The sequence below is a fragment of the Aeoliella fuhlenseeensis genome, from assembly GCF_052161615.1.
Taxonomy (GTDB): domain Bacteria; phylum Planctomycetota; class Planctomycetia; order Pirellulales; family Lacipirellulaceae; genus Aeoliella.
This window is the reverse complement of the sequence record NZ_CP197417.1, coordinates 4845074-5075759: the sequence shown is the minus strand read 5'-3', so window position 1 is coordinate 5075759 and position 230686 is coordinate 4845074. Positions and strand designations below refer to the sequence as shown.

At 60.9% G+C, this 230686-nt stretch carries 181 protein-coding genes, 3 tRNA genes and 1 pseudogene (2 of these 185 cut by a window edge); 98 read left to right on the top strand and 87 right to left on the bottom strand.

Annotation, left to right across the window (positions count from 1 at the left end):
- The 8 genes from SH292x_RS19870 to SH292x_RS19835 form a co-directional block, all read right to left on the bottom strand.
- A protein-coding gene (locus SH292x_RS19870; protein WP_442482768.1) for an NAD(P)-dependent oxidoreductase crosses the window boundary here: on the bottom strand, positions 1–49 show its beginning. The gene continues 878 nt to the left of window position 1, outside the view; 49 of the gene's 927 nt are visible here — the first part of the coding sequence; it begins with the start codon at positions 47–49; its stop codon lies off the left edge, out of view.
- A gap of 84 nt (positions 50–133) precedes the next feature.
- Entirely contained in the window at positions 134–646 is a 513-nt protein-coding gene (locus tag SH292x_RS19865) for a putative molybdenum carrier protein (protein WP_442482767.1), read from the bottom strand.
- Positions 643–1575: a M48 family metalloprotease gene (locus tag SH292x_RS19860; RefSeq protein WP_442482766.1), complete on the bottom strand. Its 933-nt coding sequence runs from the start codon at positions 1573–1575 to the stop codon at positions 643–645. The genes SH292x_RS19865 and SH292x_RS19860 overlap by 4 nt, the downstream gene beginning before the upstream one ends.
- 154 nt (positions 1576–1729) lie before the next feature.
- Positions 1730–3406 carry a DUF1559 family PulG-like putative transporter gene (locus tag SH292x_RS19855; protein ID WP_442482765.1) on the bottom strand — a complete coding sequence of 559 codons (1677 nt, stop codon included), beginning with the start codon at positions 3404–3406 and terminating at the stop codon, positions 1730–1732.
- Positions 3407–3574: 168 nt separating this feature from the next.
- On the bottom strand, positions 3575–5098 hold the full coding sequence (locus SH292x_RS19850; protein ID WP_442482764.1) for a hypothetical protein: 1524 nt from the start codon (positions 5096–5098) through the stop codon (positions 3575–3577).
- Positions 5095–5703 (bottom strand): hypothetical protein, encoded by a 609-nt coding sequence (locus tag SH292x_RS19845; RefSeq protein WP_442482763.1) that lies wholly within the window; start codon positions 5701–5703, stop codon positions 5095–5097. The genes SH292x_RS19850 and SH292x_RS19845 overlap by 4 nt, the downstream gene beginning before the upstream one ends.
- Positions 5700–6221, bottom strand: a complete 522-nt coding sequence (locus SH292x_RS19840; protein WP_442482762.1) for an RNA polymerase sigma factor — start codon at positions 6219–6221, stop codon at positions 5700–5702. The genes SH292x_RS19845 and SH292x_RS19840 overlap by 4 nt, the downstream gene beginning before the upstream one ends.
- A gap of 305 nt (positions 6222–6526) precedes the next feature.
- A complete protein-coding gene (locus tag SH292x_RS19835) occupies positions 6527–7564 on the bottom strand; it encodes an ROK family protein (protein ID WP_442482761.1) in 1038 nt (345 codons plus the stop codon).
- A gap of 172 nt (positions 7565–7736) precedes the next feature.
- Between SH292x_RS19835 and SH292x_RS19830 the strand changes: the two genes are divergently transcribed.
- The 3 genes from SH292x_RS19830 (at position 7737) to SH292x_RS19820 (ending at position 10362) form a co-directional block, all read left to right on the top strand.
- Positions 7737–8048, top strand: coding sequence for an ArsR/SmtB family transcription factor (locus SH292x_RS19830; protein ID WP_442482760.1), 312 nt, complete (start codon positions 7737–7739; stop codon positions 8046–8048).
- Between the two features lie 89 nt (positions 8049–8137).
- Complete coding sequence (locus SH292x_RS19825) at positions 8138–8680, top strand: rhodanese-like domain-containing protein (protein ID WP_442482759.1); 543 nt, start codon at positions 8138–8140, stop codon at positions 8678–8680.
- A 32-nt stretch (positions 8681–8712) separates the two neighbouring features.
- Positions 8713–10362: an FAD-dependent oxidoreductase gene (locus SH292x_RS19820; RefSeq protein ID WP_442482758.1), complete on the top strand. Its 1650-nt coding sequence runs from the start codon at positions 8713–8715 to the stop codon at positions 10360–10362.
- Positions 10363–10373: 11 nt separating this feature from the next.
- On the opposite strand, the gene SH292x_RS19815 is transcribed toward SH292x_RS19820, so the two are convergent.
- The gene (locus SH292x_RS19815) at positions 10374–11504 is read right to left on the bottom strand and encodes a hypothetical protein (protein ID WP_442482757.1); all 1131 of its coding nucleotides are present in this window, start codon (positions 11502–11504) and stop codon (positions 10374–10376) included.
- A gap of 353 nt (positions 11505–11857) precedes the next feature.
- Here SH292x_RS19815 and SH292x_RS19810 point away from each other — a divergent pair, with 353 nt between their 5' ends.
- The gene (locus SH292x_RS19810; protein ID WP_442482756.1) at positions 11858–12997 is read left to right on the top strand and encodes a GNAT family N-acetyltransferase; all 1140 of its coding nucleotides are present in this window, start codon (positions 11858–11860) and stop codon (positions 12995–12997) included.
- 33 nt (positions 12998–13030) lie between these two features.
- On the opposite strand, the gene SH292x_RS19805 is transcribed toward SH292x_RS19810, so the two are convergent.
- Positions 13031–13279, bottom strand: a complete 249-nt coding sequence (locus tag SH292x_RS19805) for a hypothetical protein (RefSeq protein WP_442482755.1) — start codon at positions 13277–13279, stop codon at positions 13031–13033.
- A gap of 286 nt (positions 13280–13565) precedes the next feature.
- Between SH292x_RS19805 and SH292x_RS19800 the strand changes: the two genes are divergently transcribed.
- Complete coding sequence (locus SH292x_RS19800; protein WP_442482754.1) at positions 13566–16736, top strand: CHAT domain-containing protein; 3171 nt, start codon at positions 13566–13568, stop codon at positions 16734–16736.
- Positions 16737–17003: 267 nt separating this feature from the next.
- The gene (pckA, locus tag SH292x_RS19795; protein ID WP_442482753.1) at positions 17004–18599 is read left to right on the top strand and encodes a phosphoenolpyruvate carboxykinase (ATP); all 1596 of its coding nucleotides are present in this window, start codon (positions 17004–17006) and stop codon (positions 18597–18599) included.
- 60 nt (positions 18600–18659) lie between these two features.
- Here pckA and SH292x_RS19790 read toward each other — a convergent pair whose 3' ends face one another.
- On the bottom strand, positions 18660–19433 hold the full coding sequence (locus tag SH292x_RS19790; RefSeq protein WP_442482752.1) for a tetratricopeptide repeat protein: 774 nt from the start codon (positions 19431–19433) through the stop codon (positions 18660–18662).
- Positions 19434–19634: 201 nt separating this feature from the next.
- Here SH292x_RS19790 and SH292x_RS19785 point away from each other — a divergent pair, with 201 nt between their 5' ends.
- Genes SH292x_RS19785 through SH292x_RS19775 form a run of 3 tightly spaced genes read left to right on the top strand, consistent with a single transcriptional unit; the run spans position 19635 to position 24349 of the window.
- Positions 19635–20384 carry a PEP-CTERM sorting domain-containing protein gene (locus tag SH292x_RS19785; RefSeq protein ID WP_442482751.1) on the top strand — a complete coding sequence of 250 codons (750 nt, stop codon included), beginning with the start codon at positions 19635–19637 and terminating at the stop codon, positions 20382–20384.
- Positions 20385–20421: 37 nt separating this feature from the next.
- On the top strand, positions 20422–22572 hold the full coding sequence (locus SH292x_RS19780; RefSeq protein WP_442482750.1) for a DUF1559 family PulG-like putative transporter: 2151 nt from the start codon (positions 20422–20424) through the stop codon (positions 22570–22572).
- Positions 22573–22630: 58 nt separating this feature from the next.
- Complete coding sequence (locus tag SH292x_RS19775) at positions 22631–24349, top strand: Kelch repeat-containing protein (RefSeq protein WP_442482749.1); 1719 nt, start codon at positions 22631–22633, stop codon at positions 24347–24349.
- A 215-nt stretch (positions 24350–24564) separates the two neighbouring features.
- On the opposite strand, the gene SH292x_RS19770 is transcribed toward SH292x_RS19775, so the two are convergent.
- Positions 24565–25083: an SMI1/KNR4 family protein gene (locus SH292x_RS19770; RefSeq protein ID WP_442482748.1), complete on the bottom strand. Its 519-nt coding sequence runs from the start codon at positions 25081–25083 to the stop codon at positions 24565–24567.
- A 424-nt stretch (positions 25084–25507) separates the two neighbouring features.
- On the opposite strand from SH292x_RS19770, the gene SH292x_RS19765 reads away from it, so the two are divergent.
- Entirely contained in the window at positions 25508–26380 is an 873-nt protein-coding gene (locus tag SH292x_RS19765; protein ID WP_442482747.1) for a hypothetical protein, read from the top strand.
- Positions 26381–26936: 556 nt separating this feature from the next.
- Positions 26937–27845: a hypothetical protein gene (locus tag SH292x_RS19760; RefSeq protein WP_442482746.1), complete on the top strand. Its 909-nt coding sequence runs from the start codon at positions 26937–26939 to the stop codon at positions 27843–27845.
- Positions 27846–28357: 512 nt separating this feature from the next.
- Here SH292x_RS19760 and SH292x_RS19755 read toward each other — a convergent pair.
- Positions 28358–28747 carry a hypothetical protein gene (locus SH292x_RS19755; protein ID WP_442482745.1) on the bottom strand — a complete coding sequence of 130 codons (390 nt, stop codon included), beginning with the start codon at positions 28745–28747 and terminating at the stop codon, positions 28358–28360.
- Between the two features lie 205 nt (positions 28748–28952).
- A complete protein-coding gene (gene ftsH, locus SH292x_RS19750; RefSeq protein ID WP_442482744.1) occupies positions 28953–31034 on the bottom strand; it encodes an ATP-dependent zinc metalloprotease FtsH in 2082 nt (693 codons plus the stop codon).
- Between the two features lie 378 nt (positions 31035–31412).
- Here ftsH and dxr point away from each other — a divergent pair, with 378 nt between their 5' ends.
- The 8 genes and pseudogenes from dxr (at position 31413) to SH292x_RS19710 (ending at position 41210) form a co-directional block, all read left to right on the top strand.
- Positions 31413–32606, top strand: a complete 1194-nt coding sequence (dxr, locus tag SH292x_RS19745) for a 1-deoxy-D-xylulose-5-phosphate reductoisomerase (RefSeq protein WP_442482743.1) — start codon at positions 31413–31415, stop codon at positions 32604–32606.
- On the top strand, positions 32597–34735 hold the full coding sequence (locus SH292x_RS19740) for a site-2 protease family protein (RefSeq protein ID WP_442482742.1): 2139 nt from the start codon (positions 32597–32599) through the stop codon (positions 34733–34735). Before dxr ends, SH292x_RS19740 begins: the two co-directional genes overlap by 10 nt.
- A gap of 439 nt (positions 34736–35174) precedes the next feature.
- Positions 35175–36248 carry a DUF1559 family PulG-like putative transporter gene (locus SH292x_RS19735; RefSeq protein ID WP_442482741.1) on the top strand — a complete coding sequence of 358 codons (1074 nt, stop codon included), beginning with the start codon at positions 35175–35177 and terminating at the stop codon, positions 36246–36248.
- Between the two features lie 45 nt (positions 36249–36293).
- Positions 36294–36683, top strand: coding sequence for a hypothetical protein (locus SH292x_RS19730; protein ID WP_442482740.1), 390 nt, complete (start codon positions 36294–36296; stop codon positions 36681–36683).
- A gap of 129 nt (positions 36684–36812) precedes the next feature.
- Positions 36813–37751 (top strand): annotated as a pseudogene (gene cysD, locus SH292x_RS19725) (sulfate adenylyltransferase subunit CysD); the annotation flags it as partial.
- A gap of 180 nt (positions 37752–37931) precedes the next feature.
- Positions 37932–39860, top strand: a complete 1929-nt coding sequence (gene cysN / locus SH292x_RS19720) for a sulfate adenylyltransferase subunit CysN (RefSeq protein WP_442482739.1) — start codon at positions 37932–37934, stop codon at positions 39858–39860.
- A gap of 55 nt (positions 39861–39915) precedes the next feature.
- The gene (locus tag SH292x_RS19715; RefSeq protein ID WP_442482738.1) at positions 39916–40338 is read left to right on the top strand and encodes a PGPGW domain-containing protein; all 423 of its coding nucleotides are present in this window, start codon (positions 39916–39918) and stop codon (positions 40336–40338) included.
- A 77-nt stretch (positions 40339–40415) separates the two neighbouring features.
- Complete coding sequence (locus SH292x_RS19710; protein ID WP_442482737.1) at positions 40416–41210, top strand: hypothetical protein; 795 nt, start codon at positions 40416–40418, stop codon at positions 41208–41210.
- 450 nt (positions 41211–41660) lie between these two features.
- Here the strand turns inward: SH292x_RS19710 and SH292x_RS19705 are convergent, their stop codons facing one another.
- The 4 genes from SH292x_RS19705 to SH292x_RS19690 are packed head-to-tail and all read right to left on the bottom strand — an operon-like array spanning position 41661 to position 44636.
- Positions 41661–42347 carry a hypothetical protein gene (locus SH292x_RS19705; protein ID WP_442482736.1) on the bottom strand — a complete coding sequence of 229 codons (687 nt, stop codon included), beginning with the start codon at positions 42345–42347 and terminating at the stop codon, positions 41661–41663.
- Positions 42348–42373: 26 nt separating this feature from the next.
- Positions 42374–42886 (bottom strand): DUF4411 family protein, encoded by a 513-nt coding sequence (locus SH292x_RS19700; RefSeq protein ID WP_442482735.1) that lies wholly within the window; start codon positions 42884–42886, stop codon positions 42374–42376.
- A complete protein-coding gene (locus SH292x_RS19695) occupies positions 42883–44031 on the bottom strand; it encodes an ImmA/IrrE family metallo-endopeptidase (RefSeq protein ID WP_442482734.1) in 1149 nt (382 codons plus the stop codon). The genes SH292x_RS19700 and SH292x_RS19695 overlap by 4 nt, the downstream gene beginning before the upstream one ends.
- Entirely contained in the window at positions 44010–44636 is a 627-nt protein-coding gene (locus SH292x_RS19690; RefSeq protein WP_442482733.1) for a type IIL restriction-modification enzyme MmeI, read from the bottom strand. Before SH292x_RS19690 ends, SH292x_RS19695 begins: the two co-directional genes overlap by 22 nt.
- A gap of 440 nt (positions 44637–45076) precedes the next feature.
- Here SH292x_RS19690 and SH292x_RS19685 point away from each other — a divergent pair, with 440 nt between their 5' ends.
- Positions 45077–46297, top strand: coding sequence for an IS4 family transposase (locus tag SH292x_RS19685; RefSeq protein WP_442481475.1), 1221 nt, complete (start codon positions 45077–45079; stop codon positions 46295–46297).
- A gap of 406 nt (positions 46298–46703) precedes the next feature.
- Here SH292x_RS19685 and SH292x_RS19680 read toward each other — a convergent pair whose 3' ends face one another.
- Together SH292x_RS19680 and SH292x_RS19675 are read right to left on the bottom strand one after the other, a co-directional pair.
- The gene (locus SH292x_RS19680) at positions 46704–47099 is read right to left on the bottom strand and encodes a TspO/MBR family protein (protein WP_442482732.1); all 396 of its coding nucleotides are present in this window, start codon (positions 47097–47099) and stop codon (positions 46704–46706) included.
- Positions 47100–47323: 224 nt separating this feature from the next.
- Positions 47324–47395: transfer RNA gene (locus tag SH292x_RS19675), tRNA-Gly, on the bottom strand.
- 173 nt (positions 47396–47568) lie between these two features.
- Between SH292x_RS19675 and SH292x_RS19670 the strand changes: the two genes are divergently transcribed.
- Positions 47569–47892, top strand: coding sequence for a type II secretion system protein (locus SH292x_RS19670; protein WP_442482731.1), 324 nt, complete (start codon positions 47569–47571; stop codon positions 47890–47892).
- Between the two features lie 219 nt (positions 47893–48111).
- Here the strand turns inward: SH292x_RS19670 and folD are convergent, their stop codons facing one another.
- A complete protein-coding gene (gene folD / locus SH292x_RS19665; RefSeq protein WP_442482730.1) occupies positions 48112–48975 on the bottom strand; it encodes a bifunctional methylenetetrahydrofolate dehydrogenase/methenyltetrahydrofolate cyclohydrolase FolD in 864 nt (287 codons plus the stop codon).
- Between the two features lie 439 nt (positions 48976–49414).
- Between folD and SH292x_RS19660 the strand changes: the two genes are divergently transcribed.
- Genes SH292x_RS19660 through SH292x_RS19650 form a run of 3 tightly spaced genes read left to right on the top strand, consistent with a single transcriptional unit; the run spans position 49415 to position 52162 of the window.
- Positions 49415–49810 carry a GntR family transcriptional regulator gene (locus tag SH292x_RS19660; RefSeq protein ID WP_442482729.1) on the top strand — a complete coding sequence of 132 codons (396 nt, stop codon included), beginning with the start codon at positions 49415–49417 and terminating at the stop codon, positions 49808–49810.
- Entirely contained in the window at positions 49807–50742 is a 936-nt protein-coding gene (locus SH292x_RS19655) for an ABC transporter ATP-binding protein (RefSeq protein WP_442482728.1), read from the top strand. Before SH292x_RS19660 ends, SH292x_RS19655 begins: the two co-directional genes overlap by 4 nt.
- Position 50743: 1 nt before the next feature.
- Positions 50744–52162: a hypothetical protein gene (locus tag SH292x_RS19650; RefSeq protein ID WP_442482727.1), complete on the top strand. Its 1419-nt coding sequence runs from the start codon at positions 50744–50746 to the stop codon at positions 52160–52162.
- 162 nt (positions 52163–52324) lie between these two features.
- On the opposite strand, the gene sugE is transcribed toward SH292x_RS19650, so the two are convergent.
- The 6 genes from sugE to SH292x_RS19620 form a co-directional block, all read right to left on the bottom strand.
- Complete coding sequence (gene sugE, locus SH292x_RS19645; protein WP_442482726.1) at positions 52325–52645, bottom strand: quaternary ammonium compound efflux SMR transporter SugE; 321 nt, start codon at positions 52643–52645, stop codon at positions 52325–52327.
- A gap of 137 nt (positions 52646–52782) precedes the next feature.
- On the bottom strand, positions 52783–56853 hold the full coding sequence (locus SH292x_RS19640; RefSeq protein WP_442482725.1) for a CotH kinase family protein: 4071 nt from the start codon (positions 56851–56853) through the stop codon (positions 52783–52785).
- 224 nt (positions 56854–57077) lie between these two features.
- Complete coding sequence (locus tag SH292x_RS19635; protein WP_442482724.1) at positions 57078–58064, bottom strand: hypothetical protein; 987 nt, start codon at positions 58062–58064, stop codon at positions 57078–57080.
- A gap of 195 nt (positions 58065–58259) precedes the next feature.
- A complete protein-coding gene (locus SH292x_RS19630) occupies positions 58260–60185 on the bottom strand; it encodes a hypothetical protein (protein WP_442482723.1) in 1926 nt (641 codons plus the stop codon).
- Positions 60186–60320: 135 nt separating this feature from the next.
- On the bottom strand, positions 60321–61832 hold the full coding sequence (locus tag SH292x_RS19625) for a carboxypeptidase M32 (RefSeq protein WP_442482722.1): 1512 nt from the start codon (positions 61830–61832) through the stop codon (positions 60321–60323).
- A 157-nt stretch (positions 61833–61989) separates the two neighbouring features.
- Positions 61990–62166 carry a hypothetical protein gene (locus SH292x_RS19620; RefSeq protein WP_442482721.1) on the bottom strand — a complete coding sequence of 59 codons (177 nt, stop codon included), beginning with the start codon at positions 62164–62166 and terminating at the stop codon, positions 61990–61992.
- Between the two features lie 180 nt (positions 62167–62346).
- On the opposite strand from SH292x_RS19620, the gene bshB1 reads away from it, so the two are divergent.
- The 5 genes from bshB1 (at position 62347) to SH292x_RS19595 (ending at position 67635) form a co-directional block, all read left to right on the top strand.
- Positions 62347–63030 carry a bacillithiol biosynthesis deacetylase BshB1 gene (bshB1, locus tag SH292x_RS19615; RefSeq protein ID WP_442482720.1) on the top strand — a complete coding sequence of 228 codons (684 nt, stop codon included), beginning with the start codon at positions 62347–62349 and terminating at the stop codon, positions 63028–63030.
- A 217-nt stretch (positions 63031–63247) separates the two neighbouring features.
- Positions 63248–64633 (top strand): hypothetical protein, encoded by a 1386-nt coding sequence (locus SH292x_RS19610; protein WP_442482719.1) that lies wholly within the window; start codon positions 63248–63250, stop codon positions 64631–64633.
- An 84-nt stretch (positions 64634–64717) separates the two neighbouring features.
- Positions 64718–65029, top strand: coding sequence for a hypothetical protein (locus SH292x_RS19605; RefSeq protein WP_442482718.1), 312 nt, complete (start codon positions 64718–64720; stop codon positions 65027–65029).
- 83 nt (positions 65030–65112) lie between these two features.
- The gene (gene xerC, locus SH292x_RS19600) at positions 65113–66012 is read left to right on the top strand and encodes a tyrosine recombinase XerC (RefSeq protein WP_442482717.1); all 900 of its coding nucleotides are present in this window, start codon (positions 65113–65115) and stop codon (positions 66010–66012) included.
- A 210-nt stretch (positions 66013–66222) separates the two neighbouring features.
- A complete protein-coding gene (locus SH292x_RS19595) occupies positions 66223–67635 on the top strand; it encodes a cytochrome c peroxidase (RefSeq protein ID WP_442482716.1) in 1413 nt (470 codons plus the stop codon).
- Here SH292x_RS19595 and SH292x_RS19590 read toward each other — a convergent pair.
- Positions 67594–68349, bottom strand: a complete 756-nt coding sequence (locus tag SH292x_RS19590; RefSeq protein ID WP_442482715.1) for a lysophospholipid acyltransferase family protein — start codon at positions 68347–68349, stop codon at positions 67594–67596. The genes SH292x_RS19595 and SH292x_RS19590 overlap by 42 nt on opposite strands.
- 320 nt (positions 68350–68669) lie before the next feature.
- Between SH292x_RS19590 and SH292x_RS19585 the strand changes: the two genes are divergently transcribed.
- The gene (locus SH292x_RS19585; protein WP_442482714.1) at positions 68670–70052 is read left to right on the top strand and encodes a sigma-54-dependent transcriptional regulator; all 1383 of its coding nucleotides are present in this window, start codon (positions 68670–68672) and stop codon (positions 70050–70052) included.
- Between the two features lie 53 nt (positions 70053–70105).
- Here the strand turns inward: SH292x_RS19585 and SH292x_RS19580 are convergent, their stop codons facing one another.
- Positions 70106–71020 carry a diacylglycerol/lipid kinase family protein gene (locus tag SH292x_RS19580; RefSeq protein WP_442482713.1) on the bottom strand — a complete coding sequence of 305 codons (915 nt, stop codon included), beginning with the start codon at positions 71018–71020 and terminating at the stop codon, positions 70106–70108.
- Positions 71021–71227: 207 nt separating this feature from the next.
- Between SH292x_RS19580 and SH292x_RS19575 the strand changes: the two genes are divergently transcribed.
- The 10 genes from SH292x_RS19575 (at position 71228) to SH292x_RS19530 (ending at position 83087) form a co-directional block, all read left to right on the top strand.
- Positions 71228–72856, top strand: a complete 1629-nt coding sequence (locus SH292x_RS19575; protein WP_442482712.1) for a hypothetical protein — start codon at positions 71228–71230, stop codon at positions 72854–72856.
- Between the two features lie 188 nt (positions 72857–73044).
- The gene (locus tag SH292x_RS19570) at positions 73045–74979 is read left to right on the top strand and encodes a hypothetical protein (RefSeq protein WP_442482711.1); all 1935 of its coding nucleotides are present in this window, start codon (positions 73045–73047) and stop codon (positions 74977–74979) included.
- A 37-nt stretch (positions 74980–75016) separates the two neighbouring features.
- Complete coding sequence (locus SH292x_RS19565) at positions 75017–75715, top strand: class I SAM-dependent methyltransferase (protein WP_442482710.1); 699 nt, start codon at positions 75017–75019, stop codon at positions 75713–75715.
- A gap of 40 nt (positions 75716–75755) precedes the next feature.
- Positions 75756–76451 (top strand): SMI1/KNR4 family protein, encoded by a 696-nt coding sequence (locus tag SH292x_RS19560; protein WP_442482709.1) that lies wholly within the window; start codon positions 75756–75758, stop codon positions 76449–76451.
- A gap of 344 nt (positions 76452–76795) precedes the next feature.
- The gene (locus SH292x_RS19555; RefSeq protein ID WP_442482708.1) at positions 76796–79099 is read left to right on the top strand and encodes a TolC family protein; all 2304 of its coding nucleotides are present in this window, start codon (positions 76796–76798) and stop codon (positions 79097–79099) included.
- Positions 79020–79997: a helix-turn-helix transcriptional regulator gene (locus tag SH292x_RS19550; RefSeq protein WP_442482707.1), complete on the top strand. Its 978-nt coding sequence runs from the start codon at positions 79020–79022 to the stop codon at positions 79995–79997. The genes SH292x_RS19555 and SH292x_RS19550 overlap by 80 nt, the downstream gene beginning before the upstream one ends.
- Positions 79998–80068: 71 nt before the next feature.
- Positions 80069–80689, top strand: coding sequence for a dTMP kinase (tmk, locus tag SH292x_RS19545; protein WP_442482706.1), 621 nt, complete (start codon positions 80069–80071; stop codon positions 80687–80689).
- 246 nt (positions 80690–80935) lie between these two features.
- On the top strand, positions 80936–81847 hold the full coding sequence (gene ispE / locus SH292x_RS19540) for a 4-(cytidine 5'-diphospho)-2-C-methyl-D-erythritol kinase (RefSeq protein ID WP_442482705.1): 912 nt from the start codon (positions 80936–80938) through the stop codon (positions 81845–81847).
- A gap of 29 nt (positions 81848–81876) precedes the next feature.
- Positions 81877–82485, top strand: a complete 609-nt coding sequence (locus tag SH292x_RS19535; RefSeq protein ID WP_442482704.1) for a septation protein SpoVG family protein — start codon at positions 81877–81879, stop codon at positions 82483–82485.
- A 206-nt stretch (positions 82486–82691) separates the two neighbouring features.
- On the top strand, positions 82692–83087 hold the full coding sequence (locus tag SH292x_RS19530) for an ion channel (protein ID WP_442482703.1): 396 nt from the start codon (positions 82692–82694) through the stop codon (positions 83085–83087).
- Positions 83088–83103: 16 nt separating this feature from the next.
- On the opposite strand, the gene SH292x_RS19525 is transcribed toward SH292x_RS19530, so the two are convergent.
- The 3 genes from SH292x_RS19525 to SH292x_RS19515 form a co-directional block, all read right to left on the bottom strand.
- Positions 83104–85032, bottom strand: coding sequence for a protein kinase domain-containing protein (locus tag SH292x_RS19525; protein ID WP_442482702.1), 1929 nt, complete (start codon positions 85030–85032; stop codon positions 83104–83106).
- A 27-nt stretch (positions 85033–85059) separates the two neighbouring features.
- Positions 85060–87471 (bottom strand): transporter substrate-binding protein, encoded by a 2412-nt coding sequence (locus SH292x_RS19520; RefSeq protein ID WP_442482701.1) that lies wholly within the window; start codon positions 87469–87471, stop codon positions 85060–85062.
- A gap of 67 nt (positions 87472–87538) precedes the next feature.
- Positions 87539–88123, bottom strand: coding sequence for an RNA polymerase sigma factor (locus SH292x_RS19515; protein WP_442482700.1), 585 nt, complete (start codon positions 88121–88123; stop codon positions 87539–87541).
- 479 nt (positions 88124–88602) lie between these two features.
- Here SH292x_RS19515 and SH292x_RS19510 point away from each other — a divergent pair, with 479 nt between their 5' ends.
- Positions 88603–89307 (top strand): response regulator transcription factor, encoded by a 705-nt coding sequence (locus tag SH292x_RS19510; protein WP_442482699.1) that lies wholly within the window; start codon positions 88603–88605, stop codon positions 89305–89307.
- Positions 89308–89336: 29 nt separating this feature from the next.
- On the opposite strand, the gene SH292x_RS19505 is transcribed toward SH292x_RS19510, so the two are convergent.
- The 3 genes from SH292x_RS19505 to purH all read right to left on the bottom strand — a co-directional run bounded on the left by SH292x_RS19505 (position 89337) and on the right by purH (position 93152).
- Entirely contained in the window at positions 89337–89903 is a 567-nt protein-coding gene (locus SH292x_RS19505; protein ID WP_442482698.1) for a type 1 glutamine amidotransferase domain-containing protein, read from the bottom strand.
- Positions 89904–90360: 457 nt separating this feature from the next.
- Entirely contained in the window at positions 90361–91374 is a 1014-nt protein-coding gene (locus SH292x_RS19500; protein WP_442482697.1) for a putative zinc-binding metallopeptidase, read from the bottom strand.
- A 206-nt stretch (positions 91375–91580) separates the two neighbouring features.
- Entirely contained in the window at positions 91581–93152 is a 1572-nt protein-coding gene (gene purH, locus SH292x_RS19495) for a bifunctional phosphoribosylaminoimidazolecarboxamide formyltransferase/IMP cyclohydrolase (RefSeq protein ID WP_442482696.1), read from the bottom strand.
- A gap of 511 nt (positions 93153–93663) precedes the next feature.
- Between purH and SH292x_RS19490 the strand changes: the two genes are divergently transcribed.
- Positions 93664–94689: a substrate-binding domain-containing protein gene (locus SH292x_RS19490; protein WP_442482695.1), complete on the top strand. Its 1026-nt coding sequence runs from the start codon at positions 93664–93666 to the stop codon at positions 94687–94689.
- Between the two features lie 86 nt (positions 94690–94775).
- Here the strand turns inward: SH292x_RS19490 and SH292x_RS19485 are convergent, their stop codons facing one another.
- The gene (locus SH292x_RS19485; protein WP_442482694.1) at positions 94776–96164 is read right to left on the bottom strand and encodes an alpha-L-fucosidase; all 1389 of its coding nucleotides are present in this window, start codon (positions 96162–96164) and stop codon (positions 94776–94778) included.
- Positions 96165–96371: 207 nt separating this feature from the next.
- On the opposite strand from SH292x_RS19485, the gene SH292x_RS19480 reads away from it, so the two are divergent.
- Complete coding sequence (locus SH292x_RS19480) at positions 96372–97655, top strand: BNR-4 repeat-containing protein (RefSeq protein WP_442482693.1); 1284 nt, start codon at positions 96372–96374, stop codon at positions 97653–97655.
- 39 nt (positions 97656–97694) lie between these two features.
- On the opposite strand, the gene SH292x_RS19475 is transcribed toward SH292x_RS19480, so the two are convergent.
- Both SH292x_RS19475 and SH292x_RS19470 read right to left on the bottom strand, forming a co-directional pair.
- Positions 97695–99383 (bottom strand): DUF7453 family protein, encoded by a 1689-nt coding sequence (locus SH292x_RS19475; protein WP_442482692.1) that lies wholly within the window; start codon positions 99381–99383, stop codon positions 97695–97697.
- 225 nt (positions 99384–99608) lie between these two features.
- The gene (locus SH292x_RS19470) at positions 99609–101114 is read right to left on the bottom strand and encodes a hypothetical protein (protein ID WP_442482691.1); all 1506 of its coding nucleotides are present in this window, start codon (positions 101112–101114) and stop codon (positions 99609–99611) included.
- Between the two features lie 149 nt (positions 101115–101263).
- Here SH292x_RS19470 and SH292x_RS19465 point away from each other — a divergent pair, with 149 nt between their 5' ends.
- Positions 101264–101776 (top strand): DUF6960 family protein, encoded by a 513-nt coding sequence (locus tag SH292x_RS19465; protein ID WP_442482690.1) that lies wholly within the window; start codon positions 101264–101266, stop codon positions 101774–101776.
- A gap of 82 nt (positions 101777–101858) precedes the next feature.
- On the opposite strand, the gene SH292x_RS19460 is transcribed toward SH292x_RS19465, so the two are convergent.
- Positions 101859–102665, bottom strand: coding sequence for an ABC transporter ATP-binding protein (locus tag SH292x_RS19460; RefSeq protein WP_442482689.1), 807 nt, complete (start codon positions 102663–102665; stop codon positions 101859–101861).
- Between the two features lie 162 nt (positions 102666–102827).
- On the bottom strand, positions 102828–103625 hold the full coding sequence (gene panB, locus SH292x_RS19455) for a 3-methyl-2-oxobutanoate hydroxymethyltransferase (protein ID WP_442482688.1): 798 nt from the start codon (positions 103623–103625) through the stop codon (positions 102828–102830).
- A 140-nt stretch (positions 103626–103765) separates the two neighbouring features.
- On the opposite strand from panB, the gene glpK reads away from it, so the two are divergent.
- Positions 103766–105262 carry a glycerol kinase GlpK gene (gene glpK, locus SH292x_RS19450; RefSeq protein ID WP_442482687.1) on the top strand — a complete coding sequence of 499 codons (1497 nt, stop codon included), beginning with the start codon at positions 103766–103768 and terminating at the stop codon, positions 105260–105262.
- Positions 105263–105268: 6 nt separating this feature from the next.
- Positions 105269–106810 (top strand): FAD-dependent oxidoreductase, encoded by a 1542-nt coding sequence (locus tag SH292x_RS19445; protein ID WP_442482686.1) that lies wholly within the window; start codon positions 105269–105271, stop codon positions 106808–106810.
- 25 nt (positions 106811–106835) lie between these two features.
- On the opposite strand, the gene SH292x_RS19440 is transcribed toward SH292x_RS19445, so the two are convergent.
- Positions 106836–108515, bottom strand: coding sequence for a tetratricopeptide repeat protein (locus SH292x_RS19440; protein WP_442482685.1), 1680 nt, complete (start codon positions 108513–108515; stop codon positions 106836–106838).
- A gap of 46 nt (positions 108516–108561) precedes the next feature.
- Positions 108562–109347 (bottom strand): class I SAM-dependent methyltransferase, encoded by a 786-nt coding sequence (locus SH292x_RS19435; protein ID WP_442482684.1) that lies wholly within the window; start codon positions 109345–109347, stop codon positions 108562–108564.
- A 176-nt stretch (positions 109348–109523) separates the two neighbouring features.
- On the opposite strand from SH292x_RS19435, the gene gap reads away from it, so the two are divergent.
- Entirely contained in the window at positions 109524–110543 is a 1020-nt protein-coding gene (gene gap, locus SH292x_RS19430; protein WP_442482683.1) for a type I glyceraldehyde-3-phosphate dehydrogenase, read from the top strand.
- A 170-nt stretch (positions 110544–110713) separates the two neighbouring features.
- Here the strand turns inward: gap and SH292x_RS19425 are convergent, their stop codons facing one another.
- Both SH292x_RS19425 and SH292x_RS19420 read right to left on the bottom strand, forming a co-directional pair.
- The gene (locus SH292x_RS19425; protein ID WP_442482682.1) at positions 110714–111925 is read right to left on the bottom strand and encodes a hypothetical protein; all 1212 of its coding nucleotides are present in this window, start codon (positions 111923–111925) and stop codon (positions 110714–110716) included.
- A 705-nt stretch (positions 111926–112630) separates the two neighbouring features.
- On the bottom strand, positions 112631–114160 hold the full coding sequence (locus tag SH292x_RS19420) for a PEP-CTERM sorting domain-containing protein (protein ID WP_442482681.1): 1530 nt from the start codon (positions 114158–114160) through the stop codon (positions 112631–112633).
- A 502-nt stretch (positions 114161–114662) separates the two neighbouring features.
- Here SH292x_RS19420 and wrbA point away from each other — a divergent pair.
- A complete protein-coding gene (gene wrbA / locus SH292x_RS19415) occupies positions 114663–115274 on the top strand; it encodes an NAD(P)H:quinone oxidoreductase (protein WP_442482680.1) in 612 nt (203 codons plus the stop codon).
- Between the two features lie 161 nt (positions 115275–115435).
- Here the strand turns inward: wrbA and SH292x_RS19410 are convergent, their stop codons facing one another.
- Positions 115436–116092 (bottom strand): hypothetical protein, encoded by a 657-nt coding sequence (locus SH292x_RS19410; protein ID WP_442482679.1) that lies wholly within the window; start codon positions 116090–116092, stop codon positions 115436–115438.
- Positions 116093–116435: 343 nt separating this feature from the next.
- Positions 116436–119675 (bottom strand): autotransporter-associated beta strand repeat-containing protein, encoded by a 3240-nt coding sequence (locus SH292x_RS19405; protein WP_442482678.1) that lies wholly within the window; start codon positions 119673–119675, stop codon positions 116436–116438.
- A 149-nt stretch (positions 119676–119824) separates the two neighbouring features.
- On the opposite strand from SH292x_RS19405, the gene SH292x_RS19400 reads away from it, so the two are divergent.
- On the top strand, positions 119825–120262 hold the full coding sequence (locus tag SH292x_RS19400; protein WP_442482677.1) for a VOC family protein: 438 nt from the start codon (positions 119825–119827) through the stop codon (positions 120260–120262).
- 138 nt (positions 120263–120400) lie between these two features.
- Here SH292x_RS19400 and SH292x_RS19395 read toward each other — a convergent pair whose 3' ends face one another.
- The 5 genes from SH292x_RS19395 to SH292x_RS19375 all read right to left on the bottom strand — a co-directional run bounded on the left by SH292x_RS19395 (position 120401) and on the right by SH292x_RS19375 (position 124689).
- A complete protein-coding gene (locus SH292x_RS19395; RefSeq protein WP_442482676.1) occupies positions 120401–120781 on the bottom strand; it encodes a hypothetical protein in 381 nt (126 codons plus the stop codon).
- A gap of 412 nt (positions 120782–121193) precedes the next feature.
- Complete coding sequence (gene clpP / locus SH292x_RS19390; RefSeq protein WP_442482675.1) at positions 121194–121778, bottom strand: ATP-dependent Clp endopeptidase proteolytic subunit ClpP; 585 nt, start codon at positions 121776–121778, stop codon at positions 121194–121196.
- Between the two features lie 110 nt (positions 121779–121888).
- The gene (locus tag SH292x_RS19385) at positions 121889–122449 is read right to left on the bottom strand and encodes an ATP-dependent Clp protease proteolytic subunit (RefSeq protein WP_442485871.1); all 561 of its coding nucleotides are present in this window, start codon (positions 122447–122449) and stop codon (positions 121889–121891) included.
- 476 nt (positions 122450–122925) lie between these two features.
- Positions 122926–124389: a trigger factor gene (gene tig / locus SH292x_RS19380; protein WP_442482674.1), complete on the bottom strand. Its 1464-nt coding sequence runs from the start codon at positions 124387–124389 to the stop codon at positions 122926–122928.
- Positions 124390–124616: 227 nt separating this feature from the next.
- Positions 124617–124689 (bottom strand) — tRNA-Gly (locus SH292x_RS19375).
- A 164-nt stretch (positions 124690–124853) separates the two neighbouring features.
- Between SH292x_RS19375 and SH292x_RS19370 the strand changes: the two genes are divergently transcribed.
- On the top strand, positions 124854–125192 hold the full coding sequence (locus tag SH292x_RS19370) for an ASCH domain-containing protein (RefSeq protein ID WP_442482673.1): 339 nt from the start codon (positions 124854–124856) through the stop codon (positions 125190–125192).
- Here SH292x_RS19370 and SH292x_RS19365 read toward each other — a convergent pair.
- The 9 genes from SH292x_RS19365 to SH292x_RS19325 all read right to left on the bottom strand — a co-directional run bounded on the left by SH292x_RS19365 (position 125189) and on the right by SH292x_RS19325 (position 133894).
- Entirely contained in the window at positions 125189–125854 is a 666-nt protein-coding gene (locus tag SH292x_RS19365; protein WP_442482672.1) for a hypothetical protein, read from the bottom strand. The two genes, SH292x_RS19370 and SH292x_RS19365, sit on opposite strands and share 4 nt — an antisense overlap.
- A gap of 28 nt (positions 125855–125882) precedes the next feature.
- Complete coding sequence (locus SH292x_RS19360) at positions 125883–126284, bottom strand: hypothetical protein (protein WP_442482671.1); 402 nt, start codon at positions 126282–126284, stop codon at positions 125883–125885.
- An 11-nt stretch (positions 126285–126295) separates the two neighbouring features.
- Positions 126296–127510 (bottom strand): TlpA family protein disulfide reductase, encoded by a 1215-nt coding sequence (locus tag SH292x_RS19355; protein ID WP_442482670.1) that lies wholly within the window; start codon positions 127508–127510, stop codon positions 126296–126298.
- A 295-nt stretch (positions 127511–127805) separates the two neighbouring features.
- Complete coding sequence (locus tag SH292x_RS19350) at positions 127806–128693, bottom strand: TIGR00730 family Rossman fold protein (RefSeq protein ID WP_442482669.1); 888 nt, start codon at positions 128691–128693, stop codon at positions 127806–127808.
- A 131-nt stretch (positions 128694–128824) separates the two neighbouring features.
- A complete protein-coding gene (locus SH292x_RS19345; RefSeq protein WP_442482668.1) occupies positions 128825–130213 on the bottom strand; it encodes an MBL fold metallo-hydrolase RNA specificity domain-containing protein in 1389 nt (462 codons plus the stop codon).
- 204 nt (positions 130214–130417) lie between these two features.
- On the bottom strand, positions 130418–130747 hold the full coding sequence (locus SH292x_RS19340) for a prepilin peptidase (RefSeq protein ID WP_442482667.1): 330 nt from the start codon (positions 130745–130747) through the stop codon (positions 130418–130420).
- Positions 130748–131233, bottom strand: a complete 486-nt coding sequence (locus SH292x_RS19335; protein ID WP_442482666.1) for a hypothetical protein — start codon at positions 131231–131233, stop codon at positions 130748–130750.
- Positions 131234–131280: 47 nt separating this feature from the next.
- Complete coding sequence (locus SH292x_RS19330; RefSeq protein WP_442482665.1) at positions 131281–133146, bottom strand: UbiD family decarboxylase; 1866 nt, start codon at positions 133144–133146, stop codon at positions 131281–131283.
- A 133-nt stretch (positions 133147–133279) separates the two neighbouring features.
- Positions 133280–133894 carry a class I SAM-dependent methyltransferase gene (locus SH292x_RS19325; protein ID WP_442482664.1) on the bottom strand — a complete coding sequence of 205 codons (615 nt, stop codon included), beginning with the start codon at positions 133892–133894 and terminating at the stop codon, positions 133280–133282.
- Between the two features lie 143 nt (positions 133895–134037).
- Between SH292x_RS19325 and SH292x_RS19320 the strand changes: the two genes are divergently transcribed.
- From SH292x_RS19320 to SH292x_RS19295, 6 genes are all read left to right on the top strand, one after another.
- Positions 134038–135198, top strand: a complete 1161-nt coding sequence (locus tag SH292x_RS19320; protein WP_442482663.1) for a Gfo/Idh/MocA family protein — start codon at positions 134038–134040, stop codon at positions 135196–135198.
- Positions 135199–135358: 160 nt separating this feature from the next.
- A complete protein-coding gene (locus SH292x_RS19315) occupies positions 135359–136501 on the top strand; it encodes a Gfo/Idh/MocA family protein (RefSeq protein WP_442482662.1) in 1143 nt (380 codons plus the stop codon).
- 99 nt (positions 136502–136600) lie between these two features.
- The gene (locus tag SH292x_RS19310; RefSeq protein WP_442482661.1) at positions 136601–137197 is read left to right on the top strand and encodes a hypothetical protein; all 597 of its coding nucleotides are present in this window, start codon (positions 136601–136603) and stop codon (positions 137195–137197) included.
- Between the two features lie 4 nt (positions 137198–137201).
- Positions 137202–137876: a Uma2 family endonuclease gene (locus SH292x_RS19305; RefSeq protein ID WP_442482660.1), complete on the top strand. Its 675-nt coding sequence runs from the start codon at positions 137202–137204 to the stop codon at positions 137874–137876.
- Between the two features lie 289 nt (positions 137877–138165).
- The gene (locus SH292x_RS19300) at positions 138166–138987 is read left to right on the top strand and encodes a glycosyltransferase family 2 protein (protein WP_442482659.1); all 822 of its coding nucleotides are present in this window, start codon (positions 138166–138168) and stop codon (positions 138985–138987) included.
- Positions 138988–139315: 328 nt separating this feature from the next.
- Positions 139316–146788, top strand: coding sequence for an SDR family NAD(P)-dependent oxidoreductase (locus SH292x_RS19295; RefSeq protein WP_442482658.1), 7473 nt, complete (start codon positions 139316–139318; stop codon positions 146786–146788).
- Here SH292x_RS19295 and SH292x_RS19290 read toward each other — a convergent pair.
- The 6 genes from SH292x_RS19290 to SH292x_RS19265 form a co-directional block, all read right to left on the bottom strand.
- Positions 146785–148626, bottom strand: coding sequence for a M48 family metallopeptidase (locus SH292x_RS19290; RefSeq protein WP_442482657.1), 1842 nt, complete (start codon positions 148624–148626; stop codon positions 146785–146787). The genes SH292x_RS19295 and SH292x_RS19290 overlap by 4 nt on opposite strands.
- Before the next feature lie 298 nt (positions 148627–148924).
- The gene (locus SH292x_RS19285; protein WP_442482656.1) at positions 148925–150727 is read right to left on the bottom strand and encodes a pilus assembly protein TadG-related protein; all 1803 of its coding nucleotides are present in this window, start codon (positions 150725–150727) and stop codon (positions 148925–148927) included.
- 71 nt (positions 150728–150798) lie between these two features.
- Positions 150799–151296 carry a TadE/TadG family type IV pilus assembly protein gene (locus SH292x_RS19280; RefSeq protein WP_442482655.1) on the bottom strand — a complete coding sequence of 166 codons (498 nt, stop codon included), beginning with the start codon at positions 151294–151296 and terminating at the stop codon, positions 150799–150801.
- A gap of 39 nt (positions 151297–151335) precedes the next feature.
- Positions 151336–151872: a TadE/TadG family type IV pilus assembly protein gene (locus tag SH292x_RS19275; RefSeq protein WP_442482654.1), complete on the bottom strand. Its 537-nt coding sequence runs from the start codon at positions 151870–151872 to the stop codon at positions 151336–151338.
- A 285-nt stretch (positions 151873–152157) separates the two neighbouring features.
- Positions 152158–152574, bottom strand: a complete 417-nt coding sequence (locus SH292x_RS19270) for a type II toxin-antitoxin system VapC family toxin (protein ID WP_442482653.1) — start codon at positions 152572–152574, stop codon at positions 152158–152160.
- Complete coding sequence (locus tag SH292x_RS19265) at positions 152571–152816, bottom strand: type II toxin-antitoxin system Phd/YefM family antitoxin (protein ID WP_442482652.1); 246 nt, start codon at positions 152814–152816, stop codon at positions 152571–152573. Before SH292x_RS19265 ends, SH292x_RS19270 begins: the two co-directional genes overlap by 4 nt.
- A gap of 519 nt (positions 152817–153335) precedes the next feature.
- On the opposite strand from SH292x_RS19265, the gene SH292x_RS19260 reads away from it, so the two are divergent.
- The 7 genes from SH292x_RS19260 to SH292x_RS19230 all read left to right on the top strand — a co-directional run bounded on the left by SH292x_RS19260 (position 153336) and on the right by SH292x_RS19230 (position 163030).
- The gene (locus SH292x_RS19260; protein ID WP_442482651.1) at positions 153336–154895 is read left to right on the top strand and encodes a hypothetical protein; all 1560 of its coding nucleotides are present in this window, start codon (positions 153336–153338) and stop codon (positions 154893–154895) included.
- A gap of 352 nt (positions 154896–155247) precedes the next feature.
- Positions 155248–156891 (top strand): DUF7453 family protein, encoded by a 1644-nt coding sequence (locus tag SH292x_RS19255; protein WP_442482650.1) that lies wholly within the window; start codon positions 155248–155250, stop codon positions 156889–156891.
- Positions 156892–157069: 178 nt separating this feature from the next.
- Positions 157070–157393, top strand: a complete 324-nt coding sequence (locus tag SH292x_RS19250) for a YbjQ family protein (protein WP_442482649.1) — start codon at positions 157070–157072, stop codon at positions 157391–157393.
- 528 nt (positions 157394–157921) lie between these two features.
- Positions 157922–158902 (top strand): DUF481 domain-containing protein, encoded by a 981-nt coding sequence (locus SH292x_RS19245; RefSeq protein ID WP_442482648.1) that lies wholly within the window; start codon positions 157922–157924, stop codon positions 158900–158902.
- A 96-nt stretch (positions 158903–158998) separates the two neighbouring features.
- The gene (locus SH292x_RS19240; RefSeq protein ID WP_442482647.1) at positions 158999–159484 is read left to right on the top strand and encodes a YiiD C-terminal domain-containing protein; all 486 of its coding nucleotides are present in this window, start codon (positions 158999–159001) and stop codon (positions 159482–159484) included.
- Between the two features lie 256 nt (positions 159485–159740).
- Positions 159741–160175, top strand: a complete 435-nt coding sequence (locus SH292x_RS19235; protein WP_442482646.1) for an Hsp20/alpha crystallin family protein — start codon at positions 159741–159743, stop codon at positions 160173–160175.
- A gap of 311 nt (positions 160176–160486) precedes the next feature.
- Positions 160487–163030 carry a hypothetical protein gene (locus SH292x_RS19230; protein ID WP_442482645.1) on the top strand — a complete coding sequence of 848 codons (2544 nt, stop codon included), beginning with the start codon at positions 160487–160489 and terminating at the stop codon, positions 163028–163030.
- Positions 163031–163175: 145 nt separating this feature from the next.
- On the opposite strand, the gene SH292x_RS19225 is transcribed toward SH292x_RS19230, so the two are convergent.
- The gene (locus SH292x_RS19225) at positions 163176–163883 is read right to left on the bottom strand and encodes a hypothetical protein (RefSeq protein WP_442482644.1); all 708 of its coding nucleotides are present in this window, start codon (positions 163881–163883) and stop codon (positions 163176–163178) included.
- A gap of 556 nt (positions 163884–164439) precedes the next feature.
- Between SH292x_RS19225 and SH292x_RS19220 the strand changes: the two genes are divergently transcribed.
- From SH292x_RS19220 to SH292x_RS19195, 6 genes are all read left to right on the top strand, one after another.
- Positions 164440–165102, top strand: coding sequence for a hypothetical protein (locus SH292x_RS19220; RefSeq protein WP_442482643.1), 663 nt, complete (start codon positions 164440–164442; stop codon positions 165100–165102).
- A gap of 321 nt (positions 165103–165423) precedes the next feature.
- Entirely contained in the window at positions 165424–166785 is a 1362-nt protein-coding gene (locus SH292x_RS19215; RefSeq protein WP_442482642.1) for a Gfo/Idh/MocA family protein, read from the top strand.
- Between the two features lie 54 nt (positions 166786–166839).
- On the top strand, positions 166840–168279 hold the full coding sequence (locus SH292x_RS19210; protein ID WP_442482641.1) for an enolase C-terminal domain-like protein: 1440 nt from the start codon (positions 166840–166842) through the stop codon (positions 168277–168279).
- Between the two features lie 2 nt (positions 168280–168281).
- On the top strand, positions 168282–169529 hold the full coding sequence (locus SH292x_RS19205; protein WP_442482640.1) for an alginate lyase family protein: 1248 nt from the start codon (positions 168282–168284) through the stop codon (positions 169527–169529).
- A gap of 46 nt (positions 169530–169575) precedes the next feature.
- Complete coding sequence (locus SH292x_RS19200; RefSeq protein ID WP_442482639.1) at positions 169576–170709, top strand: serine hydrolase domain-containing protein; 1134 nt, start codon at positions 169576–169578, stop codon at positions 170707–170709.
- 183 nt (positions 170710–170892) lie between these two features.
- Entirely contained in the window at positions 170893–171534 is a 642-nt protein-coding gene (locus tag SH292x_RS19195; RefSeq protein ID WP_442482638.1) for a helix-turn-helix domain-containing protein, read from the top strand.
- 15 nt (positions 171535–171549) lie between these two features.
- Here the strand turns inward: SH292x_RS19195 and SH292x_RS19190 are convergent, their stop codons facing one another.
- The 3 genes from SH292x_RS19190 to SH292x_RS19180 form a co-directional block, all read right to left on the bottom strand.
- Positions 171550–172866: a right-handed parallel beta-helix repeat-containing protein gene (locus SH292x_RS19190; protein ID WP_442482637.1), complete on the bottom strand. Its 1317-nt coding sequence runs from the start codon at positions 172864–172866 to the stop codon at positions 171550–171552.
- On the bottom strand, positions 172859–175741 hold the full coding sequence (locus tag SH292x_RS19185) for a serine hydrolase (RefSeq protein WP_442482636.1): 2883 nt from the start codon (positions 175739–175741) through the stop codon (positions 172859–172861). Before SH292x_RS19185 ends, SH292x_RS19190 begins: the two co-directional genes overlap by 8 nt.
- A gap of 62 nt (positions 175742–175803) precedes the next feature.
- Positions 175804–176730 (bottom strand): sugar phosphate isomerase/epimerase family protein, encoded by a 927-nt coding sequence (locus tag SH292x_RS19180; protein ID WP_442482635.1) that lies wholly within the window; start codon positions 176728–176730, stop codon positions 175804–175806.
- A gap of 267 nt (positions 176731–176997) precedes the next feature.
- Here SH292x_RS19180 and SH292x_RS19175 point away from each other — a divergent pair, with 267 nt between their 5' ends.
- Positions 176998–178164, top strand: coding sequence for a substrate-binding domain-containing protein (locus tag SH292x_RS19175; protein WP_442482634.1), 1167 nt, complete (start codon positions 176998–177000; stop codon positions 178162–178164).
- Positions 178165–178173: 9 nt separating this feature from the next.
- On the opposite strand, the gene metG is transcribed toward SH292x_RS19175, so the two are convergent.
- Entirely contained in the window at positions 178174–180261 is a 2088-nt protein-coding gene (gene metG, locus SH292x_RS19170) for a methionine--tRNA ligase (RefSeq protein ID WP_442482633.1), read from the bottom strand.
- Between the two features lie 584 nt (positions 180262–180845).
- Here metG and SH292x_RS19165 point away from each other — a divergent pair.
- The gene (locus tag SH292x_RS19165) at positions 180846–182318 is read left to right on the top strand and encodes a trypsin-like peptidase domain-containing protein (protein WP_442482632.1); all 1473 of its coding nucleotides are present in this window, start codon (positions 180846–180848) and stop codon (positions 182316–182318) included.
- A 36-nt stretch (positions 182319–182354) separates the two neighbouring features.
- Here SH292x_RS19165 and SH292x_RS19160 read toward each other — a convergent pair whose 3' ends face one another.
- Entirely contained in the window at positions 182355–183557 is a 1203-nt protein-coding gene (locus SH292x_RS19160) for a sialidase family protein (protein ID WP_442482631.1), read from the bottom strand.
- Between the two features lie 498 nt (positions 183558–184055).
- On the opposite strand from SH292x_RS19160, the gene SH292x_RS19155 reads away from it, so the two are divergent.
- Positions 184056–185372, top strand: a complete 1317-nt coding sequence (locus SH292x_RS19155; RefSeq protein WP_442482630.1) for a hypothetical protein — start codon at positions 184056–184058, stop codon at positions 185370–185372.
- A gap of 3 nt (positions 185373–185375) precedes the next feature.
- On the opposite strand, the gene SH292x_RS19150 is transcribed toward SH292x_RS19155, so the two are convergent.
- Entirely contained in the window at positions 185376–185837 is a 462-nt protein-coding gene (locus SH292x_RS19150; protein WP_442482629.1) for a RidA family protein, read from the bottom strand.
- Positions 185838–185861: 24 nt separating this feature from the next.
- Positions 185862–186269, bottom strand: coding sequence for a phosphoribosyl-AMP cyclohydrolase (hisI, locus tag SH292x_RS19145; protein ID WP_442482628.1), 408 nt, complete (start codon positions 186267–186269; stop codon positions 185862–185864).
- 320 nt (positions 186270–186589) lie between these two features.
- On the opposite strand from hisI, the gene SH292x_RS19140 reads away from it, so the two are divergent.
- The 4 genes from SH292x_RS19140 (at position 186590) to feoB (ending at position 191135) form a co-directional block, all read left to right on the top strand.
- On the top strand, positions 186590–187210 hold the full coding sequence (locus SH292x_RS19140; RefSeq protein ID WP_442482627.1) for a glycosyltransferase family 2 protein: 621 nt from the start codon (positions 186590–186592) through the stop codon (positions 187208–187210).
- Positions 187211–187842: 632 nt separating this feature from the next.
- A complete protein-coding gene (locus SH292x_RS19135; RefSeq protein WP_442482626.1) occupies positions 187843–188373 on the top strand; it encodes a helix-turn-helix domain-containing protein in 531 nt (176 codons plus the stop codon).
- Between the two features lie 447 nt (positions 188374–188820).
- Positions 188821–189081, top strand: a complete 261-nt coding sequence (locus SH292x_RS19130) for a FeoA family protein (RefSeq protein WP_442482625.1) — start codon at positions 188821–188823, stop codon at positions 189079–189081.
- Between the two features lie 17 nt (positions 189082–189098).
- Positions 189099–191135, top strand: a complete 2037-nt coding sequence (gene feoB / locus SH292x_RS19125; RefSeq protein ID WP_442482624.1) for a ferrous iron transport protein B — start codon at positions 189099–189101, stop codon at positions 191133–191135.
- Here feoB and SH292x_RS19120 read toward each other — a convergent pair.
- Positions 191105–191785 (bottom strand): YcxB family protein, encoded by a 681-nt coding sequence (locus SH292x_RS19120; RefSeq protein ID WP_442482623.1) that lies wholly within the window; start codon positions 191783–191785, stop codon positions 191105–191107. The two genes, feoB and SH292x_RS19120, sit on opposite strands and share 31 nt — an antisense overlap.
- 139 nt (positions 191786–191924) lie before the next feature.
- Between SH292x_RS19120 and SH292x_RS19115 the strand changes: the two genes are divergently transcribed.
- The 6 genes from SH292x_RS19115 to SH292x_RS19090 all read left to right on the top strand — a co-directional run bounded on the left by SH292x_RS19115 (position 191925) and on the right by SH292x_RS19090 (position 199658).
- A complete protein-coding gene (locus tag SH292x_RS19115; RefSeq protein WP_442482622.1) occupies positions 191925–192824 on the top strand; it encodes a hypothetical protein in 900 nt (299 codons plus the stop codon).
- Between the two features lie 174 nt (positions 192825–192998).
- Entirely contained in the window at positions 192999–194249 is a 1251-nt protein-coding gene (locus tag SH292x_RS19110) for a fibronectin type III domain-containing protein (protein WP_442482621.1), read from the top strand.
- On the top strand, positions 194227–195381 hold the full coding sequence (locus SH292x_RS19105) for a S26 family signal peptidase (protein ID WP_442482620.1): 1155 nt from the start codon (positions 194227–194229) through the stop codon (positions 195379–195381). Before SH292x_RS19110 ends, SH292x_RS19105 begins: the two co-directional genes overlap by 23 nt.
- A gap of 131 nt (positions 195382–195512) precedes the next feature.
- The gene (lepB, locus tag SH292x_RS19100; RefSeq protein WP_442482619.1) at positions 195513–197348 is read left to right on the top strand and encodes a signal peptidase I; all 1836 of its coding nucleotides are present in this window, start codon (positions 195513–195515) and stop codon (positions 197346–197348) included.
- Between the two features lie 129 nt (positions 197349–197477).
- On the top strand, positions 197478–198218 hold the full coding sequence (lptB, locus tag SH292x_RS19095; protein WP_442482618.1) for an LPS export ABC transporter ATP-binding protein: 741 nt from the start codon (positions 197478–197480) through the stop codon (positions 198216–198218).
- 144 nt (positions 198219–198362) lie between these two features.
- Entirely contained in the window at positions 198363–199658 is a 1296-nt protein-coding gene (locus SH292x_RS19090; protein ID WP_442482617.1) for a Gfo/Idh/MocA family protein, read from the top strand.
- Here the strand turns inward: SH292x_RS19090 and SH292x_RS19085 are convergent.
- Positions 199612–200163 carry an STAS domain-containing protein gene (locus SH292x_RS19085; RefSeq protein ID WP_442482616.1) on the bottom strand — a complete coding sequence of 184 codons (552 nt, stop codon included), beginning with the start codon at positions 200161–200163 and terminating at the stop codon, positions 199612–199614. The genes SH292x_RS19090 and SH292x_RS19085 overlap by 47 nt on opposite strands.
- Before the next feature lie 219 nt (positions 200164–200382).
- Between SH292x_RS19085 and SH292x_RS19080 the strand changes: the two genes are divergently transcribed.
- The 3 genes from SH292x_RS19080 to SH292x_RS19070 all read left to right on the top strand — a co-directional run bounded on the left by SH292x_RS19080 (position 200383) and on the right by SH292x_RS19070 (position 205720).
- Positions 200383–201804 carry a sulfatase-like hydrolase/transferase gene (locus SH292x_RS19080; protein WP_442482615.1) on the top strand — a complete coding sequence of 474 codons (1422 nt, stop codon included), beginning with the start codon at positions 200383–200385 and terminating at the stop codon, positions 201802–201804.
- Positions 201805–201854: 50 nt separating this feature from the next.
- On the top strand, positions 201855–202412 hold the full coding sequence (locus tag SH292x_RS19075) for an antibiotic biosynthesis monooxygenase (RefSeq protein ID WP_442482614.1): 558 nt from the start codon (positions 201855–201857) through the stop codon (positions 202410–202412).
- A 386-nt stretch (positions 202413–202798) separates the two neighbouring features.
- On the top strand, positions 202799–205720 hold the full coding sequence (locus SH292x_RS19070; protein WP_442482613.1) for a family 43 glycosylhydrolase: 2922 nt from the start codon (positions 202799–202801) through the stop codon (positions 205718–205720).
- Here the strand turns inward: SH292x_RS19070 and SH292x_RS19065 are convergent.
- Positions 205707–206465 (bottom strand): SGNH/GDSL hydrolase family protein, encoded by a 759-nt coding sequence (locus SH292x_RS19065; RefSeq protein ID WP_442482612.1) that lies wholly within the window; start codon positions 206463–206465, stop codon positions 205707–205709. The genes SH292x_RS19070 and SH292x_RS19065 overlap by 14 nt on opposite strands.
- A gap of 138 nt (positions 206466–206603) precedes the next feature.
- Entirely contained in the window at positions 206604–207851 is a 1248-nt protein-coding gene (locus SH292x_RS19060) for a TolC family protein (protein WP_442482611.1), read from the bottom strand.
- A gap of 443 nt (positions 207852–208294) precedes the next feature.
- Between SH292x_RS19060 and SH292x_RS19055 the strand changes: the two genes are divergently transcribed.
- From SH292x_RS19055 to SH292x_RS19025, 7 genes are all read left to right on the top strand, one after another.
- Positions 208295–209887, top strand: coding sequence for a tetratricopeptide repeat protein (locus tag SH292x_RS19055; protein WP_442482610.1), 1593 nt, complete (start codon positions 208295–208297; stop codon positions 209885–209887).
- Between the two features lie 156 nt (positions 209888–210043).
- The gene (locus SH292x_RS19050; RefSeq protein ID WP_442482609.1) at positions 210044–210910 is read left to right on the top strand and encodes a succinate dehydrogenase cytochrome b558 subunit; all 867 of its coding nucleotides are present in this window, start codon (positions 210044–210046) and stop codon (positions 210908–210910) included.
- A 4-nt stretch (positions 210911–210914) separates the two neighbouring features.
- Positions 210915–212948 (top strand): succinate dehydrogenase flavoprotein subunit, encoded by a 2034-nt coding sequence (gene sdhA / locus SH292x_RS19045; RefSeq protein ID WP_442482608.1) that lies wholly within the window; start codon positions 210915–210917, stop codon positions 212946–212948.
- A gap of 25 nt (positions 212949–212973) precedes the next feature.
- On the top strand, positions 212974–213246 hold the full coding sequence (locus SH292x_RS19040; protein ID WP_442482607.1) for a MoaD/ThiS family protein: 273 nt from the start codon (positions 212974–212976) through the stop codon (positions 213244–213246).
- A 13-nt stretch (positions 213247–213259) separates the two neighbouring features.
- Positions 213260–214348, top strand: coding sequence for a WD40/YVTN/BNR-like repeat-containing protein (locus tag SH292x_RS19035; protein WP_442482606.1), 1089 nt, complete (start codon positions 213260–213262; stop codon positions 214346–214348).
- Positions 214349–214431: 83 nt separating this feature from the next.
- The gene (gene sdhB / locus SH292x_RS19030) at positions 214432–215274 is read left to right on the top strand and encodes a succinate dehydrogenase iron-sulfur subunit (RefSeq protein ID WP_442482605.1); all 843 of its coding nucleotides are present in this window, start codon (positions 214432–214434) and stop codon (positions 215272–215274) included.
- Positions 215275–215278: 4 nt separating this feature from the next.
- The gene (locus tag SH292x_RS19025; RefSeq protein WP_442482604.1) at positions 215279–215650 is read left to right on the top strand and encodes a hypothetical protein; all 372 of its coding nucleotides are present in this window, start codon (positions 215279–215281) and stop codon (positions 215648–215650) included.
- A 120-nt stretch (positions 215651–215770) separates the two neighbouring features.
- Here the strand turns inward: SH292x_RS19025 and smc are convergent, their stop codons facing one another.
- From smc to SH292x_RS18995, 6 genes are all read right to left on the bottom strand, one after another.
- Positions 215771–219358: a chromosome segregation protein SMC gene (gene smc / locus SH292x_RS19020; protein WP_442482603.1), complete on the bottom strand. Its 3588-nt coding sequence runs from the start codon at positions 219356–219358 to the stop codon at positions 215771–215773.
- A gap of 45 nt (positions 219359–219403) precedes the next feature.
- On the bottom strand, positions 219404–221164 hold the full coding sequence (locus tag SH292x_RS19015) for a flagellar basal body P-ring protein FlgI (RefSeq protein ID WP_442482602.1): 1761 nt from the start codon (positions 221162–221164) through the stop codon (positions 219404–219406).
- Between the two features lie 188 nt (positions 221165–221352).
- On the bottom strand, positions 221353–221589 hold the full coding sequence (gene yidD, locus SH292x_RS19010; RefSeq protein ID WP_442482601.1) for a membrane protein insertion efficiency factor YidD: 237 nt from the start codon (positions 221587–221589) through the stop codon (positions 221353–221355).
- Positions 221590–221593: 4 nt separating this feature from the next.
- A complete protein-coding gene (gene rnpA, locus SH292x_RS19005; RefSeq protein WP_442482600.1) occupies positions 221594–221926 on the bottom strand; it encodes a ribonuclease P protein component in 333 nt (110 codons plus the stop codon).
- 10 nt (positions 221927–221936) lie between these two features.
- The gene (locus SH292x_RS19000; protein WP_442482599.1) at positions 221937–222245 is read right to left on the bottom strand and encodes a hypothetical protein; all 309 of its coding nucleotides are present in this window, start codon (positions 222243–222245) and stop codon (positions 221937–221939) included.
- Positions 222239–223216: a DnaJ C-terminal domain-containing protein gene (locus tag SH292x_RS18995; protein ID WP_442482598.1), complete on the bottom strand. Its 978-nt coding sequence runs from the start codon at positions 223214–223216 to the stop codon at positions 222239–222241. The genes SH292x_RS19000 and SH292x_RS18995 overlap by 7 nt, the downstream gene beginning before the upstream one ends.
- Positions 223217–223373: 157 nt before the next feature.
- Between SH292x_RS18995 and SH292x_RS18990 the strand changes: the two genes are divergently transcribed.
- The 3 genes from SH292x_RS18990 (at position 223374) to SH292x_RS18980 (ending at position 227730) form a co-directional block, all read left to right on the top strand.
- The gene (locus tag SH292x_RS18990; protein ID WP_442482597.1) at positions 223374–224930 is read left to right on the top strand and encodes a hypothetical protein; all 1557 of its coding nucleotides are present in this window, start codon (positions 223374–223376) and stop codon (positions 224928–224930) included.
- Between the two features lie 202 nt (positions 224931–225132).
- Positions 225133–226089 (top strand): lipase family protein, encoded by a 957-nt coding sequence (locus SH292x_RS18985; RefSeq protein WP_442482596.1) that lies wholly within the window; start codon positions 225133–225135, stop codon positions 226087–226089.
- 186 nt (positions 226090–226275) lie between these two features.
- Positions 226276–227730, top strand: a complete 1455-nt coding sequence (locus SH292x_RS18980; RefSeq protein WP_442482595.1) for an oxidoreductase — start codon at positions 226276–226278, stop codon at positions 227728–227730.
- Positions 227731–227956: 226 nt separating this feature from the next.
- On the opposite strand, the gene SH292x_RS18975 is transcribed toward SH292x_RS18980, so the two are convergent.
- Positions 227957–228298, bottom strand: coding sequence for a histidine triad nucleotide-binding protein (locus SH292x_RS18975; protein ID WP_442482594.1), 342 nt, complete (start codon positions 228296–228298; stop codon positions 227957–227959).
- A 241-nt stretch (positions 228299–228539) separates the two neighbouring features.
- Positions 228540–228806 carry a Trm112 family protein gene (locus tag SH292x_RS18970; protein WP_442482593.1) on the bottom strand — a complete coding sequence of 89 codons (267 nt, stop codon included), beginning with the start codon at positions 228804–228806 and terminating at the stop codon, positions 228540–228542.
- A 336-nt stretch (positions 228807–229142) separates the two neighbouring features.
- On the opposite strand from SH292x_RS18970, the gene SH292x_RS18965 reads away from it, so the two are divergent.
- Complete coding sequence (locus SH292x_RS18965) at positions 229143–229769, top strand: hypothetical protein (protein ID WP_442482592.1); 627 nt, start codon at positions 229143–229145, stop codon at positions 229767–229769.
- Between the two features lie 44 nt (positions 229770–229813).
- Here SH292x_RS18965 and SH292x_RS18960 read toward each other — a convergent pair whose 3' ends face one another.
- On the bottom strand, positions 229814–230107 hold the full coding sequence (locus tag SH292x_RS18960) for a hypothetical protein (protein ID WP_442482591.1): 294 nt from the start codon (positions 230105–230107) through the stop codon (positions 229814–229816).
- Between the two features lie 316 nt (positions 230108–230423).
- Here SH292x_RS18960 and SH292x_RS18955 point away from each other — a divergent pair.
- Positions 230424–230505: transfer RNA gene (locus tag SH292x_RS18955), tRNA-Ser, on the top strand.
- 149 nt (positions 230506–230654) lie between these two features.
- Positions 230655–230686, top strand: the 5' end (the start) of a protein-coding gene (locus SH292x_RS18950) for a DMT family protein (protein ID WP_442482590.1). 325 nt of this gene lie beyond the right edge of the window; 32 of the gene's 357 nt are visible here — the first part of the coding sequence; it begins with the start codon at positions 230655–230657; its stop codon lies beyond the right edge, outside the window.

The window sequence follows — 230686 nt, the reverse complement described above, 5'->3', positions numbered from 1 at the left end:
CGCCGGTGCCAATCCAGCCAATGCGAGTCGTTTCGGGGGAGATGTTCATCAGTGGCGAGTGCGATAGAGGTATTCGGTCGATTCTGGCGGTGGCGATACGGCTTCTAAGTGGAAGTCATGGAGCCGCGATTGTCTACTCCACCGTCATCGCCGCGGCCAGCACGCTCCAGACGTAGCTCGCGATCTTGGGCTCGGTCGAAGCTCGCGGGCCGGCGATGTTGAGGGTGCCGACGCCGTGTTCGGTGAGGAACTGGTTGAGCGCCTCGGCGTCTTTGCGAATGGCGCTCGCGATGCCGGGGCGCGTGTGCGCGTTGCGGGCAAGATGCAGCAGGGGTTTGTCGAGCTCTTCGGCCAATCGAAGGGTCAGCGCAGTGCCGCCGGTGACTTCGCGGGCGATGGTGATGACGACCGTGGCGTCGGAGTCCTCGATGTTCTGCCGGGTGCGGATGTGATAGCTGCCGGACGAGGTTTCGCGGAGGTTGTAGCGATCGTCAATCGCGCCGTCCTCGGCGCGACGACCTCGCGGGCACCAACCGCCGTGGGGCATGGCATGCTCGATGGCGAAGTCGAGCGCAGCGCGGTCGGCCCCCGTCTGGCCACCGGACACGATGGTCACTGTCGAAAGTGGCGTCTCCGCACCGCTCACTTGCGAAGTCCACTGGGGACGCCGTTGGGGAATTCCTCCTCGATCACCTGCTGAATGTACTGCACGCGATTGGCCGGCTTGGGATGGGTGCTGAGCATCTCGGGAGGTCCGCCGCCGGGGCTCGCTTCGTCGAGCACCTTCATCACGCCGATCATCGACCGCGGATCGTAGCCAGCGAGATACGTCAGGCGAACGCCCCACTTGTCCGACTCCAACTCGTCGTCGCGGCCGTACTTCATCTGGACCATCTGCGCGGCGGCCTGGGCCATGCGGGCACTGTTGGCGTCGCCACCCGCCACGCCACCCGCGGCAGCCAGACCACCAAAAAGTTGCTGCTGAGCCATCCGCTTGTTGCCGTGACGCTCGATCACGTGCCCCACTTCGTGCCCCAACACGCCGGCGAGCTCGCCATCGGTCGTCAAGCGATCGAGTAGCGCCTTGGTGATGAAGACTTGCCCGCCCGGTAGTGCGAAGGCGTTGACCGTTTGGGGATCGCGAAGCAAATGAAAGTCGAACGAGTAGGGATTCACGTAGTCCTCACCCGTCTCCCGTTTCTTCTCATCGATGTAACGTTGCAATGCCGCTAGCAGTTGCGCTCCGACGTCCTGCACACGAGCGGCGTCGGGACCGTTTTTGACGAAGCCGCCGAACTGTTGGGCCATCTCCGGGACGGCTTGCAGGCCCATCGCTACTTCCTGGGCCGGGTCGTTCATCGCCACCCGTTCTTTCGCCCCGGTGATCTCGTTGCGATCGCCAGGATTGCCGTAGTAGGAGATGAGCGCGAAGATCGCGATGCCCGCGGCGATTAATAGCCGCATCTTCAGGCCACCCATGCCGCCGCCTGATGAACGCCCGCCGGTGCCAAAGGGACTGCGGCCGCTCGAGCTTCGATACGAACCCCCACCGCGACTTGGAAACGGAAAACCCATCTGCGTGCCCTCGACCGTGACAAGCTCCGCACCGGTGTGCGAATGTCGCGTTAGTCTAGCACGGCGTGGCCGTGGCGGCAAAAGGGTTCGCAGTTCGGACGAATCGCTCTAACAAGTCCCTAGCCGGATCGCCATGCGGTCCGCAATCTATGTGTTAATCCAGTCCGATGATCTCCCCTCCATCAGGTGTGAGAAGTTTGGGAAGATTCTTCTCCATCTCGTCGTCTAGAACCAAGATCTGAGCTGATCCGTCACAAAACACTACCGCGACCTGTTTGCTCTCGCCGCGCCGCAGCAACTCAAAAGCAGTGGCCAAGTCAACTTCCCAGTCCGACGGCTTGGTCCACGGCACCGCAAGTTCCCGCGGGGCCTCTACGATCATCAACGTATTTACTGTCCCATCCGTGATCGACTTGTACGCGGTTCCAGTAGCCAAATAAAATTCTCGTCCTAAGAACTGCGATGGCTTCTCCACTGGCTTGCCGGTCGCAGGTGGAAATATACTGCCTGGATGCACGGGTAGCAGGTAGTTCGTCTTCCCTTCACTCGCGAGCTTGGGGTACGACGGATTGACGAAAGGTGCCGGTATGGTCCTGGCGAGCTTCAAGTTGTGGGGACTGTCCCACGGTTCGTCGAGGTGAAACTCGTTGAAAAGTGCTTGTTGCTCTAGAAAGGGAAGAATTGCCACCCGCCACGACAAAAGCGGCTTGCCCTCCTTGTCGACAATGGCCGCCGAGGCTGGAAGTTGCTTCTGAGTGTCGTGAAAATTTTGCATGGCCAACGCCAGCTGCTTGAGGTTATTGAGCCGCATATTTCGCCGAGCACCCTCCCGCGCTGACTCAATGGCGGGAATAACAATCGAACTCACGAGCTTTTCAACCTTATCGGCGCCCGAGTCGACATGGATCGTCAGCGTCGTTCCTTCGCGCGTTGGGGTGAGCACTTCGGCCGCGGCCTCCACGATTCTCACAACGGCGGGATCCGCCTTTTGGTCGACGAGAGTTTTCATCGCCTCCGTCCAGCCATTCTCGACCAGCTTTCCCCAAGTCTCGGCGGCTCGATCGCTGTTGGACTTGAGGCCGATCTTTAGTTGCCACTCCGGTGGGCACCGCACCAATACCACCAGTTGCTCAAGGTCGTCGGCGATCAGCGCGCCGGTGAGCGATTCGAACGGCGCGGGGAGCTCCGGCCAGAGCGCTCGCACCACGCGGCGAAACGAGTCGCCCGGTGCGAATAGCAGCGCTGCCATCGGTTCGCCTTGGCGTTCGGGCCACGAGAGCAACTCGCCGGCCATCGCGAGTCGTGTGCCTTCGGTTGGTTTCAAGTCGCGGAGTCGATTAACCGAGTTGTTATGACCAACGAGCACGTGCCCATCGATACTCGCGATTTGCAGAGGTAGTGTGCCTCCCGACATCTGCTGAAGGCTGCGGGCAAGCTCCGCCACGGCTTTCGCCTGCTCGGGCTTTTCCACCGTAATCGCGAGCACCGGCATCGTGTCGGGCGAGAAGACGTTGATGCTAAATACGACGACCAACTCGCGAGCCCCCGCGGCGCGGAAACTCTCGATCATGCCGCGCGACAGCGCGAAGCCTGGGTGATTGACTAGCTCGGCGGAGTCCTCGCCGCCAATCTTGCCCGCCAGCTCCTGCACGCCGGCAATCCAACGTCCATCGAGTTCCACGACCGCCACACCGAGCGTGTCGTCGCTCGTATACTGGTCGATGACCGCGGCGACGCGGGTTTGGGCGGGCGAGTCGGCGAGGGCGGAGGAAACCCCGGCGAGAAGGCAAGCCGTGAGATTCGCCACGAGAAAGTATCGGAGCCGTTTCATCGTATTCCCCTGATATCGTTTTCTTAAGTTCCAATTGAATGTTAAAGCAGACCCTCCGAAGAGCCCGGACCAAGCATGGTCAGGGTGAATATTCGGAGCTTCCATCCGCGAATATTTGCGTGATTCGCGGGCCAGATCTCGGCGCGACCAGAGGTCGCGGCTCTGTAATTATTTGGCGAGCGTCAGTTCGTACTGCTTCGCTTGATGAAAGCCATCGGACATGGGAAGCACGAGGATCGCCGTGTCGCCATCGAGTCGGTACTCGAAGTGCTCGCCCGTCGCGACGTTCCGCGGCACGGGGACGCAGGTAATTTCGTCGAGCGTCTTCGGCCACTTACCGTCGTTCTGCGCGGCGTGCATTCGCAGGGCTTCGATCACACGCAGGGCGTCGAGGTCGCGTTCGGAGCGGAACACGGCACTCTGCGCCGCTTGAACCGCGGGCAACAGAGCGCTGGCGATCGGAATGAGTTCGCGATCAGGACTGCTGCCAAAGATTCCTAGGTCGTCTTCCAATTCCTGCATGTTGCGATACAGCTTCTTTCCTGTCTGGTAGTCGAAGTAACCCACCTTCTCCCATTCGTCCGCAAACGTTTGGTAAGCCCGTGCCGAGTAGATGCTCAGCACTTGCCCCACGGCCATCGCATCGATCTCGTCGGTCGAGTAATCCCATGCGTAGAGTCGATCGCGAGCATGAGCGTACCCGAGAAGACCGAACGCCAGCGGCTGAAAGTCGGCAGCCAACGAGTCGTCTTCGAAATTGGTTCCATGGACCATTTGCGTCAGCCGAGCGCTCCGCTTCCACAGGGCGTTCCACTCGTCGTGCGACAGTTTCTTGCCCTCGGGGTTGTCGAGGAACTCAAACATCCGCGGGCCAATGGCTAGTTCCAACCGCAACGAATCGCGGAGGGAGACTTGAGGACGCGGCAGTTCGGTTAGCGCCCAGTACATGTTCGGCGAGTCCGGCGCGGCGATCAGGTCGACGACGTCGCTATTGGTGATGTTGCAAATCGCGATGCCGACCAGGTTGCTGACGAGAATGGGCTGCTGCCCCACGTCGCGACCGAGTCGATAGCTCATCCGCAGCATGTCGATGGCGTCGTCGTACCGCCCTTCGAGAATGGCGAGCCGGGTCTGAAGCGACATGGCCCGTTCGATCTCACGCATCGACTGAATCTCGGGGAGCAGGAACGAGATGATTTCGGGGCCCCTGAGGCCTTCGAAGTCGACACCCCAGTCGGTTTCTCGCGATAGCACCGCCATCTTCATGTGATCGATAAGACGATCGAAGCTGGTGGCAGCGTCTTTGAAGTCTTCGAGCGGAAGCTTGCTCAGTGGAGTTCCACCTGCGTACCATTCATCCATGGCTTCACCATGCTTTTCGCGCACCCGTTGCCACGTGCGTTCGACACCTCCTTCGGGGAACGAGCGCATGTAATGCGCCACCGAATTCCCCGGCTGCAGTTCATGAAGCCGATAGGTAAGCCGGTACTTGAACGCCGGCGTCGGTTCGTCCGCCGGAGTGACCGTCATGCGGATAATCTCGCTATCGCCCTGCGTGGCGCCTTCTTCCCGCACCGCCTCACTGCGTGCGAACGACGGGAAAATGGCAAACGTCACGCAAGCGATGGAGATGGAGAGAAAGTGAATAGCCGACGATCTACGTGTCCTCGGATGAAATGATGCGTTGTTCATACGACCGATTCCTGATTGCGATTAGAAGCTTCGTTAGGGTTCTCTGTTTCGATGTCGCGAGACTTTGTGGGGGTTGGGGCAGGAAGCATCTCTTCCATCAACCGCCGAACGGTTGGCGGACGCCGAGTCCCCGAGTCGCTTGGAAGTTCAGAATAAGTGCGATGCTCCCCCGGCCATGCGTCGACTCCTCGCTCTAAGATGGTCGCACGCAAGGCAAAGTAGTTGTTCGTCGGATCGGCGAGCAACAACGGGTCGATGCGTGGCGGACGGGAGGACTCATTGGCGAGAACTGGCGAGACGGTCGACGATGCTGGCTCGCTGTCGACGAGTTGCTCGGGCTCGGTAACGGGCGCAGCGACCATCTGTGGCAACTGCTGCGGCGAAGGCTGTTGCCACAACGCGAAGGCCATCGCAATGCTCGCGGCCGTGGCGAGGGCGGTGGTGGACTGCCAGATGCGGAGTGCGTGCTGTGGCGTGGCAGTCTTTGAGATATCGTAGTCGCGAGCGGCGTTGAAGCCGGCTCGGTACATAAGCTCATCACGGTCGATCGCCATCGGCGCGGGCGCAAACTTGGCGAGCGCCTTTTCGATTTGGTCGTTCGTCATTCGGACTTCGTCATTTTCGTGCATGGTATCTCCCACACTTGTCGCAGCCGGTCGAGGGCTTCGTGGTAGCGGCGGTGCAAGGTGCTGGCGCTGGTGCCAAGCACTTCGGCCGCCTCGTCAAAAGTCAGTCCGCCCCAAGTTTTTAGTACAACGAGCTCGCGTAAGTCGTCGGGCAGTTGGGCGACGGCATCGAGCAACTCGCGCGACTCATTGGTGCTAGTTCGCGAGTGGAGTCGGTGCTGCCAGGCTTGTTGTTCGTTCGCGTGGCGGCGGCGATCGCTTCGCGCTTGGTTCATCGCCCGCCGGCGAACCACGGCGTAAAGCCACGCCACGGGGTGATCGGGCATCGGGTGCTGGGCCGCCAGGGCCACGAGTGCTTCCTGCACGCAGTCGTCCGCCGCGGTGGTCCACTGCGCTGCGTAAAGCGCGAGCGACGCCCCGTGACGGTCGATGAGTTCCCCCAGCCACCGCCCGCGCGTAGGCCCGTTGCCAGATGGCTCGTCGGCTGAGGGCTGCATCCGCGGCTCCCGGTGTTGGGTGGAACTACATACGAGTCACCGCTCGCCCGGCAGCCATCCCAGGCGAACTTGGAAAAAAAGAAAATGGAGATGAAGAGAAGCGGAAAAGATCGATGGAACGGAAGCAAACTCGCCTACGAATTGTCAGCAATGAAGCGGTAGCGAATTGCTGGGTGCTCTAACTCTTCGTGCATTCTCGTGACTTTTCGTGGTTATCTCGCCGGACCAATCACACGAAAATGGCCACGAGAAGGCACGAAGAGACACAAGAATCGGAAAATCGCAGCAATCCGCCAGCTAGGAGTTTACCGTCCGGCGAGCAGGTATTCTTCCCGCGCCAGGCCCGCCGCGCCGATGTAGCCGGCATCGCCACCAAGTCGGGCGAAGTCGATGCTGATTTCGTCGCGGAGGTTCTCGAAGATACGGGCCCGCGTTTGGCTGCGGATTTCGGCCAGGAAACGCTCGCCGAGCGGATGGCCCGATCCGCCGAAGGTCATCGCCCCGCCGATGACGACGCTCTCGGGGTCGACGGTGTGGATGATCGTGGCGAGACCGATCGAAAGCAGCTTGGCGGTTTCGAGCACGATGCCCATCGCCAGCGAGTCGCCCGCCTCGGCCGCTTGGGCAATGGCGAGCGGCGTTAGGTCGTCGTCCGACAGTTCGCGGAGTGTCGAGTTGATCGTGGTTGCGGCGAGCGCTTCGCGAGTTCGGTTCAGGACGCCGTACGCACCGCAGTAACCCTCGAGCGTGCCACGAAGGTTCAGCGAGTTGAGGGGGGCGTCGTCGCGGCGGTCGATGACGATGTGGCCAATTTCGCCACCCGCACCATGGGCACCTACGAGCAGCCGGCCATCGATGATAATGCCACCCCCCACGCCCGTGCCGAGTGTGACGAGGGTCATGTCGCGGAAGTCGGCCCCCGCGCCGCTCCAGAATTCGCCGAAGGCGGCCGCGTTGGCGTCGTTGGCGAACGTGACGGGGAGGCCCGAGGCCTTGGCGTAAAGGTCGCGAATGGGCGAGTTGTGCCAGGCGGGCAAATTGCCCGGACCCAGCAGCTTGCCAGCGGGCAGGTCCATGGGGCCGGGAGTCGCCAAACCGGCGCGAGCCACCACCTTTTTGCCTTGCACACCCAGTTCGGCGAGGAGGCCTTTCAGCGCCTCGGCCGACCGGCGGGCCGCCGCTTCGGGGCCATCCTCCTGCTGGGTCTCGATCTTGGTAAACGCCACGGGGTAGCCGGCGTCGTCCACTAGGCCAATCTTGATGTTGGTCCCGCCTACGTCAAAACCCGCAAACAGCGGCAACTTGGCCTGATCGATCGACAGCAGCTTGTCCGGGGTAGTCATGGGCAGCAGGAGGACGCGAGAGTGCATGGAGTGGGCGGGACATGCCCGCCAATATAGTCAGCCGCCCGCCTGCGGGGCAATTAGGTGCCGCGGGAAGAGAAACGAGAGTGCCCTCCATGATTGTTGGATTGACATGTCGGAACATTCCGATATATTTAAGGGTGAGGACCCTATGGCAACCACCAAACGCATGCGAATGACGAATCTCGAGGCCCTCGGCCAAGCAGCCGAGTGCCTAAAGACCCTCGCGCACCCGCATCGTCTGCGAATGGTGCAGATGCTGCTGCAAGGCGACTTCACCGTGGGCGAACTTGCCGAGGCGTGCGAACTGCCAAGTCATATGGCTTCGGAGCATTTGAGGCTGATGCAGCGCTGCGGACTGCTTGAAAGCGAGAAAGATGGCCGCCGGCGATACTATCGCATCGGCGAGCCCCATTTGGCGTCGATCATGGAGTGCATCGAGGCGCGATTCGGAACCAAGTAGTTGCATTGCCGAGCGGTGGTGGTTCCGACTTTTATTTCACCTAATATGTCGTTGTGTATCGACATATCCACTTATTGGAGGGCCAGAACATGTCAGCCACCATTCGACCTATCGACCTCGGGCACGTGCTCGCGAGCGGCAACGGCACATTGGTCGACGTTCGTACGCCTGCCGAGTTCCAAAGCGGCCATGTTCGCGGCGCAGTGAATGTGCCGCTCGAGCAGGTATCGCCGACGTCGGTGCCGAAGCCCCAGGAGGGCGAACCCCTGTACGTCATCTGCCAAAAGGGATCGCGGGGCGGAAAAGCGTGTGACCAACTCGCCGCGGCCGGTATGAGTAATGTGGTGAACGTCGAAGGGGGGACCTCGGCTTGCGAACAAGCGGGCCTGCCGATGGTCTACGGCAAGCAAACAATGTCGCTCGAGCGTCAGGTCCGGATCGCTGCCGGAACGCTGGTGGTCTTGGGCGTGGGGCTGGGGTTTGTTCATCCGGCGTTTTTTGGCCTCGCGGCTTTCGTCGGGGCGGGACTGGTGTTCGCTGGGCTAACGGACACCTGCGGCATGGGAATGCTGCTGGCGCGAATGCCTTGGAATCAGGTACGCACGGGCGGTGGTGGCTGCGTGCGGAATTAGGTATACAGGCTTGTGTTCTGGGGAGGACCAACATGAAGATCGTGATCGTGGGCGGCGTGGCTGGTGGAGCGAGTGCTGCCACCCGGTCGCGAAGGCTATCGGAAGAGGCGGAAATCATCCTGGTCGAACGGGGTAGCTACCCGTCGTTCGCCAACTGCGGCATGCCTTACTACATCGGCGGCACCATCGCCTCGCGCGACAAGCTGCTCGTTAGTCCCGTCGAACGGCTTCGGCAGCGCTATCAGCTTGATGTCCGCGTGCGCGAGTCGGTCGAGCTGATTGATCGAGCTGCGAAGCAAGTCACCATTCGCCGCCTCGATTCGGGCGAAGTCTACACCGAGAGCTACGACAAACTAATTCTCTCGCCAGGCGCAGCGCCGTTCCGCCCGCCGATTCCTGGTGCCGACCTTCCCCGCACCTACACGCTTCGCACGCTCGAGGATGCCGACCGCCTAGCCGAAGTGACTCGCGATGCCACTCGCGCGGTGATCATCGGTGCGGGGTTCATTGGAATCGAGATGGCGGAGAACCTGGTGCACCGCGGGCTCGAGACTTCGCTTGTTGAACTCAATCAACAGATTCTGCCACCGTGGGACGCTGAAATGGTAGTACCGCTGGAGCGACTGCTTCGCGAACGCGGCGTAAAGATGCATCTGGGCGACCAGGCGAAGGAGTTTCGTGCGACGGAGGGTGGTCTTGAAGTGGTGCTCGCGAGTGGTCACACCTTGCAAGCCGACTTTGTGGTGCTGGCTATTGGTGTGCGGCCCGAGAACACGCTGGCCGTCGATGCCGGACTGAACGTCGCCGAGCGAGGTGGCATTCAAGTGAATTGCCATCAGCAAACAAGCGACACCGACATCTACGCCGTTGGCGATGCGATTGAAGTTACCGATGTCGTCTCCGGCAAGCCGGTGCAGATACCGCTCGCGGGGCCCGCGAACCGCCAGGGACGTATCGCTGCCGATCATATCTTCGGGCGCGAGTCGAGCTATCGAGGCACGCAAGGCACTGCGATCGTCGGGCTGTGGGATCACGGAGCCGCGATGACGGGACTGAGCGAGAAGGCGTGCCAGCGACTTGGCATCGCGTACGAGAAGGTTTACCTGCACCCAGCCGACCACGCCGGCTACTATCCCGGTGCGACGCCGATGGCGATGAAGATCGTATTCGATCCGGTGAGTGGAAAGCTACTTGGTGGCCAAGTCGTAGGACGCGATGGCATCGACAAGCGGACCGATGTGCTGGCGATGGCGATTCAGGCGGGGATGACCGTCGAGGATCTTGAAGAGGTCGAACTCGCTTACGCCCCGCAGTACGGCTCGGCGAAGGACCCGATCAACATGGCCGGCTTTATCGCCGCTGGGGTGGTTCGCGGCGATCATCCAGTGGTGCACGCGTCCGACCTCATCGCGGGCAAGCTCGACGACGCCGTGCTGCTCGACGTTCGCACGCCCGAGGAATTCGCGGCGGGCGCGGTGGCCCTGGGGGTTAATATCCCGCTCGACGAACTCCGCGATCGCATGGATGAAATACCTCGCGACAAGCCGGTGGTCGCTTACTGCAAAGTCGGACAGCGGGGGTACATGGCCACTCGCATCCTGAAGCTCGCAGGCTACGATGTTCACAATCTGAGTGGGGGCTACATCACCTACGAGCAAGTCGCCGCCGCCAAACCGGCCTAGCGAAAATCTCCCTAACCAAGTTCCCACTCGCGGTAGCGAAGCTGGGTGCTCGACACGTCGTTGCGGAACGTCGACTCGGCGACCGAAGTCGAGATCGCCAATAGCTCTCGCGGCAGGCCTAAGGTCTCGAGCGTCTGGTACTCGCCGTTCATCTCGCGACCGAACACCAGGAACGAAGCTCCCAATTCGGCAAGCTCGTCGATGGCGGCATCGCGGGCACGAATGCTTCCGCCGTAGTACTTGGCCTCACCGATGCGCGAGATGGTGTCGGCCCCCACGACGAAGGGCGTGTTGGGGAACATTTTCGCCTTCTCGACAAACGTTGGCGCGCGGGTGAGTACCAGCGGCTTGCTTTCGAACTGCAATACGCGCGATTCGATTTCCACGAAGTCGAGCGGCGGCTTATCGACGTTCGTGATCGACAGCTCGAAGATCAAATCGCAATCGAGCAGCTGTTCGGCAATCGCAGCCATCTCGACGTGACCTGCGTGGAGTGGATTGAACGCACCGGGAAACAGGGCGATTGCGTCCGTCGCCCCACGGCAGTTCATTTCCACCCGCGATTTCTTGCCAGTGAGCAGGGTTTGCCATGTCGGCAGGGCCTCCACGCGCCGGCGAACCACTTTCTCGTCTTCGCCCAGCATCATCGTGAAGTGGGGTTCCAGTCCCGCGGCCTCGGCGGTGGCATAAAGAACCAACTCGGCAGCGAGGGCTTCTTCCTCAGCGCGGGTTCGCGCTCCTTTAGTCAGCTCAAGCGATAGCGCGCACGTGCTGGTCGCCGTTTGGAAAGCGACCTGGACGCGGTGGGCTCCCTTCTTCGGTCGATCCGTGGCGAGCGACGCCGTGACCGCCACACCCGCGACTCGCGACTTGGTAGAGCTCAGCCGGCGGGCACGCATGTAGGCCGCCATCGCCATCGCCCGGGCCGTCCGCTCGCCGCAAGCTTGCTCGGGCTCGGCACCAAGCCACTCGGTAAGCGCCTGCGGGCTATAGGGTACGTGCGCGTCGAGCACCGTCCGTGAACCCCCTGGCACCGACAGTAAGGATCCTAGAGCCGACGCCCCGCCACCGGTCATGGCGAACACGAATTCAACGGGTGCGGCGTGGATGGCTTGAATCTGGGCGAGCGTTTCGGAGTTCATCGAGGTTCTGCACAGCCAGGAATGTACGGGGGGGTGGGAACAGCGCCGAACGCAAGATAACACCCGAGGCTCGCCCCACGCGATGGCCCCCTGGGTGGCGAAGCCCGGTTGTACCGCCCGGTGCGACACCAATGAGGCTTTTTCGCCACACGTGGTGACTTTCGGCCGCAGGCTTTGTTGATTGCACGGGGCGGCCGGCAACGGCTGAAGGCCGGTTCCGAGGCTCGAAGTCCCTATTCGGCGACCAAGGCGCGCTATCGCTTACCCTCGGCATAGAGGTTGCATTTACTTCGCGGGAGGAAATTCCCACCGACGGCTCGATCCTCCCCGCCACCTCTCTCGGTAAGTCGCTCATGTCCGAAGTGGTTGAAATCAACGATCTCGGTTCGCTTGCCGGGTGTCGCCTGCTGTGGAACTCGCTGTTCGCCGAGACGCCCGGTGCGACCTATTTTCAGACCTACGACTGGCTGGAAAACTACTGGCGGCATTTCGGCGAGGGAAAGCGACTGCGGGTCTTGGTCGTTCGGGCCGCCGGCCAGCCGATTGGAATCCTGCCACTTTGCGTCGAAACACGCCGGCATCGCCTCGCAATGCTACGCGTGCTGACCTACCCGCTCGACGACTGGGGGACCTTCTTCGGACCCATCGGCCCCAACCCCACCGCGACCTTAATCGCGGGGATGCGGCACATCGCGGCGACACCGCACGACTGGGACCAAATTGACTTGCCGTGGATTGCCAACGAAGCCGAAGGTGGCGAGCGAACCGTACGGGCGATGCAGTTCGTCGGCCTGAACGCCGAGGTCGAATCGCATGGCCCTACTTCGATGATTGACCTAGCCAGCGCGGGCACGTGGGAGAACTACCTCGGCACGCTGCCTCGAAAGATGCGACAAGGCTGGCAGCGAACGCTCCGCCGTGTTGAAGAGTGGGGAGGCGTGGAGTTCGAACGTTTTCGCCCGCTGGCACTACGCAATGGCGATGGGGACGCCCGCTGGGATTTGTACGACGAGTGCGAAGAAGTGGCTCGCGCGAGTTGGCAAGCTTCGTCGACCGACGGCAACACGTTGTGCCATCCTGGTTTGACGGAGTTCTATCGCGACTCGCACGAAGTGGCCACGCGGCTTGGAATGGCGGACCTGGCAGTGCTTCGGATTGCTGGCCGCCCCGTGGCGTTTTGGTACGGCACGCACTGCCAAGGCCGGGTGAGTGGCCTGCGGATGGGCTACGTCCCCGACTCGCCGGTCGGCGGCGTCGGCATGGCGCTACTCGCCCGGGTGGTCGAAGACAGCTTCGCCCGCGGCGACGAGCAGTTCGACCTCGGTCCCGGCAGCGAAAAGTACAAAGAGCGAATCCGCACCCACCGCGTCGAGCGGCAACGAGTGACGCACGTCCCGGCGACCGCGTGGCGGCCCCAGTTGGTTCGCGCGGCACGCTGGTTTCAGCGACGCGGCCGTGTCGAGTTCGTCGGAGGGGGATCTGACCCCGAGTAGGCGGCTATTTTACTTAGCCGCCTCCCGCAACGCTTAGTCACGCTGCGGCGTGCTCTCGATTTCCGCCTTGGCTTCTTCCATTGCGGCTGCTTCGCGAGCCAGCTTGAATTCGGGACCCGGAGCAAAGTACTGCACGTCGTCCTGCAAGTACCAAGGGCTTGGCAGAACCTGGCCCGAGTACACGCCTTGGCAGCCCGTGAGCGCCAAAGAGGCCAACACGACCACGCCGCAGGCGGCTTGCGAAAGTTTGTGGCTCATCGGTCGGTCCGTTGCGTTGTTCATGGCAATGTGGCTGGCGATGCAGATAAGATTCGGTTGCGAATAGGTTGGTGGCTCGCCTAGCTGGCCAGCCGTTACTACCGTTATCGTCCTCACGACCGTCAAGGTTTAACTAAGTCGCAAAAAAGTCTCGGCCGAGGGACCGAACTGCCCAGAATCGCCGGCCGTATCCAAATCCTAGGGTCCCTACTGTTAAGCTGGATAAATCGCCCCCTTTGTCGGCGAATGGTAGAATACGCCGATTCCGCGCGCCAGCTCCCAGACGCACCACGCACCCCCGCAGGCTTGTATGATCGCTCGACTTCGCCCCGCCCCATGGCTGATAGCATTGGCAGCTCTCTGGCTTGCGGCTACGGGCACGGTGGCCGTGGCTCAAGGCACCCGGTCCGATCCCGGTCCCTCGTACTTCGCCACGATCGAAGAGCTCTACCGGGGCGAGTACCAACAGGCAGAGCGGGGGTTTCAAAACGAAGTCCGTGGTGGCATCCGCGTGGGGCTCGCTCGCTGGGTCGACTCCATTTGCTATCGCGCGATGCTCGGCGAGACGCTCTACCAGATGGGTCGACCCCGGGAAGCGCTCGTCCAATTCGACGCCGCTTGCGAGCTGTTCCTTAGCTACCCGCGCTGGATGATCGCCGTCCGGTTTCAAAATCCTCGCCCCGATAACAACATCGCTCGTCGCACTTCGCCATGGGGTGGCTCGACACGCCGGCCCACCTACGGCGTGTTCACCGAGACGATGCTCGTCCAACAAGGCGAGCTGATCACCGAGCAGCGCCTCGCCCAAGGTGGCCAGTTGCAGGCGCCCCAGATGTGGCGGCTCAATGTCGTGGAAGTCGTCCGAGCAACTGCGCTCGCCATACGTCGTCGCAACGAAATCCTCGGGCCACTCGGCCAGCACGATCGCATGAGCAAGAGCCTGGTCGGCGCCCTCGCCCGCGGCGACAACACCGAACGCAATCACTGGTCAACGGCCTGGACTGAGCTACTTCTTGGCCTTGCTCAACAGGGCGTGGGCGAATCGCAACAAGCGCTGGCGCACCTGACTCGCGCGACCCTGGTGGATGGCCGGTTCGATCACCCGTTGACGGGTGCCGCGCTCTATGCCCAGGCAGTCATCGCCATGGAGGCGGGCAACGCCGATGCGGCGCTTAACTTGGCGACCGAGGCGAGCTACGCAGCGTTTGCTTATGAAGACTACGACATTCTGGGCGTGTCGCTCGAACTTGCTCACCAAGCGTGGATGGCACGTGGCGGCGAAGGGGTCATGCCAGCGCTACCCGTTGCCGCGCAGTGGGCCGATCGTCAGAATTTGCACCATCTCTCGGCTGACTTCTTCTTGCTCGCCGGCGAGGAACTCGCGGCCTCGGGCGACGCCAAGGGGGCGGCCAACATGCTCACGGGCGTTTCGCCCCGTCGCCGCGACCTTCGCATGGGTCGGCTGGCCCCCGAAAAGCGCTACGTCGAAGCCTTCATTGCTTACCTAGAACGCAACGACGCCGTGGGCGATAAAGCCGCGACCGAAGCCATCGCCCTCGAAGGCCGCCAGTCGCTGCGGCACCTACAGATCGCGCTGGCCAACCAGCGCGTTGATGGCGGTCAACTTTCGACTCGCGTGGCCGTGGACGTCTATGCCTTGCTGCTACGCGATCCCGCAGCCGCGGATTGGGCGGCAAGTCCGCTCGGCACGCTTACCAACCTTTCGACTTCCTACGAAGGAGCGATGGGGCGATGGATGCTCGCCGCGCTCGGCCGCGAAGAAGTGCTCCCCGCTATCGACGTCGCCGACACCACCAAGAGGCGTCGGTTCTGGATGGCGCAACCGCTGGGAGGCCGGCTGCTGGCGATTCGTCATCTATTAGAAAGCGATCCGGCCAAGCTTCCGCCCACTGCCGCTGCCGAGCGCCGCAATTTGTTGCTCCGCGTCCCTGACTACGAGAAGCTTCTGACCGAAGCCGTCGCGATCGAGGCCGAACTCGCTGCCCAGCCCCTGGCCGATGCCGAAGGTCGCGTGGGGCAAGACCGCTATAACGCGCTCAAGAAGCTCGCGAAGAACGCGGAGAATCGCGAGTCGCTCATCAGGCAACTCGTTCTCCGCCGCGATCCGACCGACTTGTTGCTTCCGCCAGCGATGTCAGCGAAAGATGTGCAGGCGAAGCTCGTGCCGGGGCAAGCGGTGGTCATGTTCCATCAGTCGGCGAGTTCCTACTTCGCATTCATCTTGACGCAGCAGGCCTACCACCATTGGCGACTCCCTGAAGCCGGTCCTCTTGCCGATAAGACGGCCGAAATGCTCCGTGCGATGGGCCACTTCGGAGCCAATCGCGAACTCGACTCCGCAGCACTCGCCACCGACGCCTGGCGTCCGATGGCGGTGCAATACGGCGACATGCTGTTCGGCGAATCGCGGCTCGACCTAGGCAAGACTACCGAGCTCATCGTTATTCCCGATGGCGTGCTGTGGCACGCACCGATCGAGCCCCTCATGCCATCGACCGGTAGCAACAAGGAGATGGTGATCGACCGCACGCCGGTCCGCTACGTGCCAACACTCGCCTACGCCGCGCCTGACACGTTCCGCCCCAGCCCCGTCCGCACCACGATCATCGCCACGGCTACGGGTTCAGGGGCAAACGGATTTCTGCCGCAGCAGGCGGCGGAAGAGATTGCTGGCACGGCTACGGGCTCGGTGGTGATTGGCTCACCGGTGGCCGTTACTTCGCCGCTGGTCGCGTCGGTCGTGGAGCAGGTCGTGTCGCTCGCCGACGCAACGCTCGATCCCGCCGAGCCGTACTCGTTCATTCCATTGCCACTCGATCGCGGAACGGGGCGAGGTACCCTTGGTTCGTGGCTGACATTGCCGCTGCCGGGTTGCGAGCGTTTAATTCTTGCCGGAGTTCACACGGTCGCCGAGAGTGGCCTCAAAACGCGCGGCCGTGGCCGAAGCGAGGCGACTTCGTCCGCCGGCCCCGAGTTGTTCCACGCTAGCTGCGGCCTGCTCGCCAGCGGTGCGAAGACCGTGCTCTTGAGTCGCTGGCAGACCGGCGGCAAGACGGGTCGCGAGCTCGTTCGCGAATTCGTCCTCGAACTACCGCACACCACTGCCGACGAAGCATGGCGTCGAAGCGTCGCGCTGGCTCGGCGGACGAACCTCGATGCCGAGCAAGAACCCCGCTTTAAACGCCCCGCCGAAGGCAGCGATCCGGTCACAGCCGACCACCCGTTCTTGTGGAGTGGTTACTTGCTCGTCGACACCGGCTTCAATCCCGCACCGCCGGAGCCAGAACCCGGCGTCGATGGCGTGCCACCCGCGGCACCGGGCGCTGTACCAGGTGCTGCTCCCGGCGCGGCACCCCCAGTCGCCCCACCAGCGGGAGCCCCCGGAGCCGCGCCACCCGGGGCAGCCCCAGCAGCAAACCCGCCCGTTGCGCCACCCGTGGTACCGCCCGCGGAAAAGTGAGAAGCCAGTTGCCCCCTCTCCGTCGACCCTCACCGGGTCGGGGGAGAGGGGACAACGACAGCCATCGAACGTCGCGCGTTCTCCCAAGCAGCGCACTAAGCGTGCGATTCCGCGCGGCGTGCTCATGTGCACGCGCCGAGCCGCGTGCGAATTCGTCGGCATTTGTGCTGCTTGCACACTTCCAGGGTTGTGGCACGCGGGTTGCTTCGATTAACTTGCGCTTGTGAAACTGTCAGGCTGTCCCCGATCTTAAGCGCGAGTCGTGCCATGTTTGTTCCCGTCGATCTCACCAAATACGGAATCACTGTCAAGAAGATTCAACACAATCTATCGCCCCCCGAACTGTGCGAAATCGGTGTGGCGGACGATGGTGAGCAGCTTACTAGCAGCGGAGCCATTTTCGCCGACTCGGGTGAAAAGACTGGCCGTAGCCCCAAAGACAAACGCGTGGTTCGCGAGCCTTCGAGCGAAGACGACGTGTGGTGGAGCAACGTCAATATTCCGTTCTCCAACGAATCGTTCGATAAGAACCGACAGATTGCGGTCGACTACCTTAACACTTGCCCGCAGCTGTTTGTGCTCGATGGCTACGCCGGTTGGGATCCCAAGCGGCGAATCAAGGTCCGCGTGATCTGCTCGCGGAGCTACCACGCCCTGTTCATGCACAACATGCTGATCCGCCCCACCAAGGCGGAGCTCAAGGTGTTCGGCGAGCCCGACTACGTGATCTTCAACGCCGGTAAGGCCGACGCCGATCCTCGTGTCGAAGGCGTGGAAACCAAGACTAGCGTCGCCTTGAACTTCGCGACCGGCGAGTTCGTCATCCTGGGCACGCAGTACGCTGGCGAGATGAAGAAGGGCATCTTCACCGTCATGAACTACCTGATGCCCAAGCAGGGTGTGCTCTCCATGCACTGCTCGGCCAACGAAGGTCCCAAGGGAGACGTCTCGTTGTTCTTCGGCTTGTCCGGCACTGGCAAGACCACCCTGTCCGCCGACGTGCACCGCGCCCTGATTGGCGACGACGAGCACTGCTGGAGCGACGACGGCGTGTTCAACATCGAAGGTGGTTGCTACGCCAAGTGCATCGACCTGTCGGCCGAGAAGGAGCCGGAGATTTTCGGCGCGATCAAGTTCGGTACCGTGCTCGAGAACGTGGTGGTCAGTCGCGAAACCCGCGAAGTCGACTACCACGACTGCTCGATCACCCAGAACACGCGGGCCGCGTACCCCATCGAGTACATTCCCAACGCCAAGATCCCGTGCATCGGTGGGCACCCGAAGAATATCATCTTCCTGACCTGCGATGCATTTGGCGTGCTGCCCCCCGTGTCGAAGCTGTCGCCCGAGCAGGCGATGTACCACTTCATCAGTGGCTACACCGCCAAGGTCGCCGGCACCGAAGTCGGCGTGACCGAACCCGAGGCGACCTTTAGTGCTTGCTTCGGCGCCCCGTTCTTGGTGTGGCATCCTTCGAAGTACGCCGAACTCTTAGCCTCGAAGATGCGCAAGCACGGCGCGAAGGCCTACCTCATCAATACCGGCTGGAGCGGCGGCGCTTACGGCACCGGCGAACGGATGAGCCTGAAGTACACCCGCGCGATCATCGACGCCATTCACGATGGGTCGCTGGCCGACGCCGAGACCATGGTCGACCCCGTCTTCGGCTTCGAAGTCCCGGTGACCTGCGATGGCGTCCCCGACGGCATCTTGTTCCCGAAGCACACGTGGGACGACAAAGACTCCTTCGACGAAACCGCCGCGAAGCTCGCGGGCTTATTTGTCGAGAACTTCAAGAAGTTCGAAGAGGGAGCCTCCGATGCCATCAAAGCGGCGGGACCAAACGTCGCCGCAGCGGTGTAATAACGGAAAGATCAGCGCTAGCCGGAGGGCCAGGCCCTCCGCGCTGGCGTTCGGTCATAGTTACTCGCCGCCATGCGCCGAAGCCCCCTGCTCGGCGAACTTCGCCAGCTGCGCTGCAAACGCCGCCGCCCGTCCGCTGTCGCCATGGAGCACGGCGAGTTCCAGCAGCCGTCGTAAGCAACCCTTGCAGCAGACGTGCTTCAGCTCGCCGACCGGCAGCAGTTCCAATTCCGCGTACGCCTCGTCGCAGCGTCCTTGGTCGACAAGCTGCGTCACCAGGGCGACGCGGTACTGTTCGACGTGCGGGGCAAGGTACACCGCCCGGCGAAGCAGTGGTACCGCGGTCTCCGAGGGTTGTCCCAGCTGCAGCAGCGCCCGAGCGAGGGCAAACAGAGCCTGGTCGTCATCGGGAGTCTGCTCAAGCACACGCCGGCAAAGTTTCGCCGCTTCACGCCATTCGCCTAGAGAGCCCAGTCCCTGCTGCACCTGTATTGCCACCGTGGCGTCGAGTTCCGCCTCGCCCGCGAGCAATTCGTACGCAAATTTCGCTGGCTCCTTGTGGCCACATCGAGCGTAGCAGTCGGCGAGTACCAGTTGGCCCCTTTGCGTGAGAGGCACCAGCAGCTGGGCCCGCTCCATGTTGTCGAGCGCCGTGGCGAAGTCGCCCGCTTGATGAAGCAGCTCGCCGCGGAGCTGCCAAGCCTTTCCGTCGTCGGGCGCGCGAGCGAGCTCGACTTCGAGCACGTCGATCGCCCCTTTCAGAAATCCATGCCCCGCGAGATTGGTCGCCCGCTCGACCGCGGAGTTCGGCTGGGATGATTTTTCGCAGTCCATCTTGAGTTTTTTCGGGGCTTCGCGAAAAGTGCCGTGTTTTTGGAGGGTTTGGAGTCAGGAGATCATCTTGACACCCAGCCAACGGCGGATATCTTATTGTTATTGAGACGCAGTCGCAATACCTAGCTGGCAAGATGCCTCGCGACGAGATGTGTTAACAGGATTCACTAAGCCGAGTGCAACTTTGAGGAGTCGAGCGTAATGATGTGGCGAACTGTCAGCGTTGTTTGTTTGGTCGCGTGCAGCATGGGCGTTCACGCCGCGGCACAGCAGCCTATTGCGTTCACCGAAGACTTCGCCACGAGCACGTCGCAGTGGGCGACAGGCACTTACGGTGCTCCCAGCTATCAAGCTGCCGGTGGGCCCGATGGTAGCGGCTTCATCCGCAACGACTCGCTCACCTTCAACAATTTTACAGTTGGCTTTGGCGGCACTGCGACGGCGATTCTCTTCCGCGGAGAGAACAGCATCAACTCCAGCAACGACGCCTTCGTCGCCAACTGGATTGACGAAGGTTACACAAGCTTCTCCTACTTCTTTAAGCACAACGCTCCGGTTGCTCTCGAGCTTTTCACTCGCTTTGCGAACTCCGGCAACAACCGCGGGGCCTCGGTGACCAACGGACAGTTGGTTCAGCCGGGTGTGTGGACCGAGGTCGTCCTGGACCTCAACCGCGGAAGCAGCGAGATCATTTCTTATGGATCGGCGGGGTCGTTGGCTGATCCTTACGGAGCCGTCTTCGGCAGTGCTCACGGCGGCACAGGCATTGGCAACATTCAAATCAGCGTCAATCGCCCCGCTGGCCTCACCCCCGAGCAACTCGCCGCTCCGCTGATGTTCGAACTCGATAAAGTGAGCGTTCACGTCCCCGAGCCCTCCACCATCATGCTGATTGGCATTGGCATGCTCCTGGTGGCGGGTCGCCTTGGGCTTCATCGAGCTGTGCGTTAAGGAAGGTGCTCTGGTGCTCAACGCCCGAGATTCTCACATGTGCCGACACTTCGGTTGCCTAGCAATCACGACGGTCTTGCTGCTCGGCGGTTATACCGCCAGCGGCCAGGCCGCGCAGGTCGGCAGTTGGTCGCAACCATCGATGGATGTGTGGTTCTACGTCTACGGTGGGGCGGTTGGTGCGCGACGCCAGGGACCAACCTACAGTAATCTCCCCTTCCAGTCGGGAGCGTTCCTCCCACGAACCGCCGACGAGCCTGCTCGCTACGCAATGTCGCTCTTGGCGTTTGAGACCTCCGGGAATATCGAGCCATCGCTCGATCCTTCGCGCTACGTCATTGAGTCTGTCACCGTCACAGCCATGGTGCAAAACGGTACCAGCGATACTCAGTCGCTGCTCTACCAACCCTCGGCGAAGACCAACGCCCAGCACCTCGCCGAGTACGCCGGTGCGGGACCCTCGGCACAGCAAGCCATGGAACTGTTCGGCGTCGGCTTTCGGGGCGACCTCGAAGGCTTTGCCTTGGGGCCGGATCAAACGGGCGAGCGATTCGGCGAGTCGACGTCCCCCTATTCCGACTCGCTGGGTGGCTACGTGGCCTACCCTGTGGTGGGCGACGGGTCGGATGGCTATCGCGACGTTTCTAACAACGTGACCGGCGGATTCAGTGCCACCGAACCAACGGGCACCACCGCACCTTTTGACGCAACTCCATGGGCCATCGGCACTACCGACTTGGCACCTGGCGCCGCGGTGCCGAACTTCACCACATTCGAGTTCAATTTAGACTTGGATGCGAGCGGCGTGCGGGAGTATGTTCAACAGTCGCTCGCCGCGGGTTCGATCGGTTTCATGCTGTCCTCGCTTCACCCCACCGAAGAGCTAGGCGGCAGCGGTGCACCTCCCTACCCACAGTGGTTGATGAAAGAGTCGACGCCGGGCAACGGTGCCTTTCCGATTGCCGGTGCCGAGGCCGCCACGCTGACCATCACCTACAGCATCGCCAGCGATTTTTTGGCTGGAGATTTTGACGGCAATGGGTACGTCGATACCGGAGACTACACAACATGGAAATCGCAGTTTGGTCTTTCAGTGGAACCACCTGGAATTGGTGCGGACGGTAATAGCGACGGAGTGGTGAACTTGGCCGACTACACAATTTGGCGAGATAACCTGGGTGCGGGAACGCCTCCGGTGGGAACACTAGTCCCCGTCTCGGTGCCCGAGCCCGCGGGGGTCGTCATGACGTTGCTCGCGTTGGCTGGTGTCGCTGGTGCTCGGCACCCAAAGGTTCGATCTCACCGCAGCGGCCGCACGGCGTTCACGCTGGTCGAACTGCTGGTTTCGATCGCCATCATCGGTGTGCTGGTGGCGCTATTGTTGCCGGCGGTTCAGGCCGCTCGCGAGGCGGCGCGGCGAATGAGTTGCAGCAACAACCTCCGCCAAATCGGTATCGCGACCATCAACTTCCACGACACCAACGGCCACTTGCCACCCCCAAAGCTGGGCGACGCCAATACCACCACGCTCGGCAGCACGTGGGTGTTGCTCCTTCCCTACTTGGAGCAAGGCACTCGTTTCGACAGCTACGACACTACCAAGTCCATCTACGATCCGGTCAATTCGCCGGTCACGACCGGCACCATCGACACCTACCTCTGCCCGAGCATGAGGCTCCCGGCAAGCGCACCTGCCGACGGTGGAAAGCCGCTGGCCCCCGGCAGCTACATCATTTCGACGCGTACCGACTATGTCCCATTTACCAACAATGGCGCGTTCGGCGACGTGAAGAAGAATGGCCGCTACCGGCTGAGCGTGAAGAACATCCTCGATGGCACCTCGCGGACATTCCTCGCGGGCGAGATCAACTACGCCTTCGATCACTTGGAGCCCCCGACCAGCGTCGAAAAAGGGGGGACCGCCGGCAAGCGTTCGTCCTACGCCTGGGCTGAAGGGTACTGGCTGCAAGCCTGGGGACACATGGCCGCCTCGACACCTCAGATTTTCAACAACAGCGAGCAATACGTCGCCCCCGACAGCAGCCGCAGCTATCGTAGCGACCATGTGGGCGGGGTACAATTTGTCTACCTCGATGGCTCCGTCCACTTCGTCAGCGACGACTCGAACCCCGACGTGCGTCGCGCCATGGTCACCCGCGAGGGTGGCGAAACCGAACACCTACCTTAACTTGGCCGGCGCGACTTCGTCCGCTTCGCCTCTCTGCAATTCTTAGGATTTCCCTGATATGAACTCTCGGTTCTTGATTCGCGTTGCCACACTCGCCCTGCTGGCGACGCTCCCCACTTTCGCCCAGGCCCACTTCACTTGGCTTTCGTCCGACGACGAAGGTCGCGCGCTGTTGTTCTTCGGCGAGACCCCCGACCAGATGGACTACAAGCTGCCGGCTCCGCTTGCGAAGGCCAAGGTTCAGTACCAGGCGATCGGCGGCGAGCCCCAGGACCTCGCTGTTGCCAAGGTCGAAGAGGACGACTTCATCGGCCTGCGTAGCGAGCCCAAGGCCGTCGACACCGGCGTGCTTACCTCGCATTGCACCTACGGCAACTACCACGGCACGCTGCTGACCTACTACGTCAAGCACTACGCGGGCGACTTGGCTCAGGCCGCCCCCGCGGAGAACAAGGCCGCGCCCAAAGGCTTCGCCATCGATGCCCGTCCGTCGCTGATCGACCGCGGCGTGGCTCTGACCGTCACTCGCGATGGCAAGCCCGTCGAAGGAGCCGGCGTCACGCTGATCGATCCCTCGGGCGAGACCGCCGACAAAGAGACCGGCAAAGATGGCGTTGTGAAGTTCTACAACATCGCCGCGGGCAAGATTGGTTTCATCGTCGCGGTGACCGAAGATGCTGAGGGCGAAGTGGATGGCGACAAGTACACCAGCATCTCGCACTACCTGACGCTCACCACCAACATCGACGGTGCGAAGACTTCGGACGCATCGGTTTCGGACAGTGAAAAGGATGCCGCGGAGAAGGCCGCCGCAGAGAAAGCCGACGCCGCCGAAAAGGCCGCGGCCGCTGCCCCCCCCGTCCCCTCGGCCCTCACGCCACTGCCGCAAGGTGTGGCCAGCTTTGGTGCCGCGGTGGCGGATGGTTACGTCTACGTCTACAGCGGCCACATCGGCCCGGCCCACAGTCACTCGAAGGAACACTACTCGCAGAATTTCTACCGCCTGCCGCTTGAAGGTGGCGAATGGCAGGAACTGCCGATGGAGGGCCCGCTGCAAGGCCTCGCACTGGTGCCCCACGAAGGCAAGGTTTATCGCGTTGGTGGCATGCACTCGCGTAACAGCGAAGAGGAAGATACCGACATGAACTCGGTCGATACCTTCTCGGTGTTCGATCCCGAAACGAACAAGTGGACCGCACTGCCCAAGCTCCCCGAAGCCCGCAGCTCGCACGACGCCGTGGTGGTCGATGGTGTGATGTACGTCGTCGGTGGTTGGACGCTCGCCGGCACCGAGGATGGCGAGTGGCTCGAAACCGCTTGGAAGATCGACCTCAACAACGTCGACGCAGGCTGGCAGTCGATTACCGAGCCCCCGTTCCTCCGCCGCGCATTGGCCGCGGGTTATGCCGGCAACTCGCTGGTCGTCATCGGTGGCATCGACGAAGCGGGCGAGATCTCCCGAGAAGCCGACGCACTCGACCTTGAGTCGGGCGAATGGAGCAAGCTCCCCGAACTGCCCGGCGACGGCATGCAGGGCTTCGGCGTCTCGGCCTGGAATCACGAAGGCAAGCTTTACGTCAGCGGCAGCTCGGGCGTTGTCTACACGCTGTCGGACGACATGAAGGAATGGCAGGAAGTCGCCCAGCACGCCGACAAGCGTTTCTTCCACCGCCTACTCCCCGCCGGCGAAAACCGCCTGCTGATGATCGGCGGCGCCTCGCTCAAGCGTCGCACCCACGCGCCGGATAGCGAATGGGTCGAGCTGGGGGCGAAGTAAAATCGCTTCACGATTCCAACTAGCAATAAAAAAAACTAAGAAGGCGGGAGTTCGGTCGTCGAGCTCCTGCCTTTTTTTTGCGCGCCCATGGAAGGACTGAGCCTGCCTTTTCGTGAGGCCATTGTTGGTGGGATCTGACGTTCGACACCATGCGTCTGCTGAAATGCGTTCCCGCTTCGGTAGTAGGAAGCAATCGCGTTCATCGGGTGTCCTTCTTAACTCTCGTGTAACCGCGGCCATTGCATGAACTCGGTGAAGCGGTCGCAGACTCGCGAGAGCTCGCCAGTTTCGTGGTCGTGGAACAAAACTTCAGGATCGCTCTCAGCGGGGTCGATTAAGTATCCATTCCCGAAGCCGTCGTCGGCGAACGCGAAGTACTTTTCCACGTCTGGCCATGCGAAACTTACTGACTCGCCATCCGCTGGCTGGTAGAAGGCGATGTACCATCGATTTTGCTCGGCGGCATCTAACACGGCGGCCACGTCAAAGTCCGTTCGATTCAACTCCTGCTGATCGCGGTAGAGCGATTCCACACAGGACGGGAGCGGCCGGCCAAAGTGCGCCTGAACGGCAGCGAAATCGGGATGATGCAGCCGGTGCTGAAATCGCCGCGCGTGCTCATGGAGCTGCTGTTTCGAAGGGCGTTCCAACCAGTCCCGGGCAAGCAGGATCGAGACGGGGAGGGCGATGTAGATTAGCGTCACTACGGTGATAAACAGAATAATGTCGTACACGGTCGCAACCCCTTTCATCCCACTATGACCCACCGAGGCCGCAGCGTTTATGTCCGTCCGCTCCAGGTGCCTAGAACGCCTTCACTTCACCTAGTGGACTTCCATCTAAGCAATTCTAGCCCACGAATACGGGCTTAGATCGGCAGCACGGGCCAATCACTCTTCAGAAGTATCGAAGAAGCTTGTTTGTAGAGGGCCCCCGCGGAGAGCAGACACGTAGGGCTATAATTCCGGCTACTTGGCCTTCCTCTCGGCCGTTTGTGGAACAGATCACTCTCACCGAGCACGTCGTCCGCGGTGCGCGACGTGTGGTACTTCTCAGAAAGTCGCGGGGAAAGAATGAACTTGCCGTGTCGCAGCGGCACGGATACTCTGAGGACGCCCCTCCGGCCTTGCGTGTTCCGTCCAGGAAGGATGCTGCGTCATGAAGTCGCTGACGTTCTCGCTCTTAGCCGTGACTCTCCTACTGGGACCTTCACCAGCGTTTGGCCTGGGCATGGAGCAGTTCGGTTCCGCCTTGGAGATAGGGCACCCTAGCGCGGAGCAGCCAGGCTGGCCCGCGGGAATGATCAAAGTGGTGGACCACAACAGTCGCATCTACTCCACGTGGGTAAATGGCGGCGAGAACTTCTACTTCAAGGCCAACCCGCGAGAGCTACGGGAACTCGTTGAGCTCTTCTCCGAAATGCGACTTCGCGATCATGTGATCACCATCAAGCCGGGGCCACTCCGCACCAAGTCTTTTCATGGTGAAGGGATTGTTTGCAACGTAACTCTGGAGCATGCCGGTGGACTTGCCCGCGCGATTGAGCAGAGGCGTGGCTCTGTGGAGACCTTCGAGCCAGCGCTAGCGATCTACGTCGATCCTGACGCTTCCCGCGACTGGTGGGAGAAGGTGCCCATTGCAGATCAGCTTTGCATTAGGAGCGAAGTAGATGGATGGCCGATCGCAAACGCTATCGAGCCACCAAAGCGATCTCTTCAGTTCGCCAAGTTAGCGTTTAAGGACGCGCAACCGAAGTTGGACTTCCGAGACTGGAGAAACGTTAGCGTGACCCTGTGGGACGATGCCGAGAAACCAGGGATACCGCTTGGCGATGTCAGTCCGCAAGGGGAATATCGCGTGGCGTTGTCTGCGGACGAACGGAAGCAACTCCAATCGGGCGAGACGTGGCTAACGCTCACCGTCGGCGACCATCTCGTTAAACCCTGCCCTGACGATTGCAAACTAGGTCCGAGTTACCTGGTGAGCGATCTAGAGCATGCGAAGGTGTTTGAGATTACGGAGCCTCGGTAAGCGGTGGCTTTGGTGATGCCAATTCGTTGCTCTACCTAGTTCGCTTAAGCCATCCGCGGGACAGAGCGTCGGTCGATGAAGCCGAGGCAGTTGGCGGAGCTTTGAACCTGACCGAGGTGAGCTGCACCGACGCGCGTTCGGAAGTTCCATTCCAGCCAGCGGTTGTGACAACCTCGCTCGTTTGAGCGGCGAGCTTTGACGCGTCGGTCTTGGCCACTTCTGCGCCGTAGTCAGAAATTTCCTCAGATGGCGGGCCATGCATCCGCCTTAAATTGGCCCTCCAGCTAATCGAAATTAGCAGTGAATGCAGATCGCGTGCTATGTGCTTAGAAACACCACTTTGGGTACGTCGAGATTTCAAGCTGCCCCGGGGCGGCCGCTTTTCAACGTCTTGCAAACTGGGGGGGTAAATGAGTTTGTTGTATGTACGTAATACAGCTGATAAACTGTCGTTAGCAAGCTGGAATTGTTCCTGGTTATCTTCGAAAAGCACTCTGAACGGATGCCTACCTCACCAATTTCCTACCCCAGTAGGCGTTCCTGTCTGCTGATCAGATTGATCGCCGCTTTTGTGCTGTTGCCTGCACTTCCTCATGCAACTCGTGCGAGCGTGATAATCTACGCGATCGGCACGCCGAGACCACCCGTTGAATACCCAGAGCCCCGTGGAGCGTATCCGGGTAGTATTGAATCTATCGTGCGAGACACGGTTCAAGGGCTGGACTTCCTTCATGCCGGCTGGACGCGCGGGATGAGTTTTGATGAAGTGTCATCGCAATTGGCGCCCGGCGGTCAGTTCGAGGGGTTCCGATACGCCTCGACAAACGAAGTCTTGCACTTAATTGACAACAACGGGTTTTCCGTGAGTCCCTGGTCACCGAGCGTATTGTCATTGGGGCCCGATTCGCGAAGGACAGAGGGGACGCATCAAGGCGATCAATTGTCCGAACTCGTCGATATGTTCGGGTTCACACGCATTCAGCAAATCGGCAATCGCTATCAGGTCGTCGGATTCACAGACACCTTCGTCATAGACGAATTCGAACGAAACATGCCAATTAGAGTCGTGCTAGATGACAACCCTGGAACGAACATCGACGATGACGACGGCGTGTTTTTAAGCTTCAATATGGAAAGAGGGGAGGCGTATGAAACAACCGCGTCCTGGTTGGTTCGAACCACGCCAACTGCTGGCGATTTCAATGCCGATGGCATCGTGAACTTAGCCGACTACACTGTGTGGCGCGACAATCTCGGTGGTTCCGAAGCGACGATTATGGGTGTCGGAGATAACAGCAACCCCGATGTTACTATCCAGGATTACTACGTGTGGCGGGACCATTTTGGTGATACCCAAGCGGCTAGCCCATATCTTACTGACAGCATAGTCGCTCCAGAGCCGACTTCCTTCGCACTGAGCGCTGCGGCAGTATTCTGCCTTGCTGTGATACGCAAACGTTATTGATCAAGTAGGAATCAACGCTCATCGGTTACGTCAGTTCGTATTTCCATCTCTTAATGTGTAATATTCTTACTCTTCGGTAGAGCCTTTCCGCTAACTGATCTTCTTCTGCCAACCGCGCTCATGTGGCCGGCATCGAACAGACAGCGGTACCGAGACCGACGCAACGTTGCTTTGATCGGATCAACTCGCAGCGGCTGGACCACCTGAGTTGAGTTACGTGCGACGCCAATTAACAGAGGTGTCCATCTCGATGACACACCTCGTGCAGTTTCGCAGATTCCTTGGTAACATCGGTGTGCCCAACCGCCGTCTGTTGACCCAAGTTCTACGCGGCTGAAGTGCACATCACCTCAGCGAAATATCGCCAGGCTCTACGACGCTTCGGCGTGAAACGCCGAAGTCACCTTCATCCCCACGCGACTGAGAGCCTTACACTCAAGGCTCCGCAGTACCGCAGCCCGAGGACGTCGGCACCCAATCGCACGCTCATCAAGGTTGGCAGAACGCCCAAGCTAAATCGCCGCTTGAATCTGCCGCACGCCAACTTGCAAACTTAAGATCACCAACCACAGGCTGGCACCGAGATCCGTGAGGCGGAACCAGGGCGGGGCGATTGGCATCCACAGTGTGGTCTGGTGAATGAGGGCGCCGAGGAACAGGGCGTAGAGGCCCAGGTAGACGATCAGATTCGCGGTGACGACTAGCAGGCGAAGTTGCGACGGGACGCGGTGCTGAATAGCGAGCGTCGACCCGAGCATCAGCGTCCCCACGCCCACCATCACGGGGGCCATCGTCACGAACTGCGCCGCCGTTATAAACGTCAGCCCCGTGACCAACAGCCACGGTACGGTCGCGGAGGGAAGGCTCTGGAGCACGTCGGCGATGGAGTCGTTGCGGTTCATTCCTCCATGCTGATTAAACCAGCTTGAGCCGTAAAGCAACCTCCGCGCGAGATTCTCTGAAATTGCGGTTCAGCTCGTGCGGGTTATGCGCTCCAGAGAAACTAAGCGGCGCGTTATCCCTTGTAGCCGATGTCGCAAGACTTCGGGCGCACCTCGATCACCTCCCGAACTCTCGCGAGTCCGGCTACGGGACATAAGACGCTGCTCAACCTTCGGCGACTTCGCCTTCGCTCGTCGGCGAGGCGGGAGCGGGCGGGGTGGGTTTGCGCTCCGAACCCGTACCCGGCACCAACCGCGGGCTCGGGTTCGCTTGCTCGATGATCTCGCGGAGCTTTGCCCCGTCGATCACTTCGACTTCAATCAGCGCGTTGGCAATCGCATCGAGGGCCGGGCGGCGCGACTCGAGGATGCCCCGCGTGCGATCGAGCTGCTCGTCGATGATTCGCTTCACTTCCTGATCGATCTCGCGGGCCGTTTGCTCGCTGTAGTAACGCGTCGCAGGTCCTTCGCTGCCGGCGAGAAACATGCCACGGCCACCTTCGCGGAACTTAATCCGTCCCAGGCGGCTCATGCCGTAGTCCATCACCATCGCGCGGGCCGACTCGGTCGAGCGCTCGAGGTCGCTCGTCGCGCCGTTCGCCACGTCGTCGAACACGATTTCTTCCGCGATCGTACCGGCGAGGCAGACCTGGATGTCGCTCTCTAGTTGGCCGCGGGTCATCATGAAGCGGTCTTTCTCAGGCCGCTGCATCATGTAGCCGAGCGCGCCCAGACCACGCGGAATGATCGAAACTTTGTGCACGGGGTCGGTATTGGGCAGCGAGTACGCCACCAGCGCGTGGCCAGCCTCGTGATAGGCGAGGCGGAGCTTCTCGTCTTCCTGAATGATGCGGCTTCGCTTCTCCAGGCCGACGCTCACGCGCTCGACCGCTTCGTTGAACTCTTCCATGCCGACTAGCTCTTTGCCGTTGCGGGCAGCGAGCAACGCGGCTTCGTTGACCATGTTTGCCAGGTCGGCACCGACGAAACCGGCCGTAATGGCGGCAAGCGCCTTCACGTCGACATCGGCGTCGACTTTGATCTTTTGCAAGTGGACTTCGAGGATCTCTTCGCGGCCACCAACGTCGGGGCGATCGACCAGCACGTGGCGATCGAAACGACCGGGCCGCAGCAGCGCGGGGTCGAGCGTCTCGGGGCGGTTCGTCGCACCCATGACGATCACGCCACTATTGGTGCCGAAGCCGTCCATCTCGACGAGCAAGGCGTTGAGCGTTTGCTCGCGCTCGTCATGGCCACCCAGATTGCCGCTGCCGCGGGTTTTGCCCAGGGCGTCGAGTTCGTCGATGAAGATGATGCAGGGAGCCTTCGCCTCGGCTTGCTGGAACATGTCGCGAACACGCGCGGCACCGACGCCGACGAACATCTCCACGAAGTCCGAACCGCTGATCGAAAAGAACGGCACGCCCGCCTCACCCGCCACGGCTTTGCCGAGCAGCGTCTTACCCGTACCGGGAGGGCCGACCAGCAGCACACCACGGGGAATGCGACCACCAAGCCGCTGGTAGCGCTCGGGGTTCTTGAGGAAGTCGACCACTTCGCGAAGTTCGTCGACGGCCTCTTCGATGCCGGCGACGTCGTCGAACGTGATTTCAATGTCTTCTTGAGCGTAGAGCTTGCCGCGACTGCGACCAAACGCCATCGGCGAACCCGCTCCGCCCATGCGGCGGATCATGAACACGAACAGGCCGACGATCACCATCATGATCACCAGCGCCGGCAGGTAATTCATCAGCGGGCTCTCGGGCCGCTGGGCTTGCCAGTCGTTGAACTTGTTCTCGCGCAGCAAAGTCACCAGCCCATCGTCGGGGACGCGGTAGGTGCGGAATCGCTTCTCCTCGGCCTTGGTGGCGGTGGGGTCGAGCTTGGCGCCTTTGCCGGTGGCGCGGATCAGTTCTTCGACCACATGACCGGTCACCAGATTTTCGCCGACTACCAGGTCACGCAGGGCGGACAGTTTGTACTCGTAAGTGACATCGCCGTCCTTACGCTCGACGATGATCCAGGCTGGATGGCGATCGGCTTCGGGGCCATCGGTGTCGACGGTTTTGCTAGCAACGATGAGTCGTTCTAGGTCGCTCGACGAAATATCGAGCTGCTTTCCCGAGGCCAGCATGCCAACGATCAGCATCAGGCCAAGGCCCACCGCCACCAGGTACCAGACAAAGTTGCCTCCCCCTTGGTTGGAGGATTTGCGGTCGGAATTGGGGGAGTTAGAAGGGTTTTCCATCGATTCCTCGCCACGGGCGGCAGGCTAGCGACTTGACGGGTTAGCCACAGGTGGGCGGGGGCCGCGAGTCGGGGGTGTGTGCTACGGTTGTCCTACATAGCTAACGCACAAGGTGTGCCAATGGTTCATGGTAGGGGCATTCGAGCGTGGGAGCAACGCACGGCGTCCCGTCCCAGCTTGCTGCTAAATGCCACCCCTCTTAGAATGACGTGCAAATGCCTAAACGTCTATTTGCCATACCCTTAAATCGCCTCTTGTCATGCCCCCAGCGGCCGGCCGAACAGCCGCAAGTGTTGCAATCCCCATAAACGCTCCCAGCGACCAAGCGGCGATTCGCACTCGCGAGTCGCCGCTTGGTCGTTCACCCCCAGGCCAGCGATGCCGACCGGCAGCGACAAATCCTCCACCGCTCCTTCCGCCACCAAGCGCGTCGCCGTGCTCGGTGCCACGGGGAGCGTCGGCGCGAGCGCCCTGGAGGTGATCGCCGCCAGCCAGGGACGCCTCACAGCCATCGCCCTCTCGGCACATCGGAAGTTCGACCAACTCATCGAGGCGGCCATCGCCACGAAGCCCCGCTGGGTGGTGGCGACCGATGCCGTGGCGGCCAAGAAGCACAACTGGCGCAAGCTCCCCAAAGGGACCGAACTGCTCACCGGCTGCGAAGCCCTAGACGAGGTCGCTGGCCACGCGGATGTCGATACCGTGCTCGCCGCGATTGTCGGTAGCGCCGGCCTCCGGAGCACCCTGGCCGCCGTCGAAGCCGGCAAAACCGTGGCCCTCGCCAACAAAGAAACCCTGGTCGCCGCCGGACCCCTGGTCACTCAGCTGGCTCGCGAGCGGGGTGCCACGCTGCTCCCCGTCGACAGCGAGCACAGCGCTATTTTCCAAGCCCTGCAGTGTGGAAAGCCCTCGGAGGTCGAGCGGCTGGTCCTCACCGCCAGCGGCGGTCCGTTCCGCACATGGAGCCACGACGGGCTCCGGCAGGTCACCGTCGACGAGGCCCTCGCCCACCCGACCTGGGACATGGGTCCGAAAATAACGATTGATTCGGCCACGCTGATGAACAAAGCCCTGGAAGTGGTCGAGGCCCGGTGGCTTTTTGGGTTGCCCGCCGACCGCATCCGCGTGATGATTCACCCGCAGTCGGTGGTCCATTCGATGGTCGAGTTCGTCGATGGCTCGGTGATTGCCCAGATGAGCCCCCCCGACATGCGGCTCCCCATCCAATACGCCCTGGAATATCCCGATCGTCGTCCCGGAATTGCCCCAAGAATTGACTGGACCCAGCGAATGACGCTGGAGTTCGAACCCCCGGACCCCGAGCGGTTTCCTGCCATCGAGCTGGGCTTTCGAGCCGCTCGCGAAGGGGGAACTGCGGGCGTTGTGGTGAACGCTGCGAACGAAGCCGCCGTAGGACAGTTCCTAGGCGGTGAACTACATTTTACCGAAATCGTTCCGGCATGCGTCAGCGTGCTGGAGTCGCATCCTTATAGTCCCTCGCCCACGCTGGAAGAGCTCGAAAAGCTCGATCGCTGGGCCAGGCAGGAAGTTGAAAATTGGGTATGTGCGTAAACGTCGCAACCGCGTCTCTCCTCACCTCCGTCAGCGTTCTGGGCGAGACATCCACCAACTGGCTCCCCATCGTGCTGGCCATCCTCGCCGCTGCGGCAGGCCTGGGCTTCATCATTTTCGTCCACGAACTCGGCCACTTCATGGTCGCCAAGTGGTGCGGCGTGAAGTGCGATAAGTTCATGATCGGCTTCGACATCGGCGGCTACAAAGTCGGCAAGCAGATTGGCGAGACTTACTATGGCATCGGCATCCTGCCCCTGGGTGGTTACGTCCGCATGCTCGGCCAGAACGACGACCCTCGCATGAACGAGGAGCAAATCCGCGAGAGCGAAGCCTCGGTCGGTCAGGCCGGCGTCGAAACCAAAGAGATCATCGGCCCGCGCGGCGAGAAGCACCTGGTCGACGCCCGCAGCTACATCGCGAAGAGCGTCCCCCAGCGGATGGCCATCATCTCGGCCGGCGTGATCATGAACGTGATCTTCGCCTTCATCTTCGCGGTCATCGCGTTCCGTGTCGGCGTCCCTTCGATGCCCAGCATCGTCAGCGCCACCGATCCAGGTGGACCGGCGTGGGAAGCAGGCTGGCAAGCGGGCGACCAGATCGTTCAGATCGACGACATTAAGAACCCTTGGTACGACCAGCTTCAACAGTCAGTCGTTCTCTCGGGCCGCGACGAGCCAGTGACGTTTGTCGTTAAGAAGGCCGACTCCGGTGAAACCATTACCACCGAAATTCAACCCTCGCGCGAACGTCAAAAGATCGCCCAGGTCGGTGTGCAGAGTCCCATTTCGCTGAAGCTCAGCGACGACGAACCGACCGTTAAGTTCGCCCCCGCCAATAGCGTTAAGGACAAGATTCCCGCCGGCAGCACCATCGTTGCCGTCGATGGCACGAAGGTCGCCTCGTGGCGCGAGTTCGAAGCCCTGCTCGCCGCGAAAGCCGATCAGCCGATCGAACTGACGCTCCAGCCCAAGTCCGAGAAGGACAAGACCGCCGAGCCCGTCACGGTTCAAATCGATGCCAACCCCACTGAGTACGTGGGCATGGTGATGAAGATGGGCCCGATCGTCGGCGTCCAACTAAATTCCCCCGCCGCCAAGGCCGGCCTCAAGGAAGGCGACGTCATCACCGCCATCAACGACAAGCCGATCGGCATGGATGGCGACACCGTGGGTTGGGACCCACTCACGCTCGGCGACGAACTCGGCAAGCTCGGACGGACGGGCGAAACCGTCACCCTCTCCGTCGAGCGCAGCGAAGAAGGAAAGCCGACGAGTCTTACACTCCCGGTCGAACTCCGCGAAGCCAATTGGATCGAGGCCCCACTCTCGGACAAAAGTCCCCTGTCGATTCCGGCAATGGGCGTTGCGTATTACCTGACTAACGAGGTGGTCGGCGCGCTTCCCAGTTCTCCCGCCGCCGCTGCCGACTTGAAGGCCGGCGATCAGGTGGTTTCCGCCAAACTCGTCGTCGATGAGAAGTTTAAGGACGAGTACCAGTCTTCCGATAAGCCATTGGAAATCAACGCCGAAATGCCGGCGATGGCCTCGCTCTTCAAGCACGGCCTCCAAAACACCCCGCCCGGCACCAAGCTCGAACTCGAAGTGATGCGTGGCGATGCCAAAGAGCCGATCAAAGTCGCGATCGACATTGCCTCCAGCGACTCGCAGTTCGAACCTAAGCGTGGCCTCGCGCTCACGCCGGTGCTCGAGACTCGCCGTGGCGAGACCCTCGGCGAGCAGATGTCGATGGGCCTCACCGAAACCGGCCGCGCCCTCACCAGCGTCTACCGCTTCCTCCAGCGCCTGGTGACCAACGACATTCCCGTCGGTGCCCTCGGCGGTCCGATCACCATCGCCCGCGCCAGCTACATGCAGGCTCTCGAAGGCCCCGGCAAGTTCCTGCTGTTCCTGACGCTCATCAGTGCAAACCTGGCGGTGGTCAACTTCCTGCCCATCCCCGTGCTCGACGGCGGCCACATGGTGTTCCTGGCGTACGAAGGCATCTTCCGCCGTCCCGCCAACGAGTACTTCGCCGGCGTACTGAACCTCGCCGGCCTCGCGCTAATCGTCTGCCTGATGGTCTTCGTCTTCGGCCTCGACCTGGGACTGATCAACCGCAACTTGTAGCGCGAACGACCTGTGGGAGGGCTCTCCGAGCCCCGATGCAGCCGCACACACTTCACCCTCCCGCTCGCCGGAGATCCGCCCCTGCGTGTCATTCCGACAGGAGCTCCGCGACCGAGGAATCTTGCTTGAAGCAGCCAATGCTCAGCCACTTCTGAACGCTCGAACTACGGACCGCCCCCAGTGACCACGTGGCTCCGCGCGGCAACGTAGATTCCTCAGTCGCTCCACTCCTGTCGGAATGACTCGATAGGAGGCGGCACAGCTCCGCGAATTGTCCCCTCATGCGGAATTCCGCGGCCCGCCATTCGGCATACTTTACCGACAATTTCGATCCGCCCGGCCGAAATTTGCGCGAAACGATGTTGTATTCGCTGCGTAGGGGTATACTGTGGCATCGGGGGCAAGCCGATGTTTCACCCAGCCAACTCCTCGTCTCGCCGTGCAACATTCCATCGCTCCACGCCGCCGACCCGCCGCAGGCTTCACGCTGGTGGAGCTGCTGGTCGTCATCGCGATCATCGGCGTCCTGGTCTCGTTACTACTTCCTGCGGTGCAACAAGCCCGCGAAGCAGCCCGGCGGATTCAGTGCACGAATAATGTGAAGCAGCTTGCACTCGCCGTACAGAACTACGCGTCGACGAACAAAGTGCTGCCGGCCGCGGGCCATTTCGGAACGATGGGAGATGCGGTCTACTTCGATGGCAGCGATTGGCGCGTTGATCTGCGGTCGGGCACCAATCAAAACTGGATCTACGATCTGCTCCCCTTCATGGAACAGCAGAATATCCACGACCAGATCGACGACACGAAACACGTCACGCAGGCACCCGCTACGGTGTTGGCGTCCCCTCCCGATTCGCTCCTCTGCCCGAGCAGTCAGACCTCAGGCCGCTTGTATCAAACGCAAGCGGGATTCGGCACCGCCGGAGTCTCGATCGGTAAGGCGAGTTACGCCGCCTACTCAGGTCCATTTCACATCGACTCAGTTCGACATACCGGACCCATTGGCCTCTACGGCATGTCGCTCAAACGCATTACTGATGGAACCAGCCTCACGCTGATGCTCTCGGAGGTTCGCTCCCGCGAAGAGATGGCGGATCAGCGCGGTGCTTGGCTACTTCCATGGTCGGGGGCCACTCTGTTGTCGATGGACTTTCATCCCGAATACTACAGCAAAGCCAACGAGGAGAGCACCTCGGCATCTTCGCTAAGCTACGAAGCGGATAAGCGATCACTTGGGAACACGCAAGTGCCGAATGGTCGCCTGCCGGACGTGCTGTACGACTGCCCCAACAGCGCGGCGGCACAGTTGGAAGGTATGCCCTGCAATACGCAATTCGGCCGCAATCGCACGATGGGCTACATCTCCGCCGCACCACGGAGCTTACACACCGGTGGAGTGACGGCCGGCTTCGTCGATGGGCACGTTGAGTTTCTGGGGGAGGATATCGACGAGTTCGTGATGCTCTATATGATTAGCGTGTCGGATGGCCAAGTGATAAGCGGCCGCTAGTTCGACGCGGGCATCCACGCTGGTTTCTGGTAGGCGACTGATCTCATGGCACAGGACGATCGCTCTTCGCCTTATCGAGTCGTGGGCTCTATAGCCTTGGTAGTGGGCCTATTGCTCACGGGGACTGGAATAACCTGGAGTTACCTCGTACCCAGCTCCGCCTTCTGGACCGAATCGGACGCAAACGCCTACACCGAAGCCACTGCGGCCGTCCACGCGGCCATCAGCCGTCCCGCAGATAGCCCAGGAGATACTTCACCAAATTCGGCGCAGGAGCAGTTGGAGTCTGCCAAGGCGAAACTCGCAGAAGTCGAGAATCGGCTTGAAACGGCAAGGAATCGGCAAAGATATGGTGGGCCAATCACTTCCCTGATTGGACTAGTTCTCGCCATTACCGGCGTAGGCCTCCTCCGCCACGGCCAGCAGGACGGCTAATCCGCCACCCTGGACTCCCGCCCCTTTTCTTCCGATGATGGGGGGTCGGTTTACCCCTGCCTGCGGGTATCCTTGCCGGCCCTGACGGGCTAGGCTCGCCTACGATACTCCCAACTTCGAACTTCCAACTCCAACTCACGCGTGCCGATGTCGTCTTACAGCCTTACGCACCTCAAGCAGCTTGAAGCCGAGAGCATCCACATCATTCGCGAAGTGGCTGCCGAGTTCAGCAATCCGGTCATGCTGTACTCGATCGGCAAGGACTCGGCGGTCATGATCCGCCTCGCCGAGAAGGCGTTCTATCCCGCCAAGCCTCCGTTCCCGATGATGCACATCGATACGACTTGGAAGTTCCGCGAGATGATCCAGTTCCGCGAGAAGCTGATGCGCGAACAGCTCGGCTGGGACCTGATCGTCCACATCAACGAAGAAGGCCGGAAGCTTGGTCTAGATCCTCTGACGCAAGGGGGCAAGCACACCACCGTCATGAAGACCGAGGGCTTGAAGCAGGCACTCGACAAGCATGGCTTCGACGCCGCGTTTGGTGGTGCTCGCCGCGACGAAGAGAAGAGCCGCGCGAAAGAGCGTGTGTTCTCCTTCCGCGACAAGTTCCATCGCTGGGACCCCAAGAATCAACGGCCCGAGCTCTGGAACCTCTACAACACCAAGGTCAACAAAGGCGAATCGATCCGCGTCTTCCCCTTGTCGAACTGGACCGAGCTCGACGTGTGGCAGTACATCCACCTCGAGAATATCCCGCTCGTCCCGCTCTACTTCGCCGCCGAACGCCCCGTCGTGAGACGCAAGATGAAGGGCTCCGAGACGCTGGTGATGGTGGACGACGACCGTCTGAAGCTCAACCCGGGTGAGAAACCCGAGATGAAGATGGTCCGCTTCCGCACCCTCGGCTGCTACCCGCTAACCGGTGCGGTGGAAAGCACAGCGACGACGCTGCCAGAGATCATCCAGGAAATGCTGCTCGCCACCACGAGCGAACGCCAAGGCCGCGCCGTCGACGACGACGACGAAGGGGGCATGGAAGACAAGAAAAAAGAAGGCTACTTCTAACAGACCTAACCACGGAAATGAACCACGGGGAGCTCCGAGGACACGGAGATAAGGAAAGAGGAACACTAATCTGCGCTAATCTTCATTAATCCTTATTAGCGACGATTAGCGCAAATTAGTGTTCCAAATCTTCTCTGCGTCCTCTGTGATCTCTGTGGTTAAGTAAATAGAGCAAACGCTATGTCACATCAAAGTGATCTAATCGCAACCGACATCGACGCCTATCTCAAGCAGCATGAGAATAAGGAGTTGTTGCGCTTCTTGACTTGTGGTTCTGTCGACGATGGCAAGAGCACGCTCATTGGCATGTTGCTCTACGAGTCGAAGATGATCTACGAGGACACCCTCGCGTCCATCGAGAAGGACTCGATCAAGCACGGCACGACCGGCGGCAAGTTCGACCCCGCGCTACTCACCGATGGTCTCAAGGCCGAACGCGAGCAGGGCATTACGATCGACGTAGCTTACCGGTATTTCTCAACCGCCAAACGCAAGTTCATCATCGCCGACTGCCCGGGGCACGAGCAGTACACGCGCAACATGGCGACCGGCGCTTCGACCTGCGACCTCGCCATCATCTTGATCGACGCCCGTCACGGCGTGATGAAGCAGACCAAACGGCACTCGTTCATTGTGTCGCTGTTGGGCATCAAGCACGTGCTGGTTGCCGTCAACAAGATGGACCTGGTGGATTACAGTGAGGAACGATTTAACGAAATCGTCCGCGACTACCGCGAGTTCGCCACGCGACTCGAAATGCCCGACCAGCACTTCATTCCGATCAGCGCGCTCAATGGCGATAATCTGCTGGAGCGAAGCCCGAAGATGCCGTGGTACGATGGCTCGACGCTCATGCACCATTTGGAGAACGTGCACATTGCAAGCGATCGCAACCTGATCGACTTCCGCATGCCGGTGCAGTACGTCAATCGTCCGAACCTCAATTTCCGCGGCTTCTGCGGCACCATCGCCTCGGGCACCGTTTCGAAGGGCGACACCATCATGGTGCTGCCGTCGAAGAAGACAAGCAAGGTCAAGAGCATCGTCACCTACGATGGCGATCTCGAAGAAGCGTTCGCGCCCCTCTCGATCACCATCACCACCGAAGACGAAATCGATATCAGCCGCGGCGACATGCTCGTCCGGCCCGATAATCAGCCGACGATCACCGACAAGTTCGAAGCCACGCTGGTCTGGATGGCCGAGGAGCCTCTGCTGCCGGGCAAGGACTATCTGATCAAGCAGGCGTGCAGCGTCACGCCGGGTCGCATTAGCACGCTTCGCTACGAGATCGACGTCAACACGCTGCATCGCAGTCCGACCTCGCAACTCAAGCTCAACGAGATCGGTCGCGTTCAGATGCAGCTTAGCCGCCCGATTGCGCTCGACGACTATCGTCGTAACAAGGGGACCGGCGCGTTCATTGTGGTCGACCGCGTGTCGAACATCACCGTCGCCGCGGGCATGATCCTCGACCGCAAAACAGCCGACCAGAACGACCACTGGGACGACGAAGCGAGCGAAGACCTCGAAGTACGCACCAGCCCCGTCACTTCCGCCGAGCGCGAAGCTCGTTTCGGCCAGAAGCCGGTGACGGTGCTGCTCACCGGTCTTCCCGCCGCCGGTAAGACGCCGATCGCGAACGCCGTGGAGCGAATGCTGTTCGACCGCGGTCGCGCGGTCGCGGTGATCGATGGCCAGAACATGCGACGCGGTTTGTCGCGTGACCTCGGCTTCTCGGTCGACGATCGTAGCGAGAACGTTCGCCGTGCCGCCGAAGTTGCCAAGACGCTCAACGCCTCGGGACTTATCACCATTGCCGCGTTCGTGGCTCCTCACGAAGCGGTTCGCCAAAAGGCCGCCGAAGTGATCGGCCGCGATCGCTTCCTGGTGGCTCATGTCGCCGCCCCCGTGGAGTGGTGCCGCGAGCACGACGACCAGGGCATCTACGCCAAGGCCGACACCGGCGAAATCGGCGGCTTCCCTGGCGTCTCCGCCGACTACGAACCACCCACCGCCCCCGACCTCGTGCTCAGCACGCACGAGAAGTCGGTCGAAGAGTGCGCGAAGCAAGTCGTCGCGATGCTGGAGAAACGCGGGGTGATCTAGGTGGGCGAGATCCCCATCAATCGCCAGCAATCTTCCGCCGGCTGGGCGCGTTTCCATGCACGAAGTTCTCACTTGGTTGAAAGCCCACTCGCACCTTTTGTGGTGGCTTGCTGCGCTTTCGGCGGTGATGTTCGTGGTGACGCTCGTGCTGGTGCCGGTGATTGTGGTTCGTATCCCGAGTGATTACTTCCTGCACAAGACTCGGCCGCGAATCGACTGGTTGCCAAATCACCGCCTCTTGCGTGGTTTGGTGATTGTTGGAAAGAACTTGCTTGGCGCACTGCTGCTCCTGGTCGGCATTGCCATGCTCGTCCTGCCGGGGCAGGGGATCCTCACCATGCTCATCGGCCTGATGCTAATGGACTTCCCCAGCACCTACCGCCTCGAACGCTGGCTGGTCCGCCAAGGCCCCACGCTCCGCGGCATCAACTGGATGCGTGCGCGGGCGAAGCAGGCACCGCTGGAGATGGGAAGTTGACCTGGGTGCTATAATCGCGGAACCGTTAACCGCTGCTCCTCCATTGTGCGTGAGATGCATTCATGTGTTCATTTCAGATGCTCTTTCGCGTCCTACTGGCAACAACCATCGCCTCGGTGGTGATGGCCGACGAGCCTGCCGAATCCCTCCGCCACGCCCATGCTCATAACGACTACTACCACACACGCCCGCTCCTCGATGCGCTCGATCAAGGTTTCAACAGTGTTGAGGCGGATGTGTTTCTCGTCGATGGCCAGTTGCTCGTTGGGCACGATCGGCATGAGCTGCGGCCTGAGCGGTCGCTTCGTAAGCTCTATCTCGAACCGCTGAGCGAGCGCGTCAAGAAGCGTGGCGGGTACGTGCACGAGCAGGGTGCGAGGTTCTTTCTGTTTGTTGACATCAAGGACAATGCCGAGCGAACGCGCGAGGCACTTGGCAAGTTGCTTGGTGAGTACTCCAGCATGGTGGGGCGGGACGAATCGGACGAAGACGCACCCATGCCGGCGGTCACGGTGGTGTTGTCGGGGGCGGAGCCTCGCCGTGGGATTGTGGTCGACGGCACACGGCTCGCGGGGGCGGATGGGCGGCTTTCGGATCTCGATTCCGAAATTTCCGCGGCGGAGATGCCGGTGATCAGCGACCACTGGGGGCAGCACTTCGGCTGGCTCGGCATCAACACGTTGCCCGAGGAGCAGCGCGCGAGGCTTCGCGAGGTTACCCGCAAGGCCCACGAGTCGGGCCGGGTGGTTCGGTTCTGGGCGACGCTTGATTCGGAGAATCTCTGGGGAACGCTACTCGACAACGACGTCGATCTGCTCAATACCGACGACCTCGACCGTTTGGCGAAGTTCCTTCGGGGTCGCGACGAGTAAAGTCGCGTGGCCATTGCCCGTGCGACCTAGCTGATTTTACTCCTGGTGGGAGTTGGCTCGCGACGGGTTTGCCTGCAGGCGAAAGTTGAGAAATTGTTTCACGTGAAACAATTTTCACGCGCTCGACCAAATCCTCGGGGGGACTTTAGTGAAAATGTTTCACGTGAAACATTCTGGGCACGTGGCAATATTTTCACGCGTGCAATAATGTATATGCACCAAGGCGGGCGTTCCCGTACCCCGATTGGAGCATGGTGGTGAGTACTTTCAAGTCACTTTTTTCGCAGAAAGTGGAAATTGTCGATTAGCTCCTTGTTCCCACGCTCTGGGTGGGAACACACTGGGCGACCGCTCTGCGGTCCTTCGTGGGCTAGGGCCGCGGAGCGGCCGGGCATGCATTCCCACGCGGAGCGTGGGAACGAGGTGGGGAGATGAGGTGAAGGCGTCCGGTTAGATCGCGACGTATTTGCCGGTGGGGAGTTGGCGGACTTTGCCGAGGGACTCTAGGGTTTCGAGGAGCTCGGCGATGCGTTCGCGATTGGCGCGGGTGAAGTGTTTGGCGACGTCGGCGTCGTCGGCGGGGCTGGCGATGGTGGTGAGCGTCGAGGCGACGGCGGCGGCTTGTTCGCTGAGCGCGGTGGGCCACTTTTGTTTTTTGATCTTTTCGGTGGCCTTTGATTTGGCCTTCGACTTGGCCTTGTCTCTGCCCTTGGTGGGCTTGTCGTCGTCCCCGTCGTCTGCGATGTCGTCGTCGGTGGTCGTGATGCCGCGCTGGGTGACTCCCTCGGGGTTCTGATACTCGGGGCGGAGCCAGCGGATGATGCCGCGTTTTTCTTCTTCGGCCCGCTCGTGATTGAGGGCGACGAGTCGTTCGAGGATCTCTTCGCCCGTGAGATCGACGGGCCAGCCATAGGCTTCGGCCACGGCGGCGTCGAGGTCGTCGTGGATCTGGCGGAGGACGCTGACGAGTCCCCACTCGTGAATCTCCCGCTCTTTAGCTGACAACGCTTCCTCACTCCGCAGCTTCTCCAGCACGTTGTACATGCCGGTCATCGTGAGCTTGGGGTGGAGCTGTTGCTGCCTTTTGCGATGCGCGTCGAGTTGCTCGCCGAGGCGACAAAAAGACTTGCGATTCAAGACAGCTTGCCGATGAGTGCGTCAGTTTAAGGGTTTAACGCCAGTATCACACCGACGGCTCGGAGCATTTCGAATGGTGGGGTGCATGGGACTTCAAAGGTAGAAGCAACATCAGGTAGCTTGATCTTAGATTTCGATTCAGGAGAAGCAACTTCATAGGTAGCGATGACACAACCGAAAACGTTTGCGTACGCCACAAGCCACGGATCGGCGCCACTTGCGAATTTCTGCTTGGCCGCTTCCTTATACTGACTATTTCCTTGCACGCTGCGTATAACTTCGGCATAGGCTGCTTGCACCCGCTTGTCGGTTATCGGCGCAAAGAACCCTTTAGGCGCAGTGCCAGTTGTCCAGCGTGTGAGGTCATCTTTCCCTCTCTTGAGCTCCCTGTGTACGGGTTCAATACTTCGCAGTCGATCCGTAAGGTGATGACGCAACAGCGCGTCCCAGAACCCTGGGCAGAAGTCGAAGCCATAGTGCTGCCGTTTGGCACTTATGAAGGTGTCTGCATCGAGCAAGTAGGTGATTGGCGATGTCATAGCTCGCCTTTGCGAGTCAGCAAGCGAGCGTACTTGTCAAAAGTATCGCCATAGAGACGAGTTAAATCGTACGCATCGGAATAAGGAAGTCTGCCGGCTTGTGCTGCTGCTACGACTGTCCGACCGAAACGACGTCCAATTCGGGTGTTCTGCGTGTTCCAAAAGTTGCCTCCCGGCTCTTGCCTCTCATGACGTTCTCGTTCGCGGCTCATGTATCGTCGATAGAATGCAAAGAACTGCTCGCTCGACAGCAGGCCACAATCTCTCGCTCGACGTGCTATAACGATCGGGCTGACTTTGAATCGGCGTGCCAATCCGACAATAGCTCCATCGTCGCCGGAAGAACTCGTCCAAGCTCCTTCAAGCCACGTCGCTGGGACTAAGAACTCCGCCGCAACTTGGTTGCAGAATTGTTCCACATCGTCGTCCGAGGGTTGGGTGGCTTCTAGGTCAAACAACGCACTCCGCCCGATCCACACATGTACCAGCTCATGGGCGATGGTGACCATTTGGGCGACTCTAAAGTCAGCTCCATTAACGAAGATTAGTGGCGCGATGCGATCCACCAGTACAAAACCTTGAAACTCGTCTGGATCGAGTTTTCGTTTCGTGCTGTTACCGACAACTCCATTTACGAAGATGAGGATGCCCGCGTCTTCGATGTGGTCACGGAATAATCGCAGTGCATCTTGGTAACTCGAGAGGTTTCGAGCCCAACCATCGGATAGCCCCAATTCGTCTCGCATGCGTGTGGCTAGCGTTTCAACATCATCGCCTATCTTTGCGGAGCCCACGAACGATATGGCGTCATGACCTTCCTCAATCAAGTATTCTCGCATCCAATCCTGTCGGCGCTGCATCTCGAAAATGGTTTCGATAAGATTCGGCGTGGGGGCGCGGACTCCACCATCAGTACGTGTCCGGTAATCTGGTAGTGGGAGGCTCTCACTTGGAGGCGACTCCAAGAAGAGGTAACCGAATGGCACCATCGCGCGTTTGGCGAAGGTTTGGAGCTGTTTGAGCGTGGGCTTGGATTTGCCGGCGAGCCATGCCCCAACTGCTTCTCTGTAGGCCGTCTCAGGCAGGCCAGAACGGTCCACCGCCCAGCGAAGTAGTTCGGGTTTCACATCGACGTACTGAGCCATGAATAGCGAGGAGGGTACCGATTTCCAGTTCCTATGCCTACGGCACTAAGTAATTGTAGTAGAGCGGGAGGGTCCTGTTGGCGCCAAATGTTGAAATCGCGTAAGTTGTTGCAGGGTAAGCATTTGTGCCCAACGTCGACCACCACGAGGAACGGCGGGCGACCTTCGTCCGGGGGCAAGCTTCGCGCGTAGTTGCCGGCCTGTGCGTTGGCCTTGCGCATGGCGTCGTCGAAGGTCTTGGTGCCCCGCGTGCCGTGACCGGTACGGCTGCGCTTGCGGCGTTCGAGCTCGGCTTCGGAGAGTGGCTGTTGCTGGTCGTCGCGCTCGACACCCTGCTTGGTTTCGCAGACGAAGTGTTGGCGGCGGTAGAGGTCGATGAAGCCGGTGGTGGTGGTGCCGTCGCGGTTGTCGAGGGGGACGCTGCGTTCGAAGACGTAGGCGTTTTGGGCGTTGTCGTCGGAAGCGGGGTCGGGGCGCTGGACGGCTAGCAGGTCGCAGAGTTCGGTGAGGAACATCTGGTAGTTGGCCCGCTCGGCTCCGCCGGACGACTTCCAACGGGTGATGAACGATTGAGCGGGGTCGCTATCCGTGCGAGGCGTTGGCATGCGAGAAGAGCTTGGGGCGAGCGAGGCGGGGAACCGAAGCGTGTAAGGTAATGGGTGGAGGGGGTGGGTGCAACTTGGCGGGGGGGATAAAGGCGAGCCGGGAGCGTCAGCGACCGGAGGGAAGGAGGAGAAACTTCTCTACTCCGGTCGCTGACGCTCCCGGCTCGCCTAAGAAGGAAAACGCGGAGTCCACTCGCGGGGCTGGCCCCCTCACCCTAGCCCTCTCCCCCAAATCGTTCGCGGTTGAGCGTGAGAGAATGGGGCGTGGGGTGCGCGAACGATTGGGGGGAGAGGGGACGAATAAGGCAACGTGGGAATCGCCGGATCAAGCTCCGCGCCAATCCTGTTCGGCCCGCGATTTGCGCCTCACTAAGTTTAGACTTAGCGGGGCTCTTATTTTTGGGCTTGCGCGATGGAATCAGGTGGATTCTACTAGTTGCATGGCGAGTCCTAAGCGCAAGTTGGTCGAGGCCCGGGAGGTAACGGGGCTAAAGTACTTTGATGTGCTTGCTCCGCTGTTGGGGCGGTTGCACGAGGTGGGGTGCGAGCGGGATCGGGCCGGGAATCGGCAGTTGCACTACGACCAGTACTGCATGCTGGTGCTGTTGTATTTTTACAATCCGGTCGTCTCCTCTCTGCGGGCGATCCAGCAGGCCAGCGAACTGAAGAAGGTACAGAAGAAGCTAGGCTGTCCCCGAGCTTCGCTCGGCTCGCTGTCCGAAGCCACGCGGGTGTTCGATCCCGAAGCCCTGCAGGGCGTGATTGCGGATTTGGCCGATCAACTCCAGCCGCTGGATCGTGATGCACGAGTTAAAGATATCCGCCATACGCTGATGCTGGTCGATGGAACCTTGTTAACGGCCCTTCCACGCATGATGGAGGCGGCCGTTCTAAAGCAGCAGACCGGATCGGGCCTCGTGAAATGGCGATTGCACACCCAGTTCGAAGTGGATCGACACCTGCCACACATCGAAGTGACCGACGGCACTAACGGGGGAGACAACGACGAACGGGTGGTCCTGGCCCGTCATCTACGCAGCGATTGCTGCTACGTGATGGACCGCGGTTACGCCAAGTTCTCGCTGTTCAATCAGATTCACCAGATGAATAGCAGCTATGTCTGCCGGATTCGCGACAATAGCCGGATCGAGACCATCGAGTCGCGACCATTAAGCGAAGAAGACCAAGCCGCGGGGATCGTGAGCGACGAAGTCGTCCAACTCGGTGGCCTGAAGGCCAAGGAGACCGGCAGAATCGATCATTCGGTACGGGTAGTGACGATTCGCGTCACACCGCATCCCAAACGCGGAGGGAAAGCGCATTCGGCTCCCGGCAACGATGGCTACCTGCGTCTGGTAACCAACCTGCTCGATCCACCGGCATCGATCATCGCCTTGCTGTACCAGTATCGCTGGGCAATTGAGATCTTCTTCCGCTTCTTCAAGCATATCCTCGGTTGCCGGCACTTGCTCAGTCACGACGAGCGTGGCATCCAGATTCAAACGTACTGCGCGATCATCGCGTGCCTGCTGATCAGCCTGTGGACGGGGCGTAAGCCCACGCTGCGGACGTACGAAATGATCTGCTACTACCTGTGTGGAATGGCCGACCAAGAGGAGCTCTTAGCGCACATTAAGAAACTCCAGCCGCAGGGTGCCTAGGGGACTCGCGTCTTCTCGACAGCGAGAAGGATGACTGCTGCGCGGATGGCTACAACACCATCCCTCCCTCTAAACTCCAAGGCACTCGACCTCCCAACAACACACTCCGTAAGCAACCGAAAGCTAAACAGCAATCATCGGGCCGAACAGGATTGGCGCGGAGCTTGATCGCGGCCTACTTGCTTCAAACTATCCGGGGGCGGGGACGCCCCGGCTCGCCTAAGAAGGAAAATGCGGAGTTCGCTCGCAGGGCTGGCCCCCTCACCCTAGCCCTCTCCCCCAAATCGTTCGCGGTTGAGCGTGAGAGAATGGGGCGTGGGGTGCGCGAACGATTGGGGGGAGAGGGGACGAATAAGGCAACGTGGGAAGCGCCGGATCGGCGCGGAGCTGATCGCGGCCTACGGGGTCACCAGTTCATTGCGGTGATGGAGAGTTGCAGGACCGTGGCGATGGAGACCCATACGAGGTAGGGAACTTGGGCGATGGCGACCCAAGGGTAGTATCGCCAGATGGCGATCATCATCCAGAGGATGGTGACTCCGACGATCAGGATGTCGATCGAAGCGAGGGGTAGATTGCGGAGCCCAAACTGGATGGGGGTGAAGAGCAGATTGGCGACGAGGTTAATCGCAAAGGGGAGGGCGACGAGCCAGGGGAGTTTTCGCCGGAATGCCTGGACGAATACGAAGCCGAAGGTGATGAGGATGATGGGGTAGAGGATTCGCCAGATGAGGCCGATGGTCGCTGGCTGCGGCGTCCAGTCGGGCTTGGCCAGCGAGTTGTACCATTCGAGCCATTCCATTTGCGGGTCCCGATGCAATCGCTGCGATTACGGCGATGAAGAACGGCGAGCTTGATGCTCTCGAAGACTGTCCGACGAGGCGTCGCTCGTCGGCGCCACCCGCGTTAACGTCATCCTCGCGCAGGCGGGGATCCAGGGGCTCAGCTTGGAGGCTGGGTTCCCGCCTGCGCGGGAATGACGGCGTGAGAAATTGCGTAACGAAGTTTGCCCCTAGAAAATCGAAGAGCGGGAGACGGGATTCGAACCCGCGACGTCCAGCTTGGGAAGCTAGCACTCTACCACTGAGTTACTCCCGCGTCAGGATCAATCCTAATCGAGCTGGTAGAACCGGTGCAACTGGTGCCGCGGTATTTTCTCAGGCAGGGGCGAGGTGGGTGGGGCCGGTTGTAGGGGTGGCGTGCTGGGCGGTGCGAGGTAGGGTTGGGTAGTTGACCTCCATTGTTCCTTTGCCCGCTTTTTCCCTGCCGTCATGTTGCTGCGAACTTCTCAACGCCCTCGTCGCGGGTTCTCGCTGATGGAGCTGCTGGTGGTGGTGACCATCCTCGGGGTGCTCGCCATGATGATCGTGCCGCGGATTTCGGTGACGGCTCTTACGGCTGAGCAGCGGGTGGACGAGCAGAATCGGGCGCTCGTGAACACGGCGATCGAGCGGTACTACATCGCCGAGGGCGTGTGGCCGGCGGACTTAGGAGTGCTGGGGAGCGATCCCGATTACTTTCCCGATGGCCTGCCGGTGAGTCCGCTCACGGGGAGTGCTTATACGATGGATGCGGTGACGCATCGGGTGGAGTGATGAGGAAGTCCCCTCTCCCCGACCCGCGCTGAGGGTCTGGGAGAGGGGACTTCATCACCAGAAAACTGTGGGAGGGCTCTCCGAGCCCGATCTTATTCTAGCCGTTTTGGCGCTCGCCACGGTCTTTTGGGGATCAACCGTGGCTAGCGCCATGCGGCTAATAGGATCACCTGATTCTTGGCAATCGGGCTCAGAGAGCCCTCCCACACCCACAATTGCTTACAGCTCTAACTGCTGGGCGGCGCGGAGGGTGTTGATGAGCAGCATGGCGATGGTCATGGGGCCGACGCCGCCGGGGACAGGGGTAATGTAGCTGGCTACTTTGCTCGCCGATTCGTACTCCACGTCGCCGACGAGGCCGCGGTCGATGCGGTTGACGCCGACGTCGATCACCACGGCACCGGGCTTGAGCATGTCGCCGGTGATGAACTCGGGCTTGCCGATCGCGGCGATCACGATGTCGGCTTGGCGGGTGAAGCTGGCGAGGTCCTTGGTGCGGCTGTGGCAGAGCGTGACGGTGGCGTCGGCACCCTTGGCGGCGAGCAGGATCGCGAGGGGCTTGCCGACGATGTCGCTACGTCCAACGACTACGGCGTGCTTGCCGGCGGTCTCGATGCCGGTGCGCTTGAGTAGTTGCATCACGCCGTGCGGCGTGCAGGGAAGGAAACGTGGCTTGCCCTGGACCAAGCGGCCGACGTTCACCGGGTGAAAGGCGTCGACGTCTTTCGCCGGCGAGACGGCTTGGAGCACCAAGTCGGTGTCCATGTGGGCGGGGAGCGGAAGCTGGACGAGGATGCCGTGAACGCTTTCGTCTTTGTTGAGCTTGGCGATGAGCTTCAGCAGGTCGTCCTGCGTGGTGTCGGCGGGGAGGCGATGGAGCTGGCTATCGATGCCAACGTGTTCACACGCCTTGACCTTGTTGCGAACGTAAACCTGGCTTGCCGGATCGTCGCCCACGAGCACCGCGGCGAGGCAGGGGACCACGCTGTTGTTTTGGATGAACTCGACCACCTCAACCGCTAGCTCGTCGCGAATCTGCTGGGCGATCAGTTTGCCGTTAATGATCTGAGCGGTATCGGGCATGGTGGTATCTGGTGGGCTGGGGAGTCGGAGACCCTCGATTGTAACGCGTTGTGCGGGGAATCGTCAGGTGGCCGCGGGGGCGGAAACCCCTCCCAGAAGGAGTATCCCTTCTACCCATTCAGAAACCTGTGGGAGGGCTCTGGAGAGCCCGATGGAGTGGAGTGATCGATCCGGTTGCGATGCGTTGCGATTTAGAGCGTTCGGTCCGACGAGGCGTAGCTCGTCGGCTATTGGGGAACAGCTTTGTACGGTGGGTGGTCCATCCGTGAAAATCCGTGTCCATCGGTGGCTGATTGTTCCGTGGAGATCCTGTAGCAGTGTCTTCTCTCTGGGGCCTCGTGGAACTCGTCCCCAGCCACCCATCGCCCCCTGCCACCCGAAGTCGTTTCGAGAATTTGGATTGACTCCTCTGGGTAGGTGTATTACTATATCAATACACATGGACAGCCAAGCTTGCCAATTCGAGATCACTCCGTCGAGCGGCGTGCCGATCTATCGGCAGATCGTCGATCAGGTGCTCGCGATGGTGGCCGGCGGGCAGCTTGCGGCGGGCGATTTCTTGCCGAGCGTTCGGCAGGTGGCTCGTGCGGCGGACGTGAACCCGATGACCGTCAGCAAGGCTTACGGCCTGCTGGAGGCCGAGGGAGTGGTCGCACGGATGCGAGGGCAGGGGATGTGCGTGACGGCGGCCGCGAACACCGGGCCGCTGGCCGAACGCAAACAGCAGGTGCAAGAGCTGCTGCTGCCAGCGATTCATCGCGCGCGGCTGTTGGGGCTTAGCGACAAGCAGCTTCGTGCCGTATTCGATGTTCTTCTCAAGGACCATTCGCCATGAACCGACACACCCACGCGACGATCGAGGTCGAGGGCCTCACCAAGAATTTCGGCCCGAAGGAGGTGCTCGCAGGGCTCGATTTGGAGCTTGCGCCGGGGACGGTGCTTGGCTTACTGGGGGCAAACGGGTCGGGGAAGACGACGCTCATCAAATGCCTGCTGGGTTTGATGAAGCCGACGTCGGGGAGCGTGGCCGTGCTAGGGGACGATGCGTGGAACCTGTCGGCGGCCACCAAGTCGCGGATTGGTTACGTGCCGCAAGAAGTGGCGACCTATCCGTGGATGCGAGTGCGGCATGTGATCGACTACACCGCGGCGTTCTATCCGAACTGGAATCACGAGTTTGTCGCCGATCTGGTTCGGCGATGGCATCTGCCGCTGGAGGATCGTTCGGGGACGCTGTCGGTGGGGCAGTTGCAAACGCTCGGTATCGTGCTCGCGCTGGGGCACGAGCCGGAACTGTTGGTGCTCGACGAACCGGTGGCGAGTCTCGATCCGAGCGCGCGGCGGCAGTTCTTGCGGACGCTAATCGACATTGTCGAAGACCCCGGGCGGACGGTGCTCTTTAGTACGCACATTACGAGCGACCTGGAGCGCGTGGCGAATCAGATCGCGCTACTGCGTACCGGCAGGATCGAGTTCTGTGGCGAGCTCGATACGCTGAAAGAGCGGGTGAAGCGAATCCGAATCCTCGCCCGGCACGATCTGCCGAACACGTTTGCGATTGGCGGGGCGCTGTCGTGCACGATGGAAGGCCGCGTGGCGACGGCAACCGTGGTGGACTACTCGCCCGACATGCTGGACGAACTACGCGAGCGCTGGGAAGCCGACATCTCGGCGAGCGATTTGAACTTGGAAGAGATCTTCGTGGAACTGCACGAGTCGCGTTCGCCGCGGGCGATGGCGGCGGCCAGTAGCGAGGGGAGTTACTGAGATGAACGACTCGCTGATGCAGGTGATCTATACGTACACGACGCGGCGGTGGTTGATGTGGGGGATGTTCGGGGGCGCGATGTTGCTCGCGCTGGTAGTGGCGGCCGCGAGCTACACGTCGGGGATACCGCACCCGATGCTCGTCGGCCAGCTGCTGGGGTTACCGCTGATGTTGGGGATCCTGTGGCTAGCGATTCACGCTAAATGGCAGTTCGTGCATTCACGTGCGCGGCTCTATCCGAACTATGCGGCACCGCACTTGGCGGTGATCATTGGAATCGCCGTGGTGATGTTGGTGGTTTATCCATTGGCTCTTAGCCAGCTCCTGCGTGCTCCGACTCTGGGAGTATTGGCGTTTGCTCTGCTGTTTGGCGCGGCGGTTGTGTGGCAGATTCAATCGATGCGGGTCACCTTGTCGTTGGTGTCGCTCGCATTGTGGTTCGGTTTCTACGTACCGGGAATCGCCAGTGTATGGTTGAATCCTGACGCACGCTATGTTCCATTTCGAATTGCTGCCATTGTCATCGGGGCGGCGGGCTTCGGCGCTTGGCTTTATCGTCTGCCGAGGATGATGGAAGAAGACGATGACTACCTACTCCCGATTCAGACCAATGCCGCGAACGCTAGTCGGATCGAAAAATCGGAGTCCCGTCGGCTGCTCGCGCGGATGATTTCGCGGAGTTGGTTCACTTCGTGGGTTACCGATCGCTGGCACGATCGGCTGGCAAAAATGTCCCCGGCTCGCGAACGTGATCGCGGTCGCCTGCTGCGCTACGGTACGGTGTCGATCCCTGCACCGATGATTGGGCTGAACCTCATGGTGATGGCTGTGTTGATCGTGGCAATGCAGTACGCGATTCTGACCTCGGATCGAGATGCCGGATTTAGCACACGAGTGCCGGCGATGATTCTGGGGCAGCTCGGCGGTTTCAGCCTGTTTGTGCTGCCGATCATTTGCCAGTTCCTCTCGCAGCGTCGAGGACGGTTTGCGCAGGACCTAATGCTTCCGATGACGCGTGAGGCGTACGTCGACGGGCTTTTTCGCAGCGTCGTAGTGTCGGGCTTGTGGGGTATGCTGCCTGTGCTATTGGTGCTGGTGGGTGCGACGACCATCATCGCCCCTCAGTACTTCACCTGGACTTACGTGGCGGCCGGTCTAGTGACGATCGCGGCACTCGTCCCCATTGCAGCTGGGATATCGTTCCGGATGGTGCTGGTGGGGTCCGGGATGAAGCGAATGCTAGTCCTAATAGTGCTCTTGTACCCGCTAATCGGCGTGGCGATAGGACTGTTCGCCATAACGGCGTACGTGAACGTGGCGCTCGGCTTCGTGCTCGGTGCACTACTAGTTGGCATCGGCTATGCCGCGTGTCGCTGGGCGCGGCGGGTGTGGCTCGATGCGGAGTTGGGTTGCTTGTGATTTCGAACAGTTTCGCTTGCTAACTAGCTATTCAATAGCCGGACGGCCACGCCGTCCGTGAGAGATGGGCGCGGGGCGTCGCTTACTCCAATGAAGAATCTTGCCCTAGGCTATCGGGCTCGGAGAGCCCTCCCACAGGTCTCACAGGCTGCGAGTCAACAACTAACCCGGCGACGCGACCTTCATCATCACCAGTCCCGCGACGATCAGGCCGGCGGCGACGAGCCGGGGTGCGTTGGCTGGCTCATTGAGAACCATGATGCCGACGAGGAACGCCCCCACCGCGCCGATGCCGGTCCACACGGTGTAGGCGGTGCCGAGCGGGAGCGTGCGCATCGAGATGGCGAGCAGGGCGAAGCTGGCGATCATGGCGACCAGCGTGATGACCGAGGGCCAGAGCCGGGTGAAGCCGTGCGACTCTTTCATCGCGTAGGCCCAAACGACTTCGAGCAAACCCGCGAGCATCAACAGAATCCACGCCACCTTACACCTCTCCAAGCTAGAACGCCGGGCCGTCCCGGTCATTGCTTCCCTGGGACTGCATGTCCCGAAGTGGGCGAGGTCGTGGCCTCAGAGGGAATTATAGCTCCGCGCCGCATGGCGGACGAGCGGGGTCGTTTTTAGAGGCCTTGCCAATCGTCTTCGAAGGCCGCGTCGAATTGAATCGCAAACGAACGGGCGGCGATCAGGTCGGCGTCGTCGAGTTCACTGGCGTCCGAGAGGTCGATGTTCGACTCGTCGTCGGCTTGGAGGTCCAGCAGTAACTCGAGCGCGCTCGCAAGCGAGCCGGCGAACAGTTGCTCGACGGCTTGGTCGCTTGCAGAACTTGACGTGTTGGGTGCGAGGAGGCTGGGCGTGAGGGGGCTCGTGAGCACGCCGGTTTGTGTGGCATTGGGCGTGTCGCTGGCGACAGAAGGTGTCGCGGGGGTGTCCAGTTCGCTCGTAGTTGGCGGCGTACTGGCGATGACGCTGGGATTGGTGATCGCGCTGGGCGTCGCAATTGCGACAACCGCCGACGCACCGAGGTTGTCGCGCCAGATGGTGTAGTCGGCGAGGTTCACGACGCCATCGCCATTGCCATCGGCGGGGGAGTTGGTCGAGCCGAAGTCGCTCTTCCAGACGGCGTAGTCGAGCCCGTCGACGGTCGAGTCGCCGTTGTAGTCGCCGGCGAGCGCAACAGCTTCGTACGTTGCTTCGTTGAGCGCCGACCAGACACCGCCGCTGAGCACGCGGGCTTTGAGCGTGGTGCCGGGGGTGACGTTGACGGCGGAAGTGTAAACTTGCCCTACTGCCGCGCCGCCGAGTGCACGGGGGTCGCTGCCATCGAGCGTGTAGTAGATGGTGCCCCCCGAGCCCGAGATGGTAATCGGTAGCCCGGTAGCGGGTGCGCTGCCGCCGTGTTGGCTGAACGTGGGGGCGTTGACCGCCGGGTACAGACCGGCCGACTTCAACTGATTGATGAAGACGTTGGTGCGACCGCTCAGGAACGTGTTGATCACCGACTGGCCTTCCGCGGTCCACTGAGCTTTGGTGAGTGGCGTGCTGCGGTGCATATCGCCCCAGCGGGCGCTTTCGGCGACGATGGCTTGCTCCATCTCGGCGAGCGCGGCTTCGTAGCGGTCGATGGTGTTTTGGGTGGTCAGTACGCCATTGTTGAACAGCGCCTTGTGCGCGTGGTCGGCGAAAGCGAGGCGGAACTCGGGGTTGTTGCGCAGGTAGCTGTAGGCCTGGGCGGCCTCGACGTTGGCTTCGAGGCGGTTGGTGTTGACGTTCGAGCCGAACAGGTTCATGCCCGACTCGGCGTCCCAGCTGACGAACTTGAAGCCGGTGCTGTCGAGTCCACGCTCGCGGACCGCATACCAATTGCGGTGCGGCCAGTCGACGTTGCCGACGAAGAAGTTGACCATCAGGTAATCGATGTAGTTATCGATGTCGAGATAGTCTTCGTACGCGGGGTTGTCGGTGCCATCGGGGTTGTTGCCCTGAAGCTGCTGGTACGCGGCGGCACGCGCTGAGGCCGATCCGGAGCCGGCAGCCTGAGCGATGGCGACCATGGCGTTCCAGGCGTCGAGATCGCCGTCGGTGGGGCTGCCGTCGTTGATGGCGTCCCAGTTGTCTTTATCGCCACCGAAGTACATCGCGGCGAACGAGGCGTCGGGGCGTTCGACCGGATTGTAGACGCCCCAGTACACGCCGTTGATATAAAGATGGACGCGGTTGCCGTGGCTGGCGACCTGACCCATCTCGTGGAGCGTCCGGCTGGCGAAGTTGTCGCGTGCGTACTGCGGCTGCGTGCCGGCACCGTCCCAGGCGTAGCCATCGTTCGACTCCATGCGAAGCGTGATGGTGTCGAAACTGTCGACGGCGTCCGCGCCAAAGAAAGGGTATTCGAGCTTCGTCGCGCCGTACTCTTCTTTGAAGAGTAATCGCAGCGAATGCTTTTTACTGAGACTATCGCTTCGGAACGCGCCACCCTGGATGCGAATGCCGGCGTTGATCTGGAAGCCCTGGGTGCCGTCGGGGTTGATGAGCTCGACCGACGTGGCGCGTTCGTACGCGACGCCACCGTTGGTGCTGTTGGTGTAAATGCCGTTGGGGCCGAACATGTCGTCGATGTCCATGACCAGCGACAACGTGGGGATGGCGAGTAGGTCGTTCTTGATCGTGGCGGCGTACTGCCCGCCGAAGAGGTCGCCACCCAGAGAGTTGCCGGCGCTGTTGAAGTTGCCGATCACGTCGGGATCCATGCCGTAGTCGGGCGAGTACGGACCCCACATGGCGGGAAAGCCCTCGGCGAGCGTGGCCGAGTAGTTTTGTCGGACGATGTCGTTCAGGAAGATGTAGCTGCTGCTCACGGCACTGGAGTCGTAGTACCCATCGAGGTACGCCGCAGCGCTAACGACGGTGGTGCTGTCGATGGTGATCGCGTTAGTATAGAGCGTGCCAGTGGTGGGCGTCGGCGCGTCGCCGTTGGTGGTGTAGTAGATCTGCGCGCCGGGCGTGGCGCTGGTGACGGTGAGCTGGAACGACCCGGTGTAGAACCCGTGCGGCGCGCTGAACGTCGGCTGCTGAACGAAGCCAAAACGCCCCTCGCCATTGGGGGCACCGGGCGTGGGAGCCTCGAAGTAGTACTCGGTTAGCGGAGTGTCCGTGAGCGAAGCGGCGGTGAGCCGTGGACGCGACAGCAAATCGTCGCTGAAGTCGCCGTCGTTGAGCACCTGGATGGCGAGGACGTTCTGCCCCGGCACCAGCAGTTGGTGATAGGCGCTGAGATCGAAACGCTCGGGGGCGAACGCCAGCGAGTCGTCGCGCTCGCTAAGGGCATTGGATTGCCAGTTCGTCGAAGCGGGGGCATTGGACGAGGCGACTTTCGTACCGTTGAGGTAGGCGACGAAGCCATCGTTGTATTGCATGTCGAGCGACAACGCGCCGAGCTGCGCTGGATCGATGACGTTGAAGTCGATGCGCTGGTAGACGCTGCTGCGAGTAGCATCCCAGGCGGCCTGGAGGTCGACGTCGACCAGCGAATCCATGTTCAGCGCCTGCGAGCTCAACAGCTCGATCTCGGCCATCTGAAGGGCGACGGGTTGGTTGTTGCCGGTGACGCCGTACTCGGTTTGAAAGTCGAACTTATAGTAGGTGTAGCCCGTGGTGTTGACGAAATCGTACTGGCGGGTTTCGAAGCGGGTGGCAAAGTCTTGTGCGGTTCGGGTGTCGATGACGGTGAAGTTCGTACCGTCGTTCGAGCCACTGAGCGTCCAGCTGTAGGGATCGCGTTCGGTGGCGTCGTTGGCCGAGGTGATGGTGTAGCGGTCTACGGTGCGCGGAATGCCATCGGTGAACTGCATTTGGTAGAACGTGCCGAGCGGGGCGAAAGCGAGCCACTTGGTGTTGGTGAGGCTGTCGAGCGCGCGGGCAGGTTCTTCGCCGCTGGGGGAGTTCGACGACGAACCACCAACGAACGAGACGGCGAGCGTGCCATCGTTCTCGGGGTCGGTCAGGTCGTTGCCAACGAGCCCGCCCAGTTTGACCCCATTCGCAGGCCCGGCGACATGACCCGAGGACGAATCGAATCCGACACCCGGACCGGTGGTGCTATGCGACCACGCGGCGTCGTTAAAGGCAATCTGCGTCCAGGCGGGCGAGACTCCGGCGTCGTGCACGTCCGAAGTGGGCACCCACGCCGAGGTGATGCTCGTATCGCCGATAAGTTCAACCGTCGCCGGATTCACTCCGTAAGAAACGTCGGTCAATTGCTGGGGGAACGAGGGCGCGTAGGACCAGACGATGTTCTCCGACGGGTCGGTCAGGCCCAGGAACTCTCCCTCGGCACCGAGCGCGAAGTCGGCGTGCAAGTAGCCGAGTGGATCGATGTAGGTTTCGGTTGGCTGGCTCGACGCGAAGACGATCAAGTACTCGCCTGGAGACAGAATCGACTGCGGGACATTCGGGAACGTCCACTTGTCGAGGTTGTTCGCTCGATCGGTGAGGTGCCAGCCGGCGAGGTTGATCGTTTGGCTGGTGGGGTTGTAGATCTCGACCCAATCGCTGCTGTTGCCATCGCCATCGCGGAGAGAGCCATCGTTCGACGCAACGAACTCGGTGATGATCGGCGCGGCAGAAAACACCGTCCGTGATTCCAGCTTCTCAAACGAAAGAAACTGCTGCGTGCGCTTGGCGATGCGTGGCATTGCGGACAAACCGGAGTTGAAGAGCGTCGGATGCGATGCTCTGCCGTCCGCGCGGGCGGTTCTTCGCGAAAACGCCCGCGTCCGCCCACTTCGTCGCGCCCCAAAATGTGGGTATCCAGAGCCCACCCTTAATACCAGAGCGAGCGGCTTACGTTACGCGGTGGGGGCCGCAATCTGAAAAAGTGCGGAGAAAGCGCCCTCGAGGGGCTGGGATTCCCGCACCTCTACGGCATGGGATTGCCAAGCAACCAGCGGGGATTCGCCCGGACTGCGCGAGTGAGCTCGGCGAGCTGCTGCTCCAACGTGCCGGCGGACTGGTAGACGTGCGACGGGAATTTGCGGTCGACGTAGTACACTTCCTCGGGCATGTCGATCTCGGGTACCAGCGAGTGCAGATGCTGGAGCTGGGCGGTGAGGACCATGGCCAACTCGAGTACGTCGCCCGGTTCGACGTCGGACAGATGTTCTTTCGAAGGCTCGAGCGTCAGCATCTCGACTTCCATGGTCGAGGCAATCTGCCGCACTTGCTTCAGGCACCTCAGCAGACGGGCATAGACCTCGGCCGGGCTTTTATTCGGTTCGAACTCGGGAGGGGACGGCAGCGGCGTAGTGGTGTTGAACTGCTCGAGCAACTTGGCGGCGTAGAGCGTCGCGATCGTCACCTGACGATGCACCTCGCGCGATTCGACGGGGCGGTCGAGCATCCGGTTGAGCTGACGGTCGGCGGCGACGAGCGACGCGAACACGTCGGCGGTCGTACGGTCGTCCAGCACCGGAACTTCGTCGCTGCTCGGTTCGAGGCCGTACAGCTTCTTGATGATGCGTAGGTGCTCGATCGACTTGTTGATCACCGGGAGCGTATCGTCGAGCGCGGTAGCATCGCCTGGATCACGATTGGTGCTCGACTGCTGGCGGGTGTGTTCAAAGCCCACACGATCGGCGCTCGCGAGGAGTACCAAGGCCATCGTGTGAATCTCGCGCGGCGAGACATTATCGACGGCGATAGTCGATGGTTCGCACTTGGGATAGCCCATGTAGCGACGGAGTTCTTCGAGCTCACGCCGCGCCACCAGTACTCGCGCGTAGAGATCGCCCGAAGTAACCGGCTTGGCCAACGCAGAAACGCTACTCCCCATCACAGCGCAGAGCATCGCCGCGGTGACGAGGCACCTCGAACGACGTACGGCCACGGGCGGGTGAGGGGGTTCCATTTTCGACATGTACCAAGACGCAGGAACGGCCTCGGCTGGCCGCACCCCTAAAGGTACAACGCCCTCGGACGGGGGGCATCGAACGCACTGTGACTTCCCGTATTTTCTCGGTCGATAGGACCCACCCGACCGGTTTGATTGGATCCCAAGGCAGCGGAGATCGAGAAGAACTCGTGGTAATACCCCACGGGAAAGCTACGGAGCCATCGGTAGGACCTGCTCGGACCACGCGGCCATGTCGGCGGTGCCGGAGTAGCCTTCGACGTGAGTGGCGGGATCGCGAACGAGGCTCCCCACGACGACCACCGGCGTGCCAGCGGCAATGTCCAACGGTTGGGGTGTCAGCACCGCGAGAACCTGCCCTGTTGGTAGCGTCACTTGGTACTCGGCCACGGACCCTTGCTGGCGACCTTCGTCGAGCGTGCCGCTAAAGAAGATGCCACCATGGTCGCGCTTGGGCGAGGTGATCCAGTAGCCGGCGATCTTGGCGATGTTCTCTTGGTTAGTCGGCGTCGTGAACAGTTGGGGATACAACTCGCGGGCAGGCAACTTCCAGCTCACCTTGGCATCACCTTCGCCAAACGTGATCGCGTCGGCGAGCGCGGCGAGTGTTGCGTAACTGCTCCCCTTCTTTTGATCGAGCGGACCATCGGCGACCAAGTCGGGGGCGACCGCCTGGGCCGCCGCGGTGGCTTGCTGGACCTGCGCGGCCGTGTAGCTCGGAGCTCCTTCGATAACGATCTTCACCGGAGGTTGTGCCAGTGGCGCTGCTGCCGCGGGATCGTCCCACGCCACTGGTGCTGGCTCGGCTGGCTCCGGAGTGATATCCGACGGCACATCGTTAGGGACTTCCGTTTCGAAGTTGGCTTGGTCGACATCGCCCGTGTCGCCAAACGTGCCGGGCAAGGGGGCGATGTCGTCGTTCGCGGCTAGCGGATTGTCGATGGGTAGCGGCGCGTCGGCGCTCGATTGATACTCGACCGGCTTGACGATGTTGGGATAGAACTTCGCCAAATCGAGAGGGTCTTCGCTGCGTCCCACAAAATGGAAGATCCAAAGCAACGCCAAGTATCCACCCACGATGCCCGTGACGCCACCCATGACGACTCCGAACATCGTCCGCAGCATCGAAGGCGACTTGCGACGGCGTGTGGCAACGGTGCCGCGGGGTGCTTCGACTTGGGCGAAGCTCAGCTCCTCTTCGTGGTCCGCGTCGTCCCCCACGGTGACGGCCGCGAGTTCATGATCGCTGTCTTCCGCCACCAGCGGCTCGTCGTCGACAAACCCCATCGCCGCGCGAAGGCTCTTCGAGACTTCGACTCCCTCGTCGCTCGCCTGGTTGTCGTCCGCGGCGAAATCATCCTTTGCGTCGAACCTCGGCACGGGCATGTCGTGCATCGTAAGTTCGGTGAAATCGTCGACGGTCGATTTGGTGTGCTGCGCGGGTTCGACCTCGTTCAAGTAGTCGGCGAGATCGCGATCGAGGTCATGCTCGGGGGAGGAATTGTCTTCTTGCTTCGTACCGACTGCTGGATTCGTCGCGGCGAACAGTTCACCAAGCGTTGGTCGCAAGCGATCGGCAACCGGTGAAGGTTCTTGGACGGCTTCGGTTTGGTCGTCCTCGGTTTCGTCCTCGTAGCTCGCAACGTCCGCCGGTGGAGGCGAGGGCTCCGTCGTTTTTCGAGAGCTCGACTTGAACAGCTCGTCGAGACTCTGAAAATCCCCAAGGTCGATCGCGGGTTTGGGTTCGGGGGTGGCCAGCTCTGCGGCCTCTTCCTCTTCCGCGTCGTGGTCGTCACTCGGTGGCACCGCAATTGGTTTGACGGCCTTATCGAGGCCCAAGAACGCGGCGAGCGTCGGGTTGTCGATCGTCGCGGCAATGCGCGCGGCACCTTCGGAGAAGTCGCTCGAATGGCTATCGGTACGCTCGCTCTTGGCGACCTCCGTCGATTCGCGGACGAGCACGGCTTGCTTAACGAGCCGTGGCTTCGCATCGGCCAGTAGGAACATCTCCTCGCACGCTGGGCACTGCGCTCGCGCACCGGCCAGATCGACCTCGGCGACCTCGGCAGGGAGTTCAATTTCGCTGTAGCATGCGGGGCAACGGGCCAACTGGGCCATGACTGGGGGTATCTCCGTACTCGCCATTCCAAGGGGTCGACAACGCGCGCGGATTTTCCGCGCAACATCTCGCACCACAGGAGTGTACCATCCCCACGCGCGCGGCAAAACGACCGTTGGCCGATTTCGATGCCGTTAAAATCGGTAAAGTTCGCCGAACTTGCCCTTGAGGTGCGCTAGCAGGGCATCACTCGACAGGGGACGCCCCGTGATGCGCTCCACCAGTTGGGCGGCCGTATGTTGCTGCCCGTGCTGGTGGATATGGGTACGCAGCCACTGGAGAAGTGGTGCGAACTCGCCACGAGCGATTTGCCCGTCGAGATCGCCCAGGTCGGACTTGGCTTGCTCGAACAACTGGGCCGCGTACAGATTGCCCAGCGAATACGTCGGGAAGTACCCCACGAGCCCCGCGCTCCAGTGAACGTCCTGCATCACCCCCATCGCGTCGCTGGGTGGTGTCAGTCCGAGGTACTGCTGGTACTTGGCGTTCCACGCCTCGGGGAGGTCACAGATAGCGATCTCGTCGGCGATGATCGCCATTTCGAGTTCGAAGCGAATCAGGATGTGCAAGTTGTAAGTCGCTTCGTCGGCCTCGACACGAATGAGCGATGGCTTCGACTCGTTGATCGCAAAATAGAAGTCTTCGGGCGAGACCTTCGCGAACGGCGTGGGGAACGCCTGCTGAAGCTTCGGATAGAAGTGCTTCCAGAACGGGCGACCGAGGCCTACCAGAATTTCCCACATCCGCGACTGCGACTCGTGAATGCCGAGCGACACCGCCTCGCCGGTTGGCAAGCCAAACTCGTCGGCGGGTAGGCCCTGCTCGTAGAGTCCGTGACCAGCCTCATGGAGAATACTGAAGAACCCGGGGCGAATGTCCCGCGGGCTGTAACGCGTGGTCAGCCGAACGTCGTGCGGGCCGAGCGTCATGCAGAACGGATGGGCCGTCACGTCGATGCGGCCAGAGCGGAAGTCGTAACCGAGTTGCTCGGCCACTTTCTGGCCGAACTCCGCCTGGGCAGCAATCGGGAAATCGCCTTCGATGAGCTTGGTGTTCGGTTGGTGCGAACTTGCCCCGATGGCCGCAACGATCGGCACAAGCGCTTCGCCCAAGGACTTGAGCACCGGACCCACCTGCGACGCCGTGGCGTGGGGTTCGTAGTCGTCAAGCAGCGCATCGTAGCGGCACTCCTTGTAGCCCACCGCGTCGGCTTCTTCGCGCTTAAGCTTCATGATCTCGGCGAGGTAGGGAGCGAACTTCGCGAAGTCGTTCTCTTTGCGGGCCTCGATCCACACCTGCTGGCCAAGGCTGGCAGCGCGAGTGAGCGCGGCGACCAGTTCGGTGGAAAGCTTCGTGTCGCGATCGTAGCCACGGCGGAGTTCGCGGACGACGGACGAGCGCGGGTCGTCCGTGTTCTTGGCGATGGGACTGTCGGCGAGCGCGTTGAGCCATTCGCCAACGCGGGGGTCCGTGTGCCGCTCGTGGACCAGGCTGGCGATGAGCGATAGCTGTTCAGCACGGTATTCGCCCGCCGCGGGTGGCATGTAGGTTTGCTCTTCCCACCCAAGCACGTCGCCTGTCGATTTCAGGAGGGCCGTTTGCCGGCAGTGACTGGCGAGTTGATCGTAAACAGCTTGATGATCCATGATGCAATACAACGCGTTAGAAATGCCCAGGCGAGCCGGGCCCGTAAGGGCCGGGGTGATTTTGCAGGAGCACGCGGACCCTCAGAGCCGCGCGTACCAACGCCGTTGTAAGTCGCGCACCAGCAGGGTGCAAGCAGGGGCCACGGTGCCAGTGCGTTTACTGGACGCGTTCACCCATCGACGGGGCAGAGCCCGATAGGCGGTTATCGACGTCTACCGCTCGCGGGTCACGGAGGAAGTTCAGGTTGGGCTGTGGCAATTTCCACGTCGTGCAACCACTTGCCAGAAACAAGCAGGCGACAATCGACAACCGAACTAAGGGGCGTGCGAACATGGGACGGATTTCCTGAAAGGCGTGTGGCGCGGAGTGTGCCAAAATGCGAGGCACGCGTCCAGAGCAGTTGCAATTGCGGCTTGTGGCAGGGAAGATGCATGCGCTAGATGCTCCGTTCGTGGAGCCGTTCTATCACGGCCCTTACGGGCCCCGCTCGCCTTTAGTAGATGGATGCTTGCAATGCTGCTGGATGTACTTGTGATTGCCCCGCACCCGGACGATGCCGAACTTGGCATGGGTGGCGCGATCGTCAAACTGATTGGCGAAGGCAAAAAGGTCGGCGTACTCGACCTTACCAATGGCGAGCCCACGCCGCACGGTTCGGTGGAGATCCGCGCTCGCGAGACCGCGGCAGCGAGCAAGATTCTGGGACTCAAGTGGCGCGAGAACTTGGGGCTCCCCAATCGCAGTCTCGAGGCGACGCTTGAGAACCGCGCCAAGCTAGCGGCGGTGATTCGCCGCACGCGTCCGCGGTGGCTGTTCGCGCCCTACTGGGACGACGCCCACCCCGACCACACCGCGGCAACGAAGTTAGTGGACGACGCCCGTTTCTGGGCGAAGCTCACCAAAACCGACCTCGCCGGCGAGCCCCATCACCCCGAGCGAATCTACAACTACTACTGCATCCACTTGAAGGCCGCGCCTCAGCCCGCGTTTGTGCTCGACATCACCAAGGAGTGGGAAGCCAAGCTAGCAAGCGTCCAGGCGTACGAAAGTCAGTTCCTCACCGGCCGCGACGGCACGTTCTTCGACCGGATGCGGGACGAAGCCAGCTTCTGGGGCAAAACGATTGGCCGCCCGTACGGCGAGCCCTTCAACTGCCGCGAGCCGATTGGACTCGGGACGATGGAAGGGTTGGTGTAGGACGGCGTTTGCGAAAGGCTTGTCCGACGAGGCGTAGCTCGTCGGCTATGGAGTCCGGGATTGACTGCTGTTCGCTAAGTATTGCTTGCTAGCACCCGACCTTCCGATTAAAGCGACCTTGCTGGTTGTGCCGATGAACACCGCAGGGCCTTGGCGTGCGCGCCGGGGCTGCAGTGTTGCTAGCAGGGGGGTCTGCCGGCCACGAAGCGACTTGTCGATGCGACCACTCACGCGACTAGCCTCGCTGTTTCTACTAGCGGGTCTGACCACGGGATGCAGTATTCTCATCCCCGACGTGGCGACCATGCCGGTGGTGCATAACCCGTTCCCGCAGCTTAGCCGCGTGGCGGTAGCTCCGTTCTTCAATCTCAGCGACGAGCCGACGGTCAATGGCCGCGACTTCGCGCTGGCTTACTACGCCGAATTGCAGTCGGTACCCGGCTACGAAGTCGTCCCGCTTGGCGTGGTGGAAGAGGCCATGATTCGCGAGCGGATCAACCTGTCCGATCCCGCCGAGGCACGTCGACTGGCACAGGTGCTGGGCGTCGATGCGGTGGTAGTGGGTGCGGTGACCGACTACACGCCCTATTACCCACCCCGTTGTGGTTTGCGGGTAGAGTGGTACGCGGCGAACCCCGGCTTCCACAAGATACCGGCTGGCTATGGCTTGCCCTGGGGCACTCCGGACGAGGAGTACATTCCGCAAGACGTGGTGTTCGACGCCGAGATGGCGCTCGCCAAGGAGCAAATGGCGACGCAGACGCCGCGGTGCGACACGACCGACGAGCCGCCGGGACTGCCATCCATGAATGCTGCGCCCATGAAGGGTGCACCGTTGAAAGCAGCGCCGAAGCCGATGCAAACGGAATCGATCGACATGATGCCGACGGTGCCGCTGCCTCCGGTGAACCCGCTGCCGAACCCCGAGACCTTTGACTTCAGCAGCCAGCCGATCGACATGCCCCAGAGCGATCCCGATCTGCCGGCCGTGTCGGAAATGGAAGAAGCGGCCGATCCGCTGCTCACCGATAGCATTCGCAAGGATCCAGCACTCTCGGATGGCTTCGACGACGAGTACAACGTGTCGCAGGACATCCTCGACATGGTGAACGACAAGGACCTGGAAGACGACACCGACCTCGATGCACCGGACTCGTCGTGGCGTCCGCGCAAGCAAACGACGTACAAGGTGCCGAGCGACGCCGCGCAAGCAGCGAATGCGAGTGCTACAGCCGGTACGCCGTGCGCAACCGATCCTGCTTCGCAAAATAATTTTGCGATGAGTTTGCCCCCGAACTGGCCCGATCCTCGCGGCTTTATCCCTCCTGGACCAAGCCCGGTGCCACCACCCTGCATTGAGAACAAAGGTCCGGTAATGTCGCATACTCGGATTTTTCTAGGCAACGACCCCGACTTCACGACGGCTCTTGCGGCCTATGTCGATTTTCGGGACGACAATCGGTGGGGCGGGTGGCGAGGTTACCTCGAACGAAGCGACGACTTCATTCGCTTTTGTTGCCACTTGCACATCACGGAGATGCTCGCGGCGCGTGGTGGTTCGGACGAAACCCGAGTGGTGCGACATTGGTCAAATAACCGATAGGGTACTTTGAGAGCGTTTAGGCAAACCTTGCAGACCAGGTCACGGATACGACCCCCGCAAGCAATGCCAGTTGAGCGGCGGTGCGTGATTGCATCGCTTGCTCCGCTCGCGACCCCCGCCCCCATCCCCGCACACCCCGCCCGCACGGAGGCCCCGGCTGTGAACGACGACATCAATGTGCTTGCGCTAGTCAAAGGCAAGGAACGCTACATCTTTCTGTACGACGATTCGCAGAAGGCGGAAGCCCTGCGAATGCTGGGACGGCACGCCGCCAATCCCGAGCTGAGCTTTAGCTGGTACGACGCCGCGGTGCTGGGCAAGAAGATTCGCCACGAAGGATCTTCGCGCAGTAACGCCCGATTCACGGTTCCCCAATCGAGCGATATCGACGAGTAAGCTCAAAGGGGGAAGTCGGAAGGCGGAACGGGGCGTCGCCGACTACAGTCCCCATTCCCCCTTTCACCTTCCCCCTTTGAAGCATGCATCGCGAGATCGCTCAATTCCTTCGGCACCTGGATGCGGAACGCAACTCAAGCCCGCACACGCTGAAGGCTTATCGCGAAGATCTCATCTCACTGGCCGAGTACTTGGCGGACGACACGGGCGCTGCGCCGGAGCCCACGTCGATCACCACCGTCGAGCTCCGCGGCTACGTGGCGGCGCTGGCCGAAGCGGGCTTCGCAAAATCATCGATCGCCAGGCGGTTGGCATCGGTGCGAAGTTTTTATCGCTTCGGCCAGCGCGAAGGCTGGGCCAAGTCGAACCCCGCCGCTCCGCTTCGCAATCCGCGTAAGAGCCGCAAGCTACCGCACTTCCTGACGACCGACGAAATCGGCCGACTGCTCGCCGCACCGCCGAAGCGCGGGCAGCAAGGCACCCGCGATCGCGCGATCCTCGAAACGCTCTACTCTGCCGGCTTGCGTGTAAGCGAACTGGTCGGCATGAACGATGGCGACCTCGATCTAGCGCAGGGCATCGTCCATGTCCGTGGAAAAGGTCGTAAAGAGCGTCTCGCGCCGATTGGTAGTTACGCGAAGGCGGCGCTCGAAGCGTGGCTCGCGATACGCACGCTGTCGCCCAAAGAAGAGTCCGGCCGCGCGGCTCCGGTCTTCACCAATCGCTTTGGAACTCGGCTCACCACGCGTAGTGTTGGTCGGATGCTGGAGAAGTATATCACGGCCGCTTCGCTCGACGGCCGCACTTCTCCGCACACCCTGCGGCATAGCTTCGCGACGCACCTCTTGGATCGCGGCGCGGACATTCGCAGCGTCCAGGAACTGCTGGGCCACAAGAGCCTGGTCACCACGCAAATCTACACGCACGTGTCGACCAGCACGCTGCGAGCAGCGTATGAGCGGGCACACCCGCGGGCGGGGTGATCCCAGAGCCATTGGTCATTCTTTCAGTCCCCATAGCCGACGAGCTACGCCTCGTCTGATCTGCCATGGAGAAGTGTGGGGACAAGCAGGTCGTCAATCGTCTCGCGGTTCTTTCTTGCAATTCTTCGCCATTATTTTTAGAATACGTGGCGACTCTATTCGGAACAACCGACCCTCTCGTGGTCGCGGCTACTTGCTTGTGAACAACTCATGATGACGCTTTGCTCTCAGCGTTTTGGCATCTCGCGCGCCGTTGCGACGGTCTTGTGCGCATGGCTATCCGTAGACGCGTTTGCCCAGCCGCCAGGCGTCCCCGCTTTGCCGAGCTCGCTGCGCGATTACTTCGGGTACGCGGTGACCGACTTGCCCGACCACTTTGCGAACGGCCCCGTGGCCGCGACGGACAACACGCCGGTGGACAATCCGATCACCAATGCGGGGGCGACACTCGGTCGGGTGCTGTTCTACGACGCGAGGTTGTCGCACGACAATGGCACCAGTTGTTCGTCGTGCCATCAGCAGGCGACGGGGTTCGATGACCCCAAGCAGTTGAGCGAGGGATTTGAAGGAGGGCTCACCGGGCGCCATTCTACGCCGCTAGCGAACGCCGCCTACTACACACGGGGTCGTTTCTTCTGGGACGAGCGAGCGGCGACGCTCGAAGACCAAGTGCTGATGCCAATTCAGGATGCGGTGGAGATGGGCTCGACGCTTCCGGAGCTTCGCGCGGAACTTGCCTCGACCGACTATTATCCGAAGTTATTCCAGCAAGCGTTCGGCACGCCGGAGATTACCGACGAGCGCATCGCCAAGGCGCTGGGGCAGTTCGTCCGCTCCATGAAGTCCTATTCTTCGAAATACGACCAAGCGGTGGAAGCAGGTACGCCGGAGAATCCCAATTTCGAGGCCGTGTTCACAGAGCTAGAACAGCAAGGTGCTGACTTATTCTTGCACGGTGAGGGACGCTGCAGCGAATGCCACACCACGCACGCGCAGGTGGGTGATCAACCGCGCAACGTGGGACTCGACGCCACGAATGACGAGGACGCGGGGGCTGGCTCGGGGCGGTTCAAAACAATGTCGCTGCGGAACGTGGGTGTCCGCGAACACTTCATGCACGATGGTCGGTTTAGTTCGCTCGAAGAAGTCATCGAGTTCTACAACAGCGGCGTGCAGAACAATCCCACGCTGGACAATCGCATGAAGATGAACGGCCAGCCGATGCGGCTTAATTACACGCCCGAAGGGGGCGAAGTCGAGGCGCTCGTGGCGTTTCTCAACACGCTGACCGACGAATCTTTTCTGACGAACGATCTGTTTAGTAACCCGTTCGTGCAGTTGCCGGGCGACTACGATGGCAATGGCGTCGTGGACGCTGGCGACTACACCGTGTGGAAACAGGAATTTGGTCTCGCCTCGTCGTGGGCGGATGGTAATCTCGACGGCACGGTGGATCTCGCCGACTACACCATCTGGCGGGACAACCTGGGAGCGAGCTGGGAAGACCTGGCGTTTGGCGCGAGCACGAATACGGCGTCGGTTCCCGAGCCGGGGAGCGTGCTGCTCGCCGCCACGGGTGTTCTAATTGGACTTCACTGTTTCCGTCGCCGACGTGCTGTTTGAGTTCTCCAATTGCGCGACTCGCCGGCGGAGTTCTTCAGTGAGTTCGCGGATGGCTTGCTCGTCGTCCCAGTGAGATTCAACGAAGTTGCTAGGGACGAGAGGTTCCCCGAAGCGAACTTCGACCTGGCTTAGCTTGCGTGGCAACGAACTCGAAGGGGGCCAAGCTTCGAACGCTCCGGCGATGAACACCGGAACCGCGGGTACGTCGAGCTGGTGCATCAGCATGCCGATGCCAGGCTTAAAGTCTTGAAGTTCTCCGGTGGTGGTGCGAGTACCTTCAGGGAACCAGCCAAGCACGTTCTCTTGCTTGAGGATTGCCGAGCCGACGGCAAGCGCGGACAGATCGCGACTTAGTGGCACGGTGCCGGCCAAGCGGTTGGCGAAGCGACGAAAGGGGCTTCTCAACACTGCCCCACGCCGGCCGGCCCAACGAATGCGATAGGCGAGGCGTTGGTCGATGACCGACAGGATCGCCGCCGCGTCGAGCGAACTGGTGTGGTTAGGGCACAGGACGAACGTTCCGCTTGGCAAGTTATCAAGGCCCACGGCCCGCGAACCAAAACCGAGTCGCATGATGGCCACGGCAACCCAGTACGCCATACTACGCCCCACCCGCTCCACAACGCCGAGCGGCGCGAGCCAACGACGCTGCGTGGTGTCCAGGTGCTTGTGCGGATTGGCGATCAGATCGCGGTGGTCGAACTTGCGAGGCATAGGGCAGGGTGAGGCGGCGAAGGTCGTGCTAGTAGCAGTGGTAGTAGACAGTAAGTGCAACTTCAATGCCGTCGAGTCAGAGAAATTTTCCGGGTGACTTGCCTCTTCGCGGTGCCTGTCACGCCCGCTCACCGTTCTTTACCGTCAGACCGGTTGTAACGACCTTACCCATTGCGCGTTCGCAAATGCGGAGCGTCACGTCGTTTTGTTGACCGTTGGCAACATGTGACCTAGATACTTGTGGTGCTTCGCAACACGCGATGTTGCGTTGGGCCTCGGTGTTTCCATTCGCTGCCAACCTCGATTCGCGACGCTCTGTCATGTCCAGCGCCAAGCTCCTACTTGTTGACGACGACTACCAAGTGCTCGAGGCGATGGCCGACTGGTTGCGCGAGCAGGGGTACGAACTCGACACCGCCCGCAATTGCCGCGAGGCGTTCTCGGCGTGCGAGCGAAACAGCTACGACCTGGCGCTCGTTGATGTCCGGCTGGGCAATGACGATGGTTTTGATTTCCTCAAGGAATCGCTGCGTCGTTGGCCTGCCACGCAGGTGTTGATGATGACCGGCTACGGCACCGGAGATATGGCGGTCGAGGCAATTCGCGCCGGGGCGTTCGACTTCCTCACCAAACCACTGATTGACGAAGAACTTCTGATGGCCCTCGAACGGGCCATGACGCAGCGTAAGGTGCTGAGCGAGAACTCGCAGCTCAAGGCCGAGCTCGACAAGCACTATGGCATGGGCAACATCGTGGGTCACGACCCGCGGATGCTGCGCGTGTACGAGATGATCGAAAGCGTCGCCGACACTCGCGCCACGGTTCTGGTTACCGGCGAGAGCGGCACCGGTAAGAGCATGATTGCTCGTGCGATTCACCGCCGCAGCGGCCGCGCAAAGGGCCCGTTTGTCGAAGTCGCATGCGGAGCGCTACCCGAGAACCTGCTCGAAAGCGAACTGTTTGGCCACGTAGCCGGTGCGTTCACTGGCGCTACGGGCGACAAGACCGGCAAGTTCCTACAAGCCGATGGCGGGACGATCTTCCTCGACGAAATTGGCACCGCTAGCCCCGCGATGCAGGTCAAGTTGCTGCGAGTGCTGCAAGAACTCGCGTTCGAAGCCGTCGGTGGGTCGAAGACGCACAAGGTGGATGTCCGCGTGATCTTGGCCACCAACGAGGATCTAGCCAAGAACGTCGCCGCGGGCTCTTTCCGCCAAGACCTTTACTACCGCATCAACGTCATCAACATCGAACTGCCCGCTCTACGCGAGCGTTCGAGCGACGTGCCGATGCTGGCCGAACGTTTTCTGCAAGAGACGCTGGAAGACGTGAGCCGCGATGTGCGTGGATTCAGCGACGACGCGATGGCTTGCCTGCGTGGTTACGCGTGGCCCGGCAACGTGCGTGAGCTGCAAAACGTAGTCGAGCGGGCCGTGCTTTTGGGCAAGGGCGAATTGATCGAAGTGGCCGACCTGCCCATGGAGCTTCGCACCAGTTCGCATTCGCGTGGCTCGGCGACGTTCGCGATCGGGCAAAGCCTGAAAGAAGCCCTCGAAGGACCGGAGCGGCAGATCATCTTGCAAGTGCTGGAGTCGAACGGCTGGAATCGCAACGCGACTGCCGACACCCTGGGCATCAATCGCACAACGCTCTACAAGAAGATGAAGCGTCTGGGTCTCGAAGACGGCGCCGTGACTTACTAGTACCGCTTAGCCGACGACCTACGTGTCGTCGGACATTGCCTGTTGACGCTCCGTCACGCGTTACCACAGCAGGCGTCGGGACCAACAATCGTCTTCACGCCCCCTTCGACGACGCGGAAGCGAATGGGCGCATCGTCCACGAGATCTCCGTCGATCGAGAACTTGATTGGGGGCACGGAGTGGACTTCGATCGACTTCGCTTGCTTGTAGTTCACCTTGCCCGACGACAGGTACTCGTCGAACAGATAAAGGCCTGCAATCGAGGCGACGTCCACCAGAGTTCCCTCCTCGATGATCACGATGTCGAGCAGGCCGTCGTCGAGCAACGCTCGGGGAGCGATGCGGATGCGACCCGCGGTCGTCTGACCATTGGCGACAATCAGGTTCCAAACAGGAACTGTTGTCGATACGCCATCGTCCCAGGAGATCGTGGCGTCAAAGCTGTGTAGATCGCCGAGCACGGACAAGCCATTGAGCAAGTAGCACATGGCCCCCCAGGTCTGTTTCTGTTCGGTCGTAATCGACTCGGTGACGCGATGGCTGTTGCCACCCGTGGCGATATTGGCGAATCGCATGGTTTGCGTGGCGGTGACCAATTCGGCGACATCAATGGCGCGGGGTGTACCATTGAGTGCCAGATCCAGTGCCTCGTTGAGGTCGTCCGGAATGCCCAGGGAAGCGCACCAATCGTTCGCCGTCCCGAGCGGAAGCACGGCAAGCTCGACTTCGGGGAAGTCGGCGATCCCGTTGATCACGGAGTTAATAGTCCCATCGCCCCCCGCCGCGATCACCTTTCGCGCTCCATGAACGCACGCCTCACGGACTTTGGCGATGGCGTCGTCGGTACCGTCGGGGGTGAGGAGGGTGGCGTCCTCGCGAGATGCCAGCTGATGCTTTATCTCTGCCGAGTCCTCCACCCGGCCGGCATTGGGGTTCCAGATTACCAGGGTGTCAAAGTCGGCGGGCATGGTGATTAGTGAGATGTCGGTGAAGTGGGATGTCGTCCTGGGCCGGTGAATTTTCACGTTTCTCTCCCTATTGCGTGACTGCCGACCAATCCTGGTCGAGATTCGACCAGCTGGACCGGGGATCGTGGATGACCGTGGGTAGCCAATGCGATATACTTAGGGACGCGGGAACCACACCACTTCCAATCCTTGTCGGGTGCTACGGTCATGGACAAACTGCTCCTTCAAGTGCGTCGCGCCCATCGCCGGCTAATCGTCGAACAGTTTCTTCACTACTTGGTGTGGTCGGCGTTCGTCGCACTCGCCATCGCAGCTGTTGCAATCGCTGTGCCGCAGTTGGTTGCTATCGACAACCTTCCGGCAGACTGGGCGACATGGTGGTTGTCGGGCGCTGGCGTCTTCAGTGTGTTGGGTGCCGCGGGCATGACCTACCTTAAACGTCGCACGCGACTCGATGCGGCGATGGAGATCGACCGTCGTTACGACCTTCGCGAACGCGTGGCGAGCAGCCTTGCGCTTCGGGCGAGTGACCTGGAGACTCCCGCTGGCCAAGCATTGCTCCACGATGCCGCGCGTCGCGTCGACCGATTAGATATCAATGAGAAATTTCGTCCGTCCGTCGACCGCCGCGCGTGGTTGCCGTTGGTGCCGGGTGCGCTGGTGTTCTGCTTGGTAATGTTCGGCACGAATCGCGAGGCGGTGAGTAGCGTCGCGCCGACCCTGACGGCTGAAGCCGCGGCGAAGGTGAAGAAGGCGAACGAGGAGCTGCAAAAGAAGCTCGCCGAGATGCAAAAGAAGGCCGGCGACAAAGACTTGAAGAACGCCGAGGAGACGCTCAAGCAGCTCGAAGAGAAAGCCAAGGAGCTGGAGGCAGGCGAGACCGATCCGAAGAAGTCGCTGGTGAAGCTCAACAATTTGGCGAAGCAGCTCGAAGATCGCCGGGCGAAACTTGGCACGTCCGAGGCGCTGAAAAAGCAAATGGAGGACATGAAGCAGCTGAACCCCGGTCCCGCCGAGAAGCTCGCTAAGGCGATGAAAGAAGGGGACTGGAACAAGGCTCTCGACGAAATTAAGGCGCTGCAAGAGAAGATCGCCAAGGGCGACATGAACCAACAGGATAAGCAGAACCTGCAGAAGCAGCTTGAGCAGATGAAGGAGAAAGTCGCCAAGGCCAACGAGGCCAACAAGGAGGCGATGGAGAATCTCAAGAAGCAAGTCGAAGAGCAGAAGCAGAAGGGCGATCTGGCCAAGGCGGGCGAGCTGCAACAGCAGCTCGACAAGATGCAGCAGCAGAATCAGCAGCCCATGGAGAACATGGAAAAGCTCGCCGAGCAGCTTCAGCAGTGCGAGAACTGCATGAAGCAAGGCGACCAGCAAGGTGCCGCCAAGGCCATGGAAGACATGGCGAAGCAGCTTGAGCAGATGCAGAAAGATGGCGAAGAGATGCAAATGCTCGACGAAGCCATGGCACAGCTCGATGCCGCTAAGCAGGCGCTTTGCGAGCAGTGCAATGGGCAGGGCCAGCAAATGAATCGCGACATGGCCGGCAAGGGTGGTAAGGAATGGGGCACCGGTCGTGGAGGTCCCAATCGCTCGACCGACAAGATCGACGCCGAGTACCGCGATAGCCGAGTTCGCACCACTCCCGGGGCGGGCGAAGCGGCCTTCGGGGGCTTTGTTGAGGGAATGAACACACCCGGCAAAACCGAGGTCGCCGTTGAAGACGACGTGAAGACCATCAATTCCGAGCCGGCCGATCCGCTGACCAGCGAGCGGCTGCCGCGAGCCCACGGCGAGCACGCCGAGGAGTATTTCAAGCAGCTGCGCGACAACTGATGTCCCCGCGGACTGGCTGTTTTCTCGCGTTTTCGGAGCTCGCGTGGCTCTCTTGCCGCTTCCACAGCGTAGACAATCGCTGGCGGTAGGGGTAAATTGGCGTGACTTTGACGGCCTTGTTGTCGCACGGGCGGTGTTGTCCGCTGGCAATAAGGCAGGATGCCACCGCGTGAAGGACACCCCTCGCCATGCCTTGCCCATTTCGTCTTGCTGCTCGTCTTGGGTTTCTCTTAATTGGCGTCGCCAGCCTTGTCGCCGCCGGTGAATCGCTCGCCATCAGCGAGCAACTTTCGGCCGCCATCGAGAAGGCCAAGGCCGAGTTCACGCCCGTGACGGCCGAAGAGGCAACCGCCGCCCGCGAGTCGCTCGCGACCTCGGTGGCGACGTTCGAAAAGTACTTGGTTCCCGGCAGCCCTCGGGGCGAAGTCTGGAAAAACTACCTCGAGTGGAATCACGTCCAAGCGGCCCTCGCCAACACGGGGACCACTACGGCCGAAGAGCTGAACGGCCTTCGCCGCACGCTCGACCGCTTCCGTTCGGGAGCTTCGGGTCTTGAGCAATCGCATTTCCGCCACGTCGCGTCAGCGATTGAGCGGTTCGTGGAGATCGAGTCGGTCGCCCGTGCCAAGGACCAGCAGAAGTTCATCGAACAACAGCTCGACGTTTTGCCCAAATACATCGATCGCTACGAAGCCGATGGTTCGACGCGGGCGCGGTTCGAAATCGAACGCCGAATGGAACTGTTCGCCAGCATCAATCGCGCACCCGAGTTGGTTCTCGCGCTGCGTAATGAGTTTAACCACCCGAACCTGCAAGCCAAACTGTCAGAGAACTTCCTGACCCGCATCGTCAACAAGCCGGTGGACGACATCGGCCCCGTGACGGACTGCATCCTTGGCACGTCGATTCGCGGGACGGGGCACACCACGGGCTCGGTGAGCATCGAGACGGTTCCGAACGACACGCGAGCCGAAGTGGTGATTCGCCTCAACGGTGTCACTTGCTCCGAGACCAATGGCTACAACGACCCCGTGGTGATTTGCAGCAGCGGCACCACTCCGTTCAATGCCGTGAAGCGAGTGGCGTTCGAGGATCAGGAATTCTGGAACTACCCCGCGAGCGTCAGCGCCACCACCAGCACGAAGACTCGTAGCGTTCAGAAGCAGGGTGGTGGTCTCGGCAGTGCCATCATCGCTCGCATTGGCGAGCGGCAAGTGGAACAAAAGAAGCCTCAAGCGAACGCCATCGCTTCGCGTCATGCCGAAGATCGCATCGCGAAGAAGCTGGAAGACGAACTGCTGCCCAAGCTGCAGGACGCTCGCTACGAATACGAGTACGCTTTCAAGAAGCCGCTGGCCGATCGCAATGCCGAGCCGCGAATGATCGGCTTCTCGTCGACCGACCACAGCCTGCATTTCGAACTGTTGCAGGCGGGCCGTGGTGAGCTGGCGGCCGATCAGGCTCCCGGTGAGTTCCCCGACGGGCATGACTTGGAAGTGCGATTGCACGAGACCGGCGCCGCGAACTTGGCCTCGGCCATTCTGGCGGGTGCCACGCTATCGCAGAAGACGAAGGAAGGACGCCCAAAGCTCGACGTGGAGCTTCCCAAGCAGCTTCGCAAGTGGATCGACGAAGCCCGTGAGGAAGCGGAGACGGAGCCCCAGGAAGACGACGGCCGCGAGTTCAAACCGTGGGCGCTGACCTTCCGCCGGCAACGCCCCGTGACCATCGACTTCCGTGACCAGAAGGTGGTGATTCGCATCCACGCCGCAAACATCCAAGTCGGTGCCGAGCCCTACGCGGGTTGGGACATCGTGGTGACCTACGGCATGCACGTCCAAAACGGTGGCCTGACTTTGGTTCGCGATGGCGACATTGAAGTCATCCCCACCGCGTTCGACCCCGCCGACGGTGGTGGTCTCAACAACCGCCAAGTCGGCCAGCGTGGCGTCCTCGCCAAGGAACTCAACCGCCAAGCCGAAGCCGGTCGCGGCTTCCCCGAGGAGATCGAGATCCCCATGATCGACCTCCCCGAAAACATCGCCGAGCACGGTCCGCTGATGCTCGAAAACGCTGCGAGCGACGCGGGTTGGTTCTCGCTGGGGTGGTTGCTGCCGAAGTAACTGCGAACTCCGCTCGCGTTATGAAATAGGCAATATAGTGCAGACCGACGAACTCTTAAGCCATTTCGACAAGCAAGCCGCTGGGTACGACAAGCAGTGGGCCGAGCTCGCGGCGATGCGCAACGCGAAGTTGCTGCTTCTGGAGGGCGTGTTTGCCGAACTGCCTGCGGACGCTCGGGTGCTTTGCGTTGGCGTGGGGACGGGGATCGAGATTGCCCATCTCGCCAAGAAACATCCCGGCTGGAGCTTCACGGCGGTGGATCCTTCGAAGGGAATGCTCGACGTATGCCGGCAGCGGGCCGTCGACGATGGGTTTGCGGACCGGTGCGAGTTCCACGAGGGCTTCTTGGATTCGCACGAATCGGAGCACCTGCACGACGCGGCGACCTGTTTCCTGGTGTCGCAGTTCATTCTGGACAAGGCACAGCGCGTCGACTTTTTCCGTGAAATTGGCAAGCGGCTTGCGCCGGGCGGTTTGCTAGCAAGCTCGGACCTCTCCGCCGACATCCACTCCGCTGAGTACGAGGTATTGTTGCGCCTCTGGATGCGATTGATGTCGGCGGGTGGGATTTCGGAAGAGGGGATCGAGCGATTGCGCAAGGCCTACGCCAACGACGTCGCAGTGCTAGCACCGGACGAGGTGGCGTCGATCATCGAGCAAGCGGGTTTCGATCGGCCGGTAGAGTTTTATCGGGCGGGGTTGATTCACGCGTGGTGTTCGAAGTGGCCCCGATAGCATTTGCCGAAGTGAACAAGTGAATGAAGGGAGCTGGGCAATGAATCTGATGGACGACTTAGCTGAGTTAGAAAAGCGATTGACCGCCGTGGTACCGCCTGCCTACATCCACTACGTGCAGACGACGCCTGCCGAGTTGTTGCTGAAGCAAGGCTTTGATCCAAAAACCTTATTGGTACTCAATATGGAGTTGGAGGTTCTCGATCCCGCTGCTGTACAGTCGGATCGTTTCTTTCTAACGGGCGACGGTTGTGGAAACGACTACTTCATAGATTCACGTCTTAGTCCGGATCAGGTGATGCTTTGGGCTCAAGATCCGGAAGGCATAGAGGATCCTCGTCTGCTCCTTTCTTCTTTTTTGCGAACCGAAGAGCAGATGAATGGAATCGATATCTACCCGCGATTGGGAGAGCTTTGTATTTGTCGCACGCAGCGGTGTGGCGAGTCGATTCTAGATCCTATCACTCTTGAGGAATGGATTTCCGCTGTCGAAACTACAGACGGCGTCGAGTACCGAGGATACCGGGACGCCACTAACCCGTTTACTGGAACCACTATGCGAATTGATCTTCCAGGGGTAGCAGTGGTGCATGCGGATCAGAAGCCCGAGGAAGTCAGGCATGGCGTCGGTCGAATTGTGCTCAGTGACTCGGAACCCCATCGCGAGCTAGCAATGGTGCTTGCAGATAAACTGAATGCACACGTTCTTCGTAAGAGTGCAGATCGAACGGCGTAAATCAGAGAAGGCGGCATTTTGTACGATGGATCTGAACCTTTCGGAGGGTTGCGGACCACGGCCCTTACGGGCCCCGCTCGCTACTTGTTGCTAGCGAAATAAGGTCGTATTGCTGCTAGCGATGCACTCTCTCGCACGCCACTTGAGCCTTCTTTCTCCGATCTTCTTAGGGACTCGTTGGGTTTTGTCAAAGTTTGACGGTTGAGCCGACGATATCAATTGAGCTGAATACTCACGGGGGGTGAGGATTCGGTCGACTGCGCCCTGGTGCTGCCAGCCTTGCTAGCAGCTCCGGGGTGCGGGAACCGAGTTCTGGTATCCAAACCGCTTACCCCCAAAGTCACATGAGTCGGCATACTCGAAGCAACCTAAGTCTCGCCCTGGTGTTTGTGATGTTGGCAACTGGCTGCCAGCCCACACAACCCTTCTTCTTTCGCGAGGACGGCGACCTATCGCATTACGTCGGCGTGTCGACCGACATCGAGTTCCCGGACGTCGAAGAACCGACGCTCGACGAGGTGACGCAGGCCCAGCGGCCGATCACGCTCAAGAACATGGACGACTATCAGATGTGGGACCTCACACTGGAGGAAGTCACCCGCATCACGCTTTGCAACAGCCAAGTGATGCGTCAGCTTGGTGGCCGGGTGCAGCAAAACGCCCCCGATACCATCTCGCGGACCATCGTCAATGCCGCTCAAGTGCAGACCACCTACGACCCGGCCCTCGTCGAGACGGGCAACGGCCAGTCGTTTGGTTCGCCGTTCGATGGCGTGGGTGTCGAGTCGGCTTTGAGCGAGTTCGACGTGCAGATGCAGAGCAGCTTGATCTGGCAGCGTAACGATCGCCCGGTGAACTTCGATCCGGGAGCGTTCGGCACCTTCTTCGCGCAGGACTTCCAGCAGGACCTGGGCGACATGAATACGTCCCTCGTCAAGAACACCGCCGACGGTGGCCGTTGGGGCGTCCGCAATTCGACCAACTACGACAACAACAACAACGGCAATCGCCAAACGCCTAGCGACTGGCGGACCGGATTCGACGCCTTCTTCAATCAACCGTTGTTACAAGGTCGTGGCACGCAGTACACTCGCATTGCCGGTACTTACACCTTCGATCAATACGCGGCCAACGCCCCGAACAGCTTCGACGGCGTGATGATCGCCCGGCTGCGAACCGACTTGGCCCTCGCCGACTTCGAGGGTGGTATTCGCAACCTGATGCGCGACGTCGAACAAGCTTACTGGGAACTGTACTTTGCCTACCGCGACCTCGACGCCCGCAAGCAGGGTCTCGAAAGTTCGCGTGGTACTTGGGCCCGTGTGAATCAACTGTACCTCAACGGTCTGCGTCGTGCAGACGCCAAAGCTCAGGCCGAGGCTCAGTTCTTCCAATTCCGTGGTCAGGTCGAACAGTCGCTCACCGAACTGTTGCGTGCCGAGACTCGCCTGCGTTACATCATGGGCCTCGCTGCAACCGACGGACGTTTGATTCGCCCGATCGACGAACCGACGATCGCCCGTGTAGACTTCGACTGGGCCGCTACGCAAGTCGAAGCCCTGGCTCGTCGCGTGGAAGTCCGCAAGCAGAAGTGGCAGATCAAGCGTCGCGAGCTCGAACTGATCGCCGCTCGCAACCACCTGCTGCCCCGCTTGGATGCGGTGGGCCGGTATCGCTGGTTGGGTGCCGGTAACGATCTGGTCGCCTACGATAACGATCCCAATATGTCGCAGGGTCGCTTCGGACCGGGTACCAGTGCTTTCGAATCGCTCACTTCGGGCGACTTCCAAGAGTGGGAACTTGGCTTCCAGTTGGCGGTGCCGCTGGGCTTCCGCAAGCAGCTTGACGGAGTACGCCATGTCCAACTGCTGTTGGCTCGCGATCGGGCGATCCTGCAGGACCTGGAACTAGAAGTTTCGCACCAGCTGACCAATGCGGTTCGCGACATCGACTATAACCACCAGTTGTCGCAAACCCGGTTCAACAACCGAGTTGCTGCCGAACGCGAAGTTCAGGCGGTGGAGCTGGCCGAAGACAAGGGCCTAGTGACGCTCGACCTGTTGCTGGACGCCCAGCGTCGTCGGGCCGAAGCAGAAAGTGCCTATTATCGTTCGCTTGTCGACTACAACTTGGCTATCCTAGACATGCACTTCCAGAAGGGGTCGCTGCTCGACTTCAACGGTGTGTACTTGGCCGAAGGCCCGTGGCCTGGCAAGGCGTACTTCGACGCCCTGCGACGTGCCCGTCAGCGTGACGCCAGCCTGTACCTCGACTACGGCTTCACCCGTCCCAACGTGATGAGCCGCGGTCCGGTTAGCCAATCGATGGGCGAGGGTATGATGGCACCGCAAGGTGAGTACATCGAAGGCGAGCAAGTGCCGATGGGCGAGCCGACCCCGGTCCAGGAATGGGACGGGGAGACGCCTGCCACGGACATGGGAGTCAGAAATGCCCCTCCCGAAATGATCCAGCAGGCGGCGTACCAACCTACGGCTGCCAGCGGACCTCAGGTCCAGGTGGCCCATCACCAGGCGACGACATCACCAGGACGCATCACCTACGCTGCCAATGCCCACCAAGGACAAACCAATCACACGACAAGTGCGGCTGCTGCTAACCCTAGCAGTGGGGGGCCCGCACAGCGTTAAGTCGCTGATGGCAGCGACCGGCGCTAGCCGCCGGACGCTGTTCCGCGATCTTGATGTGTTGCGTGACGCGGGCGTCGCGCTAGAGTACGATCGTCGCCACGACGGTTATGCTCTAGCCGACGCCCTTCGTTTTGCGCCCGGTCAGCTTTCGACCACTGAGGTGGTTTCTCTCGTCGCCCTGGCCGAACAGGTGGGCGACGATCGGCACGTGCCATTCTTCTCGCCAGCCGGCGACGCGGCTCGAAAGCTTCAGTCGCGGCTCGATGCGCCCGAGAAGGCGCAACTCGCCGACTTGGCATCGGCGATCACGCTGGTACCCAATGGCGTGGCGGATCTCGATACCAAGCAGCGTGAATTTGAACAATTGCTCGCCGCGCGTCGCGATCGCCAAGTGCTGCGGATGAGTTACGAGAGCCTTACCGAGTGGGAAGAGATTTCCACGAAGCTAAGACCCTACCAACTAATCTACTCGCGGCACAGTTGGTACGTAGTGGGGCGATCGAGCCAGCACCGCGAAGTGCGGATGTTCAAGCTCTCGCGCATCAAGTCGCTGGAGTCGACCGACGAAGAGTTCACCATGCCCCGTGGGTTCAGCGTCAAACGCTACCTGGGCAACGCGTGGCGGATTGTTCCCGAGCCAGGGAAAGACCTCCACGTCGTGGTGCGGTTCTCGCCGCTTGTGGCCACGAACGTCGCCGAGGTCCTGTGGCATCCCACCCAGCGCCTGGAGCGCGAGCCCGACGGTTCGCTATTGTTCCACGCAACCGTGGCAGGGGTGAACGAGGTTAGCTGGTGGATCCTGGGCTACGGCGACCAAGCCGAGGTGCTCAAGCCCCCGCGGCTGCGAAATTTGGTCGCCGAGCGGGCGAGGAGCATGGCCCGGATCTACGATCGATAATCGTCGCGGCCTGGGATATACTCACGGCTTGGCCGTCTCCCCGTTCGCCCCCCTCGATGTAGTAAACTCGCGTGTTCTTCTCATTCGATGGCATTGATGGGGTGGGCAAGTCGACGCAGATCGATCTGTTCTGCCGTTGGCTCGAGCGGCGCGGCATGAAGGTCACGCAGTGCCGCGATCCAGGCAGCACCCCGCTTGGCGAACGCATCCGCAGCTTGCTACTGGCTCACGACCCAACGACTTCCATACACCGTCGCAGCGAGATGCTCCTGTATATGGCAGCCCGGGCGCAATTGGTGGAAGAGGTTATCCGGCCGGCGCTGGTGCGCGGCGAGGTCGTGGTGTCGGACCGCTATGTTCTCGCCAACCTTGTTTATCAGGGACATGCCGGGCAGTTGCCGCTCGACGCCGTTCGCACGGTGGGCGAGGTAACCATCGACGGCGTGCGGCCCGACGCGGTGTTTGTGCTGGACTTGCCAGTGGAGGTGGCCGATCAGCGAATGGCTCGCGAGCGAGACCGGATGGAAGAGCAGGGGACCGACTTCCGCCATCGCCTTCGCGAGGGCTTTCTCGCCGAGGCCGCGGCGAGTGGTGGGCGCATCCATGTGATCGACGCCCGCGGCACGGTCGAAGAGGTCCACACGGCGATTTGCGCGATTGCCGAACCGATTATCTCGGTTCAGCCGGTTTAACCGGCCTCGGTAAGATTTCGTAGCAGTGCCAGTTATCGTGGCACCCGGGGGAATTGCTGCACTCGGGCCTCCAGAATCGCCGAGGTTTCAGATTGACCGGCTTGTGGGAACGCTATAAAATTCGATGCCGCATTAGTTTACGCTAATACGATAAAGTGAAACGCTTAGGACGCACTCCGTTGCGTCACCCTGCCGCAACACATTGCCGATTCCGATGTTGGACTCACCGTTCCCCCCGTGGAAAGCATGTTTGTCGAGCGCAGCCAAAATGGATGGGTCGTTCACGCCCCCGCCAAAATCAACTTGGCGTTGGAGGTCCTAGGGCGACAGCCCGACGGGTTCCATCAAGTCGAGACGCTCCTGGTTCCAGTGCGTCTGTTCGACACTCTTACCTACACGCCCTCGCCCGAGCCCCTGCGGTTCTCGGTCGAACCGTCCGCTACGGTCGATGCCGCACTGCTCCAGGAAAACCAGGATCACAACCTGGTGGTTCGGGCTCTTCGCGACCTCGCCAACCACGCTGGGGTACAGCCGACCGGGAATTGGCGACTAACAAAGCGAATTCCGATGGAGGCCGGCTTAGGGGGCGGATCGAGTGACGCCGCCGCTGCCTTGGTACTGTCCAATCAAGCGTGGGGATTGAACTTACCGCTGGAACAACTTGGGCCAATCGCGGCGAACTTAGGGACGGACGTACCCTTCTTTCTCACGCCGGGGCCGGCGATCGGGACCAACCGAGGGGAGCAGCTCCAGTCAGTGCCAAACATGCCCCGATCACCGCTGGTGATTGTCCAACCTCCTGAGGGTTTGGCGACTCCTGCCGTTTTTAACGCGCTCGGTTTTGAGCGCGGGGCAAAAGTCGCCGGTGCTGGCGGTCGGTGCAGTCGGCTTGCGGGTTTAATGGGCGCGGGGTGCTCCGCCGCCGCTTGGCGACCCTACGTTCGGAATTGTCTACAGGCGGCAGCGACGAAACTGAGTGCGTGGATGGAGCGAATCGCAAGAGTCATGGACGAGATGCCTGTGGTGGCCCATCAGATGACGGGTTCCGGCAGCGCATATTTTGGTGTGTGCCGAACGTGGCGCGAGGCCCGCCGTTTGGCGCAGGCGCTCCGCGGCGGCCCTTGGCAAAGCGTTATAGCAACGAGCACCTGCGTGTAGTAGGCGAAGGTTCGCAAGGAGAACTGGCAGTGGAAATCACCGAAGTACGCATCAAACTCATGGAAGAGCCGGGCGAACGCCTTAAGGCCTTCTGCTCCATCACGTTCGACGATTGCTTCGTCATTCGCGATCTAAAAATTATCGAAGGAGGAACCGGCCCCTTCGTCGCCATGCCGAGTCGCAAGCTGACGTCGCACTGCCCGGGCTGCGGCATGAAGAATCACTTACGAAGCAACTACTGCAACCAGTGCGGCAGAAAGCTCGACTCCAATCAGGCCATCCGCCAAGCCGATGGTCGGGCCAAGTTGTATGCCGACATCGCGCACCCCATCAATTCCGACTGCCGCGAACATATCCAAGAAGTGGTGATTCGTGAATTCGTGACGGAGATCGAACGAGCCAAAGAACCGGGGTACGTCTCTCGGTACGACGACTTCGACGAAGAGTACGCGCCGCCACGCACGACGCGTGTGGACGAAGCCCACCACACCCAGTCGAGCGGCGCGCGACATCATCCCCCGACCACGCCACCTACGCGAACCACTGCGCCGGCGACCCCCAGCGGCGGCGGCCATCAGGTTCCGCCAATTCACCAGAACCGCGAACCACCGACTGGGTTTGGGGCCGGGATTCTGTAGCTTTCCGCCAATCGCGGCATTTCATCGAGCGAAGCCACCCCAGAGACCGCGACGTCTCAGGTCAGCCGCCGGCTGTGAGCCAGCGACGGACGCTTCCACTTGCTATGTCTGCGCGCGATGATTGGGGCTGTTACACACCTCGGTATGGCCCTAGCACCTCGTCACCTATGTTACAGCAAATCCTTTTCGCCCTCGGTCTAACTTGCGTGACAGTTTTCATCCACGCAATGGGAAGCGTTTGGATCGTGATGCCGGCGACCGGCATGTGGCGTCGAGTGGCTAGCGCAACGGCGACGACTCGCCCTGTTTGGGCGCTCGCTCGACTGATCGGGCTTTTGCTGATCCTCCACCTAATAGAGATGGCCGTTTGGGGCGCGGCTTACGCGGCTGGCGGAGTGCTGGATGATTTCGAAGAGTCGCTCTACTTCTCCATGAGCAGCTACACCACGCTCGGTTACGGGGACGTGCTACTGCCCGATAGGTGGCGACTTCTGCGACCGATGGAGGCGATCGTCGGCGTGCTGATGCTAGGGTGGTCCACCAGTATTATCGTCGCCGCCGTGCATCGCATGTACAACGATCGATTGCCGGTAGCGCCATAAAAGTTCGCTCGTGGGCTCAGTCCCACTTTTCGTCGATGCGCCTTATGGAGCTGATGAACCGCATTCCTTCTTCCATCTCCACGGGGCTGATTTGCACAGCTACCCGAAATTCATGCCCCCACTTGTCGACCGCGTAGAGATCGCTACGAGCCCCCATTTCGCGGACCGTAGGAGTAGCCGTGTAACCTTCGAAGTGCCCAGGGTGTCCCTGCTGAAAGCGTTCCGGCATCAGCACCTCAATAGGTTTTCCTAGTAGTTCGTCCTGCGCGTAACCAAACATCGCGGTCGTTTGTAGGTTTATCTTCCGAATGATGCGGTCGCTATCTACCACCACAGTGGCGTCGGGCGCCGCGTCCAGCAGGCGAGAATACTCGCGTTCGCGACGCAATCGTGCATCGATATCACGACCGATCGCGCAAACGATCCCCTCGTCGACCACCGGGGTCATGGTCCACGAGTACCACCGTTCGCTGCCATCACGTGCCACGATGGGACGCTCGATACCAGTGGCAGTCTCACCGCGATCGAGCTGTGCGGACACCTCGTGGCTTGAGAACAAGGCGAGCGGCTCTGTGAGCCGTTCGGGCAGCGCGCCGAGTAGCTCTTCGGGCTCCCATCCCAGCACTCGTTTCCACGCTGTGTTGGCCCACACGATTCGCCGCTCTCGGTTGTAGACGAGCATCAAGTCGTCGGACAGATCAAAGAGTTTCTCCCGCGACCGCTTCGCTTGCTGGCGCTCGCTCTCCCCATCCATCCAAGCCCATACTTCGCTCGCGAATTCGGCGACGGTCTGGTGACGGTCGGCGGGATCCTTTTCGAGGCTACGCAGGCAGATGCGTGCGAGCTCGCCGTCGATGTTGGGTACGAGCGACTGGGGGTTCGGCACGGGCTGGTTGCACACATCATGCATTACCTGTTCGGAGTCGATACCATCGAATGGCGGGCGGCCCGTCAGGATCTCATACAACACCGCTGCTAAACCGTAGATATCGGTGCGGTGGTCAATGGAGCGAATGTCCCCCCGTGCCTGCTCGGGGGCCATGAACGCCGGTGTCCCCATCCGGCCGCCGGGCAGCGTGTCGGCGGGCGCGGCGGGGGAGTGCATTCGTTCCAGCATTTCTTCCAGCGTGGGAGGGGCATCGTCCTCGCCCACGCGCTTCGCGAGGCCCCAATCGACTACCGTTACTTGATCGAAGTATCCGACCACAACGTTTTCGCTCTTGATGTCGCGGTGGAGAATGCCACGAGAGTGAGCAAACGCAATCGTCTGGGCGACCGACTCCCAGTGCCTTAGTAGCGCGAGCAGGTCGTGCCCCACCACCACTTCGTCGCCTGGCTGCTCGTTGTGCAGGTCCCAGATCAACGTGCGGAGCGACTTGCCCTTCACCAGCGACATGACGTAATAGCTCTCGGCACCCGCGTCGACCAGATCAAAGATCTGCACGGTGCCGGGGTGATTGAGCTGCGCGGTGACGCGGGCTTCGTAGAGGAAACGTCGCTGGACGTTATGCCGCCTTGCGACCTCCGGCTTAAGCCGCTTTACGGCCACGTCGCGGCGAAGCAGCAGATCGCGGGCCAGCCACACTTCGCCGATGCCCCCTTTTGCGATTAGTTTGAGCAACTTCCACCGCTGACGCGAGCGCTGAGCAGAGCTAAGGGATTTCGCAATCGCCTCGGCCCCACCGTCGAGCTTGGTGCCCCCTTCTTCCGAGCCATCGTCAGTCGATGCTCGAGCGGCCGAGACACTTCGCAAGCTCTTTGCCAGCGAGTCGTCCTGCGGGCTCACTTGGTCGAGAAGTTCGCCACAGGCATCGCACTGCTCGATATGCGATATCAGTGCTTCCGCGTCGTTATCGTCGAGCTCTTCGGCCAGCCACGCCCGTAAGGCGTCTTCGGTGACGTGGGGACTCGTGGACGTCGAATCGTATGGCGATTGTTCCGTCATTGCACCCCACGGGGTCTCAGGTAGTGGTTAGTGGAAGAGTATTGGCGACCCGGACGCCGCCGCCCATCGTCCACCCCACTCGCTACTCAGCGAGTCGAGTAACGTGTGCCATTCGGCCTCGGAACGGGATATCGGATAGGGTTCGGGGGAAAGGGCTCGACTGCTACGGTAGACGATTTCGTAATTGCCATCGGGGCGATACTCGCCGATCAGCGACTGGCGGTGGGAAAAACCGGTGGCCGCATCGATGGTGATAGTACCACCGGGAGCCGCGTACGATTGCTCGCACATTGCGTTGCGGACTTGGATGGGGTCGGTAGTTGACGCCGCCAATACGCCTTGTGCCCATAAATGAACGCTGGCGTAGGCCGATTCAATCGCCGAGTGGATGACGCGACGCGCCCCGAAGCGCTCGCGAAAGTCTCTAATAAATCGCCGATTCTGAATGCCAGGGAGCGCTTGAAAGTAAGTTCCCACGGCAAATCGGTGGAGTGGGGAATCGGGCTGCGACAAGGGCAGAAGCTCTTGAATGCCCGCCGAGTAGTGGGAGATTTCGAGTCCTTGCTGTTCTAGCAATGTCACAAATGATCGCTGCGAGGTACCGGCAAGCAGGTCGAGTACGGCGTCGGGTTCGGCGTCGATCAAGGCGTCCGTCACTTCCGCGAGGTTCGTGGCACCCGGGGGCACGAACGCCTCGCCAACGGGCGTGAGCCCGAACCCAAGCAGCACGTCGCTCACCATCTCGCTAATGACCCGTCCGCGAACCGAGTTTGAGCCGACAAGGTAAAACCGCCGGCAACCATGGAACGAGTGCGCCCACTGCACGCATGGAAGAACGGTCTGCGACGGAACGCCGCCCAGGTAAAGGACGTTGGGACTCGCTTCGACACCCTCGCTGTTGAAAGGGTACACCAGTAGATGATTGCGATTCTCCACCAACGGGACCAACGCACGCCGGCACGCTGAGCTACCGCCGCCAAAGAGAACGGAAACCTTCTCGTCCAAGATCAGTTCGCGAGCACGCGAGACGAACTCCGAGGGACGCGACCGTCCGTCGACGATCACGGGTTCGATCAACTGGCCGTCGATTCCTCCCTGCTGATTAATCGATTCAATGGCGAGCGTGTAGCCCGCAATGACAGGTTCTTCACTCGGACTCAGGTTTCCGGTGAGAGAATGGAGGATACCGACGCGCAGAGGAGGCTTAGGGGGAGGAGCAATGGGAACCGGCGATACCTTCGGCGGTTTCGCCGGGCGATTGTCCCGAGTCCCGCTTAGTGCTGCCGCAGCCAGTCCCCCTGCGGCGATTAGCCCCGTGGCGATTGCCACACGCCGCGGGATGGGGGCGTCGAGCCTGTTCGACACCGCTTCGGGTAATGTTGCCTCTCGCTTTAGGAATCGCTGGAGGGCCCCGATCAATTCTTCAATGGTCTGATACCGATCCTCGGGCTGGATCGACATCGCTCGCCGAACAATGGCGCTGCACTCCTGCGGGACGGTGGGTACGACCATCGCCGGATTGGGTCGTTCCGCCAGGCAATGAGCGTGGACAATGCTGACCAGGCTCTCCGCATCCGCGTAAGGGACAGCGCCCGTGAGCAGCGTGTAGTACGTCGCCCCTAGCGAGTAGATATCGCTTCGAACATCGACGGGATTGCCGGCACACTGCTCCGGACTCATGTAGTGAGGCGTGCCGATGAGTTGCCCGTCACGCGTCAAGTTCAAGGAATCGGACGGCGTGTACTTGGCGACCCCGAAGTCGGCCAGCTTGACGGTGCCATCGGCGGTCACGAGCAGGTTGCCCGGCTTCAGATCGCGGTGTACGAGTCCTGCTTCATGTGCTGCGACCAATCCGCGGGCTGCTTGAAGCAGCACCTCGGTTGCGCGCTTCGCCGGCAATGGACCCGCGCGCCGCAGCAGGTCGTCCGCGCTTCCCTGTTCGGCGAGCTCAAGCACCAGGAAGTGGACCCCCTCGGCCTGCGCCACGTCGTATAGGGTCAGCACGTGTGGGTGCGAGAGCCGGCCTGCCGCGCGGGCCTCGGAAACGAATCGCTGCAGGATCGACGAGTCGCTCGCGAGACGTTCGTCGAGCACCTTGAGCGCCACTCGGCGTCCGATGGTCGTGTCGCACGCTTCAAGCACGACGCCCATCCCTCCAGAGCCAAGCACGCTGAGCACTTCGAATCGCCCCAGTCGACAGCCCACCCATCTCCGGCGTTGCACCGAGTGCCCGCCTTGCTGATCGCGATGGGTGTCGCATGAGTTGCGGACGCGGTCGAGGAACGTATCGTCCGCGCTATCAAAAGCGTCGAGCTTGCGGGCGCAGTCGTTGCACTGTTCGAGGTGTGCCTCGATGGCTCGCGCCTCGTCGGCGGAGAGTTCGTTGCGAACCCAGGAGGCAATCTCCAGGTCGCGCAGGTGGTTTAACCTGGTTGGCATAAGTCGATATCGAGAAGAGAGCCGGGCGAGTTGCCTCAGACCCGCACAGCGGCAAATCTATCCGTCGCTAGTCAATCCATCCTCGTCCTAGTTCCCGCAGTGCCTTGAGTACTCGGTGTTGGGCGACCCGGGCCGCACCCAGGGTCATCTCCAAGTCGTCCGCCACCTGCTGGGCCGGTTCTTCCTTCAGCGCGATTCGCTCGAAAGCGGCCATCGTCTGTCGGCTGAATCGCCCCGAAATCTGGTCGAGCAGGAAGTCGACCACGTACCGATTGTGTTCTTGATCCCACGCCAATGCCAGAGGACTTGTGGGATTTGCCAATTGCTCGGCAAGCTGGGCCAAATCTGGACCGGCTGAGCTTGCGGGTGTTCCCCGCTTTTGCCACAGCCGGTGGAGCCGGTTGGAGGTGATTGTCCGCAACCAATGACGAAACGCCCCCGGCCTGCCATTGTGCTGGAACGAAGCAATCTCTTGGTAAACCGTGGCCAGCACTTCCTGGCGGATGTCCTCGGCATCGTGGGAGTGGACGTTCTGCGCTCGGAGCCAAGACATGACGAGTGCGTCGTAAACGTCCACAAACTCCTTCCACGAGTCGCCCGCGTTGGAATCGCGGACGCGCTCTAACAGAGTTAGTCGGGTCAAATTGCCCATGACTGCACTACGCTTTCTCGACCGCGCCGACATCCATTCGGCGTGCGTCGCACTCCCCAATACCCTAGCTACACTATCTTACGAAAAGTCGATGAGCCGCTTTCGCACCCATCGCCCCCCGGGAGTGAATCTTAATCGGTTGGCAGTATTGCTCATAAACCATGGTGTTGCAATACATTACGGACCAAGTTGTCATGCTTCTCAAAATAAAAAATCCGATAATCGAATGACCCGCGTAATCTTTTGCTCTGCTACGTGCTTTAACATAGTGGACCGATTGGCGGCACGGGGTGCATGTCTCGCCAATCACCGCACTAGGTCGACCTAACTTCACTCACCCGCCGCAGTTGCGCGCGTTCGGTGAGTTTTCGCATCGGTCGGCACGGAAGTTGTGTCCTGGTTTCTATTGATTGCACCCTCCCGAGGAGGTGTCCTGTCGCGAAGCCGTCGTAAGGAGAGGAAAACCTCAGGAGATGTTGGTGAGCAGTTCACAAGAGCAGACGGTCTACTTGGTCGAAGACGACGACGATATTCGCCTCGGTTTTCAGATACACTTGCAAAACGCCGGGTTTCGGGTCGTTGGCTTCCCAAGCGCCGAGGATTTTCTCGCTGCCGGGCCGCTTCAACGCCCATGCTGCGCAGTCATCGACATCTGCCTCAGGGGCGAACTCACTGGCCTCGCTCTGTATGAGGAATTAAAGCGTCGGGCAACCGAAGTGCCCACTATTTTCGTCAGTGGGGTTGCGGATGTCTCCATCGCGGTTTCTTGCATGCGGACGGGCGCATTGATGCTTCTCGAAAAACCCGTGGCCGCCGACGGACTCCTGAAGCACGTCCGCGAAGCCATCGAGCGCGACCAGTTCAACCGCGTGATCCACAAGCATGTTCGAGCTTTGCAGGCATCGCTTCAGCAGCTTACCACCCGAGAGAGGGGTGTGCTTGAGGCGCTGCTGGCTGGCAAACTCAACAAGCAGATCGCCCAGGAGCTTGATGTTTCCGAACGGACGATCGAAGTCGATCGCTCGCGGATCCTCAAGAAGTTCAATGCCAACAACGCTGCGGAGCTCGCCGTGAAGGCCACCGAGCTTCGGATGTTGTCGGGTTTTACTTACCGGCTTGATCCTGCTGAGCCCTCTAGCCCGCTGGAAGCGGCTTCACTGCTCCACCTGTCGGGCTGCAGCTGAGGAGTCGGTTTTGGGGGCCCGAGGGTTCTCTACGCTGTTTGGCCGCTGTGTGCGCCTTCGGCAAATTCTTCCACGGCTTTCGCACAGAAAGCCGGAAGGTCGTCAGGGTTCCGGCTCGTCACCAAGCCCTGATCGCACACGCATTCTTCATCCACCCATGTCGCACCGGCGTTTTTAAGGTCCGTCTTCAAGCTGGGCCAGCTCGTCACTTGGCGGCCGTCGACCACATCGGCTTCGATAAGCGTCCAAGGCCCATGGCAGATCGCCGCGACCGGTTTGCCTTGTTTGAAGAAATCGCGCACAAAGTCGACGGCCTCCTCATGAGTCCGCAGAGTATCCGGGTTCGCCACACCTCCGGGCAAAACCAAACCATCGAAATCCTCGGCACTCACCTCATCGACCACTTTGTCGACCTTGAATTTATCCGCCTTCTCGTCGTGGTTCATCCCCTGAATCGAGCCCATTTTGAGGGAGACGAGGCAAGGTTCGCCCCCTGCTTTCTCCACGGCTTTCCACGGGTCGGTGAGTTCCACTTGTTCAAAACCATCGGTGGCGAGGAATGCGATTGTTTTGCCCTTGAGTGTCTGGTCGGCCATGTTGTGATCTCCTTGGAGGCTGCGTTGTGGGAAGGAAGAGGGACGCACGAGACTAGGCTGCCATTGCTCGGCACTCCGCTGCGCATTTCTGGCAGGTTTTCGCGCATGCTTGGCAGTGATCATGATCATGGGCACCGCATTGCTCGGCACACCAATCGCAAACCTTGGCGCAGACGGCGCAGACATCGTGGGCGAACTTGCCCTCTTTAGCCATCGATTCCGCACACAGCATGCAGATCGACGAGCATTCGTTGCAGCAATGCGGACAGTCGTTATCGCTGTCTTTGCTGATCATTTTCGACAGGCAATGCTCGCATGCCATTGCGCATGCTAAGCAAGCGTCGATGCAAGATTGATGTTTCATTGCTATCGCTCCTTGTGGGGTGAGGAGGAAATAGCGTGCAAGGACTGTTCCGAATCTAAGCGATCCCCGCCGTTCTTTTCTAAGAATTCATCCTCACGAGGCGACCAGCATCACCCCCTGCATGGCGGGTGTCGTTCGATGGACGAAACGCAGCTTCTCGATCACCGCGTCGCTCACCACTTCGGGAACCACGTCAATGAGGCCCATAGTCCGCGTGATTTCATTGAGCGCGATGCCCGCGGACATGAAACTCGTGAGCTGCTCGCCGAAATCGGCACTGCGTGGCGGGGCGAGCGAGGGGACCCGCGTCCGCAAAGTGTCGATCATCGCCATGGCATCTTGGTAAAAGCCAGCGGTCTCCGCGAAATCCTCCCAAGGGTGCGCCGAGGCGTACTGGCTGATGTAGTGCTCTTGCCAATTGGCGGGGGGGCCTTGCTCGTAGTACCGCGGCATCGCGTCGGCGTAGCTGGGGCTGGTGTGGTCGCCGAACAGTTCGCGAAATTCGTCGTCGAACTTCCCTTCAATCTGAGTCTGCCACCAATAGTGGCCGAACTCGTGCCGCAGGTGCCCGATCACGGTTCGCTGGGGTTCGCCAAACTGCTGGCGGGCCTTCTCGCGGTGCACCGGATCGGCTTCGTTCAGGTTGATCGTTATCACACCATCGGCATGGCCGGTCATCACTCGCTCTTCCGGCGTATCGGCCTTGAATTCGAATGTCAGGGGTACCGGACCGTCCAGTACGTCTTCCGAGAAGCCCAGGTCGCCAATTTCCAGCAGTAGACGACGCTTGTCGCGCTCAAGTACCCGCCACCGGTCGATGTTCATCGACATATTCACGTCAGGAATGACGTGCGTCCGCCGGCAACTCTGGCAGAGCCCTTTCGAACCATTTTCCGGAATCACCAGACCATTGCAGACCTCGTAGCGCTCGCGATTCAGACACCGTGCTACGGATTGCCTGCACTCGGTGTTCTCACACCTTCCGTCGTCGCCGACGCTCGACAGCCGCCCACAAGCGTCGCACCAACCGACACGCCGGCCGCACTTGCCACACTCGGTGTTGGGCAGGAACAGCTCGGATCCGCAGGCACAGGCATAGTTTCTCATGGACGTCTCGGCTCACCTTGTTCGACCTAGTAACTCGCCTCGGACCATTGTGGCGAGGGTCACAGTCGAATTGCAATCGGTGTGCCAGATGGGGGGGGACTGCTTGTGAGCCGGGTCGTCCCCGACCCCGGACATGGTCCCAAAGGACGACTCTCCCCATGAGAATACGTCCGGGGTCGGGACGACCCAGCTCACCAAGAGAACTATTAGTGCCGGAAGTGCCTGCAACCGGTGAACACCATCGGTAGCCCATGCTTGTTGCAGGCGGCAATCACATCGGCGTCGTTCTTCGACCCACCAGGCTGGATGAACGCTGCTACGCCCGCCGCGGCCGCACGGTGGATCGAGTCGTCGAATGGGAAGAAGGCGTCGCTTGCCAGCGAGCTCCCCGTCACGCGATCGCCAGCCTTGGTGATAGCAATCTCCACCGAGTCGACGCGGCTCATCTGCCCGGCACCCGCGCCGAGCAGCATCTGGTCTTTTGCCAGCACGATCGCGTTGCTTTTCACGTGTCGGCACACGGCCCACGCGAACCGCAGGTCGGCCAACTGCTCTGCCGTCGGCTTGGTCTCCGTCACCACTTGCCACGTCCCTTCGTCGTCGTCCAGGTCGTCGGCACTCTGGGCGAGATAGCCCCCGTCGATCGCTCGGAGCTGGAGCGATGCCTTACCGGGCTCGATGGTGCCGCACTTCATCAGGCGGACGTTGGCCTTCCACTTCGGCTTGGTGGTCAGGATCTCGACCGCTTCGGCCGTGTAGTCGGGGGCGATGATCGCCTCGACGAACTTGCCCGGCTCCGCCAGGCATTCGGCGGCCGCAGCATCGACGGGGACGTTGAAGCCAAGGATCGAGCCAAACGCGCTCACGGGATCTCCCGCCCAGGCCTTCTCCATCGCTTCACCAAGCGTCTTGGCACTGGCGGCGCCGCACGGGTTATTGTGCTTCAGCACCGCCACGCCAGGCGACGGAAGCGACCGAGCCACACCGAGCGCCGCGTCCAGATCCAGCAGGTTATTGTAGGAGAGCTCCTTACCGTGCAGTTGCTCGGCATTGACCACGCTGTGTGGGCCGGCCGTGGAGAGTTTGTAGAGCGCGGCACACTGGTGAGGATTTTCACCGTAGCGGAGAGGCTCGGCGCGCTGGAGCTTCAGGCGAATGGTCGCCGGAAAATCACCACACGGGTCGAGCTGGTCGGCGAAGTACTTAGCAATCGCCGTGTCGTAGTCGGCGGTGTGGGCGAAGGCCGCGGCGGCGAGCTCTTTACGGAGCTCCAGCGAAGTTGCGCCCGTGGTCCGGATCGCTTCGAGGATCGCCGGGTACTGGTCGGGGCTCGACGCGATGGTGACGTATTGATGATTCTTCGCCGCCGAACGGACCATGCTCGGCCCACCAATGTCGATGTTCTCGATCGCCTCGGCGTAGGCCGTGCCGGGCTTTGCCACGGTTTGCGAGAACGGGTAGAGATTCACCACCACCAGCTCAAACCGCGCGATCCCATGATCCCGCAAACTTTGTTGGTCGCCGGAATGGTCATGCCTGCATAGAATTCCACCGTGGACCTTCGGGTGAAGTGTCTTCACGCGGCCGTCCATCATTTCGGGCGAACCGGTGTACTCGGCGACGTCGCGGACCGCGAGGCCCGCGCTCTCCAGCGCACTACGTGTTCCGCCCGTGCTGAACAACTCCACGCCGGCAGCGGCGAGTCCCTTGGCAAACTCCACCAAACCGGTCTTGTCGCTCACGCTTAGCAGCGCCCGCTCAATCTTCGACGACTCCATCACCAACGCCTTTCGGATAACCCCAGAACGGAATCGCGAGATTCCAGATGCAATTTGATAAACATCCTAGCCGCTAGCTTCGTATAATGAAGGGACCCTGAGAAGAGGCACTCTCAGGCCCCTAGAATCACGAGGGGCGAGTCGAGCGATGCTCGCCCCCACATCGGCCGAATTCCCCGTCAGCCGATCCAATGCCGACCCCCTAAAGTCGCCCCTTTCAATGCGTGGCCAATCGCGAGTTCCCCCCCTCCCTACCGTTGGCCAAATTCGCGAAAGGGGCGACTTCTTTTTTCGCCCAAGACCATCCGGTCTCTCTTCGTCCGAATGGCGAATTCTCGGAACTAGCAATTGCTGCAACCCGCTTGCCCGTGTGGTAGAATCACCCACGTGCGTGCGGCCCCAATTTGGGCCGGCCAATGGCGGGGCGGATTCGGCGGGCGCCCGGCCAGCGACATCGTGACTTGGTCCGCCGTCTCTTTTCTACTTTCCTTTTCTCCGGGAGGCGACTCTCATGGCGGGCAATTCGCGCTCTGCGCTAGTGGCAACTCTGGTGGTGGCGGCGGTCGCCATTCTTTGGTACCGCTCGACCGTCTACGACACACCAACCACGATCGAACGCCCCAAGCTGATCGTGCTTACCGGTGGAAATGGCCCCTACTGGCAACTGATGGCCGAAGGAGCCCGCGCCGCCGCCGAAGAGCATAACGCCGAGCTCGAACTGTTGATGCCCGAGGGGAACGACGAGTTTGAAAAGCAGAATGTCATGCTGATGGCCCTGAAGGGTGACCAAGCGGATGGCATCGCCCTCAGCCCGCTCGACGCCAATCGCCAAACGCGGATGATCAACGCGCTCGCCGACGAAACGATCGTCGTGACTATCGACTCTGACGCGCCGCAGTCCGAGCGCTGTTGCTACGTCGGAGCCAGCAACCACGCGGCCGGCGTCAAAGTCGCCAAGCAGATGCAAGAGGTTCTTCCCGAGGGAGGCAAAGTGGTGGTTTGCCTGGCGAACCTCACCAAGGACAACATGATCGAGCGCAAGCTTGGCATTGAGGATCATCTAAGTGATACGGCATCCGAAGGCGATGCCGACGCCCCCACGTTCGAGATCGTCCAATGGCTAGTCGACGACGGAGATCGCGAGCGCTGCCGGACGCAGCTCGTTGACTTTCTGAAGGCCAACGACGACATCGTCTGCATTGTTGGTCTCAATGCGTTTCACGGCGGCGAGATGGTGGCAGCGGTGGAAGAGCTTGGCCTAAGCGACACCATGAAGATCATTGCATTCGATACCGAAGACGTCACGCTCGACGCGCTAGCGAATGGCAAGATCCACGCCACCATTGCGCAAGACCCTTACCAGTACGGCTACGCCAGCGTCCGGCACTTGGCCGACCTTTGTCGAAAGGACGAGCACGGCCGCGCCCCCGCGGGACTGCCGAGCACGCACACCGTCGACACCCGAGTACTCCATCAAGCCGATGTCGACGAGTACCGGCAGAAGTTTCTGAAAGAGCCGAAGGCGGAGAAAGACTAAACCATCCACGTAACCCGGATTCGCCAGAATTCGGGCCGCCTCTCCGTACGCCTCGAACTCTTGCAAGTCCGGCTACGCAGCCGCCATTAGATTCCTTGTCGCGCTACTAGCACGACATCGATGGGTTCTTCGCCGATGTCGACGAGTTTCACCTGCAAGTCCCCCGCGGCGTCGCGGCGGTACTCGACTTCGTTGTCGGTCCCCAGGTAGTTCATGCTCACCAGCGGCAGTTTCTGGGTACCGGTTAGCGTGCGCCAACCTTCGGCGTCGGCTTCGGGGAGTGAAAGAACGTGAACATATACGGCGGCGTCTTTTGCGGTCGTCACGCCCCAGGATTGGGGTGCGACCGGCCCGCCGCGAGTGCCGTAAACGCTGTCCCCATTCTTCTCGAGCCACTCGCCCATCTCGGTAAGACGCTCGACGAACTCGGGCTGGATCGTACCATCGGGTCTGGGGCCGACGTTCAGCAACAGGTTGGCGTTTTGCCCCGCGGCCTTCACCAAGTAGTGAATCAGGTCTCGTTTACTCTTCACGTTCTTATCGTTCGCCGCGTAGCCCCAGTTGCCGTTGATGGTGTCACACGATTCGAGCGGCAAATCGCCGATGGTCGAGTGAGGGCTAAAGCCAGTGGTGTTCTGCCCCGGCAGGTCGCGTTCGAACATCTGAAAATCTTCACCCTCGAACGGCGCGACGTGATGGTTGTTGCCCACCAGACAACCGGGCTGCAAGCCATGAATCAGGGCGTACGTTTTGTCGAGCCGCCAGTCGATGTTAGTCGCCTTGGGGTCGTTGGCGTCCCCCTTTTGCTGGTCCCACCAACCATCGAACCAAATGCCAACCACTTGACCGTACTCGCCACTCAAGAGTTCCGCGAGCTGGGCGTCCATGAAGTCGAGGTACTTGTTGAAGTCGCCCGACTCGGGTCGGCCCGACGCTTGGCCCGTGCGTCCGCGCGGGAAGTAGTCCGGGTGCGTCCAGTCGAGGTGCGAGTGGTAGAAGAACAGCTTGATGCCTTGCTTCTCGCATTCCTCGGCAAGCGGTTTCAGCAGGTCCTTGCCATACGGCGTGGCGTCGACCACGTCCCACTTGCTCGCCTTCGAGTCCCATAGCGCGAAGCCATCGTGATGCTTCGAGGTGATGGTGATGTACTTGGCACCGGCCTTCTTGAACAGCGCCACCCACTCCGCCGGATCGTACTTCGTCGGATTGAACTGGTCGGCCACGGGCCTGTACTGGTCGATGGTCATCTTCTCGTTGTTCATCACCCACTCGCCGCGCCCGAGCTCGCTGTAGACGCCCCAGTGAATGAAAATGCCAAACTTGTCGTCCTGGAATTGCTCGCGGTTGGCGAGATTCTCGGGCGTAGGGGTGTAGGTCGCGGGTTCTTCGCCCCGCAATACCTGCGGTGTCGCTATTGCAAACACACCCAAAGTCAGCACCCAGAACACCAGCGCGCCAGATCGTCGAATCGCCATGAGATAACTCCTCGCACAAGCTAGAGATGAGTACCCAAATGCCCAGAATGCCGCGAATGAGTCGAAGCGATTCCGGAAATGCAAGTTCACGCACGCAATCAGTGGCGATTCACTTGTCGCCCGATGTTGCTGCTATGAAAATAGCAGACCCGCCGCCGAGTTTCCAACTTCGGCATCTTCCCCTGCCCATTAGACAGCATCAGCGCCATGGTTTTCATGCATAATCCGGCATTTTTACTCTCGCTCGTCCTGTTCGCGGTAATCCGCCTGCCCGTGTCGGCGAACGAGTACCGCGTCGTCGAGTTCACGCCAGATGGGGCGTGGTGCTACTTCCAAGACCCGCGAGCCGTTTATGTCGAAGGCGAACATCACCGGACATTCGCCCAGTGGATGACTCGCGAGGGATCGCTGGTCGTTGGCTCCTTCGATCATGATACGCGTGAGGTAGTGCGGCACACGCTCAAACCCAATTGGCACGCCGACGATCACAACGTGGGAGCGTTCCTCGTGCTGCCCGACAATTGCCTTATGGCGTTCTACGCCCAGCACAATCAAAAGGGCATCTACACCAGCACCACGGTTCGCCCCGAAGACATCACCGAGTGGGGGCCTGAAGTGCCCGTGAGCGAAGCGGGGCGGATCACCTACGCCCATCCGTGTTATCTCGCGGACGAGAAACTCTTCTACGTCTTCTGGCGGGGCGGCGACTGGAAGCCGACCTACGCCACGTCGCCCGATGGGGTCGTGTGGAGCGAACCCCGTACATTGCTCTCGGAGCCGGAAGACCGCGAGAACGCCAGCGTTCGCCCCTACCTGAAAGTGGTCAGCGATGGCCGCGCGTCGATTCACCTCGCATTCACCGATGGCCATCCCCGCAACGAACCAACGAACTCGGTTTACTACCTTCGCTACTCAACGGGTGAGTTTCGGAAGGCGAATGGCGAAGTGGTGGGAACCGTGGATTCGCTACCAATCCCGCCCAGCCGCGGCGATGTGGTTTACGACGGCGTAACGCCGAATGTCCGCGCGTGGGTCACCGACATCGCCCTCGACACCGAGCGGCATCCAGTGATCGCCTACGCGCGATTTCCCGCCGAGAACGACCATCGCTACCACTACGCTCGCTGGACGGGTGGCGGGTGGTTCGACTCCGAAGTCACCAAGGCTGGCAAGTGGTTCCCCAACACGCCCCCCGGTCGCCGGGAGCCCGAACCGCACTACTCCGGCGGCATGGCCCTCAACCAATCGAACCCCAGTGTGCTGTACGCTTCCCGTCCCATCGATGGCGTGTTCGAAATCGAACGCTGGACAACGCCCGATGGTGGAAAGAGCTGGCAGTCGAAACAGCTCACCACAGACTCCGCGTCCAACAACGTCCGCCCCGTGTTCCCGCGCGGTTATCGCGGCGACGCCGATCACGTGCTGTGGATGAATGGCACCTACCGGCAGTTCACCGACTACGAGACGGGTATTGAGATGGTCGTGCCGTAAGTGCCGCCGTCCCTGTAGGGCGATTGCCCAACCAGCTAATCACTTGCGCCGCTCGCATTGTCGGTACATCCACCCGACGACGAGGCTCAACGCAATGATTGCATACCCGCGCGGTTCGGGGATACTGGGAACGCTGTGGATGCGGCTGATAAACGCAGCGCTCGAGCCATCCGAGAACCTCGCGGAAAATGCAAACGACCCGTCATCGTTTAGACGCCCATTCCTGCCGTCTTCTCCGCCGGTGCCTATGGCGATTCCAATGGAGGTTACGAGGCGTTGGAAAGAAGCCCCGGACAAATCTTCGAAGTCGAGGTCGAGCCCGCGGTGTACGACGAGTTCGGTGCCTAAGACCGGATCCCATGCCCACAAACCAGATAGATCGTTTGCACCGGGCGGAGCACCTGCTAATCTCGCGAAAAACAGGACCTGCCCCCGAGCATTGAAAGAGAAGCCACCAAAGCTCTGGAAAACGTTATCCGTACCCGGAGCAGGGTCTCCCGCCTTGACAATCATAGCTGGGCTGCCAGCGGTGTCAGTGACAAATAATGCTTCCTTCAGAGACGGTGTTGTCGACGAGTCGCGTAGCGTTGCACCAAAAGCAATTTGTCCCACGCTATTCACACGAGGGTCGTCGAAAGTGTAGTACTGCTCGGAGGTTCCTGGCACCGTCTGGCCTCGCCTGGCAACGGCGTGAATCTCGCCCGCCGAGTCCGACCTAAATAAGGCCAAATCATTGCTGCTATTGGTGCCCGGACCGGTAAGGGGTGTCACAAACGCCATGGAGTGCTGATTGTTTAGTCCGACAAGCGTGAACGTCGTCCTGCCGGTGAGATCGCCGAAGAGCACGCTTGAGTCACCGGCAATAATACTATCGCCCTCCCTTGCGATGAGCTGAGCGTCACCAGATTCGTGCATTAAATACATGGCCGAATTGTTACTCTCCGTGACCTCTGCACCTGATAGTATTGGTCGAAACACAATGGTCCCTTGATCATTCAATGGCAACTCCACCGTATCCGCTGCCATACGATTCCACACGACCCCAGACGGCAAGCCAACAGCGGCATCTCCGCTTCGCGCGATCACATCCACAGTACCATCCACATTGGTGCGAATGATGGCACTATTTGTGTCAGATGTTACCTGAGACCCAGTGAGAGACACCATTTGGACGACTTGACCACTCCCATTCGTACTGTGACGAGGTTGGATGGATACGCCTCTATCAATAAAGACGTTGGGGCCCAGCGAAGGTAGGGCTTGTCCTTGCCGCATAACGACTTCGAGTTCGGGCTGTTCGCGAAGTAGGGCGAAAGTTTGGGAAACAGATGGCGAGATCTGCGTTATATTGGCAACGAGATTAACCTGCCCTTCTGCGTTCATGCTGACCGGAAGGTGAAAGCGGTAGAACTGCACACCAACGGCTTCACCGGGGACTTGGTCGTTGATGCTTACCAGACGCTCGAGAGGTCCGTCGATGGGCAGCTTCAGAATACTCTGCATCGAGCTTTGCCCCGGACTAAGACTAATGGAGGCGTCGAGCGCAATATCTCCCCTGGCACTCAACACCGGCCCCGATCCGAAAGGGAACACAAAAAGGTCCTCGCCAGGAAAGGCCAAGCCTGACATGATTACGGCCTTCAACTTTGTCGGCGGCGCGGACGGCGCAATCGCGTGCGCAGCGGAAGAAAGTACGCAGCCAAACAACAAGAAGAGAACAATCCTCATGAGCTGTTTCCTACCTGGTGAAGTCTCGGGAGAGGCAACGCCACGATAGCAACCCGCGCGAGGCGGGTCAAACAAAACGGCCCAGGAGAATCGCCCCATCAGAACGCTAGACCGGTAGCTTCCCCGAAAACCACTACGGCGACGGCGAAATGTTCTACGACTCGCTGCGGCAACTCGGAAGTTGCCGCGCGGCTACCCCCTGAGAATTGCCATCTTCGGCCACGTCTAACTCGCCGACAAACCCCGATCCGTCGCCGCTTGCTCGCGGCTGTAGACGGCGAGGGTCGCCTCGAAAGTTTCCTTCGGGATCTGCCAGACGGGGTTGGCGTCGGTGTGCGAGTTGCAATGGGCGACGATCACGCGGTACAGGAACTTGAACTGGTTGCGGGGCGTGCGGAGCGAGCGGAAGGCGTCGATCAATCGTTGATCGCTCACTTCGTCCGCGAACAGGTTCCGCAACTGCGGTGTGTGCCCATCGGTCGCGCAGGCTTCGAGCCGAGCATTCGCCAGGTCATAAAGCGCCTCGCCCGTCCAGTCCAGCGACGGAATCATGTTCTGCTTATCAATGCGAGCCCGTTGGTGGAACTCCCGTGTCTCGCGGTTGAGGTACTCGACCAAATCATTGGCGAGTAGCAGTTTCAAACCCACGCCGGGCTGCTTGAGGAACTTGTTGTCGAGCATCGACCACACGAAGTCGCGCATCAGTTCTACCGAGCCATTCACCAAGTGCGGCTCGTCCACGCGGTCGACCAGCACGAGAATGCCGTTGAAGCCGAGGGCTTGGAGTACGCCCTGCAACTTAACGATCAATTCGTAGCGATCATCGGTCCGCCGGCGATTGGGCAGCGGTTGGCCAAGCAGATCGCGGTCGCGCATCCGCATGAACAGCCGCCGAAGCGAGCTAGTGTCGCGCTTCAGCACACGGACGTTCTTCTTAACGCCACGAGCTTCGCGATTGCATCGCCACCAGCGGATCATCCATGGCACCCACGCCAGGACGACGAGAATAATCGCTAGCCAGCCCCACAGCCAATTGTGATTGTCGTTTCGCACGAGCCAAATGGTGAACGCCCCCATGGCGATCGACACTCCCCAACCAAGAAGCGAAGTTGCCATGGTCGACCAGCCACCGTACCACAGCTTGCGGCGCAGCTTCTCGGTCCGCGCGGCGAACGACTCGCTGAGCGAATCGTCGTAACAGGCCGACAACAGCAACAGGTCGCGTTTCTGATGTTTATCGAGTCGGCCGCGGAAGTCGTTCGAGATCTGATTGGCAGCCGCGTTGCCGGGGCCCTGCGTTCCGAGCGCCAGGTTCACTAGGTTCGTTGTTCCGAGCGATAAAATGGCGTCCATGTGGTCCCACAGCTTCCATTCTTCCAGCACGCGTGCCGATTCCTTTTGCTTGCGCGAGGGTAAGCGATCGGCGAAGCGGTCGAGGAACGGATTGAAGTCGTCGTACTCGATCACCCAGATCTTGCCATCGGCGTGGTCGCGGTTGTACTCCGCTAGCTTGCCCATGATCTGCAGGCGCATCGCCGTCTTGCCGGCACCCTTCTCGCCGAACACAATCGACGTGGCAGGGTCGCCAGGATCGCCAAACACCTTGTCCCACGCGGGGTGAAACGTACTGGTGCGGCAGCGCGTCTTAAACACCGGGTCGGTTTGCGCGTCTTCCTCCGCAAACGGATTGGTCGAGACGCCGTGGTGCTGGAGAAACTTTTCGGTACGCATGGTGCAATGTCAGGGGTGCGATGGGGGCCACGGCCAAATAGCCGGCAGGTGGACGACAGGCTTGATTTGCTGCGTACAATTATAGGTGACCCGTTGCTCCACCGCTGGTGGGCCCTTGGGCTGTTATTCGCCAAAACCGGTACAAACCGATGACTCTTGCCCTGAAAACCGACCCAAAATACGGCTACTACCCGTGGTGGCCCGAGGACGAGAGCCCAAGCGGTAACGACTGGATTCACCCCGAAGACGTCGAGCTCGCCCGCTCGGTTATCCCCAGCCCCCGCGTCTGGCGACGCGATGGCCGGCAAGGAGATTACGTCGTCCTCACCTACGGCAAGCTCCTGCTACGCCTTCAGCAACTGATGTGGCGAGAGCTTCGCTGGGAGGGCTTTGATATTGGCAACTTGGTCGAAGTCCGCCCCCAAGGGATGAAACACTACCATCGCACCGGCGTCATCCGCGAGATGCTGTGGGACGAGACGACGGAAACCATCCAGTATCAACTGCAAGAACTCGACGAGGAAATCGAAAACCCACAGAGCTACTCCGCGGAAGATTTGAAGCACGTCGAACCACCCGTCGCGAGACCCGACGTGCGCGTAGAACCCCCGACCGAAGAGGGCGAGGAGTACGAGGTCGAGAAGTTGCCCGACGACGCGTAGGTCGTCACGAATTTAGAGAATGTAGTCCCGGCGCTAACTCACCTACTCACCTACTCACTCAACTACTACACAACCACGGCCCTTACGGGCCCCGCTCGCTGGTTTGCCAGATGGGCCACTTTCTGCCACCCGATTCGCGCAGCTCTGCCAGTTGGATGCCGTAGGCCGATTCAATGATGGAGTGCGTGACGACTTCTTCCTTGGGCCCCGCTTGTTCGATCCGACCGTCGCGCATCACCAGCGTTCGCTCGATGCTGGGCATGATCTCTTCGACGTGGTGGGTCACCAGCAGTGTCGCGGGGCCTTCGCCCTTTGCCAGTTCGCTGTCGAGCCACGCTAGGAATCGCTCGCGGACGCCAGGATCCATACCAGCACAAGGTTCGTCGAGCACCAATAGAATCGGATCGACCATCGTCGCCCGCGCGAACAGCACTTGTTGCCGCTCGCCCTGCGAGAGCACGCCGAACGGTTTGTCGGCGAGCGACTCGCAACCAATCGCGGCGAGATGTTCGCGGGCCTCGTCAAACTCGGCATCGGTCGGCCAGAAGTTCGGCAGGTAACGCAAACCGACCTGCGAAGTCCGCCCGGTGACGACGGTTTCGAGAGCTGTATCGTTCTTCGGGACCTGGGCCACCAACTCGCTCGAAATCCACCCAATCCGCTTCCGCCACTCGCGCAAATCGACGAGTTCGTCGCCACCGCGGAGCACCATGCCGCCGGTTGGCCATAGGTAGCCGCAAGCAATCTTGAGCAGCGTTGTTTTTCCCGACCCATTCGGCCCGAGCACCGCCCAGTGATGGTGCGCTGAGAGCTGCCACGAAATGTCGCGCAGAATCTCGGTCTCGCCCTGCGTGTAGTCGACGTGTTGGAGTTCGATGAGTGGGAGCATCACTTCTGCGTTGCAACTAGCCACGGATTAACACGGATGAAACACGGATGAGGGGAGAATCGTCAAATCGTATTCATGCCGCAGGAATTCTCAGTAGGAATCAGCCCGTTAACACATATCCGTGAGAATCCGTGTTCATCCGTGGCTAAAGAAACCGTAACCTCACTCGTACTCATGTTCCTTCGCCGGAAATGCTCCGCTTCGCACCTCGTCGCGAAACTGTTTCGCCGCGTCGACGATCGTTTGCTTGATGTTCGCGTACTGCTTCGCAAACTTCGGCACGTAACCATCGGTCAGACCCAAGAGGTCGCTCACCACCAGCACCTGGCCATCGCACGCCGCGCCCGCGCCAATGCCAATCGTGGGAATCGAAACCGCGGCGGTGAGTTCCGCGGCAAGCTTCGCGGGGACGCACTCCAGTACCATCGCGAACGCGCCGGCGTGGGTTACAGCCCGAGCGTCGTCGAGCAGGTTCTCGCGGTCGCGCTGCACACGATACCCGCCAAGTTGATGAACGCTCTGAGGTCTTAGCCCACAGTGCGCCATCACCGGAATGCCCGCGTTGGTGAGCGCCTGAATCGTCTCGGCTTGTTCGGCTCCCCCTTCGAGCTTCACAGCTTGAGCCCGCGATTGCTTCAGAATTCGCCCCGCGGTTTCAATCGCCTTGTGAATGCCCAGATGATTGCTTGGGAACGGCATGTCGACCACCACCAGCGCCCGATCGACCGCCCGGCCGACCATCTCGGCGTGGTAGATCATCTCGTCAACCGTCACCGGCAGCGTGTTCTCACGCCCCTGCACCACCATGCTCAGCGTGTCGCCCACTAAAATGCACTCGACGCCTGCTTCATCGAGAAGCCGAGCGGTGGGATAATCGTAGGCCGTCAACACCGAAATCTTGTGGCCCGACTTCTTAAAAGCGGTAAACTCGGGGACGGTAATGCGTTTGGGGCGAGACATGCGGGGCGGTGGTGGAAGGTGGGAGCACAAACTGGCCGCCGGCATTCGCGGGCGGAGTGGTAACGGGAATCAACTCATTGTAACCTGAACGGACGACTGCCGCGCGGGTGGTCGCGGCTTCTACCAGGCGGGAGAAAACGATGGGGCATATACTGGCGCTCGACCAAGGGACCACTTCGTCGCGGGCGATCGTATTCGACGACGCGGGGCAAGTGGTCACCGTTGCCCAGCGAGAATTCAAGCAGTTCTACCCTGCTCCCGGCCAAGTCGAGCACGACCCGTTAGAAATTTGGAACTCGCAGCTCGACGTGGCGGTCGAAGCTCTCAGCAAGGCCAAGCTCAAGCCGGCCGACGTCGCCGCGATCGGTATCACCAACCAGCGCGAGACCATCGTCGTCTGGGATCGTGAAACCGGCGAGCCCATCCACCCGGCGATCGTGTGGCAAGATCGTCGCACGGCGAGCCGCTGCGAGCAGTTGCAACGCGATGGCCACGCCGAGCTGATCGCCGAGCGTACGGGGCTGGTGATCGATCCGTACTTTTCCAGCACCAAGATCGCTTGGCTACTCGACAACGTCACTGAAGCTCGACAGCGGGCAGAGCGAGGTGAGTTGGCCGCCGGCACCATCGACAGTTGGCTTGTCTACAACCTCACCGCCGGCGAGCTCCACCTGACCGACGCCACGAACGCCTGCCGCACCCAGCTCATGGACATCCGCCGGGGCGAATGGGACGACGAACTGCTCAAGCTGTTCGATGTCCCTCGCTCGCTGCTTCCGGAGATTCATCCGTCGAGCGAAGTGTATGGCAAAGTCGCGGGCAGCCTCGATCTGGCTGGGATTCCAATCGCTGGCATCGCGGGCGACCAGCACGCGGCGCTCTTCGGCCAGGCCTGCTTCGAACCCGGCATGGCGAAGAACACTTACGGTACCGGCTGCTTCGCTCTGATGAACACGGGCACCGAGGTGAAACCGTCGGAGCACAAACTTCTGTCGACCCTCGCCTGGCAACTGGACGACCAAATCGAGTACGCCCTCGAAGGAAGCGTGTTCGTCGCCGGCGCCGCAGTCGGTTGGCTTCGCGACGGGCTCGGCATTATCAAGAAGTCGTCCGACATCGAAGAGCTCGCCGCGAAGGTCAAAGACTCCGACGGCGTGTACTTCGTGCCCGCACTCACGGGTCTGGGCGCTCCCTATTGGGATCCGTATGCGCGCGGCACGGTCGTTGGGCTAACGCGCGGCACCACGGCGTCGCACCTTGCGCGTGCGGCGCTGGAAGGGATCGTCCAGCAAGTGGCCGACGTGGTCGAGGCAATGCAGTCGGACGCCGGCTGCCCGCTCAAGGAACTTCGCGTCGATGGCGGGGCGAGCGAGAACAACCTGCTGATGCAACTGCAAGCCGACTTGCTGCAAACCCCCGTGGTTCGCCCCGCGGTGACCGAGACCACGGCGCTCGGCGCGGCGTACCTCGCGGGGCTGGCGGTCGGAACGTGGCCCGATCGCGAAACGCTCCACCAACAGTGGCACGCCGAGGCTCGCTTTGAGCCGAAGATTTCTAAGGACGAGGCCCAGGGTATGCGAAAGCAGTGGCGTCGAGCGGTGGAACGCTCGCGTGATTGGGCTCGCGAAAGTGAATAATAACGCATGACAAAGCCACTACCACCCAATCCGGCATACCAACGTGCGTCGCAGCTCGAGAACCTCGCGCGAGGCGAGACGCTCGACATGGTCATCATTGGTGGTGGTGCTACGGGCGTCGGCATCGCGCTCGACGCGGCGTCACGTGGATTTCGTGTGGCGCTTTGCGAGAAGTACGACTTTGGCAAAGGCACTTCAAGCCGTAGCACGAAGCTCGTGCATGGTGGTGTTCGCTACTTGCAGCAAGGTAACGTCTCGCTCGTTCGCGAAGCGCTCCACGAGCGCGGCCTGCTGCTGAAGAACGCAGCGCACGTTGTCTATGCCCTGCCGACCATCGTCCCGCTCTACGCGAAATGGCAGATTCCGTACTACTGGACGGGGCTCAAGGCGTATGACCTTCTCGCGGGTAGTTTGAACATTGGCCGCTCGGGCTATCTCTCCCCGGCTGCCGCCCGAGCAGCGATACCAACGCTCAAGGCGGAAGGATTGCAGGGTGGCATACGTTACTTCGACGCGGGCTTCGACGACACTAGGCTCTTGGTGAGCATGCTCCAAACGGCGATCGACGAAGGTGCCACGTGCATCAACTATCTCGCCGTGAATGGATTGATCAAGCAGTCAGGCCGAGTCGGCGGCGTGATGGCTCACGATGAACTGAACGGAACAACCTACGAACTTCGCGCCCGCGTGGTGATCAATGCCACGGGGCCGTTCAGCGATTCGATCCGACAGATGGACTCGCCCGAGACGCGTCCGCGGATCCAGCCAAGCCAAGGTATCCACATCGTGCTCGACCGCCGATTCCTTCCCGGCACGTCGGCGATGATCGTTCCGAAGACCGCAGATGGACGGGTGATTTTCGCCATTCCGTGGCACGGCGCGACGCTTGTCGGCACGACCGACACACCGTTAAGCGACACCCCCGTCGAGCCCGTGCCGCTAGAGTCCGAGATCGATTTTCTGCTAACCACGGTTGGCCAGTATCTCTCGGAAGCCCCGAAACGTGGCGACATCCGCTCGATCTTCGCCGGCATTCGGCCACTTGTGTCGGAGGGCGACGAGCACACCACGTCGAAGCTCGCCCGTGATCATGTGATCGAAGTGAACCGCGAGGGGCTGATTTCGGTGATGGGTGGCAAGTGGACCACGTACCGCCGCATGGCCGAGGACGCCGTCAATCGCGCCATTGAAGTTGCCGACCTTCCGCAGCTCGCGTGTCGCACCGAGTCGATGCCGCTGGGGCACAACAACACGTCCGCGATCGCCGAACTTACACGGCACAACCCCGAACTCGCCGAGCCACTCGATCCCGCGCTTCCCTATTCTTGGGCGCAGGTGTTGTGGACCATTCGCAACGAGATGGCCATGACCGTCGAAGATGTCCTCTCGCGTCGAACCCGTGCGCTGCTCTTGTGTGCGACCGCGTCGCGGCGATGCGCTCCACGAGTCGCGGCCATGCTCGCCGAGGAGCATGGCCACGACCCAGCGTGGATCGCCTCGCAGCTTGCCGAGTTCGAACAACTCGTGAAGCTGCACTTGCCAGCGTGATGGCGATCAGCCTTTGAAACGACGTTTAGTCTTTCGCGTCCGTGTCCTCATTGACCATCAGCCGGCAGAAGCACGAGCGATTGATCTTCACGTCTGCTCGTTCGCAAGCTTGCTGGCACTCGGTGGCGATCTCGCGAGCTTCGACCAATTCGTCCTGTTCCATCAGCGCCTCGGCGAGTCCATGCAGTGCCCACGGGTTGTGCGGATGCCGCTCCAGGTCTTCACGATAGACCTTCTCGGCTTCGGCGTAGCGTTTCTGTTCGAGCAGCAGCGCTCCCAGCGCATGCCTAGCCGGCTGCATCCATCCCCAGGGCTCGTCGTAATTGAGCCCATCGTCACGCCGCACCGCTTCGCGAAGGTGGTCAAACGCCGCGTCGAACTCGCCCTTGCGATAGGCGATCTCACCATCGATCATCGCGTCGGCCACTTCAAGAACCGCGCGAGACTTGTTTTGAAACAGCAAGTTCGTCTCCGGCACGGCGGCAGCTGCGGCCTTGAACAGCTCTCGCTCCGCTTCTGCTTCTTTCACACGACCCGTCGCGGCGTACGCGATCGTGCGGGCGTAGTGACGCACGGCACGCGACATCGGCAGGTAGTCGGCGTACTCGGGCTCAGCGAGCACCTCGTCCCACTGACCGAACCGCACCATCACGTGCATCGCCGTTGGCATGTAGGCGTCGAGGAAGTCGACCTGTGCCTTGAGCATCTCTTCAGGCACCTGCTGCGGAATCGCCCGGGCGGCTTCCATCGCTAGCTTGCTCTGCCCATCGAACATCGCCCCGTAGCACAAGAAGTGATAGTTATGGATGCGATACATCGTGTAGAAGTTCACAGGCCCTTCGCGTTCCAGGACCTGTTTGTCGATCTCGATGCCGCGACGATTCGAGCGAATCACGTCCTCGTAGTGCCCCAATCGCACATCGATGTGCGTCGGCATGTGCAGCAGGTGACCGCTGCCAGGGACCGCGTTGCGAAGATGATTCGCGGCCACGAGCGCCTTTTCTGGAGTTGGCGACGCTTCGATCGCGTGAATATAGAGGTGACACAAACCCGGGTGCGTGGGATCATCTTCCATCGCTTCTTCTAGCGTGGTGACGATCTCGGCCGTATGTTCGCCCGGCGTTCCGTCGGGACTCCAGTGCTTCCAAGGTTGCAAGTTCATCAGCGACTCGGCGTAGAGCATCGCGACTAGCGAATCGTCGCCATGCTTCGCGTGAACCTCGCGCATCGCATCGGCGTAGGTTTGGTTGAAAGGCACACGCAGGGCGAAGTCTTCAGGAACGTCCGCCGAAGTACGCTTCGCCACCGCGTCGATCAACGCCCGCTCTGCGTCCGTCGTACCTTCAAGACGTTTCTTTCCTTCTTCAATTGCGGCGTGGGCCAGAAGCATCTGCTCGGCGAGGATCTCCATGTTGTTGAAGTTCGGGCCCAGCGCGTACGACTTGCCCCAGTAAGCCATTGCTAGCTCCGGATCGGCCTCGAGTGCGCGGTCGAAACACCGCACGGCCTCCTCGTGATTGAAGCCAATGCACATCGCCACGCCACGGTCGAACCACTTCTGCGCCGTCTCCGACTCCGTGCTCACCGGCCAATGAATTGTCCCGATGTTGTAATAGCCATCAATCATCGGCCGAGCGTCTTTCGCCCGCGCCACGCTCGCAATGCCAATCACTATTGCAAGTAGAAAAAATGCTCTCTTACTCATCTCATGCACCCATCTAGTGGAAGTGACGTGCCCCTCTTTCGACCGTCTATGGTTTCTGGCCCACGACGATCCATCCGTTTGCTCTTAGTGCCGGACAAAACCACGCGTGTCTTAGCGGATGCCGGCGTGTGACTTCGAGCGGTATCCAGCGATGAATCTTGAATCCCGTCTTCGTGAACAGCTTTCGTAGTTCTCTCGCGCGGAAGACGTGCAAGTACATGTCCGGCACGCCGCGGTAGGGAAAGTACTTGTCGCCCACTTCCAGCTTCTTGCTCAGCGGAGCCTCGATCAAGTTCCGCATCACCCACCACGGCCCACCGGGGTCGCGGAGGTTGAACCAGAAGTTATGGACATGTACGACGAACTTGCCCTGGTGTTTCAGGATTCGAAACGCATTTTCCATCACCCGCTGGCGATTCTCATGCCCGCGAATCATGCCGAGCGTGCTGAACATGCACATGGCGTTGTCGACCGATTCGTCCGGAACCAAGTCAGGCGTGAGTTCAACGAGGTTGGCTTGCAAACATGTAATGTCGAGATCGCCATCGGCCGCCTTCTCTTCAACGACCGTCAGCATCGGATCCGACAGATCGATGGCCAGCCCGCGATGCCCTGCCTCGACCAGCGGCACCAGCGCCCTGGCCGTCCCACAGCCCAGGTCCGCGACGAGTCCCGCGGGCTGGAATTCTTCGAGCAGCAGCGGTTGGTCGAACTCGAATAAAGAGTTGAAGGCAAAGTAGTCGTCGTAGTCGTCGGCAATGCTGTCACGCTGGGTGTATTCCCAGGTGCCGTGCGAAACGCCGGGGGGTAATTGCCAATGGGGGATTTGCATGGATGGATGATATCCGGTCTCGGCGATTTGGGGCAGTTCTGGGGCGAATCCGGCCCCTTTTGAGGGGGTTCTGGGGGCACTATAATTCCGATTCACTGACACTTGGATACGATCCACAGGCAAACTTGGTCTCGGGAGTCGCCCGCGACCGCCCTAACATCGCAGGAGACTCTCTTATGGCTATCAAAGTCGCCATCAATGGCTTCGGCCGCATTGGCCGCCTCACGTTTCGCAACCTGATCGAGCGTGGCAACGAGTTCGAAGTGGTCGCTATCAACGACCTTACCGACAACGCCATGCTCGCCACGCTGCTGAAGTACGACAGCACGCATCGCCGTTTCCCCGGCACCGTCGAGTACGACTCCGAACACCTGATCGTCAACGGCAAGAAGATCAAGGCCCTCGCACTTCGCAACCCAGCCGAAGCTCCTTGGGGCGAGTTGGGTGTTGACGTGGTGGTTGAGTCGACCGGTGTGTTCTCGGCTCGCAAGACCGACTCGAAGCCCGGTTACGATTCGCACCTCGACGCCGGCGCGAAGAAGGTGGTGCTCAGCGCTCCTGCGAAGGATGGTGCTGACCTGACCTGCGTCATCGGCGTTAACGACGACAAGCTGACCAAGGACCACAAGTGCGTCTCGAACGCGAGCTGCACCACCAACTGCTTGGCTCCCGTTGCCAAGGTGCTGAACGACAAGTTCGGCATTGCCGAAGGCCTGATGTGCACCATTCACGCCTACACCAACGACCAGAGCGTGCAGGACCTGCCTCACCAGGATCCCTACCGTGCTCGTGCCGCGGCGATGAACATCATTCCGACCAGCACTGGCGCTGCGAAGGCCGTGGGTCTCGTGATTCCTGAGCTCAACGGCAAGCTCACTGGTTACTCGATGCGTGTCCCGGTTGTCACCGGCTCGGTGGTCGACCTGACCGTGAACCTGAAGAAGGCCGCCAAGCCCGCGGACATCAATGCCGCGATGAAGGAAGCCGCCGAGGGTTCGCTCAAGGGCATCCTTTGCTACACCGAAGACCCCATCGTGTCGACCGACATCATTGGCGATCCTCACAGCAGCATCTTCGCTGCTCCTTGGACCACCGCCATCAGCGACACCATGGTCAAGATCGTGAGCTGGTACGACAACGAGTGGGGCTACTCGTGCCGCACCGCCGACCTGATCGCCAAGATCGGCAAGATGTAGGATTCCATTCCCTACGGGCTTGCTAATCTAGTTGTGCATTCCAACGCGGGTCGTTCTTGCTAAGGCGAGAACGGCCCGCGTTTTTGTCTAGGCTTGGAGCGAACTCGGAGAACAGAGTGCTAAGCAGCCCCGACCAAGCTTGGTCGGGGCTATTGGGCGATGCAGTCAGCCTAACGAAACGGGCTCCAGCCCTCGGATCGCTTCGCCGTGCGGGGCGAGGATTCTCGGTCCTTTGCTTCGGCTTTCGCAATGGCCGCCGGGGGAGTCGTCTTCGCCACTTGCCAGTTGGCGGGTGATTTCTTCGGGGCGTTTTGCTGCGGATCGGCGAAGTCGTCCGCCGCTGCCCAGCCACTGGTGACGACAACGTTCGGCTCGCTACCGCTAGCGGCGCCACTCACCGGAACGCCAATCATCGCGACCGGTTCGGCGAGCGTAACGGCGGTCGAGCAGAGGATCTTTACGTCTCCTTCGCTCGATACCAATCGAACCCAAAGCTCTAGCGGTCTGCCACGTGGGGTGCTGGCCGGAACTGCGAGTGGTAGGTCGAGTACCCGGCGGGACGAATCACGCCAGGCTTGTTCCACTTCTTCGGCGGTGTAGTCCCAACGGGCGAGTTCCCACTCTTCGTCACTCGCCAAAGGGTCAACGAGCATCAGCGAGGCTTCACCCGCGAAGTAGCCGTTACCACCTTTCGCGGTCAAAGGTTCGACAATCGCCATCACGCCAATCGTGTTTCCTGTGTCCTCGGTGGCTCCTGGTTCGAGCGGCAGTTGCTCGGCGTAGATTGCACACGAAGTGGCGGGATCGGTTGGCTCGGGAGCGGGTTCGAACGCCGCGGACGCAAGTCGCGTGTGCGATGCACGATCGTCGGACGAAAGTACTTCGACCTCCGCTACCTCGCCGCTCGGCAATTCCTCGACATCGTGGTCGATCTCGCCACCAGGCACGGGCTCGCCGAGGTCGATCTCCGGAAGTTCCGGCTCGCCCATGTCGATTTCGGGCAAGTTAGGATCGGGATCCGTGCTTTGGTTGCTGGGGCGATCGAGCAAGCTGCGGTCGAGTCGTTCGAGCTGCTTGACTTCCTGCTTCTCTTCGGCGTTCTCGGCCTTCGCTTCTGCTTTTCCACTAGCGAGCCGCTCGCGGAGTCGTTGGTTCTCCAGCCGCTGACAACGCAAGAGTTCTTGATACTCCGAGACGTTGGCCTGCAGCTCGTAGATGTGATCCTCGTGCAGCCGCAGCTCTCGAATGTACGCGTCTTGATTGGACGTGTTGTTGCGACAACCAGCCGCCGCGACGAGCATGCACACCAACACCGCGATCGGCATAAATGCCGAACGATGGCGAAGGGTGGAGTGCGCACAGAGACCTGACAAGAGCTTCATGCCGCGGTGAATACTAAATCCACGGCACTCCGGTCAAGGCTGGCACCGCCGGCAAGGTGGCCTTGGACTCGTGGGGTTTTGTCGCACTTTCGCCACTTTCACATTGGGTGCGACAAAACTCCTTTTTCGCCTCATGGGAGTTGTGGCGTAAGCTGTTCTTGCGAAACAGGTTACGTTCATTGCGGTGCTTCGCTTCTGAAGGATAAAGTCGCAGCGCGAATCCGCAGGTGCGACTTTACTAGGCTTGGATTAACAGCCGCCGTGTCATTCTGACGGGAGTGGAGTTCCCGGAAGAATCTCGCCCCTGAAGAATGATCACAATGGCAAACGAGATCCTTCAGTCGCTTGGGCTCCCTCAGGATGACAAACATTCCAACCGCTCCGCTAGCACCCGGCGTGCGGCAAGCTTTCCCCTTTTACGTGCTATTCAATTGTCAAAGAACGTGTGTCCACTACTTCTGTGGACATGTGCATCAGAACACATCCGAAGCGCGCTTTCTAGTCACTTTCCGGAAAAAAAGTGTAAATAGTTGGTGGCGTAATGTCGGGCGATTTTTGGAGAGTTTCTCACGAAAAGGCGCAAAGGCGCTAAGAAGGTTTTGGAACACTAATTGGCACTAATTGAATTAGCGAATATTAGCGCGTATTAGTGTTCCGGCTTCTTCTCTTTCTTTGCGTCTTGGCGGCTTTGCGTGAGAAAGATGCTCAGCGTCCGCATTTGTAGGAACTGAGAATTCGAGTACGCCAAGCTACGATCGCCAGCATCGACAGTGCGATTGTCACCGCGGTCGATGGCTCCGGTACGGCGAGGGTCACGCCGCTGAGTTCGAGGATCACATCTTGGAAGTCGCTATCCCCGCCGGGGCGTAGCTCGACTTCCCACGCCAGGACGTAACTACCAATAGGGTTGGTGGGAAAGCCATCGTTTCCAATAATGCGGTAGGTGACGACTTGGTCGCTCGCTGCCGGATTCAGTTCGGCCTCGGAGAAGATTCTCCCGCTCCGCCCAGACATTTCGAAGTAGAAGGACTCCCCGAACCTCGCTCGGTCTGTAATGGTTGCCGTGGGAAACTCCGGAAGGCGATAGCCCTGCGTACCGGTGCCCCAAGATGTCAGGTTGACGGTACGCGGATGCTGCATCGAGCCCACTCGAATGGTGTTGCCTGTCTGCGAGAACTGAGCGACGGCCTTTACCGTGGCGACCTGGTCGGTGAAATAGAACGTCCCATCGAACAAGTCGTTTACGCGAACGACGTTGTGCTCGCCGTACAGCGTTTCGATCACCGACGGATTGAGATTGTCGGGATATGGGTTGGTGCCGATCAGATTCGGTTCGTCGGTTTCGTCGAGCGCGTTGTGAATGGGTGTGAAGGCAGCGAGGCCTGGAGTTGCCATGAGCATAAGCGACACTCCCATCATTGCCGCACCGATGCCGCGTGGTACGAAAGGGGAGCTATGTCGCGAACATCCTCTGCGAAGTCGGCGTGCCTTCCGATACACGCCGGCAAATAGCATCGCGATTCCAACAAGAGCAACGCTGCTTGGTTCGGGGACGGCGGGGGCGATGCCGGTGACTTCGATCACCGTATCTTGGAAGTCGCGATCCCCGAAGCGAGACATCCCGTCGTCCCAGGCTAGGACGTAGCTGCCGATCGGATTGTCGGGATGGCCTTCGTTGCCAATCACTTGAAACGTCACCAAGTGGTCCCTTCCCGCATTATTCGTCATGGGAGCAAAAACTGGACGCAGGGCATCAGAATCGGAGGATAGTCGCACGCGGGGACCGTCGTAGTGAAGTTGGAACTCAGGAGGAAAGTATTCCCGTTCCAAATCAAACTGCCAGGGGTAATAAAAGTTGTATCCCATCAACCCATGCGAGATGTACATGATCGGATAGTATCCCGCCCCTGATGCATCGGCCCCGCTAAGGCCAAACGTCTCCTGGGAAAAACGGGCGACAAGGGTGAACGTGGCCACGTCCTTGGTAAACACGAAGAGGTCGTCCCGGTCATCATCGATTCGCCGAACGTTGTGCTCGCCGTAGAGCGTCTCGATCACCGAAGGATTCTGGTTGCCCGGAAAAGTATTGATGCCGAGCAGATTGGGCTCGTCCGTGTGATCGAGAGCGTAGCCAATGGGCGTGAGTGCCGCCACGGCCGAAGGCGCTGCCGACATCCCCACGATAACCCACCCCAAGCAGCCACAAGCGAAGGCTGCACTGATGCTACGATTCATTAGACTCTTCCCCGATGTCGACTGGATATTGAACGCATGGCGGACCGGCCGTATTTCCCCAAGGCCGGCCGAGGCCTCATGGTACCCCAGGGGTGCGGAGATCGCAAATCATCCCATCCCGATCACTGCAGAGTGGGGCGAGTCCATGAACGGCGGTCTTCTTTTCTCTCGAAAAGCCGCAAAGACACGGACAGGATTTGGGAACACGAATCTGCGCTAGTCGACGCTAATTGCACTAGCGAATACTAGCGCGTATTAATGTTCCTACTTCTTTCTTGCTTTGCGCCTTGGCGGCTTTGCGTGAATCCTTTCTCCTTGGCAAGTTGATGGGGGGTACGCGCGTCGAGTCGCGGAGGAGATCCTTCGGTCGTCGGGACTAACCTCAGGATGACACAGGGGTCGGGGCAGGGCGTGGAGGGAGTGGGAGACGAATGGGCGTGGCGCGATATAATGGGACCTTCGGAACAGGCTCCCACTCAATGCATCCTCAAGGATTGAAACCATGAAGATCCACGTCGTTTTCTACAGCATGTATGGCCACGTTTTTCAGATGGCCGAGGCGGTGGCCGCGGGGGCGAAGGAAGTCGCCGGTGCCGAGGTGACGCTGTTCCAGGTCGCCGAGACGCTACCGACCGAGGTGCTAGAGAAGATGGGGGCAGTCGACGCGAAGAAGGCGTTCGCTCACGTGCCGGTGATGGAGCCAAAGCAACTCGCCGAAGCCGACGCGGTGATCTTTGGCACACCGACGCGGTTCGGCAACATGGCCGCGCAGATGCGGGCGTTCCTCGACGCGACCGGCGGACTGTGGAAGACCGGGGCGCTCGTCGGCAAAGTCGGTAGCGTGTTCGCCAGCACCGCCACGCAGCATGGCGGGCAAGAAACCACCATCACCAGCTTCCACACCACGCTATTGCATCACGGCATGGTGATCGTCGGCGTCCCCTACACGTGCCCCGGCCTGGTGAACATGTCGGAAATCACCGGCGGCACCCCCTACGGCGCTACCACCCTGTCGAAAGACGATGGCTCGCGAATGCCGAGCGAGAACGAACTGTCGATCGCAAGGTTCCAAGGGAAACACGTCGCCGAGATCGCGGCGAAGCTGGCGAAGTAGTTCGACGGAAGAGTGTCACGCAGAGACGCAGAGACGCGGAGGATTAATTGGAACACTAATCGGCGCTAATCTTCGCCAATGAGTTATTAGTGTTGATTAGCGTGGATTAGTGTTCCATTTTTCTTCTTGGCGCCTTGGCGGCTTTGCGTGAGACATCGTAGTTAGTCGTGACCATTGGGTGAACTGCGATTCTTTAACTGTTCTTGCTGGAGGCCTTTGAGTATTTCCTGAATATCAACGTTTAGATGACAGTCGGGGATATGTTCGCGAAGCAAGTTGGCTTGATCGACGGACAGTCGCGCATCGCGAACGGTTAGCGATTTTAAATAGGTCAAGCTGGCTAGTTGTGGCACTGCCTCCCTATCGATGGTATCGCTCCGGATGCGCAGCGATCTTACGTGTATGCTGCGGGCAAGCTTTGCGACCACTTGCGCGTCAAGAGAAGGGCAATCCAGCGAAATGGTGTGAATGCTTGGAAGCCGATTGAAGTAGCGGATGGCCATCTCCATTCTCTTTGGAAAATCAGGCCCCGGCGGATTCTGATCGGTGTACTGCAATGAGGCGAATTCAGGTAAATCCACTGCGCTGTGCCCGCGAAGCATTCGCATCCAGTACGAGCCTCGCGGACGGTGCCCCTCGCAATATCCGATACCTGCGATGTAGATCAGGCCTACCTTAGGGTAGTTCAGCTCCCACCCCAGTCGCTCGAGCTCCCGAATCGGCCGTTCGACGCTCTCCACCGCCGCCACGCGCCAGCCGAGTAGTAGGCAGAAGGCGGTGATGGCGATCAGGAACGTGCGTAGGCGGAAGCGGGGCATGGCCGGATTATAGGCCGGTGGAGTGTCGCGATGCTACTTGGTTTTGCAACGTGTCACGCAGAGACGCAGAGGCGCGGAGAAGAGTGGGGAACACTAATCGGCGCTAATCGGGCTTAGAGTTCCGTTTTCTTCTTTGCGCCTTGGCGTCTTTGCGTGAGATAGAAATAAGAAGTTTGCCTCCTCGACCCGCACGCGACTTGGTGAGCGGCCGCGTCCCTTACACGCGAAATGCCGTATCGGCGCGGAGCTTGATACGGCCTACAAACTAATCTCCAGGCACCCTTCTCGAATGGCGAAGGAGATCCTTCAGTCGCTTAGGCTCCCTCAGGATGACACGCAGGGCTTAGGCTCCCGCAGGGTGACGTTTGCCACGTAGCCCTGCGAATAGTCCTATCGAACCGAGGAGCAGAAGAAGCACTGCCGAAGGCTCTGGCACCGTTGTGGTGCTGGCGGTGCTGAGCTGGTCGAGCGATTGGCCGAAGTTGGCTTTCCAGGTTTCGTACTGCTCGGAGCCGATCACGCCGTTGTGGGGGTCGTTAGGGAGCGTTCCGGCAGCGGCGCCGAGATTGTCGCGCCACACGGTGTAGTCGGCCAGGTTGACCATGCCATCGTTGTTGTAGTCGCCCTCGATGCCGGCAACGATCGCGAGGACGCCATTGACCAGAAGGTTCGACGTATCCCAGTGCAGGCCAGCGGAAAGCTCGGGGAGGACGATGTTGGAGAACGCGCCGGTGACCGTGTCGAAGTAGAACAAATCAAAGGTGTTGCCCGAGGCCAATGCAGGTGCGGTGGGATCGAGTTGAACGCTCAACGTCCCGCCGACCGTCCAGGCCCCGCCGACTACGAGTCGATCGTGAGCTGTGGTGTCGTAGAGGTCGATTTCGAGCGTCGTCGTGGCGGATTGCTGGAAGTTGCCGCTGATAGTGAGCAGTTCGCCATCGGGAACAAGCGTATCGAACAAGGGATTCGAAAGTTCGCTGCCCGGGGTGAAGTAAAAGTCGTCGAACTCGACCGGCGAGCCGAGGGCTTCGTGGATGCCGAATGTCACGAGAGGATTCGTCCCCACGGTGGCACCCGTGCGGCGGCCAAATTGGAACGTCTGTGGCGCGAGAGTGCCATCGCTGTTGCCCGTGGAGGTGGCGACTCGGAAGGTCTTCGCCGCGTTGTCGACGGTGAGCCAGACGTTGGTCCACTGGTTGTTGGGCATCGCGGTAAGCGCGACGTCCCCCGCCCCTGTACTAAAGGCGCGGAGCGAACTGCTGGCCGAGCTGCCGGCGATGGAAAGCATCGTGGCGTATTCGTTCCAGGGGTCGGCGGTGTCACTCCCCGGAGCGGTGGAAGTCGTTGCTTCGAGATCGGTGAGGCCGAACACGGCGTCGATGTTGCCGCTGCCAGTACGGCGGACGCGGAAGAAGTAGGTACCCGTTTCGCCACTGGCGAGGCTGAAGTCGTCCTCATGGTTATCGACGAGATCGGTCACGGCTCCGCGCCAACCACTTGCGGCATTGATCCCGCGCACGGCGAGGGCCGAGTTGCCGCTGTTGGTGGTGATCTCGGCGTTCGCGGTGCCGTTGAAGACTCCGGTCCAGGCGTTGCCAGTGGTGTTAGGTGTCGTCCCGATTTGACCGATGGGATAGGCTTGGAAGTTATCAATTTCGGCGAAGCCCGACGTGCTGACGAGCGGAATGCCCGCGCCGCCGACGCGAACGGTGCTACCCCACTGGGCGGAAAGGCTTCCACGCACGTTGCCGCCGCCGGCGAGAGTCGCTCCGCTGGCGACCTGGGTGTTGCCGAAACCGGTGGTCCCATCGACCACTAGCGTGCCCTGGCTGATGGTCGTTGTTCCGCTATAGGTGTTCGTACCGCCGAGGGTCCACGTGCCGGTGTTTTGTTTGGTAATGGCGAGCGTGGTGCCCGACGCATTTTGAATCGCGCCATCGATCTTGCCATCTCCCGCGCCGTCGAGCGTGACCATCCGCCCCGACATGTTCGTGAGTGTGCCGATGGAGACACCATTCGCTTTGCCGGTGAGATGCATCACGCCGGCGTCGGAGCGAAGCATGTAAGTCGAGCCCCCCGACTCGAGCTGCAACGTGCCGGCGAGGGTATTCGTGCCACTGTTGTTGACGATCGCGGAGCTCGCGTTGTTGCGACCGCGGAAGGCGATGTTATTGGCGATCGACGAGTTGTTCTCGAGCTCGACGCGAGCGGTGCTGCTGTTGCCCGACTCGCCAATGACGAGCCGGCCAAGATTGCCGAAGGCGTTTTGCCCGCGGACGATGGCGATGCCTAGATCTTGCCCAGGTCCCACGATCGTATCGCCGCCGTAGTCGCCGGTGCCCTCAAATCGCGTGGCACCTGCGCCTCGCACGCGAATTCCCCCGTCGCCAAGGATTCCGCCGCTCAGGATCAGTGGGCTCGTGGAGTTGTTGTTGATGGTGAGCCCACCGGCGATTTCGAGGTCGGCGGTGATCTCCTGTTCGGCGGTTGTCGTCGAAGCGAGGTTGATCGCGGGTGCAATCGACCCACCATTGCCATAGCCCAGAATAAGTCGATCGCCCGCGGTGCCAAACCGGTAGCGAGTGTTGCCATCGAAGTTCATGACGGAGAGCGTGCGACGGCCGGTCCAGTCGATGTTCTGCGTCTCCACACTTGCGGTGCCAAACGATGAGGTGATGCCACCGAGATTCGGCGCACCGTTCGTCCAATTGCCGGCGGTGTCCCACGCGGCGTTGGTGTTCATGCCGGTGTAGTTCCAATTGCTGGTGCTGCTGGAGCCGGCCTTCCAGACGCGAACCCAGTCGACCTTCATTTCGTCCGTGTGACCGACGGGCCACTCGGTGGTATTCGGCGTGCCAGGCCAGCCGCCGACGGCGTAGTTGAGGATCAGGTACATGTGCTGCATCTGCTCAATGGCGGCGTTGTCACCGAACTCGCTTACGCGCTGGCCATCGAAGTAGAAGCCCACCCAGTCGTCCTCGCGCCACTCCATGCCGAACGTGTGGTAAGCGCCGCCGAGATCGCCAGCACTGCCAGGGTTCACTTGCCCCGCGCCGGCGGAGTTGCCACCGCTCGTGTTGCGATAGTGAAACGCGGTATGGTACTGATCCTGGTTGTATCCCGAGCCGGCAGCCGTATCGATGGGATACTCCATGATGTCGGCCTCGGGTGGCCATCCATCGTAGAGACCCCAGAACGCGGGCCAGGAGCCGGGAGTGTTGGGTAGCAGAATGCGGGCTTCGATGTAGTTGGTGCCGCCGCTGATGTTGACCTTTTGGTAACTGGAGATGATGCCGCCGGCGAACGGCTCGGCACCACCCTCGCTGACGCGGCTAGCCTTGAGGACGAGTTGCCCCGCGTCGAGATCGACGTGGTCCTGGCGAATCTGTGTGGGGGCCGCGGTCGACATGCCCCAGTCGGGCGATCCATTGCTCCACTTCGTGGTGTCGAGCGTCGAGCCGGTGAAGTCGTCGCCCCAGTGATACTGCCACGTTCCGCTGGGGAGCTGCGCATGAACCGCCGGCGTGAGGGCGAGCAGCGTCACTAGCGCGTAGAGCGAACGGCGTTGGTCGAGCAGTTTCATCGTCGCCTAAATCAAAGGAGCGTCGCGTCGCCTAAGCGGCTAAACTGGCGAGTGCGGAGGGAGTTCCGCGGGGGTTGGTTCCGGAACCTTCAGTTTAACGAGCCTCGCCCAAGGCGGCAACGAAAACTAAAAATAAGTGAGATAATCGCATGATTCAGGAAGTTTATCCCTACCTGCGTGTCCGAAATGCTCAGGCCGCGATTGAGTTTTACGGCCGAGTGTTCGGGGCCACCGAGCAAATGCGACTCACTGAGCCCGGCGGCCGGGTGGGGCACGCCGAGTTGCTATTTGGCAAGCAGGTGGTGATGGTGTCGGAGGAGTACCCCGAGTATGGCATTCACGGCCCCGAGCATTTCGGCGGCACGGGGAGCTCGATCCACTTGCACGTCGACAACGTCGACGAGCTGACCCAGGCCGCTGTGGAAGCCGGCGCGAAGCTGCTGATGGAACCCAAAGACCAATTCTACGGCGAGCGCGCAGCGAAAGTGCTCGACCCCTTCGGCCACGAGTGGCTACTGGGTTCGCACATCGAAGACATGACGCCGGAAGAAATGCAGCGGCGGTTCACGGAGATGTGCGGGGGGTAGGGTTGTCACGCGGAGACGCAGAGACGCGGAGGAGATTTTTGGGAACACTAATCGGCGCTAATCTTCGCTAATCGATTCGTGATGTGCTCGTTTCTTGGCGTCTTGGCGTCTTTGCGTGAGATAAAGAGCGAAGGGCTTCTATCCACGCGCGCCGAGAATAACTTGCAGGTGGGGTTTTCGGCGGAGGATGAAACCTTCGGGTAGATTGCTGTAAGATTCTGAGCCGACTCCGTCCAGAAACCTCAGCTCGTCCGCACCATGTCGAAGGTCGCAGTGACGCTCGATGCGTGCAACACCCGACATTCGCAATTGCAGAAGCAATTTTCCCGCGACTTTAAGTTCCACACCGACATCCAATATCTCTGAATCGATCCAGACGTGGGCATGGATTTCGCCGTCGATGAGGCTGTAGTGGTACATTGGGAAGTACGGGTCGTTGCCGTGATGGTCTAGCTGGGGCTCGACTTCTAGGCAGGCCATCACTTCGACCGGATCCCAGCGGTAGTCGTATTGGCTCATCGGTAAACTCAGTTCTTGTGTGCGAGTCGTTCTAACTTGGGTGCTGGGGTTGTCTCACGCAAAGGCGCAAAGACGCGAAGGGGATTTAGGAACACTAATCCACGTTAATTTTCGCTCATCCGGATCAGTGCAGATTAGCGCCGATTAGTGTTGCCATCTCCTTTTTTCTCTTCTTTGCGTCTCTGCGTCTCTGCGTGAGATATAGAGCGATTAGCAACTCGCTGGGGGCTCGCGCGACTCGTCCCCAGGCACCCTTCTCGAATGGCAACGGAGATCCTTCGGTCGCTGGGGCTCCCTCAGGATGCCACGAAAGGGAATTCGCCTGCGCAACAAAAAACCCGCGGCTTCCGCCGCGGGCTAATTGGTTGTTCGCAATCATCATTGGTCATTGGTCAATCGACATTGGTCATTCCTAACCCATGCTCTCGATCACTTTGTCGATGATGCGGTATTCGGCGGCTTCTTCGGCGCTCATGAACTTGTCGCGGTCGGTATCGCGTTCGAGTTGGTCGAGCGTTTGGCCGGTGTGGTTGGCGAGGATTTGGTTGAGCTTGCGCTTGGTCTTCAGGTACTCCTCGGCGTGGATCATGATGTCCTCGGCGGTGCCTTCCATGCCGGCGAGCGGCTGGTGGATCATGATGCGGCTGTTCGGCAGGGCGTAACGCTTGCCCTCGGCACCCGCGGCCAGCAGCACGGCACCCATCGACGCGCACTGACCCATGCAGTAGGTCGCGACGTCGCAGTTGATGAACTGCATGGTGTCGTAGATCGCCAGGCCCGCCGTGACGCTACCGCCGGGCGAGTTGATGTAGAGCGAAATGTCGGCCTTGGGGTCGTCGGACTGCAGGAACAAGAGCTGCGCGACGATGTTGTTGGCAACTTCGTCGTTAATGGCCGAGCCCAGGATGATGATGCGATCCTTGAGCAGCCGACTATAAATGTCCATCGCCCGCTCTTCGCGGCCGCTCTTTTCGATGACGTAGGGAATGAGAGGCATGGTGAGGCGTCCTGTGCGCTAAAGTGTTCTGGAATGGCTGCGGAACATGAAGGACCAATTCGCGAATGTCCAAGGACCAACTTTACTGGTCATTGGTCATTCGACATTCGTCATTCATCTTCTTCTGCGCCTTCGGGCGTGGGGGGCTTGAGCATGATTTCGTCAACCAGGCCGAACTCCTTGGCTTCTTCGGCCGTGAAGTAACGGTCGCGATTGCGCTCGCGGACCACTTCCTCGACGGTGCGGCCCGTGTGGTCGGCCATCAGGCGGTCGAGCAGGTCACGCGTCTTGATGATTTCGCGGGCTTGGATTTCGATGTCCGAAATTTGACCTCCCACGCCACCGTGAGGCTGGTGGACCATGACCTTCGAGTGCTTGAGGGCGTAACGCTTGCCCTTCTCACCGCCGGCGAGCAGCACCGCACCACCGCTCGCCGCCATGCCTACGCAGTAGGTGGCAACCGGGCAGGAGATCATCTGCATGGTGTCATAGATGGCGAGCGTCGAGGTGACGCTGCCGCCCGGCGAGTTGATGTAGAAGTGGATGTCCTTGCGGCGGTTTTCGCTCTGCAAGTACAGCAGCTTCATGACCAGCTCGTTGGCGTTGCCGTCGTAGATCTCGCCTTGCAGGAAGATTACGCGGTTCTCCAGGAGGAGATCGCCGAGCGTCATGGTCCGCTGGCGCTGGTAGTCGCGTGCGGCGAGCTGGGGCTGCAAGGCGGTTGCCTCGAGCGAGCCAGTGGGGAATCCAAAAGGCAGGTTCATCGCCAGTCCTTTATGCGAGTTGAGTCGTAGGCGTGTGGTATTGGGTGTGCCCACGGCGAACGCCGCGGGGACCATAGAATCTTAAGCGTGAACCCAAGTCGGGGCTACGCCCAACTTACCCCAAAGACGGCGGGCGAGGATAGGTGGGTTTGGCTTTGCGCGGGCAGTCGAAGTGCGCCGCCACGAAGTGGCAAGAGGTTTCGAACGCTCCAAGTCCTCTTGTGCTGCGGCTCCAACGCCTCTTGTGCTGCGCACACGGACAATCGCTCGTGGAGAGTTAGTCCTGACGGCCTTGGCTTTTCCGAACGACAGTCCGTGCCACCCGCGTACGACTCCGGGCGCTAACGCTTCCGGCTCGCCTTTATCCGCGTGTCCTATGTCGACTAGCCTTCGGAGTCTTCGTCCTTGGCCTTCTCGGTCGCTTCGGGGATGTAACCCTGGCCGCCGGCAGACATGTAGATGGCTTCGACGTCGTTCTTCTCGGCGAGGTAAGGCTCGTCGGTGAACTTGGCTTCGCCCTGCACCAATTCGAGCACCTTGCGCTCGACGATTTGGTTGCGCAGCACGTCCATCAGGCCACGCTTTTCGAGCTGAGCCCGAACACGGCGTGGCGACTCGCCGCTCTGCAGGGCCATGAGCATGATTTCTTGCTCGTAATCGCCCTCAGCGGCTTCGATGTTCTCCTCTTCAGCAATTCGCTCGAGGATGAAGTGTTCCTTGAGGGCCGAGGCGGTGCTGGCGTTGCTGTTCTGGCGGAGCTGATTCTCGCGGGCACGAATTTCGGTCTCGCTGAAACCGCTGCGACGCAGTTCCATGATGGCACGTTCGAGCTCGCGGGCGCTCTGGCGCTTGAGCAGTCCTGGCGGCAGGTCCCAGTTGGCCGACTCGACCAAGAGGGCGGTGATCTGCTCGCGAGACTTCTGCTGCTGGGCGTATTGCAGCTGACGCTCGAGATTCTTGCGAATTGCGTCGCGGAGTTGATCTTCGGTCTCGAACTGGCCGAGTTCTTGCAAGAAGTCTTCATTCAGTTCGGGGAGCTTCAGCACCTTGACTTCGAGCACTTCGAACTCGAGGTCGACGGTCTTGCCGGCGAGTTCCTCGTTCGAGGCGTCCTTCGACAGCGGCATCTGAGCGGTCCGCTTATCGCCGGCCGAGGCACCTTCCATCAACTTGTCGAAGCCTTCGAGCTTACCATCGTAGAAGCTGAGCGTCGGGCGAATGCGGGCGACGACTTCTTCGTCCTCGGCAACTACCTTGCCTTCGTACTTGCTGGTGATATTCAGCGTGACGTAATCGCCAGCCCTGGCGGCATCCTTGGTCGGTACCAACTGGGCGTAGCGAGTCAGCATGCTTTCGAGCTGCTCGGCTACGTCCTCGTCGTTGAACTCGCGCATCGGGCGAGTGATCTTCAGGCCCTTCCACTGGGGCATATCGAACTCGGGACGCACTTCGATATCGAACTCGAAGGTCATCGGTCCGGTATCGGGCACTTCCACGGCTTCGAGATCGATCTCGGGCTCGCTGATCGCGGCGAAGTACTTGTCCTCGCCGATCTTCTCCAGGCAGTCCATCAGCAGGGTGCCTTTGACCTGATCGGAGACTTCCTTCTTGAAGCGGCCTTCGACGATCTTGCGAGGCGCACGGCCGACGCGGAAACCGGGGACGCTGGCGTTGGGGACGAGCTCGGAGAACGCATCGTCGAAGTAGCGATCGATGTCAGCCCGCGAGACGGTGACCGTCACGTGGCGCTCGCACGCCGAGGGCGAGGTGATGTTCACCAATAGGTCGAGCGACGGGGCTTCGCCGGCGGTGCTGGTGGCTTCTTCGTTTTGAATCTCGTCCGACATTGCTTCACCTTTCTCGTGTCTTAGACGGCGCTGGTGGCTGCCCGAGCCGGATGCCGCAAGTGCGATCGGCTGGGGGCCGCGGAATGCCGGGCGCCGCCCTGTGTATTCACGCCCCGTAAACTATTACGGCCCGCACCCCTCGTTGAAAGGTAGCGCGGGCCGCTCGGTGGGGTCCGTCGCCTCAGCCCCTGGACCGCGAAAATCGCGATCCACGGAAGGACGACAAGAGCGGGTGATGGGATTCGAACCCACGACAACAACGTTGGCAACGTTGTGCTCTACCAACTGAGCTACACCCGCAAGTTGGTCGAACGAAGGACACGAAAGGTGTCACTCACGTTCGCCGAATCACAGATTATAGGCCCCGACCGAGGGGTTGCAAGGGTGGATCAGCCCCCGGTTTTTTGCGGGGTTTTTGTAGCGATTGTAGGGTCCGGAGGCGGCGCTTTGGGTAAAATAGCTCCATGCTCCTGTTTAAGAAAAAGTTCCTCGACCCCATCCGTGCCGGCGAGAAGACCCAGACCATTCGGCTTTGGAAGCGACGGATCATGCGCGGCGGGCAGCGGAGCTACATCCCGGGCATCGGGGCGATTCGGATTCTCGCGGTCGAACAGGTGGCCGTCGATGAGCTTACGGACGCCGACGCCCTGCCCGATGGTTTTGCCGACGCCGAGTCGTTGAAAGCGGAACTCCGCGACATCTACGGCGAAAAACTCGCTGAGGGGTACCAGGCGTACCGCGTGACGTTCGCGGTGGGGGAAGTGCCGAACGAGACCTCTGCCGACTCAGCCGCGACCCGCTAGCTGCCTTCCCAGCCGAAGGTGAACAGTTCGCCAAGGGCTTCGGCGACTCGCTCGGGGTGCGCTGCGAGTTGCCATTCGGCGACCGCCACGAGCATCACGGCGACGCCCAGAAGCAAGAAGCCCACAGTGCGAGGCTCGACGACTACTTGGCGAACATTCGCCCGAAGTTGCTTGGTAAGTTTGTGCCAACCTTCGAGGCTCTGCTGTGGCCCACTGGAAACAAGCGACGTATTGCGAAGCAACGGGAAGCCATCGACGTGCAATTGAATGCCCAGCTTTGGGAGGACCAGCGAGTCGCCTGCCCAGCGAAACGAAGCATCGACCGTGCCTGCGGCCTCGGAGAGCAGCGGGCGGAGTTCTTCGGGCGTACTGTTGAAGACCACCAGCCTTGGACGGCAGATCATCGCGGCGAGCGCGACCCACAGCAAATAGAGCGCGAGTAGCACCAACCAGATGTAGTTGTGAAACTGATTGGTGGCCAATTCGGGACGAAACAGCTCGATAGGCCCCACGAACACGAGGCCAATCAGGCCGATGCCAAGGGCCGCGATCTCGCATGCCCCCGTCGTTACGAGCGGGCGGCGGCGAATGTTGGCCCACCCCAGCACGGCCAAGTACGCAGCGAGCGGGACGACGGCGATAGCAAGGCGTACGGGGTCCAACGCAAAAGCCTGGGAGTCAGTGGTAGGGTTAGTCTTCCGATCGCTCGCGAGCCGCGCGGAGTTCTCGCTCGAGCTTCGCGTGCAACGATTCGGTTTCTTGCTTTGCGCGGCGGAGGCGAAGCGACGTGGCAAACGTGTCCACCAGCGCCAGCAGCAGCATCCAGCCACACAGGGTTACCAGCAGCAGGAGGTACAGTGTAAACCACAATGGCTTCTCGGGCACCAGTGGGCGGACCATGAGCAGGGCACCGATCACGCCAATCAGCCCGCTCGCTCGCAGGCGACGTAGGTATTGTGCCCGAGCAGCCCGCAGATCACGGGGTTCGAGCTCGGTGTTCGATTTCGCCGCGTTCCAGGCTCTTCGATGCCAGTCCAGCAGCAAGCCCGAGAGGGCAAGCAGCGCCAGCGCGAGCACGGAGAGGAGCGTCATGAACGGGCGATCTAGGGTTGGGCCTGCGCCGTCTTCGTCTTATCGGCAGGGGGTGTTGCCCCGGCACTGGTGTCAGCCGGCCCCAACAGCTCGGCGAGGGCTTTCTTCAGATTGTCGCCCGTCGCGTTCATCGCCACAACCTTCCCCTCGCGGTCAACGAGAATTGCACGCGGGATTGCATTGATCGCGTACTTCACGGCGATCGGATGGTCCCAAGGCTGCGAGTCCTTCGCGAACTCGTGATGGTACAGGGTCTTCCACGGAATCTTCCGGGCGGCGATGAACTTCTCGACCGACTCTTTATCCTGGTCGAGGCTTACCCCCAGCACTTCAAATCCCTTTTCGCGGTAGGCTTCGTGCGCGGCCAGCAAGTTGGGGAGCTCTTCGAGGCACGGCCCGCACCAAGTCGCCCAGAAGTCGACCAGCACCACTTTGCCGCGGTAGGCGTCCCAATCGAGGGCTTCGCCATTCAGCAAGGTCCCTTCGAGTTCCAGCTTGTCCCCAGGAAGTTCAAGCCGACGCACCACACCGGCGAGACGCGCTAGCCGTTCGTGAACCTGTGGCTCCTGGCTTTTCTCAAGCACCGGCATTGCCTCGTGGATTAGATCGATCACCGGCTGCGCGTCCGGCGTCTCGGCCACGGTGTCGGCGAGCATCAACAGCACGGCAACGTCCACGCCTTTAGCGTTTTCGCTGACGACATTCGTCTTCACCTCGGCGAGAACTACGTCGCGCTGCTTGCTGTCGTACCGCGACCATTTGTCGAGCTTGTGCGCGAAGCTGGCGAGCTTAGCGAACTCTTGCAACTCAGGGGCAGGGTCGTGCGAAGCTTGGTCGAGGAACGCAGTGAGCTTATCCCCTGCCTCGGGAACGTCGAGCATCTGCAGCCGGCTAAAGAAGAACACCCGTCGACGAGCGGCGTCCACGCGTTGCTCGATGGTGGCGTCGGGCGACGAGTAGACCTTCTCAGCCGCTGAGTCCAGCGACCAGAACATCCGCCGCGCGTCTTCCACGGTAGTCGGCTGCATGGCCTGCATGCCGGTGTTCAGGTATTCGATGAGTTCGTCGATGCCACCTTCGGGTACTTGATACGGGTCGGCAGCGGGACCTTCCCCCTCCGCGGGTGGTTCCTGCGCGATGCTCGCCGCCGTTGTCATCAAGGTGACGAGGGAGAATCCAATCCAATGCCGAAGCGGCCGCCTGGCCAACTCGCTACGCAACATCATCTACACACCTGTGGACTGCATTGGACCAACGAAAGCCCGTCAATCGAGCAAACGATCGCGTTGATTCCAAGGCCCCTAAGCGGGGGGAGGGGGGACAGCATCTGGCATTCCAGGTTGCCAGCTTGTGCCTAACGGGGGGTGAGGAAGCAGCCATGCCCTCGGGGCGGTTGGGCGTTCGCGAGCTTGCACCCGAACGCGCACGACCCAACCGTAATACTAGGCGCCTGTGGGCACCGGCTGCAAGCCGTTTGGCCGCAAACTGGTGGGAACAGCCGATTTTTTAGGTGCCGATTCCCTAGATACCGTGGTACTCGGCGATCTGCCGCCAAGCGTCCTGCGGCGTGTCAGCGTAGGAAACCAAGTCGAGGTGCTCGTCGGCAATCACTCCCTCGTCGGCCATCTGCTGGAAGTTGATGATCGACTCCCAGTACTTTCGGCCATAGAGGATGATCGGAATCGCCTGCATGCGTCCCGTCTGGCGAAGGCATAACGTGTTGAACAACTCGTCGAGCGTGCCGTACCCGCCTGGGAACACGACCAGCGCGGCCGCGCGAAGGATGAAGTGGAACTTCCGCATCGCGAAGTAGTGGAACTGAAAGCACAGCTCGGGGGTGATGTAAGGGTTGGGCTCCTGCTCGTGCGGCAGTTCGATGTTCAGGCCGACGTTCTTCGCTCCGACATCGAACGCCCCGCGATTGGCTGCCTCCATGATGCCTGGACCACCACCGGTAGTCACCACGAACTCGCACTTGCCATCCGTCTGGCAGCTGGTCGAAACGATGCGGGCGAACTCGCGGGCATGCTCGTAAAAGTAACTTTTTTCGAGCTGAGCTTCGGCACGCTTCAGCGTACGCTGCCGCTGTTCATCTTCAGGGGCCTCGGCGAGGTCGATCTTGGCGGCGGCGACACGCTCTTCGGCTTCTTCGCGCGGCACGATCTGCGTGCCGCCGAAGATCACGACGGTCGTCTCGATCTTGTGCTCGCGCAATAGCTGCTCGGTCTTCTGCAGCTCGAGCTGCATCCGGAGCGGTCGCTGCTCGCGGCGCTTAAGAAAGTCGACATCGTACTCCGCCAGCTTGTAGCTGGGCGACTTCAAGATCGCTTGGCGATTGCGTTCGACATCTGCGGACAGATCGTCGTGATGCGCGTCGAGGGTGAATTCGTCAGGTGCAGGCTCAGGCATAATGTCCAGCGCAGATGTTGTAGGCGAGCGGGGCTCCGTCAGTGCCGTGGTTGCTCCGAATCACAAGTCGCTCCGTCAGCATTCATCTTAATCAGAAAGCCGAACATTCAACTCGTCGAGAAACCACTCATTTAGCCTAGCGTATGCGATTCGCCCAGATTCGGCACCGTCACTTTCCACCCCCGCTCGGCCGCTAGCGTTTCGGCCAGCGCGCTGGCCGCGTCGGGCTCGCCGTGCGTGAGAAACACCTGCTTTGGAGGCTGCTTGATCGCCGACAGCCACCGCAATAGCTCACTACGATCGGCATGACCGCTAAGACCGGGAACTTTCTCAATCGCGGCACGCACCGGAATATCCATACCGTGCATCCGCAGAGAAGGAACCCCGTCCTCCAGCGATCGCCCGCGCGTCCCCACGGCCATGAACCCGCCGAGCACCACCGTGTTGCGTTTGTCGGGAAGCCGGCGCTGGAGATGATGCAGTATCCGCCCGGCCGTCATCATGCCGCTCGACGAGATGATCACCGCTGGGCCTCGGACGTTATTCAGCGCCTTCGATTCGTCGACAGTCCGGCAAAGATGCACGGATGGTCCATCGAGCATCGGCCGATCGCCACAAAGTTCGGCTTCGGTCAAATCGTGGTCCAACGCGTGATCGCGGTAGATGTCCGAAGCGTTGCACGCCATGGGGCTGTCGAGATAAATCGGCACGTCGGGCAATCGCCCTTGGCACTTGAGCACTTCCATCAAGTAGATCAGCTGCTGCGCCCGTCCCACGGCGAACGACGCCATCAGCGCCACGCCCCCGCGCGCGAACGCGCGATCCAACACGTCGGCCAAGCCATCGAGCAGGCTGGCTTCGGGATGATCGCGGTTGCCGTAGGTGCTCTCGCACACCAGCACGTCGCACTCCGTTGGCGGCGTTGGGTCGTGGTACAGCGGTCCGTCGTAGCGGCCAACGTCGCCCGAGAACAGAATGCGAAACGCGGGCTCGCGGTCGCGAATCTCGACCTCGATCATGTTTGAACCCAACAGGTGCCCCGCGTCGTGGAACCGCGCCCAGATCGGCCCAGCGACTTGGTGCCACTTCTCGCGTGGGATCTCGCGGAATAACTTGACCGTCGCCAGCACGTCCTTGCCATCGTACAGCGGCAGCGCCGGCTTGTGCTTCGAGTAGCCCTTCTTGTTGGCGTACTCGGCGTCCGACTCCTGAATCTTTGCCGAGTCGAGCAGAATGATCTCGGCCAGCTCGGCCGTTGCCTCGGTGCAAAGGATGCGGTGGTTGTAACCTTCCTTCACGATGCGAGGCAGGTATCCAACGTGGTCGAGATGCGCGTGCGTCAGAATCACGCTGTCGAGCGTCTTGAGATCAAACGGCGTCGGCTGCCAGTTCTTATCGCGCAGGTTCTTCAGCCCCTGAAACAACCCGCAGTCGACCAGCACGCTCGACCCACCCGCTTCGAGCAAGTACTTCGAACCCGTAACCGTCTTTGCCGCGCCGTGAAAAGTGAGTCGAATCATGGAGGAGAAGCCGATCGGAAGAGTATTGAAAATCTAACTGCTAACCACGGAGAACACGGAGTTCACGGAGAGAAGAACTCTGGGAACACTAACAGCCGCTAATCCTCGCTAATCCCATTAGTGGTTATTAGCGTCGATTAGTGTTCCCAAATCCTTTCTCTTCTCCGTGTCCTCTGTGCACTCTGTGGTTCGTCTCAATCCAGTCTAACCCATCCCCGCCGCAAGCGCCACTAGGACGAACACCGTGGCGGTGAGGAGTTCGACCAGCGGGTACTTGGGCGATATCGCGGCCCGGCAGTCGTAGCACTTGCCGCCGAGCATCAGCCAACCGAGCACCGGCAGGTTGTGCCAGGGGCGGATCGCGTGGTTGCATTTAGGGCAGTGCGACCCCGGCCAAACAACGCTCTCGCCCCGCGGCAGGCGGTACATCACGACGTTCAAAAAGCTACCAACGCACCCACCCAAGAAGGCGACGAACACCATCGTCAACCACCACTGGGCGTCGTTCAGATTGAAAGAGTCTGCGAGGAGCATCTAGATTTGATCCCACTTGTCTGGATTCTCTCGCATGATCTTGAGCAAGTCTGCGGCGGAGGTGCATAGCCTCTGATCGTGGTACTTCGCCGGAGACTTTGACAGAAGCTCGGATGACGATGCGAGTACCAAATTACCCTGGACATCGCGAATTAACATATTCGCTGCCTTCATCACAGACCAGATTAATTCGGAGGCATCTTCCGTCAGGGCGTCTTTACTAACAAACTGACATTCTTCTGCAATACTCGTATGGTAAATTGTGATTGCCGTACCATCACGCAAGATAAAGTCACTCTGTTCCCAGTTAATAGTCGAGCAAAGTTTCTCCGCCGTCGCACACAGGGCATCGGCTGCGGCATCTTCTTCGCTACTGGTAAGGAACGAGTTTTCAGGGCACTCGAACGGAACGTTATTGAACGGATTGATCAAAGTCTCCATTCTTCCAGTCCAGTGGCCAGGCTCGAGCGTGATATTGAATGGCATTGTTGGGTTCAGAACTCGTGGGGAAGAAAATAAGAGCGTTGTCCAGCTTACCACAAACCCGCCAGCGGTCCCCCTATGACCGCCATTGCTTCAATCCGCTTCGTCACCTCGGGATCCTCCTCCAGCACCGGGGCGTGGTGTGGCTTAATCCGCGCGTCGAGCACTAGCGCTCCACGGCAGCCCCAGTGTTTTTGGTGCGTGAAAGCCTCGACGCCATCGATGTCGGCCGCGGGGTTGGTGCGGGTGAAGGTGACCCACAGGAAGTTGCCTAGCGACTCGCTGACAAACTGCGGATCGTCGACCACCAACACCATGCGGAACTGGTTGATCGAATCGGCAGCCGTGAACGAGTTGCAGAATCGGCGGAGGTCTTCTGTGGTGTCGGAGTCGCCCGACGTACTAGGCTCGAACGACGGTCGTCGGCACTTCGGACCGCGAACGGCGAGCACGCCCGGCATGACGATTCGTGGATCGCTAAAGCCATCGGGCAGGCGGAGCGAGCTGAGAACTTCAGTCGCCAAGTCGAACATCGGTCTACCAACAGCGGCGACGATCAGTTTTGATCCTGCATTCAGGTCGCTCCCCGAGTAGTCGAGCGTGTCGATCGTCGTTTCGGTGAGGAAATGCAAATCGCGCGTCCAGTCGGCGCGGCGGAGCATGTGGGTGAAGAACTTCGCGATGTCGTGCAGGTCAAGCTTGGCGTCGTCCTGTTCGGCGGCGATCCACAGGAACTTGGCGAGCGACAGTTGCCCTTGGCCGAGGATCGCGCACGCTTGGGTCAGTAGTTCTTGCGGTCGCTCGACTTCGCGGAATGGCATGTAGCGCTCGCTACCAATCGCCAGCAGCAGCGGGTGCACGCCCGCCGCGTCCACGGCGTGTACTTCCTTGATGCCGGGGAGCACGGTGGGGATGATCGGGCCCGTCAGCTCGTGAATCAACCGGCCGAACATCGTGTCTTCCTGCGGCGGACGGCCTACGACGGTGAAAGGCCAGATGGCGTTCCGCCGGTGATAAACCTTCTCGACCTTGAGTACTGGAAACGGATGAGCCAGCGAGTAGTAGCCCAGGTGATCGCCGAATGGCCCTTCGGGTTTGAGTTCTCCTGGAATTACGGTGCCAACGATCGCGAAGTCGGCGTCGGCGTAGATGGGTAGTCCACCTGCGCGGCGAATCATTCGCGTCCGCCGGCCCGCGAGCGCACCGGCGAAACCGAGCTCGCTCATCCCTTCGGGCAGTGGCATCACCGCGGCAAGGTTCATCGCCGGCGGGCCGCCGACGAAAATGTTCACGCGAAACGGCTCGCCTCGCTCCATGGCGAGCCGCTGGTGCACGCCGATCGAGCGATGGATTTGGTAATGCAGCCCGATCTCCTCGTCGGGCACGTAGTCGTTGCCGGTGAGCTGGATGCGGTACATGCCGAGATTCGACCGCTTAAGCCCTGGGTGGCGAGGGTCCTCGGTGTAAACCTGTGGCAGCGTGACGAACCCGCCACCATCGCGAGGCCAACTCACCAATTGAGGCAGCTTGCTGATCGTGGTCTCGTGCGCCACCACCGGCCCATCGCCCACGTACCGCGGCAGCATGTTGAGCGCCGAGAACGGAGCGGTCGCGTACTTCAGCGGAGATCGCAGCGCCGACGTCGGATCGATCTTGAGCTGCACCAACCGCTCGACCGCCGCGTAGGTGCTGCGAAACAGAAACTGGCATCGCTCCCAGGATCCGAACAAATTGCTCGCCATCGGAAACTCAGTGCCGACGACGTTCGTGAACAGTAGCGCTGGACCACCCGCAGCAAAAACCCGCCGCTGAATGGCCGCCGCTTCGAGGTTCGCGTCAATCGGCGCGTCAATACGCACGAGGTGCTTATGACGCTCGAGGTCGTGGACGCATTGGTGAAGCGAGGTGTAGTTCATGATGAGCTATAGGGAACTGTGGGAGGGGTCTCCGACCCCGATTGCCAATCGTTCGCTTTCGATTTCAAGGGTCACGCTGTTTAGCTCGCGAACTTACCACGGCCCTAACGGGCCCCGCTCGCCATTCGATTTCTCACATCCTCCGCCGCAGCTTCACTCCCTCATTCCCGTGAAAGCTCAACAGCAGCGCTCCCGTCGCGCAGCATTTCGCGAACAGTTCTTCGCTCATTGCTTCTTCGCCGGGCCAGGGGTAGCAGTACACCACGTCGAAGTCGTCGGGTTCGAGGCCGAGGTCTTCGTAAGCGGTCGAGGCGTCGGTTCGAACCCAGTTGAAGTCGCCGGTCAAATCGAACAAATCCACTTCATCATAGGGGACAAAGCTGCCGGCGACGAACTCGGCTTCGATCTCGTGGTCGGCGGCCAGCTCGCGCGAGACTTCCACCAGATCGTCCTCGATCTCGATGCCCACGGCGTCGTACCCCAGCGTGGCGGCGAGGCAGGTCACCACGCCGACGCCCGATCCCCACTCCATGAACCGCCGACCGGGCGCGAGGTTCAGCGATGCAATCGCCGCCAACGCCTCGTACGCCAGAACGAAATCGCTCGGCACAAAGGCAGCGACCGGCGTGTCGCGGTGGTCGAACTGGAACGAGTCGATTCGCTCGTCGGCGTCGTCGAGCAAGGCCCGAATCCGGGCGGGAAGTACGAGCGAGGGTGGGTCGAAAGGAATCGTCTTGAGGCGGGCCATCGTCTGCAATCGTCGGGAACGGGGGACACAGTTGCGAGTTCATCCCTACTCGCAGTATTCTGGAGGGCCCTCGCATTATGCCCTTACCCCAGCCACCGACGGAAGTCGGCGGTTGCCTGTCACTCCTCCAAGCCCCCGCTGCAATGCCATCAGAAATCAACGTCGGACTCGTCGGCTACAAGTTTATGGGCAAGGCGCATTCCAACGCCTACATGACGGTCGATAAGTTCTTCGACTGCACGGCGCGGCCCGTGATGAAGGCCGTATGTGGTCGCGACCAGTCGGCGGTGTCGGAGTTTGCTGAGCGGTGGGGCTGGCAGGGTTACGAGACTTCGTGGGAAAAACTGGTCGCGCGGGACGACATCGACCTCGTGGACATCGGCACGCCGGGCAGCACGCACGCCGAGATCGCCATCGCCGCCGCCAAGGCGGGTAAGCACGTGTTCTGCGAAAAGCCGCTGGCGATGAACATGGCCGAGTGCCGGGCGATGATCGACGCGGTTCGTTCGGCCGGTGTGAAGAACATGGTGAACTTCAACTATCGCCGTGTACCCGCTGTGGCGCTCGCCAAGCAGATGATCGACAACGACGCCATCGGCGAAATCCGCCACGCGCGGTTTACCTACTTGCAGGACTGGCTGGTCGATCCGATGTTCCCCATGAACTGGCGGATGCGCAAAGAGTCGGCCGGCAGCGGAGCCCATGGCGACCTAGGTGCTCACGCCATCGACCTCGCCCACTATCTGGTCGGCGATCTCGCCAGTGTTGTCGGACAGAAGAAAACCTTCATCACCGAGCGCCCCGCCGAAGGAACCAGCAGCGGCCTCACCGCCACCGCGGGCGAAGGAACCGAAGAGGTGACGGTCGACGACTCGAGCATGTGGCTCGCGAAGTTCGAGAGCGGCGCGTTTGGTTCGTTCGAAGCCACGCGTTTGGCTCCAGGCCGAAAGAACTTCAATCGGTTCGAGATCAATGGCAGCAAGGGCACGCTGGTGTGGTGCTTTGAGGACATGAACTGGCTGGAGTTCTACACGACCGAAGACACTGAAAGTGCCCGAGGCTTCCGTCGCATCCTGGCGACCGAAAGCTCGCACCCCTACGTCGGCAACTGGTGGCCGCCGGGACACATCCTGGGCTACGAACACGGCTTCGTCCACGCAGTGTATGATCTGCTAGAAGACATCGCTCACGACCGCCCCTGCGTGCCCGACTTCCGCGACGGAGCGAAATGCGTCGCCGTTCTCGAAGCGGTCGACAAGTCGATCGAGACGAACGCGTGGGCGAACGTAGAGCGTGTAAATTAAAGAAAACGATTCGTCGCGGATGCGCACGGATCAAAGCGGATGCCCACGGATTGAAGCATTAGCCCGAGCGTTCCATTGGATCAGCGTTGATCCGCTTAAATCCGCGCCAATCCGCGACTAATTCTTCTTAAACCCTGAATACTGAACCCTCGATACTTCCATGATTAAAGCTGCCATTATCGGTACTGGTTTTATTGGCCCCGCGCACGTCGAGGCGATTCGTCGGCTGGGGTTTGTTGAAGTGATTGCCGTTTCGGAGCGGACGCAGGAGCTGGCGGAGCAGAAGGCCCGCGAGCTCTCCATTCCCAAGGCCTACGGCGACTACCGCGAACTGCTGGCCGATCCGCAGGTGCAGGTGGTGCATAACTGCACGCCGAATCACCTGCACTTCGAGATGAACAAGGCGATCATGCAGGCCAGCAAGCACGTGGTGAGCGAGAAGCCCCTGGCGATGAACTCCACTGAGTCGCGCGAGCTGGTGAAAATTGCCGAAGAGACCGGCGTGATGAACGCCATCAACTTCAACTATCGCTTCATGCCTTTGGTGCAGCAGGCCAAGCAGATGGTAGCCAAGGGAGACATCGGCCGAGTGTTCACCGTGCATGGCAGCTACCTGCAAGACTGGCTGCTCAAGGACACCGACTGGAACTGGCGGCTGGTCCCCGAGATGTCGGGCGAGTCGCGGGCCATCGCCGACATTGGCAGCCACTGGTGCGACATCGTGCAGTTTGTCACGGGCCTGAAGATTAAGCGCGTGATGGCCGACTTGGTGACGATTCACCCTGAGCGGAAGAAACCAACCGTCGAGATGCAAACCTATTCGGGCCGCGAACTGCAACCCGGTGAGTACGAAGCGATGCCGATCCACACCGAGGACTACGCTAGTGTGCTGTTGGAGTTCGACAACGGCTCGCACGGCGTGATGACCGTCAGCCAGTGCGCAGCAGGCCAGAAGAACCGCCTGCGGTTCGAGATCGATGGCTCGAACGCCTCGCTGGCATGGGATCAACAGAATCCCAACGAACTGTGGATCGGACGCCGCGACAAGCCGAACGAAGTGATGCTCAAAGACGCAAGCCTGATGCACGACGAGGCGAAGGACTACGCCCACTATCCCGGCGGCCACAACGAAGCCTGGCCCGACGGACCGAAGAACCTGTTCCGCAACATCTACGGCTACCTCGCCGGCAATCGCCCCGGTGGCGACTTCTCGACCTTCCTCGACGGCCACAATGAAATCGCGATCTGCGAAGCGATGGTCAAGAGCAGCAAGGCGAAGCAGTGGGTCGACGTGGAGTACTAGGCGGTAAGCTATAGGCTATAGGCTGTAAGCTAGCGAGCGGGGCCCGTAAGGGCCGTGGTGACTTGCCATTTACACGCACCCCCATGCCCCAAGCTCATCATGCCTCAAGCTAACGACCCCTTCCGCTTCCGACTCGCTACGCTACTCATCGGCACCGCGACGGTGGCGTTCGTCGTCTACGCGACGGTGCAGCCCTCGGTCTGGGCGGCGAGCTTTGGGTTCACCGTGGCGGTTGTGGTGCTTTCGCTGGGGCTCGTTCGGGCAGTGGTGTCCAACGGACTGCGGCGGCGGTACCTATTGGCGTTCAGCCTAGCTGGATTGGCCTACATGGGAGTGCTGTATTTGCCCGGAATCGATGAACGAATCGGATCGAGACTGCTCTCCAGCGTAGCATTCGCAGAGATCGACAAGACGGTCTACGTGGGTAGAGATTTCCAGTCAAGTGATCAAGTACTGAAGTTGCGTGCGCGGCAGCGGGGTGCGGTCATGATGTGGATGGAGGCCGATGCAATGGGAAACGCGGTTCACCGAAACGCTCAGTCGATCCCGTTCGTCCTCCCCCAAGAAACCTGGGCCGCCCGCGCCTTCCACTCGATGTTCGCTATTGTGATAGGCCTCGTCGCCGGCTGGGTGGCGATGTTGCCGGTACGGAGGGAATTCAAGGACGACACTGCCGTGGGGGGTGTGGTAGAATAGAAGCATGTCGACCGTCAGCCTCAATAGCGTCTACGATTGCTCGTTTCACGTCCCCGCCACCGGGATGACGCTGGCGAAGTACCGCGACTGGGCCGAGTCGGACGGCTATCCCGAGCACGGCAAGGTCGTTTACTTTCAGGGGGAACTGTATTTCGACATGAGCCCCGAACGAATGGACTCGCATGCGGTCCTTAAGCAAGAGTTAAACTTCACACTCGACGGTATTAACCGCTCCCGGAAGTTGGGACGCTATTTTCCGGATGGCTCGGGACTGCAGCACGACCGTGCCCAAGTCGCCAATGAGCCTGACGCGATGTTCGCCACATGGGAGACTATCAAGGCAGGTCGCCTTGTGGTCCCATCCGAAAAGAAGGGTCTGCACACTGCGCTCGTCGGCACCCCCGATTGGGTATGCGAGATCGTCAGCGACTCGTCCGTTGAGAAGGATACCGAGGTGCTCCGGACGGCCTATCACGCGGCTGGCATCCCTGAGTACTGGATACTTGATGCCCGGGAAGAAGAGATTGTCTTTCAACTCCTCCGCTGGACTCCGGCGTCCTACGCCCAGGTGCCTGCAGTCGATGGCTGGCATCGCTCCCAGGTTTTCGGCCTTGAGTTCCAACTCACCCGGCATCTCGATCAAGTTGGCTGGTGGCAGTACGAGTTGAAGTCCCGGTAAAAGCCATCCAGGGCGGTGCCTCGGCTGACATGTCGCGCCCGTTCCGGGCTAAAGCCATGTCCGTTCCTTCATTCGCGAATTTCCGCGTAATTCGCGGGCAAAGCTTTCCTTGATCAGGAAGGTGGCTGATTGCGCACCGTCCCCTCCCCCAGACCCTCACCCGGGTCGGCGAGAGGGGACTAAATCTGCTAGCACCCCAACTGATGTGGGCGAGCTTGCGGGGATTTGCTACGGTCCCAGCCCCCAATTCCCCTGACGCTGGCCTCCAGCCCTTAGCCCCACTCTTCCCATGCTTACCGTCCTCATTCCCTGCAAAGACGAGCGTCATAACATTCTCGACTGCATCGACTCGGTGCGGGATTTCGCCGACGAGATTCTGGTGGCCGATTCGGGTTCGACGGATGGCACGCTCGAACTCATTCGCGAGATGCCCGGTGTGCGGGTGATCGAACGCGAGTACGTCAACAGCGCGGACTTCAAGAACTGGGCAATTCCCCAAGCCCAGCACGAGTGGGTCTTCTTGCTCGACGCCGACGAACGGGCGACGCCCGAAGTGGCGCTCAGCGTTGGCAAGGCACTGGCGTCGCCGGGTAAGTGCGAGGCGTTCGCCGTGAAGCGCGACACCTACATGCTGGGTCATCGGCTGCGTTACTCGGGTGCCCAGAGTGCCACCTGCACGCGATTGTTCCGCCGCGAGTTGCGCTACCAGCCACGCCGGGTGCACGCCGACATCATCGTCGAGCCGGGTAAGCTCGGCATGCTTACCGGCAAGTTGCAGCACCACACGTGCCAGTGCCTGAACCGGTTCCTGCAGACTCAGAATCGCTACTCTTCATGGGCCGCGCTCGATGCGTTCGAAGCCGGGAAGCGTGTTGGCTTCTGGGGCATGGCACTTCGGCCGCCGCTTAAGTTCGTGCAGTTCTACTTCGGCCGTCTCGGCATTCTCGATGGCACGCCGGGACTGATGTGGTGCGGCATTGTCGCGTACTACAACCTGTCGAAGTACGCCAAACTGTGGGAACTGCACAACAGCCGCACCAAGTCGGCGCAGCGCAAGGAAACGAACCACGACAACCTGGCCACACCGCCAGCCATCCGCCGCGCGGCGTAGGCTTTCCGTAGCCGGACTTGCAAGAGTTCGGGCTGTGTTTGAGTACCACCCGAACTCTTGCGAGCCCGGCTACTACGTATTTCGCGACGTAACTCCCTATCTACCAAGCACTTGGGCGTGGCTCTCCCTGCGCGTTTCTCCTTCGTATGGGTTGAAACGGGGCCACTAAATGCCGTATTCTAATGGGTTGCGCGGACGAGGGAGCGGCATCCATTGTCGTCGGTCCGGCTGATCAGATGACAGCGTTGACTCCAAAACTGCACGCAGCCAAAGCACGAGTGCTTTGCCACTTGCTGCTTTTGAACTTAGACAAAGTACCAGCCTGTAGATGTCCGACTTAGCCCAACGAATGGCGAACCTGTCGCCCGCCCAGCGCCAACTGCTCGAGCAGCGACTTGCTGGTCAGAAACCCCAGGCCGAACCGATCGCCATCGTGGGCATGTCGTGCCGGTTCGCCGGTGCGCGGAATTTGGCCGAGTACTGGCGGGTGATCAACGAGGGGATCGCCGCGGTGAGCGAAGTGCCCGCTGATCGCTGGGACCTCGACGAGCTGTACGATCCCACCGGCACCCAGTCGGGCAAGATGTTCACCAAGTGGGGTGGCTTCGTCGACGACATCGACAAGTTCGATCCCCAGTTCTTTGGCATCGCACCGCGCGAAGCGGCACGAATGGACCCCCAGCAGCGGCTGCTGCTGGAAGTCGCGTGGGAAGCGATGGAGAACAGTGGCATCTCCGCCGACCAGCTCGCCGGCACCAAGACCGCTGTGTACGTCGGAATCGGGGCGGCCGACTACGCCAAGGTCCCCTCGCAGTACGCCGACTACTACCACCACATCGACGCCCACGTCGGTACGGGCAACGCGCTCTCCATCGCCGCGAATCGCATCTCGTACATCTTCGATCTGCATGGCCCCAGTGCCGCAGTCGACACCGCGTGCTCCAGCGCGTCGCTCGCCATTCACTTGGCCGTCGAGAGTCTGCGCCGCCGTGAGTGCACGGCCGCCATCGCTGGTGGCGTGAACGCCATCATCACGCCCGAGACAACCATCGCGTTTTCGAAGGCTCGGATGCTCTCACCCGAGGGGAAGTGCCGACCGTTCGACGCCGGCGCGAACGGTTACGTCCGTGGCGAGGGTTGCGGGCTCGTGCTGCTCAAGCGGCTGGCGGATGCCGAGCGCGATGGCGACCAGGTGCTCGCCGTGATCCGCGCGACGAGCGTGAACCAAGACGGAAGAACTTCGGGCATCAGCGCCCCGAATGGCCAGTCACAGCAGGAGTGCATTCGCGCCGCCCACGCGCAAGCCGGCATCACCGCGGCGGATGTCTCGTACATTGAGGCTCATGGGACGGGTACTCCGCTGGGCGATCCGATCGAGATGCAGGCGCTCACCGAGATCTTCAAACGCACGAGCGACTCCGAACGCCCCGTGCAAGTAACCAGCGTCAAGGCGAACATTGGCCACACCGAAACGGTTTCAGGCGCGGCGGGCTTGATCAAAGCGGTGCTGTTGATGCAGCACGAAACCATCGCGCCGCAGCTTTATCTCGAATCGCTCAATCCCCATATTTCGCTGGAGGGATCGCGAATCAGTGTGCCTACCGAGCATACGCCATGGCCCGCGGGCTCGGGGCGAAGGATTGCGGGTGTTAGTTCGTTCGGGTTTGGTGGTACGAACACGCACCTCGTCATCGAAGCCCCTCCCGCGCCGACCGCTGCGGAGCCTCGCGCCGCGAGCATCCGTAATGGCGCGCTCGCAGTCGATCCGTTGGCGGCAGAGCCTCGCGAGTGCCAAGTGCTGAAGCTCTCGGGCCGAACCGCGGACAGCGTCGAGCGACAAGCCGCCGCGCTAGTGACCTATCTCGCCGAGAATCCCGAGACGCCACTCGCGGATATCTGCTTCTCAGCGAATAGCGGGCGATCCGATTTCAACCATCGCGCGGCCATCGCGTGTACCTCGCGCGAGTCGCTCGACAAGGCGCTCGCGCAACTCGCCACAGGCAACGTCAGCCCCACGGTCAAGCGGGGACAAGTCAAAGGCATCGCCCGGCCGAAGATCGCCATGCTCTTCACAGGGCAGGGGGCTCAGTACGCGCAGATGGGGCGTGAGCTCTACCTCACCGAGCCCGTGTTTCGCGATGTGATCGACGAGTGCGACGAAATCCTCCGCACGGGACTGAGCGAGTCGCTGCTGTCGATTTTGTATCCCACCAATGAAGCCGATGCCGAGCTGGTGAACGAGACGGTCTTCACGCAGCCCGCCCTGTTCGCCATCGAGTACGCCGTCGCGCGGTTGTGGCAGTCGTGGGGTATCGAGCCGAGCATCCTGCTGGGGCACAGCGTCGGCGAGTACGTCGCCGCCACGCTTGCGGGCTGCATGACGCTCAATGAGGGCCTGGGCCTGATCAGCGAGCGGGCTCGGCTGATGCAGCAGGTGTCGAAGCCGGGCAAGATGGCGGTGATCTTTGCCCCCGAATCGCAGGTCGCCGAGCGGCTAGCAGGCAAGGAACGACTCGTTGCGATCGCCGCGGTGAATGGCCCCGAGAACACCGTGATCTCGGGCGACGCCGACGTGGTCGATCAATTGGTGGCTGAGTTCGAAGCGGCTGGTGTTGGCTTGCAGCGGCTTGTCGTTTCGCACGCCTTCCATTCGCCTCTGATGGACGAGATGCTCGACGCGTTCGAGGACTTCGCCGCCGGCATCGACTTTCAGCCGCCCAGAATCAACCTAGTGTCGAACCTCACCGGCCAGGTGATGACCGAGGCACCGACCGCGCGTTACTGGCGCGATCATGTTCGTAGCGCCGTCCGTTTCGTCGATGGCGTGGAGCGAGTCGCCAAGGCCAAGGCGAGCATCCTGCTCGAAGTCGGTCCCTCAGCAAGCCTCTTGGGCATGGCGAAGCGCTGCTTGCCGAACTTCGAAGGGGCGAACATCGCATCGCTTCGCAAAGGCCAACCCGCCGACCTGACGATGGCTCAAGCCGTCGCCGAGCTCTACACGGCCGGCGGACGCATCGATTGGCGAGCACACGATGCGCGACCAGGCGCGAAGCGGCTACTGCTGCCGAACTACCCGTTCCATCGCGATCGCTTCTGGTTCGACCTCGAAAACAGCACTTCGGGCTCCACCACCAAGCGGCGCAGCGGTGGCGGGCATCCCCTGTTGGGAAGTCGCGTGCGTAGCGTGTGGTCGAGCGCGGTCTACGAAACCGTGATCGACGCCCACTCGCCGAGTTACCTCGCCGACCATCAGGTGCAGGGTTCGATCGTCGTCCCCGCCGCCGCGTTCATCGAGCAGGGTCTCGCCGCCGCTGCCGCGACGTTTGGAGATGGCCAGCACGGCATTCGCGACGTTTCGGTACAGGCGGCCATGTTCCTTGCCGAGGAGGGTGCCCGGCTTGTGCAAGTGACCGCCGAGCCCGAAGCCGGTGGCCGATCGGAAATGGAGAGTTACAGCTCGGCCATGGATACCGATAAGAACAACGCGGACAAACCCGATTGGCACCTGCACGCCACGGCAACGCTTCTGCACGAGTCGCAACTGCCAGCGACCACAGCAACGACGCCGATCGATTTGCAGGCGGTCCGCGAGCGCGGGATCGATCCCAAGACACGCGACGAGTTCTACAAGATCGTCGCCGATCGTGGACTGGCTTACGGTCCGCAGTTTCAAGTGCTCGGCGACGTCCTCCGCACGCCGACCGAAGCCCTCGCGCCGATCGAGGCCAACGAAGCCGTCGTGGCGGAACTCGCCAAGTACAAGCTGCATCCGGTGCTGGGCGATGCGTGCCTGCAAACGCTGGCGTCGACCGTTCCGCTGGAAGAAAACGGCGACTACAGTCCCTACACGTACATGCCCGTGGCGGTGGGGCAAGTCCGGGTGATCGAGCCGATTCACTCGCTCGACAAGCCAGTGTACTGCTACGCGGTGCGTCGCTCGGACGACGATCGCCCCAGCCCCGAGACGGTCACCAGCGATGTGTTCCTCGTCGACGCCGACGGCCGCGTGCTGGTCGAGATGCTCGCCGCGCGGGTGCAGCGAATCGGCCGTGGTGCTGCTGGATCGACCACGCGCGAACCGGCCGACTGGCTCTACCGGCTGGCGTGGAAAGAGTCGCCGCTTGATGGCAACGCCACTCCCGCCGCAGGCGGTTGGTTGGTGTTCGCGGATGCCAAGGGCACGCACACCGATTTGGTAAAGCAGCTCACGGGCGAAGGACGAACGGTGACCGTGGTCCGGCCCGGCGGCAGCGAGTTCGCATTCGAATCGCTTACCGATGGCACGGCGCAGGTCACCATCGATCCGCTCTGCGAATCGCATTACGAGAAGCTGCTCGCTCAAGTCGTCAATAAAAACAATCCGCTGGTCGGCGTGGTCCATCTGTGGTCGCTCGATATCGCCGAGCCCACGGTGGGGAATGCCAATGCTTGCTGGGCCGAGTCGTCGCGACTGGGTGTCGCGAGTGGGCTGCTCGCGCTCAAACAACTCGCCCGTTGTGGCCAGTCCAAGATGCCCCGCGTGTGGTTCGCCACCGCAGGCGCCCAGGCAGTCGCTGATGCCGAGGATGTCAAAGTCGCGGAAGCACCACTCGTTGGCCTCGCTCGCGTGGCAGCAGTGGAGCACACCGAGCTCAAGCCAACGCTGGTCGACCTCGATCCCGCGAAACTGGATGCAGCGAACTTGCTCGCTGAACTCGCGGGCGAATCCAACGACAGCCAGGTGGCTTATCGCGATGGTAAGCGGCTTGTCGCGAGGCTCGAAGAAGACAGAGCAAGCCGCGAAGCGATCGCCACCGAAACGCACGCCGGAACCAGTGTGCCCGCCGGCTCGGCGTTCCAGCTTCGCATCACCAACGCCGGCTCGTTCGACGCCCTGAAGTACGTCCCCATCGAACGCCGTGCGCCCGCCGCCGGTGAGGTCGAACTCGCCGTCCACGCCACGGGCCTCAACTTTAGCGACGTGCTCAAAGCCCTTGGACTCTATCCAGGCATCAAGGACGAGATCGTCCCGCTGGGCATCGAGTGTTCGGGTGTCGTCACTGCCGTGGGCGAGGGTGTCGATCGTTTCAAGGTCGGCGACGAAGTGATGGGCGTCGCGCCGTACGCCTTCGCCTCGCACGCCACGACGCGGGATTACACGCTGGTCCACAAGCCAAAGAACATTTCGCACGACGAAGCCTCGACGATCCCCATCACGTTCCTCACCGCCTACTACGGTTTGGTTCGGCTGGCGGGGATCGAGCCGGGCGATCGCGTGCTGATCCACGCCGGCGCGGGTGGCGTTGGTCTCGCGGCGATTCAAATCTGTCAGCAAATCGGTGCCGAGGTGTTCGCCACCGCGGGTAGTGACGAGAAGCGCGAGTTCCTTCGCTCGCTGGGCGTCAAGCACGTCTACAGTTCACGCACGCTCGATTTCGCCGAGCAGATTCTCGCCGACACGAATCGCGAGGGGGTCGACGTGGTGCTCAACTCGCTGCCCGGCGAAGCGATCACCAAGAGCATCTCGATCCTCCGCGCGTATGGCCGGTTCCTCGAAATCGGCAAGATCGACATCTACCAGAACCGCAAGATCGGACTCCTGCCGTTCCAGGACAACCTTTCGTACCACGCCATCGACCTCGACCGCATGCTTCGCCAAAGGCCGGCGTACATCCGTGGGTTGTATGACGAGGTAATGCCCTACTTCGAATCGGGCGCGTACCATCCCGAATTGTTCACCCGGTTCGAGCTCGACGCGACGATCGACGCGTTCCGCTACATGTCGCAGCGAAAAAACATCGGCAAGGTGGTGGTCGCGATCACAGGCGCTGCGTCCAAGACCGACGAGAAACCCACTCCAGCGGGCAAGCAATTGGTCCGCGGCGATGGCTCGTACCTCATCACCGGCGGTCTTGGCGGGCTGGGTTTGCAGGTCGCCGATTGGTTGGCAGGGCAGGGGGCCGGTGGCCTGGTGCTGATGTCCCGCCGCGAGCCGAATGAAGCGCAGCGGGCCTCCATCGCTGCGCTCGAAGCCAAAGGTGCCAAGGTCTACACGCTCCAGGCCGACGTGGTCGACTACGCGGCACTCACCGCAGGTCTCGCCAAACTGCCCAAGCAACTACCTCCACTCCGCGGCGTGATCCACGCCGCTGGTGTGCTCGCCGATGGCGTGCTGGCGGACATGTCGCTGGAGCAACTCGACCGCGCGATGCTCCCCAAGACACTGGGCGCGTGGAACCTGCACTCGGCGACCGCCGACATGCAACTCGACTTCTTCGTGCTGTTCTCATCCGTCGCGGCGATGGTCGGTTCGCCGGGCCAAGCGAATTACGCGGCGGGCAACGCGACGCTCGACGCCCTCGCGCACTATCGCCGTAGCCAAGGCCTCCCCGCCACCAGCATCAACTGGGGTCCGTGGGCCGGCAGCGGCATGGCGGGCGATACCTTTGACGACACCAATCGCGACGCGGGCATTCAATCGCGCGGCATGGACTTACTGCCTACCGAGGCGAGTTTGAGGCTGCTCGGCGAACTCGCCACCGCCGGCGTCACGCAAACCACCGTGATGGACGTTTACTGGGACGCCCTGCTGCGGCTCCTTGGCTCTCGTCGATTGAGCGCGCTAGACGACCTGGCCGCCGATCACAGCGATGGCGACGCGGGCGGTGCGGCAGTGGATCATGAGTTCCGTACGCTGTTGTTCGCTGCCGAAGCGAGCGGCCGAGTGGCGATGGTTCGCGATTATATTCAGGCCGAGCTTGCCAGGATCATGAGCTTCGAGCCCGACCAACTCGATGTCGATCAGCCCCTCACCGCGTTTGGTCTCGACTCGCTCATGGCCCTGGAGCTGAAGAACAACCTCGAAAGCCGACTGTCGTTCACGCTGCCGATGGCCAAGCTGCTCGAAGGGCCGAGCATTGCTTCGCTCGCCGTCGACACGCTGGCGCTCGTCACGGGCGACGACGTGACCGAGTCGTCCACCATGCAGTCCGACGGCTGGGATCCGCTGGTGAAGCTTCGCGACGGCAAGCTCGCCGAGCCACTGGTGCTCCTGCCCGCTCTGGCGGGCGACGTTGGTTGTTATCATCAGTTGGTGCAGCAACTGTCGATCGATCGCCCCGTCGTGGCGTTCCGACCCCGCGGCATGGACGATCCCAACCCGCCGCACGACGACATGCGACAGATGGCCGCCGACTACGCAGCCGCCCTGCGCCGGATGCAGCCCGAGGGACCGTACTACATCGCCGGCTGGTCGGCCGGTGGCGTGAGCGCGTTTGCGATGGCTGAATCCTTGATGGCGAGCGGGCAGGAGGTAAAACTCCTGGCGTTGTTCGACACCCCACTCCCGACCATCTATCGCAACATCGATGTCGACGACGACGTTCGCTTCCTCTGCGACATGGTGAGATTCACCAATCGCTTCGCGGGGACAAACATCCAAGTCTCTGTCGAAGAGCTCGAAGGCCTCCCCGCCGATAAGCGTTTTGACGCCGCGCTCGCGCAAGCGCGCGAGCAAGGGATGTTTCCACCGAGCGTCAGCGACGAGTACGTCGAGCGACTCGTAGACGTCGGCAGCGGTCTGATTCGTGCGAGCCAGGGCTACATGCCCGAGCCCGTCGCGCTCACGATGCACCTGTTCCAGCCCACCATCGCCGGCGGTCTCGAAGACATCACCGGCCAGGTGCTACCCGAGGACAATGGCTGGAAGAGCATCGTCGGCCAAGAGATCGAACGCACGGCGATCACCGGCGATCACTTCACGATGATGACCGCTGAGGGAGCCCAAGAGCTGGCGGCGATTCTCGACAAGCTACTGCGCTAGGCTGGCGAGCCCGCCGCCGCGGCAGCTTGTTCCTTCTGGTAGGCGTCAGCGGCTTGATGGCGGATGTAGTACTTGTTGAGCGCCTCGAGCACCTCGGACTGCTGTTTGCCAAAGTGGGCGAACTTAAGCGTTCGCGACTTCTTCTCTTTCACCGCCGACTTGATGGTCAGCACGTTGTCGTTGACCGACAAGTTGGCAACCTCGCTCCAATCGAGATCGTCTTTCCACTCCGCGTACTGCAAAGTCTTGTAGGTGATGACCAGCTCGCCCTTCTTGCCCGCGAACTGAACTGGCGGAAAGAACTTCTCTACCGCCGCTTGTTCGGTTTCGTTCCGCGGCATCAAGCGGTACGCGAGCATCTCCTCATGGAACTTACGGAAGCGCTCTTCGTAGGCGTCCCACTGCTGGCGTTCGAGCTCCTCCGCTCCCGCGATGTTGCGATACCAAAGCCCGTCGCCAGCGGAGTGCAAATGCGAGTGCGCCGTCTGAGGCCCAAACTCTAGCCCCATGGCTTCCATTCGCTGGATCGTCGGTGGATGCGAGTCGAACGGATGCGCCATTTCGAGCTTCGCGAGGTCCTCGGTCTTCGCGAACGACACCGCGTAGGCGTGGAAGCCACTCTCAATGCGATTCGCGATGTCCGCGTTCTCGAGCGCTTGCTGCTCTTCGAACAGTTTCTCCTCGATCGAGCCGCGGTACTTCGAGTAGGCGGCGATTCGAAGCAGCGCGCTGACCATCGCCTTGGGAGAAGTCGTCTCGGCCGCAACGCGATCGGCGCGAAACTCTCGCTGGCGGCTCTGCCGGCCGAGCGACAACTCGTACAACCCACGAAAACAAGCCATGAAATAGAACACGGGTCGCGTCAGCAGGTTCGATCCCAGGGCTTGCAGATAGAGCTCGTAGCGCGTCAGCAGCGGAGAGATTTTCTTCGAGAACGTCGTGTCCTGGCCGCTGAAATGCGCCATCTCGTGGGCCATCACCGCGTCGGCTTCCTCGCCATCGAGCTGCTTGAGGAGCGCGAGGCTGACGTACAACGTGCGGCCTTGGTAGACCTTGTCGCCGACGGTCACGGGATGCTCGGTGACGAAGAAGTTATCGTCGATCCCCGCAATTACCTGGTCGGGTGGCTCGGTGCCCACCTTGCTGCAGAGCGCGCGGAGCCTTTGCCACAGGGCGGGTGCTTGTTGCTCGTCAATCGCTTGGCCTTCGACGTGGAAATCGGTATTCGGCTTCTTAAAGATCGCCACCACCACCGCCCAGACACCCGCCAACGCAATCACTCCGGCGATAAAAATGATCTTGACGAAGTACACTTCGAACCAGATCGCAGTCACCCAGAACGAAAGCGCTATGACCATTACGGCTTGGGCCAGCGTTTGAAACGCGCCAAAGATTCGTAGCACGTGCCACCCCGCCGAAAGGCTCAGGTACTGGGCCCGCTGTGACCGTAGCGATAGCAGCACGCAAATCCCACCCAGCACGAACACGATCACGCCGCTGGCGATGCAAACGATCGACAGCACGATCATCCAGTGGAAACTAGCGTACGCCCAGCGGACCTCGGAGCTTTCGTTGCCGGCGATCTCCGGGTTGCGCATTAGTTTCGAGAAGGGGACCTCTTCGAAGAATTGCGTCGCCTCGGCTTTTTGCTCAGGCGTCATCTCGGGGTCTGCCGCGATCTGCGCGAGCACCGCCTTTCGCGCCGCGGCGTCGTAGGTCGACTGCGCGTGCCAGAAGAAGGCCAGCGTCAACGCCGGAATCAAGAACACCAGCACCGCCGGCAAGACGAACGTCTTGGCGAAACTATAGCTGCTAAAGTCGGGCTTGGGTTGCTCCACGTTGAACCTCTTGCTTAGTTCGAGGATGTCCGCTCCGCAGGCAGAAGCATACCAGATACCAACCGTACGCCGACACCCAAACTCTCAGAAATAACGTGGGCGGTGGTAGAAAAGTAGGAGCGGCCTGATCGTTCGCCGCCAATAAAAGAAGGCCGCCGGTTGGGGGTGACAACCGGCGGCCAGCGGGGTTTGCTCGCTGGGGTGAAGCGAGCAGGCGGGGTGTAGCAATCTCTCAGGTGAAGTCTCTAGCCGGACCGCCAATCGGTCCGCGATCGTCTTTCTCTCTAACTCTTTGCTCCTAGTTCGTGCTCGGTGCCAGTTCAAACACCAGCTTCGCCGGAGGCACCTTCGCTGCGATCTGGCTGAACGCCTCCAGCATCTGCTCTTCCATCTGCGCGACCGTCGAACCGCCCGGCACGCTGATGAACACGCCATCGCCGGCGAACGCGATCGCCCGCATGATATCGCGGTCCGCCGTCGCGCCGACGGCCATCGTATGGATGGTCGCCCCGCGGTTGATCGCCTCGGTGGCTTGGTAGAACGCGTACTGCTTGTGGACGTCGTTGGTCGAGTAGTCCGCCGAACCATCGCCGTTGTAGTCGGTCCAGTCCTTCCATTTGAAGTTCGACGGCAGGCTCCATCCACCGGGGCTTTTGTTCGCCTGGCCGTCGGTCATCAGGATGACAGTCGGACGAGCACCATAACGAACGTGCCCCTCGTCGGCCGGGTCGTTGTCCGCCCCCAGCAGCATCTCGCGGGCCTTCAGCATGCCATCGCCCATGCCGGTGTAGATGTCGTAATGACCCGCCTGGTGCCGCCGCTGGATGGCATCAATGACGTTGTATTCGCTCGTAATGGGGTTCCCACTGGTGTCGAGCGATACCTCGCCATCGGAGTGGCTGGTTTCCCACACGGCGTAAGTGCCGTAACTCACCAGACCAATCTCGTCACCAAAGTCCAGGTCGTACAAGAAGTCGAGGAACAGCGACGTCCCATTTTTCACCGCGTGGAACGGGTAGTGCGAAGTCCGCCACAAGTCCTCCGACTCGTTCCAGCTCATCTGGTTGTTCTGCAACATGTAGTCGACTAGCGTGCGATGGCCGTATTTGCGCTTGTAGGGCCCGCTCATGCCCTTCACGTAGTTGATGTAGTTTTTCCACAGCGTGGCGCTCGTCGATTCGCTCGGCATGTTCTTTGGCGAGCCATTGCTGTACCGCCCCGACTGCGGATACGGGTACTTCAGTTGATTGGGGTACTGCGAGTGGTTACTCGGATACTTTTCGCCGAGTTTGAGCTGGCTGAAAATCGTGTTGGTGTCGGTGCTTGAGAGATAGGTCCCCGTGCCACTCTTCACGTTACCAAACTCAGGAAGGAACTTGGGCCGCGAGTTGTTCGGCCACGTCACGCCCGAGTCGAGTAGCTCCCCATAGATACGATCGAGACCGGACTCGACCTCCGACTGGCTGAAGTTGCCGATGGCCCCGAGTTCCGAGTCGTCGCTCATCGAGCCCGAGAAGTCGAGCACCAACACCATGTCGCGAGCTTCGACAAACGCCGTGGCCGAAGCCTGCACCGGCACCATGTCGCGCCCGACCGCCCAGCCAAACGCTACGGGTAGCTGAGCATCGGGGGCTTCGGAGTCGGTGTTCGTCCGCCGCGCAACCACCTGCACCACGTTCACCGGCGTCGCGCCCCACTCGACCGGCCACGAGTTGGTATTGGCGTCGTACCGCCTCTTGCCGAACCGCACGTCTTGCTCGGGGTCGATGTACACGCCGTTCGCCTCGGCCACCTGGGCTGCCATCGCCCGGGCCGCCTCGGCTGCAATGCTGTTGGGGTCGACGTTCGGGTTGGTGCCGTTCTGCCCCGCATTGTGCACCGCCGCCGCGATCTCCTGCGAAGCCGCCAGGGCCGCCGCGTCCACCGCATTCTGCATCTGCGTCTCGGTCAGCACGATGCGTCCCGTATCCACCGACAGCGCCATGAACGCAAACAGCAGCACCAGCAGAAAGCCCGTGATGACCACGATCACGCCGCGCTGCGATTCAGGTTGTCGGCGGAACGGAAACACACTGATCGGCGGGACGAACGAACGACTCATTGGAATACTCGGCAGGCGGGACGTGGCGTCTAGGGTGGGGACGTATCGAATAGCTAGAGAACAAAACGCATCTAGTCAGAAAGCGTCGCGCGGCCGTTACGGAAAACTACCTTGGCCGTCATCTGGTAATCGCTGCTGGCATTCACCGGGGTGTAGCTCACGGCGGAATAGTCCACCGAAACCTTGACTTCAAACAACCGCAGGTCGTTGGCGACGTCGTCGATGTCGAAGTCCTCTTCAGGGTTCTCGAAGTCCTTTACTTCCACGGTGATCGCATCGCGGTCGATGCCGTTCGAGGCTAGGAAGTTCTTGATGTCGTTGGCTAGTTTCTGGTTACCAGTCTGCCCGCCGGTGGGCATCCCTTCGCGGTCCATCGACGCAAAACGAGCCCCTTCCCTCGCCGCCGTTGCCAGGAGATTCTGCGCCTCGAACGCACGATTCAGCGACACCATGGCGAACATGACGCTCACCAAAACCGGTGCCACCACGGCGAACTCAACGGCCACAGCTCCACGACGATTACCAGTCGGTGACAGGTGGCACACACGGGTGATCGGTCGATGGAACATGAAACAGAATCTCGGCAACAACAGCAAAGGAAGGGGACATTACTCGTGGCGAATGAAGGCTTGGCCCTCAAGCACCACGTCTTGCATAAACGGCATCGGCACCAGCGCCACATCGTTGTAGGCGATGCGGGCCCGTACCAGGAACAACTGCCGCGGGTCGGCGTCGGCTACTTCCATCGCGGGAAGCGCTTCGATCGCCTGTCCATCGGTCGGCGTTGTCCCTCCGCCGTCGTACACCTGAGCATTTTTCACACTCACGCTGGCCAGCTCGGGGTCCATCACCGCGCCAAGCTTCTGCTTCACGAGCGCTTCGACCGCAGACGACGAATTGCCATCCGTCGCACCGAGTCGAGCACCCGAACGCGTGGCACTGCGCAGCATGTTCTTGATCATCAGGGCGTGACCAAACTCGATCAGCGACAACACAAAGATCAAAAACACCGGCAACACAAACGCCGTCTCGACCACCGTGGTTCCACGGCGACGAGCGTTACTAAACGGGCGCAAGCGTGCTGCGTGCATGGACGAGGGTTCCGCTGAATCGCCACCGCCGAAGCCGTGAGCGAAAGCGAGCATGAGGAGGGAAAATGAAAAGGTGGGAGCGACTCCCTACACAGCACCGGCTCACCAGAGCCGTCCGCTGCAGAGGGGTTCGCATACCGCAACCATAGGTCACATTTCGGTTAAGTGCAGGGGGGAAGGAAAAATCTTCGGCAAGTCCCCTGTAGGAGGCCAAGATACTTGTAGGAGGTGGGGAGAATTGTGTGAGGCCTCTCCGAGGCCGATTCCCTCCGCAGTTCTTCGGGCTCGGAGAGCCCTCCCACAAGAATTCAAGATTTGGAGACCCCTCCCACATCAACTCTACTCCCAGGGATTCACCAGCATCACCCCTGTAGCCTCAAAGTCACCCACATTGCGAGTCATCAGATGAAGACCATGCCGCAGCGCGGTCGCGGCGATCAGACCATCGATCGCGGGAATTGGCTTCCCCTTCTTTTCGCATTTCGCGGTGACCTCGCCCCAGATGGTTGCTGTCTCAAGGTCGAGTTCAAGAACGCGATCTCCGGCCGCAGCAATCATCTGCTCAAGCCACGCGTCGAGCGATCGCTTGCGCGCCCCCGCCTTGAGCTTATCGATCACTTTTCGCAGTTCGCCGACCGTCAGCACGCTGAGAAATAGGTCGTCGGCTGGTAACGCTTCGAGGCGTTCCCGAACTCGCGGATTGCCCGCGTTTCGCTGGACCTCGGACAGCACGCACGTATCGATCAGTGTTCTCACAGCAGGGCTTCCCGCCCCACGCTCCGGTCGCGCTCCAGTTCCACATTCTCCAAAGTTGGGCCGCTAAGAATCAGGTCTTTAAGGCTCCGCTGATTTCCCACTAACTGCGAGTACTCACTGCCACTCAGAAGCACGAACTTCCGGTGGCGGCGGGTGATGATTTGCGCTTCGACTTCCGCTTGGTTAAGCACTTCGCTCAACCGGCTTTTGGCCTCGGCAATGGACCACTCGGTTCGTGCCATCACGCCTCCCTTCTTTTGACTAGTGTGACTAATCCAATGCTAGGCCATTCCCGAGTGTCTGTCAAAATTCCTACACCTGAGCGAATCCGCCCAACCCCTCCCCTGGCCGGACGAATCGCAACCTCTACCCCAACTGCGACTTCGGTCCGCCACCACTAAGGAGTCCCCCAACCCGTGCGATCCCGCTCGGTTTGCCCCGTTATTCCCCGTAGGTTTCTCTGGATTCCCAACCGTGAAACTTTGCCGAAATTCCCACCCGAGGCTTCCCTGCCCCCAATTACGGGGCTATCTTAGTCCAGTGTCCGGGTCAGAATCGGGCAAGAAAACATGTGTATTCCGCCACGAATGTCGTGTCGGATGGTTTGGAGTTGCGGGGACCTACTAATAAAGCCGCAACTCTTCCTAAATTTCCCTGTTTCACACAGTGCTGCGTCCTGGTGCATCCCGTTAGGGGGGTACACAGCTCGAAGTGGAAATGGCGGGAGTTCAATTTTTTCATCAGTGGGATGGGAGGAACTTATGTTGCGTTACCTAGGGATGGCTGCAGCCGCGATGCTGCTGACCGTTGGGTCGGCCATGGCCGACTGTGGATGTGGAGCACCCGCCAGCTCCGATTGTGGTTGTGCCAAGGCGGCTTCGGATTGTGGTTGCGGCGAAGCGACCGGTGAAGGTTGTGGCGAGACGATGGTCACCAAGACCATCTACGTCCCCACCTACGAGACCGTGATGAAGACCGTCACGACCACCGAGTGCAAGCCCGAAGAGCGGACTCGTACTTACACCGTGAAGAAGAGCGTTCCCAAGACCGAAGAGAAGACCGAAACCTACACCGTCATGGTTCCCCAAAAGGGCACCAAGACCGTTGAGTACACGGTCATGAAGCCGGTTCAGGAAACCAAGACCTGTGAATACACCGTCATGGTTCCTTACACCGAAGAGAAGACCGTTGAGTACACCGTGATGGTGCCGACTCAAGAAGAGAAGACCTCGACCTACACCGTCATGGTCCCCTACACCGAAGAAGTCGAGCAGAAGTACACCGTGCAGGTTCCTGTCTACGAGGACAAGGAAGTTACCTACACCGTGATGGTTCCCTCGTACGAAGAGAAGACCTCGACCTACACCGTGATGGTTCCCTACACCGAAGAGGTGGAGCAGAAGTACACCGTGCAGGTTCCTTACACCGAAGAAGTGACTGGCACCCGTAAGGTGACCAAGCGCGTCCCGGTCCAGAGCACCCGCACTGTCACCGTCAACACCGGTCACTGGGAAACCCAGATGGTCGAAGTGCCCTGCGGTGGTTGCAGCAACGGCTGCGAAGATCCTTGTGGCTGTGCCCCCGCGACTCGCACCGTGTGCAAGCGCTGCTGGGTTCCTGGCTGCGAGACCCGTGAAGTTCCTTGCACCACCTACGAGTGCGTGACCGAGGAAGTTCCTTACACCTGCACCGTTACCAAGTGCAAGGCCGAAGAGCGCACCCGCACTTGCACTGTTACCAAGTGCAAGCCCGAAGAGCGCACTCGCACCTACAAGGTGTGCAAGATGGTCCCCGAGACTCGTACCAAGACCGTCAAGGTTTGCCGTATGACCACCGAGGAGCGTACCCGCACCTGCACCGTTACCAAGTGCAAGCCTGAGGAGCGTACTCGCACCTACACCGTCACCAAGTGCGTCCCCGAGACTCGCACCAAGACCGTCCAGGTCACCAAGTGCAAGCCCGAGACCCGCACCCGCGAGTACACCGTCACCAAGTGCGTTCCCGAGACCATGACCAAGGAAGTTGAAACTTGCACCATGGTTGCCGAAGAGCGTACCCGCACCTACAACGTCACGACCTACGACTGCGTGAGCGAAGAGAAGACCGAGACCTACACGGTCATGGTTCCTCACCAGGTCACCAAGGAAGTGGAAGTGAAGGTTTGCAAGATGGTTGCTCAAGAAGTCACCGTCCCCGCCGACAACGGCTGCGGATGCGACAGCGCTTCGAGCTGCGGTTGCGAAAGCTACAGCTGCAAGCGTTTCGGTGGTGGCTGCCTGAGCCGTCTCCGTCACCGTCACCACGGTGGTTGCTGCAACTAACTCTCGCTAACCTAGCGAGAGATTGAAAAACAAAAGCGGGCCGGTTTCGAAAGAAGCCGGCCCGCTTTTTTCGTTTCGTACAACGGAATTCATTCCGTTCCTCACCTCCTCCCCTCTCCTCCCTACTAGCCCAAGGCGGAAGCCATGGGTTCTTCGCATTCCAGCAAACACACGTGAGTTCCCAAAACCTATCGGCCCCATTGTGGGACCAATGCGATACCATGAGTGGCATTCGCAAGAAGAACTGTGGAACCCCATTAAGATTCGATGAGGACTCGCGGTGAAGTGTGGTGCGGTGAACGAGGCTCGCTATACTCTAGGCTCTCCATCTCCACCCCCCGTGAGTCGCCGTATGCTTGCCCTGCCTTCGATGCTCCTCACCGTTGTTGCAGGCCTTCTAGGAGCTGAGGCCCCGGGCCAGCACGCTGTTCAGGTCGACCGCGTTGTCGCCATGGGCAACTTCGGTGCAGACTCAGCCTACGGTTTCGAGGCTCCGGCAATCAACAATTCGGCGCGCGTGCTGTTCTGGTCCAGCATCCCCGGGCAACCATTCAGTGGTCCTGATACGCGCCTCACCGTTGGCGACCCAGGTTTGCCTTCGAGGATTGTCGCAAAAACCGGAATGCCCGCCGTCGGCATGCCCAGCGACTCGGTTTACACCAACAACTTCCTTCCCACTCCCGTGCTCGATTCCCTTGGGCGGACAGCATTCGTAGCTCAGAGCAAAGACTCGTCAAACCCCTCCCCGGCCGAGCAACCAAGCGGAGTGTGGGCCGTGACAACCTCTGGCGCCCTCCGCCTCATCGCAAGTTCGGGTCAGCGCGCGCCGGGCACGCCGCCGGGAGTCGAATTCACTCAGTTCGTTCCGATTGCCACTGACCAGCCCGGGGGCGTCGTGTTCCAAGGGGAACTGCAGGGGCCAGGGATTAGTTCTACGGGCCGTATCGGAATTTGGAGATACACCGATGCGACGGGACTGCAGCTAGTGGCGCGTCCAGGAACGGCTCTCCCAGGAGTACCTACTGGATACGAACTTAGCAGCAATCTGGAGGGACTCGCGGTAAACGGCGCCGGACAAGTCGGATTCACTTCCCCAATGGCGAATGCCTTGGGCGAAGAACTCGAAGCCCTTTGGAGGTCCGAACCCAGTGGTGGTTTGACATTGCTTGCAAAAGAGATGGACCCTGTCCCAGGACTTCCGGCCGGCTATCACTTCGATGCGTTCGGTAGTGTTGCCTTGACTCCCTCCGGTCAGGCCCTCTTTTCCGCTACGGTCGTGTCTCCCCCAAGTTGGCCAAGTCTCGATTCGGGGGTGTGGCTTCAATCCTCTCCCAACGATACACAGCTAGTTGCATTCGAAGGGCATCCCGTTCCGGGTAGTGGCGGAAGCCAGGTCTTCGACTCGATCAACGGATTTAGCGTACCAAACTCCGCGGGTCGAATGGCCCTGTTAGCTACCTTAAGCAGCGCCGATCGAGTGCAGAAGTTCGGTGACAGCTTGTGGGTTGGGCAGCCCGACGACCTACAGCTCATTGCGAAACGAGGCGACGCCGCGATCGGGATGCCGGATGGCTTCACGTTCCGTACGCTGTCTACGCCGATTCAGAACGCAACAGGTGACCTTGTCGTGTTCGGGACAGCGAACAGTCCAAGTGCACCCTCGGCATTCCAACAAGGCCTATGGCACTACGATCAAGAAGGAACATTGGAGCTGATACTCGCGGCAGGAAGCGAGTTCGATGTGGATCCAGGAGAATTGACGGACTTGCGAACCATTCGTTTTATTGAAGTTCGGGAGGGTGGGCTCAACGACAATGGAGACCTCGCGCTTACTTTGAGCTTCACCGACTACTCGCAAGGGGTTTTCGTGATTTCGCTCGAAAGAATTCCTGAACCCGGCACTTGGATACTACTTGCGATTGGCGTGGTGACGTGCGCGCTCCGCATGCGAACCAAGGAACAAAAGGGCGTGCAACCGCTCCAGGGTTCTGCCTAGGTGGGCCGTGGCATTCCGATGTCACCCACCCAGTACTATTCCTACCATTACTACTCTAGCCCAAGGCGGAAGCCATGGGTTTTTCGCATTCCAGCAAACACAAGAACCCAAGACTCCCGTCATGGGCTACTCTTCCTCAACCGATTCACCGTCCACACAGATTTCAAGGGATCCGAACATGCTCGCTTCCACCACGTTCACCGTCGATGGCCACCAGATCGTCGAGTACCGCGGCGTCGTCCGTGGCATCGTGGTTCGCATGCCGACCATCTCGCAAGGCATCGTCGGCGGGCTGAAGAGCATCGTCGGCGGCCACATCGAGGCCTACGCCCAAATGTGCGAACAAGCCCGCGGCCAAGCCTACGACCGCATGATCGAACACGCCCAGCAGATGGGCGCCAACGCCATCGTCGGCATGCGCTACGACGCCTCGGAAGTTGCCGAAGGTGCGACCGAAGTCCTATGCTACGGCACCGCGGTCGTGATCGAGCCGGGGGTGTGAGAGCGGGAGCACGATCGCTTGAGCGCAACTCACGTTCGCGCATTTAGGCTCGTTAGTACCCCGCCAACTATTTTGCATTCGCGCAAAAAAGTCACTTGAAAGTACTCACGCCCATGCTCTAATCGGGGTGCGGGAACGTGTGTATACATGTCGGTTCCGGGCGAATGCTCACGAAATTGTTTCACGTGAAACAATTTCTCAAGTTGGGGCCGGAGCAAAGTCGGGCTCGGAGAGCACTCCCACAACTTCCGAAAGTGCCCTCCCACCGCCGCCGGAGGTGCGCAAATTGTTTCACGTGAAACATTGGTTCAAGTTTAGAAGCTTGCCAGCCGGGCCGAGCGGTTTCTGGAATCCAGTTCCACAGATAGCCCGCGTTTTCCATTGTTTCACGTGAAACAATTTCTCAAGTTTTGGGTCGGGGACTCCGCGGGGCGCCTTGCTAGCACCCGCAGCTACTTCGCTTGCTGGCCCGCAGTCCGTTTGCTACAAACCGCGGGCTTTCTTGTCTCTCTTCTCCATCGAATTCGCATGATCTCGTCCTACCCGAGTACTGCCGGGCGAAAATCCCTCGCGCTGTTGGCGACGAGTTGGCTCGCATGCCTGGTGCTCGCAACGAACGCAGCGGCCCAGAACTACGCCGAGAATCTGCCCTCTCCGTACGCGGCACTCGACATTCCCGAGAACCTGCCGCTGGAACTCAACGGCCCACAGCTCGAAGCCGTTCCAGTAGTTCCAGCCGTGCCCGCTGCCGAAGAAATCCCGCTCGCCGAAGTGCCGGCGGTTTCTGGCGAAGTCGACGTCAGCGTGCTCGTCGAAAATGAAACTCCCTGGTACTACCCCACGCACTGGGTAGAGATATCGGAGTGGGAAAAGGCGTTCGAGCTTGGCCTAAACGGTTCGAGCGGTACCAGTGAAACCATGAGCCTTCGGACTGGTGGTTACATCAAGCACAAAAGCGACGTTCGTAAGGTCGATTTCGATCTCTACTTCAATCGCACCCAAGCCGGTGGCGTCGATACGCAGAACAACGCGCAGCTCAACTTTCGCCACGACTGGTTGTTCGGCGATTCGCCCTGGTCGATTTACGCACTAACTCAGTTGTACTACGACCGCTTTCAGGCGTTCGATCTGAACGTCAACGTCAACTCCGGTCTCGGCTATCAATGGATCGATCGCGAGGCGATCAAATTGACGACAAGCGTCGGTGCTGGTGCGTCGCAAGAAATCGGCGCGCCCGACAGCGACTGGGTGCCGGAAGCGCAGTTTGGTGTGGACTACGAGCAACAGCTTAACGAGATGCAGAAGCTCACCGCCGGCATGGATTACTTTCCCGAGTTCGAGGACTTCACCCGCTACCGGTTGCTCTCCGAGATCGCCTGGGAAGTTCTCTTGTCGCAGCCCTCGAACCTGAGTCTCAAGATTGCGGCGAACAATCGTCACGATAGCGATCCGTTTGGCGCGAACCCGAACAACCTGAATTACTCCGTCCTCCTGATGTGGAAACTTTGAGTACTTCCCGCAGTCTAGCCCCGTTCTCATAGTCGACCCCCTTTGGCTAGAATACGGCGAACTTTCGAACGCCCTCCGAGTTCGGACCCCACGCTAGTGCACGGCACCACTCCCCCATCCTACGATGTCCCCGCGTCGCACCTTGCTGATCTTCAGCAAGTGCTGGAGCGCGACATACCGATGTGTGCCCAGATGGCGATCGAGGTGGTCGATTACACCGCCGGCGGGTTGGCGGTGGCGATGCCACTCGAACTGAATCGGAACCACCAGCAGACGGCGTTCGCCGGCAGTCTGAACGCCCTGTGTACGATCGCCGGCTGGGGGACGATGTACCTCGTGCTCCGGCGCCTGGAGCTGCAGGGGACCATTGTCATCCGGCGCAGCAGCATCAAGTACCACCGCCCCGTGGCCACGAGCCGCGTCTCGGCCCGCTGCCTGCCAATCGACCCGCAGTCCGAGCAGCATTTCGCCGAGATGTACCTGGAAAAAGGTCAGGCGAAGCTCGATCTGGTGGTCGAAATCCCTGGCGACGACAACCCGGCGGTCTACTTCGCCGGCTCTTACGTGGTGACTCGCCCGTAGTCTGCCAAAATGGCCACTCCCTGCGGGGGATAAACCTGCTCGTTAGCCTCTTGATGCTGCCAATATGGCACTTCGCGTGCGAGGCGGTGCCGTTGTGCTCGTCGTAAGTGTTTTACCAAAAGCAACTTGTGGCGTTGATGGGTAATTGGCACGGAGCTTGCTTTTAAGGCCGTACGTGGCCTCGGAACTGCCGGGGCCGCCCGAAACCCATCGGTCCACTGGTTCGCCAGGTTCATTTCCTAAGAGGAGGTAAACAATGAAGACCACCCAATCCCACAACCGTATCCAAAACATCTTCCCCGCGGCCCTGGCTGAGGTCGATTCGTTTGTCGACCAATTCCTGGGCAATGCGACGGCCCGCGGCGCTGCTTGGCGTGCGCCGGCCGCGATTTGGGAGGGCAAGGACCAGTTGCACGTCGAAGTCGACGCCCCCGGCGTGAAGCTCGAGGACGTTGACATCACGTTCGACAAAGGCCGGCTGTCGCTGACGCTGGAGCGCAAGACCCCCGAGCACGAGGGAACCTTGTGGCACAACGAGCGTGGCTACGGCAAGGTCACCCGCACACTGGCTCTCCCCGACACCGTGGACCCCGACACCATCGAGGCCACGCTGAGCGAGGGCGTGCTGCGTGTTTCGATCGGCAAGCGGCCTGAGCTGCAGCCGAAGCGAATTGAAGTCAAGTCCGCGTAATTTGTAGTGCGTGGCGAGACGAGAACCTATGGCGGCCGCACCTCGTGGGTGCGGCCGCACTTTTTTGCGCCAAGCTCTCGCCGGCCGGTTGTTTCGTGTATCCGTGGCCGGCGAGTAAGCGTTGTATGGGTTAAAGCTTTTGTAGCCGACAAGCTTTCCGTAAATCGCTCATCCTGCCTGATCGCGTTCAATCATGTCCCCCAGCCTACCGAATTTGAACGTGAGGTTATGGCTCCTGTCGGGCGATGCTAGCGATGCATCCATGTCCGAGGGGGCTTTCAATGGACTGAAACGACAGAGCGGAAGCTGCCATGGCTGGCAATCACGTACGTACCCGACCCAACCTGAACCGGACGATCCTCACTGGATTCGTCGCGATGGTGGTGTATTCCACGTTCGTCACGTGGCAGCCGCCGTCGCGGACGTTGCGCTTGGCATCGACGCCGTCGACACGGCTGTCGCATCAGCTCGCGCTGCTCGAGGCGGGCACGCCACCGGCGCACGTGTGGCAAAATCTTGCTCCGCAGTTTCGCGCCACTAGTTCGGCCGACAAAGGCGCATGGATTGACGTCGACGCCGAGACCACTGAGCTTTTCGAGGCGCAGCTAAACGCGATGCTGATGCCCGGGGCCGATCGGCAGCTCGTGCAGCGTGGTTCGGTCGAATGGTTGCTCCAGCCTGCGAAGCCCGAAGCGAATACGCTCGCGCAGTTTGCCATTTTACGTAAGCTGAATCCGTCGCACCCCGCATGGTTGCTCGTCGGTGGCCAGGGGCAAGCGGCGTGGAGCCGGTTGCCGAGTGCGACACTGGAAATCCTGCGTAGGGAAACAGCGACAACCGAAACCGTCGATAACTCACGGCGATTCGCATCGCCTCCTTCGCTACTCTACGGCCCGGCGCTCACCGGCGCGAACGAACGTTTGGCGATGATCCCGCGTTCGCAGCCCGTGGTTGAGCTCAAGACCCTCGCGGCTCCTTTGGATCAACAAGTAGTCGCTGCAATGCGGCCGTGGCTCGCCGAAGGTTTACAGTCGGCGCTCGATCGGCCGCAGTTCGCCGAGCCGAACACGCTGGTGGCGCTGCTGAAGGAGCTTGCACTCGAACCGCAATGCACGCAGTGGGCGATGGTGTCATTGTCGCACATCGATCTGCTTACGAATCCCCAGTCGAACTCGGCGTTCACCGTCGTCGACAACCTCGAGCGTCTCGCAAACCTCTCGGAAGAAGCCGAGCAGCTGGCTGCCGAGTCGACTGATCCTGCGCTTGCGACCAAGCTGCGTCGTGCTCGGTACGCGATGTGGCGTCGTGTGGAGATCTGGCACGCGGTGGCGAACTTGGCGACGCCCGCTGCCGATCGGATCGCGCTGGTGGACTTTCCGAGCTCGGGCAACCGGTTGCGTGTGAGCCGAGTGTCGCTGCACTCGCAGGTCGCAGTGGATCAGTTGCTGCGCGAAGTCGAGCAGTACGAGTCGCAACCCACCGCGGCTAACGGCGAACTCCTCGCGATTCGTCTCGCCCAGCTGTCGCAGTCGGGCAACGTCGGCCGTCAGGAACTTTCGGAAGCTCTCTCCGATCAGTATAAAAACGCCAACGCTCGCGTCGCGCTGACGGACGACCTAGTGAATCGTTTTCTGCCGCGGGGCCAGTCGAAGGTCGAACCGGTTAGCGACCGTGTGCTTGGTACACCGGTGAGTGGCCGGGCGATTACGGAGACTTCGGCGTCGGTGACGCTGCTGCCCGATCCGAACGCGTGGCGTTTGGGCCTGGAGATTACGGGCAACGCGCAATCGCAGACCGTGGCGTTCGAGCGGACCGTTCGCGTGCGAACCAATGGCTCGACGAACTTCGCCGCGCGGCAGCAGTTAGTGATTGATTCGCAGGGCATGCACCTGGGCCGCGTGGTGGCGGACGCCAACAGCGTGAGTCGCTTCGTGAACGCCCGCAGCGAGTACGACGCGGTGCCGCTGCTCGGTGGTTTTATCCGCGGCAAAGCGGCGGATGGCTTCGCCGAGCGTCGCGGTCGGGCTCAGAATCAGGTTTCCGCGAAGACGGAAGACCGGGTGCAGCAAGAAGTGACCCGCGCGACTCGCGAAGCGGTGGACCGCGCGACCAAAGAATGGGAATCGCGCGTTGTGATGCCGCTGGCGATGGGTGGCGTGTCGATCGAGCCCGTCGAGATGCTGACGACCGACGAGCGGCTCGTGGCGCGGGTGCGTGTGGCGCACGCCAACGGCCTGACCTCGTTGACTCCCCGCCCCCAGGCGCCGAGCGATAGCCTGGCGAGTGCTCAACTGCATCAGTCGGCGTTCACGAACCTGGTGTCGGGCATGAACCTCGCCGGCGAGCACTTCACCGCCGAGGACTTCGCAGCCCACATCCGCCAGTTCGCCCCGCACTTGCCGGTCGAGGAGCTCGACGCCGACTCGCGCGAAGCCGAGATCGAGTTCGCCGAAGGAACGCCGATCACGTTCGAACTGGTGGATGGAAAAATGCACGTCGCGATGCAAGTGAAGGAGCTCGTGGTGCGCGGCCGGGCGAACCGCGACTTCACGGTCCACCTTTACTACGCGCCCAAGGCCGATGGCCTGGTCGCGCGACTTGAGTACCAGGCGGGTCCGTATCTCGAAGGCAAGATGTCGAACGCCCAGCGGATGCGATTGCAGACCATCTTCGGCAAGGTGTTTCCGAACGACGGCTACGTCGCGGTGGGTGGCGAGTACGCGAATGACGCGCGGCTCCGCGGTTTGATGATCACGCAGATGGTAATCGACGACGGCTGGCTGTCGATCGCGATTGGACCTGAGGCAGAAGACCGCACGGTGCAACTCGATCGTTACGCGCCGGTTTGGAAGTAGTGCTGAGGGGCGCAGCATACTAAGGGCCCTAGCCCTCGACGGGAGTCGTGGGGTGGGACAGGACGCAACGCGCGGCAAACCCAAGGCTTCCGCCATGGGCTAGTGATGATTTGAGCGCGAAAGTTTGCGAAGCACGCGCCGTCGGCTACCAGAAGCTGGTACGCTCCAGGGGTGCCAGTGGAAACCAACCACAGTCCGTGGGCACCTGAAACGACAGGATGCTTTCGAGCGGGATTTGATGCTCGTTTTCCATCAATTCCAGTTCGGAGCTTGTGCATAGTGGTCCCACCCCCGGAATGTATCCGAGCATTGGCCAAGGGGTCCGGTGTTCGAAAAGGCTGAGGGTCAAGCAACTAACCGTCTCGTTTTCAACACGAATAGTGCCCGTGAGACGGCTAGACTTTCCTTCGGCGACGAATTCCACGCGTTGTACCGACTTCCAGTCGGGCTTATCGGACGTGACGCGTTTGAAGGCGGTCTTGTCAGCGACTAGCGTTCGCCCCACGACGGTAGACACCGAACGTGGTATCCAGCCTTCATAGGTGGTGCAGCCGAGCCGTTCTTCGACGTCCCCCCAAATGCTTTTAGAAGGATTGCTAACAACGAGAAGGCTAGGCTCGGGGTGTGGGTCGCTGAGAAACCGCAGCACGAGCCATTCGTCGGTCAGCTGGACGAGCTCGCCAGAGTACCGCTGCTCGACGTCGTCGCGGCGGACGACTACCTGGTAGCGATCGCCTAGCTCAAGATGCCGCACATCGGTGGACGTCGCCGGCTCTTCGCTTCGGGCTGGTATCGCTACGAACGTGAGCAGAATCAGCAGAGCACACATCAGGCGAACTGCACGAGCACTCATCGCGGCACCCTTTTGTGGAAGAAGGCAGGCGGGCGTTTACGGGTAAGCGGGACAGAGGTTCGCTTGTAGGAAACCGCAAGGGGTGGGGCAAGGGCGGCGAAGCGGTCGTAGCTAGCAAGGGGCGGGTTGTTTGCTGCGCGGTTATTGATCTTCCGATTTCGGAGGGTTAGCCCATGACGGGAGTCTTGGCTTTGTGGGAACGTTGTCCCTCGGAAAAACCCAAGGCTTCCGCCATGGGCTATCGGGGACGGAGTAGCGTGGAAACCGGAGAGTTCGCGCCTCATTGCCGGGATTTCTCGTTACGGGTTTGTAACCCCTCGGACTTGCGTCGCTAGTTTGACGGGGGGCGCTTGCTCGTATCCAATGCGTTTAGCGGGCTCATCGGGGGCCGTTTGTACGATTTGTGCCGGATTTATGCGGGTCGCGTTTCGTGGGAATTGCGAGCCGCGCGTCATCGCAGGACGTACATTACAGGGTGCTGTGATTGGCCGATTGTGCCGCCGCGCGTTGCACGTTGTTTATTTCGTTGCCGTAACGATTTGGAAGGGTTACTACCATGCGTACTTCGTCCCCCAGCCTGTGGATCAAGTTAACTTACGTAGCGCTCGGCGCTTTGGCGGTCGTGGCGATTCGCGCCGGGGTGGAAGCATCGCATGCCCAGAGCGTTGGCTCGCCGGGTGGCACGGGCAACGTGTCGTCCGATCGCGAAGCGGCTTGGAACTCGCCGGACATGTTGCGAGCTCGCGCTTCGGTGACCGAACATTTGCAGGATAACACCGCGCTATCGGAAGCCGAGAAGGCCGAGATGCTGCAAGGTCTCGAGACGATGACTCCCGCGCAGATGAAGCTGTTCGCGCTGACTCACGCGCACGCATCGCAGAGTGGAACTCACGCTCAGGCACACATGACCGCTCAGCAGTCGCTTCAGCACGCCCAGCAGATGGCTGCCGCTCAGCAGTGGTGGTACCAGAACGTTCACAAGGCGGAGATGAACCAATCGCTGGCTGCTGACAACCAAGCCGACCAGAACCTCAACAACATTTCCGAAGGCGAGACCGCCGCGGCGAACGTTGAGCAGCAGACACTCGAAGTGCAAAAGGAATTCGCGCAGAGCAACCAGGCCGCAAAGCTCGACGACTTGAACAACCCCTACCCGAACGGGGGTTACGCGAACCCCTACTGGGGTGGTGGCGTTCACTTCCACCTGTATGGCCCGTAAGCGTAATTCGCTTATTCGACCAATCGCTCAGCGCGATTGCGATGAGGATTAATTCGTCCGCTCGTTCGCGGCGAATCTCCGAACAACGACTACCTCCGAACATCGTGGGATGCCATGATGTCGGAGGTAGTTGCATTTGGTGACTAGGTGGCGAGCAAAAAAGTATCCGCTGGGTGATGCGTAAAATACGGTACCCTCGTCCGTTTAATTGGATGGGAAGCCCCGGCGGGGTCGTCAGAATAGAAGGTTGGGGGCAGGGCGCGTTTTGTGCCGCGCCTTCGAGTTCTACTTGCGACACCCCAGCGAAGGCGGACGATGGCGATGGGTCAGTTAGAAGCGGCGGCGAGCTCGCGGCGGAGTTTCTTGAAGGAGGCGGGAGCTATTGCCGTGGCTGCGCCCTACGTGGTGCCTGCCAGCGTGTTTGGCAAGGACGCTCCGAGCAACCGTGTGAACGTCGGCTTCATCGGTCTGGGCAATCAGGGATTCTTCGACCTGGGTTCGTTCTTGCGCCAATCGAACTGCCAAGTGGTGGCGGTGTCGGATGTGAATCGTGGCAGCAAGGGCTACAAAAATCCGAACGATGTCCGAGGACTCGAGCCGGGTAAGAAGATGGTCGAAGAGTTCTACGCCAAGAACTCGCCGTCGGGGAGCTACAAGGGTTGCGAGGCGTACCCCGACTTCCGCAACTTGATCGCCCGCGACGACATCGACGCCGTGGTGATCGTGGTGCCCGATCATTGGCACGAGACCATGACCATCGCCGCGGCCGAAGCGGGGAAAGACATTTACTGCGAGAAGCCACTCGGCCTGACCATCGCGGGGCAGAAGCGGATGGTCGAGGCGGTTCGTAAGCACAACCGCATTCTGCAAACGGGCTCGCACGAGCGCTCGAATCCCTTGGTGCGGGACGCGGTGGAGCTCGTGCGGAGTGGGAAGATTGGTGAAGTGAAACGTGTGGTGGCGCACGTCGGGTTGAACAACAAGACCGGCCCTGGCCCCGGCTGGAAGCCAATGCCGGTGCCCGAGGGATTCGACTACGAGATGTGGCTAGGTCCCGCGCCGGACGCCCCGTACCACGCCGATCGTTGTCTGTACAACTTTCGATTCCTGTACGACTACTCGGGGGGGCAGGTGACGAACTTCGGGGCGCACTCGCTCGACATCGCGCAGTGGGGGCTAGGCATGGACGACTCGGGGCCTGTGGAGGTCGAGCACGTTTATGCCGACTACCTGCCGAAGGGAAGTCTGTTTGACACGGCGACGCACACGGGTTTTCGTTGCAAGTACAAGGGTGGCGTGACGCTCGATTGCATGACAGGGGTGCCGAGCGTCCGCACCACCTTTTTCGGAACCGAAGGGGTGGTGAGCATCGACGCCGCGGGGCAGAACCCGATGGTGATTCCGCAGGAGCTAACGCCCAAGAGCCTGCAGTCGTCGAAGGGTTATCACTCGAACCCCGACCACGCGAAGAATTTTCTGGCGTGCGTTCAATCGCGCAAAGAGCCCAACGCCCCGGTCGAGGTGGGGCATCGGAGTGCAACGGTGTGCCACCTTGGCAACATTGCGATGCACCTCCGGACAAGGTTAAAGTGGGATCCTGTTGCCGAAGAGTTTACGGGGGCGCGAAGCGCTGAAGCGAATCGGTTGCTCGACCGCGAAGCTCGTATCGATTGGCAGAGTTAGTCGTCCGCCGCGGGCGATTCGAATTATTGTTTACACACTATCGAGAAGTTGCCTTTGTCTCGCAGTTCGCTACCAACCGTTTCGTTATCGACCAAGCCGACGAATGTTCGCGTGGTGGCGGTCGAGCTCTATTATTTGCCAATCGAAACGCGCGTGCCATTGAAGTTTGGCACCGAGACGCTGACATCCGTTGTCTGCGCGCGGGCGGCGGTGACGGTCGAAGATCGCTCGGGCCGGCGCGAGACGGGCTGGGGCGAAACTCCATTGAGCGTGCAGTGGGTATGGCCATCGCCGCTGCCGTACCAGTCGCGTCTCACGGCGATGCAGGCCTTCGCCGAGCTCATGGCCGAACGGCTGGCGGGCTTCGATGCCGTGGGGCATCCGCTGGAGATTGGGCATCAGTTTCAAGAGCAAGTGCTGGAGGTCGAACTCGAAGCGCTCGCCGCGGCGTCGCCGGCTGGTGAATCGTTGCCGCTGCTGGCGGGGCTGTTGTGCTGTTCGATGTTCGACCTCGCCATCTACGACGCGTTCGGCAAGCTGTGTGGCAAGTCGGTGTGGGAGACGCTAGGGCCGGAGCATTTGAACTTCGATCTGAGCCGGTACCTCACGCCTGCTGCCGATGCAGAGGTTGATTTCGCGGGGAAGTATCCCGTCGACTTTCTGAAGCGTCCGGCGGAGACGTCGCTCGTGGCTTGGCATTTGGTCGGCGGGCTCGACCCGGTGACGCCGGCTGATCTTGATGGCAGCGAGCCCACGGACGATCATCCGGTGCTGCTTACGGACTGGATACGCCGCGATGGGCTCCAGTGCCTCAAGGTGAAACTCCGTGGCAACGACGCCGCGTGGGACTACCAGCGGCTGCTCGACGTGGGGCAGGTGTCGCTTGAGCTCGGCGTGAAGTACTTGACGGCGGATTTCAACTGCACGGTGACCGATCCAGCGTACGTAGTCGATGTGCTCGATCGACTCGAACGCGAGGCCCCAGCGATTTACCAGAGTATCACCTACATCGAGCAGCCGTTTCCTTACGATCTGGAAGAGCACCGCATTGATGTCCATTCGGTGTCGGAGCGCAAGCTGCTGCTAATGGACGAGAGCGCGCACAACTGGGAGCTGGTGAAGCTCGGCCGGTCGCTCGGCTGGACGGGCGTGGCGCTGAAGACCTGCAAGACATTGTCGGGCGCGCTATTGTCGCTCTGTTGGGCTCAGGCGCATGGCATGCGGCTGATGGTGCAGGACCTGACGAACCCGATGCTGGCCCAGATTCCGCATCTGCAACTGGCCGCTAACTGCGACACGCTGCTGGGTGTGGAATCGAACGGAATGCAGTTCTACCCCGCCGCCTCCGACATCGAAGCCCGCGTGCATCCGGGCATGTACCGGCGGGTGAACGGCCGGCTGGATCTTTCAACAACGGCGGGCACGGGTTTCGGGTACCGCGTCGACGAGATCGCCCGCCCGCTGCCCGCCCCCGCCTGTTCGTTCGCGAGTTAGCCATGGTGAAATTCTCGATTGCAATCCGTGTGGCCGCGTGCGCGGTGGTGATCGCGGTGAGCCTGTCCCGTGCGCTCTTGGCAATGGAGGTGCCTCGCACGGTGGTTTGGGATGGCGAACGACTGGCCGAACTGAGAGAGAATCCCGAACGTCGTACGCCCTTAGAACACGCGGCGATGAAGGAGCTTCGGAGGGGAGCGGATGCCGCGGTGTTGCAGAAGCCGGTCTCCGTGATGGACAAGGAACTCGTTCCGCCAAGCGGCGATAAGCACGACTACGCGAGTTACGGCATCTACTGGTGGCCCGATCCCGCGAAGCCGGATGGCTTGCCCTACATTCGCCGCGACGGGGAGACGAACTACAAGTTGGTGGAAAACGGCGACAGCGACCGCATGGAGGCGATGGTCAACTCCGTGGTGTATCTTTCGCTCGCCAATTACTTGACGGCCGATAAGAAGTACGGCGAAGCCGCGGCGCGGCACCTCTCCACGTGGTTTCTTGATCCCGCCACGAAGATGAACCCGCATCTGGAGTTTGGCCAAGCGATACCCGGTCGGGTGGATGGTCGGAAGGTGGGCATTATCGACACCTCGGCTCTCGTCGAGTTGTTCGACGCAGTCGTCTTGCTTCAATCGACGGGAGCCCTCGACGAGTCGCAAGTGAAGGGATTTTATGATTGGACGGCTGCGTACCTCGATTGGCTGCTGGAGAGTGAAATGGGGCTGGAGGAGCAGAAGGCCCCGAACAATCACGGCACCTGGTACGCGGCACAAGTCGCCCGCATGGCGCTAGTAGTGGATCGGCCGGAAGTGGCCAAGCGGGTGATCGAAGAGCTTCGTGACAAGCAGATGCAGCACACGTTCGCCGAAGATGGCTCGCAACCGCGCGAGATGGCGCGGACGCGCTCCTTCGACTATGCACGCTTCAACTTGGTAGCCCTGGTTGTCTGTGCGAAGTGTGGCGAGCGAGTGGGCCTCGACCTGTGGAACGAACCCAAGAAGGGGGCGAACATCAAAGACGGGCTCGAATTTCTCGGGCCCTATCTTCAGTTCCAGAAGCCATGGACTCATCAGCAGATCGTCCCGCTGCGGTTTACTCCGTCAAGCTGCCAGTTGCTGCTCGTCGGCTACGCGAAGTCCGATGATCCCAGCTATACTGAGTTCCTTGGCGACGAGAAGCTGCGGAAGTCGAGCGAATGGATGCTGCCGGTGCTCACGCAGCGCGTGCCGCCGGAAGCGGTTGCCAAGTGATCTACAAGCCAGGCGGTGTTGACCCCATCTGAGTGCGAGGTTCGTGATGCGCAGTGTTTTGACGTGCTGGATGGCTCTGGTTCTGGTAGTCGCGAATGCGGACCTCGGTCGCGGTGCGGAAGAAGCGACCGAGTCGCTCGAAGCTGCCGCCGATCAGCTGGTCACAAAACTGATGGAGCGACAAGGCATCCCTGGCGTTTCGATCGCCATTGGCAGGGACGGAGATGTTGTGCTGGCGAAAGGTTACGGCCTTGCGGACGTCGAGCATCAGGTGCCGGTGAAGCCCGAGACGCTCTTTCGCACCGCGTCGATCTGCAAGATGTTCACCGCGGTGGCCGTATTGCAACTCGCGGAGGATGGGAAGCTCGATCTCGATACGCCGGTGTCCGAGTATTTCCCCGAGCTCGACAAGGACGATTGGACTTTCACGTGTCGCCAACTTCTGGGGCATCTGGCCGGCGTGCGGCACTACAAGTACCCCGGCGAGAACAACTCGACGCGGCACTTCCCCGACGTGCAGTCGGCAATGACCACGTTCGTGAACGACCCGCTCGTATCCGAGCCTGGTACCGAGTACCTCTACAGTTCGTTTGGCTACAACCTATTGGGGGCGATCGTCGAGCGGCGGTCGGGCGCGAAGTTCGACGAGTACCTGCGTGACTCCGTGACTAACGTGGCAGAGATGAGCGCGACTCAGGTCGACCATCACTACCGCATCCTCGCCAATCGCGCGGCGGGCTACATGCGGCCGGAACGCGGGCGTGGTTGGGGCCGCCGCGATTTGAAGCCGGGCGAACTCTATAACGCGGCGCTGCACGACACGAGCGTCAAAGTGCCGGGGGGTGGTATGATGTCGACGCCGACCGACCTGGCTCGCTTCGCCGATGCCCTCGCGAAAGGAAAGCTGCTGGAGGACGCAACCCTGGCGGCGATGATCACCGAGCAGCAAACCACCGATGGCAAGAAGACCGGTTACGGCCTGGGTTGCCGGCTTTTGGCCGGGGAGCCTAACCCGGTGGTGGGGCATAGCGGCGGACAGGCGGGTGTGAGCACGTACCTGGTGCTGGATCCCAAAACGGGGAAATCGGCCGCCATTATGTGCAACTTGGAGGACGCCGAACTCCACGGCGTGGCGATGAAGCTGCTTTCCCTGGCCGAGAGCGACGCGAAGCGGGAATAAACCCGTACTCCTGGGCGGCTTTCGATTGACAAGGTGGGATGAGTGGGGATAATAGGCGGCGTGTTCCGATTGGGGTTTCTGTAGGGAATTGCCGGCCGATCTGTGGGCTGGTCTTGGTGCAAGGCGGCGTTTTGGGAGCGTGGTCAGGCTGAACTGATTGCGCATTGGGGGTATGTACCTGCGATGGCCGCTACTGCACTGTTTATAAGTTCGAGCGATGCGCTGCGCGACGAAGTCGCGGCGCATGTGTCGCGTTGGCAGGATGTGTTCTTCGCGATTTCCACGCATCTCAACGAGGCAATACTCGCTAGTCACCCGTCGCTCGCCATTGTGTACTTCCACGCCGACGTGGCTACTTCCGTCGATTGGAAGCAGCTGCTAACGCTTGCGGAGGACCACGAATCGCAGCCCGCGGTGGTCGCAGTGATGGACGCGTTTGATCCCGCCGGTGCGGTGAGTTTGCTCCAGCTTGGCGTGACCGATTGCTTGCCGACGCCGATCGACTTCTCGCGGATGGCGATGCAGATCGGTTACGAATCGTGGCGTGCCTATCATGCGCCGCGGCCCAGCCGCGTCAGTCGTGAGCGTGCCAGCGAACTGTCGCTCGCGAACTTTGGGCCTGTGTCGCTAGCCGCCACGCTGCCCGTGCCGTTTGAACTGGAGTCGTCACGCCGGTCGGCAGAGCTTGCCGCGATTTCGCAGGCGCTCGCAGCCCATAACAACAATCGCTCGAAGGCGGCCGCCGCCCTGGGCGTGAGCCGTGTCACGCTCTACAAGAAGCTGCACAAGTACGGCATGATGGGACTCGCGCAGGACGCGGGTTGAGAACCCGTTTCGTGCTTACGGCATTTCGACCTTACCATCGACGTGGCACGCGGCTAGCTCATTGTTCTTGCTAGTGCCCCGGAACCGTACGGCCAGTTGTTCGTTGGGCTCGCCCGTGCTGCGAGCGATGGTGCAGCCGACGAGCTGGATGCCTTGGCAGTCGTTGGCTTCGATGGCCACGGGCGTGCCATCCAGGAACTGACAGCCAACGATGCTGATCCGCTCGCAGGCGTCCATTTCCAGAAGAGGAAAGTTCTGACCGCCAGGCGTTTCGTCGCGGAAGTGGCAGCCGGAGAGGATACTGTTGCGGCAATGGTCGAGCTTCATGCCGGCGAATCGATCGTCGGCATGGCGGCGAAAGTTGTTGCCCGTGAAGTTGAGCTGTTCGCACCTCTCGGCGAGTACCGATAGCTTGGTGGCAGAGTACACGGAGTTCCCCGATACCACGGGTCCGTAGCAGCCCACGAAGTGAAGGTTGACCTCCTGGCTGCCGATGATGTTGCCGGTGATGGCGAAGAGTCCCGGCGGACGGTCTTTGCCGCCGTTGTCCAGGATGCGAATGTTGGCCCCGCCAGGCGAGGGGGTCGCCTGGATGGTGTTCGACGCGATGGTCACTTCGTCCACCGTTGCGCCAGGCGCGCGGGTGTCGATGAAGATTTCTGCGGTAGGTTCGGGTGAGAGTCCTTCGTGGCGGAGGTGGTTGTTGTACTCGATATCGTTGCCGGTGATTTGCAGGTTGCGAATCTCCGATCGCTCGATTCGAATGCCACCGAGGCGGTTGTAGCTAACATGACAGCCGACGATGTTGATTTGATGGAGATTCACTCCGTCGAGATAGATGCCAATGCCCGTGTTGTGATAGATGTGCGAGCTGTCGATGATGATGTTGCGGTTGCGTTCGCGGACACGAATGCCATGGCGAACGCGGTGAATCAACACCCCTTCGATGATCGCCTGCATGGTGCCTACGAGGTCGATGCCATCCGCCTCGGGGTGCGTGGCGGTGATCTCCAGGTGGCGAACGGTGGGCATCCGCTGCGACTTCCAGACGCGGGGCTGGATGTCCGGAGGATGGGCCGCGCCGCGGAGGTGCGTGCCGACAAGCCGAATGGCGGGGCCGGCGGCCGACATGATGATCTTTGCAGTGCCTCCGCTTCCTTCGAGGGCGATGTAGCCGGTGCGTTCGAGCGGGATTTCGAGTGTCTCGCTGATGAGATACTCGCCCCGGGGAAACTCGATCCATCCATCGCCATCGAACATCGCGTGGCGAATCGCCTGCGTGTCGTCGGTCTTCCCATCACCCACCGCCCCGAAGTCGCGAACATTACTCATGCTTGTAGTCGTCGTAGTAGTTGGTGTCCGCAATCGGCGGGGTGTCGTCGAGCGTGCGATTGAGGATCGCGGCCATGTCGTTCACGATGTTCCCCGAAGTCGGCGAAACGCGGGAATTGAACAACAAGGCGTAGTTCCGGCCGTCGCTGCGACGTACCAGTTTGGTGTTGGTGCCGGGGAGCGCGCCGCCGTGCTCTTGAATCAATACCTTGCCATCGGCGTCGCTGGTGATCTGCCAGCCGAGGCCGTAGTAGGTGGGCAGTTTCTTGCCCTCCTTATCATAACCGGCAAGGCCTTCGGGACGGTCGCAAAGTAGCTCGACCGATTCCGATTTTAAGAGCGGGCAGTTCTCCGCGTCGTTCAGCGAGTCAGCGATGCGTACCAAGTCAATCGCCGAGGCAATCCACGCCCCGTGCGAGTCCATGGATTCCAGATACCATGCACCGTACGGGCTCGGTACGCGCTGGTGCAGGTTCGCGGCATAGACCGACCGCGTGACGTTCGGATCGTAGTACCGCACTTCGTTGTTCTTACGGCCCTCAAGGTGCGTCGCGCCGATGACCATGTCCGTGACGCCCACAGGAGCCAGGACGTGCTCCTTGACGTAGTCGTCGTACTTCTGGCCAGTCAGCTTCTCGATTACGCGACCCAACAAACAGTATCCGTAGTTCGAGTACGCGTAGCGTTCGCCGGGGTTAAAGTCGAGCGGCAAGCCCATCATGGCCCGGATGATCTCGTTGTGCTCGGCCGGCGGAGGAGTATCCAGAGCGCGGGCGAATCGGACCGATTGGAACATGCCGTCGAACGAAACGTCGCGATCCCAGCCGCCGCGATGGTCGAGCAGATGGCGAATGGTGATCTGGTTCTGTCGTTCATCGAACTTCGCCCCTTCTTCGAGATGCGGTTCGTATTCGGTCAGGATGTCGAACACCGGGGTGTCGAGCGTCAGCTTGCCTTCGTCGACAAGCTGCATGATGGCGAGCGCGGTGATCGGCTTTGAAACGCTGGCGATGCGGAACAGATCGGTCGGTTCCACCTGCTCGCCTGCGGCGATGTCCGAGTAACCAAACCCTCGCGAGTACACGAGCCGGCCGTTCTCGGTGATGGCGAGCGAGCACCCGGGCACGCTGTGCTGCTTCATGAACTCTTGGACCACGCGGTCGATCGATTCCAAACGATCGTCTCGCTTGCCGGTGAGAAGTTGGTACGGTGCCTTCTCGGCCTTGTAGCCTGGACCACGCAGCACGCGGCCGGGCCGATGGTCGGTGGTTTTGCCATCGTCGAGCACCAGCTTGCCGTTGACCACCACGTACTTCATGCCCTCGGGCATCTTGCGTGGCTCGGCGGGCGTGGCGGTGTCGGCGAAGGTGTCGTAATCGAACGCGATGATGTCGGCGGCGAGTCCCACGGCGAGCTTGCCGCGATCGTACGCCAGCACTTCGTTAGCAGCCACAGCACTTGCTTGGGCGACGGCGCGTTCGAGAGAGATCGCCCCCAGATCGCGGACGTAGCACGAGAACAACTTCGGGAAAGCTCCGTGCGAACGCGGGTGCGAAACACTCCGCGACTCCGAGGCGGGGCCGACGTCGGTGCAGAAGGAGACGAACTCCTCCTGCATGGCACGAATGATGTTGGCCTCGGACATGGTGATCGGCATGGCGAACGTGTTGTCGGGCACGAGCTCGAAGAAGACGTCCCAAGGCTCCTCGCCGGACTCCTTGGCGATGGCGGCGACGCTTTGGCCGACCCACTTGGCGTACTTCTTGTTGCTGGTGTTGCCCACCAGCACTCGATTCCAGTCGCTACCCGCGTGGCGGTACCAGTTCTCCCAACCGTCGGTCTCTTCCATCTCCTTGCGAATCTCGGCCTGGAGTTCGGCGTCGTCGAGTCGGCGATAGAGTTGCCCCTTGCCCTTGGCAAAGTGCCGGGGATGAATGAGCGCTTCGAGTCCCAAGCCATTGAAATCGTACGGGTAGATGTCGGCGGTGACTTGATGGCCCTCGGCCCGGGCTTCTTTGATCTTGGCGATCGCGAGCTGCATCTTGCCCCAGTTGTGCTTGCCGGCGGCTTTCAGGTGGTAGATGTGCACGGGCGTGCCACCTTGGCGACCGATCGCTAGCGCCTCGTCAATTGCGGCGAGCAGTTCGTCGCCTTCATTTCGCATGTGCGTGTAGTAGCGCCCGCCGTAGTGGCCGGCGACTTCGGCGAGGGCCGCGATTTCGTCGGTCTTGCCATACACGGCTGGCGGGTAGATGAGGGCGGTCGAAACTCCAATCGCCCCGGCTTGCATCGCCTCGCGAACGTGCTCGCGCATCGCGTCGAGTTCTTCGTCCGTAGGACGGCGGTCCTCTTCGCCGATCACCAGCCGGCGAATCTGCGAATGGCCGACCGTCTGAACGACGTTCACAGGTAGGCCCTTGAGCTCGAGCATCTGAAAGTACTCGGCCATGTTCTGCCAACCGACTTGGGCCGCTCGCTCGTCGTCGAGCGGCGCTTCGCTGGAACCCTCGCCCGCGTTGATGGTCGTAATGCCCTGCCGCAGAAGGTTCTCGGCGGTGCTCGGATCCTCCATCATCGGCGTCGCTGTTTGGCCCATCATGTCGACGAAACCGGGGGCGACGATCAGCCCTTTGGCATCCACCACGCGGTGAGCATCGCGGGCGCGGAGCTTACCAATCGCGGCTATTTTTCCACCGGCCACGGCCACGTCCGCCTCGTACCACGGCGCACCCGTGCCATCGACCACACGCCCGCCCCGAATGAGGAGATCGTACTTCTTCGCCGCGAACGTCGTCGCCGAGCAAGTCATCAAACTAGTGGCAACAAAGAGAGCGGTGATCAGCAGGCGGGGGCGGTACAGGGGGCGGCTAAGCATCGGTAGGCTTTTCTACTTCAGGTGGGATAGTTGGCAGGTCAACCCACGAGCCGCCGTGATGATCACAGCCAGCTCTTGAGTTGCTTGAGATCCGTGGCGAGGGCTGCGAGGTTGGCCTCGGCATCCGCGCGCTGCAAGTACTCGACATGAATCGAGTAGGGACATTCGATGCCCGACTTCTCGTGCATCGCAAAAAACTTGGGATCGACGCGGCCTTTACCGAGCGGGACGTGCTCGGCGTTACGGCCCTTCCATTGGAAGTCTTTGACGAACACGGCACCCACGTGGGGCTTCATCAGGTCGTACTGCAAGGGCCACGACAAACCACCCTCGACCGTCGCGTGACGAATGTCGAAGGCGATGCCGATCTCTTCGCGCGGAATTCCTTCGAGCAGGTAGTGGACGTCCCAAATCGGAGCGCCGACGAAATTGCTGCCCGAGTGATTCTGATACACGGCGTTCAAACCTAAGTCGCGGTTGAGAGCGGCGAGGTCGCGGAGGCGCGGGCGGATTTCGTTGAGTTGATCCATCACGCTCCGACGAAGGTCGTACCGATAGAAGCCCATGCGGTACTGCTTGATGCCAAGGTCGGCCGCCGTGCGGAGCACTTTCTCCGTGAGCGGCTGATCGGTGCCGAGGACATCTGTGGTAATGATAGTCACGTCGATGCCCGCTTTGCGAACCGCTTCGACGTGTTTGGGCAAATCGACCTCGACCTGCGCAGGATCGACGTGCCCTCCATTGCGAACGGTCGATTCGATGCCGTCGAAGCCGATGGCGGCGATCCGCTCGCCCAGCTCTTCGTAGCCCAGTGACTGCACGAACTTCGTGAACGCCACGATGGGTGCCTTCTTCACGCGGGGCTCGGCAGCGCTGCCTACTTGAGCGGGCAACATCGCGCCCGCCGCCAGCGCCGCCGTGCCGTAGAGCATCTGGCGACGATCGAGAAGTGATTTGTCAGCCGGGAGGTTCGAGGAGTTGGGGGACATCTAGAAGCACTCCTACAGCGGGGAAGTGACCGCGAGCGAAACGCCACGTGCAGTGGCCAGTTGGGGCGCGGGGGGACCAGTAGTAACTACAAGGTGGCTGGTGGGTTAACCGAATTCAATCCGCATTTCCGGAATCGACTACCGAGAAGATAGTCGTCATGATGAGTTTTTTCCGGTATCCTAGCTTTAAACATAGCAAGGGGCGACCGAACGGTGGGCGTTCGTCGGAATCCGACTCGGTTGCTGACCATTCACAGGCGGTTCGTGATGTCCTCAATTCCCCACGTCGCGCTGTTGATCGAAACATCGCGCGAATACGCCCGCGGATTGCTCCGTGGGGTTGCCAGGTACCAGCAAGAGCATGGGCCATGGTCGATTTACTTTGAACCGCGTGGCATCGGCGACCCCCCGCCCGAGTGGATTTCGACCTGGAAGGGAGACGGAATCCTCGCCCGGATCAACAGCCAGAGCATGGCCGATACCATTCTGGCGACGGGGATCCCGGCCGTGGATCTTCGCGGAGCACTGCCGAATCTGGGCATCCCTTTCATCGGGGTCGACAATCGCCCCGTCGCCGAGCTCGCCTACGAGCACTTGCAGAACCTGGGGCTTCGCCATTTTGCGTTCTGTGGCACGCCTCGCGGCCAGAATCCGCACCAGGACAACCGCCACGACTTCTTCGCCGAGCTCGTAGTTCGCGATGGCCAGCCCTGCCACACGTGGCTTGGCGAGCAGCAAAAACAGCACGCGCCGACGTGGGAAGAGCAGCAGCAAGAGATCGCCATGTGGCTCAGCGGGCTCCCCAAGCCGGTGGGCATCATGACCTGCCACGACGACCGCGGGCAGCAGGTGCTCGACGCGTGCCGCCGCGCCGATTTGTCGGTGCCCGACGATGTGGCCGTGATTAGCGTCGACAACGATCCGCACCTGTGCAACCTCTGCACGCCGCCGCTATCGAGCATCGACGTGAACCCCAGCCGCATTGGATTCGCGGCCGCTGAGTTGCTCGGCAGGCTCATGCGGGGCGAGAAGCCCTCGCAGATGACGACGTTCCTCGGCCCACCCCGCGGCATCGCTGCAAGGCGGTCGACCGAAATGCTTGCGATCGACGACGCCGATGTGGCAGACGCGATTCGCTACATCCGCGAGCACGCCACGCAGGGCATTCGCGCGAGCCAGGTGGTCGCCCGCGCGGCGCAGGCCCCCAGCACGCTCGAGCGGCGGTTTAAGAAGACGCTCGGCCGAACCATTAAAGCCGAGATCACCCGCGTGAAGCTAAGCCGTGCGCGGCTCCTGCTTACCGAGACCGAGTATCCGGTATCCACCATCGCCGACCGCTCGGGCTTTGCCGAGGCAAAGTACTTCTGCGAAGTGTTCCGCAAGCATCACGGTGTGACGGCGACGGAGTACCGCCGGCGCTTCCGGGACGAGTAACCTTTCGGCTTAGTGGACCCGCTGGCCCACTTTGGCTCCGTCGTCGGGCGAAAGCACAAAAACTTCTTCGCCGCCGGGGCCGCTGGCGACGACCATGCCTTCGGACAAGCCGAACTTCATCTGGCGCGGGGCGAGGTTCGCCACGCACACGATCTGGCGGCCGATGAGTTTTTCGGGTTCGTAGGCTGCTTTGATGCCGGCGAACACCTGCTTGTAGACCCCGCCGCCGAGCGACAGCTTGAGCTTCAGTAGCTTCCGCGCCTCGGGCACCATTTCGGCTTCCACGACGCGAGCCACGCGAAGGTCGACCTTCAGGAAATCGTCGAACGTGCACTCGTCCGCCAGAGGCTCGGCCGCCAGGGCGTCCCCCGAGTCGTTCCATTTATCACTTGAGCCGGGGGCGTCAGTCCCCGGAGCGGCCCCTGGAGTTGCAGCAGCTTCGGTTTCGATCTTCGAATCTTCAATCATGGCGTGGACCTTTGTGGCTTCGACGCGTTGCATCATGTGTTGGAACTTGCCGACCGGCGTACCGGCGAGCGGGGTTTGCGATTGATCCCAGCGAGTGATGGGCTCGCCCAAAAGCTCGCCCGTCTGCTCAGCGAGCTGGGGAAGCACGGGGGCGAGGTACACCACGATCTGGCGGAACAGGTTAAGTGCTACGGTGCAGACATCCTGCATCCGCGCAGCTTGCGAGGCATCCTTGCGGAGCTCCCACGGTTTGTTTTCTTCGACGTACGGATTCGCACGGTCGGCGAGGGCCATGATCAGTCTCATGGCTTTGCTGTAGTCGCAGGCGTCGTAGGCCTCGGCGATTTCTTCACCCGCCTTGGCACCCGCTTCGAACAGTCCGCCATCGTCGGGATACTTCTTCGATAGCCCCGTCGTCTCGACGAACTTCGCACTCCGGCTCGCCAAGTTGACGACCTTATTAACCAGGTCGGTGTTCACTTTGGCGATGAATTCGTCGATCGACAGGTCGATGTCGTCGACTTTGCTGGAGAGTTTCGACGCGTAGAAGTAACGCAGGTACGACGGATTGAGGTGGTCGAGGTAGGTTCGCGCGGCGACGAACGTCCCTTTGCTCTTCGACATCTTCTCGCCATCGACGGTCAGAAAGCCGTGAATGTGCACCTTGGTCGGCAGCGAGTAGCCGGCCGTCTTGAGCATCCCGGGCCAGAACAGCGTGTGGAAGTAGGTGATGTCCTTGCCAATGAAGTGGTGGATTTCGCAATCCTCCGACTTCCACCAATCATCGAGCTTCTCGCCCACGCGGTCGCACCACTGCTTGGTCGAGGCCATGTAGCCAATCGGGGCGTCGAACCATACGTACCAGTAGTTGCCCGGCGAATCGGGAATCTCGAAACCAAAGTACGGGGCAGGGCGGCTAATGTCCCAGTCACGCAGCGGCTCGGGTTTATCCTTCTCGCCCAGGAAGTGGCCACGCAGATAGTTGGCAATCTCGGGCTGCAAGGCCCCGGAGTTCTGCGTCCATTCGTCGAGAAAGCCATGCAGCTTTTCGAGCTCAATAAATAGGTGCATCGCCTGGCGCACTTCAGGCGTGGTGCCGCTGAGCGTGCTGACGGGGTCGATCAAATCGGCCGGCGTGTAGGTGGTGCCACAGACGCTACAGTTGTCGCCGGGTTGGTCTTTCGAACTGCACTTGGGGCAAGTGCCACGAACAAAGCGATCGGCGAGGAACGTGTTGGCCTTGGTGTCGTAGAGCTGCTCGACATCCTGTTCTTTCACCAGTCCGGCGTCGCGGATCGACTTCCAAATCTGATTACACAGCTCGCGATTCTCGGGGCTGTTGGTGCTGCCGTAGTTGTCGAACTCGATGCCGAAATCGCCGAAATCGCGCTGGTGCTCGAGGCTGACGCGGGCGATGAACTCCTCCTCGCTGACGCCGGCTTTCTTGGCCGAGATCATGATTGCCGTGCCGTGGGTGTCGTCGGCGCAGAAGTACCGACAGTCGTGGCCACGGAGCTTCTGAAACCGCACCCAAATGTCGGTCTGCAGGTACTCGACCAGGTGCCCGATGTGGATCGGTCCGTTGGCGTAGGGCAGGGCGGAGGTAACAAGGATTCGACGCGTCGGCATAGGTGAAGCAGCTTCAGGCGAGCGGCGGCCGTAAGGCCGGTGGTGCATGGGAACAAAGCTGAACACGCCTTCAAATCGTGCGTGCTAGCGTCCCGCGATTGTACCGCGAGTTTCCGAAAACCACGAGGCGGACCCAAGCCACCGGGTTCACCTCAAAGCACTTACCACGGAGAGCACAGAGGGCACGGAGGAGGATTTTTGGAACACTAATCTGCGCTAATCTTCACTAATCGGCAACTAGGGATTTGACACTGTTTAGCAGGTAAAACGCGTTTTTTTCCCCGTGAGCTCTGTGCACTCTGTGGTTAACAAGAGGCTCCCAATCGCTACGGAGCTTTGAGCGTTCGAACCCATCGCAATGCTAGCAGGGGTGGTTTCAGAATGATCTTGTGAGATTCGTTAAAGTCGGCGACAGTGCCCGCCCGACAGCCGGACGACCCGATTGCTCGCCCGGCACGCACTACCCAGCCGTTGATGCTCAATAGATGCAAGCCGAGTGCCTCGCAGGATGCAAGGCGAAGCTTGCCTGCCCGACCCCGGGCAGAGTGAAGGCGGAATAAACACGGATTCCAAGGAGGGAACCGATGTCTCGATACTGGTCTACACCCACTCGTCTGTTCGCCATTCTTTTTCTGGCCGCCACGTTCGCGGCGTCGACCGCTTCGGCAAAGACCGAATTGTGGGTGTTCTCAAGCCCCTCATGCGGCCCGTGTCAACAACTTAAGCCGACGCTCGCCCAATTCGAGCAACAAGGCTATCCGATCCGCCAGATCGACATCTCTGTTCACCCGGCAATGGCTTCGCAGTACAGCGTGAGTCGAGTCCCCTGCCTGATGATGGTCGCGGACGGGAAGGAACTCACTCGCCAGCTCGGTGGCGACGGTAACACAATCGCTCAGATGTTCGCCGCTGCGGGAGTTACTCCTACTCAGCCGGCGGCTTCCGCACGATGGGCCGGACAGTCGCACGCGGCACCCGCACTTCCCCCACGTCCGCTCAATCATACCCAACACACCGAGCCCGCGGGCCAGCTTCCGCCGACCGACGGGATGGCCCGCCAACTGCTGGAGTGCAGTGTTCGCCTCACGGTGAGCGATGCCACTGGCAAGTCGTACGGCACTGGCACCATTATCGACACCCTTCAGCAGGACGCCCTGATTGTCACCTGCGGCCACCTATTCCGCGGCGAAGCCGAGAAGGGCGAGATCATTATCGAGCAGTTCGGCGTCACCGCCGAAGGACTTCGCGTGACCGAGCGTTCGCGGGGTCAATTGATTCACCACGACCTCGATCGTGACGTCGCGTTAGTGAGTTTTCGCCCCACCGGACCGGTGAAGAAAGCCCCCGTCGCCTCGCAGTTGGTCGAGAACGTGAACGACCGCGTGTGGAGTGTCGGCTGCGACCGCGGGGCTGACCCGACGGTGCGCAGTAGCCGCGTTACGGCGCTCGATCGCTATCACGGTGCTCCGAACATCGAAGCGGCTGGCGCGCCAGTGCAAGGTCGTAGCGGCGGTGGATTGTTCAATGCCAAGGGCGAGCTCGTGGGTGTTTGCTTCGCCGCTGACAACGAAGGGGACGAAGGTTTGTACTCGTCGCTGCCGTCGATCCATGCCGAGCTCGATAAGGTGGGTTTGCAACGACTCTATCGCGGCGGCGAAGCCATTGCTCAGACCGCTACGCCCGCTTACTACGCTGGCGAAGGTAACGCTCTGACCCCATTGCCACCGATGTCGCAGCCCGGTGTGGAGTTTCGCGGTCAGGATCCTGACTCCACTTTTCCTAGCCAGCCACCTGTAGCTTCGCCACCGAATAGCTTGCCGAGCCAAGCCTTCCCACCGATGGACTCGATGCCAGCACCGCCCGTCGCGGGCTCGCCTTCGGGCCAGGGAATGTCTCCCGCCGAACGGGCGGCCCTCGGCGAAATCGCGCGTCGTGCTAGCGAGTCGGAAGTGGTGGTGATCGTTCGCCCCCGCGACGACTCGGGCAACAGCGAAGTGATCCAGCTCGGCCGCGTCTCGCCCGAGTTCGTCGAGCAATTGCGGACGATGCACCGGTAGCAATTTATCCGTCCGGCCCTATCGCCCGCACCAAGCTTAAGCGATCCTCCATCGAGCTTGTCGCAACTGCGCACGAGGACTGGCAGCGATTTTCTCGTACCAAACAGTGACAAGTGAGCCATCCTTGAGCTGCACGGTCGACGGGTATCCGAGATCGAATCCCTTGCCGTCGCCGGATAGGATCATAGGTTCGCTCCAGGTCGCTCCTTCATCCGCACTGACGCGAGCCTGATTTCCATACGGTTTCCGCCGATGGCCATAGGTCATCAAGATTCGCCCATCGTTCAGTTGCAACAGGTGGGATGGCGAACCCCACACTCCGATGGAATGTGGTTCGGTCCAAGTTCGTCCGCCGTCGGTCGATTCGGTTTGGAGGGTCTCGCCTTCGTCGGTTTTGTTGCGATTGCGGATATGACAAACGATCTTTCCGTCCTTGCATTCGAGCGCGTGCAGCTCGATGTAGTTGAAGCGATCGCCCTCCATGAATTGGTCTCCCCGGCGGGTGGGGATGTCGGCCAGCCAGTTCCAAGTCGCACCATCGTCAGTGGACTCCAGGACTCCCATTCTCTTCTGGGGCAAATACCGAACGATGCCAGGGAAAATTAGCCGTCCGTCGCGCAATTGAGTTGGCCCGTGCGGACTGTGAAGCGGAATGCGCTGCCGCGCGGACCATGTCACGCCGCCGTCCGTGGAACGGAGCATGTAGCAGCCCATCTCCGACTGCCGTTTTTCGGTGGAAACGCGATCGCGGACGGCCCGCCATCGCTTTAGACGATCGTCATCCTTGGTTTGAGGTTCCTGGTCGAGTTCTTCTTCCCATTGATCGTTCGTGATGGTCGTGATCAGCAGCGAGCCCTTCGCGGTCTCGACGATGCCTCCATCGCGATCATCAATGGGACTATCGTAAATCACTTGGGGCCAGCTCCAGGTCTGGCCATTGTCCTTCGACCGCATTAGCTCCAGGCGTCCGAACGGGCAAGCATGTTCCTCTCGCCCGGAGTAGGCCAGAAGCAGTTCGCCATCGTCACGGCGAGTGAGCGTTGGCCATCCATGGTACTTGTCCTTTTCCCAGCTAATGACGCGAGTGTCCTGGATGACAGCTTTGGGAGTCTTAACGCTGGTGGCAGTCGCCATGCAGCGGGGCAGGGCGAGGGCAGCGGCGCCGGCGGCGATTCGTCCGACGAACTGACGGCGTGAGTGCGGCACCGCCAGTGAAATAGCGTTCGGCAATTGAGTCATGGCATGGATAGGCGATGAGGGCAGCTGGCCGAAGGACCCTCCCTACAAGAGGGAAGGCATGACGAGTCGTATTATATTTGGGCGCTCCATGCCCTACGAAGAAGTGGTTCGAAAACTAGGACGAGAAACGCCGCCCCGAATACCACGAACACTCCATCCGTCTCCAACCGACGTCGCTTTTCTGCAGCTTTATGTCAGGTTCTCCCAAGCCGAGATGCTTGGGGTGTCACTCGCGGTTTACGTAGTTTGCCGAGCAGCTCTAAGGGACCGCGTGGTAAATCTGGAGTTCGCTTCCGGGTCTTTGGGATTCTGCGAACCATTTAGGATGTAGACCGGCTCGCACATTCGTTACAAAGCCAAATCGCGTCACAATCGGCTGCGAGTAACCACATCCGGCGCACCCGTTTCAGCCGCACCTTGCTGGTAACGTAACTTTGACGACGGCCCCTGATCGGGGGCGATCCGTGGGGCTACGTTCCTGAACGAGTGTGGGTGTCGATGGTCGCGTTCATCGCTTTCATGGCGTTGCTGAATCTCAGCGCGGGGTACGTCCTTGGCGTGTACTTCGGCGTGTGCCCGGGCATTACCCCTTTGTCGTACGATGCCGAGGACGATGACGACGAAGTGCTCGGCCTGACGTTGTCCGACGCGCTGAGCCCGGTGGCACAATCGACAATTCAGAATAAGCCAACGCTCGAGGCCGACACCTCTGCGCCTGTCCCACCGAACCCTCAAAACGTCGCGACGATTCTCGCCGGGCTGGGCGAGTTCAAGGCGAAACTTGAGCAGGTGAGCGTGAAGCTCGCCTCGGCCGCCGAAGATCGCGGAACGATTGACGATTGTGCGGGCGAGATGAAGGTCGCCAACACCGAGTACCTCGAATGCACGGCCGAGGCGATTCAGTCGCTCAACGTGGCCGACGCGGCGGCATCGAGTGCTGGCGATCCGTTGCTACGCCAGAAACTGCAAGACCACAGTGCCGAAGTCCGCCGAGTGAACATCGAGATCGAAGGTCTCGCCACCGAGCAGGACATCGAGAAGGTCCGACAGATGCTGTTGGCGTCGTCCGATCAACTTACGCAAACCGCCGCCGTGATCGAATACACGCTCGGCGATGATGCTCCCCTGGGCGAAAGCCCCGTGAGTGAGTCTCCTAGGAGTGCAAGCCAATCGACTGAAGCCCCATCGACCGAAGCCCCACCAACCGAAGCCAAAGCAACCGAAGCCAAAGCAACCGAAGCCAAAGCAACCGAAGCCCAGACAAGTGATCTCCCCACGACCGAAGCCGTCGCCAACCGAGTGATGGGGGGGCTCGATTCGATGATGGCTCTTTTGGACCAAGAGATCGGCGAACGGGCCGAAGACCAGCCGCTTGTTGTTGCGAAACTCGCGATGAAACCGGCGGCAGGCGTCGCCGAAGGCAGTGCAGAAGACTTGCTGCGGGGAATTGCCTCGCTGGTGGCCTCGGAACTTGCCACCGGCCAGGCGATGTTTACCGATCCCGAGGGACAACTTGCCCTCACCCTCGCTGGCGACGACGAGCACACGGCCAGCGAACGTTGCGAGCGCATCCGCCAACGCGTGGCGAGCACCACGTTCCGTCAGGGGGAAGAGGATCTGATGGCCGACCTATTGTGCTCGCTCACCGACACACGCCGGGCCGTGGGCAGCAAAGATGTGCTGGGCCGGCTCGAGGCGGGACTCGCCAAAGCGGCTAGTCACGGGCCGGGCTGCACGATTTTCCATAACGGCGACTCGCTGACGATCGTCGCCCCCTCGGAACTCGATATCGAGCCGCAAGTGGTCGAGCTGTAGTCCTTAAGCCAGCTCGAATACGGCTTCGACCTCGACCGACATCCCAGCGGGCAGCGATGCCGCACCCACGGCACTGCGGGCGGCGATGCCGCAATCCTCGCCGAAAATGTCACGCATCAGTTCGCTAAAGCCATTGATCACAGCAGGGTGGTCGGTGAACTCGGGCGTGGCGTGCACCAGGCCGAAGGTCTTCACGAGGCGGGCAATCTTGTTGAGCGAACCAAAGTGGGCGATCAGCGTGGCGATGGTGGCGAGGCCGGTTTGGCGAGCGGCGTTGTGGCCTTCCTGGACGCTCAGCACGTCTCCCACACGGCCAGTGATCAGCGTCTTGTCGGACTTTAGCGGACCGTGTCCCGAAGTGTAGGCCAAGTTGCCCACGACGATCACCGGCTTGTAGAGGCCGATCGCCTTGGGGGCAGGGGGGAGTTCGAGGCCGAGCGATTCGAATTTGGCTTGGTAGTCCATCGTGATTTCCTTAGTGAACGCTGCTTATTCTGGTTTCTTGTAGACTTGTTGGGGATCGAACACCCGCTCGGCAACGACCCGCGATCCCTCAGGAGTGATTTCGCGGAAGAAGCAGCTCGGGTAGCCCTCGTGGCACGCGGCACCGCCGACTTGTTCGACTTCGAGCAGCAGGGTGTCGCGATCGCAGTCGATGCGGACGCTGCGGACATGCTGCACGTTGCCGCTCGATTCGCCCTTGCGCCAGAGTCCGCCACGGCTGCGGCTGAAGTACACGGCTTGGCCGGTGGCGAGCGTCTCGTCGTACGCCTCGCGATTCATGTAGGCCAGCATCAGCACCAGTCCGGTGCCCACTTCCTGCACCACCACGGGCACCAAACCATCCGACTTCTGGAAGTCGGGGCTGATGGCTTCGGGTTGGGTGGATTCGGACATAACGGGGAGGCGTGAGGGTTCGATTCTTCTGGCTTCGAGCATACCTGACGAGGCTCCGCCCAACTAGCGGCGGCGCAGGCCCTACGACCCTTGCCCAGCGACCGGCCATACCGGACATCGGGTCCGACCGGCAGCACCCGCGCACGCGTCAAGCGTCGTTCAATCCGAGGTTTTTCGGGCTGCGTGAAATCGTGTTCATTGGGTCTCCGATAGCATGGGAGAGCAGCACACGCCCGCCCTCCCGAGTTGGCGAGTGCTGCCCCCGCCTTCGCTCCCGCCCGTTCCACTCTCCTTCCCATCCTGAAGCAGGAGACCCTCCCGTGACTCGTAATCTCACCGTAGTGCTGCCCGTTTACAATGCCGAGGCAACGCTGTCGCGCGACGTAACCGAGGTCCTCGAAGTTGCGGGTGAACTGGCTGGACGCGTTAGGCTGTTTATCGTCGACGATGGGTCGATCGACGATACGTACGACACGGCGGCCGAGTTGTCGCTCCGCTACCCCCAGGTGCATGTCCTGCGTCATGCAGAACGGCGCGGGTTGGGCCAAGCAATCGAAGCATTGCGGGCCAAGGTGGCGGGCGACTTTGTGCTGGTTCACGACGGTGCATCGAGGATCGATGCCCTCCAGATCCGGCAGCTCTGGTTCGCCGAGCAATCGCGGGCAGCCTCGTTCTCGCCAGTCACCACCGTGGCCGCTGCGAAAACGAAGGAGCCCGTGTCGATCGACGACCTGCGATTCGTCTCGGCGATGCACGGCTCGATGGCCGCCGCGCACGCACGGCTCGCTGGGTTCCAGCGTCTGCTGGTGACGCCCATCGAATCGGCCGATCGGCAATTGACGCGTCGCGATCGCGAGCGTCGCAAGGGCGTCGGGGTGATTCCGCCGCTGCCCCGCCCCAACTTCATGGGTGCCTTGGCGAACTTCGCGCTGGGCGAATAGCCAAAAAGTGCTACGGTTCCCCGAATTTGGCCAACAAATTGCTTGCGGCGTAGAAAAATTCTAGAAATTTTTTCGTGCCCGATTTCGCAACAGCCAGCTTGCTCGCGCGCCGCACAATTCCACACTCGATAGCTGCGGCGCGAATCGCTACGTCTCATTATTGAACGAAGCGGATACGCCCTGTTTTTCCGCGGGTCGTCGACCCTTCTTATCGTGATTGCCACACTTATTTTCGCTACGTAGTATTGGAGCAGTGAGGGAGTTCTGAGGAACTAACTCGCTGTCTCGCAGGGTGCGAGACTACTACCGCAAGAAGCTCATGCCGGGCACGCGGTCGTCGGCATACGCAGCCTCGGAACGGGCTGTGCCACATCAGGCGGAACTAAGAGACGCATGGCTTTGCTTGCACCACCCTTTTGGTGCTTCTTTGGGATTTTGTGCGTCCCGTTCTCATTGTGGTGCGTACCAGTTGGGGCTGCTCGTGGGCTACGGCGCGATCTCGCTGCACGATGCAGGCGAATCATTGCTACCAACCCACCGGAGACCAGGGCCCGAGCGTTTCGGCTCGGGAAGTGCTTGAAACCTAGTCGGGAAGAAAACCTTCTCGGGAACAGAAGAAGGAGGCAACCAAAATGAGTGTTGCTGAAAACTGGGACACCACCACAACCAGCGAGGCACCGGTGTCAATCTCCAACAGCAAACGAGGCGGACCCCACCATCGCATCGCCGAAGTACGCCGTCAGCAGGGCGTCTCGGTGCGGAGCATCACTCGCAAGCTGGGCCTCACCGCCGAACAAGTTCGGCAGCAGGAAGACCCCTCGACCGACCTGTCGCTGTCGCAGCTCGTGGCGTGGCAAAAGGCCCTCGAAGTACCACTGGCCAATTTATTGGTCGATTCCGACGCACCCCTCTCCAGCCCCGTGCTGACCAGGGCCCGGCTGCTTCGGATCATGAAAACGGCTCAGGCCATCCGTGAAAGCTCGAAGGAGAAGGGTGTCGAACGCATGGCCCTGATGCTCGTCGAGCAGCTGCTTGAAGTCATGCCCGAGCTCAAAGACGTCACCGCCTGGCACACTGTGGGCCAGCGGCGCACCCAGGACGAAGTTGGCCGCATCGCCGAGCGACCCATCTCCGACACGTTCATCCAAGACGCGCTCCGCTAAGCCTGTTGCGGCACTTTAGCGAGTGCCACAAGCATCTGTGTTCCTGCGCCTCGTGTGGCACTCGCTTTTCCGACCCCCCGTGTGACAAGGGCGGTCGGTTGTGATTCCTTGCACTCATCGATACGGCACCGCTCCAACCGACCGTTCTTCTTATCTCTCCCCCGCTCCCTAGCCGTAGCCGGATTCGCCAGAATTCGAGGGCCTAACGGTCCCCGGAACTGCTGTGAATCCGGCTACTCTTATCTGGCGCATCGCGCCCTCCCCCATTCGGCGGACATTCATGCCACGCCGGCTCGAGATTGAGCTTGGCTTCGGACATCCGGCCTCCTATCGTCTGCCGATTATCGCCCGCGATCGCACTTTGGGTCTTGTCGCCCGCCCAGGTCGACCGGTACGATTAAGGGTTGAGTTGAGACCGAGTCTCATTAGTAATGGTCGAGTGAAGCCATGCCCGCCGATAAAATCTCGCTGTCGCCCCTTTCCGCCGCCCCTGTGGGCGGCGTGTTCCGCGTTTCGCGCGTCGAAGCCGAGTGCGACGACACCGCACGACTCAAGGCGATGGGCGTTTGCATCGGGCGTAAGTTGTCGCTGGTTCAGTCGGGCGATCCGCTGATTGTGTGCGTGGTCGGTTCGCGTGTCGGTATGTCGGCTCGGCTGGCCGAGACGGTTTACGTCGAACTCGAATGCCTCCCACCGGCCGCCGCCTGAAGCGAGTTCGCAACGCGATGAGCACCGCCACCCCTCCCGCCGCGGACAGTTCGCTTCCTATGGTAGGTAGTGCGCCATCGAGTGGTGGTGCGATCTCCGTCATTGCACTCGTTGGCAATCCCAATTCGGGAAAGACCTCGCTCTTCAATCGACTCACGGGCCTTCGCGCTCACACCGCTAACTTCGCTGGCACAACGGTCGAGCATCGCCGGGGCCGCGCGCGGCTCGCCACCCGCACGGTGGAAGTCGTCGACCTGCCGGGCCTCTACAGCCTCGACGCCACCACACCCGACGAACGCGTGGCCCGCGACATCATCATGGGCACCGGGCCCGCGAAGCCCGACGCGATGGTGCTGGTGATCGACGCCACGAATCTCGAACGCAATTTGTTCCTCGCCAGCCAGACGATCGAGGCCAGCCAGTCGACGGGCCGGCCGATGTTGGTGGCACTCAACATGATCGACCTCGCCGCGAAGCACGGCGTGAAGATCGATCTCGCCCAGCTCAGCAAAGACCTCGGCTGCCGAGTGCTCCCCGTTTCCGCTCGCACCGGCGAAGGCCTTGGCGAACTCCACACAGCAATGGAGAGCCTGCTCGGCGCACCCGTCAGTCCACCGGTCGAAACGCAGTGCGAGTGCTCGGGCTGCAGCGGCTGCGCCTTCTCGCAGCGCTACGACTGGGCCGAGTCGGTGGCTCGCCGCGCGGCGGGCGACCCTTCGGTCACGATGGGTAAGACCACCGAAAAGATTGACCGCGTGCTGACGCATCCGGTGGTCGGCTTGGTGGCGTTCGCCTCGGTGATGTTTCTCACCTTTCTGACGCTGTTCGTCCTTGCCTCGTTCCCGATGGAGTGGATCGAGATGCTCGTCGGCGGGGCGGCGGAACTGCTCAATCGCTGGCTCCCCGAGGGCGACCTGCAAAGCCTGCTCGCCGATGGCGTGGTCGGTGGGGTGGGTGGCATGCTGGTGTTCTTGCCCCAGATATGCCTGTTGTTCTTCTTGCTCGCGCTGCTGGAAGACTCGGGCTACCTGGCCCGGGCGGCGTTTGTGATGGACCGCTTGATGCAGCGCGTTGGTCTGCCGGGCAAAGCGTTTGTGCCGATGCTGTCGGCCCACGCATGTGCCATCCCGGCGATCATGTCGACCCGAGTGATCGAGGACCGCCGCGACCGATTGGTCACGATTCTGGTGCTGCCGCTGATGACCTGCTCGGCCCGCCTGCCCGTGTATGCCTTGGTGATCGCCCTGTTGTTTGCGAATAATTTGTTGATGGCCGCCGTGGTCTTTACGGGGGCGTATGCTCTGGGCATTGTTGCGGCGCTCGTCATGGCGTGGCTCTTCAAGCGAACCATCCTCCCAGGCGAGGCGCGGCCACTGGTGATCGAGCTTCCCAACTACCGCCTGCCATCGCTACGCAACGCCTTGCTGCAAACCTACGACCGCGCCATGGTGTTCATCAAGAATGCCGGCACGACGATTCTCTTGATCACCTTCGTCCTTTGGGTGGCAGCGACGTATCCGAAGACATCTTTCGAAGACCTTTTGCCCGAGCAGCAAGCAAGCGTCGAGCAACTAGAGTCCGCCGGCGATACCGCGGCCGCCGAGAACTTGCTGGCCGAGTACTCGCTGCAGCGTTCGGTCGCTGGGCGGGTTGGTAAAGCGATCGAGCCGGTGTTCGCCCCGCTTGGGTTCGATTGGAAGATGAGCATCGGCATTGTCACCTCGTTCGCCGCTCGCGAAGTCATTGTATCGACCCTGTCGGTACTTTACGGCATGGGCGAGGAGGGGGCAGACGACGAACATCGATCTCGGCTCACCGCCCAGCTCGCTGCCTCGACCCACCCCGATGGCTCGCCCGTGTTCACAATGGCGGCGTGCTTTAGTTTGCTGGTGTTCTACGTCCTCGCCATGCAATGCCTGCCCACGCAGGTCATCACCAAGCGCGAGACCGGTAGTTGGAAGTGGGCCCTGTTCCAACTCGGCTACATGTCGGTGCTCGCCTACACCGCCGCGCTGGTGACCTATCAAACCGCGTCGGCCTTTGGACTCGGCTGATCGGCGTCGCTCCTCTTGCGATGCTTGTTCCACAGTCGTTGCGCGAGACGCACGAACCCGAGAAACTGCGACTGCGAACCAAACGCACTCCGCGGCACAACGACAGCCGTCATGCTCGACTCATAAAAGAACGCGTGGTGGTCGGTGTGCTCGATGCGTTCGTAGCCCTCCCATCGCAGGAACGACTCGCCGTGCCTCAGTTGCTGACGAACGCCCTCTTGCTCAAGCGTCATCGTCCGCTCGCCTTTCATTTGATCGTTGGGACCTTCGTTCACGAGACGTCCTGCCTCGCGTAGAAGCGCTTCATCGATCACCGTTCGGCGTAGCGAACGAAGAAACCACCACGCAATCGTAACCGCGTATCCGAGGGCAAGTGTGCCAACCACTAGTGGGATATTGCCCATTACCGAGTAGATCAATAGTAGTAGTGGAGCGACCAGCACGAGCCCTCCAGCCGTCATCAAGTTGTTCCGTCGCGTCCGCTTGTCCGATGCCGACGAGTGGGTGCGATGCGACCAGAACGCGGCGATCGACTCGGCGGTGTGAGCGAATCGCACGCTCTGCGGCGGTTCGAGCAGCGGGATGTCGCTCTCCGCAACGCTGTGGTCGAGCGGCGTGCTGGCGGCGAAGGGATTCTGGAGTTCGGACATCGCGTTATGTCTAAAAAGTTGTGTGAAGTTTTCATGATAGCAGTCCAGCCCGTGCGTCGTCGAAATTCCCATACTCATCTGCTTCTGGTAGACTGACGTCACGCCCCCCGCCCGCCTCGCCATTTCAGGCTCCCGCCCCGTGTCCACCGACCATCGGCTTATCGATTGGATTCTGCGTGTTGGCATCGCCTTGCAATGCGCTGGCTACGCGTGGATGGTCGGCTGGTATGGCGAGTCGCCGTTGATGAGTTGGCTGTGGGAGCCTGGCGACGTTGGCGGGCTTGGGCTTGGCGAAGCGGTTGCCACGATAATCGTCCGCGTGGTGGGTGCGCTGCTGGCGATTGCCGCGGTGTCGACCATCATTCGTCCTTCGCGCGTCGTGCTCGCGGGCGTGTTCGTATTCCAAGTTGTCATCGCCGCGGCCGAGTGGCAGACGCACGATGGCTTTCCGCTCGATGTTACCGCGCTTGGCGATGGCCCTCTGCGATCGGCGGGCGACTCGTTCGCGCCGCTATTTCCGTTCTTCGCGTCGGCCGCCAGGATCGTCGCGCCGCTGGTGCTCATGGTCGTCCATTGGTCCAAATACCGAACCCTCCTCGGCATCGCGATCACTCCACCTAGCGAATGGTTGATGCGTGTGGGGCTGTCCCTCACCTTCGCGGCCCACGGGCTCGAGGCGATGCAGCAACGCGGCTCGTTCCTCGACATGTTGATCATGGCCGCGCGCAACTTGCTTGGTGTCCGCCTGCCCGAATCCATTGCCCAGAACATCCTGCTCACGATTGGCATCATCGATCTAATGCTCGCCGTGCTGGTGGTCACGCGGCGATGGCGCGGCGTGGTAGCCTACATGGCCGCATGGGGGCTGATCACCGCCATCGCCCGCATCGTGGTGCTCCGCTGGGATACGGGCTGGTACGAATTCGCCGTTCGCAGCTCCCACTGGAGCTTGCCGCTCGTGCTGTTTCTGGCATGGCGAGTCGCCATGAAACCCTCCGTGTTGAAGGAAGTTCAACGCCCGCAATTGCACAAAGGTTAGGAGCATTCGCGAGCACTCGCGGGCAAAAAAAGGCGCAACCATAGATCACGTTGCGGTATGTCTCTCTGTTCCCTCCGTTTCCTCCTGCTCAACTACTTCACTTTCCTACCACGTCGCGTTCTAACGTAATGTTGTAGATCACTCACGCAAGACAGGCAGATGAATTTACTACCAATGTCAAAGCAGGTACTGCGAAAGACTTCTGTTGGCGCACTCTGCTTATTCGTGGCGACGGCCGCTTTTGCGGCGGCAGCCGACACCGTGCCGCGTCATGTCCGCGCGATCTGGCACACCGATCCCGCGACTTCGGCCATCGTCTCCTGGACCACCACCGATCCCGGCAAGAAGAGCCAGGTGAAGCTCCGCGCCGAAGGTGCCGACGACTGGACGACCGTCGAATGCCAGCAGAACGACAAGTTCGATGGCAAGCTCCCCGACGGCAAACCAGTGCCCCACTTCCATCACACGACGCTCACTTCGCTCAAACCCAACACAACGTACCGGCTTGTTTGTGACACCGATGGCCAGGCGTCGCGCGAGTTCACGTTCGTTACGGCCTTCGCCGAAGATCAGCCCTTCGCGATTCTGTTCGGGGGCGACAGCCGGTCGGGCACCGACACTCGCAAGGACATGAATCGCATGATGGCCCGAATGGTCGAAGAGCAAACCGCCGCGGGGCGGCCTGACATCGTGGCCCTGGCCCACGGTGGCGACTACATCGCCGATGGCAAGGAGCTGGTCCAGTGGCTGGAGTGGCTCGATAACCACGAACTGACCACCACCCGCGATGGTCGGCTTCTCCCCATCATTCCCACGCGTGGCAATCACGATGGCGGACCGATCTTCAACCAGGTGTTTGCCTTCCCCGACCGCGATGAAAACTACTACGCCATCAATCTCGGCCCCGAGGTTCGCATCGCTACGCTAAACACCGAGATCTCTACCGGCGGCGATCAACAAGAGTGGCTCGCCGACGAGCTGGCCGCCGAGCGCTGGCAACATCGGTGGTACCTCGCCCAGTACCACAAGCCGGCGTTTCCTGCCGTGAAGATTCCGAGCGGGGCGCTCTCGCACTGGGTCCCATTGTTCGAAGAATACCAGCTCGATTTGGCGTGCGAAGCCGATGGGCATAACATCAAGCGAACGCCGCCGATTCGCAACATGCAGGTCGATTCGGCCGGTGTGGTATATATTGGTGAAGGTGGCCTCGGCGTCGGCCAGCGGACGCCGAAGACCAACCGCTGGTACCTGCGTGACACGGCGGAGCACTGCAGTGCGCAACATCACGTGCACCTGCTAGTGTTTCACAAAGACCGTATGGATTGCCGCGTTGTGTTGCAGGGGGGCAAAGTGTTCGACGAATTCACCCGCCCCGTCCGACCTCGGCCCGATAGTGCCAACGATGAGAAACGCGTCACCAACTAGCCGCCCCCTGCTCTACGCTTGGCTGCGGACCATCGTGGTCGTCGCCGTGGCTATGGTGGCGATCGAAACGTTCGTGGTGATGGGCGTCGTTATGCCCACGCGGATCGAAGGGAGCTCGATGGCCCCCGCGCTACTCGGAGCCCACGCCGACGTCGCCTGCCCGCGCTGCGAACGGTCGTTCGAAGTGGCCGACGATCAGATTCCACGGAGCCACCAGTTCTGGTGCCCCGATTGCGGCGAGCGGTTTGCAAGTAAGGTGAAGTTTATCGAACCCGGCGAGCGGATGTGGATCGATCGAGCTGGTGTTGCGGTCGCGAACCCCGATCGCTACGCCATCGTCGTTGCACGCTCGCCCGTCGAGGCAACAAGCCTCTGCATCAAACGCGTGCTCGCGTTGCCTGGGGAGCACGTCGACTTCGATCGTGGCGATCTGTTGATCGATGGCAAAATCGCTCGTAAATCGTTCGAAGACCAGATGCGAGTGCGTCAGCTCGTGCACGAAGAACGCAATGCACTTCGGCAATGGTCCAGCGAAGACAAAACCAGCTGGCAATGGTCCCCAAGTCCGGCCTGGCACCACAGGGGTCCATCCACCAGTTTGACCTTCTCGCCCGCAAACGCTTCTCCCGTCACCGACGAACTCGCCACCAACCAAACCCTTCCCGCCACGCCGCACGAAGTCACCGACTTGATGGTGACCTGCGACCTGACTCTCGAACCCAAGGCCACGTTGACGTTCGTCACCAAGTTTCCAAATGGCCAGCGCTTATCTCGCACCATTCGCGAACCTGGCGAGTGCTCCGCCGTGTGGTCGCTGTTCGATCAGCAGGTGATGCTGGCGATCGACGGCAACGTGGTGTGGAGCGAGCCGCATTCCGGTCCGTGGAGTGGACCGCCGCGGTTGTCGCTACTTGCCGAGGGACAGGTCGAAGTCCGCGACCTCACCGTGTGGCGCGACATTTACTACTACACCCGCCCCGTCGATCGATGGCCCGCCGAGGGCATGCGGTTGGGAGCGGGGCACTATTTTGTGGCCGGCGACAATCAGGCGGTGTCCGACGATTGTCGAAGTTGGCCGGGTCACGCATTGCCTCGGGAACTGCTAATTGGCACGCCAATTGGCGTGAAATAGCCGAATTCTGCACCAAACGCGGGCGATTCTCGCCTAGATTCCCTCGCCGCGAACGAATAGATTTGCGGTACCAAATTGCATCTACAACCACGGCGGTCGACGCTGTTCGGCTGACTTTGACGGGAAAATCGATGGCGAAGAAGAACAAACCAAAGTCGTCCGGTAGCATTCCTCTCCCGGTCGGCCGCAAGGACGAACCCGCCAAGCCCGCCAAACCCGTAGCGCCGCTCCACCCCTCGCACAGCGCGGCCCGCGAGACGTTCGAAGCGCTGGCCACGGCGTTCATTCTGGCGTTCATTGCGCGGACATTCATCGTCGAGCCATTCGTGATTCCAACCGGCTCGATGTCGCCCGCGCTGATGGGGGTTCACAAAGACCTCGATTGCCCGCAGTGCGGCGAGCGTTACCGCGTGAACGCGTCGGTGACGGCCCAGATTCGCGGCCAGGTAGCTGACGACGAGTGCATTGGCGGCATGTGCCCCATGTGCCGATACACGATGGCCTACGACGACGCTATTACTCGTAAGGTTCGCCTGCCCCGCGAGGCCCATGTGCCCGACATGTCTCGCAACGAGCGAAGCTACAGCGGCGATCGGATCATCGTCAACAAGTTCCTCTATTCGTTTGCTGAACCGGAACGATGGGACGTGGTGGTGTTCAAGTACCCGGGGAACGCCACGGACAACTACATCAAACGTCTCGTCGGGTTGCCTGAAGAGACGCTCAAGATCTTCGGCGGCGATCTGTTCGTCATGCCCGATGCCGAAGAGGAGTTCACTATCACACGACGTCCCCCGCGAACCCTCTACGCCATGCGCGAAGCGGTCCATGATACCGATCGTGATCCGGCGAACCTCCGCGAAGCCGGCTGGCCCTTGCGGTGGGATTCAGGTGACGGCTGGAAGGTGGATGAGTCGACCGTGGGCAATCGGCTTAAGCAATCGTACAGCGTGTCGGGCGAGGGGGAGCACTGGCTGAGCTACGTCCACACCCCACCGACCGACGCGGTTTGGCCAAGCATCGAACGGGGCGAGACTCTACCACCCCCCCAGCGCGAACTCATTAGCGACTTCAATCCGTACAACACGCGGATCACACCGAACATGGTTCGCTACTATGCCACGAAGGATCCCGACAATCCTTTCGTCGTGCCTAGCGAGTACCAGGGGCTTCACTGGGTTGGCGATCTCTACGTCGAAGTGGATGTGGAAGCGAAATCCGACGCCGGCGACTTGCTGTTGGAACTCGTCGAAGCAGGCAACAAGTTCCGCGCTACGATCGACCTCGCGACCGGTAAGGCTACGCTGTCGATCCGCAAGCATGGCGAAGCGACTCCCGTCACCGGCTTCGCACCAACGGCCAACACATCGGTTAGCGGAACGGGCAAGCACCACGTCATGTTCGCCAACGTCGACGATCAGTTGCTGCTGTGGGTGGACGACAAAGTTGTCAAGTTCGACGCCCCCACGGAGTACAGCTGGGACGCGCTATTTGGACCTCGCCATGACGCCACGCCGCAGACTTCGGACGAGGATCCAGGCGACCTCGCCCCCGCACGCGTGGGAGCGGTGAATGCTGATCTGGTGCTAAGTCGCCTCCGCGTCTACCGCGACATCTACTACATCGCGGCCCGCGACGTGGTGAATAGTGCCGTCACCGACCTCCCACCAGGCACAGATCCAGATGTGCTCTCGAACCCCGCGGCTTGGCGTGCGTTTGCGAATCGAAACGAAGAGCGATTCCCCATCGCCGCCGACCAGTTCTTCGTCATGGGCGACAACAGCCCTCAGTCGAGCGACGCCCGTCTGTGGAATCAGCTTCAGCCCACCAACCACGGCAACGCCCACAAACCAGGTGGCAACTACCTGGAGCGGCAACTGCTGGTGGGTCGGGCGATCAGCGTCGTGTGGCCCCATCCTTGGGACTACGTAATCCCGAGCTTCACGGACATGCGGCGGATTGAGTAAGCGAGCGTGGCGCCCGCGTGATGGCATTGCTAGCATTCATCGGCTGATGTTGGTTCGCAGCGGCGGATCGAGTACAAGACGGCTCGCTTCACTGCCGATCTCTCACCGCCTATCGCCCACTTTCGAATCATGTCGCTCCTCCAAGCCAAAGGATTGGTTAAATCGTACGGTCGTCGCCGCGTGGTGGATGGCGTCGGTTTCGAGGTGCACGCGGGCGAGATCGTCGGGCTCCTTGGCCCTAACGGTGCTGGTAAGACCACATCGTTTCGCATGACCTGCGGAATGGTCGAACCCGACGCGGGCGAAGTCCGCCTCGCCGGGCACGTGGTAACCGACTGGCCCATGTATCGCCGTGCCCGCGATGGTGGCATGGGCTACCTCGCCCAAGAGTCGAGCGTGTTCCGCAAGCTGAGCGTCGAGCAAAATCTGATCGGCATGATGCAGATGCTGGGCATGGACCGCCGCACACGCCGTCGCCGATGCGACGACCTGCTCGAACAGTTCGGCATCACGAAACTTCGCAAGAGTCGCGCGATGAGCCTCTCGGGTGGCGAACGCCGACGACTCGAGATTGCACGCTGCCTGGTTTCAAACCCTAAAATCATCCTGCTCGACGAGCCATTCACGGGCATTGATCCTGTGACCATCGATAACATTCAGGCCATCGTCCGCGATCTTCGCGAGCGAGGCATCTCGATCCTGATCACCGATCATCAGGTACGGGAAACACTGGAGATCACCGATCGCAGCTACGTCGTTCGCAACGGCCAGGTTCTGTGCCATGGAACGCCTCGCGAAGTCTTGCAAAACGAAGAAGCCCGCAAGTACTACTTCGGCGACGGCATGGACGTCAGCCTCGGGGCCGCCTAACTGTCCAGTCCGCTGGGCCGACGCCCAGCGTTTCCTCCCGCACGGGTGTCTCCTCAGCGTGGCCATTGGCGATTGCGGAGGGCTATAATCGTTTAGCCCGCCAATTTCCCTTGATTCTACCTCCACTTGATACTGCGGTTACTCATGAGTCCTTTGGATCGTCGTTCGTTCCTCGCCGGCACTACGCTCGCTGCGACTGCCCTCACCGGTGCCACCCGTGCTCAGTCCGATGTCAACAGCACCATTCGCTGCGCGGTACTCGGCGTCAACGGGCGTGGCAAGGTTCATATCGATGCGATTCAGAATGTTCGCGGGGCGCAAGTCGCACTGCTCTGCGATCCCGACGCCAAGTTGCTCGCGCAGCGGGCGGCTGAGTTCGAGAAGAAGTACGGTCGCAAGGTTCTCACGGAGACCGATCTCCGCCGCGTGTACGACCGCAAGGACATCGACGTGGTGGCGATCGCCACACCCAATCACTGGCATGCCTTGTCCGCTATTTGGGCGTGTCAGGCCGGGAAGGACGCTTACGTCGAAAAGCCTGGCTCGCACAATGTGTTCGAAGGTCGCAAGATGGTCGAGGCCGCCGATCGCTACCAGCGCATCGTGCAGCACGGCGTACAGCTTCGCTCGAACCCCGTGTTGCAAGAGGCAGTGCAGCATCTTCGCGATGGTTTGATCGGCGATGTCTACATGGCCCGCGCGGTGATCTATCGCTGGCGGCCTTCGGTGGGCAAGCGCCCCGACGCCGCGGCTCCCGCCACGCTCGACTGGGACCTGTGGCAAGGTCCCGCGGCCGAACGCCCGTTCTCGACGCGTTACGTGCATTACGACTGGCATTGGCACTGGGACTACGGCAACGGCGATCTCGGCAATCAAGGAGTCCACGAAACCGACATGGCCCTCTGGGGTCTCGATGAAGGACTCCCCACCGAAGTCACCGCCATGGGTGGCAAGTTTCTGTGGGACGACGATCGCGAAACGCCCGAAGTGCTGAGCGCTCTCTACCGTTACGCGGGCTCCAACAAGATGCTGGAAGTCGAAGTGCGTCCTTGGTGCACGAATAGCGAAGAGGGAGTGAACGTTGGCAATTTGTTCTACGGCTCCAAGGGTTTCATGACGGTCAGCGACTACAACAGCTACCAAGTGTATCTGGGTCAGCGCCGCGAGCCCGGCCCAAGCGGGAAGTGGGGCGATCCGGTGCAGGCGCATTTTGACAACTTTTTCGACGCCGTTCGCTCGCGGGATGCCTCGAAACTCAACGGACCTATTGAGACAGGTCACACGAGTTCCGCGATTGCACACCTGGGCAACATCGCCTTCCGCGTAGGACGCCAGCTTCAGTTCGATCCTAAGAGCGAGCAGTTCGTTGGCGATACCGAGGCCAATGCGATGCTCACTCGCGAGTACCGTCACCCGTACGTGGTGCCCCAGCAGGTGTAGCTTCGCCTCGCTCCGCTGCCGCGAGCGCGCGGTCCATGTCGTGCTGCTCGATCTCGGTCGAAAGGCGATCGCACACGCGGCGGAACGCTTCGCCGTCCTCGCCGCCTCGTTCCGCTAAGCGTTCGTGACACTTGAGTACGTGACGGCTGAGTTCGGTGTTGTCGACGCGGTCCGGCTCGATGGCGAGCCACATCCCCTGAATTGCGGGTGACTCGTCGACGAAGTCGAAGTACTTGTGCAGCGACGATGTGCTGAAGAGTTTCACCTGCTGCGAGCGATCAGCGACGATGTCCATTCGCCGTCCACGTTGTTCGGCGAGTTTCCTCACGCCGATCAAGCAGCCGAGCATGGTGCTGTCGAGGTACTCGCACTCGGCGAGATCCCAGACGAGCGCCCCAGAGGCGAGTGCGGCTTCGGCGGCGCTGCGAAGGGCGGGGCTCTCCCGCATCGTCGCTCGACCTTCGATGCGTATCACCGACCCCGTACGGGCCCTGCCCAAAAGCATGCGGTCTTCCATCACAACGGCCCTCCACCTGAAGATTGCGTTCCAATCCACTGCGGTGCACCACCTGCAGGATACCGCTTTCGAAGTGTGATTTCCAGGATCTTTTTGCTTGCTTTGACCTTCTTTGGGAAGTTGCGAATCAGATCGTTGGGAAAAAATGGGTACAATAGTGACCAACTATCTCGGCACCTCCACTCGCCAGGCGGCACGTAAGACAGCATGCAAAACTCCTTTCTTTATCGGTTGGTGCTTGCCGCCGTACTGGTTTCCGCTGCGGGTCTGTTGCACGCGGCCTCGCGGCCGAACGTGGTGGTGGTGTTTGTGGACGACATGGGGTGGAGCGATGTCTCCGCGTTTGGCGGTACGCGTGCTGTCACCGAGAACATCGATCGCCTCGCCAAGGAGGGGCACCGCTTCACGCAGTTCTACGTCAACTCGCCCATTTGCTCTCCGTCTCGTGTTGCACTCACCACGGGGCAGTATCCTCAGCGATGGCGGGTGAATTCGTACCTTGCGAATCGCAAAGAGAATGACCGCCGCGGCGTTGCTCAGTGGCTCGATCCGTCAGCACCTGTTCTCGCCCGCGAGCTTCAAAAGGCTGGCTACCGCACGGGGCACTTTGGCAAGTGGCACATGGGGGGCCAGCGCGACGTGGACGATGCGCCCGCGATCTCTGAGTATGGCTTCGACCAAAGCCTTACGAACTTCGAAGGCATGGGAGCGAAGTTGTTGCCGATCGTGCACGATCCTAAGTGGGCGGAACCTCGCAAGATTTGGGAAGACGCCGTGAATCTCGGCGAGCCCGTTACTTGGACTCCGCGGTGGGAGATCACGGGCGGCTTCGTCAATGCAGCAATCAAATTCATCGACGCGAGCGAACAAGCGGACGAGCCGTTCTACATCAACGTCTGGCCGGACGATGTGCATTCACCGTACTTCCCCGATCCGAAGAATTGGAAACCCAGGCAGCGCGGGCGTTATTTCCAAGTGCTCGACAGCATGGACGAGCAACTCGGTGTGCTGTTCGATCGCATTCGCGATGATCCGAAGCTCCGCGACAATACGCTGATCGTCTTCTGTTCCGACAATGGCCCGCAGGACTCGATTGGCGGTTCGAGCAAACCGCTGCGTGGTTGGAAAACGTGGCTGTATGAAGGAGGTACTCGCTCGCCCCTCATCGTGTGGGGTCCCGGGCTGCTCGACAAGAGCGTCACGGGTTCGACCAACGACGAGTCGGTCTTCAGTGCTATCGACCTCAATCGTTCGCTCTACTCGCTGTGCCAGGTTGACGTTCCCGAAGGAGCCAAGCTCGATGGCGAAGACTTAAGCGATGCAATACTTGGTCGTTCGAAGTCGAGTCGCGTGGCACCCATCTTCTGGCGTCGTCCTCCTGATCGACCTGGGTTTGGTGCGGGTTCGAAAGAGGACAATCCCGACCTCGCGATGCGCGAGGGGAATTGGAAGTACCTGGAAAACATCGGCGGCACGGATCGTCAGCTCTACGATCTCGCCAAGGACCCCAGCGAGAAGCATAACGTCGCGGACCAGCATCCCGAAGTGGTTGACGCGATGCACGCCGCGGTCGCCGCGTGGAACGACTCGCTGCCGCAGGACGCCAGCAATCCGGAGTGGCGTGGCTGAGGGATCAAGCGGGCTTCTCAAGGTTCCGTAACTGCGTTATGGATACTTGCATGACCCGCCATTTTAATAGCCCCGTTCTGACGATTCTTTCCCGCCGCGTTCGTGCAGGTCACGAAGCGGATTACGAAGCGTGGTCGCGTGGAATCCATGCGGAACTCGCCAAGTTTGAAGGGAGCCTGGGGACCACCGTCTTGCGTGCTGGCCTCGATCGCCGGGAGTTTCACACGCTGCTTCAGTTCGACACGCCCGAGCATCTCAAAGCGTGGCTCGACTCGCCGGTGCGTGCCGAGTGGCTCAAGAAGCTGGAAGGGACCATCATCGAGAGCGAGGAAGTAAACTCGCTCACGGGCATCGAGCGTTGGTTCACGCTCCCCAGCCAAGCCGTCGCCCAAGCTCCACCCAGGTGGAAGACGGCGCTATTGCTCCTCGTGGGCCTCTACCCGCTATCGTTCCTCATGCCCTGGTTGCTGACTCCGTACACATCGGGGTTTCACTTGGCGATCGAGAAACTGGCCCTGATGATTCCGACCATCATCCTGATGGTGTGGGTGATCATGCCGGCGCTGACGCGGGTGTTCTTCTGGTGGCTGTACCCAAAACGAAAATAAACACTCCGTTTCGCGCCCGCCCGATGTCGCGATTCTGACGAGCCGTAGCGTCGCCCTGGGGCGCCTGAGCGACTCCCTCGCCTTCGCTTGCCCTGGGCTGGCATGTAGGGCCCCTTCGGGGCTGAACGTTGTCTGAGTCCGGAGGAGTAGGTGGATTGTGGGAGGGCTCTCCGAGCCCGATGACCTGCCCTAGGAATCGGCCTCCCACAATCGCCCGTGCCGACCCGGTAACCAATCAGGGAATGCACCACCGATGCTGTGGACGCCGGCCGCTTCCGCTTCCGCAACTTTAGGAGAGGCAAAGGGTGTGGTGAATGCTGGTTTAGGGTAGAATGGCCCTTCTCGTCGAGGCCGTTCTTCCCCGAATCTCTCAACCGCCACCTGCTATGTCATCACTCTGTAACATAAAAAAACTTGCGATAATGTGTTTAGTGTTCGTGGTGTTGATTGCCGGTGGATTGCGTCTCGCAAGTACCGCCAACGGACAGGAAGCCGAGGCCGCTCGCACGCAGCCACCGCCCGGCGCTGTGTTACCTGGCGTGTGGGCCGATCCGCATATCGCGTTCTTTGGCGATCGTTGCTACCTGTACCCGACCACCGATGGCACGGAGGGCTGGAGGTCGACTTCGTTTCATGCATGGTCGAGCGGCAATCTGGTCGACTGGCAGGACGAGGGGGTGATTCTCGACTTGCCTCGCGATTTGAAGTGGGCCGACATTCATGCGTGGGCCCCGGCGATCGCTACGAAGGATGGCAAGTACTATTACTACTACAGCGCCGACAAGAACATTGGCGTCGCGGTGGCCGACAAGCCCGAGGGGCCGTTCAAAGATCCGCTGGGTAAACCACTTGTCTCCGCCAAGGATTACTCGGGCATGCAGTGCATCGACCCGATGGTGTTTGTGGACGACGATGGCCAAGCCTACTTGTACTGGGGGCAGGGGCGATGCAAGGCGGTGCCACTCGCGGACGACATGATTTCGTTCGACCCTGCCGAGGTTCGCGACATCACGCCGCCGGGCTACAACGAAGGGCCGTTCGTTCACCGCCGCGATGACGTGTACTACTTGAGTTGGTCGGAGTTCGACACCCGCGACCCGCGGTACTCGGTGGCCTATGGCACGTCGGGCTCGCCGCTGGGTCCGTTTACCAAGGCGGCTGGTAACCCGATCCTGAAGCAAAAGGGGGCGGTGAAAGGGGCAGGCCATCACTCGATTGGCAAACTGCCGAACCTCGACCAATGGGTAATCGCTTATCACCGTTTCCGTATTCCTAACGGCGATGGCTATAACCGCGAGACCTGCCTCTCGCCGCTGCGTCACAACCCCGATGGGACGATCGCACCGGTGGATGTCTTTGAAGCGGTGAGCGCAGTTGACTTAAAGCAAGCCGCCGCTGGAGCCACGGACTCGAACGCACCGCGAGAAGTAATCGTAGAGATTGACTTGAAGCAGCGGGGCAAGCCGATCAGCGAGGACCTGTTCGGTATCTTCTTCGAGGACCTGAACTACGCTGCCGACGGAGGCTTGTACGCCGAGTTGGTTGAGAATCGTTCGTTCGAGTATTCCGCTGCCGATCGCGACGGGTGGCATTCGCTCACCGCTTGGTCGCTCAAGGAGCGTGAGGGCGGCCAGGGTTCGGCGGTGGTCGAGTCGAATCAATCGCTCCACGCGAACAACCCCAGCTACGCGGTGATCAGCAAACGCAATCCCGAAGGCGAAGTGTGCCTGGAGAATGGTGGGTTCGGTGGCATCGCGGTCGAGGAGGGGGCGAAGTACGTCGTTCGCTTGTTCGCTCGGCAAGTGGCCAGCGAAGGAGGACCGATTGAGGTGCGGCTCGAATCGGCAAGTGGCGAAGTGCTCGCGAGCGCCAAGCTCGACTCGATCACCAGCGGTTGGCAGCAGTACGAAGCGGAGCTGGTGCCCAAGAGTCCGCACGCCGATGCCAAACTGGTAGTCGCGGTGCGGGGCAGGGGACGCGTGGCGGTCGATATGGTGTCGCTGTTTCCGCGCGACACGTTTCGCGGTCGTGAGAATGGATTGCGGAAGGATATCGCCCAGAGCATCTCCGATTTGAAGCCGAAGTTCGTCCGCTTCCCCGGAGGGTGCTTGGTGCATGGCGATGGGATCGACAATATGTACCGCTGGCAGGACACCATCGGCCCTGTGCACGAGCGGAAGGGGCAGCGCAACATCTGGCGTTACCACCAGTCGGTGGGCCTGGGGTACTTCGAGTACTTTCAGTTTTGCGAAGACATCGGGGCGAAGCCTCTGCCCGTGGTGTCCGCGGGGGTGAGCTGCCAGAATTCGGGGGCGAGTAAAACGGGGCTGTGGGGGCAGGGGCAGCAAGCGATACCGCTCGACGCGATGCCCGAGTACATCGACGAAGTGCTCGACTTGATCGAGTACGCCAACGGTTCGGTTGATTCGGAGTGGGGCGCGAAGCGGGCCGCGGCGGGGCACCCTGAGCCGTTTGGTCTAGAGTACCTGGGCGTAGGGAACGAAGACCACATCACGCCGGACTTTGCCGATCGTTTCCGACGCATTCGCGACGCCATTGCCGAGAAGCACCCCGAGATCACCTTGATTGGTACCGTGGGGCCCTTCTCGGAAGGGGAAGATTTCGAGAAAGGGTGGGAGCTGACGCGGCTGCTGAAGTTGGCGATGGTCGACGAGCATTACTACCGCACGCCCGATTGGTTTTTGCAGAACCTAACTCGCTACGACGGCTACGACCGATCGGAGTCGAAAGTCTATCTAGGCGAGTTCGCGGCGCACGAACCCGATCGCCGCTCGACGCTGCAGGCGGCGCTCGCCGAAGCGGCGTACATGACGCACCTCGAACGCAATGGCGACGTGGTGAGCATGTCGTCGTACGCTCCCCTGTTGGGCAAGGTCGGCAGTACCCAGTGGGACCCGAACCTCATCTACTTCACCAACACCGAAGTGCATCCCACGATCAGCTACTACGTCCAGCAGATGTTCTCGGCGAACAGCGGCGACGAGTACCTCGCCACGGAAAGCCCGCTACCGATGTCGGTGGTTCGCGACAGCAGCACAGGCGACGTCGTGGTGAAGATCGTCAACAACGGGCCAAGCAGCGTGCCGGTTGCCTTTAAGCTCGCCGGCACCCAAACGTTTCAACCCATCGCGCGCTGCACGACACTCACAGGCGCGCCGCTCGACGCCAACCCCAAGGACGCCGCGGCCATCGTTTGGCCCACGGAGTCGAAACTGAAGTGCGGCGCTACGATCGAGCACCGAGTGCCGGCGTACTCGCTGACGGTGATTCGCCTTACGCCGCGTTAACGCACTTCATCCAGGTGTAGGCCATCAGGGCGTTACCGGCGGGCGAAGGATGCACGCCATCGCCAGCCCAGTGCTCTGGAGGGGCGAGCTTCACGGCGTCGTCGAACATGGTTTGGAACGGCACCCACACCGTGGCGAACTCGTCGGAGATTTCCTTAGCGGCCGCGCGGTACTTGTCGAACTCGGGGAACCATTTGTCGGTTACCGCGCCACAGCGGAGCACGAACGGTTCGCACACGACGAGCTTCACCTCGGGCAGTTCCTGCTTGGTTCGCTCGAGCAGCTTGCGATAGTCGTCGCGGTAGGTTTCGACCGTGCCATCGTACTGGCCATTCAGCCCGTGCCAGATATCGTTCACGCCGATCAAGACGCTGAGGACGTTGGGCTTGAGGTCGATGCAGTCTTGTTGCCAGCGCTCGGCGAGTTGATGCACCTTGTTGCCGCTGATGCCGCGGTTGTAAATCTTGAGGTCCGCATCGGGGTGATCGACCAACAGTTCGGCAGCCGCGAGGAAGGCGTAACCACCGCCGAGCGCGGCTTGATCGTTGGCCGCGGACGCGTCTTTCTTACGTCCCGCATCGGTGATGCTGTCGCCCTGGAACAGGATGTTCCATCCGGGCTGAATGAGCGGCGCGCTGGCGGACTTTGTTTCGGCGGCAATCGCCGTACTCGCAGCCCCGAGGCCGAGAGCCCCCATCGCCACGCCGGTTGCCAAAAACTCACGCCGCTCTAAGTTGCGCTGCATCGCTCCACCTCCGCGATAGGTCGAAAAGTTGATTCGTCGAGTCCACCAGCGCGGATAAGGATCCTCGCTGGCTGGGCTTTCAGTGTAGCCAGCGAGCGGGGCCTGCGAAAGCAACACACAGCCGCAACGTGACGAAAGTCACTCGGTCCGTGTACCGACTAAGAGGCCGGCAAGTTGCTGGACGGCCTGGTTCACTTCGCCGAGCGTGGAGAGATAGTCGAGATTCGACTCGAAGTAAGTCCGCTGCACGGTGAGCAGTTCGAGGTAGCCCGATTCGCCCGCCTCGTAGCTTTGCCGTACGAGGTCGAGGTTCTCATCGGCGCGGCGGAGGATGCCCGACTGGTAGGCGTCGGCCTGGGCTTTGGCGGTTTCGAACTGCCGCATCCGCTCGGCGAGTTTGCCAGTGAGGTCGAGCTCCACGGCGTCCAATCGGCGACTGGCGGCGGTCAGTTCATGCCGCGCGCGACCGATGCCACCTTGGTTGCGATTCCACACCGGAATGGGCATACCAAGCTGCACGCCAGCGATGGGGTCCTGCGTGGCGTTGTCGTACTGCATCGCCACCTGCGCGGTCACATCGGGCACCGGCTCGACGCACGCCCGGGCGATCGCGGCGCGGGCTCGCGAGATGTCGGCCAGTAGTGCGGCGACCTCGGGGCTGCTGGCAAGCAGCATCTCGCGCGAGGTTTCCCAGTCGTGAGGCCACGCGAGCTTCGCGGGATCGGCGTCGACGTGCTGCACGGCCAGGTTGGGTTGCCCCATCGCGGCCGCCAGGCGTCGCCACGCACCGGCGTGTTTGGCGTGGGCCTGCGAGAGTTTGACGTTGATCCGCTCGAGTTCGATCTCGGCCTGGAGCACGTCGATCTTGCGGGCCTCTTGGGCTTCCATCAGCTTCTCGACGGAGCTCGCCGCTTGCTGGCCGACGCCGACGAGTTGGTGGCTAAGTTCGATCTCGCGCTGGGCGAGGTAGACTTCGTAGAACGCGATGCGAACCGCGGTGAGGACGCGTAGTTGCTCGACTTGGTACTGCTGCTCCAGTTCGCGGACTTCCTGCGAGGCGATGGCGCGGTTGAGTTCCAGCTTGTTGCCGCGGATGAACTGCTGCTCGGCGTACATGCCTTGCTGGCCCGCACGGCCGTCGTTGCCAATTTCGGTTCCCATGTAGCCCACCGTAGGATTCGGCGGCAGGCCAACTTGCAGCGTGTTGGCCCGGGCGGCGCGGACGCGGGCCGCGGCTTCGGCTAGCGCGGGGTGCGAACTGGTGGCGATCGCCTCGGCCGACTCCAGCTGCAGTACCTCAGCGGGTTGAACCACTTCGGCGGCCCGGCCGTATCCAAGGGATACAGCAAGCAATGCCAGGCTAGCGAGGATGACACGGACACGCATGACGACGCTCGGGGTAGGATTCTGAGGCAGGCTCCTTAGAAATCGGACGTAGCACCGGTAGTGGTGGAATGGTTTGTAGCGAGGCCTTACAGCTTCACAGCGCCGCGGCGCACGATTCCGCAGCAAATAGACTGTGGTGGCGGCAGGCGGTGAAGGTTGCCCGGCCGTTGCGATCGCCAGGACCTGAACTGAAACCCGAAGAAAACTGCAATCCCGTCCTATTCGCACGGTAAGTGCTAGCCTTGCCAGTACGATGATAAGGACAAGCGCGCTGGTACGCCGCGGCTGGGGATTTATTTGCCCCTGCTGCGGGGCGCGGCAATGATGAATTACAGCCCCGCACGCGGCACTGGCTGCGGACGGTTCTCCTGAAAACTGAAGCCTCTACGAGTTTCTCGGCGCACGAATGCCGAGGCCCCCACTTTCGCACTGGTAGCTGACGAATGGCAACGAACTTTTCACGTTTCGCATGGTCTCTGTCCCTGGCGATGGTGCTTGGTCTTCAGGCGGCTTCGGCCCAGGACAATCTGGATGCTGCCTCGGGCACGGCGCTGGAGCGTGGTGCCGCGGCGCTTCAGGAAGAGAATTGGGAGGCCGCTCGCGAGGCGTTCACCGAAGCGATTGCCACCGCTCCGGCCGACCCACGTGGTTATATTGGTCGCGGCCAGGCGCTTGCCGCGCTCGACCTTCCGCAGGACGCCCTCGCCGATTTTAAGACGGCGATGGACTACACCAACCGCGCCGACGAGGCCTCGAAAACGCTGCGCGCCGAAACGCAGTACCAACGTGGCAAGATGTACCTGGACATGGGCAACCAGTTCATTGGTACCGCGGTGCCGGACTTGCAAGCCGCGGTAGCGTCCAATCCCAACGACCTCCGCTACGCCTTCGCGCTCGGCAAGGCACTGGCGATTGCCAGCCCGTTTAGCCCTGGTGCCGGTGCCCAGGCCGAGCCGCTGCTGACCAAGTACCTGGAAGAGAACCCGAACGACGCCGAGGCGTATCGCCTCCGCGGCACTGCATACGCATCGATGAACAAAGTGCCCGAGGCGATGGCCGACCTCAACAAGGCCATCGAACTCGACCCGGAGTCGTACGAGAACTACCTGACGCTGGCCACGCTTGAGATCACTCAGAAGAACTTCCAAAGCTCGGTTGACGCTCTGGAGAAGGCGATCGAGCTGTACAAGCCCGAAGAAGGCCAAGAAGACATTCCCTTCATTCAGGGCTACATCACGCTCGCCGTGGTGTACGAGGAACTTGGCAAAATTGCCACGGACGAAAACGAAGCCCGTGCCGCCTTCGAGAAGGCGATTGCGACCGCCGACAAGCTGATTGAGCTATTGCCCGAAGATAAGAACTACGACCCTTCGCGTGCCGAAGCGTATCGTCACCGCGGCATCGCGCATCGATTCATGGATCAGTACGGGGCAGCGGTCAAGGACTTCAGCAAGTCGATCAGCTACAACCGCGAACAGGGCGAGGCGTACTTCCGCCGCGCGATTTGCTTCACGCTGATGGGTGAAGAAGAGCTGGCGCTGCGCGACCTCAAGAGCACCCAAGCCCTGAACTACGAAGACGCCCGTGCCTACCTCTGGCAGGGCATGGCGTATGCCAAGATGGGTGACTATCGCGAAGCGATTCGCGCCTACAATACGGCCATCTCGTTCAGCAACGTCTACACGGACGCCTACCTGAACCGCGCCCACGCCTACTTCCAACTGGGCGAATACGAGAACGCGATCGAGAGCTTCAACGAGTGCATCCTGCTGGAGTCGGAGAATCCCACGAACTTCTACAAGCGGGCCCTGTGCTACGAGAACCTCGGCAACCTGGAAGACGCCGTCCAGTCCTACACCACCGCCATTGAATTCGACGACAAGTACCAAAAAGCGTACGACCGGTTAATTCCAGTGCTCGAGCAGCTTGGCCGCACCGAGCTTGCCGAGCAGTACCGCGCCAAGCGTTCCGAGCTGGGCCCGACCGCACAGCGGGAAGCTGCCTCGCTTTCGGCTATGGAGGTCCGGAACCTGTAGCGTGTCATCGTTTGCCCACCTTGCGACTTGGGGTGGCCCCCCTATACTACGGGTAGTCGTCTTCACCCGCGGTCTGAAGGGCACCCCAACGCTCACGTGGAGCCGAGGCCGCCCCGAATCGCGGGCCGTCTGGTACCCCACGCAAGAGGTGTCGCGGTGGCTGGAACTGAGCCGTCGTTTTTTGTCCGCCACGATTTTCTGATTCGCCGTTTGCATTCGCTCACGGGTATCATTTTCGGCGGGTATGTCTGCGTTCACCTGCTCGTCAACGCGAGCATTCTGGACGGTGCGCGGGCCTTTCAGAATAACGTCCACGCCATTCACGCGCTGGGTCCGATCCTGCCGCTTGTCGAATGGACGTTCATCTTCCTGCCGATTTTGTTTCACGCCTTTGTCGGTCTGGCGATCATCGCCGACATGGTGCCCAATAACAGGAACTACCCGTACGAGGCGAACTGGCGATACACGCTTCAGCGCATCTCGGGTTTGTACTTGTTCTTTTTTATCATCTGGCACGTGTTCCAGATGCATGGCTGGTTCCACTTCGAGTGGTGGCTGGAGATTGCTCACCGTTGGGGCGGGGCGCAGTTCAGTCCCTACAACGCCGCTTCGACCGTCGGCGTCGCGCTGCAGAATTTGCTCGTGGCGTTTCTTTATGCCCTGGGTGTGATTGCCGCGGCGTTCCACTTCTTCAATGGTATCTGGACCGCCGGCATCACGTGGGGCGTGTGGACTCGTCCGCAGGCACAGACTCGCGCGCTGTACGTTTGCCTCGCCGGCTCGGTGTTGCTCGCCGGCGTTGGGTTGGGAGCTTTGTGGGGAGCCCGCGAAATCGGAGCGACCCCCGAATCGGTCGCTGCGGCCCAGAAGATTGAAGACGAGATGTACCAAAACAAAGTGGACGCCGGCTTGATTCCGCCGGACGAACACAAGCGAAGCCACCATCGCAGCCCGGGCGAGGGTCCCGCACTGTCGGCCGAACCGGTGAGCTCGCCCGCCCCTACGACCGAGAGTGGAGAATAACGCCATGGCCAAGCAGCGTGTATTGATCGTCGGTGGTGGCCTAGCGGGTTTGGCTGCCGCCATGAAGCTCGCCGAGCTCGACATCCACGTCGACTTGATGGCGCTCGGCCCCGTGAAGCGCTCGCACAGCGTTTGCGCCCAAGGTGGTATCAACAGCGTCAACGCCACCACGCGCCAGCAAGGCGATAGCGAGTACCTGCACTTCGACGACACCGTCTACGGTGGCGACTTCCTGCAGCACCAGCCGCCGGTCAAGGAGATGACCGAGTGGGCTCCGCGGATCATCGATTTGATGGAACGCATCGGCGTCCCTTTCAATCGCACGCAAGAAGGCTACCGCGACCAACGGCGGTTCGGTGGCACGCTGTTCAAGCGGACCGCCTTCGCCGGTGCCACGACGGGGCAGCAACTGCTCTACGCGCTCGACGAGCAGGTTCGCCGCGCGAAGGTCGATGGCAAAGTGACCAGCTATGAGAACTGGGACTACCTGGGCCCCATCATCGACGACGATGGTCGTTGCCGCGGAGCGACCGCGCAGAACCTGGTGACGATGGAGATCCGGGCGTTCCCGGCCGACGCCGTGGTGCTGGCCACCGGTGGTTGCGGTTTGATCTTCGGACGCAGCACGATGAGCATGGCGTGCAACGGCAGCGCCGCGAGCCGCAGCGTGATGGCCGGTGCCCACTACGGCAATGCCGAGTTCATTCAGGTCCACCCCACCGCGATCCCGGGCTCCGATAAACTTCGTTTGATGAGCGAGTCGGCCCGTGGCGAAGGTGGCCGGGTGTGGGTGCCGCGCAAACCGCAGGATAGTCGCGCTCCGAAGGACATTCCCGAGTCCGAGCGATACTACTTCCTCGAAGAACGCTATCCCAAGTACGGCAACCTCGTGCCGCGCGACATCGCGACGCGTGAGATCTTCAATGTCTGCGTGAACGAAGGCCTGAGCGTCGAAGCCGACAAGCAGTGCGTCTATCTCGATCTCACGCACATTCCGCGCGAAGAACTCGATCGCAAGCTCGGCGGCATCCTGCATATTTACGAGAAGTTCCAGGGCGTCGATCCGCGCGACGTACCGATGAAGATTTTCCCTGCCGTCCATTATTCAATGGGTGGCATGTGGGTGGGATACGAGCGAACGGCCGCGGGTGGTTTGGTTCCGGGGTCGCCCTTGAACCAGCAAACCAACATCCCAGGTCTCTACGCCATCGGCGAGTGCGACTACCAGTACCACGGTGCAAACCGCCTTGGTGCCAACTCGCTGCTGTCCTGCATTTTCACCGGCCTGTTCCTGGGGCCCTGCCTGCAAACCTCGCTCAACTCGCTGAAGTACTCGGCCAGCGACGAGCGGTTCGATCTGTTGCACCGTGCCGAGCGCTCGAAGCAGGAAATGCTGCACAAGCAACTGCTCGAAGCACCGGCCGGTGGCGAGAATCCCTACCTGCTACACCAAGAGCTCGGCCAGGAGATGACCAAGGCCGCCACGGTGGTTCGCCAGAACGATCAGCTAGCCGCGGCGCTCGAGCATGTTTCGGAACTGCACGAGCGGGCCCGCCACTGCTCGCTCTCCGACACCGGCATGTGGACCAATCAGAACGTGACGTTCACCAAGAACCTGCTCGCCATGTTCCCCATCGCCAAGGCAATCCTCGCCGGCGCGCTCAAGCGCGACGAGTGCCGCGGTGCCCACTACAAGCCGGCGTTTGACATGCCGGGCGTCGAGTCGGTGGACCCGGCGGAGCGTCGCCGCGAAGCCGAGCGGTGGTGCGATAAGTTCGAGGAGAAGAATCGCAAGTTCCTCAAGAGCACCGTCGCGTCGTTCGACTCCAAGGGCAATCCAACGCTCACCTACGAAGACGTCGACACGTCGCTTATCCCGCCACGCCCGCGTTTGTACGGCATTGTGGGTGGCGACATCATCGAACAAGTGTGGAAAGAACGCCAGGCGCAGGCCGCGAGTGGCGGAGCGAAGGGTGTGACCGAAGCTGCCAACGGAGCCGCCGCGGTATCGCGCGACCCGGCACCTGCGGCCCGATAGCCAGCGAGTGGTTGAGTTTCGAGTCATGCCGAAGATCGTGATCGCCCAGCACCTGACGAACCAGTTCGCCGTGCCGGGCGAGTGCGAAGCGGCGGGCTCGACCCTTGCCGAGGTGGTCCATGATCTCGATCGACAGTACCCCGGCATCCGCCGTTACCTGCTCGACGATCAGGGCTCGCTACGACAACACGTGAACTTGTTCATCGACAACGACTGGGCCAGCGATCGCCGGGGGCTGTCCGACGCCGTAAAACCTTCGAGCACGATCTTCGTCATGCAAGCGCTGTCTGGCGGTTAAAGGGAACATTGCGATGTCCAACACGCTCGTCCTATCGACTCGCAAAGGTTTGCTTACCTACGAGTGCTCGGAGGGTAGCTGGCACCGCAGGGGCGAAGCGTTCGTTGGCGTTCATGTCAGCAACGCGATGGTCGACCCACGCACCAAGCTGTGGTGGGCGTGTCTCGATCACGGCCATTGGGGCGTCAAACTGCAGCGCTCGCACGATCAGGGGCAAACTTGGGAAGAAGTCGCCGCGCCGGCCATGCCCGAGGGCTCGGAGCTCAAGCCAGGCGAGCCCGCAAGCGTCAGCTACCTGTGGACCTTGGTTCCCGGCCGCGACGAGGAGCCCGAGCGTCTGTACCTCGGCACCGTGCCAGGTGGGCTCTTCACGAGCACGGACAGCGGCATGTCGTGGGAACTGTGCGAAGGGCTCTGGAACCATCCGACCCGCGAGCACCATTGGTTCGGTGGTGGATTCCCCGCGCCCGGCATCCACTCCATTTTCGTCGACCCCGATCTTCCAAAGCACCTGCACGTTGGCATCAGCTGTGCCGGCATGTTCGAAACCACCGACGGCGGAAGAAGTTGGGAGCCACGCAACAAGGGACTCAGCGCCACGTTCCTCCCCGATCCGTCGACCCAAGTCGGCCACGATCCCCATTTGATCGTTCAGTGTCCGGCCGATCGCCGGGTGATGTGGCAGCAGAATCACTGCGGCATTTTCCGCACCGCCGACGCCGGTGACCACTGGCAGGCGATTTCCGTGGCCGGTAGTTTTCCGCACTTCGGCTTCGCGATTGCGTGCGACGCCAAGGATCCACTCACCGCTTGGATCGTTCCCGCGGATGCCGACGAGCGGCGAGTAGCGGTCGACCGGGCGCTCGCCGTGTGCCGAACCAACGATGGCGGCGAGACCTGGCAGACTTTCCGCGAAGGTTTGCCCCAAACCGACTGCTACGACTTCGCTTTTCGACATGGACTGGTGGCCGAAGGAGATCGACTGGCCTTCGGCACCGCATGCGGAAGCCTGTACGTCAGCGACGACCGCGGCGAGACGTGGCTGGCAGTCGCCAAGGATTTACCTCCGATTTATGCGGTAACCTGGGGTCCCGCCGACTGAGTCCCCAAACTTCGGTTGGCCATTGGCCGCCGACGACTTACAATACAATGGTTCGCAATTCACCCTGATAACGAAATCCAACAATGAATCCATCCGCCACCAAGCGGCAATCGTTCGACGTGCGTGTTCTTCGCCAGCAGGCTCCGGGCGAGCCCAGCCGATGGGAGACGTTCCGCATTCCTTACGAAGAGAACCTGAACGTCATCAGCGTGCTGCAGAAAATCGCCGCGATGGCCCACAACGCCGAAGGCCAAAAGACCACGCCGGTCGCTTGGGACTGCAACTGCCTCGAAGAGGTTTGCGGCGCTTGCACCATGGTCATCAATGGCCGTTGTCGGCAGTCGTGCTCGGCGCTGGTCGACCGGTTGCTGGAAGAGCACGATGGGGAGATTGAACTGCAGCCGATGGCTAAGTTCCCGGTGCTTCGCGACCTGGTGGTCGATCGTTCGCGAATGTTCCGCGCCCTGGAGCGGGTAAAGGCGTGGGTGCCGGTGGACGATTACTACGACCGCGGCGCCGGGCCGCTGGAGTCGCAGGATTCGCAAGAAGTTCGCTACCCGTTGTCGGAATGCATGACCTGCGGGTGCTGCCTGGATGCGTGCCCCCAGTACTCCAAGGTGGAAGTAAAGCCGCATCCCAACGAAACTCCGGAAGAGCATCAGGCTCGCCAAATAGCCGCCGAAAGCACGGAGTTCATCGGTGCCGCGCCGATCAGCCAAGCGATGCTGTTCAATCGCCATCCAACGGGTGCCGCGATCGCCAACGAGCGACTGGAAGCCCTGATGGCCCCCGGTGGTATCCAGGCATGTGGCAATGCCCAAAATTGCGTGGCGGTGTGCCCGAAGAGTATCCCACTCACGACGTCGATCGCCCGCGCAGGCCGACAGACTACTGTGTACGCCATCAAGAAAATCTTTGATCGGTAGAACCATGAACGACGAACAAGAAACCACCGCCGACTCGACTTCCGAAGTTCCCCAAGGCACGTCAAGCGGACTGCGAGCGCTTCGCACCGCGATTGGCACGCTGCTATTGGGCGTGATCGCCGGCAACGCGATTGTCTACGCCGCGCCGGAGTGGACCGCGTCCCTCTCCAGTCACCTTCCAAAGAGTTGGTCGCAAGGTTGCTGCGGCAGTCAACGAGACTGCGGTACTGGTGGTTGTCCGCTGGGTGCGTGCCCGTTGGAGGGCGATTCAGCCGGGCTGACCGACATTGGTCTCCCCGCCTCGGTGCTCGATCGCTCGTTCGAAGAGCAGATGCGGCAGAAGGCTGCCGAAGCCCGCGAGCAGTCCGAAGAGTAGAATTCACGATGGACTCTGGGTGGCTGGGGACGAGTTCCACGAGCCCCCAGATCAATAATCCCATGCCCTTCAAGGCCAATCGGGCTCGGAGAGCCCTCCCACAGCCAGTTGCTGGTTTCTCTAAGCAGCCTTGGCTCGATACGTCGCGCTTGGCTTGATGAAGCCGTCGTCGGTTACGTCGTCGAAACGTACCGACACTTGCTTCGAGATGCCCGACTCTTGCATAGTGACGCCATAAAGTGTGTTCGCTCCGGTCATCGTCTTCTTCGAGTGCGTGATCACCACGAATTGGGTCGACGACAGGAAGTCGGACAGCACGCCCGTGAACCGGCCGACGTTCGCTTCGTCGAGGGCGGCGTCGACTTCGTCCAGGACGCAGAACGGGCTCGGCTTGCTGCGGAACATGGCAAGCAGTAGCGCCACGCAGGTCATCGTCTTTTCGCCACCGGACAGCAGCGAAATGGTTCGCGTGTCCTTGCCCGGCGGGCAGGCGCGGATCTCGACACCGCACTCCATGGCGTCGTCGCTCTCCGATTCTTCGAGAATGATGTCGGCCTCGCCACCGCCGAACAACCGACGGAACAACTCCTGAAAGTGCCCGCGAACGATGTCCACGGTCGACAGGAACAACTGCCGGCTCTCGGTATTCAGCTTGTTCATCAACCGTTCAAGGTTCGCCTTGGCCTGCGACAAGTCGTTGTACTGAGCCGAGATCGCTTCGAAACGCGATTCGATCTCGTCGAGTTCCTCCAGCGCGTCGGTGTTCACCGCACCAATGCGACGTAGACCTTCGCGAAGCTCTTCGATCTCCTGCTCCGCTTGTTTGCGATCGATTGCCGGTCGGTCGCCCGGTGCCTCGGCGGCTACTTCGACCAGATCGATCTCGTAGTCTTCCTTCAGCCGGTCGACGAGCGACTGCCTTTGGTGTTCCAGTTTCGCGAGCGACAACTCCACCTGCGCGCGTCGGGCGAGCGTCTCGTCCACACCACGACGAGCCGCTTGCAGTCGCTGGGCCAGGGCGTCGCGTCGCTCGCGGGCCTGTTCGCGCTTGGCAAGCTCGGCTTCGCGAGTGGGGGTGATTGCTTCGAGTTGAGCCGTAAGTAGCACCAGTTGCTCGCTGGCTGCGATCCGTTGCTGCTCAATATCAGCACGGCGTTTTTCGAGCGCTTCGCGCTGGCGATCCAGCTCGGCCCGTAGATCCACCGCAGCACCAGCCGCCGGAATGGCCGCTTGCTCGAGCATCTCGATCTGGTGCTGGAGCTTCGCCGTGTCGATTTCGAGCCGCGACACCAGTTCCTTAGCTTCGAGCTGCGACGCGGTGGCGCTGGCGAACTGCTGACGGAGCTCGTCCAAGGAAGTGGCGAGCCCGACACGCTGCGTGGCGATGGTCGCCACCATCTCGCGGGTATTCGCTTCTTCGGTGGCGAGCTGCTCCCGCTCGCGGTCGAGCTTCTCCGCCTGGCCTTGCAAGTCGTCGAGACGCTGCCGGGCCGCTTCGACCGCGGTATTTGCGGCGGCCAGTTGCTCGCGGAGCTTCGACGCGGTTTCACGGGTATCGCGATCTTCGTTCATCGCGGCGTCAAGCTGTTCGCGCTGGCTGCGTGTTACCCGCTCGAGTTCGTGTTGCTCGCGCGCCAAGCGTTGGGCTAGTGGTTCGAGCTGGGCTACCTGCGTGCGGAGTTCTTCCAGGTTATGACGGCGCGTGAACGACGCCCGGGCTTCATCACGCCGGCCGGTGACCAACGTACCGTCGGCACCAAGCACGTCGCCATCGGCGGTGACGAAATGCAAGCCGTGGCCCGACGAGTGCGCCAAACGATTGGCCGTCGCGAGGGTGTCGACAATCCAGGTTCGCCCCAACAGACGCCGCACCAGCGGCTGGTGCTCGGGATCGCTGTCGACAAACTGGTCGGCACGTCCCCAAACGCCCGGTTCGCCGGTCAGGTCCACTTGGTCGATCGCCGACATGGGGGTCCGCCAGTCGAGCCGCATCAGTCGCGCGCCCGGCGGCAAGTCGCGGCCGTGATCCAGCAGACGCGTGGTCGAGGGGACGACCAAATGCTCGGCGAGTGAGCCGAGAGCCGCTTCGATGATCGGCGCGGTATCGACATCGACATGCAACACGTCGGCCACCGCCACCGGGCGAACGCCGAGCGTCTTGGTGAGAAACTCACGGACTCGCTCGCCAGAGGTCTGTTGCTGACGATCGAGCTCGCCGATTAGTTCGATGCGATGCTTGCCCGTGGCGAGTTCGGTCTCGGCACGCTGGCACTCGCGGCGAACCTCAGTGAGCCGTTTTTCGCCCGCCTCCAGCGATTGTCGCAAATCAACCAGCAGCGAGTCACGCTCGGCAACTACACGCTGCGCGACATCGTACTCGGATTGAAGCTTCACCGCGGATCGAGACGCTAGGCCCATCCGCTCGGCAATGGGCGACATCTCGGTGTCGACGCTCCGTCGCTGCAGGGCCACTTCTTGCTCTCGACGTGACGATGCCTCGAGCTTCTGCTGTGCCAATTGATGCCGATGGTCGAGAGCCGCAAGCCGCTTGGCGAGTTCGTCGACCTGGGCTCCCAGTCGCTCGGCCAGCGTCGCGTCCACCGACAACCGCTCCATCGCGTCGGCCAGATTGCGGCTCGTTGCGTCGTACTCGCTACGGGCGACTTCCAGTTTGGCGAGAATCGAATCGCCATCGGCCGACTCGCTGGGGGCCGGTTGGATGGCCGCCTTCCACTGTTCTTCGAGCGCGGTGATGCTCGCGGCGATGTCCTCTTCGCGGCCGGCGAGGCCGGCGATGGTCGCCTCGGTACTCACCGATTGCTCGCGAAGGGTGGCGATCTGCTTGTCGATCACTTCGCACCCTGCCTGGGCCTCAGCCACCGCGCGGTCGAGTTCTGGCAGCTCGCGCTCCGCGGCTTCCATCCACTCGCGGCGCTCGTCGTCCTCGCTGGTGAAGGTGGCCAGCTCCGCCGCCACGTTGTCGATCCGCTGCGCGAGGCGAAACCAATCGGCAACGCCAAGCTCGGTCCGCAGTTCTTTCAACCGCTTCACGCCCTCGCGATACCGCTGGGCTTTGCCTGCCTGCTGGCGGACGCTCTTCAACCGGCTTTCGACTTCGTCGACAATGTCAGAAAGGCGGAGCAGGTTCTGCTCGACGCGCGCGAGCCGTCGGGCGGCATCCTGCCGCTTCGCGCGAAAGCGACTAATGCCGGCTGCCTCTTCGAAGATCGCCCGGCGGTCTTTGGGAGACGCTTGAAGCAAGGCGTCGACTTTGCCTTGCTCGATGATGCTGTAGGCTTCGGTACCGATACCGGTGCCGGCCAGCAAATCGCGAATGTCCCTGAGTCGACACGCGGCACCATTGATCAGGTACTCGCCCTCGCCGCTCCGATAGACCCGGCGAGTGATGGCCACTTCGCGGCCACGGGCTTCGCCGCCGTACATTCCTTGGGCGTTGTCGAGCACCAGGGTCACTTCGGCCGCGTTGAGCGCGCCGCGGGAGCCCGAGCCGTTGAAGATGACATCGGTCATCTCCGAGCCGCGCAGCGACTTTGCGCTTTGCGAACCGAGCACCCACTTGATCGCGTCGACGACGTTCGACTTGCCCGAGCCGTTCGGCCCCACCACGACGGTGACTCCGTCGTGGAATTCGAACCTCGTCTTGTCCGCGAAGCTCTTAAAGCCGGCTAATTCGAGCGCTTTGAGCATCGTTGGGAAGTGCGAGGGACGAAGGGCGTGGTACTTTCCGTTGGGCTAGCGGGGTTTCTTTCCGAACAGGTCGGGAAGTGGCGTCGCGAGGTCGAACGATCGCTTCTCGGTGCCCGTGTCGACCGGTTCGCCTTCGCCGTCGCGTTTGTACTTGCGACCGGGCTGAGGCAATGCGTCCACTCGCAGTCGCGATTGGAGGGCACCCTGTTTCTGGGCTTCCTGCAAGGCTTGCACAACGTCGGGGTACGTGCCACCCAGGTCGACGATGGCACGAATCAGCTCGTGGACCTCAGGTTGAATCGTCCGCCGATCGGCTTCGTCGCCTGTGCGGAACTTGCTCACCGTCAGTTGGCCGCCTTGCATGCCGTTTACTAGGACACCGGTGCCGGCGTCGAGCATCATGGGCATTTTGAGTGGCGGTTGCTTGCCGAACAAAACAATCTCGGGACGATGGCTGTTGGTGACGTGAATCATCGGCGTGCCTTCGACGTCCAAGTGGTGCAGCGTGAACGCACCATTCATGTCCTCGCCGGCGATCAGCGGATCGTGCTGGTTCATCGCCCACAGCGAACGGAACGCACCATATCGCGTCTCGGCACTCTCCACCGACAACAGTCCGTGCAACGCTTCGAACGCGGTGACGTCGTCCATCGCGCTGAGCGCGGCCATCGCGTTGATGCGGAAGGCCGGTTCGTTGCGAGCCACGTCGGCAAGGATCTCCACGGCGGCGGTGCTATCGAGATAGGCCAGCGATTCGGCAGCGTAGAAACGCACTTCGGTGTCCGACGATTTGAGGGCCTGCATCAGCAGCTCCCTGGCTTGGTCGTCGCCGATGGCCTCGAGTTGCAGCGCTGCCGAACCGGCGGTCAGCGGATCGAGGATTTGGCTGCCGAGCGTCACCAAGCGTTCTTGCCGCTTGCGAGCCGTTTCGGTGACGGTAATGCTTTGCAAGACGCGGACATAGCGACCGACGTTGTCCTTGTAGCGATCGTGCACGGCGATTTCGACCAACTCGTCGGTCTTCGCCTTGGCGACGCCACGTTTGTGGCCGTCGATTCGCTTGTGGAACCGGTCGTTAATGCTCTTCTCGATCTGTGCCGATAGGTGCACCGACTTGTAGCGGTCGTCGATCACCAGACCCATTGGTCGGGATTTCACGGCCAGACCACCGCCAAGCACACGGCCGCGGGTGGCGTAGGGTTCGCCCGCTTCGCCGGTGGCGCTGGGGTCGACCAGTATCGCACCCTCGGCGACGCCGAGCACGTGACCCTGTCGGACTTGAGCACCGAGCACCGCAAGTTCGGTGAGGCGTGCCGACATCAGCCAACCGCCACGCAGGCTGGTGGTTTCGCTCTTGGTGGGGACGCGGACTTCGATGTCGAAGCGATCGCCTTCTTGAATACCAGGGCGCAAGAAGCCGCGGACCAGCACCAGCGCCGTGTTGGGCGAGGCCATGATTTGTTCGGCGTTTTCGATGCGGCGGCGATTCATCTCGCCCATCAGCGAGGCACGCTGCGGCGTCGGCGGGGGATCTTCGCCCGTGCCGGCAAGTCCGGTGACAAGCGAGATCGACTCGACCTTCACGTAGTCCATGCCAAACGGGTGCGTGAACTTCCCAATCAAGTCGGGCGTGTCGTCGGTCAGCTCTTCGAGCGTCTTTTTGTTATCAGCCTTGTCACGCCCCGGCATGCCGGGCAGCGAGATCAAGCTCATGCAGCCGACCGATGTGGAAAGGATCGCAATCGTCGCGCATTGCAGCACGGTGCGGCTGGTATTCAATCGTGATAAGCGGGCCCGTCGCGTCATGCTGGGGTGCTCCCTCGGGCGAGTTCTTCGCCCACGTTAGCGTGAATCGGTAGAGCAAGCTTCGTCGCGCTTCCTGCGCGCAAACCCTGCCCCGCATAATTTTTAGCGGGCCAAGAGTAACTGGCTCGCTAGTAGCAGTCAAGGCGATGTAGTCAGAACCTTGTAGACGCGCCCCGTGCTAGCAACGATCACGGTGGATCGTACCCGCCAGGATGCCACGGATGGCAGCGTCCGATTCGGCGCAAACCTCGCCAACTGCCGCGAATCGCCCCGTATTTCAGCACTGCCTGAATAAAGTACTCGCTGCAAGAAGGCTGAAAACGACACATCGGGCCGAGCAGCGGGCTGATGCACTTCTGATAAATCCGCACCAATCCGATGAGCGCGTACGCGGGCAGGCGTGCTAGCAGGCGAAGAAATTTCACCACGCTACCTCCGCCGGTAAGTGAGCCCGACTAGCGATTCGGCAAGCGACTCGAGCGTCGGTGTGTGAGCAGGGCGGGGGAGGCACACGATGTCCATCGCCGGCAGGTCCTGCTGATGCAGGCGAAACGCTTCGCGAAGCAGTCGCTTCCAGCGGTTCCGAACCACGGCGCCACCAACCTTCCGCGAAACGACGAGGCCCAAGCGTGGGTGCCCCAAGTCGTTCGGCAGCAGGTAGACCACTAGGCGTTTGTCGCCGCGACTCTTGCGCGCGGCGAACACGCGGTCGAAGTCGGCCGAAGCGAGCAGGCGGTGCGATTTGGGAAACGAATGCCGCACGATGAGTTGCCTACGCCTTGGTTTCGCCTTCGCCGGGTTGGTCGGCGAGGGTTTCGTTCTGGCGGCCCTTCGGCTCGCGGGGTGGTGGACCGAAGCTGGCTGCTTTGCCGCCGGTGAACCGCTCTTTCCGCTGACTCGGGCGGTGTCGCGCCCATCGCCCAGCGAGCATCGCTACCACCACTAGCAGAGTGCCCAATAGGACGAGCCCCACCAATGCCGCGATCACCGCGGCCCGGCGATCGGGATCCAATCGCTCGAGTACCGTGTCGTCGGCGTTCTCGGCAAGGAGCAAGAACGAAGAGAAAAGTTGATTTACCATCGCAGGTCAGCGCGGGGATTCCGCGTGTCGGTCTTCGCAATCGCGGCAAGCTCGCTTCGCTGTTCGTCGGTGAGATTCGTCGGCAGGACGATCTCGATTTCGGCGTACAGGTCGCCGGGCTCGCCGGACGCTGGTTTTACCCCTTGGCCGCGTAGGCGCAGTTTTTTGCCGCTCGAAGTGCCCGGCGGAATGGTGATCGACACCGTGCCGTGGGGGGTCGGGACATCGATCTTCGCCCCTTCGATTGCCTCGGCTAGTGTGACCGGCACTTCGACATCGAGCCGTTTGCCGGTGCGCGTGAAGTGTGGATGAGGCGCCACGCGGACGGTGATGAGAATGTCGCCCGCGGGCCCCCCCATCGGACTCTCTTCGCCTTGGCCGCGTAGTCGGATCTTCTTGCCGTCTTCGATACCCGCGGGAATCTTCACGGCGATCGTTTCGTTCTTGCCACTGCCGCGGCGGAGCGACACGGAGGCTTCGCCCCCTTTGATCGCCGTGTTGAAGGGCACCGTCAACTCGTACTCAAGGTCATGGCCGCGCTCGGGCGCGCTGCGAGGTGGTGCCTGCGTACCGCGGCCTTGGCCAAAGTGCTTGAACAAATCGGCGAATCCACCACCACCCATGCCGGCCGCACCCCCGGCCCCAAACAAGTCGTTGAGATCGAAGTCGGCGTACTCGCCCCCTGGTGCCGCACCGCCAGGCCAGCCTTGTGGCCGGGGTCCGCGTGCACCGCCTGGGCCACCGCCCATCGACTCGTATCCGGCGCCGTAGCGGTCGTACATCTGCCGTTTCTTCTCGTCGCCGAGTACTTCGAACGCCGCTTGGACCTCTTGGAACTTCTTCTTCGAGTTCTCGTCGTCGGGGTGCAGGTCGGGGTGGTACTTCCGCGCGAGCTGGCGGTAAGCCTTGCTGATCTCCTCTTGGGTCGCCTTCTTGTCGACTCCCAGAACTTGGTAAGGATCTTGTGCCATGCGATGCGGATCGAGACGAAAGGGTGGAATCGAGGCGCGTAACTCCTTGAGGGCTACGCCGCCCAGCGGGGGGCCTCACTATTCTAGCCGGTTTTCGGACGTTTTGTAGCGACTGTTTCCGCCGGCCTCGCGCCCCCGGGCGTGCTAGACTTTAGGCATGAAATACCTGTCTTGCCGATTACACGGCCTGATCACGGCCTTTGTCCTGATACTGGCCATCAGCGTGGGTTTCCCGACAGTCGCCACCGCTGCGCCCGATGGCGAGCTGCGGCTCGAAGTCGTGGATAGCGAAACCCGCCAGCCGGTGCCGGTGCGGGTCGAGCTGCTGAATTCCCGCGGGCGACCGGTGCGGCTCAAGAACGTCGGCACCGCGGCGCTCGGCGAGCACTTCTACCTGCCGGGCTCGGCAACGCTGGGACTTCGGCGGGGTGATTACACCTTCCACATGGACGCGGGTGCTGAGTACCGCACTCAGCGAGGCGACTTCAAAATCGACCGTTACGCCGACGATGCCAAGACGGTCGAGGTGCGTAGATTCGCGAACTTGGCGAACGAAGGCTGGTTCGCCGGCGACTTAGACATCCTGCGTCACGCCCGCGACCTCCCCATCGTCGCTGCCGCCGAAGGAGTTCACTACGCGCCGACTATCGCCTGGACGTTCAACGGCACCAAGTGGACCGAATCGCACGCCATGGTGGTGAAACCGGTGGACAGCGATGATCCTCACGCCGCGGGCCGCGAAGTGGGGCCGACGGCAGCGCTGGTGGAGCTGGCCGGTGGATCGCTGCTGCTGTTCGCGGATGAGCCCATGAAGAAGCCCCCGCTCGAACTGAAAGAGGGAGTTACGTCGCTCGCCGTGATTCGCGCGGCGAAGGAAGCGGGCCTTCACACTGTGGCCGCAAGTCCAACCGCGTGGGAGCTACCGCTGTGGGTCGCCAGTGGCGAACTCGATGGCATTTGCGTGCTCACCCGCCAGAGCGAATACGCGGCAGTGGTCGACCGCGATCCCAATGGCCGGCCACGCGACAAGAGCTTCTTCCCTGCGAAGCGCGACCTCGTCCGCTGGGGCGAGAGCGTTTACTTCCACGTGCTCAACTGCGGCATCGAACTCGCGCCGCTTGCCGGGAGTGGATCGGGCGCGAACGAAAGCCCGCTCGGCACCAATCGCACTTATGCGTACCTTTCCAATTCCTTCACCCCCGAAGCGTGGTGGCAAGCCGTGGACCACGGCGCGGTGGTCATCACCAATGGCCCGCTAGTGCGACCCAGCGTGAGTGGTGACCCGCCTGGTACAACGTTCGCCATCGAGCCAGGCGAAACAATCGACTTTCAAATCGCGCTGAACATGGCGAGCCGCGACACCGTGGAGTATCTCGAAATCTTGAAAAACGGATCGGTCGATCAGGAAATTCGGCTCTCGGACTGGGCGGCCAAAGGGGGCAAGCTTCCGCCTGTGCAGTTCGACGGCAGCGGTTGGTTCGCCATCCGCGCCGCTACAGGCAACACCGATCGCCGACAGTTCGCACTCACGGCACCCTACTACGTCGAATCGTCCGATGGCCCCCGCGTTAGTCGTGAGTCGGTCGACTTTTTCCTCACTTGGCTCGACGAACTCGCAGCTCGCAAGCCGACCCAACGGTCTTGTACTGACGACGAGATTGCCAGCACGCGGCGGTACTTCGAGGATCTAAGTAAGCGAGCGAACGCCGATTAGCACTCGCCGAGATTCAGCATTCTGCCTGCCAAGCGTTGGTTGGACAAATATCAGCAGTCGGAAGCTTACGCCAAGTGGCCTAACTCTTGGCATCGCTTGAGAGCCTATCCTCCGCCGGGTAGAATCGCGGACGCAAGAGCGGGCTCTCGGACGAGTTCGATGTGCTTTATGCGAGACGCGGCTGCGAAGCGATGGGACGAGCATGGCGACGGAATCGAAAGCACCGGTGCAAACGGACGCCAATACTTTCACCTTGCGCTCGGTGCTGGTTGGTCCGATTTCTGAGATGAGCCTGCTTCGGCAGTCCCTGTTGTTCGCCGAGTTGTCGTACATCTCCTACATGCCCCGCGGCGAGGCCGGCACGTTCGCCAACGAGATGGGCCTTCACGAAGTCCGCTTCTACGATCGCGACGGCGCCCAGGGTTACATCCTCGGCAACGAACACGACGCCGTGGTGGTGTGCCGTGGCACCGAGCCGCACGACTGGAACGACATTCGCGCCGATCTCGACGCCGTGTGGGCAGTGGGCGAAACGGTGGGGCGTGTGCACCGTGGGTTCAAATACGAAGTCGACGAACTGTGGCCCCGGCTCGAACAGGCGCTCCTCAACAACGAGCGCCCCGTGTGGTTCGCAGGTCATTCGCTTGGTGGCGCGATGGCGGCAATCTGTGCCGGCCGCTGCAAGCTGTCGCACATCGCCTCGAACCCCGAAGGCCTCTTCACGTACGGCGCGCCCCGCGTCGGCGATGGTCGCTACGTGAACCACGTGCGGATGAACTACTATCGCTGGGTGAACAACAACGACATCGTGCCGCGCGTCCCGCCGCGATGGATGGGCTATCGCCACTCGGGACGCGAGATCTACCTCGACAATCGCGGTAAGATTCGCAACCTGAAGGGCTGGTGGCGATTTCGCGATCAGGTGCGGGGGTTCTTCAAGGGCCTCAAGCGTTTCCGCGTCGATCACTTCGCCGATCACAATCTCGTCGGCTACATCGAGGCCATTTGGCGAGCGATTGAGCAAGACGAACCCGCCCGCGACCGCGAGAACCTGGCCGAAGTCCTCCAACAACGCCGCGCTAGCTCGGTGCCTTACCCCCACTACGTCGACCACGCCCAGGCGAAAGACCACGTCGCGAAGGCGCCGAAGCAAGGTTGAGGAAATGACCAATGGCGAATTAACAATGACCAAATGTAGGGAACTCTGTGGGAGGGCTCTCTGAGCCCGATGCCCTGAGGTGATCCGTCACTGACAACTTCCAACTACGAACTTCAAACTACTTCCAATCGACCACGGCCCTGACGGGCCCCGCTCGCCTTTACTGCCCACTGCCCATTCACACCTATGACCACTGCCTCAGCGAAGCCTTATCCCCGTGTTGCCAAACTTCGGACTGCGGAGGATTTTCAAGCTCATCTCGCGTCGCTCGGTGTGGAAATGCCGTTCGATGCCGTGCTCGAGTCGGGGCCCGATTCGCCTTTGGGGCAAACGTATGAAGTGGCGGGGCGGAAGATTGGCAATCGGTTCTGCATCCTGCCAATGGAGGGTTGGGATGGCGAGCCCAATGGCACGCCGTCGGACCTCACACGCCGGCGATGGAAGAACTTCGGGCTCAGCGGCGCGAAACTCATTTGGGGTGGCGAGGCGGTTGCCGTGTGCCACTCGGGGCGGGCGAATCCGAACCAAGTCTGGATGAACGACGAGAGCGCCCAGGGCATCGCCGACCTGCGGACTATCTTGGTCGACGAACACCGCGAGCACTTCGGCTCCACCGATGACCTGCTCGTCGGCTTGCAACTCACCCACTCCGGCCGGTTTTGCCGGCCCAATGGGAAGAAGCTCGAGCCGCAGGTGCTTTATCGTCACCCGGTGCTCGATAAGAAGTTCCACGTCGAAGACACGCTGCACGTGATGACCGACGACGAGATCGAAACCCTCATCGGCCAGTTTGTCAGCACTGGCATCGCCGCGGCGGACATGGGCTACGAGTTCGTCGACATCAAGCATTGTCACGGCTACTTGGGGCATGAGTTTCTGAGTGCGTTCGATCGCCCCGGACCGTTCGGCGGCAGCTTTGAGAATCGCACGCGATTCCTTCGCGAAGTCGTCTCGCGCCTGCGCGCCGCGCGGCCCAACTTGTTGTTCTCGGTCCGCTTGAGCGCGGTCGATTGGCCGCCATTCCGCCCCGGCGACGATGGCACGGGCGTGCCGCAGTTCGAGCCCGATGGCAAGTACGCCCACGCCTTTGGTGGCGATGGCACGGGGCTCGACGTCGACTACGCCGAACCAATTCAGTTCTTGAAGCTCCTCGAAGAACTCGATATCCCGCTGGTGTGCATCTCGGTGGGAAGTCCCTACTACAATCCCCACTACCAACGCCCCGCGCTCTTCCCGCCGTCCGACGGCTACTCGCCCCCCGAGGACCCGCTGGTCGGCGTCGCCCGGCAGATCGCCATCACCGCAAAACTCAAGGCGGCCTGTCCTAGGCTTGCCGTCGTAGGGTCAGGCTACACGTACTTGCAGCAATGGCTACCGAACGTCGGCCAAGCCGCGGTGCGGCAAGGCAAGACCGACTTCGTCGGCCTGGGCCGCATGGTGCTGAGCTACCCCGACATGCCGGCCGACGTGATCGCCGGCCGAGAACTGGCCAACAAAAAAATCTGCCGCACCTTCAGCGACTGCACCACCGCGCCCCGCAATGGATTGGTGAGCGGTTGCTACCCGCTCGATCCGTTCTACAAAGCGATGCCGGAGTACCAGCAGCTCGTAGAGATCAAGGGAGAGATGAAAGGAAAATGACGAAATCCGAATGACGAATAGAATTGTGTCATTCTGAGGGAGCCCTAGCGACCGAAGAATCTCGCCCCTTCACTCAACGCAGGTACTTCTTGTCTCACGCAAAGGCGCAAAGACGCTAAGGACTTTTGGGAACACTAATCTGCACTAATACCCACTAATCGTTATTAGCGAAGATTAGCGTCGATTAGTGTTCTTCAAGATTTCGTCATTCGAGCTTCGTCATCCACTAGCCCGGCGGCCACTTCAGACTTCGCCCGCCGAGCACATGAAAGTGCAGGTGGTCGACCGATTGCCCGCCGTCGCGGCCGCAATTGACCACCACGCGGTAACCATCGCCAAGACCTAGCTCACGGCCCAAGTTGCGGATGACCATCCAGATGTGCCCCATGAGCGCCTCGTCTTCGTCGGCTAGATCGTCGAGCGATTCGATCTCCTTCTTCGGAATCACCAGCACATGCGTCGGCGCCTGCGGCGCGACGTCGTGAAACGCCAGGCATTGATCGTCCTCGTAGACGATCTTGGCGGGAGTCTCTTTGTTGATGATCTTTTTGAAGATGGTACCGGCCATGGTTGGCGTCTCACGTCGGGGAAAGAATGGATTAGTACGGGCTCTTGGTGAGGCAAGGAAAGTATTTAGCCACGGATGCGCACGGATCAAACACCGATGAGAAGGAATAAGGGAACACTAATATCCACTAATCTTCGCTAATGAAGAATCTATCAAGTCGGTATTTAATAGATTAGCGAGGATTAGCGCAGATTAGTGTTCCCTCTCTTTTCATCCGTGTTTCATCCGTGTTGATCCGTGGCTAAGAAGCCTCCGCCAGTTGCCCGAGGTCGATCGCTTCGCCCGTAGTCAGCAACGGTATTCCGCGCAGCACAGGGTAAGCGAGTCGCGCCGCTTTGCACACTAGCATCGCGCTGGGCTGCTCGGTCACTAAGTCGCCCGAGCGGTTCACCAAGCTCGACTCGGCGATCTCGCGATGCACGGCGCTCAGCTGTTCGGTGGGCATCCATTCGAGCACCCCACCGGTGGTGGGGCAACGGAGGTGACTGAGTGCGAGGTGAGGAATCATTGCTATCGATGCAGGCAAGTGTGGCGTAAGCTTCCAGCTTGCGGGCCTTGTTGAAAACCGAGCGGCATATCTCTTGGATGTCCCTAGGCTGATCGATCCGGAAAAAAACCGCAAGCCTCGGCAAGCGGGCTAAAGTCCAGCCGAGCAACGAGTTGCTCCAATCTATCCGGGAATCGGTGCATCACCGACCAACTTGGCGGTCATGCGACCGAGTTGGTCGAACCGATACCGAAACGGTGCGGATCGCTCGCGCGCCCCAGCAAAGGGGTAGGCGCGTCGTGCGGACATGCTACCCCTAATCCCACAAACTCGATGTCCAGGGAGGGAAATCGGGCCATGAGCTACCGGAACAGAACAGTCGCTCTCGCTTCGCTTTGTCTCGCCTCGGTCACCTGCGCTGCTAGCGGTCAATCGACTTCGCAAATCGTCCAGGGAGCCGACGGCGTCACCTATCAAGAAACACGAACCGTCACCCAGCGGATGCTGCCGACCACCGAGTACCAGACTCGGCAGGAGCAAGTTTACACGCCACAGGTTTCCACGACCTATCAAAGCTACCAGCAAACTCACCTCACCCCGGTCACCGAGTATCGCTGGGTGTCGCGGCGGCGAGGACTTCTCAATCCCTTCAGCGAACCGTACTGGCAACACCAGCTCGAACCGTTCACGCGGTGGGAAAGCCGTCCAGCCACGGTGCAGGTTCCGGTGACCAGCACCCAATGGGTCGCTGGCACGCGAACCGTGCAAACACCGGTGACGACTTACAAAGCCGTAAACGAAGAAGTGGTCAGCCGCGTTGCTATTTCCGTCGCACCAAGCACCGCTCCTGCGTCGCAACCAGCCACGGCCATCGCAAGCCGTCCGCAACTCACGCCCATTGGTGGCCAGCAGATGCAAAGCGATCCACCTCGCACGGCAAGTCAGTGGAGTTCGGGTAGCGATACGACGAATCGGTATCGCTAACCCAAGCTCTGGCCTAAAGCTTACAGCCAAGAGCCCACAGCCCCTTACTCCGTAACAGCCCGGCGACGGCGGCGACTTTTCGGTCCGATCGTGGAGCTCCACTCTTTGGTGAGCGTCTCGAACACTTCGGGCGATTCGTACCGCACGATGCCCTTGGTCTCGGGCATGGGGCCGATCAACCCGCGGAACACCGGCATGCCACGCAGTGCGAGGTCGGTGCTGCAATCGTCGATGCCGATCTGCGTGTGCATCTTCAGCACGGTGTCGGTGTGCGTGTAATCCTTGGATCGGATCTCGCCGTTACTGCCGCGGGTGACGATGCGAATGGTCGGTTCCATGCTGGCGATACTCGGACGTGTTTCGGGAGGGAGAGGGAGGATAGACCCAGTATCGACCCACGGACGCTAGCAAGCTGAGGACGAGCGAACCTGCCTACCGCCACGCGAGTCATTCGGTCATCCGGCAGATTCCTCGCGCCGCGTGCGAGCCGCACATTCGGGCGCGAGTGGCGGGGCATCGTGCCGAAAGTGCCGGTTTTTCGGGCGAACGGGGCCGAGAATGGCGTTCTTGCCTCGTTGGGGGCGTCTCGTTAAACTTGCTTGTTCGCACGAGGAGACCGATCGCCTCCCAGGGGGTGACCGCGATCTTCACGCTGGAGGGTAAGCGAATGGCTAGCAGACTGATTCGAAATCAGTTGCCGGGTAACCGGTTGAGGGTTCGAGTCCCTTGCCCTCCGCTCTAACGCGAAGATTAGCGCGAATAGCCCCGAGCAAGCTTGCTCGGGGCTATTTTCGTAAATGGCAGAAGGTTCCTAGTAGCTGGGCCGCAACGCGGTCCGCGAACCATCGACGCTCAGAATTCAACCAAAGGCGAGAAGGAACTCCCATGCGGCCAATACTGCTGTGTGTCCTGCTGCT

What these genes read in the sequence shown, in the direction of transcription:
- SH292x_RS19860 (WP_442482766.1), bottom strand. Translation starts at nt 1,575, where the DNA reads ATGGGTTTTCCGTTTCCAAGTCGCGGTGGGGGTTCGTATCGAAGCTCG.
- SH292x_RS19855 (WP_442482765.1), bottom strand. Translation starts at nt 3,406, where the DNA reads ATGAAACGGCTCCGATACTTTCTCGTGGCGAATCTCACGGCTTGCCTT.
- SH292x_RS19850 (WP_442482764.1), bottom strand. Translation starts at nt 5,098, where the DNA reads ATGAACAACGCATCATTTCATCCGAGGACACGTAGATCGTCGGCTATT.
- SH292x_RS19845 (WP_442482763.1), bottom strand. Translation starts at nt 5,703, where the DNA reads ATGACGAACGACCAAATCGAAAAGGCGCTCGCCAAGTTTGCGCCCGCG.
- SH292x_RS19840 (WP_442482762.1), bottom strand. Translation starts at nt 6,221, where the DNA reads ATGCAGCCCTCAGCCGACGAGCCATCTGGCAACGGGCCTACGCGCGGG.
- SH292x_RS19835 (WP_442482761.1), bottom strand. Translation starts at nt 7,564, where the DNA reads ATGACTACCCCGGACAAGCTGCTGTCGATCGATCAGGCCAAGTTGCCG.
- SH292x_RS19830 (WP_442482760.1), top strand. Translation starts at nt 7,737, where the DNA reads ATGGCAACCACCAAACGCATGCGAATGACGAATCTCGAGGCCCTCGGC.
- SH292x_RS19825 (WP_442482759.1), top strand. Translation starts at nt 8,138, where the DNA reads ATGTCAGCCACCATTCGACCTATCGACCTCGGGCACGTGCTCGCGAGC.
- SH292x_RS19820 (WP_442482758.1), top strand. Translation starts at nt 8,713, where the DNA reads ATGAAGATCGTGATCGTGGGCGGCGTGGCTGGTGGAGCGAGTGCTGCC.
- SH292x_RS19815 (WP_442482757.1), bottom strand. Translation starts at nt 11,504, where the DNA reads ATGAACTCCGAAACGCTCGCCCAGATTCAAGCCATCCACGCCGCACCC.
- SH292x_RS19810 (WP_442482756.1), top strand. Translation starts at nt 11,858, where the DNA reads ATGTCCGAAGTGGTTGAAATCAACGATCTCGGTTCGCTTGCCGGGTGT.
- SH292x_RS19805 (WP_442482755.1), bottom strand. Translation starts at nt 13,279, where the DNA reads ATGAACAACGCAACGGACCGACCGATGAGCCACAAACTTTCGCAAGCC.
- SH292x_RS19800 (WP_442482754.1), top strand. Translation starts at nt 13,566, where the DNA reads ATGATCGCTCGACTTCGCCCCGCCCCATGGCTGATAGCATTGGCAGCT.
- pckA (WP_442482753.1), top strand. Translation starts at nt 17,004, where the DNA reads ATGTTTGTTCCCGTCGATCTCACCAAATACGGAATCACTGTCAAGAAG.
- SH292x_RS19790 (WP_442482752.1), bottom strand. Translation starts at nt 19,433, where the DNA reads ATGGACTGCGAAAAATCATCCCAGCCGAACTCCGCGGTCGAGCGGGCG.
- SH292x_RS19785 (WP_442482751.1), top strand. Translation starts at nt 19,635, where the DNA reads ATGATGTGGCGAACTGTCAGCGTTGTTTGTTTGGTCGCGTGCAGCATG.
- SH292x_RS19780 (WP_442482750.1), top strand. Translation starts at nt 20,422, where the DNA reads ATGTGCCGACACTTCGGTTGCCTAGCAATCACGACGGTCTTGCTGCTC.
- SH292x_RS19775 (WP_442482749.1), top strand. Translation starts at nt 22,631, where the DNA reads ATGAACTCTCGGTTCTTGATTCGCGTTGCCACACTCGCCCTGCTGGCG.
- SH292x_RS19765 (WP_442482747.1), top strand. Translation starts at nt 25,508, where the DNA reads ATGAAGTCGCTGACGTTCTCGCTCTTAGCCGTGACTCTCCTACTGGGA.
- SH292x_RS19755 (WP_442482745.1), bottom strand. Translation starts at nt 28,747, where the DNA reads ATGAACCGCAACGACTCCATCGCCGACGTGCTCCAGAGCCTTCCCTCC.
- ftsH (WP_442482744.1), bottom strand. Translation starts at nt 31,034, where the DNA reads ATGGAAAACCCTTCTAACTCCCCCAATTCCGACCGCAAATCCTCCAAC.
- dxr (WP_442482743.1), top strand. Translation starts at nt 31,413, where the DNA reads ATGCCGACCGGCAGCGACAAATCCTCCACCGCTCCTTCCGCCACCAAG.
- SH292x_RS19740 (WP_442482742.1), top strand. Translation starts at nt 32,597, where the DNA reads ATGTGCGTAAACGTCGCAACCGCGTCTCTCCTCACCTCCGTCAGCGTT.
- SH292x_RS19730 (WP_442482740.1), top strand. Translation starts at nt 36,294, where the DNA reads ATGGCACAGGACGATCGCTCTTCGCCTTATCGAGTCGTGGGCTCTATA.
- cysN (WP_442482739.1), top strand. Translation starts at nt 37,932, where the DNA reads ATGTCACATCAAAGTGATCTAATCGCAACCGACATCGACGCCTATCTC.
- SH292x_RS19715 (WP_442482738.1), top strand. Translation starts at nt 39,916, where the DNA reads ATGCACGAAGTTCTCACTTGGTTGAAAGCCCACTCGCACCTTTTGTGG.
- SH292x_RS19710 (WP_442482737.1), top strand. Translation starts at nt 40,416, where the DNA reads ATGCTCTTTCGCGTCCTACTGGCAACAACCATCGCCTCGGTGGTGATG.
- SH292x_RS19700 (WP_442482735.1), bottom strand. Translation starts at nt 42,886, where the DNA reads ATGACATCGCCAATCACCTACTTGCTCGATGCAGACACCTTCATAAGT.
- SH292x_RS19695 (WP_442482734.1), bottom strand. Translation starts at nt 44,031, where the DNA reads ATGGCTCAGTACGTCGATGTGAAACCCGAACTACTTCGCTGGGCGGTG.
- SH292x_RS19690 (WP_442482733.1), bottom strand. Translation starts at nt 44,636, where the DNA reads ATGCCAACGCCTCGCACGGATAGCGACCCCGCTCAATCGTTCATCACC.
- SH292x_RS19685 (WP_442481475.1), top strand. Translation starts at nt 45,077, where the DNA reads ATGGCGAGTCCTAAGCGCAAGTTGGTCGAGGCCCGGGAGGTAACGGGG.
- SH292x_RS19680 (WP_442482732.1), bottom strand. Translation starts at nt 47,099, where the DNA reads ATGGAATGGCTCGAATGGTACAACTCGCTGGCCAAGCCCGACTGGACG.
- SH292x_RS19670 (WP_442482731.1), top strand. Translation starts at nt 47,569, where the DNA reads ATGTTGCTGCGAACTTCTCAACGCCCTCGTCGCGGGTTCTCGCTGATG.
- folD (WP_442482730.1), bottom strand. Translation starts at nt 48,975, where the DNA reads ATGCCCGATACCGCTCAGATCATTAACGGCAAACTGATCGCCCAGCAG.
- SH292x_RS19660 (WP_442482729.1), top strand. Translation starts at nt 49,415, where the DNA reads ATGGACAGCCAAGCTTGCCAATTCGAGATCACTCCGTCGAGCGGCGTG.
- SH292x_RS19655 (WP_442482728.1), top strand. Translation starts at nt 49,807, where the DNA reads ATGAACCGACACACCCACGCGACGATCGAGGTCGAGGGCCTCACCAAG.
- SH292x_RS19650 (WP_442482727.1), top strand. Translation starts at nt 50,744, where the DNA reads ATGAACGACTCGCTGATGCAGGTGATCTATACGTACACGACGCGGCGG.
- SH292x_RS19640 (WP_442482725.1), bottom strand. Translation starts at nt 56,853, where the DNA reads ATGCCACGCATCGCCAAGCGCACGCAGCAGTTTCTTTCGTTTGAGAAG.
- SH292x_RS19635 (WP_442482724.1), bottom strand. Translation starts at nt 58,064, where the DNA reads ATGGAACCCCCTCACCCGCCCGTGGCCGTACGTCGTTCGAGGTGCCTC.
- SH292x_RS19630 (WP_442482723.1), bottom strand. Translation starts at nt 60,185, where the DNA reads ATGGCCCAGTTGGCCCGTTGCCCCGCATGCTACAGCGAAATTGAACTC.
- SH292x_RS19625 (WP_442482722.1), bottom strand. Translation starts at nt 61,832, where the DNA reads ATGGATCATCAAGCTGTTTACGATCAACTCGCCAGTCACTGCCGGCAA.
- SH292x_RS19620 (WP_442482721.1), bottom strand. Translation starts at nt 62,166, where the DNA reads ATGTTCGCACGCCCCTTAGTTCGGTTGTCGATTGTCGCCTGCTTGTTT.
- bshB1 (WP_442482720.1), top strand. Translation starts at nt 62,347, where the DNA reads ATGCTGCTGGATGTACTTGTGATTGCCCCGCACCCGGACGATGCCGAA.
- SH292x_RS19610 (WP_442482719.1), top strand. Translation starts at nt 63,248, where the DNA reads ATGCGACCACTCACGCGACTAGCCTCGCTGTTTCTACTAGCGGGTCTG.
- xerC (WP_442482717.1), top strand. Translation starts at nt 65,113, where the DNA reads ATGCATCGCGAGATCGCTCAATTCCTTCGGCACCTGGATGCGGAACGC.
- SH292x_RS19595 (WP_442482716.1), top strand. Translation starts at nt 66,223, where the DNA reads ATGATGACGCTTTGCTCTCAGCGTTTTGGCATCTCGCGCGCCGTTGCG.
- SH292x_RS19590 (WP_442482715.1), bottom strand. Translation starts at nt 68,349, where the DNA reads ATGCCTCGCAAGTTCGACCACCGCGATCTGATCGCCAATCCGCACAAG.
- SH292x_RS19585 (WP_442482714.1), top strand. Translation starts at nt 68,670, where the DNA reads ATGTCCAGCGCCAAGCTCCTACTTGTTGACGACGACTACCAAGTGCTC.
- SH292x_RS19580 (WP_442482713.1), bottom strand. Translation starts at nt 71,020, where the DNA reads ATGCCCGCCGACTTTGACACCCTGGTAATCTGGAACCCCAATGCCGGC.
- SH292x_RS19575 (WP_442482712.1), top strand. Translation starts at nt 71,228, where the DNA reads ATGGACAAACTGCTCCTTCAAGTGCGTCGCGCCCATCGCCGGCTAATC.
- SH292x_RS19570 (WP_442482711.1), top strand. Translation starts at nt 73,045, where the DNA reads ATGCCTTGCCCATTTCGTCTTGCTGCTCGTCTTGGGTTTCTCTTAATT.
- SH292x_RS19560 (WP_442482709.1), top strand. Translation starts at nt 75,756, where the DNA reads ATGAATCTGATGGACGACTTAGCTGAGTTAGAAAAGCGATTGACCGCC.
- SH292x_RS19555 (WP_442482708.1), top strand. Translation starts at nt 76,796, where the DNA reads ATGAGTCGGCATACTCGAAGCAACCTAAGTCTCGCCCTGGTGTTTGTG.
- SH292x_RS19550 (WP_442482707.1), top strand. Translation starts at nt 79,020, where the DNA reads ATGCCCACCAAGGACAAACCAATCACACGACAAGTGCGGCTGCTGCTA.
- ispE (WP_442482705.1), top strand. Translation starts at nt 80,936, where the DNA reads ATGTTTGTCGAGCGCAGCCAAAATGGATGGGTCGTTCACGCCCCCGCC.
- SH292x_RS19525 (WP_442482702.1), bottom strand. Translation starts at nt 85,032, where the DNA reads ATGACGGAACAATCGCCATACGATTCGACGTCCACGAGTCCCCACGTC.
- SH292x_RS19520 (WP_442482701.1), bottom strand. Translation starts at nt 87,471, where the DNA reads ATGCCAACCAGGTTAAACCACCTGCGCGACCTGGAGATTGCCTCCTGG.
- SH292x_RS19515 (WP_442482700.1), bottom strand. Translation starts at nt 88,123, where the DNA reads ATGGGCAATTTGACCCGACTAACTCTGTTAGAGCGCGTCCGCGATTCC.
- SH292x_RS19505 (WP_442482698.1), bottom strand. Translation starts at nt 89,903, where the DNA reads ATGGCCGACCAGACACTCAAGGGCAAAACAATCGCATTCCTCGCCACC.
- SH292x_RS19500 (WP_442482697.1), bottom strand. Translation starts at nt 91,374, where the DNA reads ATGAGAAACTATGCCTGTGCCTGCGGATCCGAGCTGTTCCTGCCCAAC.
- purH (WP_442482696.1), bottom strand. Translation starts at nt 93,152, where the DNA reads ATGGAGTCGTCGAAGATTGAGCGGGCGCTGCTAAGCGTGAGCGACAAG.
- SH292x_RS19490 (WP_442482695.1), top strand. Translation starts at nt 93,664, where the DNA reads ATGGCGGGCAATTCGCGCTCTGCGCTAGTGGCAACTCTGGTGGTGGCG.
- SH292x_RS19485 (WP_442482694.1), bottom strand. Translation starts at nt 96,164, where the DNA reads ATGGCGATTCGACGATCTGGCGCGCTGGTGTTCTGGGTGCTGACTTTG.
- SH292x_RS19480 (WP_442482693.1), top strand. Translation starts at nt 96,372, where the DNA reads ATGGTTTTCATGCATAATCCGGCATTTTTACTCTCGCTCGTCCTGTTC.
- SH292x_RS19475 (WP_442482692.1), bottom strand. Translation starts at nt 99,383, where the DNA reads ATGAGGATTGTTCTCTTCTTGTTGTTTGGCTGCGTACTTTCTTCCGCT.
- SH292x_RS19470 (WP_442482691.1), bottom strand. Translation starts at nt 101,114, where the DNA reads ATGCGTACCGAAAAGTTTCTCCAGCACCACGGCGTCTCGACCAATCCG.
- SH292x_RS19465 (WP_442482690.1), top strand. Translation starts at nt 101,264, where the DNA reads ATGACTCTTGCCCTGAAAACCGACCCAAAATACGGCTACTACCCGTGG.
- SH292x_RS19460 (WP_442482689.1), bottom strand. Translation starts at nt 102,665, where the DNA reads ATGCTCCCACTCATCGAACTCCAACACGTCGACTACACGCAGGGCGAG.
- panB (WP_442482688.1), bottom strand. Translation starts at nt 103,625, where the DNA reads ATGTCTCGCCCCAAACGCATTACCGTCCCCGAGTTTACCGCTTTTAAG.
- glpK (WP_442482687.1), top strand. Translation starts at nt 103,766, where the DNA reads ATGGGGCATATACTGGCGCTCGACCAAGGGACCACTTCGTCGCGGGCG.
- SH292x_RS19445 (WP_442482686.1), top strand. Translation starts at nt 105,269, where the DNA reads ATGACAAAGCCACTACCACCCAATCCGGCATACCAACGTGCGTCGCAG.
- SH292x_RS19440 (WP_442482685.1), bottom strand. Translation starts at nt 108,515, where the DNA reads ATGAGTAAGAGAGCATTTTTTCTACTTGCAATAGTGATTGGCATTGCG.
- SH292x_RS19435 (WP_442482684.1), bottom strand. Translation starts at nt 109,347, where the DNA reads ATGCAAATCCCCCATTGGCAATTACCCCCCGGCGTTTCGCACGGCACC.
- gap (WP_442482683.1), top strand. Translation starts at nt 109,524, where the DNA reads ATGGCTATCAAAGTCGCCATCAATGGCTTCGGCCGCATTGGCCGCCTC.
- SH292x_RS19425 (WP_442482682.1), bottom strand. Translation starts at nt 111,925, where the DNA reads ATGAAGCTCTTGTCAGGTCTCTGTGCGCACTCCACCCTTCGCCATCGT.
- SH292x_RS19420 (WP_442482681.1), bottom strand. Translation starts at nt 114,160, where the DNA reads ATGAATCGTAGCATCAGTGCAGCCTTCGCTTGTGGCTGCTTGGGGTGG.
- wrbA (WP_442482680.1), top strand. Translation starts at nt 114,663, where the DNA reads ATGAAGATCCACGTCGTTTTCTACAGCATGTATGGCCACGTTTTTCAG.
- SH292x_RS19410 (WP_442482679.1), bottom strand. Translation starts at nt 116,092, where the DNA reads ATGCCCCGCTTCCGCCTACGCACGTTCCTGATCGCCATCACCGCCTTC.
- SH292x_RS19405 (WP_442482678.1), bottom strand. Translation starts at nt 119,675, where the DNA reads ATGAAACTGCTCGACCAACGCCGTTCGCTCTACGCGCTAGTGACGCTG.
- SH292x_RS19400 (WP_442482677.1), top strand. Translation starts at nt 119,825, where the DNA reads ATGATTCAGGAAGTTTATCCCTACCTGCGTGTCCGAAATGCTCAGGCC.
- SH292x_RS19395 (WP_442482676.1), bottom strand. Translation starts at nt 120,781, where the DNA reads ATGAGCCAATACGACTACCGCTGGGATCCGGTCGAAGTGATGGCCTGC.
- clpP (WP_442482675.1), bottom strand. Translation starts at nt 121,778, where the DNA reads ATGCCTCTCATTCCCTACGTCATCGAAAAGAGCGGCCGCGAAGAGCGG.
- SH292x_RS19385 (WP_442485871.1), bottom strand. Translation starts at nt 122,449, where the DNA reads ATGACGCTCGGCGATCTCCTCCTGGAGAACCGCGTAATCTTCCTGCAA.
- tig (WP_442482674.1), bottom strand. Translation starts at nt 124,389, where the DNA reads ATGTCGGACGAGATTCAAAACGAAGAAGCCACCAGCACCGCCGGCGAA.
- SH292x_RS19370 (WP_442482673.1), top strand. Translation starts at nt 124,854, where the DNA reads ATGCTCCTGTTTAAGAAAAAGTTCCTCGACCCCATCCGTGCCGGCGAG.
- SH292x_RS19360 (WP_442482671.1), bottom strand. Translation starts at nt 126,284, where the DNA reads ATGACGCTCCTCTCCGTGCTCGCGCTGGCGCTGCTTGCCCTCTCGGGC.
- SH292x_RS19355 (WP_442482670.1), bottom strand. Translation starts at nt 127,510, where the DNA reads ATGATGTTGCGTAGCGAGTTGGCCAGGCGGCCGCTTCGGCATTGGATT.
- SH292x_RS19350 (WP_442482669.1), bottom strand. Translation starts at nt 128,693, where the DNA reads ATGCCTGAGCCTGCACCTGACGAATTCACCCTCGACGCGCATCACGAC.
- SH292x_RS19345 (WP_442482668.1), bottom strand. Translation starts at nt 130,213, where the DNA reads ATGATTCGACTCACTTTTCACGGCGCGGCAAAGACGGTTACGGGTTCG.
- SH292x_RS19340 (WP_442482667.1), bottom strand. Translation starts at nt 130,747, where the DNA reads ATGCTCCTCGCAGACTCTTTCAATCTGAACGACGCCCAGTGGTGGTTG.
- SH292x_RS19335 (WP_442482666.1), bottom strand. Translation starts at nt 131,233, where the DNA reads ATGCCATTCAATATCACGCTCGAGCCTGGCCACTGGACTGGAAGAATG.
- SH292x_RS19330 (WP_442482665.1), bottom strand. Translation starts at nt 133,146, where the DNA reads ATGAACTACACCTCGCTTCACCAATGCGTCCACGACCTCGAGCGTCAT.
- SH292x_RS19325 (WP_442482664.1), bottom strand. Translation starts at nt 133,894, where the DNA reads ATGGCCCGCCTCAAGACGATTCCTTTCGACCCACCCTCGCTCGTACTT.
- SH292x_RS19320 (WP_442482663.1), top strand. Translation starts at nt 134,038, where the DNA reads ATGCCATCAGAAATCAACGTCGGACTCGTCGGCTACAAGTTTATGGGC.
- SH292x_RS19315 (WP_442482662.1), top strand. Translation starts at nt 135,359, where the DNA reads ATGATTAAAGCTGCCATTATCGGTACTGGTTTTATTGGCCCCGCGCAC.
- SH292x_RS19310 (WP_442482661.1), top strand. Translation starts at nt 136,601, where the DNA reads ATGCCTCAAGCTAACGACCCCTTCCGCTTCCGACTCGCTACGCTACTC.
- SH292x_RS19305 (WP_442482660.1), top strand. Translation starts at nt 137,202, where the DNA reads ATGTCGACCGTCAGCCTCAATAGCGTCTACGATTGCTCGTTTCACGTC.
- SH292x_RS19300 (WP_442482659.1), top strand. Translation starts at nt 138,166, where the DNA reads ATGCTTACCGTCCTCATTCCCTGCAAAGACGAGCGTCATAACATTCTC.
- SH292x_RS19295 (WP_442482658.1), top strand. Translation starts at nt 139,316, where the DNA reads ATGTCCGACTTAGCCCAACGAATGGCGAACCTGTCGCCCGCCCAGCGC.
- SH292x_RS19285 (WP_442482656.1), bottom strand. Translation starts at nt 150,727, where the DNA reads ATGAGTCGTTCGTTCGTCCCGCCGATCAGTGTGTTTCCGTTCCGCCGA.
- SH292x_RS19280 (WP_442482655.1), bottom strand. Translation starts at nt 151,296, where the DNA reads ATGTTCCATCGACCGATCACCCGTGTGTGCCACCTGTCACCGACTGGT.
- SH292x_RS19275 (WP_442482654.1), bottom strand. Translation starts at nt 151,872, where the DNA reads ATGCTCGCTTTCGCTCACGGCTTCGGCGGTGGCGATTCAGCGGAACCC.
- SH292x_RS19265 (WP_442482652.1), bottom strand. Translation starts at nt 152,816, where the DNA reads ATGGCACGAACCGAGTGGTCCATTGCCGAGGCCAAAAGCCGGTTGAGC.
- SH292x_RS19260 (WP_442482651.1), top strand. Translation starts at nt 153,336, where the DNA reads ATGTTGCGTTACCTAGGGATGGCTGCAGCCGCGATGCTGCTGACCGTT.
- SH292x_RS19255 (WP_442482650.1), top strand. Translation starts at nt 155,248, where the DNA reads ATGCTTGCCCTGCCTTCGATGCTCCTCACCGTTGTTGCAGGCCTTCTA.
- SH292x_RS19250 (WP_442482649.1), top strand. Translation starts at nt 157,070, where the DNA reads ATGCTCGCTTCCACCACGTTCACCGTCGATGGCCACCAGATCGTCGAG.
- SH292x_RS19245 (WP_442482648.1), top strand. Translation starts at nt 157,922, where the DNA reads ATGATCTCGTCCTACCCGAGTACTGCCGGGCGAAAATCCCTCGCGCTG.
- SH292x_RS19235 (WP_442482646.1), top strand. Translation starts at nt 159,741, where the DNA reads ATGAAGACCACCCAATCCCACAACCGTATCCAAAACATCTTCCCCGCG.
- SH292x_RS19230 (WP_442482645.1), top strand. Translation starts at nt 160,487, where the DNA reads ATGGCTGGCAATCACGTACGTACCCGACCCAACCTGAACCGGACGATC.
- SH292x_RS19225 (WP_442482644.1), bottom strand. Translation starts at nt 163,883, where the DNA reads ATGAGTGCTCGTGCAGTTCGCCTGATGTGTGCTCTGCTGATTCTGCTC.
- SH292x_RS19220 (WP_442482643.1), top strand. Translation starts at nt 164,440, where the DNA reads ATGCGTACTTCGTCCCCCAGCCTGTGGATCAAGTTAACTTACGTAGCG.
- SH292x_RS19215 (WP_442482642.1), top strand. Translation starts at nt 165,424, where the DNA reads ATGGGTCAGTTAGAAGCGGCGGCGAGCTCGCGGCGGAGTTTCTTGAAG.
- SH292x_RS19205 (WP_442482640.1), top strand. Translation starts at nt 168,282, where the DNA reads ATGGTGAAATTCTCGATTGCAATCCGTGTGGCCGCGTGCGCGGTGGTG.
- SH292x_RS19200 (WP_442482639.1), top strand. Translation starts at nt 169,576, where the DNA reads ATGCGCAGTGTTTTGACGTGCTGGATGGCTCTGGTTCTGGTAGTCGCG.
- SH292x_RS19195 (WP_442482638.1), top strand. Translation starts at nt 170,893, where the DNA reads ATGGCCGCTACTGCACTGTTTATAAGTTCGAGCGATGCGCTGCGCGAC.
- SH292x_RS19190 (WP_442482637.1), bottom strand. Translation starts at nt 172,866, where the DNA reads ATGAGTAATGTTCGCGACTTCGGGGCGGTGGGTGATGGGAAGACCGAC.
- SH292x_RS19185 (WP_442482636.1), bottom strand. Translation starts at nt 175,741, where the DNA reads ATGCTTAGCCGCCCCCTGTACCGCCCCCGCCTGCTGATCACCGCTCTC.
- SH292x_RS19180 (WP_442482635.1), bottom strand. Translation starts at nt 176,730, where the DNA reads ATGTCCCCCAACTCCTCGAACCTCCCGGCTGACAAATCACTTCTCGAT.
- SH292x_RS19175 (WP_442482634.1), top strand. Translation starts at nt 176,998, where the DNA reads ATGTCCTCAATTCCCCACGTCGCGCTGTTGATCGAAACATCGCGCGAA.
- metG (WP_442482633.1), bottom strand. Translation starts at nt 180,261, where the DNA reads ATGCCGACGCGTCGAATCCTTGTTACCTCCGCCCTGCCCTACGCCAAC.
- SH292x_RS19165 (WP_442482632.1), top strand. Translation starts at nt 180,846, where the DNA reads ATGTCTCGATACTGGTCTACACCCACTCGTCTGTTCGCCATTCTTTTT.
- SH292x_RS19160 (WP_442482631.1), bottom strand. Translation starts at nt 183,557, where the DNA reads ATGACTCAATTGCCGAACGCTATTTCACTGGCGGTGCCGCACTCACGC.
- SH292x_RS19155 (WP_442482630.1), top strand. Translation starts at nt 184,056, where the DNA reads ATGGTCGCGTTCATCGCTTTCATGGCGTTGCTGAATCTCAGCGCGGGG.
- SH292x_RS19150 (WP_442482629.1), bottom strand. Translation starts at nt 185,837, where the DNA reads ATGGACTACCAAGCCAAATTCGAATCGCTCGGCCTCGAACTCCCCCCT.
- hisI (WP_442482628.1), bottom strand. Translation starts at nt 186,269, where the DNA reads ATGTCCGAATCCACCCAACCCGAAGCCATCAGCCCCGACTTCCAGAAG.
- SH292x_RS19135 (WP_442482626.1), top strand. Translation starts at nt 187,843, where the DNA reads ATGAGTGTTGCTGAAAACTGGGACACCACCACAACCAGCGAGGCACCG.
- SH292x_RS19130 (WP_442482625.1), top strand. Translation starts at nt 188,821, where the DNA reads ATGCCCGCCGATAAAATCTCGCTGTCGCCCCTTTCCGCCGCCCCTGTG.
- feoB (WP_442482624.1), top strand. Translation starts at nt 189,099, where the DNA reads ATGAGCACCGCCACCCCTCCCGCCGCGGACAGTTCGCTTCCTATGGTA.
- SH292x_RS19120 (WP_442482623.1), bottom strand. Translation starts at nt 191,785, where the DNA reads ATGTCCGAACTCCAGAATCCCTTCGCCGCCAGCACGCCGCTCGACCAC.
- SH292x_RS19110 (WP_442482621.1), top strand. Translation starts at nt 192,999, where the DNA reads ATGTCAAAGCAGGTACTGCGAAAGACTTCTGTTGGCGCACTCTGCTTA.
- SH292x_RS19105 (WP_442482620.1), top strand. Translation starts at nt 194,227, where the DNA reads ATGAGAAACGCGTCACCAACTAGCCGCCCCCTGCTCTACGCTTGGCTG.
- lepB (WP_442482619.1), top strand. Translation starts at nt 195,513, where the DNA reads ATGGCGAAGAAGAACAAACCAAAGTCGTCCGGTAGCATTCCTCTCCCG.
- lptB (WP_442482618.1), top strand. Translation starts at nt 197,478, where the DNA reads ATGTCGCTCCTCCAAGCCAAAGGATTGGTTAAATCGTACGGTCGTCGC.
- SH292x_RS19090 (WP_442482617.1), top strand. Translation starts at nt 198,363, where the DNA reads ATGAGTCCTTTGGATCGTCGTTCGTTCCTCGCCGGCACTACGCTCGCT.
- SH292x_RS19085 (WP_442482616.1), bottom strand. Translation starts at nt 200,163, where the DNA reads ATGCTTTTGGGCAGGGCCCGTACGGGGTCGGTGATACGCATCGAAGGT.
- SH292x_RS19080 (WP_442482615.1), top strand. Translation starts at nt 200,383, where the DNA reads ATGCAAAACTCCTTTCTTTATCGGTTGGTGCTTGCCGCCGTACTGGTT.
- SH292x_RS19075 (WP_442482614.1), top strand. Translation starts at nt 201,855, where the DNA reads ATGACCCGCCATTTTAATAGCCCCGTTCTGACGATTCTTTCCCGCCGC.
- SH292x_RS19070 (WP_442482613.1), top strand. Translation starts at nt 202,799, where the DNA reads ATGTCATCACTCTGTAACATAAAAAAACTTGCGATAATGTGTTTAGTG.
- SH292x_RS19065 (WP_442482612.1), bottom strand. Translation starts at nt 206,465, where the DNA reads ATGCAGCGCAACTTAGAGCGGCGTGAGTTTTTGGCAACCGGCGTGGCG.
- SH292x_RS19060 (WP_442482611.1), bottom strand. Translation starts at nt 207,851, where the DNA reads ATGCGTGTCCGTGTCATCCTCGCTAGCCTGGCATTGCTTGCTGTATCC.
- SH292x_RS19055 (WP_442482610.1), top strand. Translation starts at nt 208,295, where the DNA reads ATGGCAACGAACTTTTCACGTTTCGCATGGTCTCTGTCCCTGGCGATG.
- sdhA (WP_442482608.1), top strand. Translation starts at nt 210,915, where the DNA reads ATGGCCAAGCAGCGTGTATTGATCGTCGGTGGTGGCCTAGCGGGTTTG.
- SH292x_RS19040 (WP_442482607.1), top strand. Translation starts at nt 212,974, where the DNA reads ATGCCGAAGATCGTGATCGCCCAGCACCTGACGAACCAGTTCGCCGTG.
- SH292x_RS19035 (WP_442482606.1), top strand. Translation starts at nt 213,260, where the DNA reads ATGTCCAACACGCTCGTCCTATCGACTCGCAAAGGTTTGCTTACCTAC.
- sdhB (WP_442482605.1), top strand. Translation starts at nt 214,432, where the DNA reads ATGAATCCATCCGCCACCAAGCGGCAATCGTTCGACGTGCGTGTTCTT.
- SH292x_RS19025 (WP_442482604.1), top strand. Translation starts at nt 215,279, where the DNA reads ATGAACGACGAACAAGAAACCACCGCCGACTCGACTTCCGAAGTTCCC.
- smc (WP_442482603.1), bottom strand. Translation starts at nt 219,358, where the DNA reads ATGCTCAAAGCGCTCGAATTAGCCGGCTTTAAGAGCTTCGCGGACAAG.
- SH292x_RS19015 (WP_442482602.1), bottom strand. Translation starts at nt 221,164, where the DNA reads ATGACGCGACGGGCCCGCTTATCACGATTGAATACCAGCCGCACCGTG.
- SH292x_RS19000 (WP_442482599.1), bottom strand. Translation starts at nt 222,245, where the DNA reads ATGGTAAATCAACTTTTCTCTTCGTTCTTGCTCCTTGCCGAGAACGCC.
- SH292x_RS18995 (WP_442482598.1), bottom strand. Translation starts at nt 223,216, where the DNA reads ATGGCACAAGATCCTTACCAAGTTCTGGGAGTCGACAAGAAGGCGACC.
- SH292x_RS18990 (WP_442482597.1), top strand. Translation starts at nt 223,374, where the DNA reads ATGAAATACCTGTCTTGCCGATTACACGGCCTGATCACGGCCTTTGTC.
- SH292x_RS18985 (WP_442482596.1), top strand. Translation starts at nt 225,133, where the DNA reads ATGGCGACGGAATCGAAAGCACCGGTGCAAACGGACGCCAATACTTTC.
- SH292x_RS18980 (WP_442482595.1), top strand. Translation starts at nt 226,276, where the DNA reads ATGACCACTGCCTCAGCGAAGCCTTATCCCCGTGTTGCCAAACTTCGG.
- SH292x_RS18975 (WP_442482594.1), bottom strand. Translation starts at nt 228,298, where the DNA reads ATGGCCGGTACCATCTTCAAAAAGATCATCAACAAAGAGACTCCCGCC.
- SH292x_RS18970 (WP_442482593.1), bottom strand. Translation starts at nt 228,806, where the DNA reads ATGATTCCTCACCTCGCACTCAGTCACCTCCGTTGCCCCACCACCGGT.
- SH292x_RS18965 (WP_442482592.1), top strand. Translation starts at nt 229,143, where the DNA reads ATGAGCTACCGGAACAGAACAGTCGCTCTCGCTTCGCTTTGTCTCGCC.
- SH292x_RS18960 (WP_442482591.1), bottom strand. Translation starts at nt 230,107, where the DNA reads ATGGAACCGACCATTCGCATCGTCACCCGCGGCAGTAACGGCGAGATC.